Source organism: Microbacterium sp. 2RAF4 (assembly GCF_052115285.1).
GTDB classification, from domain to species: domain Bacteria; phylum Actinomycetota; class Actinomycetes; order Actinomycetales; family Microbacteriaceae; genus Microbacterium; species Microbacterium oxydans.
This window is the reverse complement of the sequence record NZ_JBFRGI010000002.1, coordinates 1,061,259-1,288,326: the sequence shown is the minus strand read 5'-3', so window position 1 is coordinate 1,288,326 and position 227,068 is coordinate 1,061,259. Positions and strand designations below refer to the sequence as shown.

The 227,068-nt window shown below is 69.4% G+C and carries 212 protein-coding genes, 1 pseudogene and 1 riboswitch (2 of these 214 only partly in view); of the genes and pseudogenes, 120 read left to right on the top strand and 93 right to left on the bottom strand.

The genetic code is table 11. The features are described from left to right. Positions 1–903: the 3' portion of a GlxA family transcriptional regulator gene (locus AB4070_RS10670; protein WP_441980071.1), read on the top strand. It extends 72 nt beyond the left edge of the window; only the last 903 of its 975 coding nucleotides appear in the window; its start codon lies off the left edge, out of view; it ends in the stop codon at positions 901–903. A 62-nt stretch (positions 904–965) separates the two neighbouring features. On the opposite strand, the gene AB4070_RS10665 is transcribed toward AB4070_RS10670, so the two are convergent. Then, complete coding sequence (locus tag AB4070_RS10665; RefSeq protein ID WP_441980070.1) at positions 966–1,670, bottom strand: NRDE family protein; 705 nt, start codon at positions 1,668–1,670, stop codon at positions 966–968. A 68-nt stretch (positions 1,671–1,738) separates the two neighbouring features. On the opposite strand from AB4070_RS10665, the gene coaBC reads away from it, so the two are divergent. Both coaBC and AB4070_RS10655 read left to right on the top strand, forming a co-directional pair. After that, positions 1,739–2,938 carry a bifunctional phosphopantothenoylcysteine decarboxylase/phosphopantothenate--cysteine ligase CoaBC gene (gene coaBC, locus AB4070_RS10660; protein WP_441980069.1) on the top strand — a complete coding sequence of 400 codons (1,200 nt, stop codon included), beginning with the start codon at positions 1,739–1,741 and terminating at the stop codon, positions 2,936–2,938. 127 nt (positions 2,939–3,065) lie between these two features. After that, positions 3,066–5,288 (top strand): ATP-dependent Clp protease ATP-binding subunit, encoded by a 2,223-nt coding sequence (locus AB4070_RS10655; protein WP_441980068.1) that lies wholly within the window; start codon positions 3,066–3,068, stop codon positions 5,286–5,288. Positions 5,289–5,373: 85 nt separating this feature from the next. Here the strand turns inward: AB4070_RS10655 and AB4070_RS10650 are convergent, their stop codons facing one another. The 4 genes and pseudogenes from AB4070_RS10650 to AB4070_RS10635 all read right to left on the bottom strand — a co-directional run bounded on the left by AB4070_RS10650 (position 5,374) and on the right by AB4070_RS10635 (position 10,355). Then, positions 5,374–7,650 (bottom strand): excinuclease ABC subunit UvrA, encoded by a 2,277-nt coding sequence (locus tag AB4070_RS10650; RefSeq protein ID WP_441980067.1) that lies wholly within the window; start codon positions 7,648–7,650, stop codon positions 5,374–5,376. 64 nt (positions 7,651–7,714) lie between these two features. Beyond that, positions 7,715–8,302: a nitroreductase family protein gene (locus AB4070_RS10645; protein WP_282845819.1), complete on the bottom strand. Its 588-nt coding sequence runs from the start codon at positions 8,300–8,302 to the stop codon at positions 7,715–7,717. Between the two features lie 138 nt (positions 8,303–8,440). Beyond that, positions 8,441–9,361: pseudogene (locus tag AB4070_RS10640) on the bottom strand (transporter); the annotation flags it as partial. A gap of 85 nt (positions 9,362–9,446) precedes the next feature. Further along, positions 9,447–10,355, bottom strand: coding sequence for a LysR substrate-binding domain-containing protein (locus tag AB4070_RS10635; RefSeq protein ID WP_441980066.1), 909 nt, complete (start codon positions 10,353–10,355; stop codon positions 9,447–9,449). A 147-nt stretch (positions 10,356–10,502) separates the two neighbouring features. Here AB4070_RS10635 and AB4070_RS10630 point away from each other — a divergent pair, with 147 nt between their 5' ends. Then, entirely contained in the window at positions 10,503–13,988 is a 3,486-nt protein-coding gene (locus AB4070_RS10630) for a proline dehydrogenase family protein (protein ID WP_441980065.1), read from the top strand. Positions 13,989–14,099: 111 nt separating this feature from the next. Here the strand turns inward: AB4070_RS10630 and AB4070_RS10625 are convergent, their stop codons facing one another. The 5 genes from AB4070_RS10625 to AB4070_RS10605 all read right to left on the bottom strand — a co-directional run bounded on the left by AB4070_RS10625 (position 14,100) and on the right by AB4070_RS10605 (position 19,370). Continuing rightward, positions 14,100–15,188 carry an ABC transporter permease gene (locus tag AB4070_RS10625; RefSeq protein WP_441980064.1) on the bottom strand — a complete coding sequence of 363 codons (1,089 nt, stop codon included), beginning with the start codon at positions 15,186–15,188 and terminating at the stop codon, positions 14,100–14,102. Continuing rightward, positions 15,185–16,069: an ABC transporter ATP-binding protein gene (locus AB4070_RS10620; RefSeq protein WP_441980565.1), complete on the bottom strand. Its 885-nt coding sequence runs from the start codon at positions 16,067–16,069 to the stop codon at positions 15,185–15,187. Before AB4070_RS10620 ends, AB4070_RS10625 begins: the two co-directional genes overlap by 4 nt. A gap of 114 nt (positions 16,070–16,183) precedes the next feature. Next, positions 16,184–17,356, bottom strand: a complete 1,173-nt coding sequence (locus tag AB4070_RS10615) for a benzoate/H(+) symporter BenE family transporter (RefSeq protein ID WP_441980063.1) — start codon at positions 17,354–17,356, stop codon at positions 16,184–16,186. A 38-nt stretch (positions 17,357–17,394) separates the two neighbouring features. After that, the gene (locus tag AB4070_RS10610; RefSeq protein WP_441980062.1) at positions 17,395–18,084 is read right to left on the bottom strand and encodes a response regulator; all 690 of its coding nucleotides are present in this window, start codon (positions 18,082–18,084) and stop codon (positions 17,395–17,397) included. Further along, positions 18,081–19,370, bottom strand: coding sequence for a sensor histidine kinase (locus AB4070_RS10605; protein WP_441980061.1), 1,290 nt, complete (start codon positions 19,368–19,370; stop codon positions 18,081–18,083). The genes AB4070_RS10610 and AB4070_RS10605 overlap by 4 nt, the downstream gene beginning before the upstream one ends. Positions 19,371–19,518: 148 nt before the next feature. On the opposite strand from AB4070_RS10605, the gene AB4070_RS10600 reads away from it, so the two are divergent. The 7 genes from AB4070_RS10600 (at position 19,519) to AB4070_RS10570 (ending at position 31,586) form a co-directional block, all read left to right on the top strand. Beyond that, positions 19,519–19,956 (top strand): VOC family protein, encoded by a 438-nt coding sequence (locus AB4070_RS10600; protein WP_441980060.1) that lies wholly within the window; start codon positions 19,519–19,521, stop codon positions 19,954–19,956. A gap of 1 nt (position 19,957) precedes the next feature. Beyond that, on the top strand, positions 19,958–20,650 hold the full coding sequence (locus AB4070_RS10595; RefSeq protein WP_441980059.1) for a winged helix-turn-helix transcriptional regulator: 693 nt from the start codon (positions 19,958–19,960) through the stop codon (positions 20,648–20,650). Continuing rightward, positions 20,647–21,300, top strand: a complete 654-nt coding sequence (locus AB4070_RS10590; protein ID WP_441980058.1) for a dihydrofolate reductase family protein — start codon at positions 20,647–20,649, stop codon at positions 21,298–21,300. The genes AB4070_RS10595 and AB4070_RS10590 overlap by 4 nt, the downstream gene beginning before the upstream one ends. Positions 21,301–21,317: 17 nt before the next feature. Continuing rightward, positions 21,318–21,893: an RNA polymerase sigma factor gene (locus tag AB4070_RS10585; protein ID WP_441980057.1), complete on the top strand. Its 576-nt coding sequence runs from the start codon at positions 21,318–21,320 to the stop codon at positions 21,891–21,893. Positions 21,894–22,172: 279 nt separating this feature from the next. After that, positions 22,173–24,803, top strand: coding sequence for a LamG-like jellyroll fold domain-containing protein (locus AB4070_RS10580; protein WP_441980056.1), 2,631 nt, complete (start codon positions 22,173–22,175; stop codon positions 24,801–24,803). A 16-nt stretch (positions 24,804–24,819) separates the two neighbouring features. Further along, a complete protein-coding gene (locus AB4070_RS10575) occupies positions 24,820–31,140 on the top strand; it encodes an RHS repeat domain-containing protein (RefSeq protein ID WP_441980055.1) in 6,321 nt (2,106 codons plus the stop codon). Then, on the top strand, positions 31,137–31,586 hold the full coding sequence (locus AB4070_RS10570; RefSeq protein WP_441980054.1) for a hypothetical protein: 450 nt from the start codon (positions 31,137–31,139) through the stop codon (positions 31,584–31,586). The genes AB4070_RS10575 and AB4070_RS10570 overlap by 4 nt, the downstream gene beginning before the upstream one ends. Before the next feature lie 70 nt (positions 31,587–31,656). Here AB4070_RS10570 and AB4070_RS10565 read toward each other — a convergent pair whose 3' ends face one another. The 3 genes from AB4070_RS10565 to AB4070_RS10555 all read right to left on the bottom strand — a co-directional run bounded on the left by AB4070_RS10565 (position 31,657) and on the right by AB4070_RS10555 (position 36,302). Beyond that, positions 31,657–34,542: a LamG-like jellyroll fold domain-containing protein gene (locus tag AB4070_RS10565; protein ID WP_441980053.1), complete on the bottom strand. Its 2,886-nt coding sequence runs from the start codon at positions 34,540–34,542 to the stop codon at positions 31,657–31,659. A 93-nt stretch (positions 34,543–34,635) separates the two neighbouring features. Next, positions 34,636–35,445, bottom strand: coding sequence for a Cof-type HAD-IIB family hydrolase (locus AB4070_RS10560; protein ID WP_441980052.1), 810 nt, complete (start codon positions 35,443–35,445; stop codon positions 34,636–34,638). 11 nt (positions 35,446–35,456) lie between these two features. Then, a complete protein-coding gene (locus tag AB4070_RS10555) occupies positions 35,457–36,302 on the bottom strand; it encodes an exodeoxyribonuclease III (protein ID WP_441980051.1) in 846 nt (281 codons plus the stop codon). A 182-nt stretch (positions 36,303–36,484) separates the two neighbouring features. Here AB4070_RS10555 and pyrE point away from each other — a divergent pair, with 182 nt between their 5' ends. Both pyrE and AB4070_RS10545 read left to right on the top strand, forming a co-directional pair. Further along, positions 36,485–37,045, top strand: a complete 561-nt coding sequence (pyrE, locus tag AB4070_RS10550; RefSeq protein WP_441980050.1) for an orotate phosphoribosyltransferase — start codon at positions 36,485–36,487, stop codon at positions 37,043–37,045. Further along, complete coding sequence (locus AB4070_RS10545) at positions 37,042–37,944, top strand: ROK family protein (protein ID WP_441980049.1); 903 nt, start codon at positions 37,042–37,044, stop codon at positions 37,942–37,944. Before pyrE ends, AB4070_RS10545 begins: the two co-directional genes overlap by 4 nt. 44 nt (positions 37,945–37,988) lie before the next feature. Here AB4070_RS10545 and AB4070_RS10540 read toward each other — a convergent pair whose 3' ends face one another. The 3 genes from AB4070_RS10540 to AB4070_RS10530 form a co-directional block, all read right to left on the bottom strand. Then, positions 37,989–38,246, bottom strand: coding sequence for a hypothetical protein (locus AB4070_RS10540; RefSeq protein WP_441980048.1), 258 nt, complete (start codon positions 38,244–38,246; stop codon positions 37,989–37,991). Between the two features lie 119 nt (positions 38,247–38,365). Continuing rightward, complete coding sequence (locus tag AB4070_RS10535) at positions 38,366–39,514, bottom strand: MFS transporter (RefSeq protein ID WP_441980047.1); 1,149 nt, start codon at positions 39,512–39,514, stop codon at positions 38,366–38,368. Continuing rightward, complete coding sequence (locus AB4070_RS10530; protein ID WP_441980046.1) at positions 39,511–40,413, bottom strand: MurR/RpiR family transcriptional regulator; 903 nt, start codon at positions 40,411–40,413, stop codon at positions 39,511–39,513. The genes AB4070_RS10535 and AB4070_RS10530 overlap by 4 nt, the downstream gene beginning before the upstream one ends. Before the next feature lie 164 nt (positions 40,414–40,577). Between AB4070_RS10530 and AB4070_RS10525 the strand changes: the two genes are divergently transcribed. The 9 genes from AB4070_RS10525 to AB4070_RS10485 all read left to right on the top strand — a co-directional run bounded on the left by AB4070_RS10525 (position 40,578) and on the right by AB4070_RS10485 (position 50,590). Further along, positions 40,578–42,125, top strand: a complete 1,548-nt coding sequence (locus AB4070_RS10525) for an ABC transporter substrate-binding protein (protein ID WP_441980045.1) — start codon at positions 40,578–40,580, stop codon at positions 42,123–42,125. A 66-nt stretch (positions 42,126–42,191) separates the two neighbouring features. Beyond that, positions 42,192–43,163: an ABC transporter permease gene (locus AB4070_RS10520; protein WP_045263970.1), complete on the top strand. Its 972-nt coding sequence runs from the start codon at positions 42,192–42,194 to the stop codon at positions 43,161–43,163. Further along, positions 43,160–44,047 (top strand): ABC transporter permease, encoded by an 888-nt coding sequence (locus tag AB4070_RS10515; protein ID WP_187662593.1) that lies wholly within the window; start codon positions 43,160–43,162, stop codon positions 44,045–44,047. Before AB4070_RS10520 ends, AB4070_RS10515 begins: the two co-directional genes overlap by 4 nt. Further along, the gene (murQ, locus tag AB4070_RS10510) at positions 44,044–44,949 is read left to right on the top strand and encodes an N-acetylmuramic acid 6-phosphate etherase (protein WP_441980044.1); all 906 of its coding nucleotides are present in this window, start codon (positions 44,044–44,046) and stop codon (positions 44,947–44,949) included. The genes AB4070_RS10515 and murQ overlap by 4 nt, the downstream gene beginning before the upstream one ends. Next, positions 44,949–46,139: an anhydro-N-acetylmuramic acid kinase gene (locus AB4070_RS10505; protein ID WP_441980043.1), complete on the top strand. Its 1,191-nt coding sequence runs from the start codon at positions 44,949–44,951 to the stop codon at positions 46,137–46,139. The genes murQ and AB4070_RS10505 overlap by 1 nt, the downstream gene beginning before the upstream one ends. After that, the gene (locus AB4070_RS10500) at positions 46,136–46,684 is read left to right on the top strand and encodes a GNAT family N-acetyltransferase (RefSeq protein ID WP_441980042.1); all 549 of its coding nucleotides are present in this window, start codon (positions 46,136–46,138) and stop codon (positions 46,682–46,684) included. The genes AB4070_RS10505 and AB4070_RS10500 overlap by 4 nt, the downstream gene beginning before the upstream one ends. Further along, entirely contained in the window at positions 46,681–47,841 is a 1,161-nt protein-coding gene (locus tag AB4070_RS10495) for a dipeptide epimerase (protein ID WP_441980041.1), read from the top strand. Before AB4070_RS10500 ends, AB4070_RS10495 begins: the two co-directional genes overlap by 4 nt. Then, entirely contained in the window at positions 47,838–48,965 is a 1,128-nt protein-coding gene (locus AB4070_RS10490) for a serine hydrolase domain-containing protein (protein ID WP_441980040.1), read from the top strand. The genes AB4070_RS10495 and AB4070_RS10490 overlap by 4 nt, the downstream gene beginning before the upstream one ends. Continuing rightward, a complete protein-coding gene (locus AB4070_RS10485) occupies positions 48,962–50,590 on the top strand; it encodes an ABC transporter ATP-binding protein (RefSeq protein ID WP_441980039.1) in 1,629 nt (542 codons plus the stop codon). The genes AB4070_RS10490 and AB4070_RS10485 overlap by 4 nt, the downstream gene beginning before the upstream one ends. Positions 50,591–50,618: 28 nt before the next feature. On the opposite strand, the gene AB4070_RS10480 is transcribed toward AB4070_RS10485, so the two are convergent. From AB4070_RS10480 to AB4070_RS10460, 5 genes are read right to left on the bottom strand one after another with little or no spacing between them, the layout of a single operon-like run. Beyond that, positions 50,619–50,783: a hypothetical protein gene (locus AB4070_RS10480; protein WP_441980038.1), complete on the bottom strand. Its 165-nt coding sequence runs from the start codon at positions 50,781–50,783 to the stop codon at positions 50,619–50,621. Beyond that, positions 50,780–51,358: a YdeI/OmpD-associated family protein gene (locus AB4070_RS10475; protein ID WP_441980037.1), complete on the bottom strand. Its 579-nt coding sequence runs from the start codon at positions 51,356–51,358 to the stop codon at positions 50,780–50,782. The genes AB4070_RS10480 and AB4070_RS10475 overlap by 4 nt, the downstream gene beginning before the upstream one ends. A 3-nt stretch (positions 51,359–51,361) precedes the next feature. Further along, the gene (locus tag AB4070_RS10470) at positions 51,362–52,183 is read right to left on the bottom strand and encodes an HAD-IIA family hydrolase (protein WP_282845669.1); all 822 of its coding nucleotides are present in this window, start codon (positions 52,181–52,183) and stop codon (positions 51,362–51,364) included. A gap of 32 nt (positions 52,184–52,215) precedes the next feature. Beyond that, positions 52,216–52,845, bottom strand: a complete 630-nt coding sequence (locus AB4070_RS10465) for a metal-dependent transcriptional regulator (RefSeq protein WP_441980036.1) — start codon at positions 52,843–52,845, stop codon at positions 52,216–52,218. A 9-nt stretch (positions 52,846–52,854) separates the two neighbouring features. Then, the gene (locus AB4070_RS10460; protein WP_441980035.1) at positions 52,855–53,511 is read right to left on the bottom strand and encodes a TetR/AcrR family transcriptional regulator; all 657 of its coding nucleotides are present in this window, start codon (positions 53,509–53,511) and stop codon (positions 52,855–52,857) included. An 81-nt stretch (positions 53,512–53,592) separates the two neighbouring features. On the opposite strand from AB4070_RS10460, the gene AB4070_RS10455 reads away from it, so the two are divergent. Both AB4070_RS10455 and AB4070_RS10450 read left to right on the top strand, forming a co-directional pair. Then, the gene (locus AB4070_RS10455) at positions 53,593–55,206 is read left to right on the top strand and encodes an amidohydrolase (protein WP_441980034.1); all 1,614 of its coding nucleotides are present in this window, start codon (positions 53,593–53,595) and stop codon (positions 55,204–55,206) included. 63 nt (positions 55,207–55,269) lie between these two features. Beyond that, positions 55,270–56,715, top strand: a complete 1,446-nt coding sequence (locus tag AB4070_RS10450) for a Na+/H+ antiporter NhaC family protein (protein ID WP_441980033.1) — start codon at positions 55,270–55,272, stop codon at positions 56,713–56,715. Between the two features lie 15 nt (positions 56,716–56,730). Here the strand turns inward: AB4070_RS10450 and AB4070_RS10445 are convergent, their stop codons facing one another. Next, positions 56,731–57,030 (bottom strand): hypothetical protein, encoded by a 300-nt coding sequence (locus AB4070_RS10445; RefSeq protein ID WP_441980032.1) that lies wholly within the window; start codon positions 57,028–57,030, stop codon positions 56,731–56,733. Between the two features lie 19 nt (positions 57,031–57,049). After that, a complete protein-coding gene (locus AB4070_RS10440) occupies positions 57,050–58,318 on the bottom strand; it encodes an Nramp family divalent metal transporter (protein ID WP_441980031.1) in 1,269 nt (422 codons plus the stop codon). A 94-nt stretch (positions 58,319–58,412) separates the two neighbouring features. Here AB4070_RS10440 and AB4070_RS10435 point away from each other — a divergent pair, with 94 nt between their 5' ends. Beyond that, positions 58,413–59,051 carry a TrmH family RNA methyltransferase gene (locus AB4070_RS10435; protein ID WP_441980030.1) on the top strand — a complete coding sequence of 213 codons (639 nt, stop codon included), beginning with the start codon at positions 58,413–58,415 and terminating at the stop codon, positions 59,049–59,051. Between the two features lie 70 nt (positions 59,052–59,121). Continuing rightward, a complete protein-coding gene (locus AB4070_RS10430; protein WP_441980029.1) occupies positions 59,122–59,589 on the top strand; it encodes a VOC family protein in 468 nt (155 codons plus the stop codon). Positions 59,590–59,649: 60 nt separating this feature from the next. Here AB4070_RS10430 and AB4070_RS10425 read toward each other — a convergent pair whose 3' ends face one another. Both AB4070_RS10425 and AB4070_RS10420 read right to left on the bottom strand, forming a co-directional pair. Continuing rightward, positions 59,650–59,994 carry a hypothetical protein gene (locus AB4070_RS10425; protein WP_441980028.1) on the bottom strand — a complete coding sequence of 115 codons (345 nt, stop codon included), beginning with the start codon at positions 59,992–59,994 and terminating at the stop codon, positions 59,650–59,652. Between the two features lie 118 nt (positions 59,995–60,112). Beyond that, positions 60,113–61,435: an MATE family efflux transporter gene (locus AB4070_RS10420; protein ID WP_441980027.1), complete on the bottom strand. Its 1,323-nt coding sequence runs from the start codon at positions 61,433–61,435 to the stop codon at positions 60,113–60,115. Positions 61,436–61,520: 85 nt separating this feature from the next. On the opposite strand from AB4070_RS10420, the gene AB4070_RS10415 reads away from it, so the two are divergent. Further along, entirely contained in the window at positions 61,521–62,090 is a 570-nt protein-coding gene (locus AB4070_RS10415; protein WP_441980026.1) for a J-domain-containing protein, read from the top strand. A 67-nt stretch (positions 62,091–62,157) separates the two neighbouring features. On the opposite strand, the gene AB4070_RS10410 is transcribed toward AB4070_RS10415, so the two are convergent. Next, positions 62,158–62,646, bottom strand: coding sequence for a DoxX family membrane protein (locus AB4070_RS10410; protein WP_441980025.1), 489 nt, complete (start codon positions 62,644–62,646; stop codon positions 62,158–62,160). Next, positions 62,643–63,098 (bottom strand): DM13 domain-containing protein, encoded by a 456-nt coding sequence (locus AB4070_RS10405; protein ID WP_441980024.1) that lies wholly within the window; start codon positions 63,096–63,098, stop codon positions 62,643–62,645. Before AB4070_RS10405 ends, AB4070_RS10410 begins: the two co-directional genes overlap by 4 nt. 167 nt (positions 63,099–63,265) lie before the next feature. Between AB4070_RS10405 and AB4070_RS10400 the strand changes: the two genes are divergently transcribed. The 5 genes from AB4070_RS10400 to AB4070_RS10380 all read left to right on the top strand — a co-directional run bounded on the left by AB4070_RS10400 (position 63,266) and on the right by AB4070_RS10380 (position 68,706). Next, positions 63,266–64,018: a response regulator transcription factor gene (locus tag AB4070_RS10400; RefSeq protein ID WP_441980023.1), complete on the top strand. Its 753-nt coding sequence runs from the start codon at positions 63,266–63,268 to the stop codon at positions 64,016–64,018. After that, the gene (locus AB4070_RS10395; protein WP_441980022.1) at positions 64,015–65,169 is read left to right on the top strand and encodes an ATP-binding protein; all 1,155 of its coding nucleotides are present in this window, start codon (positions 64,015–64,017) and stop codon (positions 65,167–65,169) included. The genes AB4070_RS10400 and AB4070_RS10395 overlap by 4 nt, the downstream gene beginning before the upstream one ends. Before the next feature lie 10 nt (positions 65,170–65,179). Beyond that, entirely contained in the window at positions 65,180–67,144 is a 1,965-nt protein-coding gene (locus tag AB4070_RS10390) for a M13 family metallopeptidase (RefSeq protein WP_441980021.1), read from the top strand. A 110-nt stretch (positions 67,145–67,254) separates the two neighbouring features. Continuing rightward, entirely contained in the window at positions 67,255–68,220 is a 966-nt protein-coding gene (locus tag AB4070_RS10385; RefSeq protein ID WP_282845654.1) for a serine hydrolase, read from the top strand. Positions 68,221–68,286: 66 nt separating this feature from the next. Continuing rightward, a complete protein-coding gene (locus AB4070_RS10380) occupies positions 68,287–68,706 on the top strand; it encodes a hypothetical protein (RefSeq protein WP_441980020.1) in 420 nt (139 codons plus the stop codon). A 12-nt stretch (positions 68,707–68,718) separates the two neighbouring features. On the opposite strand, the gene AB4070_RS10375 is transcribed toward AB4070_RS10380, so the two are convergent. Beyond that, the gene (locus AB4070_RS10375; protein ID WP_441980019.1) at positions 68,719–70,161 is read right to left on the bottom strand and encodes an MFS transporter; all 1,443 of its coding nucleotides are present in this window, start codon (positions 70,159–70,161) and stop codon (positions 68,719–68,721) included. Positions 70,162–70,230: 69 nt separating this feature from the next. On the opposite strand from AB4070_RS10375, the gene AB4070_RS10370 reads away from it, so the two are divergent. Continuing rightward, complete coding sequence (locus AB4070_RS10370; protein ID WP_441980018.1) at positions 70,231–70,920, top strand: GNAT family N-acetyltransferase; 690 nt, start codon at positions 70,231–70,233, stop codon at positions 70,918–70,920. Between the two features lie 18 nt (positions 70,921–70,938). On the opposite strand, the gene AB4070_RS10365 is transcribed toward AB4070_RS10370, so the two are convergent. Beyond that, positions 70,939–72,408 carry a peptide MFS transporter gene (locus AB4070_RS10365; RefSeq protein WP_441980017.1) on the bottom strand — a complete coding sequence of 490 codons (1,470 nt, stop codon included), beginning with the start codon at positions 72,406–72,408 and terminating at the stop codon, positions 70,939–70,941. A gap of 116 nt (positions 72,409–72,524) precedes the next feature. Between AB4070_RS10365 and AB4070_RS10360 the strand changes: the two genes are divergently transcribed. From AB4070_RS10360 to AB4070_RS10350, 3 genes are all read left to right on the top strand, one after another. Continuing rightward, complete coding sequence (locus AB4070_RS10360; protein WP_441980016.1) at positions 72,525–73,910, top strand: glycine--tRNA ligase; 1,386 nt, start codon at positions 72,525–72,527, stop codon at positions 73,908–73,910. 181 nt (positions 73,911–74,091) lie between these two features. Then, complete coding sequence (locus tag AB4070_RS10355) at positions 74,092–76,845, top strand: DUF7927 domain-containing protein (RefSeq protein ID WP_441980015.1); 2,754 nt, start codon at positions 74,092–74,094, stop codon at positions 76,843–76,845. Positions 76,846–77,035: 190 nt separating this feature from the next. Then, positions 77,036–77,518 (top strand): hypothetical protein, encoded by a 483-nt coding sequence (locus AB4070_RS10350; RefSeq protein WP_441980014.1) that lies wholly within the window; start codon positions 77,036–77,038, stop codon positions 77,516–77,518. A 30-nt stretch (positions 77,519–77,548) separates the two neighbouring features. Here the strand turns inward: AB4070_RS10350 and AB4070_RS10345 are convergent, their stop codons facing one another. The 3 genes from AB4070_RS10345 to AB4070_RS10335 are packed head-to-tail and all read right to left on the bottom strand — an operon-like array spanning position 77,549 to position 79,872. Further along, a complete protein-coding gene (locus tag AB4070_RS10345; protein WP_441980013.1) occupies positions 77,549–77,974 on the bottom strand; it encodes a DUF1801 domain-containing protein in 426 nt (141 codons plus the stop codon). Further along, complete coding sequence (locus AB4070_RS10340; RefSeq protein ID WP_441980012.1) at positions 77,971–78,543, bottom strand: HhH-GPD-type base excision DNA repair protein; 573 nt, start codon at positions 78,541–78,543, stop codon at positions 77,971–77,973. Before AB4070_RS10340 ends, AB4070_RS10345 begins: the two co-directional genes overlap by 4 nt. A gap of 33 nt (positions 78,544–78,576) precedes the next feature. After that, the gene (locus tag AB4070_RS10335; protein ID WP_441980011.1) at positions 78,577–79,872 is read right to left on the bottom strand and encodes a glutamyl-tRNA reductase; all 1,296 of its coding nucleotides are present in this window, start codon (positions 79,870–79,872) and stop codon (positions 78,577–78,579) included. A gap of 87 nt (positions 79,873–79,959) precedes the next feature. Between AB4070_RS10335 and hemE the strand changes: the two genes are divergently transcribed. The 10 genes from hemE to hemL all read left to right on the top strand — a co-directional run bounded on the left by hemE (position 79,960) and on the right by hemL (position 88,892). Continuing rightward, a complete protein-coding gene (hemE, locus tag AB4070_RS10330; RefSeq protein WP_441980010.1) occupies positions 79,960–80,982 on the top strand; it encodes a uroporphyrinogen decarboxylase in 1,023 nt (340 codons plus the stop codon). Between the two features lie 95 nt (positions 80,983–81,077). Next, positions 81,078–82,691, top strand: a complete 1,614-nt coding sequence (locus tag AB4070_RS10325) for a protoporphyrinogen/coproporphyrinogen oxidase (RefSeq protein WP_441980009.1) — start codon at positions 81,078–81,080, stop codon at positions 82,689–82,691. A 162-nt stretch (positions 82,692–82,853) separates the two neighbouring features. Continuing rightward, positions 82,854–83,300 (top strand): hypothetical protein, encoded by a 447-nt coding sequence (locus AB4070_RS10320; RefSeq protein WP_441980008.1) that lies wholly within the window; start codon positions 82,854–82,856, stop codon positions 83,298–83,300. Position 83,301: 1 nt separating this feature from the next. Continuing rightward, on the top strand, positions 83,302–83,709 hold the full coding sequence (locus AB4070_RS10315; RefSeq protein ID WP_282845641.1) for a phage holin family protein: 408 nt from the start codon (positions 83,302–83,304) through the stop codon (positions 83,707–83,709). Then, positions 83,696–83,968, top strand: a complete 273-nt coding sequence (locus tag AB4070_RS10310) for a hypothetical protein (RefSeq protein WP_441980007.1) — start codon at positions 83,696–83,698, stop codon at positions 83,966–83,968. Before AB4070_RS10315 ends, AB4070_RS10310 begins: the two co-directional genes overlap by 14 nt. Before the next feature lie 130 nt (positions 83,969–84,098). Next, the gene (gene hemQ / locus AB4070_RS10305; protein WP_441980006.1) at positions 84,099–84,779 is read left to right on the top strand and encodes a hydrogen peroxide-dependent heme synthase; all 681 of its coding nucleotides are present in this window, start codon (positions 84,099–84,101) and stop codon (positions 84,777–84,779) included. A gap of 4 nt (positions 84,780–84,783) precedes the next feature. Next, a complete protein-coding gene (gene hemC / locus AB4070_RS10300) occupies positions 84,784–85,779 on the top strand; it encodes a hydroxymethylbilane synthase (RefSeq protein ID WP_441980005.1) in 996 nt (331 codons plus the stop codon). Then, positions 85,776–86,573, top strand: coding sequence for a uroporphyrinogen-III synthase (locus AB4070_RS10295; RefSeq protein ID WP_046747493.1), 798 nt, complete (start codon positions 85,776–85,778; stop codon positions 86,571–86,573). The genes hemC and AB4070_RS10295 overlap by 4 nt, the downstream gene beginning before the upstream one ends. Beyond that, the gene (gene hemB, locus AB4070_RS10290; RefSeq protein WP_378877068.1) at positions 86,570–87,547 is read left to right on the top strand and encodes a porphobilinogen synthase; all 978 of its coding nucleotides are present in this window, start codon (positions 86,570–86,572) and stop codon (positions 87,545–87,547) included. The genes AB4070_RS10295 and hemB overlap by 4 nt, the downstream gene beginning before the upstream one ends. Before the next feature lie 22 nt (positions 87,548–87,569). Beyond that, the gene (gene hemL / locus AB4070_RS10285; protein WP_441980004.1) at positions 87,570–88,892 is read left to right on the top strand and encodes a glutamate-1-semialdehyde 2,1-aminomutase; all 1,323 of its coding nucleotides are present in this window, start codon (positions 87,570–87,572) and stop codon (positions 88,890–88,892) included. Positions 88,893–89,024: 132 nt separating this feature from the next. Here hemL and AB4070_RS10280 read toward each other — a convergent pair whose 3' ends face one another. Beyond that, positions 89,025–90,524 (bottom strand): DUF222 domain-containing protein, encoded by a 1,500-nt coding sequence (locus tag AB4070_RS10280; RefSeq protein ID WP_441980003.1) that lies wholly within the window; start codon positions 90,522–90,524, stop codon positions 89,025–89,027. A gap of 133 nt (positions 90,525–90,657) precedes the next feature. Between AB4070_RS10280 and AB4070_RS10275 the strand changes: the two genes are divergently transcribed. Next, positions 90,658–91,107, top strand: a complete 450-nt coding sequence (locus tag AB4070_RS10275; protein ID WP_282845634.1) for a hypothetical protein — start codon at positions 90,658–90,660, stop codon at positions 91,105–91,107. Positions 91,108–91,210: 103 nt separating this feature from the next. Here AB4070_RS10275 and AB4070_RS10270 read toward each other — a convergent pair whose 3' ends face one another. Then, entirely contained in the window at positions 91,211–93,316 is a 2,106-nt protein-coding gene (locus AB4070_RS10270; RefSeq protein ID WP_441980002.1) for an ATP-binding cassette domain-containing protein, read from the bottom strand. A 113-nt stretch (positions 93,317–93,429) separates the two neighbouring features. On the opposite strand from AB4070_RS10270, the gene AB4070_RS10265 reads away from it, so the two are divergent. From AB4070_RS10265 to AB4070_RS10255, 3 genes are all read left to right on the top strand, one after another. Next, positions 93,430–94,491, top strand: a complete 1,062-nt coding sequence (locus AB4070_RS10265; RefSeq protein WP_441980001.1) for an enoyl-CoA hydratase/isomerase family protein — start codon at positions 93,430–93,432, stop codon at positions 94,489–94,491. Positions 94,492–94,724: 233 nt separating this feature from the next. Next, positions 94,725–96,452 carry an ABC transporter ATP-binding protein gene (locus AB4070_RS10260; protein ID WP_441980000.1) on the top strand — a complete coding sequence of 576 codons (1,728 nt, stop codon included), beginning with the start codon at positions 94,725–94,727 and terminating at the stop codon, positions 96,450–96,452. Further along, positions 96,449–98,692, top strand: a complete 2,244-nt coding sequence (locus AB4070_RS10255) for an ABC transporter ATP-binding protein (RefSeq protein WP_441979999.1) — start codon at positions 96,449–96,451, stop codon at positions 98,690–98,692. The genes AB4070_RS10260 and AB4070_RS10255 overlap by 4 nt, the downstream gene beginning before the upstream one ends. 78 nt (positions 98,693–98,770) lie before the next feature. Here AB4070_RS10255 and AB4070_RS10250 read toward each other — a convergent pair whose 3' ends face one another. Continuing rightward, positions 98,771–100,489: a D-alanyl-D-alanine carboxypeptidase family protein gene (locus AB4070_RS10250; RefSeq protein ID WP_441979998.1), complete on the bottom strand. Its 1,719-nt coding sequence runs from the start codon at positions 100,487–100,489 to the stop codon at positions 98,771–98,773. An 81-nt stretch (positions 100,490–100,570) separates the two neighbouring features. Then, positions 100,571–100,680: riboswitch (TPP riboswitch) on the top strand. Here AB4070_RS10250 and AB4070_RS10245 point away from each other — a divergent pair. From AB4070_RS10245 to AB4070_RS10235, 3 genes are all read left to right on the top strand, one after another. Next, entirely contained in the window at positions 100,673–101,329 is a 657-nt protein-coding gene (locus AB4070_RS10245) for an ECF transporter S component (protein WP_046747499.1), read from the top strand. Its footprint overlaps the riboswitch before it by 8 nt. A gap of 2 nt (positions 101,330–101,331) precedes the next feature. Then, positions 101,332–102,783, top strand: a complete 1,452-nt coding sequence (locus tag AB4070_RS10240; RefSeq protein WP_441979997.1) for an ABC transporter ATP-binding protein — start codon at positions 101,332–101,334, stop codon at positions 102,781–102,783. After that, positions 102,780–103,559: an energy-coupling factor transporter transmembrane component T family protein gene (locus tag AB4070_RS10235; RefSeq protein WP_441979996.1), complete on the top strand. Its 780-nt coding sequence runs from the start codon at positions 102,780–102,782 to the stop codon at positions 103,557–103,559. The genes AB4070_RS10240 and AB4070_RS10235 overlap by 4 nt, the downstream gene beginning before the upstream one ends. Here AB4070_RS10235 and AB4070_RS10230 read toward each other — a convergent pair. From AB4070_RS10230 to AB4070_RS10205, 6 genes are all read right to left on the bottom strand, one after another. Next, on the bottom strand, positions 103,556–103,900 hold the full coding sequence (locus AB4070_RS10230) for a CHY zinc finger protein (RefSeq protein ID WP_441979995.1): 345 nt from the start codon (positions 103,898–103,900) through the stop codon (positions 103,556–103,558). The two genes, AB4070_RS10235 and AB4070_RS10230, sit on opposite strands and share 4 nt — an antisense overlap. Next, positions 103,897–104,622 carry a phosphotransferase gene (locus AB4070_RS10225; protein ID WP_441979994.1) on the bottom strand — a complete coding sequence of 242 codons (726 nt, stop codon included), beginning with the start codon at positions 104,620–104,622 and terminating at the stop codon, positions 103,897–103,899. Before AB4070_RS10225 ends, AB4070_RS10230 begins: the two co-directional genes overlap by 4 nt. Positions 104,623–104,655: 33 nt before the next feature. Further along, positions 104,656–105,606, bottom strand: coding sequence for a cytochrome c oxidase assembly protein (locus AB4070_RS10220; protein ID WP_441979993.1), 951 nt, complete (start codon positions 105,604–105,606; stop codon positions 104,656–104,658). Next, positions 105,603–106,139: a signal peptidase II gene (locus tag AB4070_RS10215; protein ID WP_441979992.1), complete on the bottom strand. Its 537-nt coding sequence runs from the start codon at positions 106,137–106,139 to the stop codon at positions 105,603–105,605. Before AB4070_RS10215 ends, AB4070_RS10220 begins: the two co-directional genes overlap by 4 nt. Beyond that, the gene (locus tag AB4070_RS10210) at positions 106,129–106,533 is read right to left on the bottom strand and encodes a hypothetical protein (protein ID WP_441979991.1); all 405 of its coding nucleotides are present in this window, start codon (positions 106,531–106,533) and stop codon (positions 106,129–106,131) included. The genes AB4070_RS10215 and AB4070_RS10210 overlap by 11 nt, the downstream gene beginning before the upstream one ends. Before the next feature lie 232 nt (positions 106,534–106,765). After that, positions 106,766–107,245, bottom strand: coding sequence for a hypothetical protein (locus tag AB4070_RS10205; RefSeq protein WP_441979990.1), 480 nt, complete (start codon positions 107,243–107,245; stop codon positions 106,766–106,768). A gap of 169 nt (positions 107,246–107,414) precedes the next feature. Here AB4070_RS10205 and AB4070_RS10200 point away from each other — a divergent pair, with 169 nt between their 5' ends. After that, positions 107,415–108,173 (top strand): SDR family NAD(P)-dependent oxidoreductase, encoded by a 759-nt coding sequence (locus AB4070_RS10200; protein ID WP_441979989.1) that lies wholly within the window; start codon positions 107,415–107,417, stop codon positions 108,171–108,173. Positions 108,174–108,220: 47 nt separating this feature from the next. Next, positions 108,221–109,051 (top strand): SDR family oxidoreductase, encoded by an 831-nt coding sequence (locus tag AB4070_RS10195; RefSeq protein WP_441979988.1) that lies wholly within the window; start codon positions 108,221–108,223, stop codon positions 109,049–109,051. Positions 109,052–109,295: 244 nt separating this feature from the next. On the opposite strand, the gene AB4070_RS10190 is transcribed toward AB4070_RS10195, so the two are convergent. The 4 genes from AB4070_RS10190 to AB4070_RS10175 form a co-directional block, all read right to left on the bottom strand. After that, entirely contained in the window at positions 109,296–110,045 is a 750-nt protein-coding gene (locus tag AB4070_RS10190) for a sulfite exporter TauE/SafE family protein (protein ID WP_441979987.1), read from the bottom strand. Then, complete coding sequence (locus AB4070_RS10185; RefSeq protein WP_441979986.1) at positions 110,042–110,752, bottom strand: ankyrin repeat domain-containing protein; 711 nt, start codon at positions 110,750–110,752, stop codon at positions 110,042–110,044. Before AB4070_RS10185 ends, AB4070_RS10190 begins: the two co-directional genes overlap by 4 nt. A 51-nt stretch (positions 110,753–110,803) precedes the next feature. Then, complete coding sequence (locus AB4070_RS10180; protein ID WP_441979985.1) at positions 110,804–111,442, bottom strand: bifunctional 4-hydroxy-2-oxoglutarate aldolase/2-dehydro-3-deoxy-phosphogluconate aldolase; 639 nt, start codon at positions 111,440–111,442, stop codon at positions 110,804–110,806. Positions 111,443–111,504: 62 nt separating this feature from the next. Then, positions 111,505–112,047: a ribosomal protein L7/L12 gene (locus AB4070_RS10175; RefSeq protein WP_441979984.1), complete on the bottom strand. Its 543-nt coding sequence runs from the start codon at positions 112,045–112,047 to the stop codon at positions 111,505–111,507. A 70-nt stretch (positions 112,048–112,117) separates the two neighbouring features. Between AB4070_RS10175 and rlmN the strand changes: the two genes are divergently transcribed. Continuing rightward, positions 112,118–113,404, top strand: a complete 1,287-nt coding sequence (gene rlmN, locus AB4070_RS10170) for a 23S rRNA (adenine(2503)-C(2))-methyltransferase RlmN (RefSeq protein ID WP_441979983.1) — start codon at positions 112,118–112,120, stop codon at positions 113,402–113,404. On the opposite strand, the gene AB4070_RS10165 is transcribed toward rlmN, so the two are convergent. Continuing rightward, positions 113,353–114,018 (bottom strand): NAD(P)H-dependent oxidoreductase, encoded by a 666-nt coding sequence (locus AB4070_RS10165; protein ID WP_441979982.1) that lies wholly within the window; start codon positions 114,016–114,018, stop codon positions 113,353–113,355. The two genes, rlmN and AB4070_RS10165, sit on opposite strands and share 52 nt — an antisense overlap. Before the next feature lie 65 nt (positions 114,019–114,083). On the opposite strand from AB4070_RS10165, the gene AB4070_RS10160 reads away from it, so the two are divergent. Both AB4070_RS10160 and AB4070_RS10155 read left to right on the top strand, forming a co-directional pair. Further along, the gene (locus tag AB4070_RS10160) at positions 114,084–114,647 is read left to right on the top strand and encodes a TetR/AcrR family transcriptional regulator (protein WP_441979981.1); all 564 of its coding nucleotides are present in this window, start codon (positions 114,084–114,086) and stop codon (positions 114,645–114,647) included. A gap of 132 nt (positions 114,648–114,779) precedes the next feature. After that, complete coding sequence (locus AB4070_RS10155) at positions 114,780–116,420, top strand: DUF4407 domain-containing protein (RefSeq protein ID WP_441979980.1); 1,641 nt, start codon at positions 114,780–114,782, stop codon at positions 116,418–116,420. A gap of 36 nt (positions 116,421–116,456) precedes the next feature. Here the strand turns inward: AB4070_RS10155 and AB4070_RS10150 are convergent, their stop codons facing one another. After that, positions 116,457–116,765, bottom strand: a complete 309-nt coding sequence (locus tag AB4070_RS10150) for a hypothetical protein (protein WP_441979979.1) — start codon at positions 116,763–116,765, stop codon at positions 116,457–116,459. A 52-nt stretch (positions 116,766–116,817) separates the two neighbouring features. Here AB4070_RS10150 and yczR point away from each other — a divergent pair, with 52 nt between their 5' ends. From yczR to AB4070_RS10135, 3 genes are read left to right on the top strand one after another with little or no spacing between them, the layout of a single operon-like run. After that, positions 116,818–118,290: a MocR-like transcription factor YczR gene (gene yczR / locus AB4070_RS10145; RefSeq protein ID WP_441979978.1), complete on the top strand. Its 1,473-nt coding sequence runs from the start codon at positions 116,818–116,820 to the stop codon at positions 118,288–118,290. A gap of 9 nt (positions 118,291–118,299) precedes the next feature. Beyond that, entirely contained in the window at positions 118,300–118,794 is a 495-nt protein-coding gene (locus AB4070_RS10140) for a hypothetical protein (RefSeq protein WP_441979977.1), read from the top strand. A gap of 55 nt (positions 118,795–118,849) precedes the next feature. Continuing rightward, positions 118,850–119,809, top strand: a complete 960-nt coding sequence (locus tag AB4070_RS10135) for an aldo/keto reductase family protein (protein WP_441979976.1) — start codon at positions 118,850–118,852, stop codon at positions 119,807–119,809. Here AB4070_RS10135 and AB4070_RS10130 read toward each other — a convergent pair. The 4 genes from AB4070_RS10130 to AB4070_RS10115 are packed head-to-tail and all read right to left on the bottom strand — an operon-like array spanning position 119,784 to position 124,273. Further along, positions 119,784–120,704, bottom strand: coding sequence for a carbohydrate ABC transporter permease (locus AB4070_RS10130; protein WP_225855712.1), 921 nt, complete (start codon positions 120,702–120,704; stop codon positions 119,784–119,786). The genes AB4070_RS10135 and AB4070_RS10130 overlap by 26 nt on opposite strands. Next, positions 120,701–121,663 (bottom strand): carbohydrate ABC transporter permease, encoded by a 963-nt coding sequence (locus AB4070_RS10125; RefSeq protein WP_151458564.1) that lies wholly within the window; start codon positions 121,661–121,663, stop codon positions 120,701–120,703. Before AB4070_RS10125 ends, AB4070_RS10130 begins: the two co-directional genes overlap by 4 nt. A 3-nt stretch (positions 121,664–121,666) precedes the next feature. Next, on the bottom strand, positions 121,667–122,977 hold the full coding sequence (locus AB4070_RS10120; RefSeq protein ID WP_441979975.1) for an ABC transporter substrate-binding protein: 1,311 nt from the start codon (positions 122,975–122,977) through the stop codon (positions 121,667–121,669). Positions 122,978–123,037: 60 nt separating this feature from the next. Then, a complete protein-coding gene (locus AB4070_RS10115; protein ID WP_441979974.1) occupies positions 123,038–124,273 on the bottom strand; it encodes an aminotransferase class V-fold PLP-dependent enzyme in 1,236 nt (411 codons plus the stop codon). Positions 124,274–124,438: 165 nt separating this feature from the next. On the opposite strand from AB4070_RS10115, the gene AB4070_RS10110 reads away from it, so the two are divergent. Further along, entirely contained in the window at positions 124,439–125,116 is a 678-nt protein-coding gene (locus AB4070_RS10110) for a FadR/GntR family transcriptional regulator (RefSeq protein WP_441979973.1), read from the top strand. A 139-nt stretch (positions 125,117–125,255) separates the two neighbouring features. Here AB4070_RS10110 and AB4070_RS10105 read toward each other — a convergent pair whose 3' ends face one another. The 5 genes from AB4070_RS10105 to AB4070_RS10085 are packed head-to-tail and all read right to left on the bottom strand — an operon-like array spanning position 125,256 to position 129,091. Continuing rightward, positions 125,256–125,771, bottom strand: coding sequence for a glycine cleavage system protein R (locus AB4070_RS10105; protein ID WP_441979972.1), 516 nt, complete (start codon positions 125,769–125,771; stop codon positions 125,256–125,258). A gap of 23 nt (positions 125,772–125,794) precedes the next feature. Next, a complete protein-coding gene (locus tag AB4070_RS10100; RefSeq protein WP_441979971.1) occupies positions 125,795–126,853 on the bottom strand; it encodes a PLP-dependent cysteine synthase family protein in 1,059 nt (352 codons plus the stop codon). Between the two features lie 21 nt (positions 126,854–126,874). Then, a complete protein-coding gene (locus tag AB4070_RS10095) occupies positions 126,875–127,687 on the bottom strand; it encodes a GntR family transcriptional regulator (RefSeq protein ID WP_441979970.1) in 813 nt (270 codons plus the stop codon). After that, the gene (gene rbsD, locus AB4070_RS10090) at positions 127,687–128,091 is read right to left on the bottom strand and encodes a D-ribose pyranase (RefSeq protein WP_441979969.1); all 405 of its coding nucleotides are present in this window, start codon (positions 128,089–128,091) and stop codon (positions 127,687–127,689) included. Before rbsD ends, AB4070_RS10095 begins: the two co-directional genes overlap by 1 nt. Before the next feature lie 37 nt (positions 128,092–128,128). Then, positions 128,129–129,091, bottom strand: coding sequence for a ribokinase (locus AB4070_RS10085; protein ID WP_441979968.1), 963 nt, complete (start codon positions 129,089–129,091; stop codon positions 128,129–128,131). A gap of 117 nt (positions 129,092–129,208) precedes the next feature. Between AB4070_RS10085 and AB4070_RS10080 the strand changes: the two genes are divergently transcribed. After that, entirely contained in the window at positions 129,209–129,871 is a 663-nt protein-coding gene (locus AB4070_RS10080; protein WP_441979967.1) for a transaldolase family protein, read from the top strand. Between the two features lie 18 nt (positions 129,872–129,889). Here AB4070_RS10080 and AB4070_RS10075 read toward each other — a convergent pair whose 3' ends face one another. Continuing rightward, positions 129,890–130,567, bottom strand: coding sequence for a FadR/GntR family transcriptional regulator (locus tag AB4070_RS10075; protein WP_046747524.1), 678 nt, complete (start codon positions 130,565–130,567; stop codon positions 129,890–129,892). 47 nt (positions 130,568–130,614) lie between these two features. On the opposite strand from AB4070_RS10075, the gene AB4070_RS10070 reads away from it, so the two are divergent. Then, the gene (locus AB4070_RS10070; protein ID WP_441979966.1) at positions 130,615–131,526 is read left to right on the top strand and encodes an amidohydrolase family protein; all 912 of its coding nucleotides are present in this window, start codon (positions 130,615–130,617) and stop codon (positions 131,524–131,526) included. Positions 131,527–131,598: 72 nt separating this feature from the next. Here the strand turns inward: AB4070_RS10070 and AB4070_RS10065 are convergent, their stop codons facing one another. After that, complete coding sequence (locus tag AB4070_RS10065; RefSeq protein WP_441979965.1) at positions 131,599–132,381, bottom strand: SDR family NAD(P)-dependent oxidoreductase; 783 nt, start codon at positions 132,379–132,381, stop codon at positions 131,599–131,601. Beyond that, entirely contained in the window at positions 132,363–133,223 is an 861-nt protein-coding gene (locus AB4070_RS10060) for a fumarylacetoacetate hydrolase family protein (RefSeq protein ID WP_441979964.1), read from the bottom strand. Before AB4070_RS10060 ends, AB4070_RS10065 begins: the two co-directional genes overlap by 19 nt. A gap of 123 nt (positions 133,224–133,346) precedes the next feature. Here AB4070_RS10060 and AB4070_RS10055 point away from each other — a divergent pair, with 123 nt between their 5' ends. From AB4070_RS10055 to AB4070_RS10045, 3 genes are read left to right on the top strand one after another with little or no spacing between them, the layout of a single operon-like run. Further along, a complete protein-coding gene (locus tag AB4070_RS10055) occupies positions 133,347–134,642 on the top strand; it encodes an L-fuconate dehydratase (protein WP_441979963.1) in 1,296 nt (431 codons plus the stop codon). Further along, entirely contained in the window at positions 134,629–135,627 is a 999-nt protein-coding gene (locus tag AB4070_RS10050; RefSeq protein ID WP_441979962.1) for an aldo/keto reductase, read from the top strand. Before AB4070_RS10055 ends, AB4070_RS10050 begins: the two co-directional genes overlap by 14 nt. Before the next feature lie 31 nt (positions 135,628–135,658). After that, the gene (locus tag AB4070_RS10045) at positions 135,659–136,078 is read left to right on the top strand and encodes an RbsD/FucU family protein (protein ID WP_441979961.1); all 420 of its coding nucleotides are present in this window, start codon (positions 135,659–135,661) and stop codon (positions 136,076–136,078) included. Between the two features lie 139 nt (positions 136,079–136,217). On the opposite strand, the gene AB4070_RS10040 is transcribed toward AB4070_RS10045, so the two are convergent. Next, entirely contained in the window at positions 136,218–137,219 is a 1,002-nt protein-coding gene (locus AB4070_RS10040) for a LacI family DNA-binding transcriptional regulator (protein ID WP_441979960.1), read from the bottom strand. A 203-nt stretch (positions 137,220–137,422) separates the two neighbouring features. Between AB4070_RS10040 and AB4070_RS10035 the strand changes: the two genes are divergently transcribed. The 5 genes from AB4070_RS10035 to AB4070_RS10015 all read left to right on the top strand — a co-directional run bounded on the left by AB4070_RS10035 (position 137,423) and on the right by AB4070_RS10015 (position 142,907). Next, positions 137,423–138,292, top strand: a complete 870-nt coding sequence (locus tag AB4070_RS10035) for a sugar phosphate isomerase/epimerase family protein (RefSeq protein ID WP_441979959.1) — start codon at positions 137,423–137,425, stop codon at positions 138,290–138,292. 180 nt (positions 138,293–138,472) lie between these two features. Next, complete coding sequence (locus AB4070_RS10030; protein WP_441979958.1) at positions 138,473–139,975, top strand: sugar ABC transporter ATP-binding protein; 1,503 nt, start codon at positions 138,473–138,475, stop codon at positions 139,973–139,975. Then, positions 139,975–141,009, top strand: coding sequence for an ABC transporter permease (locus AB4070_RS10025; RefSeq protein WP_441979957.1), 1,035 nt, complete (start codon positions 139,975–139,977; stop codon positions 141,007–141,009). The genes AB4070_RS10030 and AB4070_RS10025 overlap by 1 nt, the downstream gene beginning before the upstream one ends. Positions 141,010–141,167: 158 nt before the next feature. Further along, positions 141,168–142,169 (top strand): ABC transporter substrate-binding protein, encoded by a 1,002-nt coding sequence (locus AB4070_RS10020; RefSeq protein ID WP_441979956.1) that lies wholly within the window; start codon positions 141,168–141,170, stop codon positions 142,167–142,169. 156 nt (positions 142,170–142,325) lie between these two features. Beyond that, positions 142,326–142,907 carry a VOC family protein gene (locus AB4070_RS10015; protein WP_441979955.1) on the top strand — a complete coding sequence of 194 codons (582 nt, stop codon included), beginning with the start codon at positions 142,326–142,328 and terminating at the stop codon, positions 142,905–142,907. Positions 142,908–142,920: 13 nt separating this feature from the next. On the opposite strand, the gene AB4070_RS10010 is transcribed toward AB4070_RS10015, so the two are convergent. The 7 genes from AB4070_RS10010 to AB4070_RS09980 all read right to left on the bottom strand — a co-directional run bounded on the left by AB4070_RS10010 (position 142,921) and on the right by AB4070_RS09980 (position 148,916). Further along, positions 142,921–143,217, bottom strand: a complete 297-nt coding sequence (locus AB4070_RS10010) for a putative quinol monooxygenase (RefSeq protein ID WP_441979954.1) — start codon at positions 143,215–143,217, stop codon at positions 142,921–142,923. Positions 143,218–143,291: 74 nt separating this feature from the next. Then, positions 143,292–144,263, bottom strand: coding sequence for a phosphotriesterase family protein (locus AB4070_RS10005; RefSeq protein ID WP_441979953.1), 972 nt, complete (start codon positions 144,261–144,263; stop codon positions 143,292–143,294). Further along, a complete protein-coding gene (locus AB4070_RS10000) occupies positions 144,263–145,222 on the bottom strand; it encodes a shikimate dehydrogenase (protein WP_441979952.1) in 960 nt (319 codons plus the stop codon). The genes AB4070_RS10005 and AB4070_RS10000 overlap by 1 nt, the downstream gene beginning before the upstream one ends. Further along, positions 145,219–146,190, bottom strand: a complete 972-nt coding sequence (locus AB4070_RS09995) for a phosphoglycerate dehydrogenase (RefSeq protein ID WP_441979951.1) — start codon at positions 146,188–146,190, stop codon at positions 145,219–145,221. The genes AB4070_RS10000 and AB4070_RS09995 overlap by 4 nt, the downstream gene beginning before the upstream one ends. After that, entirely contained in the window at positions 146,190–147,680 is a 1,491-nt protein-coding gene (gene xylB / locus AB4070_RS09990) for a xylulokinase (protein ID WP_441979950.1), read from the bottom strand. Before xylB ends, AB4070_RS09995 begins: the two co-directional genes overlap by 1 nt. A gap of 8 nt (positions 147,681–147,688) precedes the next feature. After that, positions 147,689–148,264 (bottom strand): glucose-6-phosphate isomerase family protein, encoded by a 576-nt coding sequence (locus AB4070_RS09985; protein ID WP_441979949.1) that lies wholly within the window; start codon positions 148,262–148,264, stop codon positions 147,689–147,691. A gap of 115 nt (positions 148,265–148,379) precedes the next feature. Next, positions 148,380–148,916: a CGNR zinc finger domain-containing protein gene (locus tag AB4070_RS09980; protein ID WP_441979948.1), complete on the bottom strand. Its 537-nt coding sequence runs from the start codon at positions 148,914–148,916 to the stop codon at positions 148,380–148,382. 39 nt (positions 148,917–148,955) lie between these two features. On the opposite strand from AB4070_RS09980, the gene AB4070_RS09975 reads away from it, so the two are divergent. The 6 genes from AB4070_RS09975 (at position 148,956) to AB4070_RS09950 (ending at position 155,941) form a co-directional block, all read left to right on the top strand. Beyond that, positions 148,956–149,912, top strand: a complete 957-nt coding sequence (locus tag AB4070_RS09975) for an EamA family transporter (RefSeq protein ID WP_441979947.1) — start codon at positions 148,956–148,958, stop codon at positions 149,910–149,912. A gap of 120 nt (positions 149,913–150,032) precedes the next feature. After that, positions 150,033–150,716 (top strand): GntR family transcriptional regulator, encoded by a 684-nt coding sequence (locus tag AB4070_RS09970; protein WP_441979946.1) that lies wholly within the window; start codon positions 150,033–150,035, stop codon positions 150,714–150,716. A gap of 3 nt (positions 150,717–150,719) precedes the next feature. Next, positions 150,720–152,246 carry an MmgE/PrpD family protein gene (locus AB4070_RS09965; protein ID WP_441979945.1) on the top strand — a complete coding sequence of 509 codons (1,527 nt, stop codon included), beginning with the start codon at positions 150,720–150,722 and terminating at the stop codon, positions 152,244–152,246. Continuing rightward, positions 152,246–153,148, top strand: a complete 903-nt coding sequence (gene prpB, locus AB4070_RS09960) for a methylisocitrate lyase (RefSeq protein WP_441979944.1) — start codon at positions 152,246–152,248, stop codon at positions 153,146–153,148. Before AB4070_RS09965 ends, prpB begins: the two co-directional genes overlap by 1 nt. A gap of 2 nt (positions 153,149–153,150) precedes the next feature. Further along, positions 153,151–154,284 carry a bifunctional 2-methylcitrate synthase/citrate synthase gene (locus AB4070_RS09955; RefSeq protein ID WP_441979943.1) on the top strand — a complete coding sequence of 378 codons (1,134 nt, stop codon included), beginning with the start codon at positions 153,151–153,153 and terminating at the stop codon, positions 154,282–154,284. Between the two features lie 169 nt (positions 154,285–154,453). Further along, positions 154,454–155,941 carry an MFS transporter gene (locus AB4070_RS09950; RefSeq protein WP_441979942.1) on the top strand — a complete coding sequence of 496 codons (1,488 nt, stop codon included), beginning with the start codon at positions 154,454–154,456 and terminating at the stop codon, positions 155,939–155,941. Between the two features lie 65 nt (positions 155,942–156,006). On the opposite strand, the gene AB4070_RS09945 is transcribed toward AB4070_RS09950, so the two are convergent. Continuing rightward, a complete protein-coding gene (locus AB4070_RS09945; protein ID WP_441979941.1) occupies positions 156,007–156,672 on the bottom strand; it encodes a type 1 glutamine amidotransferase domain-containing protein in 666 nt (221 codons plus the stop codon). Positions 156,673–156,765: 93 nt separating this feature from the next. Between AB4070_RS09945 and AB4070_RS09940 the strand changes: the two genes are divergently transcribed. Continuing rightward, positions 156,766–157,695, top strand: coding sequence for a LysR family transcriptional regulator (locus AB4070_RS09940; protein ID WP_441979940.1), 930 nt, complete (start codon positions 156,766–156,768; stop codon positions 157,693–157,695). On the opposite strand, the gene AB4070_RS09935 is transcribed toward AB4070_RS09940, so the two are convergent. After that, positions 157,685–158,269, bottom strand: coding sequence for an antibiotic biosynthesis monooxygenase (locus AB4070_RS09935; RefSeq protein WP_441979939.1), 585 nt, complete (start codon positions 158,267–158,269; stop codon positions 157,685–157,687). The genes AB4070_RS09940 and AB4070_RS09935 overlap by 11 nt on opposite strands. A 416-nt stretch (positions 158,270–158,685) precedes the next feature. Between AB4070_RS09935 and AB4070_RS09930 the strand changes: the two genes are divergently transcribed. The 4 genes from AB4070_RS09930 (at position 158,686) to AB4070_RS09915 (ending at position 163,218) form a co-directional block, all read left to right on the top strand. After that, positions 158,686–160,188 carry a CoA-acylating methylmalonate-semialdehyde dehydrogenase gene (locus tag AB4070_RS09930; RefSeq protein ID WP_441979938.1) on the top strand — a complete coding sequence of 501 codons (1,503 nt, stop codon included), beginning with the start codon at positions 158,686–158,688 and terminating at the stop codon, positions 160,186–160,188. Between the two features lie 40 nt (positions 160,189–160,228). Then, positions 160,229–161,431 carry an acyl-CoA dehydrogenase family protein gene (locus tag AB4070_RS09925; RefSeq protein ID WP_441979937.1) on the top strand — a complete coding sequence of 401 codons (1,203 nt, stop codon included), beginning with the start codon at positions 160,229–160,231 and terminating at the stop codon, positions 161,429–161,431. Continuing rightward, the gene (gene mmsB / locus AB4070_RS09920; protein ID WP_441979936.1) at positions 161,428–162,333 is read left to right on the top strand and encodes a 3-hydroxyisobutyrate dehydrogenase; all 906 of its coding nucleotides are present in this window, start codon (positions 161,428–161,430) and stop codon (positions 162,331–162,333) included. The genes AB4070_RS09925 and mmsB overlap by 4 nt, the downstream gene beginning before the upstream one ends. Positions 162,334–162,441: 108 nt before the next feature. Beyond that, complete coding sequence (locus AB4070_RS09915) at positions 162,442–163,218, top strand: enoyl-CoA hydratase-related protein (RefSeq protein ID WP_441979935.1); 777 nt, start codon at positions 162,442–162,444, stop codon at positions 163,216–163,218. A 96-nt stretch (positions 163,219–163,314) separates the two neighbouring features. On the opposite strand, the gene AB4070_RS09910 is transcribed toward AB4070_RS09915, so the two are convergent. From AB4070_RS09910 to AB4070_RS09900, 3 genes are read right to left on the bottom strand one after another with little or no spacing between them, the layout of a single operon-like run. Next, entirely contained in the window at positions 163,315–163,758 is a 444-nt protein-coding gene (locus AB4070_RS09910) for a YdeI/OmpD-associated family protein (protein ID WP_441979934.1), read from the bottom strand. Further along, complete coding sequence (locus tag AB4070_RS09905; protein WP_441979933.1) at positions 163,755–164,225, bottom strand: SRPBCC family protein; 471 nt, start codon at positions 164,223–164,225, stop codon at positions 163,755–163,757. Before AB4070_RS09905 ends, AB4070_RS09910 begins: the two co-directional genes overlap by 4 nt. Before the next feature lies 1 nt (position 164,226). Continuing rightward, the gene (locus AB4070_RS09900) at positions 164,227–164,763 is read right to left on the bottom strand and encodes a MarR family winged helix-turn-helix transcriptional regulator (RefSeq protein WP_045264412.1); all 537 of its coding nucleotides are present in this window, start codon (positions 164,761–164,763) and stop codon (positions 164,227–164,229) included. A gap of 157 nt (positions 164,764–164,920) precedes the next feature. Between AB4070_RS09900 and AB4070_RS09895 the strand changes: the two genes are divergently transcribed. Genes AB4070_RS09895 through AB4070_RS09875 form a run of 5 tightly spaced genes read left to right on the top strand, consistent with a single transcriptional unit; the run spans position 164,921 to position 170,123 of the window. Further along, on the top strand, positions 164,921–165,697 hold the full coding sequence (locus tag AB4070_RS09895) for an electron transfer flavoprotein subunit beta/FixA family protein (RefSeq protein WP_441979932.1): 777 nt from the start codon (positions 164,921–164,923) through the stop codon (positions 165,695–165,697). Between the two features lies 1 nt (position 165,698). Beyond that, positions 165,699–166,670 carry an electron transfer flavoprotein subunit alpha/FixB family protein gene (locus AB4070_RS09890; RefSeq protein WP_441979931.1) on the top strand — a complete coding sequence of 324 codons (972 nt, stop codon included), beginning with the start codon at positions 165,699–165,701 and terminating at the stop codon, positions 166,668–166,670. A 2-nt stretch (positions 166,671–166,672) separates the two neighbouring features. Next, entirely contained in the window at positions 166,673–168,475 is a 1,803-nt protein-coding gene (locus AB4070_RS09885) for a cytochrome b/b6 domain-containing protein (protein ID WP_441979930.1), read from the top strand. 4 nt (positions 168,476–168,479) lie between these two features. After that, positions 168,480–168,938: an ASCH domain-containing protein gene (locus AB4070_RS09880; protein ID WP_441979929.1), complete on the top strand. Its 459-nt coding sequence runs from the start codon at positions 168,480–168,482 to the stop codon at positions 168,936–168,938. 33 nt (positions 168,939–168,971) lie between these two features. Next, entirely contained in the window at positions 168,972–170,123 is a 1,152-nt protein-coding gene (locus AB4070_RS09875) for an acetyl-CoA C-acetyltransferase (RefSeq protein WP_441979928.1), read from the top strand. A gap of 75 nt (positions 170,124–170,198) precedes the next feature. On the opposite strand, the gene AB4070_RS09870 is transcribed toward AB4070_RS09875, so the two are convergent. Next, complete coding sequence (locus AB4070_RS09870; RefSeq protein ID WP_045264712.1) at positions 170,199–170,708, bottom strand: GNAT family N-acetyltransferase; 510 nt, start codon at positions 170,706–170,708, stop codon at positions 170,199–170,201. Between the two features lie 131 nt (positions 170,709–170,839). On the opposite strand from AB4070_RS09870, the gene AB4070_RS09865 reads away from it, so the two are divergent. Beyond that, positions 170,840–171,400, top strand: coding sequence for an acyl-CoA thioesterase (locus tag AB4070_RS09865; RefSeq protein WP_441980564.1), 561 nt, complete (start codon positions 170,840–170,842; stop codon positions 171,398–171,400). Between the two features lie 86 nt (positions 171,401–171,486). Further along, complete coding sequence (locus AB4070_RS09860; protein ID WP_441979927.1) at positions 171,487–172,887, top strand: hypothetical protein; 1,401 nt, start codon at positions 171,487–171,489, stop codon at positions 172,885–172,887. On the opposite strand, the gene AB4070_RS09855 is transcribed toward AB4070_RS09860, so the two are convergent. From AB4070_RS09855 to AB4070_RS09845, 3 genes are read right to left on the bottom strand one after another with little or no spacing between them, the layout of a single operon-like run. Continuing rightward, entirely contained in the window at positions 172,842–173,441 is a 600-nt protein-coding gene (locus AB4070_RS09855) for a hypothetical protein (RefSeq protein WP_441979926.1), read from the bottom strand. The genes AB4070_RS09860 and AB4070_RS09855 overlap by 46 nt on opposite strands. Further along, complete coding sequence (locus tag AB4070_RS09850) at positions 173,438–173,998, bottom strand: hypothetical protein (protein WP_441979925.1); 561 nt, start codon at positions 173,996–173,998, stop codon at positions 173,438–173,440. Before AB4070_RS09850 ends, AB4070_RS09855 begins: the two co-directional genes overlap by 4 nt. Beyond that, positions 173,995–174,687, bottom strand: coding sequence for a hypothetical protein (locus AB4070_RS09845; protein WP_441979924.1), 693 nt, complete (start codon positions 174,685–174,687; stop codon positions 173,995–173,997). Before AB4070_RS09845 ends, AB4070_RS09850 begins: the two co-directional genes overlap by 4 nt. A 180-nt stretch (positions 174,688–174,867) precedes the next feature. Between AB4070_RS09845 and AB4070_RS09840 the strand changes: the two genes are divergently transcribed. From AB4070_RS09840 to rocD, 6 genes are all read left to right on the top strand, one after another. Beyond that, positions 174,868–178,518, top strand: a complete 3,651-nt coding sequence (locus tag AB4070_RS09840; protein ID WP_441979923.1) for a proline dehydrogenase family protein — start codon at positions 174,868–174,870, stop codon at positions 178,516–178,518. Positions 178,519–178,599: 81 nt separating this feature from the next. Further along, a complete protein-coding gene (locus AB4070_RS09835; RefSeq protein ID WP_441979922.1) occupies positions 178,600–179,034 on the top strand; it encodes a hypothetical protein in 435 nt (144 codons plus the stop codon). Further along, on the top strand, positions 179,034–179,264 hold the full coding sequence (locus AB4070_RS09830) for a helix-turn-helix transcriptional regulator (protein ID WP_441979921.1): 231 nt from the start codon (positions 179,034–179,036) through the stop codon (positions 179,262–179,264). The genes AB4070_RS09835 and AB4070_RS09830 overlap by 1 nt, the downstream gene beginning before the upstream one ends. Continuing rightward, positions 179,261–180,265, top strand: coding sequence for an NAD(P)-dependent alcohol dehydrogenase (locus AB4070_RS09825; RefSeq protein WP_441979920.1), 1,005 nt, complete (start codon positions 179,261–179,263; stop codon positions 180,263–180,265). The genes AB4070_RS09830 and AB4070_RS09825 overlap by 4 nt, the downstream gene beginning before the upstream one ends. Positions 180,266–180,454: 189 nt before the next feature. Beyond that, positions 180,455–181,333 carry a dimethylargininase gene (gene ddaH, locus AB4070_RS09820; protein WP_441979919.1) on the top strand — a complete coding sequence of 293 codons (879 nt, stop codon included), beginning with the start codon at positions 180,455–180,457 and terminating at the stop codon, positions 181,331–181,333. Next, positions 181,330–182,553 carry an ornithine--oxo-acid transaminase gene (gene rocD / locus AB4070_RS09815; protein ID WP_441979918.1) on the top strand — a complete coding sequence of 408 codons (1,224 nt, stop codon included), beginning with the start codon at positions 181,330–181,332 and terminating at the stop codon, positions 182,551–182,553. Before ddaH ends, rocD begins: the two co-directional genes overlap by 4 nt. An 87-nt stretch (positions 182,554–182,640) precedes the next feature. Here the strand turns inward: rocD and AB4070_RS09810 are convergent, their stop codons facing one another. The 3 genes from AB4070_RS09810 to AB4070_RS09800 form a co-directional block, all read right to left on the bottom strand. Further along, positions 182,641–182,928, bottom strand: a complete 288-nt coding sequence (locus tag AB4070_RS09810; RefSeq protein WP_441979917.1) for a hypothetical protein — start codon at positions 182,926–182,928, stop codon at positions 182,641–182,643. Positions 182,929–182,990: 62 nt separating this feature from the next. Then, positions 182,991–184,325 (bottom strand): MFS transporter, encoded by a 1,335-nt coding sequence (locus AB4070_RS09805; protein WP_441980563.1) that lies wholly within the window; start codon positions 184,323–184,325, stop codon positions 182,991–182,993. 5 nt (positions 184,326–184,330) lie between these two features. Next, positions 184,331–184,771 carry a MarR family winged helix-turn-helix transcriptional regulator gene (locus AB4070_RS09800; RefSeq protein ID WP_441979916.1) on the bottom strand — a complete coding sequence of 147 codons (441 nt, stop codon included), beginning with the start codon at positions 184,769–184,771 and terminating at the stop codon, positions 184,331–184,333. 59 nt (positions 184,772–184,830) lie between these two features. Here AB4070_RS09800 and AB4070_RS09795 point away from each other — a divergent pair, with 59 nt between their 5' ends. The 5 genes from AB4070_RS09795 (at position 184,831) to AB4070_RS09775 (ending at position 189,619) form a co-directional block, all read left to right on the top strand. Next, positions 184,831–185,568 carry a copper homeostasis protein CutC gene (locus AB4070_RS09795; protein ID WP_441979915.1) on the top strand — a complete coding sequence of 246 codons (738 nt, stop codon included), beginning with the start codon at positions 184,831–184,833 and terminating at the stop codon, positions 185,566–185,568. Between the two features lie 35 nt (positions 185,569–185,603). Next, positions 185,604–186,455, top strand: coding sequence for an alpha/beta fold hydrolase (locus AB4070_RS09790; RefSeq protein WP_441980562.1), 852 nt, complete (start codon positions 185,604–185,606; stop codon positions 186,453–186,455). 265 nt (positions 186,456–186,720) lie between these two features. After that, the gene (locus AB4070_RS09785) at positions 186,721–187,458 is read left to right on the top strand and encodes a DUF1684 domain-containing protein (protein ID WP_441979914.1); all 738 of its coding nucleotides are present in this window, start codon (positions 186,721–186,723) and stop codon (positions 187,456–187,458) included. A gap of 38 nt (positions 187,459–187,496) precedes the next feature. Continuing rightward, positions 187,497–188,546, top strand: coding sequence for a lipoate--protein ligase family protein (locus AB4070_RS09780; protein ID WP_441979913.1), 1,050 nt, complete (start codon positions 187,497–187,499; stop codon positions 188,544–188,546). 95 nt (positions 188,547–188,641) lie between these two features. Beyond that, positions 188,642–189,619, top strand: coding sequence for a DNA-methyltransferase (locus AB4070_RS09775; protein ID WP_441979912.1), 978 nt, complete (start codon positions 188,642–188,644; stop codon positions 189,617–189,619). A 34-nt stretch (positions 189,620–189,653) separates the two neighbouring features. Here AB4070_RS09775 and AB4070_RS09770 read toward each other — a convergent pair whose 3' ends face one another. After that, positions 189,654–190,223, bottom strand: coding sequence for a TetR/AcrR family transcriptional regulator (locus AB4070_RS09770; protein WP_441979911.1), 570 nt, complete (start codon positions 190,221–190,223; stop codon positions 189,654–189,656). A 166-nt stretch (positions 190,224–190,389) separates the two neighbouring features. On the opposite strand from AB4070_RS09770, the gene AB4070_RS09765 reads away from it, so the two are divergent. Both AB4070_RS09765 and AB4070_RS09760 read left to right on the top strand, forming a co-directional pair. After that, the gene (locus AB4070_RS09765) at positions 190,390–191,697 is read left to right on the top strand and encodes an MFS transporter (protein ID WP_441979910.1); all 1,308 of its coding nucleotides are present in this window, start codon (positions 190,390–190,392) and stop codon (positions 191,695–191,697) included. Positions 191,698–191,726: 29 nt separating this feature from the next. Beyond that, a complete protein-coding gene (locus tag AB4070_RS09760) occupies positions 191,727–193,235 on the top strand; it encodes a carboxylesterase/lipase family protein (protein WP_441979909.1) in 1,509 nt (502 codons plus the stop codon). 78 nt (positions 193,236–193,313) lie between these two features. On the opposite strand, the gene AB4070_RS09755 is transcribed toward AB4070_RS09760, so the two are convergent. From AB4070_RS09755 to AB4070_RS09740, 4 genes are all read right to left on the bottom strand, one after another. Further along, positions 193,314–193,790: a DUF3237 domain-containing protein gene (locus tag AB4070_RS09755; RefSeq protein ID WP_441979908.1), complete on the bottom strand. Its 477-nt coding sequence runs from the start codon at positions 193,788–193,790 to the stop codon at positions 193,314–193,316. Beyond that, positions 193,787–194,263, bottom strand: a complete 477-nt coding sequence (locus tag AB4070_RS09750; RefSeq protein ID WP_441979907.1) for a MarR family winged helix-turn-helix transcriptional regulator — start codon at positions 194,261–194,263, stop codon at positions 193,787–193,789. Before AB4070_RS09750 ends, AB4070_RS09755 begins: the two co-directional genes overlap by 4 nt. Next, positions 194,260–195,552 (bottom strand): flavin-dependent oxidoreductase, encoded by a 1,293-nt coding sequence (locus AB4070_RS09745; protein WP_441979906.1) that lies wholly within the window; start codon positions 195,550–195,552, stop codon positions 194,260–194,262. The genes AB4070_RS09750 and AB4070_RS09745 overlap by 4 nt, the downstream gene beginning before the upstream one ends. An 80-nt stretch (positions 195,553–195,632) precedes the next feature. Continuing rightward, positions 195,633–196,295 carry a TetR/AcrR family transcriptional regulator gene (locus AB4070_RS09740; RefSeq protein WP_441979905.1) on the bottom strand — a complete coding sequence of 221 codons (663 nt, stop codon included), beginning with the start codon at positions 196,293–196,295 and terminating at the stop codon, positions 195,633–195,635. A gap of 162 nt (positions 196,296–196,457) precedes the next feature. Between AB4070_RS09740 and AB4070_RS09735 the strand changes: the two genes are divergently transcribed. From AB4070_RS09735 to AB4070_RS09710, 6 genes are read left to right on the top strand one after another with little or no spacing between them, the layout of a single operon-like run. Further along, entirely contained in the window at positions 196,458–198,164 is a 1,707-nt protein-coding gene (locus AB4070_RS09735) for an amidohydrolase (RefSeq protein ID WP_441979904.1), read from the top strand. After that, a complete protein-coding gene (locus tag AB4070_RS09730; protein WP_441979903.1) occupies positions 198,164–199,822 on the top strand; it encodes an ABC transporter substrate-binding protein in 1,659 nt (552 codons plus the stop codon). The genes AB4070_RS09735 and AB4070_RS09730 overlap by 1 nt, the downstream gene beginning before the upstream one ends. Positions 199,823–199,824: 2 nt before the next feature. Beyond that, the gene (locus AB4070_RS09725) at positions 199,825–200,781 is read left to right on the top strand and encodes an ABC transporter permease (RefSeq protein ID WP_441979902.1); all 957 of its coding nucleotides are present in this window, start codon (positions 199,825–199,827) and stop codon (positions 200,779–200,781) included. Further along, positions 200,778–201,644, top strand: coding sequence for an ABC transporter permease (locus tag AB4070_RS09720; RefSeq protein WP_441979901.1), 867 nt, complete (start codon positions 200,778–200,780; stop codon positions 201,642–201,644). Before AB4070_RS09725 ends, AB4070_RS09720 begins: the two co-directional genes overlap by 4 nt. Further along, positions 201,641–203,278 (top strand): ABC transporter ATP-binding protein, encoded by a 1,638-nt coding sequence (locus AB4070_RS09715; RefSeq protein WP_441979900.1) that lies wholly within the window; start codon positions 201,641–201,643, stop codon positions 203,276–203,278. The genes AB4070_RS09720 and AB4070_RS09715 overlap by 4 nt, the downstream gene beginning before the upstream one ends. Beyond that, positions 203,275–203,874 (top strand): histidine phosphatase family protein, encoded by a 600-nt coding sequence (locus AB4070_RS09710; protein WP_441979899.1) that lies wholly within the window; start codon positions 203,275–203,277, stop codon positions 203,872–203,874. Before AB4070_RS09715 ends, AB4070_RS09710 begins: the two co-directional genes overlap by 4 nt. Here AB4070_RS09710 and AB4070_RS09705 read toward each other — a convergent pair. The 3 genes from AB4070_RS09705 to AB4070_RS09695 are packed head-to-tail and all read right to left on the bottom strand — an operon-like array spanning position 203,862 to position 206,105. Further along, on the bottom strand, positions 203,862–204,209 hold the full coding sequence (locus tag AB4070_RS09705) for a cupin domain-containing protein (protein ID WP_441979898.1): 348 nt from the start codon (positions 204,207–204,209) through the stop codon (positions 203,862–203,864). The two genes, AB4070_RS09710 and AB4070_RS09705, sit on opposite strands and share 13 nt — an antisense overlap. Then, positions 204,206–205,609, bottom strand: a complete 1,404-nt coding sequence (locus AB4070_RS09700; RefSeq protein WP_441979897.1) for an NAD(P)/FAD-dependent oxidoreductase — start codon at positions 205,607–205,609, stop codon at positions 204,206–204,208. Before AB4070_RS09700 ends, AB4070_RS09705 begins: the two co-directional genes overlap by 4 nt. A 28-nt stretch (positions 205,610–205,637) precedes the next feature. Beyond that, positions 205,638–206,105, bottom strand: a complete 468-nt coding sequence (locus tag AB4070_RS09695; protein WP_282847608.1) for an Lrp/AsnC family transcriptional regulator — start codon at positions 206,103–206,105, stop codon at positions 205,638–205,640. A 99-nt stretch (positions 206,106–206,204) separates the two neighbouring features. On the opposite strand from AB4070_RS09695, the gene AB4070_RS09690 reads away from it, so the two are divergent. Continuing rightward, positions 206,205–207,656: a gamma-aminobutyraldehyde dehydrogenase gene (locus AB4070_RS09690; protein ID WP_441979896.1), complete on the top strand. Its 1,452-nt coding sequence runs from the start codon at positions 206,205–206,207 to the stop codon at positions 207,654–207,656. Between the two features lie 27 nt (positions 207,657–207,683). Here AB4070_RS09690 and AB4070_RS09685 read toward each other — a convergent pair whose 3' ends face one another. Both AB4070_RS09685 and AB4070_RS09680 read right to left on the bottom strand, forming a co-directional pair. Then, positions 207,684–208,208, bottom strand: coding sequence for a GNAT family N-acetyltransferase (locus AB4070_RS09685; RefSeq protein WP_441979895.1), 525 nt, complete (start codon positions 208,206–208,208; stop codon positions 207,684–207,686). A 53-nt stretch (positions 208,209–208,261) separates the two neighbouring features. Then, a complete protein-coding gene (locus AB4070_RS09680) occupies positions 208,262–209,362 on the bottom strand; it encodes a M23 family metallopeptidase (RefSeq protein ID WP_441979894.1) in 1,101 nt (366 codons plus the stop codon). 569 nt (positions 209,363–209,931) lie between these two features. Here AB4070_RS09680 and AB4070_RS09675 point away from each other — a divergent pair. The 4 genes from AB4070_RS09675 to AB4070_RS09660 all read left to right on the top strand — a co-directional run bounded on the left by AB4070_RS09675 (position 209,932) and on the right by AB4070_RS09660 (position 215,232). Next, positions 209,932–211,458: a DUF222 domain-containing protein gene (locus AB4070_RS09675; protein WP_441979893.1), complete on the top strand. Its 1,527-nt coding sequence runs from the start codon at positions 209,932–209,934 to the stop codon at positions 211,456–211,458. A 255-nt stretch (positions 211,459–211,713) separates the two neighbouring features. Next, complete coding sequence (locus AB4070_RS09670) at positions 211,714–212,862, top strand: ROK family transcriptional regulator (protein ID WP_441979892.1); 1,149 nt, start codon at positions 211,714–211,716, stop codon at positions 212,860–212,862. A gap of 91 nt (positions 212,863–212,953) precedes the next feature. Beyond that, on the top strand, positions 212,954–213,883 hold the full coding sequence (locus AB4070_RS09665; protein WP_441979891.1) for a polysaccharide deacetylase family protein: 930 nt from the start codon (positions 212,954–212,956) through the stop codon (positions 213,881–213,883). Beyond that, complete coding sequence (locus AB4070_RS09660; protein ID WP_441979890.1) at positions 213,880–215,232, top strand: MFS transporter; 1,353 nt, start codon at positions 213,880–213,882, stop codon at positions 215,230–215,232. The genes AB4070_RS09665 and AB4070_RS09660 overlap by 4 nt, the downstream gene beginning before the upstream one ends. A 3-nt stretch (positions 215,233–215,235) precedes the next feature. On the opposite strand, the gene galE is transcribed toward AB4070_RS09660, so the two are convergent. From galE to galT, 3 genes are read right to left on the bottom strand one after another with little or no spacing between them, the layout of a single operon-like run. Next, positions 215,236–216,216 carry a UDP-glucose 4-epimerase GalE gene (galE, locus tag AB4070_RS09655; RefSeq protein WP_441979889.1) on the bottom strand — a complete coding sequence of 327 codons (981 nt, stop codon included), beginning with the start codon at positions 216,214–216,216 and terminating at the stop codon, positions 215,236–215,238. 48 nt (positions 216,217–216,264) lie between these two features. Continuing rightward, a complete protein-coding gene (gene galK, locus AB4070_RS09650) occupies positions 216,265–217,497 on the bottom strand; it encodes a galactokinase (RefSeq protein WP_441979888.1) in 1,233 nt (410 codons plus the stop codon). Further along, positions 217,494–218,696 (bottom strand): galactose-1-phosphate uridylyltransferase, encoded by a 1,203-nt coding sequence (gene galT, locus AB4070_RS09645; RefSeq protein WP_441979887.1) that lies wholly within the window; start codon positions 218,694–218,696, stop codon positions 217,494–217,496. The genes galK and galT overlap by 4 nt, the downstream gene beginning before the upstream one ends. A 162-nt stretch (positions 218,697–218,858) precedes the next feature. Here galT and AB4070_RS09640 point away from each other — a divergent pair, with 162 nt between their 5' ends. The 6 genes from AB4070_RS09640 to AB4070_RS09615 all read left to right on the top strand — a co-directional run bounded on the left by AB4070_RS09640 (position 218,859) and on the right by AB4070_RS09615 (position 225,437). Further along, positions 218,859–219,815 carry a LacI family DNA-binding transcriptional regulator gene (locus tag AB4070_RS09640; RefSeq protein WP_441979886.1) on the top strand — a complete coding sequence of 319 codons (957 nt, stop codon included), beginning with the start codon at positions 218,859–218,861 and terminating at the stop codon, positions 219,813–219,815. Positions 219,816–219,938: 123 nt separating this feature from the next. Further along, positions 219,939–221,102: a Gfo/Idh/MocA family protein gene (locus tag AB4070_RS09635; RefSeq protein ID WP_046747686.1), complete on the top strand. Its 1,164-nt coding sequence runs from the start codon at positions 219,939–219,941 to the stop codon at positions 221,100–221,102. A gap of 7 nt (positions 221,103–221,109) precedes the next feature. Beyond that, positions 221,110–222,273 carry a dihydrodipicolinate synthase family protein gene (locus AB4070_RS09630; RefSeq protein WP_441979885.1) on the top strand — a complete coding sequence of 388 codons (1,164 nt, stop codon included), beginning with the start codon at positions 221,110–221,112 and terminating at the stop codon, positions 222,271–222,273. Further along, the gene (locus AB4070_RS09625) at positions 222,270–223,148 is read left to right on the top strand and encodes a sugar phosphate isomerase/epimerase family protein (RefSeq protein ID WP_441979884.1); all 879 of its coding nucleotides are present in this window, start codon (positions 222,270–222,272) and stop codon (positions 223,146–223,148) included. The genes AB4070_RS09630 and AB4070_RS09625 overlap by 4 nt, the downstream gene beginning before the upstream one ends. A gap of 76 nt (positions 223,149–223,224) precedes the next feature. Further along, complete coding sequence (locus AB4070_RS09620; protein WP_441979883.1) at positions 223,225–224,289, top strand: LacI family DNA-binding transcriptional regulator; 1,065 nt, start codon at positions 223,225–223,227, stop codon at positions 224,287–224,289. Next, positions 224,286–225,437, top strand: coding sequence for a glycerate kinase (locus tag AB4070_RS09615; protein ID WP_441979882.1), 1,152 nt, complete (start codon positions 224,286–224,288; stop codon positions 225,435–225,437). Before AB4070_RS09620 ends, AB4070_RS09615 begins: the two co-directional genes overlap by 4 nt. 31 nt (positions 225,438–225,468) lie before the next feature. On the opposite strand, the gene pgm is transcribed toward AB4070_RS09615, so the two are convergent. Then, positions 225,469–227,068, bottom strand: partial view of a phosphoglucomutase (alpha-D-glucose-1,6-bisphosphate-dependent) gene (gene pgm, locus AB4070_RS09610; protein ID WP_441979881.1) — the 3' portion only. Its footprint extends 44 nt past the window's final position; the window shows 1,600 of its 1,644 coding nt (coding positions 45–1,644); its start codon lies beyond the right edge, outside the window; it ends in the stop codon at positions 225,469–225,471.

Below are 227,068 nucleotides of genomic sequence, written 5' to 3'. Positions count from 1 at the left end.
GGCCTCGACCGCGCCGATGACGGTGTGCCGAACTTCGACTTCCGCATCGTCGCCCCCCGTGCCGGCGTCGTGACGTCGAAGATCGGCTTCTCGGTGAACGTCGAGCACGACCTGACCTTCGCCTACGAAGCCGACCTGGTGGTTTTCTGCCCGCTCCCTCGGGAGAGATGGGATGACATCGACCCGCTTCTGCTCGACGTGGCCCGCCATGCGGTCGACCGCGGCGCGTGGGTGATGAGCGTGTGCAGCGGATCGTTCATCCTCGCCGCCGCCGGGGTGCTCGACGGTCGACGCGCCACCACGCACTGGATGTACGCGCACGTCATGGCCGACATGTATCCGCAGATCGACATCGACCCCGACGTGCTGTTCGTGCAGGACGGCAAGATCATCACGAGTGCCGGCACTGCGGCGGGCATCGACGCCTGCCTGCATCTGCTCCGACAGGAGGTGGGCGCCGAGCTCACCAACCGCATCGCCCGCCGGATGGTCGTGCCCCCGCAGCGCGACGGAGGCCAGGCGCAGTTCATCGATCGCCCCATCCCCGTCGTCCCCACCGATTCGCTGGCCGCGGTCGCCGACTGGGCTGTCGAGCACCTGCGCGAAGACCTCGGTGTCGACCAGCTGGCAGCCAGGGCCCTCATGTCGCCGCGCACGTTCGCCCGCCGGTTCAAAGCCGAATACGGCGCGACGCCCGCGGCCTGGCTCGCGCGTCAGCGCATCATCCACGCGCAGCGGATGCTGGAGCGCACCGACCTGCCGCTCGAGCACATCGCCGACGAGTGCGGATTCGGTTCAGCGGCCGTGCTGCGGCAGAACTTCGCGAGAGTGCTCGGACTGACCCCCACCGCCTACCGTGCGCGGTTCTCCTGCGCCGAGGAATCCGCGGTGCCCGCGGCCTGAGCGGGACGGGTTCGCGTCTCGGCCCGATTCGCTATCCGGTGCGATTCACTGCTCGGCCCGGTTCACCGTTCAGACCAGTGCGCCGGTGCGGGCAGTGCGACGTCACGCACCTCGACCCCGTCCGGGGTGACCGCGGCGATGCAGTAGAGCAATGACTGGGTGGGGTAGCCGTGCGGCCTGTTGTCGCGGATGATCGCCCTGTCGTCCTCCGGAGGCAGGGCGGTCGAAGACGCGAGCAGGGCCGTCCACTCGGCCGTCCAGTCGTCGCTGTCGGCAGTCGGACCCAGGGCGCGGAACTCGGGCAGCCATGCCTGGATCCGCGGAGTCGTCGCGTCGTCGAGATCGTCGTGCGCGATCATGTGCGTTCCGGGTTCGATGGACGTCTCGCGCAGCTCGACGCCGTCCCACGAGAGCACTCTCGCGCCGGCGGGGCCCACCTCGAGCAGGTTGAAGCCGTGCATCGGCAGGGGTGCGACCGGCGAGCGGCCCATCACCGACTCCAGGGCGAGGGCGCCGCGGGACACCGCCTGAGCTGCGGGGAGGTCGCGCACGTCTGCGCGGTTCAGCAGCACGGCGAGTCGCCCCTCTGCGGGGTTCGCGGCGAGCCACGCCCCGCCCGCTCGACGGTCGCGTATGCCCACCACGCCCGGAAAGTCGTCCGGCCACCAGGCTCCGAGGGAGTCCCAGGCCCGCAGCGGGTCTTCGTCGCGGACCGCGAGAAGTCGTGCGGATCCGGCATTCTCGACATCGATCACGACCGTGCACACGGCATCAAGTCTAGGTCGGCGGGACGATCGTCGGCCCGCGGCGGTGGATGCTGGGGCAGAATCGAGACGTGAACATCGTGGTCGGAGTCACAGGCGGCATCGCCGCGTACAAGACGGTGCATCTCGTGCGCCTGCTCACGAAGGGCGGCCACGACGTGACCGTGGTGCCCACCGCGGATGCGCTGCGCTTCGTCGGGCTGCCCACCTGGGAGGCGATCAGCCGTCACCCCGTGACCACGAGCGTGCACGAGGATGTGGCACGGGTGCGGCATGTGGCTCTCGGTCAGGCGGCCGACCTCGTGATCGTGGCGCCGGCGACCGCGAACTCGATCGCGAAGATCACCGCCGGACTCGCCGACGATCTCCTGGGAACCACCCTGCTCGCGACCGAGGCCCCGGTGCTGATCGCTCCGGCGATGCACGCCGAGATGTGGCGCAACAGGGCGACACAGGTGAACATCGCCACGCTGCGGGAACGCGGCGTCCACCTCGTCGGTCCGGCTGACGGAGAGCTCGCCGGTGGTGACAGCGGTCCCGGACGGATGTCGGAGCCCGAGGAGATCTTCGCCGCCGCGCAGGCGCTGCTGGCTCCAGGTGACCTCGCCGGCGTGCGGGTGGTGGTCTCGGCCGGTGGCACTCGCGAGCCGATCGACCCCGTGCGTTTCCTCGGTAACCGCTCCAGCGGCCGGCAGGGTGCGGCGCTCGCCGCGGAGGCGGCCGCTCGCGGAGCGGAGGTCACTCTGGTGTCGGCGAACATCTCGGGTGACGTGCTCGCCGACGTGCGGCATCCGTCGATCCGCGTCGTCGGCGTGGGCTCCGCGACCGAGCTCGCAGACGCGATGAAGCGTGAGGCCGCAGAGTCCGATGTGATCGTGATGGCCGCAGCGGTCGCCGACTACCGACCGGTCGCGGTCTCGGAGCGCAAGCTCACCAAGGAGGGCGGCGGGGTGCGCGCCATCGAGTTGGTCGAGAACGAGGACATCGTCGCGGCCCTGGCCTCTGCGCGTCGCCCGGGCCAGCTCGTCGTCGGCTTCGCGGCCGAGACCCTGGAGGACGAGGCCGAACTGCTCGCGCGCGCTCGCGGCAAACAGCAGCGCAAGGGTGTCGACCTGCTCGTGGTGAACGAGGTCGGCTGGGAGCGCGGGTTCGAGAGCGCGGAGAACGCCGTGCAGATCCTGGGCCCCGGGGGCGCGGTGGCGGCGACGATCTCCGGCTCCAAACGCGCTGTCGCGTCCGCGATCTGGGACGCGATCGGACGGGAGCGCTGACGAGGTGAACGGACTGGAGGAGAATCTCGGCGAGTGCTAAACTTGAGTCAACAAGACTCAACTTTGATCCCGTCCTCCGACTTGGCGGACGGGAGGCGACCAGAAGGAGCAACTCCAGGAGGAGCGCATGACCACCCCGCAGACCGGCAACCAGAACCAAGAGCAGCAGTCCGCCCTCGAGCAGTTCGGCATCAACCTCACCGACCGTGCCCGCGAGGGCAAGCTCGACCCCGTGATCGGACGCGACAGCGAGATCCGTCGGGTCAGTCAGGTGCTCACCCGGCGCACGAAGAACAACCCCGTGCTGATCGGCGAGCCCGGCGTCGGGAAGACCGCGGTCGTCGAAGGCCTCGCCCAGCGCATCGTCGCTGGCGACGTCGCCGAGTCTCTCAAGGACAAGGAGCTGGTCACGCTCGACATCTCCGCCCTCGTGGCCGGCGCCATGTACCGGGGGCAGTTCGAGGAGCGGCTGAAGCAGGTCCTCAAGGAGATCACCGAGTCCGACGGACAGGTCATCACGTTCATCGACGAGCTGCACGTGCTGATGGGCGCCGGTGGCGGTGAAGGCTCCGTCGCGGCCTCCAACATGCTGAAGCCCATGCTGGCCCGCGGCGAGCTGCGGCTGATCGGCGCGACCACGCTCAACGAGTACCGCGAGTTCATCGAGAAGGACGCGGCGCTCGAGCGCCGCTTCCAGCAGGTCTACGTCGGAGAGCCCACGGTCGAGGACACGATCGCGATCCTCCGCGGTCTCAAGGGTCGCTATGAGGCGCACCACGGGGTGACCATCTCCGACAGTGCCCTTGTCGCGGCCGCGGCGCTGTCGAACCGGTACCTGCCCGCGCGCCAGCTGCCCGACAAGGCGATCGACCTGATCGACGAGTCGATGTCGCGGCTCAAGATGGAGATCGACTCGTCTCCGGTCGAGATCGACCAGCTCAAGCGCCAGGTCGACCGGATGAAGCTCGAGGAGCTCGCCCTCAAGCGCGAGAAGGACGCTGCGTCCAAGGAGCGACTGAGCGCCTTGCGCGAGCAGCTCGTCGGCATGGAGCGCCAGCTCGCCGAGCTCGAAGCCCGCTGGGCGCGCGAGCGTCAGGGACTGAACCGGGTGGGTGAGCTCAAGAAGCAGCTCGACGACGCGATCACGCAGCGCGACCTCGCCATGCGCAACGCCGACTACACGAAGGCCTCGAAGCTCGAGTACGAGACGATCAAGCGCCTGGAGCGCGACATCGCCGAGGCCGAGCAGGCGGAGGCCACCGCGTCGAGCGAGCCCCGCATGGTCAACGAGCAGGTGACCGAGGAGGACATCGCGGCCGTGATCGCCGCGTGGACCGGCATCCCCGTCGGCCGGTTGCTGCAGGGTGAGAGCGAGAAGCTGCTGCACCTGGAGAACGAGCTCGGCAAGCGTCTGATCGGGCAGAAGGATGCCGTGAAGGCCGTGTCCGACGCCGTCCGCCGTTCGCGCGCGGGGATCAGCGACCCCGGTCGTCCGACCGGATCGTTCCTGTTCCTCGGCCCGACCGGTGTCGGCAAGACCGAGCTGGCCAAGGCACTGGCGGAGTTCCTCTTCGACGACGAGCACGCCATGGTGCGCATCGACATGTCGGAGTACGGCGAGAAGCACTCGGTGTCGCGGCTCGTCGGCGCCCCTCCCGGATACATCGGCTACGAGCAGGGCGGTCAGCTGACCGAGGCCGTGCGTCGTCGGCCGTACAGCGTGATCCTGCTCGACGAGGTCGAGAAGGCGCACCCCGAGGTGTTCGACGTGCTGCTGCAGGTGCTCGACGACGGTCGACTCACCGATGGGCAGGGGCGCACGGTCGACTTCTCGAACGTGATCCTGATCCTCACCTCGAACCTGGGCTCGCCCATCCTCATCGACCCGGTGCTCGCACCCGATGAGAAGCGCGACCAGGTGATGGCGCTCGTGCGGCAGGCGTTCCGTCCGGAGTTCCTGAACCGTCTCGACGACATCGTGATGTTCTCGGCACTGAGCGAAGACGACCTCGCGCAGATCGTGGAGCTCTCGGTCGACCAGCTGCACGACCGGCTGAAGGACCGGCGACTCACCCTCGCGGTCACTCCGGACGCGCGGGCCTGGCTCGCCGAGCGCGGGTACGACCCCATGTTCGGTGCTCGCCCGCTGCGCCGCCTCATCCAGAGCGAGGTGCAGAACAAGCTCGCGACAGCACTGCTCTCGGGCAACGTGCACGACGGCGACACGGTTCGCGTCGACGTGGCAGCCGACGGGATGGGCCTCGTGCTCACCTCGACGACGCCGGAGCCCGAGGCCGATTCCGAGTCCGACGAGGATGACGTGATCGAGGCGGAGCTCCTCGAGGACTGACACGCCAGGCCAGAGCTGAACCGCTCGGACACAGAAGAGGGACCCGTGGGGTGATCCGCGGGTCCCTCTTCCTTCTCGTGCAGGCTCAGCCGCGCAGGCCGGAGGCGGCGGCGAGTGCGCGGCCGGTGAGGGAGTCGTCGTCGCGCACGATCTCGGCCGGCGTCCCGCTGAAGATCAGGCTCCCGCCCTCGGATCCCGCTCCCGGACCGATGTCGATGATGTGATCGGCGCGGGCGACCACCCGCAGGTTGTGCTCCACGACCACCAGCGTCGCTCCCTCGTCGAGCAGGTCGTCGAAGAGGACGTTGATGGTGTCGACGTCGGAGGGGTGCAGGCCGGAGGTCGGCTCGTCGAGGATGATGCGGTCCGCCCGGTCGCGGTGCGGATCGCTGAGGTGGCGGGCCAGGAGCAGACGCTGCTTCTCCCCGCCGGACAGCGTGTCGAGCGACCGGCCGACCGGGATGTAGCCCAGTCCGGTGCGCTGCACCCAGGCCAGGGCCTCGACCACGTCGGCATGGGCGGAGAAGAGGGCACTGACCTCGGCGGGAGGCGCCGCCAGCACGTCGGCGATCGTGGCGCCGTCGACCTGCACGGCCAGAGCGGTCGGGTTGAAGCGCAGCCCGCCGCACGCATCGCACGGGAGGGAGACGTCGTCGAGGAACGCGAGCTCGGTCGTGATGTGACCGCGGCCGCGACAGGTGGGGCACGCGCCGCGGGAATTGAAGCTGAACCAGGATGGGTCGAGGCCCGAGGCGGCGGCGAACTCCGCTCTGACGGTGTCGGCGATGCGCAGGATGCTCAGGGTCGTCGACCGGACGCCGCCGCGCAGCGGTTCCTGTCCGACGACCGTGAAGTCCGGGTGCTGGCGGGGCAGCTCTGCGGTCGCGAACGAGCTCTTGCCGGATCCCGCGACTCCCGTGACAGCTGTGAGCACGCCCAACGGGATGTCGACGTCGAACCCTCGCAGGTTGTGCGAGCGCGCATCCCGCACCGTGATCCGGCCCGACGGCTCCCGTGTCGCCCGACGGATCGGCAACGGCTCGGCGAGCACGCGCCCCGTCAGGGTGTCGCCGGCGCGGAGCTCGGCCGGCGTCCCCTCGAACTGCACGAGCCCACCGGCGGACCCCGCACCCGGTCCGAGGTCGACGACGTGGTCGGCGACCGCGATCACCTGCGGGTGATGCTCGACGACGAGGATCGTGTTCCCGGCATCGCGCAGTCGTTGGAGCAGGGCGACGAGGCGCTGGATGTCGGCGGGGTGGAGTCCGGTGCTCGGCTCGTCGAACACGTAGGTGACGTCGGTGAGCGCGCTGCCGAGGTGTCGCACGATCTTGACACGCTGCGCCTCGCCGCCGGACAGGGTCGCCGATTCGCGGTCGAGTGCGAGGTAGCCGAGGCCGACCGAGAGCAGGGCGTCGAGCGCGTGACGGATGCCTTCGACCGCCGGCGCCACCCGTGGGTCGTCGAACTCCTCGAGCAGCGCGTGCAGTTCGGAGACCGGCATGCGCATCCAGTCCACGATCGAGCGCCCGTCGATGAGGCTGGCCCTCGCGGCTTCGTTCACGCGCGCGCCGCGGCAGTCTGGGCAGGTGTGATGCGTCACGAGTCGGTCGAGCTCTTCGCGCACGGAGGCCGACATCTTCACCGGACGCTGCTTGAGGAACACGTCGCGCATCCGGGTGATGACCCCGTCGAAGCGCGCGCTCTGCGGGAAACGCGGGTCGGGGTCCTCGAGCTTGAGCTTGTCGGCATAGAGGAACTGGTCCATCTCCTCGGCCGTATAGTCCTTGAGGGGCTTCTCGCGGTCGAACAGTCCGCAGTAGGCGAAGCGCTTCCAGCGGTACACGCCCGGACGGAACAGGCTGAACCGCACCGGGCCTTCGTCGATGTTCTTCTCGGGGTCGATCAGTTCATCGATGTCGATGTCGTACACCGTGCCGAGCCCTTCGCAGGTCGGGCACATGCCGGAGGGGTCGTTGAACGAGTACGCGGGGGAGTAGCCGGCCGACGGCTCGCCGACGCGCGAGAAGACGAGGCGCACGAGCGAGGCCAGATCGGTCGCGGTCGCCACGGTCGAGCGCGCGTTGCCGGTGAACCGGCGCTGATCGATCAGCACCGTGAACGTCAGGCCGTCCATCGCCTGCACATCGGGAGCGGGCAGCTGCGGCAGTCGCGACCGGATGAACGTCGAATAGGAGTCGTTCACGAGCCGCTGCGCCTCGGCGGCGATCGTGTCGAGCACCAACGACGACTTGCCCGAACCCGAGACCCCGGTGAAGACGGTCAGCAGCTTCTTGGGGACGTCGACGGAGACGTCGCGGAGGTTGTTCGTCCGCGCGCCGGTGATGCGGAGCATATCCATCCGCACACGCTAACGGGGCCCCCGGACAAACCGGAGACCCCGTTGACACCGTCGGCGGGAGCGGTCAGGCGCTGAGGACGACCGTCTCGTCGATGGGGCGACGCACGCGCGGGGCGACCTCGCGCTGCTGCAGCACCTCGGGCAGGGCCTCGATGTCGCCGAACTCGCCGACGGCGAAGACGGTGACCGGCACGAACCGGGCCTCGAGGTCGGCGAACTCGCGGACCACCTCGGGGTCGAAGCCGCTCATCTGGTGCACGAGCAGGCCGTCGTGGTGGGCCTGCACCGAGAAGTGCGCGACCGCCTGGCCGAGGTCGTAGAGCGCGTGCGTGATGGGGGTGCCGTCGGCGGTGGCTGTCTCGGCGATCGCGACGACGAGCACGGCGGCGTTGCCCGCCCACGCCTGGTTGAAGCCCATCAGGGAGTCGACGACCTGGGCGTGCAATGCGGTGCCGCGGCGGGCGACGATGAAGCGCCAGGGCTGGACGTTGTTCGCGGACGGGCTCCAGCGGGCGGCCTCGAGAGCGGTCGCGAGCTTGGCCTCGTCGATCGAGTTCTGCGCGTCGAAGGCGCGGGGGCTCCAGCGCCCGGCGAGGACGTCGAGGACGGGGTGCTCGGTCGGGGCGGTGCGGTCGATCACGGGGGTGCTCACAGAAGTGCCTTTCGGAAGGAGTGGATCGGACTCCTTCGTCCGGGTACACGGGAGCCAACAGATGCATGTGCATGCATATTCCCGGATCGTCCGGAGGCCCTCGGTGGCCGGATCCCGCAGCGACCGGATACCGATCGCGGTGACGAACAGCGTGACGGCGATCGCGAGCGCCACGGCCACGGGGCCGGCGGAGGACACCTCGGCGACGTCGAGCCAGGCGATCGTGTAGGTCGCGACGGCCGCGACCGGGAACGTGAACGACCAGAAGCCGAGGGTGAAGGGGATCCGCCGGTAACGCGGGATGGTGGCGACCTGCGCGGCGACGAGGAGCGCCCCGAGACCGGCGAACGCGAACGAGAGCGGTGACGCGAAGCCGTCCGTCAGGGCGAAGAGCGCGAGTCCCCCGACGGCCGGCGGGGCCATCAGCACCGCCAGGGTCGGGGTGAGCGCATCCGGCAGTGTAGGCCCGGCGACCAGGCGCAGGAGCACGAGCGTCGTCATCACGACCCAGAAGAGGCATCCGACGCCGAACGCCGCCCATCCGAGCCCCCGCAGCCCGAGTGCGTCCGCGGCGGTCGCGGTGATGAACCCGCCGGCGACCGGCGGCAGGATGTAGCCGCCGTGTATCGCCCCGAGCTCGATCCGACCGGCCATCCAGGTGCTCACCAGCCAGCCCGTCCAGATCGCGGTGGCGGTCATCGACGCGATCACGATCGTCGAGCCCGCGGCGGGGAGCCAGGGGAGCATCCGGATTCCGATGAGCATCCCGACCAGCGGGAGGATCACGGCGAGCGGTGCCTGGACGGGGTCGCGGAGCTGCGCGCCCAGCGGTGTCCCGCTGCGCGCGCCTCGCACGATGTGCGCGGCGAGCAGCCCGATGGTCGTCAGCGCCGACAGGACCCAGAAGGCGGCGGCCACGGGGGCGGGTACCGGAGCGACGGCGGTGGCCGCCGACCAGGTCGACGCGACGCCGGTGAGACCCAGTGCGATCGCCAGGGTGTTCAGCGGGATCCGAGCGGGAGGGGTCCGGCCTGAGCGGGTGCGCGTGGAAGAGGACATGTCGAGGTAACCTCTGACATTTTACTCCGCGGTTCACGGAGGCGGCGCGGATCCCGAGATCAGGTGGCGAGATCAGGCTGCGAGGTCAGGCGGCGAGGTCGTGCGAGGCCGCATCGGCGAGTGCGCTGCGCACGGCGCGGATCGAGGGAGCGTCCGCAGACACACGCCTCGCGGAGGAGAAGATCTCGCGCCGAGGTTCCTGCGGCAGCGGTGCCAGGTCGACGGTCGGGGTGTCGCCCGCCCACACGAGCTCCGGCAGCAGCCCCACCGCGAGTCCGGCATGGATCAGCCGCACGTGGGCGGTGAGGTCGGCGATCTCGAAGCGCACATCGGGCTCGAACCCGGCGGTGCGGCACAGCTGCTCCGCCCAGGCGCGCGACGCGGTGCCTGCCGGTTCCAGCACCCAGGGTTCGTCGCGGGTCGACCACAGCGCGGCGACGGCGTCGGCGTGCGCGGGGGTTCCCGGCCGCCGCGCGAGGGCGATCGCGTCGTGTGCGAGCACCACCCGGTCGAGGTCGGCGTGGATCGGGCGTGTGCGGCCCGGATACTGCTCGGCGAGGATCAGGTCGAAGTCGCGGCTGGACACTCCGACGAGTCCGGTCTCCGGGTCGGACTCCGTGACCTCCACTCGCAGGGCCGGATGACGCTCCTTGAGGGCTTCGAGTCCGCGGGGCAGGAGCGAGTGCGCCGTGGACTGGAAGACCGCGATGCGCACGGTGCCCGTGACCTCGGTGAGGGATTCGGCGACGGCGACCTGGGCGTGCTCGAGCTGGTCGAGGATGCCGATGGCCTCGGCGACGAGGACGTTCCCCTGTGGAGTGAACTGCACGCCGCGCCCCACCCGACGCAGCAGCGGCACACCCACGTCGCGCTCCAGCGCGCTGAGCTGCTGCGACACCGAAGCCTTGCTGTAGGACAGGGCGTCGGCGACGGCCGACAGCGTCCCCCGACGCGACAGCTCCACCAGCATCCGCAGTCTGTTCACGTCGAGCACGGCGGGTCCTTCGTTCAGCGCCTATCGTTCAGTGCAACTGAACAGAATCCACGCAAATCGGTTGATAGACGGAGCCTACCGAGCGGCAGGACAATGATCCAGCCGCACACGAAATCCCGGTGTGCGCTCTCTTGGAAGGTCCCACCGATGCCTGTCGCCGCCGACACCACCACCCCCCGCACCGAAGACGTCGCCGCCCTGGTGCAGCGCTGGCTCGCCGAGAGCGAGACCCACCCCGTCGAGCCGGCCGCCCAGCGCCTCTCCGAGGTGCTCAAGGACCCGAACGGACTGGCGTTCACGGTCGGCTTCGTCGACGGCGTCATGCGCCCGGAAGACCTGCGCGTCGCCGGTCGCAAACTCGCCGAGCTGAGCGACATCACCCCGTCGCTGCTGCCCGGATACCTGCGCGCCGCGATCAAGACCGGCGGCTTCTGGGCGCCGAAGCTCCCCGGCGTGGTCGTGCCGATCTCCCGCCGCGTGCTGCGCGCCATGGTCGGGCACCTCGTGCTGGACGCCACTCCGTCCAAGCTCGGCCCCGCCATCGCGAAGCTGCGCAAGAGCGGCAACCGCCTGAACCTCAACCTGCTCGGCGAGGCCGTGCTCGGCGAGCGCGAAGCCGGCCACCGTCTGCAGGGCACCCGTGACTTCCTCGCCCGCGACGACGTCGACTACGTGTCGATCAAGGTCTCCAGCGTCGTGAGCCAGCTGTCGATGTGGTCGTTCGACGAGGCCGTGGCGGACGTCGTGGAGAAGCTCACCCCGCTCTACGAGCTCGCCGCGCGTGCCGAGGCCAAGGGCAAGGCCAAGTTCATCAACCTCGACATGGAGGAGTACCGCGACCTCGACCTGACGATCGCGGCCTTCACGAGCATCCTCGACCAGCCGGGCTTGGAGGACCTCGAAGCCGGAATCGTGCTGCAGGCGTACCTCCCCGACGCGCTCGGCGCGATGCAGCACCTGCAGGAGTGGGCAGCCGCCCGCCGCGCCAAGGGGGGAGCGCCGATCAAGGTGCGCGTCGTCAAGGGCGCGAACCTCGCGATGGAGGAGGTCGACGCCGCGATCCATGGCTGGCCGCTCGCGACCTACGGCACCAAGCAGGACTCCGACACCAACTACAAGCGGGTGCTCGACTGGGCCATGACGCCGGAGCGCCTGGACGCCGTGCGCATCGGCATCGCCGGCCACAACCTGTTCGACATCGCCTACACCTGGCTGCTCGCACAGGCGCGCGGGGTGGCAGACCCCACCGGCGCCGATCCCCTCGTCGAGTACGAGATGCTGCTGGGCATGGCGACGGGCCAGGCCGAGGCGGTCCGCAAGGACGTCGGACGCCTGCTGCTGTACACGCCGGTCGTGAACCCCGCCGAGTTCGACGTGGCGATCGCGTACCTGGTGCGCCGCCTCGAGGAGAACGCCAGCCCGGAGAACTTCATGTCGGCGGTGTTCGAACTGGCCTCGAACCCGACGCTGCTCACCCGGGAGCGTGAGCGGTTCGAGCGTTCGCTGGCCGCCCTCGCGGCCGACGAGTCGCAGTACGTCCCGGCCGCCCATCGGGTGCAGGACCGGACGGTTCTGGATTCCGACGTCGAGGCTCCCTCGGGCACGACCACCGGCTTCGCGAACCAGGCAGACACCGATCCGGCCATCGCAGCGAACCGGGCGTGGGGCCGGGAGATCCTCGGCCGCTCGGTCGGGTCGACCCTCGGACTCGACACCATCGCGCTCGCGAAGGTCGAGACCGACGCCGAGCTCGACGGCATCTTCACCACGGCGACCGCGGCCGCCGAGAAGTGGGCGGCACTGCCGGCCGCCGACCGCGCTGCCGTGCTGCACCGCGCCGGGGACGAACTCGCCGCGCGCCGTGGTCAGCTGATCGAGATCATGGCGCACGAGGCGGGCAAGACCATCGCCGAGGCCGACCCCGAGATCAGCGAGGCCATCGACTTCGCGCACTACTACGCCGAGCGGGCGAAGGACCTCGAGACCGTCTCCGGTGCCGAGTTCGTGCCGTCGAAGGTCACCGTGGTCACCCCTCCCTGGAACTTCCCGGTCGCGATCCCCGCCGGCGGTGTGCTCGCGGGCCTGGCCTCGGGCTCCGCGGTGATCATCAAGCCCGCCAAGCTCACCCAGCGCTGCGGCGCCGTGATGGTCGAGGCGCTGTGGGCCGCCGGAGTGCCGCGGGACCTGCTCGCGCTCGTCGACCTCGCCTCTCGTGACCTGGGCACGCGCCTCGTCGCCGGCCCCGCGGTGGATCGTGTGATCCTCACGGGGGCGTACGAGACGGCGCAGCTGTTCCGCTCGTTCCGCTCCGACCTGCCGCTGCTCGCCGAGACCAGCGGGAAGAACGCGATCATCGTCACCCCTTCCGCCGACCTCGATCTCGCGGCCGCCGACGTGGCTCGCAGCGCGTTCGGGCACGCCGGGCAGAAGTGCTCCGCGGCCTCGCTGGCCATCCTCGTCGGATCCGTCGCCGATTCGAAGCGGTTCGAGCGTCAGCTGGTCGATGCCGTCACCTCGATGCGCGTCGGCCTGCCCGATGACCCTGCCACGCAGATGGGCCCGATCATCGAGCCGGCGAACGGCAAGCTGCTCACCGCGCTCACGAAGCTCGAGAAGGGCGAGCGCTGGCTGGTTGAGCCCCGCAAGCTCGACGACGAGGGGAAGCAGTGGACGCCCGGTGTGAAGACCGGAGTGCGCGAGGGATCGTACTTCCACCTGACCGAGTTCTTCGGCCCGGTGCTCGGCATCATGCACGCCAAGGACCTGGACGAGGCGCTGCGCCTGCAGAACGCGGTCGACTACGGTCTCACGGCCGGCATCCACTCGCTCGACTCCGACGAGGTCGCCACCTGGCTCGACCGCGTCGAGGCCGGCAACCTCTACGTGAACCGCGGCATCACCGGGGCGATCGTGCAGCGTCAGCCGTTCGGCGGCTGGAAGCGCTCGGCCGTCGGGGCCGGAGCCAAGGCCGGTGGCCCGAACTACCTCTTCGGTCTCGGCGAGTGGACGCCCGCCGAGCTCCCAGCTGCGGCTCCGGGGGCGGCTGTCGTCCCCGTCGTTCGGGCACTGCTGGAGGCGGCGTCCTCCGACGTCGACGCGGCCGAGGCCGAGTGGCTGCAGCGTGCTGCCGCGTCCGACGAGCATGCCTGGATCGACGAGCTCGGTGCCGTGAGCGACAAGTCCGGCCTCGGAGTCGAGCGCAACCTGTTCCGCTACCGTCCGGTCGCCGTCGACGTGCGCATCGCCGACGACGCTCCTCTGGTGGATGGCCTCCGTGTGCTCGCGGCCGCCCTGCGCAGCGGCAGCCCGTTCACGGTGTCGGCTCCGGCTCTGCCCTCTCGCGTCGAGAAGGCGCTGCGCGCGCACGGCGTGACCGCGAAGCACGAGTCGGACGCGGCGTGGACCAAGCGCTACGCCAAGGCGGCGAACTCGTGGCACCGCGTGCGTCTGGTCGGCGGCGACGCCGCTGCGCTGCACGAGGCGCTCGACGGGAGCCCGGATGTGGCGGTCTGGTCGCACGCGGTGACCGGGGCGGGACGCGTCGAGATGCTGCCGTTCCTGCACGAGCAGGCCGTGTCGATCACGAACCACCGCTTCGGCAACCCCACCACTCTGGCCGACGGCGTGATCTGAGCCCACCCCTGACGCCGAGACCCATCGGCCACAACGAAACCCACCGTCGCAGTCGTCTGCGACGGTGGGTTTCGGCGTGCGGGATGGGTCTCGGCGCCGGGAGGGAGGGGGCTAACCTCGCAGCGCCTCGCTCAGCTTGACGCGGGAGCCCATGCGCAGGAGCGAGTTCTCGTAGATCTTCGCGCCGATGACGATCGCAGCCACACAGCTCGCCAGCAGGATCACCAGGCTCAGCAGCGGCTCCCACCACTGCGCCTCTCCCACGAACAGGCGCATCGGCATGCCGACCGGGGCGGAGAACGGCACGTACGACATGATCGTGAGCACCAGCGGGTTGTCGTTGAAGACGATGACCAGGATGTACGGCGCCATGATGAGCATCGTGATCGGTGTCGTGGTGGACCCGATGTCCTCCTGGCGCGAGACCATCGACGCCGCCGCCGCGAACATCGCCGCGAGCAGGATGAACCCGAACAGGAAGAAGATCGCGAACCAGATGATGGGCGCTCCCAGCGTCGTCAGCACCTCGCGTTGACCCGTGACGATCAGGCCGATCGTGGCGACCGCCGCCAGGGCGAGGATCTGGCCCATCGCGAGCACGGTGTTGCCGATCACCTTGCCGGCGAGCAGGGTGCGTGCCGGGATCGCCGAGAGGAGGACCTCGACCACGCGGGTCTGCTTCTCCTCCACGACGCTCTGTGCGATGGTGCCTCCGAACGTCGCCGCAGCCATCATGAAGACGAGCCCGAACGCGATCGCGATGAAGTACCGCAACAGCGGGTTGGTGGTCGCGGGCTCGAGGCTGACGATCTCGGGAGAGATCGAGAGGGCCGAGACGAGCGAGCCAGGGGGATCCTGCATCGCGATGATCGTGTATCCCGACGGTCCGTCGCCTTCGACCACCGCGGCATCGACCTTGTCATCGCGCACGAGCTGCTCGGCAGCGGCCTGGTCGGCGACCGTGGTGACCTCGACGTCCGGGATGGCGGAGACGGCGGAGGCAGTCTCGGCGGTCGCGGCGATCGGCATGGTCTCGGTGTTCTTGCTCGCGAACCCGCCGAACAGGATGCCGGCGAGGGCGAGGACCAGCAGGATGCCGGTGGAGATCAGGAAGGCCTTGCTGCGCAGCTTCGAACCGATCTCGCGCTCGGCGACGAGCCAGATGCCGTTCGAGCTGCGAACGGGGGAGGGGGTGCTCACTGGATGACCTCCTTGAAGATCTGGGCGAGGGACGGATGCTTGGGGGCGAAGCTGGCGACATCGCCTCGGGCCACGGCGGACTGCAGCACGCGCTGCGCGGTCTCCGGACCGTCGGCGTCGAACAGGGCGTAGCCGCCCTCGAAGTCGACCACCGTGACTCCGGGCTCGGTACGCAGCCACCCGGCGTCACCTGCGGAGACCAGCTCGTAGCGGTCGCGCGCGTGCTCGGCGCGGAGTGCATCGCGCGAGCCCGCCGCGCGGATCGTTCCCCCGGCGAGGATGACCAGGTCGTCGCACAGCCGTTCCACCACGTCGAGCTGGTGGGAGGAGAACAGGATCGACGCCCCCTTCGCCGCGCTGGACTGCAGGACGCCCGCGACCACGTCGACGGCGAGGGGATCAAGGCCGGAGAACGGCTCGTCGAGGATGAGCACCTCGGGGTCGTGTACGAGCGAGGCGGCGATCTGCGCGCGCTGCTGGTTGCCGAGCGAGAGCGATTCGATGGTGTCGTTCAGCCGCTCGCCGAGCCCGAGTTCCGTGAGCAGCGAGGTCGCCCGCTCCGTGGCCTCCTGCTTGCCGAAGCCGTGCAGGCGGGCGAGGTAGACGATCTGCTCGAGCACCTTCATCTTCGGGTACAGGCCGCGCTCCTCCGGCATGTAGCCGAAGCGGCGGCGGTCGGCAGTCGTCAACGGGGCGCCATCCAGATCGACCCGACCGCCGTCCGACGACAGCAGCCCCAGCACGATCCGCATGGTGGTGGTCTTGCCGGCGCCGTTGCCGCCGACGAAGCCCGTGAGCCGCCCGGGGGCGACCGTGAAGGACACATCATCGAGCACACGCCGAGAGCCGTAGCTCTTGGTGATGCCGGAGAGTTCGAGCATTCCTGTGGTCATACCCTCACGCTACGGAGCGCACCTGCTCGCGACATCCCCCGCATGGCGGACTCCGCAGGATCACCCGTGCGGGGGAGGGGAGTGAGGAGAGGGGGGAGAGGCTCAGCGGCGCGCGGCGTGCAGCACCGTGCGCACGACGAGGCCGGCGACGAGGGCCCAGAACGCGGCGCTGACCCCGAGCACGGCGATCCCGGACGCGGCCACGAGGAACGTCACCACAGCGGGGATGCGCTCACCAGGGTCGTCGATGGCCTGCTGCACGGACGATCCGAACGCGGCGAACAGCGCGAGGCCTGCGACCGCGGGGATCACGGAGGCGGGTGCCAGCACCACGAGCGCGGCGAAGGCCGCCGAGAACACGGCGAGCACGAGGTAGGACACTCCGGTCGAGACCCCGGCGACCCACCGCCGCTTCGGGTCGGGGTCGGCGTCCGGCGAAGCGGCAAGAGCAGCGCTGATCGCGGCGAGGTTGATGGCGTGCCCGCCCGCCGTCGCAGCGAGCGCCGTGCCGACCCCGGTGACGAGCATGGCCGGGCGCCACGGCACCTCGTATCCGAAGCTGCGCATGATCGCGACGCCCGGCACGTTCTGGGAGGCCATCGTCACGATGAACAACGGCAGCGCGAGGCCCACGAGGGCGCCCACCGTGAACGTGGGAGCGGTGAACTCCAGGCGCGGCAGCAGCAGGCGCGGATCGAACGAAGCGCCATCGCCGATCAGGGATACCGCCACCACCACGGCCGCGGCGACGAACGCGAGCGGTACCGCCCAGCGTGGGGCGAGCCGCGCGAACACCAGCCAGGTGAGGACGACGGGCACCACACCCCAGGGGTTCACCACCAGGCCGGTGATCGGGGCGAGGCACAGGGGCAGCAGCACTCCGGCCAGCATCGCCTGCGCGATGGACGGAGGAATGCGAGCGATCAGGGCGCCGAGTGCGGGCCACAGCGCCGTGAGCAGGATGAGCGCTGCGGTGACCAGGAACGCACCCACCGCGGCAGGCCAGCCGCCGTCGACCGTGCCCGTGGCCACGAGGAGGGCGGCCCCCGGCGTGGACCACGCGACGGTGATCGGCATCCGATACCGCCATGCGAGCACGACGCATGCGAGAGCCATCATGAGGCTGACCGCGAGCAGTCCGCTGGCCGCCTGCGCCGCGTCAGCCCCGACGGCGTCGAGCCCGGTCAGCACGACCGCGAACGAACTCGTGAACCCGACGAGTGCCGTCACCACCCCCGCCAGGATCGGGCGGGACAGGGGTGCGGCGTCGGGCATGGCTCCGAGGCTATCGCGGAGTCGGGACGGACGCCGTGCTAGGCGAGGCCCATGCGATGCGCGAGCACGACCGCCTGCACGCGGTCGCGTGCCCCGAGCTTCTGCAGGATGCGCGAGACGTGCGTCTTCACGGTGGCTTCCCCGATGAACAGCGCCTGCCCGATCTCGGCGTTGCTCCTGGCATCGGCGAGCAGCGTCAGCACCTCCGCCTCGCGCTCGGTGAGGGGCTCGGCCAGAGCGGTCTTCGAGACGGGACCACGCGCGGGCTGCTCGGACGACGGCGACGTCCGAGCAGGTGTCGCGGTGAAGCGGGCGAGCACGCGGCGGGTCACCTCGGGGGCGAGCATGCCGTCACCCGCGGCGAGCGCCCTGACGGCGGCGATGAGGTCCTCCGCGCCGGCGTTCTTGAGCAGAAAGCCGCCGGCTCCGGCATCGAGCGCCTGGTACAGGTAGTCGTCGCGGTCGAAGGTCGTGACGATCGCGATCGCCGCATCGATCGCGGGGTCGGCCACGATCCGTCTGGTCGCCTCGATGCCGTCCATGTCTGGCATCTGCACGTCCATCATGATCACGTCGGGGTGGAGGGCGGAAGCCTGCGCCACGGCCTCTGCGCCGCTGGATGCCTCGCCGACGACGTCGATGTCCGGTTGTGTGTCGAGGATCGTGCGGAAGCCCGCGCGCAGGAGCGCATGGTCGTCGACGAGCAGCACACGGATCGCCCCGGTCATCGGCGCACGCTCGCTTCACGCGCGAGGGGCCCGTGTGCGACCGAGGTGACGGGAAGGGGCACCCGGGCGCGCACGCGCAGTCCTCCGAAGGGGCGGGGCGTCACCTCGAGCGTGCCACCGGAGGCCGCGGCACGCTCCCGCATCCCCAGCTGTCCGAGCCCAGGGCGCAACTGCGAGACAGGACGCCCCGTGTTCACGATCTCGACCTCGACACCGTCGTCGTCGTAGCGCACGCGGACGTCGGCGGTCGCATCAGGTCCGGCATGACGGCGGGCATTCGTGAGCGACTCCTGGGCGATGCGGTACAGGTTGACGGCGACGAGAGACGGGACGGGTGCCGGGTCTCCGATGACCGTGTACGCGGTCGGCAGCCCCGCTTCGGTCGAGGCCTCGACCAGTTCGGCGACGTCGTCGAGTGTCAGGGTCGAGGCGGCGTCCGAGGTCTCTCCGCCGGGGGCGCGCAAGGTCTCCAGCAGTTGGCGCAGCTCGTGGATGGCGTCGCGCGCCGAGCCCTCGATGCCCGTGAGGATGCGCGAGGCCTCCGCCGGATCCCGCTCCAGCACCAGGCGTGCGGCCCCGGCCTGCACGCCCATGACGGACACGTGATGGGCGACGACGTCGTGCAGCTCCCTGGCGATGCGCACCCGGTCGAGCGCGACGGCCTGGGCCGCGGTGACCTCGCGTTCGCGCTCGAGCTCGGCCGTCCGCTGCTCGAGCACCGCCAGTTGCGCCGCCGCTGCCCACGAGCGCTCGCCGAAGTAATAGGCCCCGCCGAAGTAGAGCACGTTCAGTAGCAGCTGGATGAGCATGAAGGCCACGTAGGGGGACATGGCTCCGGCGATGACATCCGCCTTGTCGGCCTCGCGGATCGCGTCGCGGTACATGGTGATCAGCAGCCACACGAACATGCTGACGATGATCCCGACGCGCACGATGAGCGCACGCCGGCGGTTGTTCATCCAGGCGCCGACCGTGTAGATCGCGATGAACATGGCGATGTTGCCGACGTAGATCTCGGGGATGCGGATCGTCACCGCGGTGAAGTAGGCAGCCACCACGACGACGGCGACGGTGCCGGGCCAGCGCCGGCGGACGGCCAGGGGAGCGGTGACGACCACCGCGTACACGAGGGCGGTCCACAACGGCGCCTGTTCGTCGCCGTACATCTCCGCGATCGAGGAGAGCGCTGCGCTCAGCACGGCGCCGACGAACAGCACGGTGGCGAGCACGAGATCGCTGCGCCGTTCGCGCTCGGTCGGCGTGCGGATGAACGGGGCGGCGGACATCCCTCCACCGTAGGACGGGGCGTGGCGGTGCCGCATCCCCCGTGTGGGGGATCGGTTCGAACTTGCTATTGACAAGCGTGGTTGTTTTTAACAAGCTTTTCCCAACGAGCTCACCGACCGATGAGCCCACACCTCCGGAGGAGCCATCATGACCAAGGTTTTCGTCAACCTGCCCACCACCGACCTCGAGCGCGCGAAGGCCTTCTACACCGCGCTCGGCTGCGAGATCAGCCCCCAGTTCACCGACGAGAACGCGGCGTGCGTCGTGTGGAGCGAGGACATCTACTTCATGATCCTCAAGCGTGAGTTCTTCTCGACCTTCACCGACAAGCCCATCGCCGACCCGAACGAAGTCGTCCAGGTCTCGGTGGCCTTCAGCCAGGAGTCCCGCGAGGAGGTCGATGCGATCCTCGCGAAGGGTCTGGCGGCCGGTGGCGCCGAGCCGAAGCCCGTGCAGGACTACGGCTTCATGTACTCGCGTGACCTCGACGACCCCGACGGCAACTCGCTCGGCTTCCTCTACATGACGCCCGAAGCCATCGAGAACGGCCCGGATCACGTGGCCGACACCGCCACGTCGGCCTGACATGGCGGCGCGCAGCTACGGCCAGTACTGCGGTGTGACGACCGCCGTCGAGCTGATCGGGGAACGGTGGGCGCTGCTCATCGTGCGCGATCTGCTCGTCGGGCCGCGTCGGTACACCGACCTCAAGCTGGGCCTGCCGCGCATCCCCACCAACATCCTGTCCACGCGACTGAAAGAGCTGCAGGAGGGTGGGGTCGTGCGACGTGTGCCGCTGTTGAACTGCGGACTCGTGTACGAGCTCACCCCCTACGGGCGCTCCTTCGAGCCGATCATGCTCGCCCTCGGACGCTGGGGCTTCCAGGCGATGGGCGATCCCGAGGAGGGCGACGTCGTCACGGCCGATTCGCTCACGATGGCGCTGCGCACGGCGTTCGTCGCCGAGAGCGCGCTGGACGCGGAGTACGAACTGCACGTCGGCGATGTCGCTCTGCGTGCATCTGTGCGCGACGGCGAGCTCCGCGTCGCGCAGCTCGCCCCTCCGGCGCCGCCGGTCGGCGGGCGCATCCCCGAGGGAGAACCGGATGCGGTGATCGTCGCCGGCCCCGGCATCCGTCGGTTGATCGGCGGCGAGGTCACCCCGGCGGAAGCGCTGGCACAGGACCTCGTCGCTGTCGTCCGTGGCGATGAAGCGCTGCTGGAGTCTTTCGCGGACACCTTCCACATCGAACGATCGACAGTAGGGAGCACGACATGAACGACCAATATGCTGATGAACAACAGACACCCGGCCGCATCCTGATCGACCTCTTCACCTCTCTCGACGGGGTCGCCCAGGGTCCCGGCGGCACCGATGAGGACACGTCGGGCGGATTCCGGTTCAGCGGGTGGCAGGCAGGATACCCCTCCTCCGGCGTCGGACCCGAGATCGAGAAGGGCATGCGCGGTCTCGATGCGCTGCTGCTCGGGCGGCGCACGTACGACATCTTCGCCGCGTACTGGCCGCATCATACGGAAGGCGAGTCCGGCGACATCGGCACGCTCTTCAACCGGGTGCCGAAGTACGTCGCGACCCGAGATGCGGATCTCGCGCTCGACTGGGAGGGCAGCACGCGTGTCGGTGCCGACCTCGCCGCGGAGATCGCGGCGATGCGGGCAGCTCACCGCGAGGTGCACGTGATCGGCAGCATCGACTTCGTGCACACGCTGCTCGCCGAGGGCCTCTTCGACGAGCTGAACCTCTGGGTGTACCCGCTGCTGCTCGGCGCGGGCAAGAAGGTGTTCGACGATGGCGCGCTGCCGAGCGTGCTGCGTCTGCTCGAGCCGCCGATCACCGACGAGGCCGGAGTGACACTGCTGCGCTACGCACGGACCGACCGGGTGCCGGAGGTCGGCACGTTCGTGTGACATGAGGCGCGCCCCTGGTGCAATACGATCCGAATGTGGGGGTTGGAAAGCAGTCGCGGCAGGCGGAGCGCGTCGCAGCTTTCCAACGGGTCTTCGAACAGAATTGGGCTCGTGTTCGACACCACATCGAGTGCGTGATCGACGACCCGGATGAGGTGTCGGATCTCGTGTCCGACGTGTTCACGCTCGCGTGGTCGAAGCTGGATGAGCGCAAGCCACTCGGCTTGATCTGGCTGCTGCGCGCCGCGGACAACAAGCTCAAAGATCGTGAGCGCAGGAGACGATCCGAGGTCAGGGCGATGGATGCCCTGCGTCACGGGGCCGGGGGCCGACGCCAGTCCGACGTCCTCGATGCCATCGCAGTGCGTCATGCGATCGAGATCGCCTTGACCCCTCGGGAGAGGAGGATGGTCGTCCTCTTCTACTGGGACCGATTGGCCGCGGGGGAGATCGCCGAGCTGCTGCGTTGCTCGCAGTCCGTGGTCTTCACGACACTGAGCAGGGCGCGGGTGAAGCTGGAACGGGAGCTCGGACTCGACCGCCTCCCCCACGCCTCCATTGCCCGAGCGGCGAATACCTTACAAAGGGATTAATCGAGGAGATCGATATTGCGCACGCTCCCAGCGGAACCATAGCTTTCGTCTGTGAATCTCCTTCCTTCGGGTTCGCGCAGGCTCGCGCGTTCCGGCCTCGGGTCTGTCTGCGTCCTCGCCATCGTCCTGAGCGGGGGAGCGTTGTCGGCGTCGGCCGCACCGACGGCAGGTGCAGCAAGAGAGTTATCGGTGCAGTCGTTCCGCGACATCCGGGAGCTTGCGGTCTCGTCTGCGGCATCTGCGGCTCGCGCGACCGGAGAACCGGTACCGGTCGTGGGGATGATCACCCCCACCGAGCAGACGCTGGCGATGCCGGATGGGACGATGAGGTACGAGGCATCGAGCGTGCCGGTGCGGGTCGAGCGGGACGGCGACTGGGTGCCCGTCGACACGACGCTCTCATCGACCGGCGAGTGGTTCGAACCGATCGCCTCCGCAGCTCCCGTGCGTTTCTCGTCAGGCGGCACCGACAGGCTCGCTCAGGTCCAGGCTGAATCGGGCGAGTGGATCACCGAGATCTGGCCCTACGGCGTCCTACCGGCCCCGGCGGTCGAAGGGGACACCGCGACCTATTCTGAGGTGCTGCCCGGTGTCGACCTGAAGATGGTCGCGACGAAGACCGGGCAGGCGTCGATCTACGTCGTCAAGACCGAGGAGGCAGCGCAGTCCGCGAAGCTCGACGGTCTTCACGTCGTCGTCGAGAACGCAGAGCTGAGCGCGGACTCGACGGGCACCGTCACCGCGGAGACAACGGATGAGTCGAGCATCGTCGCCGGTCAGCCGCTGTGGTGGGACTCCTCCGAGGGAGGCACTTATCGCGAGCCGGGCGGCGAAGCTCCGCCGTTGCCCGTGACGCACGACGTGGGGGCAGACCGAGTGCTGCTCGACGTGGGCGATTCGGTGACGAAGCACGAGAAGCGCGACGGGGATGTCGTGTATCCGATCTTCGTCGACCCTGACTGGTCGTCGGGGATCACAGCCTCCTGGTACACGGACGCGGCCTATCCGAACCAGTCGTACCTGTCGGCGGGGGCCTCCGACGTGCTGCGCGTCGGCATCTACCAGCAGTATCGCTCGGACATGTTCTTCCAGTTCCCCATCGGCGCTCTGGCGGGCAAGGTCGTGACGAGCGCCCGGCTGAACACCACTCAGCTCGCGGTCGCGTCCAGCGGGGCGGGTGCGATCCAGGTCCACACCTACGGGATCAAGCCGACCGGGTTCACCTGGGCGCAGGAACAGGCGTGGAACGCGGCAGGAACGGGTGGGTGGAGCGCCCCGCTGCAGGCTCCGTGGTACGGACCCGGCCTGGGCTCGGCGCCGATGGCGGTGGGCTGGAACGTGACATCGGGCGTGCAGGCCAAACTGGGGGCGTCTGCCATTCAGTTCGCCTTCACCTACACGAATGCGAACCTGCCGTCGCGCCGTCACTACAGCCGCGCGGCAACGCTCATCGTCTCTTACAACACTCTGCCGAACACGCCCACCGCCCCGTCGTTCACCTCCCCTTCCCGTGCGTGTGGCACCGCTGCGGCTCCGGCCGCGGTCGGTCAGACGGACGTCGCGGTCGCGGTGAATCAGACGGATCCCGACGGAGGAAGCGTCGGTACCAACTTCTACCTGGCCAAGGCCGGCAACCTCGGTGTCCTCGTGCAGACGCTGGGGTCCGGCCTCGCTGCCGGAGGGACGAAGACAGTGACGTTCACCGGCCTGGTCGATGGTGAGACCTATGCGTGGCGCGGGAGAGGTCAGGACACGACGCATCATGGCACCGGCTACAGCGAGTGGTGCTACTTCACGGTGGATACGACGAAGCCCGCCGTGCCGGTGGTAGAGGCCCCGACGGGTGCTTCCTATGTCGTCGGGACAGGAGTCCCGTTGTCCGTGACCGGGGCAGCAGATGTGGCGGGATACGTCTACTGGGTGACACCGACGCAGCTCGTCGCCCCGGCGCCTCCGGTGCCGGCTGACGGCACAGTGTCCGTGGCCGCGGCCCTTCCGAACTGCGCGACCACAGTGACCAACAGTGTCCGGTGGGCGTGCAAGACCGGCAGCGGTGCGACGACCGTCACCGTCGCGCCTGTCGACTCGCTGTCGACGGTGTGGGTCTCCGCCTACGACAAGGCGGGCAATCAGTCCGCTCCCACGGGGCATCCGCTCTACCCCGGCGGGAACGCCGGGACCCCGGCCACCGCCGCGAACCTCGACGCGGGACACGCCTGGCAGCTCACGACGATGTCATCGCCGCTTCCTGAGGCGATTCCGGACTCCAACCCATGGATCGGTGCGAACGCCATCGACCTCATGATCCCCGCGACTGCGTCGACGACCACGACGGACCTCCCCGACTTCCCGGTCGCCTCGCCCGTGCTCTCCACGAACGTGGCGACCGCAGGATACGAGATCACCGCCCTGGCGGCTCCCGTCGACGCGTCCAAGAGCTTCTCCTTCAGCCTCTGGGTCAAGCCGGCACACGTGGCGCCGACGTCCCAGATCATCGCCATCCAGCGGGGCCCGGGCATCGGGACGATGCAGTTGCAGGTCACCAGCACCGGCAAGTACGCCTTCTGCCTCGGCGAGCAGTACGTGAACATGAGCAACACCGCCCGCGACAACAACTGCGTCACCGGGGGAACGGTGGTACCCAGCACTTGGCAGATGGTCACCGGGATCTGGGATGCCGCGAACCAGCAGCTCCGCCTCCACCTCGGCAACTCCATCACGCCGGTCGCCGTCAACGGCCACGTCAACGGCAGCGGCGATCGCTCGGCGAACGGGAGTCTGATGTTCGCCCCGGGCCCCGACAGCCTCCGGTTCATCGGGCTCATCACGAACCCCGTCATGGTCCCCGGTGTGGTCGACCATGCGCAGCTGGCGCGAATGGCCGCCTTCGAACTCCCCTTCACCGACTGAGTACCGGAGACTGACCATGGCGCGTCGGAGCACCCGCACGATTCTTGCTGTTCTCACCACCTCGGTGCTTGCGTGTGGAGTGCTGGTCGCGGCTCCGGGAGCAGCCTTCGCCGAGTCGCCGACACCGACTGTCGAGACCCCGGTCTTCGGCGATCCGGTACCGGGTTCGACCGTGGGCGAGGCGGACATGGGAGCCGACCCGCTTTCGTCGGTGAACTCGGCCACTCCGGATGCCATGGAGATCCCGTCGCTGGAGAGCACCGACATCGTTCTCGAGCAGTCGGATCTGGAGGGCGTCACGACCGACGCGGCGGAAGGCGCGGAGGGGGCTGCGCCGGCGACTGTGGTCGGGGAGTGGAAGCCACTCGGCGATACGGGGCTTGCCATCGCACCCGCGTTCGGCATCGGGGCGGTGGAGAAGGAGAACGCAGCCGAGAACGATGCCGACAACGATGCCGAGAACGATGCCGAGAACGCGGAGGGGGAGGAAGACGACGCGGCGTCGCAGAGCCCGTCCGTGGTCGTCGAGATCCTCGACGAGAAGGCGGCGGCCAAGAAGGGGCTCGACGGCATCGTCGTCTCTCTGGCGCAGCAGGACGCGGAGGAAGAAGGGGCGCCGGTCGCGGTGCGGATGCCTCAGCAGCTGCTCGCCGGTGCCTATGGCGGCGACTTCGCGAGTCGCCTGGAGTGGGTGCAGGTGCCCGCGTCGACGAAGCCGGAGGACGTGTCGGAGAAGGCCGTCCCCGTGGCGACCGCGGCGACGGACGAGGGGCTGGTGCTCACGCCGAGGGTCTCGAAAGAGCCGATGATGCTCGCAGCGGTGTCGGGCGCGAGCAGCGCGAACGGCACTGGCTCGTATGCGGCCACACCGTTGAAGTCGTCGTCGACGTGGGACGTCGCAGAGCAGACCGGCGCGTTCACGTGGAACTACGACATGGCCGTCCCAGCTCCCGGTGCGGGGCCGACGCCGTCGGTGGGCCTGTCATACAACTCGCAGTCGGTGGACGGGCTCACGGCATCCACGAACAACCAGCCGTCGGTGGTGGGTGAGGGGTGGGACCTCACCGCCGCCGGGTTCATCGAGCGCAGCTACATCCCGTGCGCGAAGGATGACGGTGCCAGTGGTGCGGTCACGACATCCGGCGACCTGTGCTGGAGGACCGACAATGCCACGGTGTCGATGGCCGGGCGGTCGGGCGCACTCATCAAGGACACGGCCAGCGGTGTCTGGAAGCTGCAGAACGACGACGGCACCCGTTTCGAGCGCCTTGTCGGTGCCGCGCAGGGCTGTGCGGCGAACGGAACGGTGAACAACGAGTGCTGGCGGATGACCACGACCGACGGCACCCAGTACTACTTCGGTCTCAACCAGCTCCCCGGCTGGTCCGCGGGCAAGGCGACGACGAACTCGACTTGGACGGTGCCGGTGTACGGCAACGATGCGGGGGAGCCGTGCCACGCCTCGACGTTCGCGGCGTCTTCCTGCTCACAGGCGTGGCGGTGGAACCTGGACTACGTCGTCGACGTGCACGGCAACGCGCAGACGCTGTACTACACGGCGGAGACGAACAAGTACGCCAAGGGCGGTTCGGGAGCGACCGCGTACCAGCGTGGCGGTGCCCTCACGCGCATCGAGTACGGGCTGCGCGCCACGGACCTGTTCGCGTCGAAGGCCGCGGGCTACCGGGTTCTCTTCAGCTACGACGGGAAGGGCCGATGCAACGACGCCACCGGGGCATCGTGCACGGCTGCGGCTCTCGACAGTGCGGTGATGCCGGCGAATCCGGCCAAGTATCCGGACGTGCCGTTCGACCAGCTGTGCACCGGAACCTCGTGCAGTGCTTCGCAGATCGCACCCTCGTTCTTCACGAACGCGAGCCTCGTGAAGGTGGAGTCGCAGGCGAAGGTCTCGGGCGAGTACTCGACCGTCGACTCCTGGGCGCTCGGGCACTCGTACCCTGATCCCGGCGACGGGACATCGGCCGCGCTCTGGCTCACGCAGGTGCAGCGCACGGGCACAGCGGCAGGGCAACCGGCGATCGTGGAGCCGGCGACGGTGTTCTCCGGCGTCACGATGCAGAACCGGGTGTGGGTCGTCGATGGTCTCGCCCCACTCGACAAGTGGCGGTTGAGCTCGATCAAGACGAGTCTCGGCGCCGTGATCAGCGTCAACTACCAGGGGCAGCAGTGCACGCCGGCTCAGGCGGCAGGAATCCTCGGCGACCTGCCGAACAACACGAACTGGTGCTTCCCGGAGTGGTGGGTGCCGCAGACGACCATTCCGCTGGGCGGGCGGCAGGACCTGTTCCACAAGTACCCGGTCTCCTCGATCCTCGTCAACGGCGTGACGGGCGGCCCGCTGAGCCAGGTGCAGCAGACGCAGTACTTCTACGGCACGCCGAAGTGGCGGTACAACGATTCGCCCCTGACAGTGGCGAACTCGCGCACGTGGAACGTGTTCGCGGGGGTGAACACCGTGGAGGTGCGTGAGGGCGACCCGGCCGTGCCCGCCGCCCAGAAGGTGTCGAAGTACACGTACTACCAGGGCATGAACGGAGACAGGGCGGCTGCCGGCGGAGGCACGAAGACGGTGAATGTCACGGGCACCAGCATCCCGGACGACCGCTGGTTCGCCGGACAGCCGTATCAGCAGCAGACGTTCAACGGTGTCGGCGGAGCTCTGGTGTCGACGCAGGTCAGCACGCCGTGGGCCTCGAACGTCACCTCCAACGACGGCGCGCGGCAGGCGCGTTTGAGCGGTGTGCAGAAGACGATCGTCACCGAGCCGCTGTCGACCGGTGGCAACCGCACGCTCGAGACCCGTACGACGTTCGACGGAACCTACGGCTATCCGTTGACGGTGTCGACGATCCCGTCGGATGCCACAGGCAAGTGCGTCACGACGACGTACGCCGCCGCGAACACCTCCGCCTGGATCATCGGTCTCCCCAGTCAGGTGCGGACGGTGAACGCCACGTGCGACGGCGTGGCCGGCGCGCAGTTCCCGCGCGACCTGGTCAGCGACGTGAAGACCACCTACGACGGGTTGGCCTGGGGAGCAGCAGCCAACAAGGGGCTTCCGACATCGGCGCAGGTGGTGGACAAGTACGACAACGGTCAGCCGCATTGGGTCACGAAGGAGTCGTTCACCTACGACGCGCTCGGACGCCCGTTGACGAAGACGAATGCGTTGGGGCGCACGAACTCGACGGCGTACACCCCCGCGACGGCCCTGCCGTTGCTGTCCACGACCGAGACGAACGCGGCGCCGTTCTCCTGGCAGACGGTGACGACGCTCGAGCCGACGACTGGCGCGAAGACGAAGATCGTCGACCCGAACGGCTCGATCACGACGATCACGATCGACGGTCTCGGGCGGTCCACGAAGGTCTGGCTGCCGCTGCAGCCGCAGGCCGCGAATCCCGCGGCGCCGTCGATGTCGTTCTCGTACACGCTGTCGCAGTCCGCGCCGAACGCGATCAAGACAGACACCCTGACCGGTGGCGGCATCGTCTCGCGCTACCAGCTCTTCGACGGTCTCGGGCGAGAGACGCAGACCCAGAGCCTCGCCGTCGGAGGCGGCACGGTCGTGAAGACCACGAACTACGACAACCAGGGGCGACAGTACTTCGTGGACAACGACTACTGGACGGCATCCATCGCTCCGGGAACGGCGTTCTTCACTCCGGTGACGGAGAACAACATCCCCTCGCAGGTCATCACCGCGTACGATGCCGTCGGACGCGCGCTGACGTCGACCCTCAACACCACGGGGTCCGTGCACTCGCAGACGGTGAACGCCTACCCCGGTGCAGATCGGGTCGACACGGTTCCGCCGGTCGGGGGCACCTCGACGAGCACGTTCACGAACTCCCTCGGGCAGAAGACCAAGCTCATCCAGTACCTCGCGGCCGGCATCACCGGCACCGGACAAACGACGACGTTCGCTTACGACGGTGGCGATCGGATGACGAAGATGACCGATCCGGCCGGCAACGACTGGACCTGGACGTTCGACCTGCTCGGCAACCGTATCGGCCAGGACGATGCCGACTCGGGAGTCGCGACGGCCACCTACGACCTCGCCGGGAACATGACCTCGACGACGGATGCTCGCGGGAAGACCGTGACCACGACCTACGATGAGCTCAACCGCAAGACGGCCTCGTATGCCGGCACATCTTCGGGCGCGATGCTCTCGTCGTGGACCTACGACACGGTCAAGAAGGGGCTCGTCACGACCTCGACCGCCTATACGGGATCGACTCCGGGCGCCCCGGGCCTTGCCTACAAGACCACAGTCGGCTCGTACGACGCGGCGGGCAATCCACTCGACACCACGCTCTCGATCCCGGCAGGTGCACCCGCGTTTGCGGGCACGAGCTACAAGACGACGCTCTACTACAACGCGGACTCGTCGTTGCTGGCGAAGCAGATGCCCGCGATGGGTGGCCTGCCGGCCGAGACGATCCGCTACAGCTACGACTCCTGGGGCAAGCTGAGCGGCGTGCGCGGCACCTCGATCATCCTCGCGAACACCGTGTACTCGCCGATCGGGCAACTGTCGCAGTTCAACCGGGTCAACGGCTCCACGAGCACCGCGTACTCGACCTACGGCTATGACGCCGCGACGGGGGCGGTGCTGTCGATCAAGGACAACGCAGTGTTCGGCGATCTGGGGCACTATGTGGCCGACCGGGCGTATACCCGCGACGCGGTCGGCAATGTCACGTCGGCGACGATGAGCTCTGTGCTGCCGACGGCGGGGACACAGAAGGCCTGCTACGCGTATGACTCGCTGCGCCAGCTGAAGTCTGCGTGGACTCCGAACGCATCGACGGGGTGCGGGGCCACACCGTCGGCGAGCGGGATGGGTGGCCTCGAACCGTACTGGCATGAGTACACGTACGACAACGCCACCGGGAACCGCACGGGGCTCGTGAAGCGTTCCTCAATGGGGACGGCCACGACCGCGACCTACACCTACGCGGCAGCGGGCGGCGACCGTCCGCATGCGGTCAACGCTGTGACAGGCCCGGCCGGAGTGGGACCGGGATCGTACTCCTACGATGCGGCAGGCAACATGACCGGACGCCCCGGCCAGACGATCACGTTCAACGACGCGGGCAAGGTCTCGAAGGTCGTGGCCGGGTCCACGACGCAGGACACGGTCTACAACGTCGACGGCAGCATCCTGCTGCGCACCAACACGACGGAAGGTTCAACGCTGTTCGTCGGTGACACCGTGCTGAAGCAGGCGACGGGATCGACGGTAGTGGCGGGCGTACGAACGTACAGTGGTGCCGAGGGCAAGCCGATCGCGGAGAAGTCCGCGAAGACCGGAACCGCCGGCACAACGCTGACGTGGCTGTTCTCCAACCTGGAGGGGACGGTGGACGTGCAGACGGTGGCGAACGCGACGGGTACGACCACGCGTATGCTCCGCGATCCGTACGGTGCGCCGATCGGATCGTCGGGAGTGTGGGGCAGTGGGACCGGATACATGAACAAGCCCGTGACCGCGTCGACGGGCCTGACCACGGTCGGTGCGCGCACCTATGACCCCGTGCTCGGGAAGTTCCTGTCCGTGGACCCTGTGATCGACACGAACCTGCCGCAGCAGAACACCGGTTACACGTACTCGGGCAACAACCCCACCACGTACATGGACCCGAGCGGGATGAGGTTCGTCATCGATGGATTCAAGCCCAAGCCCAAACCTGGTACAGCTTCGAACCCGGTCAGCACAGCAAGTGCAGGCGGACAAAAGTGCAAGGTGGGTGACTGGTCCTGTCGAGTCGACCAAGCTAAGAGCGAGCAGAAGTGCGGCGGAGCGGGGCGGTTCGCTTCTTGTCGGAAGACAGCTGGGTTCCCATATGACTACACGGTGAAGAATCCTGTGGTGACCACCAAGTCGGGGTGGACGGCCGAAGGTGTGATGTCAGTCTTCCAGAGCAGGCCGAAGGATATTTTCCCATTCACGGTTAAAGGCTGCTCGACTTTCAAGTCTGGTGCTGAATGTAACCTCGAGACGGGACTCGATATCTTGTTGAAACCGAATGGAACCGTGGGGGTCACAACGACGAAGACCTCCGTAACCTTCACGGTGATCGAGAATGGCTATTTCGACGCCCCGGGGTCGACGATCAAGTTCTCGACCTATGAGAAGGGTGGCATGGTCTACCTTCGCCAGGATGCTGTCTCCGTGGGCTCGGACGGGTATGTAGCCGTCGCGCTTGACGGCATCTTCGACCTTCCACCTGCGTCTGCCAATACGTGGGCGCAACAAGCAAGCAACCTGGCTACGCAGCTGGAACTGGACGGACGGCCTCGATGACGATCACTTCAAACGCCCCCTATGTTGTCAGGTGGCCCGCCTGTGCAGTCGCGATCGGGGTGTCGAATCTGATCGTTGGGGCAGTCTTGGGAACGATGTACGGCCTCTACTCGTTCGGGTTCAACTGGGTCGCTATTCAGGCGGATGGCAATGCAGGGCAAGTGCTGAACTCGATCGTGGTGAGTGCCGTGTTCGGGTTCGTTTTCCCGACTGCGCTGAGTCTGCTGATGCTGATTCCGCGATTTGGTCGTACTCGACGGTGGCCGGTGTCCATCGCCGTGGGGCCGACGGTCTTCTCCTTGCTCAGCTTTGTTTTCGTCTGGTCGTTCCCCATCGTGCTTGCGTTCGTCGGAGTAGCTGCGATAGCTGGCAGCGTGCTCGGCATCGTGGCAGTCAGACTCGTGAACGGTGTTGCGCCCGTGGCCATCACTGCTGACAACGAGTGAGCTGACACGCCCACCGGCGGGCTCGGCGCAGACTCATCCTCCGGACGTGTTCCCTTCGACGCCCTCGCGCTCAGTCGGTGAACGGCAGCTCGAAGGCGTTGAGCCGGGCGAGCTGGACGTGATTGATGACGCCGGGGACCATGACGGGGTTGGCGATGAGACCTTCGAATCGTCCTGTCATGGGCGCGGGGCCGAAGACGAGGGGTCCGCTGGCTGAGCGGTCGCCGGCTCCGTTGATGTGTGAGTTGACGGCGACCGGCGTGATCGAGTTGCCGACGAGGAGTCGGAGCTGCTTGTTCGTCGCATCCCAGATGCCGGTGAGCATCTGCCATGCTCCGGGGGTCGCGGCTCCGCCGGTGGCGCAGTTGCTCGTCGGCGTCGTGCTGGCGGAGTTGACGGGGTAGTCGCCGAGGCAGAACGCGTAGGTGCCCGCACTGGTGACCTGAAGCTGGACGGAGCCGCTCGACCCTCCTCCCTGCATCGCGATTTTCTGGGAACCTGTGGCAGGCAGATACCGGGTCTTCACCCACACGCTGAACGTGAAGCTGTTCATCGCGTTCACGGCGGGATACATCGTGGTCACCTCCATGGCGCTTCCCCCGGCGGTCGACAGCACCGGGGTCTCGATGGGCGGGTCGGGTAGATCCGTCGAGGTGGTGGAGCTGGTCTCGGGTATCAGCAGGTCGATGCCATCAGCGCCGATCCACGGGTTGGAGTCCGGGATCGTGTTCGGCAGCGGGGTGGACATCTGCGTGACCTGCCACGCGTGCCCCGCGTCGAGGTTGGCAGCAGCAGCGGGGGTTCCGGTGTTGCCGCCGGGGTAGAGCGGCCGGCCGACCGCGGCGGACTGATTACCTGCCTTGTCGTAGGCGGAGACCCAGACGGTGGACAGCGCGTCCGTCGGGGCGACGGTCAAAGTGGTCGCTCCGGACTGGGCTTTGCACACCCAGCGCACGTTCCGGGTGATCGCGGTGGCGCAGTCGGGGAGCGCGGCCGCGATGGAGACCGTCCCGTCGGCGGGTACGGGCGGGGCGGGCGCGACGAGCTGGGTGGGAGTCACCCAATAGACGTATCCGGCGACGTCGGCCGCGCCGGTCACGGCCAGGTTGAGGCCCGTGCCGACGGTGTAGGAGGCGTTGGTCGGCGCGGTCACGGTGGGAGTGGCCGGCTTCGTCTTGTCGACGGTGAAGTAGCACCAGGCTGTCGGGGCGACGCCGTTGCTGCGGTGATCGCTGCCCCAGGCGCGCCACGCGTATGTCTCGCCATCGGTCAGCGCGGTGAACGTGACCGACTTGTACCCCTGCGCACCGAGCCCTCCGGGCTTGTCCTGAACGGCAGCGTTCAGGTTGGAAGCCTTCATGAGGTGGAAGTTGGTGTCGACATTGCCGGGGTCGGGGTCGGTCTGGTGCACGCGAACAGTGACGTCGCTCTGCCCGATCGGGGTGGGGGCCGCGGCGGTTCCGCACTGTCGGCTCGGCGACGTGAAGACCGGGTCGGTCGGGGCGTTGGGGCGTGTGTTGTACGACACGGTCAAGGTCGCGGCGCGGCTGAAGTGGCGTCGCGAGACGACCGTCTCGTTCTGGGGCGCGAGCCCGAGCTGGAACCAGGTCTGTCCGACGTAGGCCTGAACGCCTGCGGTGACGTTCCAGCCGACGGCCTCTGGTCCGCTGCTGCACGATCCCGGGTTCTGAGTGTCCAGAACCGGTCCCCACAGCGAGTGGTTCTGCTGGTTCCACGTGAACCCTCCGGCCTGTGGGCCGAAAGCACGCACCTGGACGGGGCTGTTCGGGCAGGAGGCCCATCTGATCTGCGTCGCGCCGAGCTGGGCCCCGAGGATGTCCTTGCCGGCGAGCGGGCTGATGATGAACTGGTAGAAGATGTTGCCTCGGAAGTTCTGGTACCGGCCCATGCGGAGCACATCCGATGTGCTCGCGTTGAGGTACGACTGGTCGGGATAGGCGGCGTCCGTGTACCAGGATGCCTGAGCGCCGGCCGACCAGTCGGGGTCGATGAAGATCGGGTAGGTCACGTCCTGGCCCGAGTCCTTCTCATGCGTCGCGACGGAAGCTCCGACGTCGAGCATCACGCGATCCTCGCCGACGTCGTGTGTGACCGGCAGCACCGGCTCGGTCGCTCCGGGCTCGCGGAAGTCGCCTCCCGAGGAGGAATCCCACCAGAGGGGCTGCCCCGCGACGATCTGCGAACCGTCGGCCGCTTCTGCTTCGACGGAGCCGTTCTTCTTGGTGATCAACGCGGCGTCCTGGATCACGACATGAAGATCGTCGAGCGCCGCCGACCGCGCGGCTTTCTCCGTCTTGACCACGTAGACCGAGGCCTGCCCGGTCTTGGTGGCCACCATCTTCAGGTCGACGTCGGGCAGCACGTTCGCGTAGGTGGCCGTGTCGCCGTCGACAGTCGGGGCGGGGAGGGTGCCGTACGGCCAGGTCTCGGTGACCCACTCTCCGGAGGCGGTCTGCACCTGGGCGAGTTCGTTGTTCCCGCCGGCGGAGAATCGGACGGGTGCGGCCGACGCGATCGGTTCCCACCACCCATCCATGCGAGCGAGTGTCGTGTCCACCGGGACCCACGTGGAATCCTGCTCGACTCTGACGGGCACTGTCGACGTCTCGTAGCGCATCGTCCCATCGGGCATCGCCACGTGCTGCTGGGTGGGCGTGATCATCCCGTCCACGGGGACGGGCTCGCCGGTCGCCTGCGCGGTGGAGATCGCCGCCGTGACCGCAGCCTGTTGGGCAGCTCGGAACGACGTGGCGGACAGGGTCTTCCCCGCTCCCGGCCCCACTGCCGGGGGTGCCGCACTCGCGGAGAGCGACCCGCCGCCGAAGACGATCGCGGCAGCGCACACGCCGCCGAGGAGAGCCAGGCCTCTGCTGCGGCGGTCTCTGGAGGGAATGGATGCAGGATGACGGGTGCGCGCGGCGCGGGGGAGCTTCACAACCGCAAACTATGGGCGTCGTCTGCCGCCCCGCAATATCGATTCACTCGACGAATCCGTTTGTCAGGTATTCGCTCGACGTGCAATAGCGGCTCAGCCGAGCAGGCGCTCGATCACCCGCGCCACACCGTCCTCGTCGTTCGAGGCGGTCGTCTCGTCGGCCGCATCCTGCACCAGGGGCTCGGCGCCTGCCATCGCGACGCCGTGCCCCGCCCAGCGGAGCATCTCGACATCGTTGAGCGCATCGCCGAAGGCCAGCACGTCGGCGCGGTTGATGTCGAGATGCTCGCAGAGCCGCGCGAGGCCGGTGGCCTTGGTGACGCCCTCCGCCATGACCTCGACGAACGGGGCGCCCGACAGCGTCGCCTCGAAGCCGGTGAGTCCGAGCGAGCGAAGGGTGTCGAACAGGGCGGCCGGGGCGAGCTCGGGGTGGCGGATCACGAACTTCAGGCTCGGCGCGGACAGCACCTGCTCGAGCGGGACGCCGCCCATCGTCGCAGGGTCGCGCTTGTGATCGGAGAGGGCGGCGATCGCGGCGTAGCCGTGCTGGGCCACGAACGTCTCTCCGGCATCGCGCACACTCGCGAACAGCAGGCCGGGGATGCTCGCGCGCAGAGCTTCGGCGAGTGTGCGGATGGTCTGAGGCGGCAGCTCCTCGGCGAACAGCATCCGCCCGTCGTCGAGGCGCACGGCGTAGGCGCCGTTGCTGCACAGCGCCCACCCGTCGAACCCCGCATCCGCAGCGATGGCACGCAGGCCGATCGGCTGGCGCGCGGTGACCGGGACCACGTGGATCCCGTGGGCTCGGGCGGCGTCGAGCGCGGCGCGGGTGCGCGGACTGACGGCCGACGACGAATCGAGCAGGGTGCCGTCGAGATCGGTGGCGATCAGCCGCACGCGCACGTGATCGGCCCTCAGGAGAAGATCATCGGCATGTCGTCGTCGTCATCGGCGCCACCGAAATCGAGATCGACGACCACCGGGACGTGGTCGCTGGGCTGCTCGCCCTTGCGCTCGTCGCGGTGGATGGATGCACCCTTCACGGCCTCGGCCAGCGTGCGCGAACCGAGCACGAAGTCGATGCGCACGCCCTCGTTGCGTGGGAACTTCAGGCGCTGGTAGTCCCAGTAGGTGAAGCCCTCCGGGATCAGCGGGCGCACGACATCGGTGACCCCCGCGTCCTGGAACGCGAAGAACGCGTCGCGCTCCTGCGGGGACACATGGGTCGAACGGCCGACCACGATGTCGGGGTCGCCGTTGTCGACGTCGAACGGGATGATGTTGAAGTCGCCCACCAGGGCGAGGGGCAGATCGGGGTTCGCCGTCAGCTCGGCCGCCGTCGACTTCTTCAACTGCTCGAGCCAGTGCAGCTTGTAGAGGTAGTGCGGGTCTTCCAGCGAGCGGCCGTTCGGCACGTACAGGCTCCACACCCGCACGCCGTCGACCATCACGCCGAGCGCGCGTGCTTCGAGCGGCGCATCCGGCCCCTCGTGCCCCTTCGCGAAGCCCGGCATTCCGTCGAACGAGGTGCGCACGTCGGTGATCGGAAGGCGGCTCGCGATCGCCACGCCGTTCCACTGGTTCAGCCCGTGCACCTCGACGTGGTACCCGGCCTCCTCGAACGGTCCGTAGGGGAACTGCTCGGGCTTGCACTTGATCTCCTGCATCGCCAGCACGTCGATGTCCTCGCGGATGGCGAACTCGACGGTGCGGGTGACACGGGTGCGGATGGAGTTGACGTTCCAGGTGGCCAAGCGCATGCGTCAAGCCTAGTTGCGTCCTCCGACACGCGAGCCCGCGCCGGGTCCGTCGCCCGCGAGCCGGATGGCTGGCACCTGCATGACCGCCGGACGGATGCATGAGCCGCAGGGCCGGACGTTCATGCATCCGGTCAAACCTCATGCATCCGCGCAGCGCGCCCCAGGCTCCTACACTGGATGCCGTGACCGCACTCGACACAGACCGCCAGACGCTCCTCGACCTCATCAAGGACGAGGCGGTGTTCCACGGCGACTTCACCCTCTCCAGCGGCAAGCAGGCGACGTACTACGTCGACATGCGCAAGCTCACGCTCGACCACCGCGCCGCCCCCGCGATCGGCCGCATCATGCTCGACCTGATCGGCGACCTCGATGTCGTCGCGGTCGGCGGGCTGACGCTCGGCGCCGACCCGATCGCGAACTCGGTGCTGCACGCGTCGGTCGCCGCCGGCACACCCCTCGACGCGTTCGTCGTGCGCAAGGAACCCAAGGACCACGGGCGTGGCCGCCAGATCGAAGGCGCCGACGTCAAGGGCAAGCGCGTCGTCGTGCTCGAAGACACCTCGACCACCGGGCAGTCGGCGCTCAAGGCCGTCGAGGCGCTGCGCAAGGAAGGCGCGGAGATCGTGGCCGTCGCCGTGATCGTCGACCGCAAGACCGGGGCGCAGGCCGCGATCGAAGCCGAGGGCCTCGAGTGGCGCGCCGCCTTCGACCTCGACGACCTCGGACTCGACCCGCAGTGACGCGCTACGCCCTGGCCGTCGACGTCGGCGGCACGAAGATGGAGGCTGCGCTCGTCGGCGAAGACGGCCGGCTCGTCGAGGGGAGCCGGAGTCGACAGGCGACGGGTCGCGAAGCCACCCTCGAGTCGCTCGATGCCTCGGTGGTCGCGATCGTCGAGCACGCGCTGGCGGCTCTGCCCGCTGACGCCGAACTCGTCGGGGCCGGCGTCGGTAGCGCCGGACCGATCGACCGCACGGTCGGGGCGATCATGCCCGTGAACATGCCGCTGGCACGCGGGTTCCGTCTCGAGGACTCGGTGCGCGCGGCGGCGTCCACGGTGCTGGGGCGCGACGTGCCCACCGTGCTCGGTCACGACGGCGGTGCTCTCGCCCTCGCCGAATCCTGGCTCGGGGCCACCCAGGGCGCCGGAGCCTCACTGTCGATCGTCGTCTCGACCGGCGTCGGCGGCGGGTTCGTCGCGAACGGCGCGTACATCCCCGGAGCCACGGGCAACGCAGGACACCTCGGCCAGGTGCGCCGCGAAGGCGGTCTGACCCTGGAGGAGATCGCCTCCGGCCCGGCGAGCGCCGCCTGGGCGCAGACGCAGGGCTGGGCCGGCACGACCGGGGAGGATCTGGCGCGTGATGCGGCCGCCGGAGACACCGTGGCTCGAGCGGCGATCGAGCGCTCGGCGCGCGCGGTAGGCGGGGCGTTGGCGGATGCCGCGACCCTCGTCGACCTCGACGTCGTCGCCATCGGCGGCGGGTTCTCGCGCGTGTCAGCGGACTACATCGACCTCGTTCAGGCGGCGCTCACCGCGAGCGCCGCGCACGAGTACTCACGCCGTACCAGGGTCGTGCGTTCGGGCCTCGGCGACGAGGGGCCGCTCATCGGCGCCGCCGCCCTCGTGCTGCGGTAGACCCGTCCGACAGCTCAGCTCCGCTCAGCTCAGCTCAGCTCAGCTCAGCGGTGGGCGCTGAGCAGGTGCCGTGGTGGCCCTTCGAGGCGGGCCACGGAGATCTTGAGATCGGTGACGTCGGCGGCGACCCCCTCGATCCGGGTGCTGAGTCTCTCTTCGACGACGTCGATCCGGGTGCTGAGTCTCTCGTCGACGGCGTCGATGCGGCGGACCATCCAGGCGGCGCCGACGAACATGCTCGTGCCGAGCGTCACCACGACGCCGACGGCGCTGATGATGGTCGCGAGGGTCTCCGTGGACACGCGTGCTCTCCTTGCTCGGTCGGGTACATCGACGACGTTACGCCGCCCTTCCCGGTGTGCGCGCCGGTATTCCAGCATCTGTGAAGAGGTCGCGGAGGTTGCGAGATGTGGAGAAGGGGTCAGCTCGCCGCAGGGGCAGGCCGCGGTGACCGTCCGGCGACCAGCATCAGCACCGGGACCAGCGCGCACAGCACCGCCGACACGAAGAACGTCGCACTCGATGCGGGGTCGCGTCCGACCAGGAGGATCACCGTCGGCACGAACGTGCCGCCGACGGCGCCGCAAGCGACGAGAGCGCCGGTCACGGCGGCGCTGCGAGCGGGATCGAGGCGGTCGAGCGCGAGGCCGAGGATGAGCCCGTAGCTGGGGGCCAGCAGCACGACCACCAAGGCCAGCGCGACGAGCGCGCCCCCGGGAGTCGACCCCACCAGCAACCCCGTGACAGCCATCAGCACGGCAGCGGTGCCCGTCGCGGAAACCAGGATCACCACCGGCGACACAGCGAGTCGGCGCAGGGCCGCGGCACCGAAACGCCCGATCGCCATGAGCGCCCAGAACGCCGAGGTCCCCAGGGCCGCCACGCCGGGGTCGAGCGCGAGCGTCCGTGCCGGGATCACGGCCGACCACCCCGACAGCACGGTCTCCACACCGACGTAGAGCGGCAGCGCCACCACGAACGGGAGCAGCGCGAGCAGTCCACGCGCATCGCGATGGGTCGGCCTCTCGGAGCGCATGAAGGCGGTCGACGGCCCTGCGAGCATCACGACGGTCAGGAGGGGCACGAGTGCCAGCACGCAGAGCACCGGCCGGGTGTCGGATCCGGTGGCGACCAGCAGTGGCGTGACCGCCGCGCTCACGGCGACCGTGCCGAGCAGGGCGCTGAGCAGACCCGTCGCGCTGCCGACCGCCACGGACTTCGCCGCCACGGATCCCGAGGCCTCCACCAGCCCGAAGCCGAACCCGGCGACCGCGGCTGCGGTGATGAACATCGCCGGCGTGCCGGCCAGAGCCGCCACGACGATGGCAGCGGCCTGGAGCACGCTGCCGAGCATCAGCGCGGCGCGCGGTGGTCGGCGCATCAGCAACGGCCCGGACACCAGCACTCCGACGAGCAGCCCGGCGAACAGTGCGGGTACGGCGACGCTGAGGTCGGCCGCCATCGCTCGTTCGGCTGAGGGCAGGAACGCCGGCAGGAAGGCGGCCGTGACGCCGAGTCCCGCGAAGGCGGTGAACAGTCCCGCCCGTGCGCGTCGGGCGTCGTCGATCACGCCCCGGTCGTCCGCACGCGGTGCACGGCGGCGAACGTGTCGCGCAGCGCCTCCATCGAGCGGTCGTAGTTCGACTGGGCGACACCGATGAAGATGCAGTCGACCACCATCAGTTGCGCGATCCGGCTTCCCAGTGCGCCGGAGCGGAAGCCGGTCTCGCGGGCGGCGGTCGTCAGCACGATGTCGGCCTGATCGGCCAGCGGAGCGCCGGCGTGATTGGTGATAGCGATGGTGGTGGCGCCGGCCTGACGGGCGAGCAGCAGGAACTCGATGGTGTCGGTCGTGGCGCCGGTGTGGGAGACCGCGATCGCGACGTTGCCGCGCCCGAGCGTCGCCGCCGAGGTCCAGGCGGCGTGCGGGTCCGACCACTCCAGAGCGGTGCGCCCGATGCGGGTGAGCTTGCGCTGCAGATCGAGCCCCACGATGGAGCTGGCGCCGACACCGAAGATGTCGACCCTGGTCGACGAGGTGATGGCGTCGACGGAGGCGCGCAGCGACTCCGTATCGAGCACCTTGGCGGTGTCGGCGAGGGAGAGGGTCTCGGCGAGCGAGACCTTCGCGACGATGTCGGTCAGGGTGTCGTTGCGATCGATGTCTCCGGAGACGGCGGGAAGAGCCGCCGTGTCGAAGGTCTCGCGCTCGACGTCGCGCAGCACGTGATTGCGGAGTTCCCGCACGTGCTCGTAGCCGAGGCGCTTGCAGAACCGGACGACCGAGGTGGTGGAAGTGTCGCAGCGCTGCGCGAGCTCGGCGACCGAGAGGCCCGCGGTTCCCGCGGGGTCGGAGAGGAAGAGGTCGGCGATGCGCTGCTCGCTCGGACGCAGCTCGGGGCGGATCGCCCGCATGCGGACGAGCACGGGGTGTGCGCCGGCTTCGTCGCGGGCGGCTTCATGAGGCATGGGGTCTCCGATCACTGTTCATAACAGTAGAGGAACTTCTGTTACATCAGTAGTGACGTTCGTGTACTTTTGGTACCAACCACGACCGACGACGTTCACGGGGCGGCAGGCAACAGCGCCTGACCCGACGCCACGGGGGCCGTCACACTCAGGAGGATCCAGCAATGAGCACAGCACGCTGGGCGTCACTCGGCGCTCTCACGGCGACGGGCCTCGCCTTCGCCCTCGTCATCACCGGGTGCTCCGCACCCGCATCCGACCCGAAGCCCTCAGAAGGCGCTGCCGGAGGCGACCTCGTCATCGGCGTCACCAGCGACCCCGACACCCTGTTCCCCTGGAAGGCCACCCAGTTCCAGGCCGTCAACGTGCTGCAGAACCTCTACGGCACGCTGACCGAGTTCGACGAGGACCTGAACGTGGTTCCCGGCCTCGCCGAGTCGTGGGACGTCTCCGAAGACGGCCTCACCCTGACCTTCCACCTGCGCGAGGGCGTCACGTTCGCCGACGGCAGCACGTTCGGTTCGGAAGACGTGAAGTACTCGCTCGACGCGATCGCGGCCGAGGCCACGGCTGCCGTCGCGCGCAGCTCTCTCGCCTCCGTCACCGCCGTCGAGGCCACGGACGAGAACACCGTCACCCTCACCCTGAGCGCTCCGGACGCCGCCCTGCCCGCCAACCTCGCCGTGATCAACATGGCGATGCTGTCCTCGGACGACACCGAAGAAGGCCTGAACACCACGCCGAACGGCACCGGACCCTTCATCCTCGACGACCGCAAGGCCAGCCAGTCGCTCACGCTCGCCAAGAACGACGACTACTGGGGCGACGCCGCACTGCTCGACACGGTCGAGTTCCGCGTGATCCCCGACGAGTCGTCGATCGTCTCGGCGATGCAGTCCGGAAACGTGCAGCTGGCCGTGTTTGACAACCCGCTCGTCGCGCAGACCGCGGAGGGAGCCAACGTCGAGGTCGCCACGACGCCGCAGCTGAGCTACCACGCCTTGCAGCTGAACGCCACGCGCGGAGACCTCACCGACGTGAACGTCCGCCTCGCCATCCAGTGCGCGATCGACCGCCAGGAGGTGCTGGACACCGCAGCCCTCGGCGAGGGCGAGGTCACCGGCCCCATCACCTCTCCCGCGTACAAGTCCGACCCCGATGCGCGCCCCTGCCCTGAGCGCGACCTCGACAAGGCGGCCGAGTACCTGAAGAAGGCGGGCAAGGACGACGGCGTCACCATCAAGACGATCGTCTCCCAGGGCGAATACGCCACCTCGGTGAACGAGGCGCAGAACCTGAAGGCGCAGCTGGCCGATGCCGACATCACGCTCGACCTCGAGGTGCTCGAGTCCGGCGCATTCGTCGACCGCTGGATCGCCGCCGACTTCGACGCCGCGGTCGCCCTCAACGGCGGTCGGCCCGACCCCGACGGCATGTACGGCCGCTACTTCACCAGCACCGGAAACCTGAACAAGGTCGCCGGCTACTCCTCGCCCGAGCTCGACGCGCTGTTCGCCGAGGGACGCCAGACGGCCGACCCCGACAAGCGCAAGGACATCTACGCGCAGGTCTCCGAGAACCTCGAGGACAACGCGGCGTGGATCTGGCTGTTCACGAGCTACACCTACACGGCGACCGCGTCGACCGTCGACGGCTTCGTCCCGATGGTGAACGGCTCGCTGCAGTACCTGCGGACCACCTCCATCAAGTAGCGGATCGAGGGGGCGCGGCCACCCCGCGCCCCCTCCTTCCCCGACGACAGGCACCCACACACGCGCATGTTCAGACAGCTCCTCCGCAACAGCGTGCTGCGACGCATCCTCGCAGCCCTCGGCACGCTCCTCGGCGTCGCCATCTTCGTCTTCCTGATGCTGCGCGCCATCCCCGGCGACCAGATCAGCTCCGGCCTCGGCACCGAGGCGGCAGCGCTCACGCCCTCGCAGCGCGCCGCCCTCGAGTCGTACTACGGCCTCGACCAGCCGCTCATCGTGCAGTTCTTCTCCTGGCTCGGCAACATCTTCACGGGCAACCTCGGCTTCTCCTCCCGGGCGCAGACCAGCGTCCTCGATCTCACGGCCGCCGCCCTGCCCGTGACGTTCGAGCTCGCGATCATCTCCATCGTGATCGCGCTGGCCATCGGCATCCCGCTCGGCATGCTCTCCGCCTCGAAGCCCGACTCGTTCCGTGACGGCGTCGGCCAGGTCGTCGGGCTCGCCGGGCTCTCGATCCCCGCGTTCCTGCTCGGCACCGCGCTGCTCGCCATCCTCGCCCAGTCGTTCGGGTTCAATCCCAACGGGCAGGCGTACGCGACGCTCTTCGAGAACCCGCTGCTGAATCTCCAGCAGATGCTGCTGCCCTCGATCGTGTTGGGCTTCGGCATCGCCGCACCGATCATGCGCACGACCCGCACGGCGGTGCTCGAGATCCGCTCGAACGACTTCATCCGCACCGCCAGGGCGAAGGGCGTGCCCCCGCGTCGACTGCAGGTGCGCCACGTGCTCGGCAACGCCCTGGTACCGATCGTCACGATGACCGGCCTGCAGTTCGGCTACCTCCTCGGAGGCGCCGTCGTGGTGGAGCAGATCTTCTCGCTTCCCGGCATCGGGCGCCAGGTGCTGCTCGGCATCCAGCAGAAGGAGTACGCGCTCGTGCAGAGCACCGTCCTGGTGATCGCGCTCGCCTTCGTCATCGTCAACCTGCTCACCGACCTGCTCTACCGGGTCATCGATCCCCGGGTGCGTGCCGCATGACCGACATCTCTCAGACCCCGGCCCTCGCTCCCGGCGGCGGGCGCACGATGGAGCGCGTGCGTCTCCTGCTGCGCAGCCGCAGCGGTCTCGCCGGCCTCATCATCGTCGTGCTGCTCGCGGTGCTGAGCCTCGTCTCGGCGTTCGGCCTGCTGCCGTTCGATCCGCTCGCGCAGGATCCGCCCTCCCGACTGCAGCCGCCGTCCGCCGTGCACTGGTTCGGCACCGACCAGTTCGGCCGCGACGTGTTCTCGCGCGTCGCCGCCGGCGTCGCCAACTCGGCGCTCATCTCCGTGGTCGCCGTGGCGTTCGCGACCGTGGTCGGCACCGTCTGCGGACTCATCGCCGGCTTCTACCGCGGCTTCTCCGACGGGGCGATCACCGCGGTCACCAACGTGCTGTTCGCCTTCCCGCCGCTGCTGCTCGCCCTGTCGCTGGCCTCCGTGTTCGACCGCAACTGGTTCACGATCGCCGTGGCCATCGCCATCGTCTACGTGCCGATCTTCATCCGCGTCACTCGCGGCCCCGTGCTGTCGCTGCGCGAGGTGGAGTACGTCAAGGCGGCCAAGAGCACCGGTCAGGCGCGGATGGCGACCATGTTCCGCCACGTGCTGCCGAACATCACCTCGATCATCATCGTGCAGGTCACGCTGTCGCTCTCGTGGGCGGTGCTGACCGAGGCATCGCTGAGCTTCCTCGGACTCGGCACCCCGCCGCCCGCGCCGTCGCTGGGGTCCATGATCTTCGAGGCGCGCACCCTCGTGACCATCGCCCCGTGGACCATGATCGCCCCTGGCGTGATCGTCGTGCTCCTCGTCGTCGGTCTGAACCTGCTCGGCGACGGCCTGCGCGACAGCCTCGACCCGCGGAACAGAGGAAAGCGATGACCATGGAGGATCTCGGCGCACTGGCCACCGAGGCCAGCGACCCCCGTTACGCGGAGCTCGACCGGATGAGCGTCGCCGAGCTCGCGCGGACCATGAACGAGGCGGACGCCTCGGTGCCTGCCGCCGTGCAGCGGGCTCTGCCCCAGATCGTGCCGGCGATCGAGGCGACAGCCACGCGCATGGCGCAGGGCGGACGCCTGGTCTACGTCGGCGCAGGAACTCCCGGACGCATCGGCGTGCTCGACGCCTCCGAGTGTCCACCCACGTTCAGCACCCCGCCTGAGCTCGTGTTCGCGATCATGGCCGGTGGTCCGGGCGCGATCGTGAACCCGGTCGAGGGTGCGGAAGACGACGCGGACGCGGGGGTCGAAGCCATCGACGCGGCGGGGATCGGACCGCTCGACACCGTGATCGGCATCGCCTCCAGTGGGCGCACGCCCTACGTGATCGCGGCAGTGCGCCGGGCGCGTGAGCGCGGAGCACTCAGCATCGGCCTGTCGTGCAACGTCGACACCGCGTTGAGTGCCGCCGCTGAACACGGCATCGAGGTCGAGGTCGGTCCTGAGGTGCTCTCCGGCTCCACCCGTCTCAAGTCGGGCACGGCGCAGAAGCTCGTGCTCAACATGTTCTCGACCATCTCCATGGTCCGCAACGGCAAGGCCTACGGCAACCTGATGGTGGATGTGAAGGCCACCAACCACAAGCTGCGGGAGAGGGCGATCCGGATGGTGCAGACCATCGCGGACGTCGACCGCCCCGCCGCCGTCGCCGCCCTCGAGGCCGCGGCCTACGACGTGAAGCTGGCGTCGATCATGATCCGCCGCGGTGAGGACCTCGCCGCGGCCACCGCACGACTGGACGCGGCCGATGGTCGGCTGCGCACCGCACTGGAGGAGAACTGATGCGCGTCCTCGGACTGATCTCCGGCACCTCGCACGACGGGATCGATGCCGCCGTCGTCGACTTCACGACCAGCGGAGGGTTCACCGACCACGGCGTGGATCTGCGCGGGAGAGTGCTCGCCGCGACGAGCGTGCCCTACGCGCCCGAGCTGCGGGCACGGCTGATCGCGGCCCTGCCTCCGGCGCAGACCACCCTCGCCGAGGTCGCCGAGCTCGACACGCTCATCGGGCAGGCGTTCGCCGACGTCGCCGCCGACATCGCCGCAGAGGTCGGCGGCGTCGATGCCATCTGCTCGCACGGCCAGACCGTGTACCACTGGGTCGACGGCGCCCACGCGCTCGGCACCCTGCAGATCGGGCAGCCCGCCTGGATCGCCGAGAAGGTCGGCGTGCCCGTGGTGTCCGACATCCGCATCCGCGACATCACCGCGGGCGGCCACGGAGCTCCGTTGGTGTCGTTCCTGGACGAGCTGCTGCTGCGCGGCCGTGCCGGCATCTCGGCGGCGCTGAACCTGGGCGGCATCTCGAACATGACCGTGGTGCGGCCGGACGGCCTGGTCGCCTACGACATCGGCCCTGCCAATGCTCTGGTGGATGCGGTCATCGTGGAGCACGGTCTCAACCCGCTCGGCTACGACGACGACGCCGCGATCGCCCGCACCGGACAGATCGACGAGGCGCTCCTGGCCGCGCTGCTCGACGACCCGTACTACGCGCTCACGCCGCCGAAGAGCACGGGCAAGGAGCACTTCCACCTCGGCTACGTGCATGAGCACCTGGCAGCGCAGGGCCGCGAGATCGCGGTCGCCGATGTCGTGCGCACGCTCACCGAGCTGACCGTCCGCACCGTCGCGCGTGACGTGGAAGCCGCCGGCATCGGCTTCCTCGCGGTGTCCGGCGGTGGGTGCCGCAACCCGCTGATCCTCGACGGGCTGCGGGCCGCGCTCCCCGCGACCGAGGTCGTGCTGGCCGACGAGCTGGGGGCCGCGGCCGACAGCAAGGAGGCCATCCTCCTGGCGCTGATCGGCTGGTCCACGATGCACGGCGTGCCCGCGATCGTCCCCGGCGGCACGGGAGCGCGCGAGCCCCGGATCCTCGGCACCATCACGCCGGGCATCGGCCCGCTGCAGATGCCGGAGCCCGTCGCCGCCATCGACTCCCTCGTGCTCACGGAGGCCCCGGCATCGTGAGTCTGCAGGTGCGCCCCGCCACCCCGGACGACCTGTCCGGGGTGCTCGGCGTGTTCCTCGCCTGCTGGCGGGAGAGCTATCGCGGTGTGCTCCCGGATGCGGCGATCGACGCGATGACCGACGAGCGGGCCGAAGCGCTGTGGCGTCGTGTGCTCGCCGACCCGCGGGGCGTCGTGCTGCTGGCGGAACGCGAGGGCGAGATCGTCGGAATCACCCGCTACGCCGCCACCACCGGCGACGTCACCACCGGCGACGTCACCACCGGCGACGTCACCACCGGTGACGACGGTCGTGTGGACGGGGCCGTGCACTCGCTGTACGTCTCGCCCCGAGCCCACGGCGGCGGGATCGGCGGCGCACTGCTGGCACGCGCGTCCGATGAGCTGAGGGCGGCGGGGGCCGAGGCGGCGACGCTCTGGGTGTTCGCGGCCAATGCCCCCTCGATCGGGTTCTACGAGTCGAAGGGCTGGAACGCAGACGGGGCCACCCGCACGCAGCCGGAGTTCGGCGAGCCGGAGCAGCGCATGCGCAAGGAGTGGGCATGAGCGCGGGGTCGAACGCCGTGGTGGGCCTCCGCGTGCTCCGGGTGTCGGCGCCCCTGGTGCGGCCCTTCGTCACGGCCGTGCGTCGCACCGACCACCTCGACGTCGTGCTCGTCGAGGTCACGGATGCCGACGGTCGCCACGGATACGGTGAGGCCGCCACGAGCTGGCGCGTCACGGGGGAGAGCCCGCAGAGCGTTGCCGCTGCCGTCGCGGGGCCGCTCTCCGAGGTCGTCCTCGCCCGTCGCGCCGATGACCCCGGGATCGCAGCCGACATCGCACGGTCCGTCTGGGGCAATGCCGCCGCCCGCAGCGCGGTCGAGTGCGCCGTCGCCGACCTCGCCGCCCAGCAGCGGGGAGTCTCGCTCGTCGCCGACCTCTCTCGCACTCCCGCCGTGCACAACTCCTCAAGACCGCCTCGCATCCGCACCGACATGACCCTGTCCGCGGGGGAGCCGTCGGCGTTGGCGGCGCTTTCCGAGGAGCACGTCACCGCGGGCTTCGGCTGCCTCAAGATCAAGGCCTCTGCGGCGCACGACACCGTCGCCGGACTCCGTGCCGTCCGCGCCGCGGTCGGGCCCGAGATCACGCTGCGCGTCGACGCGAACCAGGCCTGGGACGCCGAGACGGCGATCCGCATCATCCGTGCCGCGGAGGACGCGGGCCTCGGGGTCGAGCTGGTCGAGCAGCCGGTCACCGCGCACGACCTGGACGCGCTCGCCGCCGTGACCGACGCGGTGGACACCCCGATCATGGCCGACGAGTCGGTGCGCACGGCGCGGGATGTGCGTCGGATCTCCGACCGCGGTGCCGCCGACCTCGTGAACATCAAGCTCGCCAAGACCGGCGGTCTCGCCGAGGCGCTCGCTGCCGCTGAGGCTGCGCGCACGGCGGGGCTCGGCCTCGTGATCGGCTGCATGATGGAGTCGCACGTCGGAGTGAGCGCCGCCGCCCATCTCGCGGCCGCCGTCGCCCCGGATGTCGTGCACGATCTGGACGCGGCGTTCTGGCTGCAGAGCTCGCCGGTGACCGGCGGAGTCACGCTGACCGGGGATGCACTCGACCTCGGCATCGAACTCGGCATCGGCATCACGGGTCTCGTCGCCGAAGAGCCGGAGCTCCTCCTCGACCTCTCCATGAGAGCGGGGGTGAGCGCATGAGCGCCGATGCAGCGGTCTCGGTGGTCCTGGCAGGAGCATCCGCCCCGCGCGGCGTCGTCGCGGGTGTCATCACGGACGCCGGGCGTGATGTCGCCGCCGGCGGTCTGGCCGACCTCGCGGGAACCGCGGTGACTGCCGGCACCGCCTTCGACATCGCCTCGGTGTCGAAGGTCGCCGCGACCACCACCGCGGTCCTCCGGCTGGTCAGCAGCGGCGAGCTGGGATTCGACGACCCGGTCGACCGTTTCGTCCCCGGCACCGCCTGCGCGCCGGGAACGACGGTGCGCCACCTGCTGCAGCACCGTGCCGGCCTCTGGGAGTGGCAGCCGCTCTACCTCGACCGCGCGCATGCCGGGGATCCGGCGATGGCGATCGACGCGATCCCACTCCGCTACGCCCTCGACGAGGGGCGGCACTACTCCGATCTGGGCTTCATGCTGCTCGGTCGCGTCATCGCCGCGATCGCCGGACAGCCCCTGGACGCCGCCGTGCGGGAGCTCGTCACCGCACCGCTCGGTCTCGTCCGCACCGGCTACGGCCCGGTCGGTCAGCCCGTCGCCTCTTCCGCTGTCGGCGATGCCGCCGAGCGCCGGATGGTCGCGACCGGAGTGCCGTACCCCGTGCTCACCGCGGACACCGATTTCGCCTGGCGCGACGACGAGATCAGCGGTGTCGTGAACGACGGGAACTGCTTCCACGCCCTCGGCGGCGTGTCCGGGCATGCAGGGCTCTTCAGCACCGCCGACGACCTGCTGACGCTCGGTGCCGCGCTCGCCGCGCCTGAACGGCACCCCGAGCTCTGGAATCCGGATGCCGTGGCCGAGCTGTTCCGAGACGGGCCCGACACCGGCCAGGCGCTGGGGTGGCGCAGCGACACGGTCGCCGTCGCCGGTCGGCCCACCCGGATGCTCTGGCATCCCGGATTCACCGGCTGCGCGCTCGGGATCGTGCCGGGGGCCGGTGCGTCCGCGGTGCTGCTGACCAACCGACTCTTCGCCTCCGAACCCGCGCCGACCGAGACGCTGTGGCGCGCAGCGCTCCCTGCACTCCTGTCCGACGACTCCGATCTCGACGACAACGCTTCTGACAACGCTTTCGACCCTGAAGGAACGAGAACACCATGAGCACCACCGAGCCCGTGCTGAGCATCAGCGGCCTCGCCGTCGCCTTCCGGACCGGTTCCGAGCTGGTCACCGCTGTCAGCGACGTCACCATCGACATCGCCGCCGGTGAGACCGTCGCGGTCGTGGGGGAGTCGGGGTCGGGCAAGTCGACCACTGCGGCCGCGGTCAACCGTCTGCTGCCGGAGAACGGCGTGATCACGGCAGGCAGCATCCGCTTCGACGGTCGTGAGCTGACCGATCTGCCCGAGAACGCGATGATCTCGCTGCGGGGCGCCGGGATCGGGCTCGTACCGCAGGATCCGATGTCGAACCTCAACCCGCTCATGCGCGTGGGCGAGCAGATCGGCGAAGCGCTCGAGGTGCATGGACACACGCGGGGCGACGCCACCAAGGCACGGGTCGTCGAGCTGCTGGAGATGGTGGGGATCGCCGATGCCGCGCAGCGCGCGCACCAGTATCCGCACGAGTTCTCCGGCGGCATGCGGCAGCGTGTCCTGATCGCGATGGGCCTGGCCTGCAAGCCGCGCCTGCTGATCGCCGATGAGCCCACCTCCGCTCTCGACGTGACCGTGCAGCGCCGCATCCTCGACCAGCTCGACTCGCTCACCGAGGAACTCGGCACCGCGGTCTTCCTGATCACGCACGACCTGGCCCTCGCCGCCGAGCGCGCCGACCGCATCGTCGTGATGTTCCGCGGTCGGGTGGTCGAGGAGGGCACCTCCGCCCAGGTGCTCGGCGCACCGCAGCACGAGTACACCAAGCAGCTGCTCGCCGCGGCTCCGAGCCTCGCCTCCCACCGTGACGCCCTGCCGCAGCGCGAGACCGCCACGGGGACGCCGTTCGTCGAGATCCGCGACCTCCGCAAGGAGTTCGCCCTGCGCGCGCCCAAGCCGGGGGAGCCCGAGACGTTCACTGCCGTCGACGGGGTCAGCTTCGAGATCCGCCGCGGCACGACGGTCTCGATCGTGGGCGAGTCGGGCTCCGGCAAGTCGACCACGGCGAACATGGTGCTCGGCCTCGAGGATGCCACGTCGGGGTCGATCCTGTTCGACGGGCTCGACCTGACCACCCTCCGGCGCAAGGAGCTGTTCGCCCTGCGCCGTCGCGTGCAGCCCGTGTTCCAGAACCCCTACGCCTCGCTCGACCCGCGTTACACGGTCGAGCAGTCGATCGCCGAGCCTCTGCGTGTGCACCGCATCGGCACGACGGCGTCTCGTCACGCCCGTGTGCTCGAGCTGCTGGAGCAGGTGGCGCTGCCTGCGGCCATGGCCGAACGGCTGCCGCACGAGCTCTCCGGCGGACAGCGTCAGCGCGTGGCGATCGCCCGGGCGCTCGCGCTCGAACCGGAGCTGGTGGTGCTCGACGAGGCGGTGTCGGCCCTCGACGTGCTGGTGCAGGCACAGATCCTCGACCTGCTCGCAGACCTGCAGAAGCGGCTGGGGCTCAGCTACCTCTTCATCAGCCACGACCTCGCGGTGGTGCGCATGATCTCCGATGAGGTGCACGTCATGCAGCGCGGCGTGGTGGTGGAGAGCGGTACCCCCGAGCGGATCTTCGACGCCGCGCAGCACCCGTACACGCGAGAGCTCCTCGCCGCGATCCCCGGGGCGTCTCTGGCGTCCTGAGCGCGCTCCGACGTCGACGACCGCAGGTTCAGCGCTTGCGGTCGTCGTCGTCCCAGGGGCCCTCCCACCAGCCGGCGCGGTCGTCCTCGCCGGGGCCGCGCCGACGGGAGCGGACGAACTGCACGATGAAGACCGTCAGCGTCGACAGCAGGATCACGAACATCACGAGGAACAGCAGGTCGCTCTGGTTCATGGGCGTCTCCCTTCCGCAGCGTCCGCCACGATCTTGGCGATGCGCGCCGCCCGGGTCTCCGGTCTCTTGGCCATCGCGATGTGGGTGAGTCCGAACTTCTTCACCGACTTCGGGAACGCGTCCCAGTTCGCGCGCGCGACGGGCAGAGCATCGAGCGCGGTGGTGAGTTCGTCCGGCTCGATCCCCGCCTCCGGTCCGTCGAGCACGGTCCACGAGCCGTTCGCCTTCGCCGTCTCCAGCGCACGGATGCCGGCGGGTGCGAGCATTCCTGCCGCTTCGAGTTCGGCGATGCGCGCCTTGTTGGTGGCCGCCCACCCGCTGCCGGGGCGCCGCGGCGAGAACCACTGCCCGTTGGTGCGGTCGTCCGTCCCGTCGCCGAACACGCGCACGGGGCCGTCGATCCATCCGAAGCAGAGCGCCTGACGGACGGCATCCTCGTAGCCGACGCCGTCGGACGCCCCGCGCACGCTCAGCAGCCAGACTCCCGCTGTGCGCTCGTGGTTCTCCTCGAGCCAGGCGCGCCACGCCGCCGCATCAGCGGCCCGGAACCGTTCCCCCTCGTCCAGCGCGCCCACGGGCTACTTCTTCAGCTTGCCCGGTTTCACCGTCGTGATCGTCTCGGTGATCCGCGGAAGCAGATCGGCCACGGACTGCACGATCTCGTCGGGGCGGAACGGGTACTTCTCGATCTCGGCCTGGTCGCTGATCCCGGTGAGCACGAGCACGGTGTGCAGGCCCGCCTCGATGCCGGCGACGACGTCGGTGTCCATGCGGTCGCCGATCATGCCGGTGCGCTTCGAGTGCGCGCCGATCTTGTTCAGCGCCGAGCGGAACATCATGGGGTTCGGCTTGCCGACGACGTAGGGCTCCTTGCCGGTGGCCTTCGTGATGAGGGCGGCGATGGCTCCGGTGGCCGGCAGCGGACCGTCGGTGCTCGGCCCCGTGGCGTCGGGGTTCGTCACGATGAAGCGCGCGCCGCCGATGATGAGCCGGATCGCCTTCGTGATCGCCTCGAACGAGTAGTTGCGCGTCTCGCCGACCACCACGAAGTCCGGGTTCGTCTCGGTCATGATGAAGCCGGCGTCGTGCAGGGCGGTGAGGATGCCGGCCTCGCCGATCACGAAGGCCGAGCCGCCGGGGAGCTGCTGCTTCAGGAAGTCGGCGGTCGCGAGAGCCGAGGTCCAGATGCGCTCCTCCGGCACATGCAGACCGCTGATGCGCAGGCGTGCGGACAGGTCGCGCGCCGTGAAGATCGAGTTGTTGGTGAGCACCAGGTACGGGATGCCGGCGCTCTCCCATCCGGCGAGCAGTTCGGATGCTCCGGGGATGGCGTCGTTCTCATGGACGAGCACACCGTCCATGTCGGTGAGCCAGCATTCGATGTCGTCACGTTTTGCCATGTGCACAGCCTAGGGGCCGTACCTTTCCGGCGTCAGGCCGTGAGCCAGATCGCATCGGCGGCATGTGCCACCTCGGCGTGCGCCCCGCCGACGGAGAAGCCACCGTTGGTCACCTCGACCTCGACGCCAACGGCGATCCCGGCAGCTTCGACGGCGCGGAGCACCTCGGGATCCTGGTCGCTCACTCGCAGCACACGGCCGATGTGTCCGACCGGCGCATCGGCCAGCAGCACGAACGGAGCGCGGTCGATGCGGCCCTCGGCGTCCGGGATCGCGTCGCCGTGCGGGTCGAAGCGGGGGCGTCCCAGGCGTGCATCGATGCCTTCCAGCAGCCGGTCGCTGATGGTGTGCTCGAGCACCTCGGCCTCGTCGTGTACCTCGTCCCAGCCGTAGTCGAACTCCTGCACCAGCCAGGTCTCGACCAGGCGGTGCCGGCGCACCATGGCCAGCGCGCGCTTCGTCCCTGCTTCGGTCAGCCGCACCGCTCCGTAGGGCACGTGCGAGACGAGTCCGGCGGCAGCGAGCTTCTTCACCATCTCGGTGACGGACGACGGCGCGATGCCGAGCTTCGCGGCCAGCACCGAGGGGGTGATCGGTGCGTCCTGCCACTCGGTATGCGCGTAGACGGTCTTCAGATAGTCGTCAGCTGCAGGGGATGCCACCCGCCCAGCCTACGTGGTGCTCGCGCGCGCCCATGCGGTGAGTCCGTGGATGAGCGCCCGCACCCCGATCTCGAACGTGCGGCGGGCGGGGTCCGTGCTGAGTGCGGCGCGTGCGGCCTCGGCCCTGGCGAACGTCGGATACTGCGGGGCGAGTTCTCCCGGTGCCATGTTGTCGGCGGGGGCGAGGGCATCCAGCGCGGAGCCGATGATGAACGATTCCAGTGCCACGATGGCGTCCACGATGGTGTCGGTGGGCCACCCGTCGTGTGCGAGCAGGCGTGCGATCTGGTCGTAGTCGGCGAACGAGCCCTCATCGGCGTCGATCGGCGATGTCGCGAGCATCACCATGGCCTCGGGTGCGGCGATCGCGGCGTCGCGGTAGCTGTGCGCCCAGGTGAGCAGTGCGTCCTCGACGGGCAGCTCGTGCAGGACGGGGGAGACGAGCGCACGGCTGACCTGCCCGCGCATGGCCCGGATCACGGCGTCGCGGTTCGCGAAGTGGTGATAGAGCGCGGAGGTGCGCACGCCGAGGGATTCCGCGAGCGCGGTCATGGTGAACTGTCGCGGCGTGCGCTGGGCGCTCAGCCGGAACGCGGCCTTGAGGATGCGCTCCTCGGTGAGCACCTGGGTCGACGGTCGCCCGACGCTGCGGGGTGATTTCGTCATCGTGCTCGATTCTGCTCAGGTGTCTGGTAATTTATTGAAACTCTTTCAATACTGAACTCTTCAACGGACGAAGGCACAGTCATGACCGGTTTCGACGCCGACACCATTGTCACCGGCGCACACGTGGTGACGATGGACCCGCGCCGCCCGCTCGCCACAGCCTTCGCCGTGCGCGACGGGCGCTTCCTCGCGGTCGGGGACGATGCGCTGGTCCGAGAGCTGCGCGGACCTCGCACGCGCGTTCGCGATCTCGGCGGCGCGGCCGTCACGCCTGGTCTCATCGACGCGCACCTGCATCCGATCCAGGGGATCGAGCTGACCGCGGGCATCGACCTCGGCGGTCTGACCACCGGGGCGGCGCTGCTCGCCGCCCTTCGCGTCGAGGCCGACCGCGCGCTCGCCGAAGATGCGGACCCGTGGGTGCGCGGCTGGAATCTCGACTACGACGTGTTCCACGACCTGCCGATGACCTCCGCCGCGATCGAGGACGCGGCGCGCGGACTCCCGGCGCTGCTCATCGTGTTCGACGGGCACACCGCCCTCGCCAGCCGCGCGGGCCTGGAGCGTGCGGGCATCACCGGTGCGCGTGCGTTCGAGGATTCCTCCTGCGTGGTCGTCGACGCCGATGGCCGCCCCACCGGAGAGCTGCGCGAGCTCGGCGCCTACGAGCCCGTACGTCTGAGCGCCCCCGCCCGGACCCGTGAGCAGACCCTTGCCATCGGGCACGACCTGCTGCGGGGGCTGCGCGACTCCGGACTCACCGGCGGCACGATCATGGACGGCGGCTTCGCCACGCTCGATCTGCTCGATGCTCTGGAGCAGGGCCCGGGCCTACCCGTCCGCATCGTCTCGGCGATCGACCACGAGCCCGGCTTCGACGAGGAACGGACGGCTGAGAACCTGCGGATGCGGGACCGCCGCGGCGACCGGTGGCGCGGAGGGTCGGTCAAGCTCTACGCCGACGGCGTGGTCGAGACGGGGACCGCATGGCTGCACGCGCCCGACTCCGCCGGCGAGGGGCTGGAGCCGTTCTGGAAGGACGTCGCCGCCTATGCGCGTACCGTGCGCCGTTATGCCGATGCCGGTTTCCAGGTCGCGACGCACGCGATCGGCGACCGGGCGGTGGGCGAGGTCGTCGACGCGTACCTCGCGGCGGGCGTGCGCAGCGCTTCCGGCGCCCCGCATCGCATCGAGCACCTCGAGACGACGACCGACCGCGATGTCGCTCGCATCGCCGCCGCCGGGATCACCGCCTCGATGCAGCCCCTGCACATGCAGTGGCGTAAAGCGGACGGCTCGGACGACTGGTCGCACCGGCTCGGACCCGAGCGGGCCGCGCGCGCGTGGCGGGTGCGCGACTACTGGGACGCGGGCGCCCCTGTCGCCCTCGGGTCGGACTGGCCCATCGCGCAGAACGATGCGCGCATCGGCCTCGCCTGGTCGATGCTGCGCCGACGGCCCGGCGACCCTGATGCGCCCGTGTTCGAGCCCGACCAGGTGCTCACCCCGTACCAGGCGCTGCACGGCTACACCGTGGGCGCCGCCCTGGCTCAGGGAGATGCCGACCTCGGTCGCATCGCCCCCGGGTTCACGGCCGACTACGCCGTGTGGGCGGAGAACCCGCTGCACGTCTCCCCGGACGACCTCCCCGACCTTCCCGTACAGGGGACGGTCGTCGGCGGCGTCGAGCCCTGACCCCCGGCTCGCCGCTCGCTCGTGCCCGCATCCTCCACGCTCCTTCACACTGAGGTGACCCCCATGCCCGAATTCGGCGCTCTCGCGCTCCTGCCCATCGTGGTGATCCTGATCGTCGCGGTCGCCACCAGACGCACCCTGTTCGCTCTCTTCTGCGGCACCGTCGCCGGGGCGCTGATCCTCGGCGGCTGGGGCGGCTTCGACGTCTGGGTCCAGTACACCGGCACAGCCTTGTCCAACGAGACGGCGCAGTGGCTGCTGCTGATCGTCGCGCTGTTCGGCATGCTGATGATGCTGTTCGAGAAGTCGGGCATCGTCACCGATTTCGCCGATTGGGCCGAGCGGTTCGTCACGTCCCGTCGCAAGTCGCTCGTGCTGACCTTCCTGCTCTCGGTCGTGCTGTTCGTCGACGACTACCTCAACGTGCTGACCACCGGCACATCGATGAAGCGGGTCACCGACCGCTACCGGGTTCCGCGCACCCAGCTCGGCGCGATCATGAAGATGACGGCCGCACCGATCGCCGTCCTCATCCCCGTCTCGACTTGGGCGCTGTTCTTCTCCGGGCTGTTCGAGGCGCAGGGGGTGACCGTCGGCGGCACCGGGTTCGGGGCGTACCTGCAGGCGATCCCGTTCATCTTCTTCGGGTGGGCAGCCCTGGCCGTCGCCCTCCTGATGAGCATCGGGTGGCTGCCGAGGTTCGGCGCGATCAAGCGCGATGCGATCCGTGCCGAGCGCGACGGCGACGTCTTCCCGGTCGGAACGACCGACGAGGAGCGCAGGGCCGAGGGGGCGGTTCTCCTCGCGGAGCTGAAGGCCGATGACCCGGACGGCTCGACGGCGCAGCGGGTGGCGACAGCCCTCGCGACGTCGACCGATACCGGGAGAAAGCCGCAGCCGTGGGGATTCCTGATCGCCATGGCCGTGCTCGTCGGAGTGACGATCGCGACGAACGCCAACGTCGTCGCCGGCACCGCCGCGTCTCTCGCGGTGACGATCGTGATCGTGCTCGTGCAGCGTCGACTCGGCATCCGCGGGGTGCTGGACGCCGCGCTCGAGGGCATCGAGAGCATGCTGTTCGTGATGGTGCTCACCGTGCTCGCGTTCATGGTGCAGGAGATGAACATCACCCTGCAACTGGCGGAGTTCGTGATCCAGGTCACCGAGCCCGTGCTCACTCCGGCCCTGCTCCCGGCGATCGTGTTCGCGGTGTGCGGCGTCTACGCCTACGCCACCGGGTCGTTCTGGGACCTGGCCGCGGTCATCACCCCGGTCGTCCTCCCTCTCGCGCTCGCACTCGGCGCGGATCCGATCCTCGCGGGTGCCGCCGTGTTCTCCGGTGCAGCGCTCGGCAGCACGACGTGCCTGTACGGCGACGGCATCATCCTCGCGTCGCGGTCGATCGGCATCAAGCCGATCAATCTGATGCTCGCGATCCTGCCCTACGCGGGGATCGCGGCCGGGCTGTCGTTCGTGCTCTACCTGGTGACGGGGCTCGTCACGGCGTAGCGCCGTCAGCGCGGGTCAGTTCGCGACGGCGACCAGGATGCCGAACGCGGCCTGACCCGCGAAGAACACGACGAGGAATCCGAGGAGCGCGGCGGCCAGAGACAGGCGGCCGTCGAAGTCCTCGATCTCGGCCATGCCGATCTTGCGCGCCCGGAACGCCAGCACGAGCGTGGCGATTCCGAGGGCGAGCTGCACCCACGGGCTCGCGAGATCGATGACCTTCGGGAAGGCGATCAGCACGGCGCCGATCACGCCCGTCGCGAAGCCGGTCCAGGTGAGGATGCGGACGTTGCGGCGGGCGTTCTCGGCAGACATGAGTCGAGCCTATCCGGGCTCAGGCGCCCGTCAGCACCAGCCAGAGCAGGGCACCGTTGAGCATGATCAGGAGCACGGAGGCGATCACGCCGGCCGCCGTCGTCCAGCGGCTGTTCACCCACGCGCCGAGCGTGCGTCGCTGCGCGGTCAGGGCGACCAGGGGGATCAGTGCGAACGGGATCCCGAACGACAGCACCACCTGGCTGAGGACCAGCGCCAGCGTCGGGTCGAAGCCGATTCCGAGGATCACGAGCGCCGGGATCAACGTGACCAGTCGACGGGCGAGCAGGGGGATGCGCACATGCAGCAGGCCGTGCATGATCTCCGCCCCGGCGTAGGCACCAACGGAGGTCGATGCGAGTCCCGAGGCGAGCAGACCCACCGCGAAGAAGGTCGCAACGACCGGTCCGAGTCCGGCAGCGAGCGCGGCGTGCGCGCCCTCCAGGGAGTCGGTGCCCTCGACCCCGGCGAGGTTCGCGGCGGCGAGCAGCAGGATGCACAGGTTCACGGAGCCGGCGACGACCATGGCGATCGAGACATCCCAGCGGGTGGCCGTGAGCAGGCGGCGGATGCGCGACGCCTCCGTGCGCACGGCCTCGTCGCCGACGTGGGCGGTCGCGGCGCCGAAGCGGTCGCGGGCCAGGGAGGAGTGCGCGTAGATCGCGTGCGGCATGATCGTCGCGCCGAGGATGGATGCGGCGAGCAGGACCGAGCCGGTGTCTTCGAACCGGGGCACCAGGCCGCCGATGACGCCTGCCGGGTCCGGTGGTGCGACGAACACGCCCGCGACGAAGCCGATCGTGATGATCGCCATGAGCGCGATGATGACGAACTCGAACGGACGTGCACCGCGACGGCTCTGCACCGTGAGGAGGATCATCGAGACCGCGCCGGTGATCAGACCGCCGAGCAGCAGCGGCACATCGAACAGCAGGTTGAGGGCGACCGCACCGCCGATGACCTCGGCCAGGTCGGTCGCCATCGCGACCAGCTCCGCCTGCAGCCAGTACGCACGGCGGGCCCAGGGGCGCGTGAGCCGTGAGCCCAGCAGCTCCGGGAGGCTCTGGCCGGTGACGACCCCGAGCTTGGCCGACAGGTACTGGATCAGCCAGGCCATCACGTTGCCCGCGACGACGACCCACACCAGCAGGTAGCCGTACTGCGCCCCCGCGGTCATGTTGCTGGCGACGTTGCCGGGGTCCAGGTACGCGACGCCCGCGACGAGGGCCGGCCCGAGCAGCCACAGACTGCGCGGAGCCCTGGCCGGGGGAGCGGTCGGAGTCGTCATCGAAGCGGAAGAATTTTTAGGCACACCGAAACCGTAGCGTATTTTTCGGTCCACCTAAATATCTTCGAGATCGTCACGGCGATAACCTGGCCGGATGGATGATTCGAGCACGGGATCGATCGCCCAACCCGGGTACGGCGTCGGCCCGTGGCCCGGAGGCGAGGCGGCCTGGCCGGAAGGCGAGCAGTACGACCCCGAGCTCCTGGCGGCGGGTGACACCCGCAACGTGATCGATCGCTACCGCTACTGGCGGATGGAGGCGATCGTCGCCGACCTCGACACCCAGCGGCATCCGTTCCACGTCGCGATCGAGAACTGGCAGCACGACATGAACATCGGGTCGATCGTGCGCAGCGCCAACGCGTTCCTCGCCGACACCGTGCACATCATCGGCCGCCGCCGTTGGAACAAGCGCGGCGCGATGGTCACCGACCGCTACCAGCACGTCCTTCACCACGAAGACGTCGAGGCGTTCGCCGCCTGGGCCGCGGGCGAAGGAGTCCCCATCATCGCGGTCGACAACGTCGAGGGAGCGGTACCCGTCGACAAGGCCGATCTGCCGCAGCGCTGCGTGCTGCTGTTCGGGCAGGAGGGCCCGGGGCTGTCACCGGCGGCGCTCGCCGCTGCGTCCGCCCATATCGAGATCACCCAGTACGGGTCCACGCGCTCGATCAACGCCAGCGCTGCGGCCGCCGTGATCATGTACGAGTGGTGCCGGAGATACGCGGCCTGACTCGCGCACCCGACGCTCTCGACAGGCGGCATCGGCGGGCGTAGCGTGAGTGCCGATCGAGGAGGCCGACATGGCAGACATGGCACCCATCCGTCCGTATCTCTGGTTCGTCGACAGAGCGCAGGAGGCGATGGAGTACTACGTCTCGGTGTTCCCGAACTCGTCGATCGACCGGGTCGCCCACTATCCGGATGAGGATCTCAGTGAGCGCTTCACGGGAATGGCGGGAAAGGTCATCCACGGCGAATTCACGCTGAACGGCTCACGGTTCGGCTGCATCGACGGTGGACCGGCGTTCGCCTTCAACGAAGCGGTCTCCTTCCTGATCGAGTGCGCCGACCAGGCGGAGATCGATCACTACTGGCAGGCGCTCTCGGCGGTGCCGGAGTCGGAGGCCTGCGGTTGGTGCAAGGACCGCTTCGGTGTCAGCTGGCAGGTGGTCCCTGCCGGCCTCGACCTTCTGCAGCAGCGGCCGGAGCAGATACAGGCCTTGATGCGCATGAAGAAGATCGTGATCGCCGAGCTGGAGAGCGCCTGACCCGCCGGCTGAGTCCCTGGAGTCGGCGATGACCCGGTGCCGACCACCGGTCGGCACCGGTCAGCTGCGGTCGATGCCGAAGATGTGGCGATAGATCGCGCTCACGTCGCGATCGAGATGATCCATGCGCTCATGCACCGCCCGGATCTCCGTGCGTACGACGGCGAACTCGTTCCGGAACTCGGTGCGCACGCTCGCGAACTCGTTCCTCATCTCGGTGCGCACGCTCGCGAACTCGTTCCTCATCTCGGTGCGCACGCTCGCGAACTCGTTCCTCATCTCGGTGCGCACGCCCTCGAATCCGTTCTGCATCGTGCGCAGGAACATCGTCGAGATCAGTGTGATCGTGCCGAACATCCCCGCGGCGAAAACGCCGATCAGAGTCCATACCTGTGGCTCCGTCATCCCCAACATCCCTTCAGTGTCCCTCGATCCTCGTCGAGGGCGCCAGGGGTCGGCGACGTAGTATTCCGCGGATTCCGGGCGTTGTGGAGAAGTCGTGATCGCCTGGTCCGGTGCAGTGTCAGGCCGTGGCGGAGAGCCAGCGTCCCGAGCGCACCCGCCAGCCCAGTGTCCCGAGCCGCGCGAGCAGGTAGACGCCGAAGAAGGCGACCGCGAGCCACACGAGTCCCGCGGTGCCGTCGACCCCTGTCGCCGTGACGATCCACAGCGCGGGGAGGAACGGCACGAGGTTCAGGCCGCCGGCGATCGCGAGGTAGCGGGCGTCGTTCGCGCCCATGAGCACCCCGTCGAGCACGAAGACCACACCGGCGATCGGCTGGGCGATGGCGAGCACGAGCAGGGCCGGTTGCACGAGGGAGGCGATCTCCGCAGATCCGGTGAAGACGATGCCGAGCACCCCCGACAGCGCGGCGATCAGCGCGCCGACGATCACGCCGAACCATGCCCCCCAGGCGACGGTGCGGGCCAGCACGCGGTGCACCTGCTGCTCGTCTCCGGCTCCGAGCTCCTTGCCGATGAGCGCTTGAGCTGCGATCGCGAGGGCGTCGAGCGCGAACGCGGCGGCCGAGAAGATCGTGAAGACGATCTGCCATCCGGCCAGCTCGTCCGTGCCGATGCCGGTGGCGACGCCCACGGTCGCGAGCAGTGCGACGCGCAGGCTCACGGTGCGCAGGAACAGCCAGCCGCCCGATGTCGCGGTGCTGCGAAGACCCGCGCCCTGTGCCCGCAGCGAGGCGCTGTGCCGGGTGGCGAGACGACGGACGACCAGCACGTAGGCGGCGACCATCCCCCATTGCGCGGTCACGGTGCCGGCGGCGGAGCCCGCGATGCCCCAGCCGAGTCCGTAGATGAAGACCCAGTTGAGCAGGGCGTTCGCGCCGAACCCGAGGCCCGCGATCCACAGCGGCGTCATGGTGTCCTGCATACCGCGCAGGAGTCCGGTCGCGGCGAACACGATGAGCATCGCCGGCAGACCCCACATCGAGATCACGAGGTACTCGTTCGCCTGGGCGGCCACGGCCTCGCTGGCGCCGAACAGCGAGACCAGCCACGGCGAGGAGACGGCTCCGATGACCGCGAGCACGGCGCCGAGCCCGAGGGCCAGCCACATGCCGTTGACCCCCACCGAGACGGCCTCTCCCGGGTGCCCTGCTCCGAAGCGCCGGGCGACGGCCGGCGTCGTGGAGTACGCCAGGAAGACCATCAGCCCCACGATCGTCTGGAGCACGGCTCCCGCGATGCCGAGCCCGGCGAGCGGTGTGGTCCCGAGATGGCCGACGAGCGCGGCGTCCACGATCAGGAACGCGGGCTCGGCTATCAGAGCGCCGAGAGCGGGGATCGCCAGCCTCAGGATCTCTCGGTTGAGGGAGGCGCGCGCTGTCATCCTCCGAGCCTATGACCTGGGGCCGACCTCGCCCGCTGCCCATGGACGTAGGGTGAAGGAGACCCGGATGTCACGGAGGTGCATCATGACGGACCCCAGAGACGCGGCAGCGCGGTACCTCGCACGCAGGAGCGCGCGTGCGGACGCCCACGGGAGCGCGGACGGCGACGCGAGCGAGGAGTCGGGGGCCGCACCGGGATTCGCCGCTGCCGTCGATCCTGCGGCATTCATCGAGACGTCGATCCAGGTGGCTATCCGTCGCGGAGAGTTCGACGATCTCCCCGGCGCTGGCAAGCCTCTCGAAGGGCTCGGGACCCACCACGATCCCGACTGGTGGATCCGCCGCAAGATCCAGACCGAGAACCTGACCGGCCTCGGGCCGCCCGCGATCCTGTTGCGCACCGAGGACAGGGAGTTGGACGACCAGCTCGACCTGCTCGGGCGCGAGTCCGATGTGCGCGACGTGCTGGAGGACTTCAACCGGCGAGTGCGCGAGGCGCGCCGCCAGCTTCAGGGCGGTCCGCCGGTCGTGACACCTCTCCGCGACGTGGATCACGAGGTGGCCGCCTGGGCCGAGCGCCGTGCCGCGCGCCCGGCCCCCGCCCCCGCCGAGCAGCCGCGTCGCCGGCGCTTCCGCACGCGACGACGCGACTGACCCGGACGCCCCGCCCTTCCGCGACGCGGTCCGGTCCCCTCTCGGCAGGTTCAGCCCTCCCCTCGCTTCAGCCCTCCCACAGGCCTGAAGCAGCCTCGCTCCCTCGTGCTCGACGCGCACGAAGCCATCCGTCCATCCCGAACCGTGCAGCGGCCGGGACGACGAGCACGACGGCGGAGAGCATGACCATCGCCGGATACTGGGCGATCAGCTGATCGGCGCTCCAGTAGAGCATCAGTGTTCCGATCGACAGGAAGGCGGTGATCCTGGTCAGCAGGCCCGCGACCAGCAGCACGCCGAGCGCGACCTCGAGGGCGGGCATCACCACGCCGAACAGCTCGGGCGCCGTCCCCATGAACGACCCGAGCGGGGCGAAGAACCACGGCACCCGAGGGTTCCCCTCCGTGCTCTGGGCGACCAGCTCGATGTCGGCCGCCCCGAACCCCGCCCGGTACTTGAGGATGCCCTCGATCAGCCAGAGCACCCCGACTGCCACCCTGGCCCCGCCGCCGAGCAGCGACAGGGTCAGGGCGCGTGCGGGTCGCGTTCCGGTCATGAGAGCTCGGCTGCCCCGAACACGGCCTTCGCCTTGTCGCAGTAGATCACGACATCGGTGTACTTCGAGGTGTCCACGTCCTCGAGCATGAAGGTCTGGGTCGCGGTGTCGAACGAGACGGCGTCGACGAGCATGCCCGCGGAGATGGCGGCCTCATCGGTGCCGTTCGTGAGATAGACGTGCAGGTCGGGGCCTTCATCCGAAGAGAACCCGGACAGGGCGATCTCGTCGTGCGTGACCGTGACGGTGCCCGACACGTTCTTCTCGTTCAGGCCCATGAAAGTGCCGGTCTTCTCTGACATCTTCATCTCGGTCGTCGAGGTGCCGGAATCCGCACTCTGCGACGCCGACGACGAGGGCTTGGAGTCCTCGGTAGCGGCGGGCGAGCTGCACGCCGCGAGGGCGAGAGCGAGGGTGACGGCCGCGGTGGCGGCGAAAGCGATCTTGCGCATGAGGTTCTCCTGTTCACGGTGTGTGCGACTGTGTGTCCGGAGCGACGGATGCCACGGCGGATCGCACTTCGAAGAACGCTACGAACGCGCGGAGGGCGATGGGGGAGACCTTTCAGAACCGTAAGGAACAGCTCGACGGCGCGGAGGCCGCGACTAGTGTCGACCCCATGCAGCAGGAGATCCCCGTGCAGCGAGAGACCCCGATAGGGCAGGAGACACCCGTGCAGCAGGCGACCGAGGTGGTGGTCGTCGAGGACGACCCCACCGTCAGAGCGGCCGTCGGCACGTATCTGCGGGCCAACGGCTATGCGGTGTCGAGCTTCGGAGACGGTGTCTCGGCGCGTACCGCTCTGCGCGAGAGGACGCCGGACGTGGTGATCGTCGACCGCATGCTGCCGGGGATCAGCGGGGACGAGCTCTGCCGCGACCTGCGCTCGTTCTCCGATGTGCCGATCATGATGCTGACCGCTCTCGGGCAGGTGGACGACCGCATCGAAGGGTTCGAGTTCGGCGTCGACGACTACCTCGCCAAGCCCTTCTCGCTGCGGGAGCTGTCGATGCGCGTCGGCGCCCTGGTCCGCCGCGCGCAAGCCGTCCAGGCCGCGGCGGGCGAGGTGCGCGCCGGAGCGTTCGCGATCGATCCGCTGCGCCGTCGTGTCTGGGTGCGTGGCGAGGAGATCGCCCTCACCGGTCGCGAGTACGATCTGCTGCTCTTCCTCGTGCGCAATGAGGGGCGAGCGCTCGGGCGGGAGGAGATCCTGCGTGAGGCGTGGGGGTGGAGCTTCGGCGAGGCATCGACCGTCACGGTGCATGTGCGCCGACTGCGGGAGAAGATCGAACAGGATCCGCGCGACCCCGTCCATCTGCGCACGGAGTGGGGCGTCGGCTACCGGTTCTCGACCGACGGGGGCCGATCGTGATCGTGCTCGCCGCACCCGACGTGCTGCTGATCGTGTTGACGTGTCTGCTCGCCGCCGTGGTCGTCGCGGCGCTCACCCTCGCCCTGTTGCGGATGCTCCGGCGCCGGTCGGTCCGTGCGCAGCTCATGCTGGTCGCCAGCGCAGGAGTCGTCACGATGGCGGCTTCGGTCGTCGCGATCGCGGTCGAGATGTACATCTCGACGCACGACCTGACGGTGCTGCTCGCCGTGATCGGGGTGTCCCTCGTCCTGGGGCTGGCGACCGCCTGGGTCGCGGCGAGAGCCATGAGGGCGTCGTTCGACCGTTTCTCGGCATCGCTCGAGGAGATGGGCCGCGGCGGCGTGATCGTCGCAGGATCCGGCGGATCCCGCGAACTGGACGGCCTGTCGATGCAGCTGGCCGAGGTGTCGGCCAAGGTGGATGCCGCGAACGCCGAGCTGGAGCGTCTCGATTCGGCGCGGCGGCGCTTCTTCGCCTGGATCTCGCACGACCTCCGCACTCCCCTGACGGCGGTGCGTGCTCTCGCCGAGTCGATCGAGGACGGGGCCGCCGACGCACCGGAGCGCTTCGCCGGGCAGGTGCGGGCGCAGGTGGAGACGATGAGCCGCATGGTCGACGAGCTGTTCGAGCTGTCGAAGCTGACGTCCGGCGCGGTGCAGCTGCAGACGCAGCAGGTCGAGCTGCTCGATGTGGTCTCCGACGCTGTCGCCGACGTCGCGGTCGCGGCTGCGGCCCACGACGTGCGCATCGTCGAGCGCGGTGTGGGTGGGCACGTGCTCTGGGCTGACCCGCATCAGCTCGGGCGCATCATCGTCAATCTGCTGACGAACGCGATCCGGCACGCGCCTCGCGGTACGGAGATCGTCATCTCCGCCACCGAGGCGGACCGGAACAGACTCGTGCTCGGCATCCTCGATCACGGAGCCGGAGTGGCGGTGGAAGACCTCGACCGCATGTTCGACGTGGGCTGGCGCGAGGATGCCGCCCGCACCTCATCCGGCGATCAGGGCGGTGTCGCCTCCGGGGCGGGGCTCGGACTGTCGATCGCCCGCGGCCTCGCCCGTGCCCACGGCGGCGAGGTGTTCGCCGAGCGCACCGACGAGGGTTTCCGGATGAACGTGCTCCTGCCGTTCGGGGGAGGCGGGTCATAGGCTGGAGCGCATGACTGACGTTCTTCCCGTGGGCCTCGCCCTTGATGAGTTCAGCTCCGACATCCGCCCGCAGGACGATCTGTATCGCCACGTGAACGGCGCCTGGCTCGACCGTACCGAGATCCCGGGCGACAAGGCGCGCTGGGGCTCGTTCCACCTTCTCGCCGAGCAGGCGGAGAAAGATGTGCGTGCGATCATCGAGGAGTCGCAGGACGCAGCGGAAGGCACGCTCGCCCGCAAGATCGGCGACCTGTTCGCGAGCTTTATGGACACCGAGCGCATCGACGCCGCCGGTGTCGCCCCGCTGGCCGAGACCCTCACCGAGATCGATGCGATCGCCGACGTGCCGACATTCCTGCGTACGGTGGGCGCTTACGACCGTGACGGTCGCGCCTCGATCATCGGTCTCTACGTCGACGGCGACCCCGGCGACCCCGAGCGCTACCTCCCTGTGCTCGTGCAGGCAGGCCTCTCCCTGCCGGACGAGAGCTACTTCCGTCTCGACACCTTCGCCGACACGCGGGCGGCGTACCGGGCGCACCTCGAGCGCCTGCTCACGCTGGCCGGTGTCGCCGATGCCGCGGCGAACGCCGACCGGGCGATCGCTCTCGAGACCGAGCTGGCGGGACACCACTGGGACAACGTGCGCAGCCGTGACGCCGTCGCGACGTACAACCTCAAGACCTGGGACGAGCTGCAGGCGCTCGCGGGCGTCGACCTGGCTCCGTGGCGCGAGGCGGTCTCGCCGTCGAACCCCACCGCTTTCGATGAGGTCGTCGTCGCGCAGCCCAGCTTCTTCGAGGGGCTCGGCTCGCTGCTGACCCCGGAGCGGTTGGACGACTGGAAGGCCTGGCTGCGGGCGAAGGCCGTGCACGCCGCCGCCCCGTACCTGACCGACGACCTCGTGCAGGAGAACTTCTCGTTCTACGGCACCGAGCTCACCGGAGTGCCGACGATCCGGGAGCGCTGGAAGCGCGGCGTCTCGCTCACCGAGGGGGCGCTCGGCGAGGCCATCGGCAAGGTCTACGTCGAGCGGCACTACCCGCCGACGGCGAAGGCCGCCATGGACGAGCTCGTCGCGAACCTCATCGAGGCGTATCGGCGGAGCATCACCGACCTCGAGTGGATGACGGCCGAGACCAGGGAGCGCGCGCTCGCCAAGCTCGACTCGTTCACCCCGAAGATCGGGCACCCCGAGGTGTGGCGCGACTACTCCAGCCTCGAGATCGACAGGGGAGACCTGTTCGGCAATGTGCGCCGTGCGTCGATCTTCGAGCACGACCGCAACGTCGACAAGGTCGGCAAGCCCATCGATCGCGACGAATGGCACATGCCGCCGCAGATGGTCAACGCGTACTACAACCCGTCGATGAACGAGATCGTCTTCCCTGCTGCCATCCTGCAGTACCCGTTCTTCGACGCAGGGCGCGACGCCGCGGCGAACTACGGGGGCATCGGCGCGGTCATCGGTCACGAGATCGGGCACGGCTTCGACGACCAGGGCAGCCGCTACGACGGCGATGGGCGCCTGCAGGACTGGTGGACCGATGCCGACCGCTCGGCGTTCGAGGAGCGCACCAAGGCGCTCATCGCGCAGTACGACGCGCTCGTCCCCGAGGGACTCGACGCCGAGCACCACGTGAACGGCGCTCTCACCATCGGCGAGAACATCGGCGACCTCGGCGGTCTCGGCATCGCGTTGAAAGCGTACGAACTGTCGCTGGACGGCCAGGAGGCGCCCGTCATCGACGGGTACACGGGGGTGCAGCGCCTGCTGCTGTCGTGGGCGCAGGTATGGCAGCAGAAGAGCCGCGACGCCGAGACGCTGCGCCTGCTCACGATCGACCCGCACTCGCCCAACGAGTTCCGCTGCAACCAGATCGTGCGCAACATCGACGCCTTCTACGAGGCGTTCGGCGTGAGCGAGTCCGACGCGCTCTGGCTGCCTGCGCAGTCGCGTGTGACCATCTGGTGACAGATCGTCACACTCTGTGAAGCATCCCCCGGCGGTGGGGTTACGATAGCCCTGCCGCCGGGGATCGCCTTCCCGCGGTATCCCGCACATCCACCCCCCTAAGGATCAGCGTGGGCGCTCTCGAGCCTGGTGAAGGCTTCCGCAACTCCTCGGCCCCCGAGTCGCTCGACGGTGCCCAGGAGGCCTCGGGCGCCGGGCGCCGTTCGCAGCGCACCAGCCGCAGGCTTCCGCGCCGCGCGGCAGCGGGACGACGCTCGTTCACGGCTACGCTCCGTGCCCTGGAGGGACTGGTCGATTCCGGAGCGCAGGTCTCTGTGCACGTGGTCGACCTCGACAATCACGTGCATGTCCTCGCCGGCGACGACCACGTCACGATGCCGATCGCCGGCCTCGGGGTGGTGCCGCTGCTGATCGAGGTCGCCGCGGGCTTCCAGAGCGGTGCTCTCGATCCGTTCGAGATCGTCGAGCGCGATACCGTCGAGGCCGTGGAGACCTCCGGTCTGTGGCGGCATCTGCACGCGCCGGCGCTCCCGCTGGAAGACCTCGCGGTGATGGCGGCGACCGCAGGCGATCCCATCGCGGTGAACGCTCTGCTGCAGAGGGTGGGGCATGATCGCGTGCGCGAGCGCATCGAGTCGCTCGGACTGCGCCGCACGGCCCTGCTCGATCGGTTCCGCGACCGCCGCGGCCCCGACGACGCCCCGCAGGTGGCCGTGGGGTCCGCGCGCGAGCTCGCCGGGTTGTTCTCCGCCCTCGTGAACTCGCAGGTGGTCGATGCCGCCGTCAGCGCACAGGTGTCCGAGTGGTTGAGCCTCAACCAGGACCTGAGTCTGGTCGCGGCCTCCACCGGCCTCGACCCTTTCGCCCACGATCACGATGCGCACGGCCTGCTGTTCGTGAACAAGACCGGCAGGGATCGCGGAGTGCGGGCCGAGGCGGGTGTGCTGGCCGGGCCTCGCGCCGGGGTCGCCTATTCGCTCATCGTGTGCTTCGACGACCTCTCGATCACCCACCGTCTGCGCGCGCACGACGCCTTCCGCGTGCTCGGCGTCGAGCTGATGGAGTACACGCACTGACGGGATCCCGTTGCGCACAGATCGGCCTGATCTCGCGCGTTCTCCTGTTCTCGCTAGCATCGGGGGATGCCCCGATCTGACTGGACCCCGCATCGCCGCGACGACGGTGAGCTGCTCGGGTGGATCCATCCCGAGGGTGAGGACTGGGTGGCGGTCGACGTGCTCGGACGCCCCGCGTCCGTTCCCACCGGGTGGCTCGAAGCCGAAGCGGCACTGGAAGAGCACGGCATCGCCTGGCTCGCCGACCCCTGGATGCTGGACGGCGAGGCGATGCTGGACGGCGAGGCCGAGCGCCCGCTCCGGGTGCGCATCCTCGAGGTGACGCCCGACGAAGACGGCGTGCCGGGGCGGATCGTGGTGAAGGTCGACGACTTCGGCGATATGACGCGGCCGGCGACGGCCCGGTTCGTGCTGGCGTGGCCCCTCCCGGAGCGGCTCCGCCCGCCGCGCGCAGACGACCCCGACCCCCGCACGATCGCCGGCTGACGCCGACGCGCCTCAGCCCGGCAGCGAGGGGCGCTGCTCGGAGCTCCGCTGCTTCGGGATGAACAGCGACAGCACCACCGCGATGATGCCGGCGGCGATGGCGAGCCAGAAGCACACCTCGAAGGCAGCGCGCGTGGGGACGGCGACTCCGCCGACGTCGATGCTCATCGCGGCGAGGACGCCGCCCATCACGGCGGAGGCGCTGGACGTGCCGACCGAGCGGAACAGGGCGTTCAGTCCGTTGGAGGCTCCGGTCTCGTTCGCCGGGACCGAGCGCATGATGATCATCGGCATGGCCGCGAACGTGAACCCGATGCCCACGCCGATGAAGATGTTGGCCACGAAGATGTGCCACACCTCGGAAGACCACAGCAGCACGAAGACGTAGGCGAGCACGATCGCGGCCGCGCCGACTGTGAACAGCGGACGCGGGCCGACGGTGCGCTCGAGCCACCCGGACAGGGGCGAGATGACCATCATCACGAGACCGGCCGGCATGATCACGAGGGAGGCGGCGAGCATGTCGAGACCGAACCCCGCACCGCCGATCGTCGGCATCTCGAGCAGCTGCGGGAACGTGACGTTCGAGGCGAAGAGCGCGAACCCCATGCCGATCGCGGCGATGTTCGTGAACAGCACGGCGGGCCGGGCGGCGACGCGCAGGTCGAGCAGCGGATCCTTCGTACGCAGCTGATACCAGCCCCACACCAGCAGCACCACGAGCCCGCCGATGATGCAGGTGAGCGTCAGGGGAGACGTCCATCCCCACTGCGCGCCCCGCGAGACGAAGAGCAGGATGCCCGTGAGGCCGACCGCGAGTCCGATGGCTCCGACCACGTCGAGCCGGCCGGGGGAACGCAGCACATCTTCGGGGATCACCGCCAGCACCAGGGCGAGGCCGACGACACCGAGTGCCGCGGCGAGCCAGAAGAGCATGTGCCAGTCGGCGTTCTGGGCGAGGAGAGCGGCCACCGGCATCCCGATCGCGCCGCCGACGCCCATCGTGGCGCTCATGAGTGCGACCGCGGTGCCCAGTCGTTCGGGAGGGAGCACGTCGCGCATGATGGCGATGCCGAGCGGGACGACGCCGGTCACCGCCCCCTGCAGCGCGCGGCCGATGATCACGCCGACGATCGAGCCGGAGACCGCGGCGATCACGGACCCGAGGATCAGGATCGCGAGCAGGGCGATCACGACACGACGTTTGCCGTACATGTCGCCGAGGCGGCCCGAGATCGGGGTCGCGACGGCGGCGACGAGCAGCGTGATCGTGACGACCCAGGTGGTGTCTTCGCGGGAGGCGTTCAGCAGCTGCGGCAGCTCGGCCTGCAACGGCACGACCAGCGTGAACATGAACGACGAGCACAGACCCGCGAAGGCCAGTACGGCGACGACCGCCCAACGGGGAGGAGTGCGGGAGAGACGCTTCCTCGCTCTGTCATCGCTCGCACCCATCGGCTCAGGCTATCGCCGAATCCCCGTGCCGGATTCCTCGAACGGGCCGAGGAGGGGCAGACTGGGTGCGTGCGAACCATCCGTGACCTCGACTCCGTTGAACTCATCCTCGACGCGCAGGGCCTGCTCGACTCCATCCGGGGTCCGCAGCGCGTGGTGGATGCCGGCACCCTGCGCGCCCTGCAGCAGTCGGGCAACTACGTCGTCGGATTCTTCGACGGCGAGGGCGACGAGGAGCGCATGGTCGGCGCGTCCATCGCCTTCTTCGGCGAGCCGGCTCGACGTGCGATGCACTCCCACATCACCGCCCTGCTGCCCGAGTACCGCGGGCGCGGGTGGGGTCGCGAGCTCAAGGAGCATCAGCGTCAGTGGGCGTTCTCACGCGACGTCGGTCGCATCACGTGGGTGTTCGATCCGCTCGTGGCGCGCAACGCGCACTTCTTCTTCACCGTGCTGGGCGCCCGCGCCACCGGCTACTCGGTCAACCGCTACGGCATCTTCGGCGGCGGCGACGCGGGGGACGAGAGCGACCGGCTCGACGTCGAGTGGGCACTCGCCGACATCGCGAAGCCCCCGGCCGATGACACGGTCGTTGAGACCCTCGAGATCCCGGCCGACATCGAGGCGCTGCGCGTCTCCGACCCTGCGGCCGCTCACGAGTGGCGCCTGCGCCTGCGTGCGCAGATGGAGGGTCTGCTCGGCAGCGGCCTCCGGATCGCCGGGTACGACACCGAGCGCGGCTACCTCTTCACCGCCTGATCTGCGAGCGCGGAGTGCTCACCGCACCCCGCGCATCAGCTTCAGCACGGGCTTGACGCTCAGCAGCAGTCCGATGCCGACGACGATCGCGATGCCGCCGAGGATCGAGAAGAACGGCACCTCGTCGTCGGGGTTGTAGAACCGTACGAGCTCGCCCGAGATCGCCGTGCCGAGCGCGATCGAGAGGAAGAACAGCGCGACCATCTGGGTGCGGAACACGGTCGGTGCGAGCTTGGTGGCCGCCGACAGACCGACCGGGGAGATGAGCAGCTCCGCCACGGTGAACACGAAGAGGATCCCGACGATCGCGAGCAGCGGCGTGGAGTTCGCCCCTCCACCCGCGAACGGCAGGAAGAGCAGAAACGCCGACCCCATGATGATCGCCGCCAGCGCGAACTTCACCGGCGTCGAGGGCTGACGCTTCCCCAGACGCGTCCAGATCGCCGCGAAGACACCGGACAGGATGATGATGAAGACCGGGTTGATCGACTGCACCCACGACACCGGCATCTCCCAGCCGAACAGGTTCCGGTCCAGACGCTGGTCGGAGTAGATCGTCAGCACCGTGAACTGCTGCTGGTACAGCGACCAGAACGCGACGCTGGTGATGAAGAGGGGCAGGAAGGCCCACACGCGCGAGCGTTCGGTGGCGTCTATTCGACGGCTGCCGAGGATCACCGAGAAGTAGGCGACGGCGGCGATGATCGTGACGCCGATCACGAGGGCGGCCAGGTTGTCCGGGCGGATCACGCCGGTGAGCACCAGGACGGCGATGAGCACCACCGCGGCGCCGGCGATGAGTCCGACCAGGAGGTACCGCGACTTCGGGAGCGGATTCGGCACCTCGCGCGCCGAGGCGGGGAGGGACTTCCGGCCGAACGAGTACTGGATGAGTCCCAGCGTCATCCCGATGGCAGCGAGCCCGAACCCGTAGTGGAAGCCCAGCGACGACTGCAGGATGCCGGTGAGGATCGGGCCCAGGAACGCGCCGAGGTTGATCCCGAGGTAGAAGAGCGAGAAGCCCGCATCGCGTCGAGGATCGTCTTCGCTGTAGAGAGTGCCGACGACAGACGACGCGTTCGCCTTGAGTCCACCGGATCCGACTGCCACGAGCACGAGACCGACGCCCACGCCGACCGCGCCGGGGAGCAGCGCGAGGGCGAGGTGTCCCGCCACGATGACCATCGCGCTGACGAACAGCACCCGCTCGGCGCCGAAGAGGCGGTCCGCGAGCCAGGCGCCCAGGATCGTCGACAGGTAGACCGACCCTCCATAGGCGCCCACGATGCCGCCGGCGACCGCCTTGGGGATGCCGAGGCCGCCCTCGGTCACTTCGAAGTACAGGTAGATGAGCAGGATGCCCTGCATGCCGTAGAAGCTGAAGCGCTCCCACATCTCGACGCCGAAGATGTGCACCAGGGCCCACGGCTGCCCGAAGAAGCGGGTGTCGTCGTCGCGGGTCCGCGGTGTTCGCGCTGCAGTGCTCATCCCCAGGACGCTACTCCGGCGCAGTCGCGGAGGCCAGGGAGCGCGCGGGAACCACGGATAGAATGGGATGCCCGTGTTCGCGGGTTCTCCTCCCGCATCCGACCATTGGAGCCACCATGGCCGAACAGTCCCGCCTCGACAAGGTCATCGCCCTCGCCCGCCACCGCGGGTTCGTGTTCCAAGCGGGTGAGATCTACGGCGGTTCGCGGTCGGCCTGGGACTACGGCCCCCTCGGCACCGAGCTCAAGGAGAACATCCGCCGCCAGTGGTGGCAGACCTTCGTGCGCGGTCGCGGCGACATGGTGGGCCTGGACTCCAGCATCATCCTCCCCAAGCGCGTGTGGGAGGCGTCGGGCCACGTCGCGACCTTCACCGACCCGCTGGTCGAATGCCTGCAGTGCCACAAGCGCTTCCGTGCCGACAACCTCATCGAGGACTTCGAGGCGCGCAAGGGGCGCAAGGCCGAGAACGGCCTCGCCGACATCCCCTGCCCGAATTGCGGCACCAAGGGGCAGTACACCGAGCCCAAGGCCTTCTCCGGTCTGGTGAAGACCTACCTCGGTGTCGTCGATGACGAGTCGAGCCTGTACTACCTGCGCCCCGAGACGGCTCAGGGCATCTTCGTGAACTTCTCGAATGTGCTCACCGCGAGCCGCAAGAAGCCTCCGTTCGGCATCGGCCAGGTCGGCAAGGCCTTCCGCAACGAGATCACCCCCGGCAACTTCATCTTCCGCACCCGCGAGTTCGAGCAGATGGAGATCGAGTTCTTCACACCTCCGGCTGAGGCGCAGGAGTGGTTCGAGCACTGGGTCGAGGCCTGCTGGAACTGGTTCATCGACCTCGGCATCGACCCCGAGAACATGCGCCAGTTCGACGTGCCGGAAGACGACCGCGCGCACTACTCGGCCGGCACGATCGACGTCGAGTACAAGTTCGGTTTCGCCGGCAAGGAGTGGGGCGAGCTCATGGGCGTCGCCAACCGCACCGACTACGACCTCTCCAGCCACAGCGAGGCATCGGGCCAGAGCCTGACGTACTTCGACCAGGCGACGGGCGAGCGCTACACCCCGTACGTGATCGAGCCGTCGTTCGGCCTTACGCGCGCGATGATGGCGTTCCTCGTCGACGCCTATGTCGAGGAGCAGGTGCCCAACGCCAAGGGCGGCACAGACGTGCGCACGGTGCTCAAGCTCGACCCTCGCCTCGCTCCGGTCAAGGCCGCGGTGCTGCCGCTGTCGCGCAATGAGAAGCTGTCGCCGCTCGCGCGCGAGGTCGCCGACACGCTCCGCAGCTCGTGGGCCGTCGACTTCGACGACGCCGGCGCCATCGGCCGCCGCTACCGTCGCCAGGACGAGATCGGCACCCCGTTCTGCGTCACGGTCGACTTCGACTCTCTCGACGACCGTGCGGTCACCGTGCGCGACCGCGACACCATGGCGCAGGAGCGCGTCTCGATCGACGAGCTGCACGCCTACCTCGCGGAGCGTCTGCGCGGCGCCTGAGGTGCGGTGACGATTCGGAGAACTTCTGAAGCGGACGCCTGGTGCGCCGACGAGCAGTGGGTATGCTTTCGGGCACCTACTGAGGCGACCAGATCGGAAGACGATGACGTTCACGTGGATGAGACCCGAGCCCAATTCGCGCAGGCGACGTGCACGGAAAGGGCTCGCGCTGGGCGCGGCGGTGGCTCTCGTCGGCGGCCTCCTCGGAGTGGGCGCAACCGTCGTGACCGCGGAACCGGCGCAGGCGGCGGTTCCGGCGTTCGAGTGCACGAGCTCCGCGTACGTGGTCACCGCGACCGGAGCGATCTCCCGCGTAGATCCGACCACTGGCGCAGCGACCGCCAACGGCCAGTTCACGGTTCCGGCCGGCAATACGGTCAACGCGCTCGCACTGGACGAGGGCGGAGGGCGGTACGTCTGGGGGTACGACCGCACTGCCGGTCAGGTGGTGCGTTTCGACTCGACCACCGAGGCCACCGACACCTATCCGGGGCCGCCGAGCACAGCCGGCGTCGTGGCGGGCGCGATCAACCCGGATACGGGGATCTACTACTTCGCAACCTCCGGAGCGCTCTGGAACCTGTACGCGTTCGACACCACCACCAACACGCTCATCGGTCAGGTAGCGACGATTTCCGGCCTTTCCGCGAACGGCGACATGGCGTTCGACTCCCTCGGAAACCTGTACGCCGTGTCCAACGCGGACGCGACGGCGGCCGGTGTCTTCGCTCGCGTGCCCGGTCCCATCCCCGCGACCGCCGGCATGGCGGCCCTGACCGCTGAAGTCATCACCACGACTCCTCCCAACCTTGGCCAGTATCACTCGGTCGCCGTCGTGTCCGACGGCTCGATCGCCATCGGCTCCGGATCGACGATCACCCGGGTTCGTCCCGAGAATGGCGCCACCCTCTCGCAGACGGACACCGGCATCGGCTTCGTCGACCTTGCGAGCTGTGCGTACCCCAACCTGGTCTACGCGCAGAAGGTGCTTCCGAACGGGCGGTACCTGCCGACGGATCAGTTCCGGCTCGACGTCACCTCGCCGATCCTGCCGAGGGAGTACACGGGGATCACGGAGGGGACGGATCCCGGTCGGCAGGACCTCCCGGGCGAGACCGCCGGACCCGTCCTCGGCCTCGACAGCGCGACGTTCACTCTGACGGAGGGCGCGGCCGGAACCACGGATTTCGCGAACTACGAGACCTCCTGGACCTGCACGAACAACACCGACGGCACCGTACTGTCGTCCGGGACCGGGCGCGTCGCCGACGTCACGCTTCCCACCGGGTCGACCGCCGCGGACGTGCGCTGCGACTTCACGAACGTCGCGCTCCTTCCCGCGCTCACACTCGTCAAGCGCGTGGTCGATGTGCTCGATGTGAATGGGAACGGCTACAACGACCTGGGCGACCAGATCCTCTGGGCGTTCGACCTGCACAACACGGGCAACACCGACCTCACCGATCTCACCGTCACGGACGACGTCCTCGGCGCGGCCGGAATCGGTGTGACCTGCGACCCTGATTCCCTCGCACCCGATGGGCGCGTCACCTGCGAAGCGGATGCCCGCTACACGATCACGCAGTCTGACGTGGACAACGGGCAGGTGCTCAACACGGCCACGGCGACGGGCACCCCGCCCACGCAGCCGCCAGTGACCACGCCTCCGTCCACGACGACGACCCCTGTCGGCGGCTACACCGTCACGAAGACGTCCGACCCGGCGTCGGGTTCGGCCGTCGCGATCGGCGACGAGGTCACCTACACGATCACGGTCGAGCACGTGGGCACCGACGATGTCCCCGGCGCGAACCTTCTCGACGATCTGTCCGATGTGCTGGACGACGCCACGTTCAACGACGACGCGACGGCTTCGGGAGGGACAGTGGACTTCGACGAGGCCAGCGGAGAGCTGAGCTGGGTCGGTGATCTCGTCACAGGAGACACGATCACGATCACCTACTCGGTCACCGTGACGAACGATGGGAACTCCACCCTGGCGAACGTCGTGACGAGCCCGGGGTGCACCGAGTCCTGCACCACCGAGAATCCCGTCGGCGACTACTCGGTCTCGAAGTCGTCCGATCCGGCGTCGGGAGCGAGCGTCGCGGTCGGCGACCGTATCGCCTACACGATCACGGTCACGCAGATCGGAAGCGCGGGAGTGGGGGGCGCCGCCCTCTCCGATGACCTCTCCCGTGTTCTCGACGATGCGACGTTCAATGACGATGCTGCGGCATCGTCAGGGGCGCTCGCCTTCGATCCCGCGACCGAGGAGTTGAGCTGGTCGGGCGATCTGGCCGTCGGCGACGTGGTCACGATCACGTACTCGGTCACGGTGACCGCAGACGGCGACGGGGCCCTCGACAACGTCGTCACCAGCGACAAGTGCGGGGAATCCTGCGTCACGACGCACACGATCGGCGGCTTCGTGTTCTCCAAGTCCGCGAATCCCTCGTCGGGCGCGACCGTCCGCACGGGACAGACCGTGACCTACACGCTCACTGTCACGCAGACCGGCGTCGGGCCGGTCTCCGGGGCGAACGTCACGGATGACCTGTCCGGCGTGCTCGACGATGCGACGTGGAACGACACGGCCGTCGCGAGTTCCGGTTCGGTCGCGCGCTCGGGGGATGCTCTCGTCTGGAGCGGCGACCTCGCCAGGGGCCAGGTGGTCACCGTCACCTACTCGGTGACCGTCAGGAACGGCGGCGACGGTGCGCTCCGGAACGTCGTGACCACCACGAACCCTCTCGGCACGTGCGATCCGTCCGCAGCGTGCGTGACGCAGCACTTCGTGCCGCCCACGCCGGGACTTGCGACGACCGGCGGGACCATAGCGTGGACGGCCACCGGGTTCGGCGCGCTGGCGCTGGTGGTCGGCGCGGGCATGATGCTCGCGGGACAGCGCCGCCGGTTCATCAGCATGGATTGAGCCGTCGAACGAGTGATGCGTGCGTGGCGGGATCATGTTCGTCATGATCCCGCCACGGCGCGTGCGTAGCGCTCGGGGAGGAGCTGCAGGCGGGGAGCAGCTCGGACGGACTCTCGATCGTGGAATCCATCATCAGCCAGACCGGCGCGCAGCATGGGTCTCGAATCCCGAACCCCGTTATCATGTCGGCATGTTCGAGCCGTGGAGCGAGTTCAACGTCGCGATGGCGGGGGCGACCGCGGCCCTGGCCGGACTCGTGATCGTCGCGGCGAGCGTGAACATCGCCGAGATCGTCAAATCGCGCACACTGACCGCGCGACTCCTCGCCGGGATCGCCGCTCTGCTCCTGGCCCTCGCGGTGTCGGCGCTGGGTCTCGTCCCCGACATCGGTGCCGGCTGGTTCGGCGCAGCGACCGTCATCGTGACGCTGCTGGCCACCGTGTTCCAGGTGCAGGCGACGCGGCTCATCGCGAAGGACCCGAGTCCCGAGGACCGTATCCGCCCGGTCAAGTACCTGGTCGGCTTCTTGCCGATCCTCGCCTACCTGGCCGCGGGCGTGCTGGCGTGGTCGGGGCATCCGTCCGGGCTCTACCTCGCCGCTGCGGGCTGCCTGCTGGCGATCGTGTCGGCCGTCATCGTTTCGTGGGTAGCGCTCGTCGAAGTCTTGCGCTGACCGCGTAGGCGCCGGAGCGGCACTCGTGACTCAGCCCGTGACGGTGAGCTGAACCTCTGGAGTTCCGCCGGCTTCGACCCAGGCCAGTGAGCGTTCCAGGATGCCGCGCAGCACGTCCAGGTCGACCTGCTCCAGATCCTTGATGTACAGGCAGCCGACCCCGGTCGTATGGGGGCCGAGTTCCGCCAGGGCCTCGGCATGCGCGTCGACGCCGTCGAACAGGTAGATCGTCGACGCGGCCTTGCGCGGGGCGAAGCCGAGCAGCCCGCTGTCGCCCTCCGTGCCGGTGGGGTAGCGGTAGTGGCAGGAGCCGAATCCGATGATGGTGCCCCAGGTCTGCGGCTCGCGGCCGGTGATCTCCTGCATGAGCGCGGTCAGCGTCTCGGCGTCCCGGCGGCGCACTGCGGGGGAGGAGCGGGCGATGAGCCCGGCGACGTCGTCCCCCGTCGGCTTCACTTCGCGGCCTTCGCCGCCGCCTTCATGGCCTTCTTGTGCTCGCGCACCTTGGCGAGGGAGTCGGGCGAGACGATGTCGGCCACGCTGCGGTACGACCCGTCCTCGCCGTAGGGGGCTGACGCCTCGCGCCACCCCTCGCCGGTGAAGCCGTACTGCTTGCCGAGGAGGGCGAGGAAGATCTTGGCCTTCTGCTCCCCGAACCCAGGGAGTGCCTTGAGCCGCTTGAGCACCTCGGGTCCCGATGGGTCTCCCTCCGTCCACAGTGCGGCCGCGTCGCCGTCCCAGTCGTCGACCAGGGTCTGGCAGAGCGTCTGAACGCGCGTCGCCATCGACCCGGGGAACCGGTGCACGGCGGGAGTCTGCTTGAAGGCCTCGAGGAAATCGTCGGGCGCCATGCTGGCGATGGCTGCGGCATCAGCCGCTCCGGTGCGCTGCTCGATCTTGAGCGGACCGGCGAACGCGGTCTCCATCGGCACCTGCTGGTCGAGCAGCATCCCCACCAGCAGAGCCAGCGGGTTGTCTGTGAGCAGCTCGTCGGCGGCGGTGTCTCCGGTGATGTGAAGGGCCATGCCTCCAGTCTGCCACCGCGGGGGCTGAGCGCGTCAGGCGCTGGCGGCGTCGTCCGCGGAATCGGCCTCTGGCGCGATGCCGTACAGGGCGGCCAGCGCGGCGGTGAACTCGTCGGCGCGGCCCGCGGCGGCGAGCTCGTGCGCACGCACGGTCGGGGTGTGCAGCAGCACGCCGGAGAGGTGACGCAGGGCCTGCTCGACCTTGCCGTCCTCGTCGCCTCGTGCGCGGGCCCTGGCGATCTCACGCTCGAGCAGCTCGAAGATGTGCGAGCGGAACGCCACGACCGACGGGGTCACGCTCTGGCGCGCGCCCACCACGTGGAAGGTCTCGGCGGCCTCGCGGACGACGCTGCGAGCGGCATCCGTCGCCTGCAGCTCTTCCAGGGGCGCGTGCAGTCTGATGGTCTCGAGGTCGAGCAGTGCGACGCCCTCGAGCGAAGCGACGGCGGGGTCGACGTTGCGGGGCATACCGAGGTCGACCACGAGCTGACTGTGCGTGCCGACGGGGCAGCCCGCCTCGGCGAGGCCGGTCGGCAGCTGCAGGTGCTCCGGGCCGAGGACCGGTTCCGTCGCGGTGGTGCAGGTGATGAGAAGGCTCGACCGGGCCGCGGTGCGGGCGTACTCGTCGGCGGTGATCGGTCGGATGCCGTGCTTCGCGGCGAAGACCTCGGCACGGCCGGAGGGGGAGTACACCGAGATGTTCACGGCGCCGCGTTCGCGGAGCGTCGCGAGGGTCACGGCCGCGTAGGCGCCGGTTCCGACCAGCAGCACGCGCTCCGCAGACCAGTCGGCGATGCGGCTGTCGGCGAGTTCGAGTGCGAGGCGCACCAGTGAACGACCCGCGCGGCCGAGGGCGGTGACGTTCTTGACCTTGCGCTGAGCCTGGCTGGCGCGCTGGAAGAGGCGCTCGAGCTCGGGCGAGGTGGTGCCGTCCTTGCGAGCCGACTTCAGGGCGCGGCGCACCTGACCGGCGATCTCGCCCTCTCCGGAGACGACGGACTCGAGCCCGGATGCCACGGAGAACAGGTGCTCGGCGACGCGGCGTCCGGCGTGCACGGTGTAGGCGCCGTCGAGGTCGGCGGCAGGGATGCCGGTGGCGGACTCGACCGCTTCGATCACGGCTTCGACGCCGATGGCGCCGGCCGCGGTGACCGGTTCGTCCATTTCCACGTACGCCTCGAAGCGGTTGCACGTCGCCAGCACGACCGCACCCTGCACGCACGGCGTCATGCCCACGATGGTGGGAGCGACGTCGTCGGGGGTGCGGCTCAGGCGTTCGAGCAATTCGAAGGAGGCGGTCTTGTGACTCGCCGTGACACACAGCAGCACAGATCGATTGTACCGGAGCGTCTGCGGGCGAAGGGTCGGCAGCTCGAACTCGGCGGCTCCATAAGGGGTGGATGGGAGGATGGGAGGATGGTCCTCTCCGATGCCCCGCTCCTGCGCGCCCTCGCCGGCGACCGTCCCGCACACGCCCCCGTGTGGTTCATGCGGCAGGCGGGCCGGTCCCTCCCGGAGTACCGCGAGCTGCGTGTGGGCACCCGGATGCTCGACGCCTGCCTGACCCCCGACCTCGCCGCGGAGATCACCCTGCAGCCGGTGCGCCGTCACGGCGTCGATGCGGCCGTCTTCTTCAGCGACATCGTCATCCCGCTGCGTCTCGCCGGGGTCGAGGTGGAGATCGAGCCGGGTCGTGGTCCGGTGTTCGCGAACCCGGTGCGCACCGCGTCAGACGTCGAGCGCGTCACGGCGATCGATCCCGACGACCTGGACGGCACGGCCATCGCGGAGGCCGTCCGGCTCGTCACCGCCGAGCTCGGAGACACTCCGCTGATCGGATTCGCCGGCGCCCCGTTCACTCTCGCCGCCTACCTCGTCGAGGGCGGGCCGTCCAAGGAGCACCTGCGGGCCAGGGCCATGATGCACTCCGACCCGGAGTCGTGGAACCGCCTCGCGGGCTGGCTGGCGCGTGTCTCCCGCCGCTTCCTCGAGACCCAGCGCGACGCCGGGGCATCCGTCGTCCAGCTCTTCGACAGTTGGGCCGGTTCTCTCAGCACGGCGGACTACCGCGCCTTCGTGGCCCCGCACTCGCACGCGGCGCTGTCCGGCATCGGCCTGCCGACGATCCACTTCGGGGTCGGGACAGGTCCCTTCCTCGCCGACATGCGCCTCGACGGTGTGGCCGACGGCGTGGGTGTCGACTGGCGCCTGCCCCTCGACGAGGCCGCTGCGATCCTGGGGCCGGATGTCACGGTGCAGGGCAACATCGACCCCGCGCTGCTCTCCGCCCCGTGGCCGGTCCTGGAGGCCCATGTGCGCGACGTCGTGGAGCGGGGCCGCGCAGCACGCGGGCACATCCTGAACCTCGGCCACGGCGTCCCGCCGGAGACCGACCCGGATCAGCTCACCCGCATCGTCGAGCTGGCGCACACGATCTGACCGTCACGCGATCCGTCGGAGCGCGCGCGTGATGCGCAGATCCGCGACCGTGAAGCGTCCGGGCGGGAGAACTGGGCGGTGCGAGAATTGACGGCATGAGCCCTGAGTCCTCGTCCGCCGAGCCCTTCGACCTGGCCGCCCGCGCGGCCGAGAAGCACGTGGTCGTCGTCGGCGGGGGTATCGGAGGGCTCGTCGCCGCGCGCGAATGCGCGAAGGTCGGGATGCGCGTCACCGTTCTCGAGGCCGAAGAGGTGCTCGGGGGCGCGATCCGCCGGGTCGACCTCGACGGTGTCACGGTCGATGCCGGGGCGGAGAGCTACGCCACCAGGGGTGGCCTCGTCCGCGCCCTCGTCGAGGAGCTCGATCTCGCCGACCGCATCGTGGTGCCGCGGGCCGGCGGTGCCTGGCTGGCGGGCATCCCCGGTATCGGAGCTGCCCCGCTTCCGGCGGGTGGCATCCTCGGCATCCCCGCGAATCCGTTCCAGCCCGACGTGCGTCGCATCATCGGATGGTCGGGCGTCTGGCGCGCCTACCTCGATCGGGTGCGTCCGCCGCTCACGATCGGGCACCAGCTCAGCCTCGGGAAGCTCGTCGCCTCGCGCATGGGGGCGAAGGTGCGGGATCGACTCGTCGCCCCCGTGACGACGGGCGTCTACTCCGCATCTCCGGACGACATCGACATCGACGTCGCGGCTCCGGGGCTCAATGCCGCCCTGACCAGGGTCGGCTCGCTCTCCGGTGCGGTGCAGACCCTCCGCGACGAAGCGGCGGCGAAAGCGGCGGCCAGAGCATCGATGACAGTCTCAGAGGCCGAAGCGGCCGCCCCCGCGGCCCCGGTCGTGGCGAAGGCTCCTGGAGCTGCCGTCGAGGGCCTCTCCGGAGGGATGAGCACCCTCATCGATGCGCTCGCCGCCGACCTGAAGCGCCTCGACGCCGACGTGCGCACGGGCGTGCGGGTGCGCAGTCTCCGCAAGACGGGTGCGACGTGGTCTGTCGAGGCCGAGTCCGCGGCGGACGTGGATCGTGACGATGAAGCGGCGCTCAAGGATGTCGCGGCGGACGAGGGCGTCGCGGCGGAGCCCGTGCCGCCGGTGATCCAGGAGCTCGACGCGGACGCCGTCATCATCGCGACACCCGAGCCCACGGCGCGAGGACTCCTCGCCTCGGTGATACCGGACCTCCAGAAGACGGAGGCCGCGGCCTCGCCGGAGATCGAGATCGTCACGCTGCTCCTCGACGCTCCGGAGATCGCCTCCGCCCCGCGGGGAACAGGTGTGCTCACCGTTCCGGGGAGCCACACGGCCAAGGCCCTGACGCACTCGACCGCGAAGTGGGGCTGGGTGGGGGCTGCGGCGGGTTCCCGGGAGATCGTCCGCGTGTCGTTCGGAGCCCAGGGAGAGCCGGCCGCCACCGCACGGCTGAGCGACGAAGCAGCGGCAGCGCTGGCGCGGAGCGAGGCAGCCGCCCTGCTCGGAGTCGCCATCGCTCCCGAAGCCGTGATCGCCTCTCATCGCGGTCGGTTCGTGCAGTCGCAGCCCGCATCGATCATCGGTTCCGGCGCACGGCGCGCGGCCGCGCGCGCGGCGATCGAGGCGGTGCCCGGCGTGGCCGTGGTCGGCGCCTGGCTCGCGGGAACCGGGCTCGCCCAGGTGATCCCCGACGCCAGGGATGAGGCCGACCGCCTCCGGCACGCGCTTCTCTGGGACTGAGACCATGACGGAGAGAGTGCTCCGTGTCAACCCTCCGACCCATAGATGCCGAATTCGGCATACGGGGTTACGCTGGGTACCTGGCCGCGGGGTGCGAGAGCCTGCGACCGATCCCAACCGGGCGAATCTGGCCGGACTACCGGAACAAGGTGAGGAGACCCCATGAAGGGGAAGATCGGACTCGTCGTCGGACTCGGCGTGGGCTACGTCCTCGGCACCCGTGCCGGACGTGAGCGCTACGAGCAGATCAAGACGCAGTGGCTCAAGGTATGGCACCTCGATCCCGTGCAGGAGCAGGTCACCAAGGTCAAGGGCTTCGTCGGAGACAAGGCCGCAGCCGTCCCCGGTGCGCTCTGGACCGGCGTCGTGAAGGTCGCGAAGTCCGTCAGCGGCAACGGCACACCTGGCCAGCGCCTCGACTCCGCGATCGCCACCGGCCGTGAGGCCGCAGAAGACCTGGCAGAGGCGACGGAGGAAGCGGTCGAGGCGGCGAAGGCCACGGCTTCGTCCAGCAAGACCTCGATGTCGGCCGCATCCAAGACCGCCGCGAAGAAGCCGGCCGCCAAGAAGCCCGCCGCGAAGTCGGCGGCCAAGAAGTCCGGCGCCTGACATGCCCCGCGGATACCGTGATCGCGCCGACGACAGTCTGCTGACTCTCCTCGGGGATCTGCCGGAACTCGTCACGAATCTGGTCAAGGCCGAGATCGACGCTGCGAAGGCGTGGATCTCGCGCACCTCGAAGGACGCCGGCATCGGTTCCGTGTGGTTCCTGGTCGCCCTGTTCTTCCTGTTCTGGGCCGTGCCCGTGATCCTGGTCTTCGCGATAGCGGGTCTGTCGTCATGGTGGCCCGTATGGCTGTCCGCCATCGCGGTGTTCGGCATCCTGATCCTCGCCGTGCTGCTGTTCGCGCTGCTGGGGATCCTCAAGTTCCGCAAGGTGCTCGCGCGCCAGAATCCGGCTCAGGCCGTAGCCGAAGACATCCGAATCGTGAAGGAGGCCGGCGATGACGAATTCTGAGTCGCTGCCGCGCACCGCCGTCCCCGGCGGGATCGTCGACCCGGTCGCCTCGGCTCGTGCGGAGCTGAAGGCCGCCCTCGCCGCCATCGAGGTCAAGGGGAACATCCCCCGTCGGGTCGAGAAGGCGTCGACGCGTGCGGTGGCCAGGGCGCGGGTGTTCGCCGACCGCAATCCGATCGGGGCGGTCGCCGCCACCGTCGGCATCGCGGCGGCGGTCGGTGGCGCGGTCTGGGCGATCGCGCGCTTCATCTCGCGCTGACACGCATCTCGCACTGACACGCATCTCGCACTGACACGCATCTCGCGCTGGTGCGCAGCATTCCAGGATGTCGTGATGCGCCCTTCCGGGTGATTAGCGGCTCCTGCGTAAACGAGGCAGACTGGGGAGCATGATGTCCGAAGAGCGCGATGAGAACCCGTCCGGCTTCACCCTCTGGGCCGTCTGGCGACGAAACCCCGACGTCCCCGTGACCGAGAACGACTCGACCGAACTCGAGACGATCGTGTCCTACATCGAGGATTCGGGCGTGACCGTCCGCGGCTTCTACGACGTCTCCGGGCTCAAGGCCGACGCGGACCTCATGGTGTGGCTGCACGGCGACACGGCGGAGGAACTGCAGAAGGCGCTGCGCCGCCTGCGTCGCACCGAGCTGCTGCGCTCCCTCCTCCCGGTGTGGAACGTGATGGGCGTGCACCGCGACGCCGAGTTCAACCGTTCGCATGTGCCGGGCTTCCTCCGTGGCATCGGCCCCAAGGACTGGCTCTGCCTCTACCCGTTCGTGCGCACTCCGGAGTGGTACCTGGCTCCGGAGGAGGAGCGTCGCACGATGCTCGCCGACCACGGACGCAAGGGCGCGGCGTTCAAAGGCGTGCTCGCCAACACCGTCGCCTCGTTCGCGCTCGGCGACTACGAGTGGCTGCTTCCGCTCGAGGCCGATGAACTCACCGACCTCGTCGACATGATGCGCGATCTGCGGTACACCGAAGCCCGCCGGTATGTGAAGGAGGAGGTGCCCTTCTACACGGGGCGCAGGCTCCGGTTCGACGAGATCGCGGACGTCCTCCAGTAAGCGCATGAGCACTTCCATCCGTCTCGGTACCCGTCGCAGCGCGCTCGCGCAGGCGCAGTCGGGTCATGTCGCCGCGGCTCTCGAGAAGCTGTCGGGGCGCCGGGTCGAACTCGTCCCGATCACCAGCGAAGGCGACACCAACCGTGCGTCGCTCTCCGAGATCGGCGGGCAGGGCATCTTCGCGACGCGTCTTCGCGAGGCGCTGTTCGCGGGGGAGTGCGACTTCCTCGTGCATTCGCTGAAGGATCTCCCCACCGCCATCCCCGAGGGGCTCGTGATCGCGGCGACCCCGAAGCGCGAAGACCCGCGTGACGTGGTCCTCACCCGTGACGGCACCGCGCTGCACGAACTCCGCTCGGGAAGCACCGTCGGCACCGGCTCACCGAGACGCATCGCCCAGGTCCACCGGCGAGCACCGGGCGCCGAGGTCGTCGACATCCGCGGGAACGTGGATTCCCGTCTCGCCAGGGTCGTCTCCGGCGAGCTGGACGCAGTGATCCTCGCGGCAGCCGGCCTCTCGAGGCTCGACGCGAAGTCGCCGCTCCGACGCGAAGAGCTCGGACTCGCGGAATGGCCCACCGCGCCGGGACAGGGTTCGCTCGCGGTCGAGACCCGCGCGGACGCCCCACAGGAGCTGCTCACGGCCCTCGCCGGTCTCGACGACACCGACACGCGTCTGGCCATCACCGTCGAGCGCGCGATCCTCCAGGGACTGGATGCCGGGTGCCAGGCACCGATGGCCGCTCACGCCGTCGTCGACGGCTCCTCGATCCGCGTCAGGACCGTCGTGTACGCCGCTGACGGGGGGCGCCGGATCGGCCTCGACGTCACGGAAGACCTGAACGGGGAGTATATTCGTCGGAACGGCAGTGGCAATGGAGCGGATGCTGCCGATGGTGCAGACCCGGTGCACGCAGCGCGCGAGCTCGGGTTCACTGTTGCCCGTCGGCTGCTCGATCAAGGGGCGGCCGGCCTCGTATCCCGAGAGCAATCCTCATGACCACTTCCGAAATCAAGCAGGACCGACCGCTGGACGGCTGGCGCATCCTCGTGCCCCGTGGCGGGCCGTGGGGCGACAGCGTCGCTGCGAGCCTGCGCGCGCTGGGCGCGGTCCCCGTCGTCGCCCCGCTCATCAACTTCGCGCCGACGACAGACCAGGCGACGCTCGACTCGGCGTTGGCGCAGCTGGCCGCCGGGGAGTTCGACTGGCTGACGGTCACGAGCGCCACCACCGTCGACGTGCTCTTCGCCCACAGGGCGGTCGTGCCGCGTTCGACCAAGATCGCCGCTGTCGGCGAGACGACCGCCGCGGCTCTGCAGGCGGTCGGCTACGAGGTCACGCTGGTCCCGGAGCAGGACAACTCCGCAGAGGGGATGGCACAGCAGCTCATCGCCCTCGAGAAGGAGCCGCGCCGCATCCTCGCGCTGCGCAGCGAGATCGCGAAGCCCGTGCTCAGCCGGCTGCTCTCCGAAGCGGGCCATGACGTGCACGGTGTCGTGGCGTACCGTACGGTCGGCGTCCCGGTCACGGAGCGGATCCGCCGAGATGTCGAGAACGGTCGGATCAACGCGATCCTCATCACGAGCGGTTCGGTCGCCGAGCAGGTGCGTGAGCAGTTCCCGGAGATCCCCGACGACACCCTGCTCGCGGCGATCGGACCCCGCACCGCGAAAGACGCGCAGCGCGCCGGGCTCCCCGTTTCGGTGGTGGCCGACCGTCAGACGATCGACGCCCTGATCGAGGCCGTCTCGCATTTCACCCTTCCGCACGCGGCCGACGAGTTCGCGCCGTGAGCTTCCCCGACGTGCGACTGAGACGGCTGCGGCAGTCTCGCGCAGTACGCGATCTGGTGCGCGAGACCTCGCTGCAGCCGGGGCAGCTCGTCCTGCCTCTGTTCGTGCGTGAGGGCATCACGGAGCCCGTGCAGATCGGGTCGATGCCCGGTGTCGCTCAGCACTCCCTCGATTCGCTGCGTGCAGCCGCGGTCGAGGCGGCGGAGGCGGGGGTCGGCGGGGTGATGCTGTTCGGCGTCCCCGAGGTGCGCGACGCCCTCGGCTCGGGCGCCGATGATCCGCACGGGATCCTCAACGTCGCGACCGAAGCGCTGGCCGCAGAGGTCGGCGACGCTCTCGTCGTGCAGACCGATCTGTGTCTTGATGAGTTCACCGACCACGGACACTGCGGCGTGCTCGCGGCCGACGGCTCCGTCGACAACGATGCGACGCTCGAACGGTACACCGCGATGGCTCTCGCCCAGGCGCGCGCGGGGTCGCAGCTGCTCGGGCTGTCCGGAATGATGGACGGCCAGGTCGCCGTGATCCGCAGAGCGCTCGACGGCGAGGGTTTCACGGACACGCTCCTGCTGGCCTATGCGGCGAAGTACGCGAGTGCGTTCTACGGGCCCTTCCGGGAGGCAGTGGACTCTCAGCTGAAGGGCGACCGTCGCACGTACCAGCTCGATCCCGGAAACCGTCGCGAGGGTGTGCGCGAGGCGGTGGTGGACGAGGCCGAGGGGGCGGACATCGTCATGGTGAAGCCGGCGATGGCCTTCCTCGACGTGCTCCGCGAGGTGCGCGACACTGTGAGCATTCCCGTGTGGGCATATCAGGTCTCCGGCGAGTACGCGATGATCGAGGCCGCCGGGGCGAACGGTTGGATCGACCGTCGTGCAGCCGTTCTCGAGTCCCTTCTCTCCATCCGCCGAGCCGGTGCGGATGCGGTGCTCACCTACTGGGCCACCGAAGCGGCCGGCTGGCTGCGCGACTGATTCACCGAGGAGTACTCCTTTCATGACCGACCGTAACGACGACCTGTTCTCCGCTGCCCGCGCGGTCATCCCCGGCGGGGTCAACTCGCCGGTGCGTGCTTACGGCTCGGTGGGCGGGACTCCGCGGTTCCTCGCCTCGGCGAAGGGGGCGAAGGTCACGGATGCCGCCGGCCGCGAGTATGTCGACCTCGTCGCGTCGTGGGGCCCTGCCCTGCTGGGACACGCGCACCCGGAGATCGTCGCCGCGGTGCAGGAGGCCGCGTCCCGTGGCCTGTCGTTCGGCGCTCCGACGGAGGGCGAGGTCGAGCTCGCCGCGTTGATCGCCGACCGTGTGCGGTTCGGCGAGATCCGCCCCGTCGAGCGCGTCCGTCTGGTCTCCACGGGTACTGAGGCGACCATGACGGCGATCCGCCTTGCGCGGGGTGCCACGGGCCGCGATCTGTTGGTGAAGTTCGCCGGGCACTATCACGGGCACTCCGATGGGCTCCTCGCCGAAGCAGGCTCCGGCGTCGCGACGCTCGCGCTTCCGGGGTCGGCAGGTGTGCCGGCACCGATCGCGGCTCAGACGCTCGTGATCGGGTACAACGATCCCGAGGCGCTGGCTGCAGTGTTCGCCGAGCACGGCCAGCGCATCGCTGCGGTCATCGTCGAAGCCTCGGCTGCGAATATGGGTGTCGTGGCACCGCTTCCCGGTTTCAACCGCCTGATCGCGGAGACCGCCCATGCCCACGGCGCGTTGATGATCCTCGATGAGGTGCTCACCGGATTCCGGGTGCACCCTGCAGGGTTCTGGGGTCTGCAGGCCGCTGCGGGCGAGGACTACCTGCCGGACATCTTCACGTTCGGCAAGGTCGTCGGTGGAGGCATGCCCCTGGCCGCGCTCGGTGGTCGAGCCGATGTCATGGATCTGCTCGCTCCCCTCGGGCCGGTCTACCAGGCGGGCACTCTCTCGGGGAATCCGCTCTCGGTCGCAGCGGGTCTTGCGACGCTGCGTCTCGCGACACCGGAGGTCTATGCGACGGTGGACGCCGCATCTCTGCGAGTCTCCACCGCGCTCGATGCCGCCCTCACCGACGCCGGCGTGACGCACGCGGTGGCCACCGCGGGCAACCTGTTCAACGCCTCGTTCCGGGCGTCGGAGCCGAGGGACTACGCCGAAGCCCAGGCTCAGGAGTCGTTCCGCTATGCGCCGTTCTTCCACTCGCTGCGTGAGCAGGGAGTGGCGCTTCCTCCGAGCGTCTTCGAGGCGTGGTTCCTGACCGCGGCCCACGGTGAGGACGAGCTGCAGCAGATCGAAGCCGCTCTTCCGGCCGCAGCCGCTGCGGCCGCAGCTGCGCGTCCGTGACTGAGTGTCGGTGACTGAGTGTCGGTGACTGAGTGTCGGTGACTGAGTGTCAGTGACTGCGCGTCCGTGACCGTGCGTCCGTGACCGTGCGTCAGTGACCGTGCGCCAGTGACCGTGCGCCAGGGAGGGTGGTCAGACGAACATGACGCGGCGCGGTGAGGCGTCGGTGTAGCGCCGGCCGAGCGGACTGGTCCACTCGATGTCGCCGCCGGGGGTCTGTCTCGCTCGCCATCGGTGCTTCTCGGCGATGTCGGGATGCTTCAGTGCGTGGTGGCCGACGCAGAAGTGGCTCAGGTTGTCGATCGACGTCGCTCCGCCTTTCGCGTGGTCGTGATTGTGGTCGATCTGACACCGATGGACGGGTGTGCGGCACCCGGGAAACCGACAGTGCTGGTCTCTGGCCTGGAGATGCCGCCGCATTGCCGCTGTCGGGGCGTAGGCGGCTGTGGCCGTCACGATACCGGCGCGGTCGAGGAAGAGGCGGGACCAGCCGCCGTTGCGTCCGGCGAGGTCACGAGCGACGTTGGGGTGCAGTGCACCGATGCCGTCGAGCTCTGCAGGCCGTTCGTCGAATCCGGCCAGGGTCTCGGCAGCGATCGTGACCTGGATGCGGGCGTGGATGCTCTCCAGAGCTGTGCCCGCCGCGGCAGAGGGATCCGTGGTCAGGAGCAGGTCGCTGAGCAGGTCGGTGCGGACCGCATCGATGCCCCGCTCATCGGTCGGGACGGAGGGGGTGCCGAGTGACGGATCCGTTGTGAAGGTGTCTCCGTCGCCGAAGATGACATGGGCGTCGAAGCGTGCGTCGCCGGTGTCCAGCGCGCAGGGTGCCTCGCTGTCGTACGGGTGGCTGTTGAGCACCGGGTCTTCGCGACGGGAGTCGTCGGCTCGCAGGTCCTGCAGAAAGACCCGATCAGGGCCCGAGTCGAGTTCGTCCGGAGACAGCGCCGGTGTGTCATCGCCCTGACAGGAGTGATCGCTTCGTGCGGCGATGACGTGCTGTGCGAGCCGGGTCAGTCGGTCGAGGATCGCGTGGGCGAGGTGCTCCGGCAGCACGACCTGCAGCAGCGCGAGGCCGTCGTCGAGCGACCGCAGCGTGACCGATCGTTCGCCGTATGCCCGCCGGTGGCGCTCGACCACGGTCTCACAGGCGAGGGAGGAGGCGACGCGGCGCACCATCGCACGTGTGCGCGCAGGAGAGTCCTGCTCCGCGACGACGAGTGCGGCAGTGTCGTACAGGGTGAGCGCCTCGGTGGCGGCTCGACCATCGCGAACGGCCTGCCGCACGATGGCGCCCTCGCGCACGATCTCCCGAACGTGTGCCGCACTGATCGCGCCGCGTCGGAACGCGTCTCGGACGACGGGGTGCTCGGCCTTGAGGAAGAGGGCGTCTGTGAAGGCGTACTCGATGCTGCCCTTCGACACGCGACCGGCCGCCGAGTACTCGGCGATCATCGAGCGGTGGATCGCCTCGCGGTGCTGCGGCTGCTCGTGGACATCTTCTTCCTGCAGCCGTAGGCGATCGGCGAGCAGCGCAGACGCTTCCGCCTCGAGGATCGCGATGCGTCGGCGCTTCTCCACCCAGGCGTCGAGCAGCGCCTCGCGCTGATCGATGTCGTTCGTGTGGGAAGCCATGGATCGAGTATAGTACATATGTTCGAATGAAGGAAGGGGATGTGGATGACTGGTGCTGATCGACAAGGGATCGTTGCGTTCCTGTGAGCAACTTCCAGACAACTGGCAGGGCCGCGCTGGCAGACTGGGGGACATGGTGACGTTGTTGCTGGACCAGACGCAACTGGAGGTCGTGCTCTCGCCGATCGAACGTGCCGCCACCTTCCACCGTGACAACCTCCGGATCGCGCGCGACACCATCACCAAGGTGCAGCTGACCGAAGATGCCTGGACCTGGCTCCGCGGTGTGCCGAACCCCGGCACACACATCCCCGGCGTCCTCGCTGCCGGCAGCTGGAAGGCCGCGGGCAGCCTCGACTTCGTGCTGATCCGTCGCCGTCGTCCGAGCGTCGTGATCGATCTCGAGGGCGACGAGCAGTACCGCCGCCTGATCCTCACCACGAGCCACGGGCTCGCGCTCACGCAGGCTCTGCGACTCGACGTGTCGGACGAGCCCGCCAACGTCGAGGAGATCGTGGCGACCGCGCCTGTTCCGGTCTCGAAGGGACGCCGCCGTCCGGTGATCCGTCCTCGGCCTGCCTGACGCAAGGCGACCGGGGCCTACGAATCCACGGTCGGCCCTCCTCTGAATGCGGAACGCCCTCCGGGCCGAGAGGCCGGAGGGCGTTCTTCGTCAGCCGAGTCGCTCAGCCGTGACGGTGCTCGTCGTCGTGACGGTGCTCGTCGTGACGGTGCTCGTCGTCGTGACGGTGCTCGCTGTGTTCATCGGCATCGGAGTCGGCGGTTCCGGACTGCTCGGTGCCGTGTTCGTCAGCGCCGAACGCGTCGGTGGGCGACTCCTCAGCGGGGGCCTCTTCAGCGGGGACCTCCTCGGTGGGGGACTCCTCAGCGCCCGGCTCCTCGGCATCGGATGCGGCGGTGTCGCCCGCCTCGCCGGAATCCGTCGACGCTGCCAGCGGCACCGTGTCGATGACGCCGGTGGATGCGACGGTCCAGTGCGCGCCCTCGTCGGAGACGCCGCCCTCGCCCTGCTGCTCCTCGGTCGTCACGTTCTCGGCGCTCAGCGGGTAGTCCCTGGGTTCGTCCTCGTAGTAGGCGCGCGCAGCCGCCGCGAGCATAGAGCTCACCGCCGCGGAGCGCGGATCCTCGTCGTCGGCGGTGACAGCAGCGACATCGTCGGAGTCGGAGTCGGAGTCGGAGTCGTCGGTGGAGTCGGAGGCCGAGTCGGAGTCGCCGGCGTCGGAGGTGGACGCGAGAGCGTCGTCGTCCGGCGAACCGGTGCCGAGCTGGTCGTCGGTCTCTTCGGTCTCGTCGGTGTCCGTCGACTCGGGGGCGTCGTGAAGACCGGCGAACACCTCGACACCGCTGTGGTGCTCGTCTCCGCTCGCCGGATCTGTGGCGTGATCTCCTGCTGCTCCGGCCGGTGCGGCGGAACCGAACAGGATCTCATCGAACGATCGTTCCGGAGACTCCTCGGAGGGCGCCGGGTCGGCTTGCGCATGCTCGGCATCGAGTTCGGCGGCGGGATCGTCGTCCGTCGACGCCGAGGCGTCGGACGAAGGCGCGTCAGATTCGTCAGACGTGCGTTCGGAGCGGTCGCCGGTGTCCACCGACGCGGCGAGGTCGTCGACAGGGGCCTCTCCCGCAGGAGCGGCTGCGGCCTCAGCCGCCCAGGCGGCAGCGGCTGCCACCGGGATCGCGACCACGGAATCGGCGGGCGCCGGAGCAGGCTCGGCCACGGAGGTCTCCACAGCGCTCTCCACGGTGCTCTCCGCGGTGGTGTCCTCTGCGGTGGTGCTCTCCGCGGTGGTGTCCGCCGGAGGGGTGACCGCCGCTGCGATGTCCTCGGGGGCCGCCGCAGCGAGCTGCGGTGGCGTCGCCGGAGTGCTCGGGGCGAACCGGCCACCGCGCATCAGGTCGATGAAGACGTCTTCGAGCGTCGGCCCTCGCTGCACGAGGGTGCTCAGGGCGATGCCCGCATCGGCGGCGACCGCTCCCACCGTGCCGGCGTCGCCGCCGCGCACCGTGAGGCCCGAACGCAGCACCTCGATGTCGAAGCCGGCCTCCTGCAGCGCGGTCGTCAGCGCGCTGCGGTCCGCGGCGTCCACGATGACGGATCCGCCCTTGGGGTCGGCGAGCGTCTCGATCCCGCTGGAGAGCACGAGCGTACCCTTCGAGAGCACGAGCACGTTGTCGGCGACCTGCTCGACCTCGCTGAGGACGTGCGACGACACGAGGACCGTGCGCCCTTCGTCGGCGAGGCGACGCATCAGGAGTCGCATCCAGCGGATTCCCTCGGGGTCGAGTCCGTTGGCCGGTTCGTCGAAGACGAGCGCGCCGGGATCGCCCAGCAGGGCGTTGGCGACGCTGAGCCGCTGACGCATGCCGAGCGAGAAGCCGCCGATCCGGGAGCCGCCTTCGCCCTCGAGGCCGACCAGGGAGAGCACTTCGCCGACGCGGGCCAGGGGGATGCCGTTCGCCTTGGCGGCGATGGTCAGCTGGCGCTCGGCGGTGCGTCGAGGGCGGTAGACCGTCTCCTCGAGCACGGATCCGATGGTGCGCAACGGCTGGCGCAGCTCGGCGTACGCCGTACCGCCGATGGTCGCCGTGCCTGAGGTGGCGCGCACCTGGCCGAGGAGGATCCGCAGCGTGGTGGTCTTGCCGGCACCGTTCGGGCCGAGGAAGGCGGTCACGGCACCGGGCTCCACGCGCGCGGAGAAGTCCGAGACGGCGGTCACCTCATTGAAGCGCTTCGTCACGTGCGTGAACTCGAGCACCTGTCCTTCAGGCATCCGTGACCTCTCGTCGCATTTGAACAGTTCCTCCCTATCCTGCCGGAAAAGCCTGTCGGATCCCGCATTTCGTGCGGAATACCGCCCTTCCCGGAAGGGGTAGCCTGGCGAGCGTGACCGAATCCCACGCTGCAGACCGCATCCTCGTCCGCACCGAAGGCGCGCTCGGACGACTCACGCTCAACCGTCCGGAGGCGATCAACGCGCTCGACGTCGACATGATCGACAGCCTCACCGCGGTCCTGAACGCCTGGCGCGACGACACTGATGTGCAGATCGTGCTGCTCGACGGGGAAGGCGAGCGCGGCATGTGCGCGGGAGGCGACGTGCGCGCTCTGCACGGGCAGATCGTCGCGGGTCAGGCTGACCGGACGGCGGAGTTCTTCCGTGCGGAGTACGCCCTGAACGCCATGATCGCCGAGTATCCCAAGCCCGTGGTGGCACTGGCTGACGGCATCACGATGGGTGGTGGCATCGGGCTGGCCGGCCACGCCGCGATCCGCATCGTCACGGAACGCTCCAAGCTCGCCATGCCGGAGACCCGTATCGGATTCACTCCCGACGTCGGGGGCACCTGGTTGCTCGGCCGCGCTCCTGGGCGCCTGGGCGAGTACTTCGGTCTCACCGGGTCCACCATGAGCGGCGCTGATGCCGTCTACCTCGGCTTCGCGGATCACTTCGTGCCATCCGACCGTCTCGACGCGTTGCGCGAGGCCCTCGCCTTCCGTGCCGACCCGACCGGTCCCAGCGAGATCGTGCTGCTGTTCGACGAGACCCCGGAGCCCTCGCAGCTCCCGGACGCGCGCGCGTGGATCGATGAGGCCTTCTCCGCCCCCACCGTGAGCGAGATCGTCGAACGATTGAAGGCCCAGGGGACGACGGAGGCGGCAGCGACCGCTGACCTGCTCGAAGACCTCGCGCCCACCGGGCTCACCGTGACGCTCGACGCCGTCCGCGAGGCGCGCGACCTGCCGGGGCTCCGCGCGGCGCTGGAGGGCGAGTACCGTCGCGTGATGTGGTTCGTGAACGAGCATCCCGACCTCGTCGAGGGCATCAGAGCGCAGATCGTCGACAAGGACCGCGATCCGAAGTGGAACCCGCCCACGCTTGCCGAGCTCGCTCCCGACGCCGGTGCCCCCGCGCGCGATTACGTCCCGCAGCCCGCGCTGTTCTGATCTTGCGGGGCCGACGGCGGGCTCCAATACGGATCAGGTGACGGGCACGCGCCTTGTTCGCCCCCGTGCAGAAACCGCAGATCGGGGCGGGAAGCGGTTCGCTGTGAGCGAAGGTCCACCATGAGGGGGATACGAATGTCCGCGGATCGTGGCACTCTGTCTTGTGGCCGATTGTCGGTCGGCATCCGTCTGCCGAGAAATCCGCCGTTTCATCCTTCCTAGAAAGTCCGCCTGTGCTGGGAAAAATCCTCCTCCGTTATCTCTCCCGATACCGATGGCTGCTGCTCGCCGTGCTGGTCTTCCAGCTCGCCAGCGTGGCAGCCACCCTCTACCTCCCGCGCCTGAACGCCGACATCATCGACAAGGGCGTCGCCCGGGGCGACACCGGCTACATCTGGAGCACCGGTCTGTTCATGCTCGCGGTCTCGCTGGGGCAGATCATCGCCTCGGTCACCGCGACGTACTTCGCCGCGCGTGCAGCGATGGGTGCCGGCCGCGACATCCGCGCCGACGTCTTCGGCAAGGTGAGCGGCTTCTCCGAGCGAGAGGTGTCGCAGTTCGGTGCCGGGTCGCTCATCACCCGCAACACGAACGACGTGCAGCAGGTGCAGATGCTGGCCATGATGGGCGCGACCATGCTCGTCACGGCACCGCTGCTCGCGATCGGCGGCATCTTCTTCGCGGTCCAGACCAACGTCGGACTCAGCTGGCTGATCGCCGTCTCGGTGCCGCTGCTGCTCATCCTGGCTGCCCTCGTCATCGGCCGCATGGTGCCGCTGTTCCGCAGCTACCAGGGCAAGCTCGACAACGTCAACCGCATCATGCGCGAGCAGCTCACGGGCGTGCGCGTGGTGCGTGCCTTCGTGCGCGAGCGCATCGAGGAGGAGCGTTTCCGCGGGGCGAACACCGACATCATGGTCGTGGGCCGCAAGGTCGGATCGCTCTTCGTGCTGCTGTTCCCGCTGTTCATGCTCATCCTCAACGTCACGGTCGTCTCGGTCATCTGGTTCGGCGGCATCGAGGTGAACAACGGCACGGTGCAGGTGGGCACGCTGTTCGCCTTCATGCAGTACATCGGTCAGATCATGGGCGGCGTCATCATGGCGAGCTTCATGGCGATGATGATCCCGCGCGCGGCCGTCTCGGCCGAGCGCATCGGCGAGGTGCTCGACTCCGAGTCCTCCCTCGTGCGTCCGGAGAACGGCGTCACGGAGTTCCCGGTTCCCGGATCCGTGGCGCTCGACGACGTCGAGTTCACCTACCCCGGAGCCGATTCGCCGGTGCTCACGGGCATCAGCTTCGCCGCGCAGCCGGGTGAGACCGTCGCGATCGTCGGCTCCACCGGTTCGGGCAAGACGACGCTCATCTCCCTCATCCCGCGCCTCTTCGACGTCTCGGGCGGATCCGTGCACGTCGGAGGCACCGACGTGCGCGAGGCCGACGTCGAGTCGCTCTGGGACAGCATCGGCCTGGTGCCGCAGCGCCCGTTCCTCTTCACCGGCACCGTCGCGTCCAACCTGCGCTATGGCCGTGAAGAGGCCACCGACGAAGAGCTGTGGCACGCGCTCGACATCGCACAGGGTCGTGACTTCGTGGAGGAGATGCCGGACGGTCTCGACTCCCGCATCGCCCAGGGCGGCACGAACGTCTCCGGGGGTCAGCGTCAGCGGCTCGCGATCGCCCGCGCGATCGTGCACCAGCCGAAGATCCTCGTCTTCGACGACTCGTTCTCCGCTCTCGACCTGACGACCGATGCGCGGCTCCGCCAAGCGCTGTGGCGGGAACTCCCGCACGTCACGAAGATCGTGGTCGCCCAGCGCATCTCCACGATCACGGATGCCGACCGCATCGTCGTGCTCGACGGCGGCACCATGGTGGGCGTCGGCACGCACGAGGAGCTGCTCGAGACGAGCGACACCTACCGAGAGATCGTCGAATCGCAGCTGGGGGTGGACGCATGAGCGCGCAGAACGACAACCAGCGCAAGGCCAAGCGCGGCCGCGGCAAGGTGGCCTCGCCCGTCGCCGAGGTCGAGCTGACCGCCGAGGAGAAGTACGAGGCCGAACTCGCCGAACAGGCGCGTCAGAACTCCGGTGACTGGGACAGCGTCGCACCGGGCAAGGCCGACAACTTCGGCCCCAGCTTCGCGCGCATGATCGGGCTGCTGAAGCCCTCGGCCATCTGGTTCGTCTTCGTGTCGATCCTCGGCGCGATCGGCGTGGTCCTGACGGTCGCAGCGCCCAAGGTGCTCGCCGAGGCGACCAACCTCGTCTACAAGGGCTTCATCTCCATCCAGCTCGGTCAGCCCACCGACGGCTTCCCCGGCTTCCCCGCCGGCACGTCGCAGGACGTGGTGGTCGACGCGCTGCGGGCAGGCGGACAGGACGACTTCGCGAACCAGGTCGGCGCGCTGGGAGACTTCACGGTCGGCCAGGGCATCGACTTCGACGCGCTGCGGCTCGTCATCGCCGCCGTGCTCGGCATCTACGTGGCCGCCGCCTTCCTCACCTGGATCCAGGGTTACGTCATCAACGTGATCATGGTGCGCACCATGTGGCGACTGCGTGAATCGGTCGAGGCGAAGATCAACCGCCTGCCCTTGGCGTACTTCGATAAGGTGCAGCGCGGCGAGCTGATCTCGCGCGTCACGAACGACATCGACAACATCACGCAGACGATGCAGCAGTCGCTCTCGGGTGCACTCACCTCGGTGCTCACCGTGATCGGCGTGCTCGTGATGATGTTCTCGATCTCATGGCAGCTCGCCCTCGTGGCCCTCATCACGCTGCCTCTCATGGGCGTGATCTTCGGCATCATCGGACCGCGCTCGCAGAAGGCCTTCGGCACGCAGTGGCGCAAGGTCGGGCGGCTCAACGTCCGTGTCGAGGAGGCGTTCTCCGGCCACGCGCTGGTGAAGGTCTTCGGTCGCGAGAAGGACGCACTGGACAAGTTCCAGGACGAGAACGAAGAGCTGTTCCAGGCGAGCTTCAAGGCGCAGTTCCTGTCCGGCATCATCATGCCGGCGATGATGTTCGTCGGGAACCTCAGCTACGTGGGCATCGCGGTGCTCGGTGGTCTGATGGTCGCCAACGGTCAGCTCCGCCTCGGTGACGTGCAGGCGTTCATCCAGTACTCGCAGCAGTTCACGCAGCCGCTGTCCGAGCTGGGCGGAATGGCCGCTGTCGTGCAGTCCGGCACGGCTTCCGCCGAGCGTGTGTTCGAACTGCTCGACGCCGAGGAGCAGGAGGCCGACGACGCCGATGCTCCCGAGCTCGTGGAGGGCAAGGGCGTCATCGAGTTCGAGAACGTCGCCTTCTCGTACACGCCGGATCGTCCGCTCATCCGTGATCTGTCGTTCCGGGTGGAGCCGGGTCAGACCGTCGCGATCGTCGGTCCGACCGGTGCGGGCAAGACGACGCTGGTCAACCTGATCATGCGCTTCTACGAGCTCAGCGGTGGCCGGATCATGCTCGACGGGCAGGACATCGCCGAGGTCACCCGCGACGAGCTGCGTTCGCGCACCGGCATGGTGCTCCAGGACCCGTGGCTGTTCGCCGGCAGCATCCGCGAGAACATCCGCTACGGTCGCTCGACCGCGACCGATGAAGAGGTTCTCGCCGCAGCCAGGGCCACCTACGTCGACCGCTTCGTGCACGCCCTCCCCGAGGGCTACGACACGGTGCTCGACGAGGACGCAGCGAACGTGTCGGCCGGTGAGCGTCAGCTCATCACCATCGCGCGGGCGTTCGTCGCACAGCCGTCGATCCTCATCCTCGACGAGGCCACGTCGGCCGTCGATACACGCACCGAACTGCTGCTGCAGCACGCGATGGCCGCGCTCCGAGAGGGGCGCACGTCGTTCGTGATCGCGCACCGGCTGTCGACCATCCGCGATGCCGACCTCATCCTGGTGATGGAGCACGGCGACATCGTGGAGAAGGGTACGCACGACGAACTCATCGCGGCGCAGGGCGCCTACTGGCGTCTGTACCAGTCGCAGTTCGAGCAGGCCGCGACCGACATCGATGCCGAAGACGCTCTCACGGGGACGACTCCGGTCGTCGTCACCGATGCTGCGGGCGCAGAGGCTGCAGCCGCTGTGGCCGGCGCATCCGTCGGCGCACAGGTGCCGGCAGCCGAGACGGCCGCGGCGCAGGCCCTGCTGGAAGACGGCGCTGACGGCTCCGATCACCGCCCCTGACGTACGGCATCAACGCACGACGCCCCACCGCCGCTCACGCGGGGTGGGGCGTCGTCGTGGGCGATCGCGGGGAGTGCGTCAGGGCTGGTCGGCTCTGATCCCGAGCAGCTCGAGCGGGTGGGTCAGACGCCACCAGGGACTCGGACCCTCGACATCCGCGGCCAGCACCAGCGGAGTCGTCGTGGTGTTGATCGGTCCTGCCGTGGTCAGCGTGCCCACCGTGTCACCCTGTTCGCGGTCTTCGCCGAGGTCGAAGGCGGTCGCGGCGGTCGCGGTCGCGGTGTTCCAGAGCACCACGTCGGCGTCGGATTCGGTGATGACGTCGACCTGCTCTCCCCACGGAGTCGTGACGCTGCCGACCACGGTGTCCTTCGCGACGGCCGGCGGCTGCGCCTCCAGCGCGGATTCCGCCTCGGCGAACAGGGAACGCGTGAGAGCGAGTCGCTCGTCGTTTCCTGCTTGATTCAGCGCCGCGGCGAACAGATGCACCGTGGTGTCACCGATCACGAGGTCCTTCGCGGTGAGAAGGTTCCAGCCGACCAGGGTGCCGGTCTTGATGCCGACGACACCGGGATCGTCGAGCATGCCGTTCGTGTTCACGACGGTGCCCGCACCCGGGAGGTCGACGGACTTGGTGCCGACGATCTCGGCGAAGACCGGGTTCTGCATCGCACGCTCACCGAGCGCCACCAGGGCCTCGGGCGTGGCCACATTGCGCTCGTCGAAGCCGGAGGGCGTCACCACGGTGATGCCGGTCAGGCCGCGTTCGCGCAACCACACCTCTGCAGCCCTCGCGAACTCGCGCTCGGATCCCCAGATCTCGGTCGCGAGCCGATCGATGTAGTTGTTCGCGGAACCCATGAGCGTCCCCTGCAGCAGCTGGTACTCCGTGAGGACTCCGCCGATGGGCACGTCGAGGGCGGACTGGTCGCTGCGCCGGTAGTCCCAGTACCTCACGCTGTCGGCGCGGGTGAACGAGAACTCGGGGCCCTGCTCCCCGACAGCGAGCGGCATGCGGTCGAGCACCATCAGACTGCTGACGACCTTGGTGATGCTCGCGATGCTCACGGCGTCGGGCACTGAGGCCGCCGTCGTCATGCCCGCGATGCCGACGGCACCCGCACCCTCGTTCGGCCAGGTCACGGCGGCGGCAGCGGCGGGAGTCGTCGCGAACTCGACCGACTGCACCGTCGGCGGCACCTCATGAAGGGGCCAAAGCAGCGTGGTGCCGGCGTAGACGGCGACGAGACCGGCGAGCGTGGCAAGCGGGACCAGGACGCCCGGGCGGGCGATGGCGGGGCGAAGACGCGCACCGCGCAGCAGACCGCTCGATCGCTCGGCCTCCGAGGTGTCGTCGAGAGTGGCCGTGGCGGTGTGCTCGGCGACGGTCGCGGCGTCCACCCAGGTGAGAGCGGTGGCCGTGGTGGTGTCGTCGGCCCATCGGGGCGCGGCTGTCTCCGCGCCGGTGAGATCGGACGCGGTGAGATCGGACGCGGTGAGATCCAGCGCGGCGAGATCCGACGCGGTGAGTTCGTCGGAAGGACCCGGGACCGTGCGGTCGCGAGGGATGAACGGCGGCTTCGTCAGCGCGGGGGTGCCCGGTTCCGGGGCACCCACGGCCTCCGGCGGTACGACGGGCTCCGGGTCCACGACCGTCTCCGGAGCATCCGCTCGAGGCGATGTCTGCTCGGCCGTCAGTACCGATCCGCCCGTCGCGGTGTCGGCGGGGGCGGCGGGGGCAGGGCCGTCGTCGCCGACGACGCCCGTCGCCTCGTCGGCGGGATCTGATGCGGTCACTCGTTTACGGTACCCAATCCCGCGCGTGTTCCGCGGCGCCGAGCCCTGTCGCCGCGGGGGTGTCGCCGACGGTAGGATCGTCAGCACAACCACGGGAGTCCGGCGAGCCGGGCTGAGAGGGAGCGAATCGCGCTTCGACCGTCGAACCTGATCTGGGTCATGCCAGCGCAGGGAGGAGTTCAGATGAGTACGCCCACGTCCGCATCCACGCAGCAGGCATCCGCCGCCGCACAGGATCCGCACCGCACATCGATCTGGCGCTGGCGCGTCGTCGACATCGTCGTGGCCGCCGTCCTCGGCGTCGCGATCGGCCTCGTGTTCTGGGGATGGAACACGATCGGCTACGCCTGGTTCGGTGCGGCCGACGCTCTGACGCCGGGGCTGGGCGGCATCGCCGTCGGCATCTGGCTGCTGGGCGGCGTCGTCGGCGGCCTCGTCATCCGCAAGCCCGGTGCGGCGCTGGTCGTCGAGCTCGTCGCAGCGATCGTGTCGATGCTGATCGGCAACGTGTGGGGCGTCTCGACCGTGCTGTCCGGCATCGTGCAGGGACTCGGCGCGGAGATCATCTTCGCCCTGTTCTTCTACCGGCGCTTCGGGATTGCGGTCGCCGCGCTCGCCGGTGTCGGTGCAGCGGTCGCCGCCTGGGTGTTCGAGCTGTTCTACGGCAGCTCGCCCAACATCCTGAAGTCCGTCGAGTTCAACACGATCTACCTGGTCAGCGTCGTCGTCTCCGGGGCGATCCTGGCGGGTGTCGTCGGTTGGCTGCTGGTGCGCGCGTTGGCGGTCACCGGTGCACTGAACCGCTTCGCCGTCGGGCGAGAGCACGTGCGCGAGGTCTGACCGTGACCATCGCCGCCCCGGCCCGCGTGCAGGCTGCGGGCTGGGGCTGGCGGTACGCCGGTCGGAAGCTCCCCGCTGTCGAGGACGTCTCGTTCACGATCGAACCGGGTGAGCGGGTGCTGCTGCTCGGCGCCTCCGGTGCCGGGAAGTCGACGCTGCTCGCGGGGCTGGCCGGGGTCCTCGGCGGCGACGACGAAGGGGTGCGAACCGGGACGCTCCACATCGACGGCGCCGCCCCGGAATCTCGGCACGGCCAGGTGGGACTCGTCCTGCAGGACCCCGATGCGGGGGTCGTGCTGTCGAAGGTCGGCGACGACGTGGCGTTCGGGTGCGAGAACCTCGGTGTGCCCGCATCCGAGATCCCCGGTCGCGTCGCGGAGGCGCTGGATGCCGTCGGGCTCGACGTGCCGCTGCAGCGCCCCACGAAGGCGCTGTCGGGTGGGCAGAAGCAGCGACTGGTGCTGGCCGGCGTGCTCGCGATGCGCCCCGGGCTGCTGCTGCTCGATGAGCCGACGGCGAACCTCGACCCCGAGGGTGTGCGCGAGGTGCGGGCGAGCGTCGAACGTGCTGTCGCCTCCACCGGTGCGACGCTGATCGTCGTCGAGCACCGCACACCGATCTGGGTCGATCTGATGACGAGGGTCATCGTGCTCGCGGCCGACGGTGGACTGCTCGCCGACGGGGAACCGGCCCAGGTTTTCGCAGCCTACGGCGACGTGCTCGCGGACGCCGGGGTGTGGGTGCCCGACAGAGGGATCGACCTGCCCGTGCTGGAGCAGGTGTCGGCGCCGGACGCGCTCACCGCATCCGGCCTGACGATCGGACGGGAGCATGGAGCGCCGGTGCAGCACGGGCTCGACCTGCGCGTGCCGCGGGCGAACGCGACCGTCATCACCGGGCCGAACGGCGCGGGCAAGTCGACGCTCGCTCTGACCCTCGCCGGTCTCATCCCCGAGCTGGGCGGAGAGGTGCGGTCGGCCCCGGAGCTGGCGGGACGCAAGGGCACGCGCCCCATCCGCTGGACCTCGCGCGAACTGCTCACCCGTATCGGGATGGTGTTCCAGGAGCCGGAGCATCAGTTCCTAGCCCAGACCCTTCGCGACGAGCTCGCGGTCGGTCCGCGGGCACTCGGCTGGGATCAGGCGAAGACGGATGCCGTCGTGGACGGTCTTCTGGAACGCCTGGGCCTCGCCCCGCTCGCCCTCGCCAACCCATTCACGCTCTCCGGCGGGCAGAAGCGGCGACTGTCGGTCGCCACCGTGCTGGCCGGGGCGCCGGAGGTCATCGTGCTCGACGAGCCGACCTTCGGACAGGACCGCCGCGGGTGGATCTCGCTCGTCGCCCTGCTGCAGGAGGAGATCGCACGCGGCCGGTCGATCATCGCGGTCACCCACGACGACGCGGTGATCCGACACCTGGGTGGTCATCGCATCGAAATGGGGTCGCCGTCGTGACGGCGACCGAGACCGCGCGGCCGGTGTGGCTCGACGGTGTGAACCCGGTGACGAAGCTGCTGCTCGCCCTGCTGCTGTCCGTGCCGCTGTTCGCCTCCATCGACATCACGAGCGCGCTGGCCGCGATCTTCCTGCAGCTGCTCTGCCTGCCGTTGACAGGTCTTCGCCTGTCGACGGTGCTGAAGCGGCTGCTGCCGATCGCGATCTTCGCCCCGATAGCCGGGGTGAGCATGCTGCTGTATGCGGAGCCGGCGGGGCGCATCTATTGGACGTTCGGCTTCGCGACGATCAGCGATGACTCCATCACGCTCGCGATCGCGGTGAGTCTGCGAGTGATCGCGCTCGGGCTCCCCACGATCCTGCTGTTCGGCGGCACCGACCCGACCGAGCTCGCCGATGCGCTGGCGCAGGTGGCCAGACTCCCGAGCCGCTTCGTGCTCGGCATCCTCGCCGGCACGCGCATGCTGGGCCTCTTCCTCGACGACTGGCGCACCATGAGCCTGGCCCGTCGCGCGCGCGGTGTGGGCGACCGGGGCGTGCTGCGACGGTTCTTCTCGATGGCGTTCGTGCTGCTCGTGTTCGCGGTGCGGCGCGGCTCGAAGCTGGCGCTCGCGATGGAGGCCAGGGGCTTCGGCTCCGGCATTCCGCGCACCTGGTCGCGTCCCTCCCGGCTGCACCCCCGTGATGCGGTGGCGGTGATCGGCGGAATCGCGATCATGGCGCTCGCGCTCGCCGCCGCCGTGCTCGTCGGGACGTTCCGTTTCGTCTGGAGCTAGCTCGGGTCGAGCTGGAAGTAGTGCTCACGGTGCAGCGCGCACCGCTCGTTGAACAGGCTGGCGCACTGCGGGCACGCCGTCACCGTGAAGTACTCGGCGATCGTGAGCTCGTGCCCGCACGCGCCGCAGAGGATCGCGTTCCTGCCGTGCTGATCTGGCGCCCACTGCTGTGCGGGATGCTCCGCGGTCTCCTCATGGCAGCGGTGGCACGGGTAGTACTCGCCGCAGCAGGCGAAGCGGATCGCGATGATGTCGGTCGGGCCCCCGTAATGCGTGCACCGGGTCATGTCGTCGATCACCGGGCCGAGCACGCGAGGCCGACCAGCGGATGCGACGCTCACATCTCGTTCCAGAGTCGACGGTAGTACTCGAGGCGCTCGCGATCGGGTTCGACGCCGTAGGCCTCGATGAGCGTTTCCTCCCAGCCTTCGCCGAAGTTCCACCGTGTGCTCATCGACGCCACGGCGATGTCGGCCCAGCGGTCGGCGACTCCGAGGGCGGCGAGGTCGACGAAAGCGGCCGGCCGGCCTTCGGCGTCGAGAAGCGTGTTCGGCATGCAGGCGTCGCCGTGGCACACCACCAACCGGTCGATCGGAGGTGCCTGGTGCAGGTCTGCGGGCACGATGGTGCCGCGGTCGGCGGCGTTCGCGATCCGCCACTCGTTGCTCCATTCCCAGGGGCACTCGGCCACGGGCAGGGCGTCATGCAGCATCCTCAGGCCCGCGCCGACCGCTCGCACCGCGGTCTCGGGCTGCGCGGCCCAGCGCGGGTCGACGGCGCTGCTCGCATCGAGTGCGACCGTCACGAGCCACTCGTGGGTGTCGTCCTGCCCCTGCTCGAGCACCTCGGGCACGGGCAGCCAGGTCCGTGCCCACCTCATGCGCTCGGCTTCGTCGCGCATGTTCGCCTCGTCGTCGAGCGGGCCCCACTTGATGTACCGCCCGTCGTCGGTGCGGAAGGTCAGCCCGCCGATCCCGTTGAGCCAGACCGGTACGAGCGCGGCACCGCGCGCGAGCTCACGAACCTTCGTCGGCACGTCGAGGGAAGCGGAGGGAATGCTCATCCGTCCATCCTGCCCGACGGGGACCACACCGGCTCAGCGGTCGTCGCGGAGTCCCTCCAGATAGGCGTTGTAGGCGTCGAGCTCGCTCGTGCCGTGCGCATCCGCGTAGCGGTCGGCGGCGGCGGCACGGGCCGTGTCGTCACGGAACCATCGATGCATGACGTAGACGAGCATCAGCAGGGTCGGGGCTTCGCCGTACGACCATGCCAGGCCGCCTGCTAGCTGCTGGTCTTCGAGGGGATCGACCCCGAGTGCCAGAGTCGGCGCGACGAAGTAGTCGACGAGCATGGTGGTCGCCATCATCAGGAAGACGCCGAAGAACGCGTGCAGGGCCGCCTCGGCGAAGACGTCCAGGGCGCGACCGCCGTGCCCGAGCCGCACCGGGAGGGGATCGGCGCTCAGTACCGGGATGGCGAAGAGGATCCCGACGACGAGGAACCCGGCCTCCAGGGCGAGGTGGCCTCCGGGCTCTGCGAGCACACGGTCGGCGAGACCGGCCAGGTACAGCCCGTAGAACGCGATCAGGTACATCGGCAACGCGATCCACGGGCTCAGGATCCACCGGGCGGTCCGGCTGCGCAGACCGGCATGTGCGACACGCAGGATGACAGCACCGGCCCCGCGGTGCGGTGTCGCCCGCAGAAGGAGCGTCCCCGGCGAACCGAGGACCAGCAGCGGCGGGATCGCGATCATGAGGGTGAGCTGCTGGAACATGAACACCGACATCAGGGCATAGCCGTACACCTCGACCCCGAGGCCCGTGGTGGCTGCGAGCGCGAGGCACCCCAGGAGGAAGACGACGGTTCGCCAGACGGGCCACCGACGGTGCTGCCGCCACAACCGGAGCGCCCCGGCCAGATAGGCGACCGCCAGCACTGCCGCGACCAGGGGCAGGAGGGGGAAGGGTCCCGCGGCCGGAGTGAAGATGATCGGTGTGAGGAAGTCTGACAGGGCCGGCGGCGCAACGGGCATCCAGTCGTTCATCCGGTCGCGTCCTCCCGCGAGCCGTCCGGCCGGTCGATGGTCTGGGTCGTCCGCGCTGCCGCACGCTGGTCGGACAAGAGCCCGACGACGAGGACGACACCCCCGATCGCGAGCGCGACATCGGCGAGGTTCCCGATGAACCAGTTCCCGTAGGCGAGGAAGTCGGTGACGTGACCGCGACCGAATCCGGGAGGTGCGAGCAGACGGTCGAGCACGTTCCCGATGGCACCTCCGAGGATGAAGCCCAACCCCCAGGCCCGCCCCTTCGTGCGCGCGCGAGTCGCGGCGACGAACAGTGCAACCACCGCACCCACCCCCACCATGGTCAGCACCCACGTCGCCCCTGAACCGAACGACAGGATCGCACCGGGGTTGAAGGCGAGCTGCAGGCCGAGCGCATCACCCAGCAGGGGTATCCGCTCCGTCCGGCTGAGCCCGGCGATCGCGGCGACCTTGCTCGCCTGGTCGATGAGCACGACGATGCCGGCGACGACGAAGGCGATCCCGTACCGGGGACTGTTCTCACGCGACATCGGAATCCTCTTTCCCGGCAGGGGGCTCCGCACGGTCGCGCCGACGCCGCGCGCGCCCCGAGACGAGAATGCCGAGCGCTCCGGCAGTGAGAAGGAAACCTATCCCGAAGAGGAAGGCGACGCCGAGGAAGCCGAGATCAGTGCGCTGCACCCGCTGTTCCCCGTTCTGCTGTTCATGCGAGGCGCCGGTGGCGGGAGGGGGAGTAGGGGTCGGAGTGGGAGTGGGGGATGGGGTCGGGGCGGTGGTGGTTGTGCGGCTTTGGGTGTCGACGACACTGCGCTGCTCCCCGGCCGCTGCCGACTCCGCACCGATGAACACGAGCAGGGCGCTGAGAGCGGCTGCAGCGATCGCCGTGCGGACCGGCCGAGAGGCGGTGCCGACCGGCCGGCTCACCGTCCTCGCCTGTCCGGAGCGAGCGGTTCGCCGTCGTTCGATGTGCGTTTCATGGGGTCTCCTTCGAAGGGGTGAGCGTGGGCGTGGCGTCGGATGCCGTCACGAGGGGTCGCGGGATTCCGGGTGGGAGCGGGCGCGATCCGGATGCCGGGGCGTGGCCCCTCGAGGCAGGAAGCCGTGGAGCCGCGCGACACCGGCGGAAGGCGCCGTCCTGATGACGGCGCGTCGACGATCAGGTTCGGGAGAGGCCCAGCTCGATCAGGGAGACCGCGGTCCCGCAGGGGTGCAGGGGAGAAGCCGGATCTGAGCGCAGCGCGCGCGGTGTCTCCCGGAGGGTCGAGAACTGTCCGGGGCGCCGGAGCACGCGAGAAAGCAGGAGCATCGCGGCGAGGCCGCACAGCACCCCGAGAACGCAGAGTACGGCACCGACGAGGGGGCTCGTGCCGGCGATCGGAAGGGCGGCCTGCGTCTGGACCTCGCCCACTTCGGCGCCATCGAATGCGGCGTCGTCGAACGCGGCGGTGTCGTCGAATGCGGCGATGGCCGCGGCGGCGAGTGAGGGGGCTGCGGCGTTCTCCCCGGCATCGCCGTGTGCGGTCACCGCGAATGCGAAGAGGAGCAGGAGCGCCAGGCTCCCGGTGGTAATGAGGCGCATTATCACCGGCCGGTCGACGGTCGCCGTGGATCGGTGGATCCCGGGCGGGCGGCGCATTCTCCGGATCCTACTCCCACGACCTGTCGCGTTCCTTCGAGCGGGGGACGGGAACTAGGCTCGGTCGCGACGCAGTTGCTCAGAGTCGTGGTGAAACCAAGAACCACGTAGGCTGATACTGCGTTCCATCACGGCATGTCGCACGACGGCGTTCGAAGGAGAACATCAGATGCAGATCAGCGGACAGGGTGCACTCATCACCGGCGGAGCCTCCGGGCTCGGACTCGCCACGGCGCGACGACTGGTCGCCGCGGGTGCACACGTGACGATCATCGACCTCGCCTCGTCGAAGGGGGCCGAGGTCGCGGATGAACTCGGCGGCCTGTTCGTCGCCGCCGACGTCACGAGCGCCGACGAGGTGCAGGCGGCCGTCGCCGCCGCACAGTCGGCCGCCTCTCTGCGCGTCGTCGTGAACTGCGCCGGGATCGCCCCTCCTGCCAAGGTGCTCGACCGTGAGGGCAACCCGGCCGTGCTCGCCGACTTCGAACGCGTGATCCGGATCAACCTCGTCGGCACGTTCAACGTCATCTCCCAGGCCTCCGCCGTCATCGCGAAGAACGAGCTGCACGACGAGGAACGCGGTGTCATCGTGAACACGGCGAGCGTGGCCGCGTTCGACGGGCAGATCGGCCAGCCCGCCTACTCCGCGTCCAAGGCTGGCGTGCACGCGATGACCCTCCCGGTGGCGCGCGAGCTCGCCCGCTACGGTATCCGGGTCTGCACGATCGCCCCCGGCATCATGGAGACGCCGATGCTGATGGGCCTGCCGCAGGCGGCCCAGGACTCCCTGGGTCAGCAGGTGCCCTTCCCGTCCCGTCTCGGGCGCCCCGACGAGTACGCCGCACTCGTGCAGCAGATCGTCGAGAACGGCTACCTCAACGGCGAGACCATCCGCCTCGACGGCGCCATCCGCATGGCGCCGCGCTGACCCCGCGGCTGTCCCTCCCCTTCGCGATCGAGAACCCAGGAGAACACATGTCCCTTGCAGGCAAGACCATCCTGATGTCGGGCGGCAGCCGCGGCATCGGCCTCGCGATCGCGCTGCGGGCCGCCGCCGACGGTGCGAACATCGCCATGCTCGCGAAGACCGACACCCCGCATCCGAAGCTCGAGGGCACGATCCACACCGCCGCCGAGCAGATCCGTGCGGCGGGCGGCCAGGCTCTCCCGATCGTGGGGGATGTCCGCGTCGACGACGACATCACCGAAGCGGTCCTGAAGACGCAGGGCGAGTTCGGCGGCATCGACATCGTGATCAACAACGCCAGCGTCATCGACCTCTCCCGCTCGCTCGACCTGAGCGCCAAGAAGTACGACCTGATGCAGGACGTCAACGTGCGGGGGACGTTCATGCTCTCGCGCGCGGCGGTGCCGATCCTGAAGGATGCCGAGAACCCGCACATCCTCTCGCTGTCGCCGCCCCTCAATCCGTCCCCGAAGTGGCTGGGCGCGCACACCGGCTACACCCTCGCGAAGTTCGGCATGACCATGGCGACGCTCGGCCTCGCCGCCGAGTTCGCCCGCGACGGGATCGCCGCCAACACGCTCTGGCCGCGCACCACGATCGCCACCGCCGCGGTGCAGAACCTGCTCGGCGGCGACAAGGTCATGGCGGCGAGCCGCACGCCCGACATCTACGCGGATGCCGCCTACGCCGTGCTGGTCAAGCCCGCCGCTTCGTACACGGGGCAGACCCTCATCGTGGAGGACGTGCTCGAAGCCGATGGTGTCACCGACTTCGCCCGCTACGCCGCGATCCCGGGCACCCCCGACACCGCTCTGTTCCCGGACATCTTCCTCGACTGAGCTTCCCTGCTGAGCTTCCCTGCTGAGCTTCCCTGCCGTCCCACCGCCCCAGAGTCGGACGCCGAAACGGAGACCATCCGCGCTCAGCACCGCGTGTCGGGCGGCGCCGCGCCGCACTGAACCCAGTTCGTCTCCGTTTTGGTTCGCATCCGTTTTGGCGGGAGGCGGGGGTGAGGGCAGGAAGTGGGGGTACGTGGGGTGGGCGCGTGGTGGGTGTGGGTGTGTGTGTGGGTGTGGGTGTGGGTCAGAGCAGCAGGTAGACCGCGCCGAGGATCGTGAGGGCGATCACGATGCGGTCGAACACGCGCTGATTCATGCGGCGGGCGACTCGCAGTCCGAGGAGTGCACCCACGACGACGAGTGGGGCGAGCACAGCGTCCATCAGCAGCACGGGCGTCTCGAACAGCCCGAGCCCCGCGAGGAAGGGGACCTTGATCACGTTGATGATGGCGAAGAACCAGGCGGACGTGCCGAGGAACACCTGCACGGGGGTGCGGGTGGCCAGGAAGTACATCGACATGACCGGGCCTCCGGCGTTGGCGACCATGGTCGTGAAGCCGCCGAGGGTTCCGTAGGCGCCCGCGAGGATGATGCCGCTGGATGGAGGAGCAGCGGTGTCCGCTCTGCTCTGCCGCCATCGTCGCCACAGTGTCACGGCGATCATCAGCAGCAGGATCACGCCGATCGCCCGCCGGACCACCCCGTCGCCGGCGAAGGCGAGGAACGCGAACCCGACCAGCAGGCCCGCGATGACGGCGGGTGCGAGCCGCAGCAGCGTGGGCCAGTGAGCGTGCCGGCGGTAGGCGGTGAGGGCGAACAGGTCGCCGACCATCAGCAGCAGGAGGGTCGCCGCCGTCGAGGTGCGGGCCGGCAGTACGGCGGCGAACAGGGCGATCGCCAGGATGCTTCCGCCCGGCAGCGCCGTCTTCGAGATGCCGATCGTCACGGCGGCCACCGCGAGCGCGGCCCAGGCCCACGGATCGAGCGCGATCACCGTTCGAGCTCGTCGGCGATGGCCTCGTACCCCCGCGCCTCGGCGAGATCGATCGGGAGCACACCGTCCCCGTCGGGGATGCTCGTGTCCGCTCCGCCGTCGATGAGCGCGCGCACGACGTCGACGTAGGTGGATGAACCGTCGCCGAGCACGATCGCCTCGTGCAGCGCCGTCCAGTTCAGGTCGTTGATGTGGTTCGGGTCGACACCGGCCTCCAACAGGATGTCGATGGTCGAGAGGAGTCCGCGTTCGGCGGCGGGGATCAGGGCTGTGCCGCCGAAGCGATTCGTGCTCGTGAGGTCGGCACCGTTGTCGAGCGTCAGCAGGAGGATCTCGTCGTGTCCCCGCGCACCGGCGTAGAGGTAGGCGGAGTCCTGGATGTCGTCTTTGGCGTTCACGTCAGCGCCGGCGTCGATGAGAACGCGCGCCGCGTCGACGTGATCCGCCTTCGTCGCGGCGATCAGTGCGGTCATGCCCCCGGACCCCCGCGCCTCGAGGTCTGCCCCGTCGTCGATCGCCTTTCGGACGGCGGAGGCGTCTCCCGACGCTGCGGCGGCGAGCAGATCCCGAGTGGCATCGGTCATGGCGGACTCCTGGGTCGATGAGCGCGGATCAGGCGCCGACGGAGGCGTGGCCGACGTGCAGCCGGTCGCGGTCAGCAACGCGATCGCGACGGCGCCGATCGACAGCATCCGTCGCGCACCCATGCATCCGGTATACCAAACGATGGGGAGTGCGCGCTGCTCGATCGTGTGGTCTCACTCGCGCGTGGCGCTGAGGGCCGCGGCGAATCGTGCGGCACGCTGCTCGATGTCCGTCCAGTCGGCGTTCTTGATCGATGCGCCGTTCGCCAGGTCTCCACCCGCACCGACCGCGACTGCTCCGGCGGCGAACCAGGCGGCGAGGTTGTCGGGGTTCACTCCGCCGGTGGGCATCAGGGGAGCGTCGGGGAACGGTCCGCGCAGGGCGCCGAGGTACGACGGGCCACCCAGCGATGCGGGGAAGATCTTCACGACGTCGACGCCGAGCTCGAGTGCGCCCATGACCTCGGTCGGGGTCATGGCTCCGGTCATCACGACCCGGCCCGTGTCGAGCATGCTGCGCGTGAGGTGCGGCAGGGTGCCGGGGCTCACGAGGAACTCGGCTCCCGCGGCGGCGGCCTCCTCGGCCTGCGCGGCCGTGGTGACGGTGCCGGCCCCGATGTAGGCGGCGTCGCCGTGGCGGGTGATGAGCTCGCGGATGACGGCGGGGGCGTCGGGAGTGGAGAAGGTCACCTCGATGCCCGTGACGCCGCCCCGGATGATCGCCTCCGAGGCCTCGAGTGCCAGTTCAGGGGAGGGGGCGCGGAGGACGGCGAGGATGCCGGTCGTGCGGGCGCGGTCGAGACGGTCGGGCATGGGGCTCCTTCATCGGGCGGGCCAGTCCATTCTCCTGGGCGCCGCCTGTAATGACAACTCGATCAGGAGGCGTGGGTGTGCGGCCAGGCGTCGATCACGTTCTTGGATTCCTTGAGTCCGAGCCCCGTGTGCTCACGGAGGGTCTTGATCGCCGCGATGGCCGAGCCGCCAGCGACCTGCGCGTCGATCGTCGAGGCCACCGACGGCGGCAGCGAGGCGCGGACCGACGAAGGAGTCGCGGTGATCGACGAATGCGGCGCGGTCGTGTGCGAGACGGCTGCGGGGTGCGGAGCCGTCGTGCTGACCGACCAGTGCTCGATGCGGTCCTTCGCCTCTTTGAGCGAGACGCCGGAGTGATCGCGGTAGATCTTGATGGCGTGGATCTTCTGACCTGCCACCACGAGGCGGTCGACCTCGGCGACGACCTCCGGGGTCAGGGTGGCGCCGGCCGCCGTGGCGGAGGAAGAAGGGGTGGTGTGCGCAGCGGTGGAGAACGACGGAGGATCGGGGAGTTTCGGGCGCATCCCTCGGACGGCCACGGCGAGGAAGGCGACGACCACGATCAGGCCGACGACGATGGCGATGACCCACAGCACGGCATCCATGGGCTCAGTCTAGGGAGGCGGCCACTCGTGCCCGGGGTCTTCCCATCCGCCACCGCGTACCCTGGAAGGTATGACCGAGACTCCCTACACGCGCGAGACGCGCCCCGCAGCACCCGCGTCGTCGCGCTCGGGGGCCGTCCGCGAGACCAAGAAGCCGCAGGTGCGCCCTGCGACCGAGGGCTGGACGCAGCAGAAGGATGCCGAAGGGCGCCCGCTCCTGCAGTTCGCGAGCCCCAAGCGCGGCAAGCCGCCAGTCCACCTCGCCGACCTCACCCCCGCCGAGCGTATCGACAAGGTGAAGGAGCTCGGCCTGCCCGGCTTCCGCGCGAAGCAACTCGCGACGCACTACTTCCGGCACTACACGTCGGACCCCGAGCAGATGACCGACCTCCCCGCAGACACCAGGGAGCAGCTCGTCGCCGGGATGCTGCCGCCGCTGCTCACCGAGGTGCGACGCCTCGAGACCGACCGCGGGGACACGATCAAGTTCCTGTGGCGCCTGCACGACGGGGCCCTGGTCGAATCGGTGCTCATGCGCTACCCCGGCCGCATCACGCTGTGCGTGTCGAGCCAGGCCGGCTGCGGCATGAACTGCCCGTTCTGCGCGACCGGACAGGCGGGACTGACCCGCAACATGTCGACCGCCGAGATCATCGAGCAGATCGTGCGCGCCAACCGGCTGATCGCCGAGGGGGGCCTGGGCGGCAAGAAGGCCGACGACCACAGCATGGAGCGTGTCTCGAACATCGTCTTCATGGGCATGGGTGAGCCGCTCGCCAACTACAAGCGCGTGATGGACGCCGTGCGCACGATGGTCGCCCCGCAGCCCGACGGCCTCGGCATGAGCGCTCGCGGCATCACGGTCTCGACGGTCGGCCTGGTGCCGGCGATCAAGAAGCTCGCCGATGAGGGCATCCCGGTCACCTTCGCCCTCTCGCTGCACGCCCCGGACGACCATCTGCGCGACGAGCTCATCCCGGTGAACTCGCGGTGGAAGGTCGACGAGGCCCTCGACGCGGCCTACGACTACTACGCCAAGACGGGTCGTCGCGTCTCGATCGAGTACGCGCTGATCAAGGACATGAACGACCACGCCTGGCGCGCCGACCTGCTGGCGGACAAGCTCAACCAGCGCGGACGCGGGTGGGTGCACGTCAACCCGATCCCGCTCAACCCGACCCCCGGCTCCATCTGGACGTCGTCGGACAAGGACGTGACGGACGAGTTCGTGCGCAGGCTCAACGACGCCGGCATCCCGACGACCCTCCGTGACACCCGTGGCAAGGAGATCGACGGGGCGTGCGGTCAGCTCGTCGCGACGACCGAGGACGAGGCGGCTTCCGCCGCACTGGCCTGAGGCGCCGAGGCGTTGGCCTGAGGCGCCGAGGCGTTGGCCTGAGGGATGCCGTCGCGGCGTCCGTCAGCGGCGCCGAGTCGTTCGGCGCGGTCTAGCCACCGGGTGATGGTCGCGGGCGGCGCATCCTTGACGCCGAGCATGCGATGGGTGCGCACCGAGCGGATCCCGCAGAAGCGCATCGTTCCGCGGGCGACATGGGTCTGCGCCGGCAGTCCGGTGAACGGCACGAAGTACCAGGGCGTGTCCGCGAGCAGGAGCAGTCTGCCGTGGCGCGCCGGCACCAGCCCGTCGACCAGGCCGAGCTTGTTGTAGCGGTACTCCTGCTGCGGCAGCAGGGCCCTGTCGAAGAAGCCCTTGAGCAGCGCCGGAACGGAGCCCCACCACAGCGGCGTCGCGATGACCACGGTGTCGGCCTGCTGCAGCGCGCGCTTCGCGTCGATGAGGTCGGGTTCGAGGGTCATGCGCTCGCGGTAACCGAAGCGCAGGCTCGGGTCGAAGTCGAGGTCGCGCAGGGCGAGCACGCGTGCGTCACCGTGCCCCGCCGCATAGCGCTGCGCGAGCGACGCGGTCAGGGAGCGGGCATCGGGGTGGCCGTCGATCACGAGAGCGGTCATGGCTGGTTCCTATCTGGACAGTGTCAAGCTGGTGGACACTGTCAAGATAGGAGAGGATGTTGCTCATGTCAAGTTCCAAGGACGGCTACCACCACGGCGATCTCGCCCGTGCGCTCGAGGATGCCGCGATGCAGCTGCTGGAGCGCATGCCCGCAGCCGAGATCAGTCTGCGCGAGGTCGCGCGCGCCGCGAACGTGAGCCACAACGCCCCGTACCACCACTTCTCCGACCGGCTCGGGCTGCTCAAGGCGATCGCCGAACGCAGCATGGCCGACCTCCTCGAACAGGTGCGTACGGCGACCGAGTCCGCGTCGACACCCGAGACCGCACTCACCGCCGGCGGCGGCGCATACATCCGCTTCGCCGTCGAGCACCCGCATGCGTTCGACGCGGTGTACGACCCCACGGTCTGCATCCCCGGCTCGCCCACCGCCACGATGGCGCCGCTGATCGACGGACTCGAAGTCGTGCTCGCCCAGGCAGCCGTCGCCGCGGGCCTCGATCGTCCGACCGACGCCGTGGCGCTGTGGGGGCTGATCCACGGGCTGGGCACCCTCGCCGCCGCCGGCCACTTCACCCTCGACGCGGCGCTCGCGACCTACGCCGCCGCGCTCGACAGGCTGCTCTGACTCCGCTCCGGTCGCGATATGACACCCGAATGGCCGCAGATAGCTGGAATATCGCGACGGGAGCGGCCAACCTGAGAGGCTGCAAAGGACTCTTCCACGTTTTCCACAGGCGATCTTTCGTAGATTGTTCGAATGCCCTATTCCGCCCATCGACCGGGTCGCTACGACTCGCAGGGTCGGATCATCCTCGACAGCGAACCCGACGCCGTCACGGATGACCTCGACTTCCTGCGCGAGTTCGAGCCCACCGGACCCGAAGACGCCGCCCGAGACGCGTCTTCGTCCGAGGCGACCCCGATCGCCGATGCCGTCATCGCAGAAGAGGCCGCAGAGCCCGACCCGGACGCATCCGCCCCTGTGAAGCCCCCGCGTGCACCTCGAGTCCGCCGCCCCCGCAAGAAGCGCGAACCCCGCACTCCCGGCTCGCGCGCTCGCACCCTCGCGATCCTCGGCGGTGCGGAGGGCGAGATCCTCGACCGCGTGCCGGGTGAGACGCCCCGCTTCGTGCAGATGTTCTTCGTGCTCGCCGGCACCGCTCTGGTGTCCGCGATCTCGATGCTGTTCGCCCTGACCACCGGCGTGCAGGCGGCCGTCTGGCTGGCCGTGCCGCTGGCGCTCGTGTGGGCCCTCATCATCTTCAACCTCGACCGCTTCCTCACCTCTACCATGAGCTCGACGAGGAACGTCTGGCGCCTCATCGGGCTCGCCATCCCGCGAGTGATCATGGCTGCGATCATCGGGTTCGTCGTGGCCGAGCCGCTCGTGCTGCAGATCTTCCACAACGACATCGCCCGCGAGGTCGCCTCCACCAACATCACCCAGTCGCAGTCCGACCAGGAGGCGCTGGAGTCCGGTCCGGAGAAGATCGCGCTCGACGCGGCATCCGCCAAGGTCGCCGAGCTCGAGAACCAGGCGGCCACGGGCATCGTCGCGGGAACCGACTCCTCGTCGGCCACCGAGTCGGCGGCTCAGGCCACAGTCGATGACGTCACCGCGAAGATGACGGCTCAGCAGGCCGTGATCGATCAGGCTCGGGTGCTGTACCAGTGCGAGCTGACCGGCGAAGGCGCCGGCACTGTTCCCGGCTGCACCGGCGTCAACGGCGAGGGGGCGAGCTCCGATGCCGCCAAGGCCCAGCTCGCCGAAGCACAGCAGACCTACGACGCGCTCGCCGCGCAGCTGCGCACCGCGAACGAGGAGCTCGCCGCCGCCGGCACCGCGGCCAAGGAGAACACCACCTCGTCCGAGGCGCAGAACCGTGAGCAGGCGAAGTCGCAGCTGCCGACGGCCCGTGACTCCTACGACCAGGCGCTCGCCGCGTACAACGCACGGGCCGATGCCGTGGCGCAGGGCAACGCGGGAGCGGTCGGCCTGCTCAGCCAGATCAGCGGACTGAACCGACTCAGCGAGAAGGAGCCCACCATCCTGTGGGCGCACATCCTGATCGCGGCCCTGTTCTTCATGATCGAGCTGCTGCCGGTGCTGGTGAAGGTGCTCACGAGCTATGGCGACCCGAGTCTCTACGAGAAGGCCGCTGCGATCCGCAAGCAGGTCGCCCTCGATCGGGTGACGGCCGAGGGGTTCCGCGACCGTGCGCAGATCGTGACGGATCAATCCCAGGAGATACAGGCCGAGTCCGGTTCCGGCGAGCCGCAGACGCGCGCGGAACGTCGGGAGGCGGCCGAGGCGCAGGAGCGGGAGCGGGCCGAGAAGCGCGCGCAGGCGCAGACGCTCGAGGAGCAGGAGCAGCTGGTTCGTCCGACGATCGGCTGAGCTGAGCCACGTGGCAGGGCGCTGGTCGGCTGCTGTTCAGAGGAGCTGAGGAATCCGCTCAGGCATCCTCGGCGTGTGCTGTGGCTCGAGTTCGCGGATGCGGATGGTTCGGAGCGCCGGGTCGTCGCGGACGGCGACCGCGATCGAGCGGATCAGCGCCACGGTGGACGGTGTGCGTGCCCAGTGCGCTCCGGTGATCCGCGCCTCGATGCGGGCGAGCGGATGCTGCAGCGTCACATCGTGCTGATGGGCGTCGTCGCTCAGCCACTCCAGGAGCTGCGCAATGGTCCAATCCGAGACGATTGGTCCAGAATCTGACGTTCTGGTGGCGCCGGTCGTGTCCATTGGTCCAGAATCTGGTCTCGTGAGCATGAATCACAGGGCCAATCGTGGGCCAGTGGACCAGGTATCGGCCATTGCTGCGGCACCGAGCGCCTCGCTCGTGCACGCCGGTCAGGTGTCGTCGGCCGCACTCTCGGCGCGACTCGGGCGCTGGACGCAGGGAGACGGCACGCTCGCCGCGCGACTGTCACGACGCATCGAGGCGCTGATCGCGAGCGGAGAGCTGCGTCCGGGCGACCGGCTTCCGGCCGAACGGGCGCTGGCGGTTGCAGGTTCGGTGTCGCGCGGCACCGTGGTCTCCGCCTATGCGGACCTCGCGGAGCGCGGCCTCGTGGACCGTCGGCAGGGGAGCGGCACGCGCGTCACCGGCATGCCCCTGGCCACCACATCGGTGCAGCGTCCTGGCCGAGGTGAGGCCCTGTTCTCGGCGCTCCCCGATGCGATCGACCTACTGCGCACCGTGCCGCAGATCTCGGAGCTGGGCGTGCAGCTCATCACCGACCACCAGCCGCGGCTCGACCTCGCTCTGCTGCCTGAGGCCGATCCGGCTGGCCTCCCCGCGCTGCGGACCCTCATCGCCGACATGTACACCGCGGAGGGGACACCGACCACGCCCGAGCAGATCCTCGTCACGCACGGCGCCCAGCAGGCCATCAGTCTCGTCGTGAACGCCCTCGTGGGGCCGGGCGACGTCGTGCTCGCCGAGGAGATCACCTGGCCGGGAGTCACCGATTCGGTCGGCCTGCGCGGCGGCACGGTGCACGGCGTCCCGATGGGAGCGGATGGCCTCGACGTGGACGCGCTCGAACAGGCGCTCGCCCGGATGCGGCCCGTGCTCGTCGCGCTCAACCCGCACCACCAGAACCCCACCGGGTCACGCCTGTCCGCCGCCGCGCGGCATCGTGTCGCCGTGCTCGCCGCTCAGTACGGGGTGCCCGTCATCGAAGACCGTGTGCTCGCGGGGATCTCCTTCGACGGGGTCGTGCCTCCCACGCTCGCTGCCGAGCGCGCGGATGCGCCGGTCATCGTGGTCGAATCGGTGTCGAAATGGGTGTGGGCGGGGCTGCGTATCGGCTGGCTGCGCGCCGACCCCGTGCTCGTGCGCCGTCTGCGAGGGGCGCGGCAGCTGGCCGATCAGTCCACGAGTGTTCCGGGGCAGCTGCTCGCCCTCGACCTGATCGCGCGCGCCGACGACCTGCGTCGTGCGAACAGCCGCATCCATCAGGAGCGCCTCCGGCTGCTGCAGACCCTCATGGCCGAGCACCTGCCCGAGTGGGCGGTCGAGCCGCCGCGCGGCGGGTTGTCGCTGTGGGTGCGGATCCCGTCCGGTTCCGCTGATGCGCTCGCCCGCGTCGCCGCGACGCACGGCGTCTCGATAGCGGGGAGCGCCGCGTTCGCCGTGTCGGTCTCGCCGGACGACCATATCCGCATCCCGTTCACGGCACCGGACGACGTGTTGGCGGAGGGTGTGCGCCGCCTCGGAGCCGCCTGGCGCGAGTATCGGGAGACTCTCGGGATGGCTTCCTAGGATTCCCGCATGACTCGGACGCAGCGTCGCACTCTCGGGATCTCGATCGTCGGCGTGCTCGCCGTCACGGCCTACGCCGCGCTCGCCGCGGTGCAGATCCTGGTACTCAATCCGCTCGCCGCTGCGCCTGGCCTCACCCTCGAGGAGATCCGCTTCGAGATGTCGGGTGCCGGGGAGAGCCTCATGCTCGGGCAGGTGTTCCTCATCCTCGGCGTCGGTGTCGTCCTGGCGGTGGTGCTGTCGATCGTCGTCGTCGCCACCGGTGTGCACCCGCTGGTGGCGGCGATGTGCTTCCTGGCGCTGCTGATGCTGGGCGTGATCGGCTACTTCGCCGCCTCGTTCGGCGCTGGCATGGGGCTCGCCGATACCTTCGGCATCAGCGGAGCCGACTACTCGCCTTGGGCGCGGCCGCTCTATGCCGTCAGTGCGCTCTCGGCTACGGCGCTCGTCGCCGTCGGCATCGTCACTGCGATGCGCCACCACCCCGCTGCGACCACCGGCTGACGCTTTCCCGACGCATCCGGCCCCGGCATGGTGGGCAGCCAGTAGCGTTGGGTCCATGGTCAACTATCGCTATCTCGGCAACAGCGGTCTCAAGGTCTCGGAGATCACCTACGGCAACTGGGTCACGCACGCCTCGCAGGTCGAGGACGACGCCGCGGTCAAGACCGTGCACGCCGCCCTGGACGCCGGCATCACCACGTTCGACACCGCGGACACCTACGCCAACACGGCGGCCGAGGTCGTGCTCGGCAAAGCGCTGGAGGGTCAGCGCCGCGAAGGGCTGGAGATCTTCACCAAGGTCTACTTCCCGACCGGCCCCAAGGGCCCGAACGACACCGGTCTGAGCCGCAAGCACATCTTCGAGTCGATCAACGGTTCGCTCACGCGTCTCGGCACCGACTACGTCGACCTCTACCAGGCGCACCGCTTCGACTACGAGACCCCGCTCGAGGAGACGTTCCAGGCCTTCGCCGACGTCGTCCGTCAGGGCAAAGCGCTCTACATCGGCGTCTCGGAGTGGACCGCGGAGCAGCTGCGCGAAGGGCACGCGCTGGCGAAGCAGCTCGGCATCCAGCTCATCTCCAACCAGCCGCAGTACTCGATGCTGTGGCGGGTCATCGAGGGCAAGGTCGTCCCGGCGTCTGAGGAGCTCGGCATCTCGCAGATCGTCTGGTCGCCGATGGCGCAGGGTGTGCTGAGCGGAAAGTACCTGCCGGGCCAGCCGGTGCCCGCGGGGTCGCGGGCGACCGATCCGCACAGCGGTGCCGACTTCATCAAGAGCTTCCTGCAGGACGACATCCTCACCGCGGTGCAGCGCCTCAAGCCGATCGCGGAGCAGGCTGGCCTGTCGATGCCGCAGCTCGCGATCGCGTGGGTGCTGCAGAACCCGAACGTGGCGGCGGCCCTCGTCGGCGCCTCCCGTCCGGAGCAGCTCGCCGAGACCGTCAAGGCGTCCGCGACCGGAGCCTCCAGCGGTGGAGTGGTGGGGGTTATTCCTTCACTGCGCCGGCGGTGAGGCCCTGGACGATCCAGCGGCTGGCGAGGGCGAACATGACCATCGTCGGGAGGATCGTCAGCACGGCCGCGGCGCTCATGGAGCCCCAGTCGATGTTGAACGTGGAGATGAAGCCGTTCAGCGCCGATGGCACTGTGCGGTTCGCGTCGGTGTTCATCAGCACGACCGACAGGAACAGCTCGTTCCAGCAGTTCACGAAGTTGAAGATGAACGCCGCGATGATGCCAGGTGTCATGACCGGCACGAGCACCCGGAACAGGGCGCCCAGGCGTGAGCAGCCGTCGATCATCGCCGCCTCCTCCAGCGCATCGGGGACGTTCTCGAAGAAGCCCCGCAGCATCACCGTGGAGAACGGGATGCAGATCGCGATGTAGACGAGGATGAGGCCCGGCTTGGTGTCGACCAGGCCGAGGTCGGTCATCATCGAGTACAGCGGTCCCAGGGCGATGAAAGCCGGGATCATCTGCGTCAACAGGAACGCGATGAGCACCGCCCCCTTGCCGCGGAACTCGAACCGGGCCAGCACGTAGGCGCTGAGCAGCGCGATGAGCGTCGCCACCGCGCCGGCCGACACCGCCACGATGGCCGAGTTCGCCAGGAACGTTCCGAACGAGCTCTTCTCGAACAGGCTCGTGAAGTTGTCCAGCGAGGGCTCGCTCGGCCAGTACTCGATCGGGAAGCGGTTGATCGTGCCAGGCGACTTGAACGCGGTGAGCGTGATCCAGTACAGCGGGAACAGGGTGATGAGCAGCCACAGCCCCAGGCCGACGACACGCACCACACCCCCCACCGTGACGCGGGGCTTGGGACGCGGGGCGGACTTCGGGTCGGGCACCGTGATGCGACGGGTCTCCGTGACCGAGGAGCCGGTCCGGACAGATGAGGTGATGGTCATCGCTGTACCCTTCGCATCGCCATCAGGTAGAACGCGCAGAACACCATGAGGAAGGCCACGACGATGAGCCCGATGGCGCTTGCGATGCCGTAGTTGCCCTGCTGCGTGTAGTTGATCATCCACGTCGTGATGATGTGGGTCTGGTTGGCCGGGCCGCCGTTCGTCATCGCGTAGATGATGTCGGGGAAGTTGAAGATCCAGATCACGCGCAGCAGGATCGTCAGCAGCAGCGTCATCGAGATGTACGGGATGATGATCGAGAACAGCTGCCGCACCTTGCCGGCGCCGTCCAGGCTCGCCGCCTCCAGCATCTCGTCCGGCACCGACTGCAGGGCCGCGAGGATCATGATCGCGAAGAAGGTCACGCCGTACCAGATGTTCGCGACGATCACGGCGAACATCGCGAGCTTCGGGTCGGCCAGCCACGGCAGCGGTGCGTCGATCAGACCCGCCTTCATGAGCAGGTCGTTGACGACGCCGAACTCGGCGTTGAACATCCAGCGGAACAGCATGCCGATGAGGAAGCCGGACACGGCCCACGGGAAGAACACCAGCGCCTGGTAGAGCCCGCGGAAGCGGAACCTCTTACGCAGGGCGAGGGCGATGAGGAAGCCGATCACGAGCTGCGGCACGAGGGAGCCGACGACCCAGAGGACGGAGTTCCACGCCACGGTCGGGAAGGCGGGATCCCGGAAGACGGCGAGGAAGTTGTCGAAGCCGACGAACGGCGTCGACGTGAGGTCCCACAGGTTCCAGTCGTGGAACGCCATGCGGGCGCCCTGCAGCATCGGCCAGTACGTGAACCAGCAGACGAAGACGATCGCCGGCGCGAGGAACGCCAGCAGCGTGAGCGCAGTGCGACCCCGGAAGGGGCGACGACGCGATGCCGGGGAGGCCCCGCCGACTGCGTGATCAGACGCGGTGCCGACGGAGCCCCCTTCACGGATGGTGCGGGCCACGGATCAACCCTTCTCCGCGGCGTACTTCTCGGTCCAGAACGCATCCCAGGAGGCGAGGAGGTCCTTCGTGGACATGTTGCCGAGCAGCACGTTCTGCACGTCCTGGTCGGACTTCTGGATCCACTCGGTCCACCAGCTGACCCCGCGCGGCTGGCGCACGTTCACGTAGGTCTCCGGGTCCTCGGTCATGGTGACGTAGCTGGTCCACGGGCCCGAAGAGTAGAAGTCGTCGTCCGCGGCGGCCGCGATGATCGGGACGAGGCTGTTCGCCTGCGCGAACTCGGTGGCGGGCTCGGCCGACGACAGGAACTCGACGAGCTTGACCGCTGCCTCCTTGTGCTCGCTGTTCTCCGCGACGCCCCAGCCGGCGACGGCGAGGGGCTGTGCGGCCTTGCCGGACGGCCCGACGAGCAGCGGGGCGGTGTCCCACTGGTCCTCCGTCAGGGACGAGTCCTGCACCGTCGCGATGACCTCCGGGTCCTGCAGAAGGAAGGCCGTGGTGCCGTTGGTGAAACCGGCGACCATCTCGGGGTAGCCCCACGAGACGGCGGACGGCGGCGAGGCCTCCTTGAAGAGGTCGAAGTAGTCGTCGACGGCCTCCTGGGCTTCGGGAGCGGCGAAGATCGTCGAGCCGTCCTCCATGAGGAACGCGTCCTCCGTGTCGAGGCCATCGATCGTGTAGGCCTCGATCGCCGCGACGACGTTGCTGTTCGCGTTCTGACCGCCGCGGAACGCATAGCCGTAGATGTTGTTCGACGGGTCCTGGATGGCGGACGCCTGCTCCAGCAGGTCCTTCCAGCTGTGCGGCGGGCCGTCGAAGCCGGCCTGCTCGACGAGGTCCGTGCGGTAGAAGAGCGACAGGCCGTAGAAGCCGTAGGGGACGAAGTAGCTCTTGCCGTCCTCCGCGACCGATGCCGACTGCGCGTTCTCGGTCAGGGCATCCCAGCCGTCCCACTTCTTCAGATCGTCGCCCAGGTCGTACAGCCAGCCGTTGTTCGCGAACGGCCCGACGGTGATGTCGCGCACCTCGAGCACGTCGACACCCTTGCCGGACTGCAGCATCTGCTGGATCTTCTGGTCGGCCTGCTCGGTGGGCGGGGAGACGAGGGTGACGGTGATCTTCGGGTTGGCCTTCTCGAAGTCGTCGAGGAGCCCGCGCAGCAGCTCGGTGCGGGCGGGGTTGGTCAGGCTCTCGACCATCTGCAGCTGGACGGAGCCGTCGTCGGAGGGACCGGAGCCTGCGGAGCAGCCGGTGAGGGCGAGGACGGCGACGGTGCCGAATCCCGCTGCGGTCGTCAAGATCTTGTTCTTCACGATGTGCCTCTCGGTGGGGGTGGGGGTGGGTGTTGCGGTCGGGTGGATGGGCGGGCGCGGTCAGGGAAGGACGAGGGAGTCGGCTTGGCGGATGCCGGCGCGACGGAGGATCTGCGGGATGCAGCGTTCGACGAAGGCCTCGTAGTCGGAGGCCTCGTTGTAGAGGTGTGCGGACAGCCGGAAGTAGCCGACACCGCGGAAGCTCGTGAACGCCGTCTCGACACCGACCTCGTCGAGCAGATCCATCCGGAGCGCGTCGGCCTCCTCTCTCGTCGCGCCCAGCCCGAGCGGGAGGCGTACCAGTCGCATCGATGGCACAGGGGAGGGGAGCGGAGTCAGGGGATCCTCGTCGCTGTACGGGCGCAGGGCCTCGGCGATCAGTTCGGCGCCGGCGTCGGCGATCTCCGTCAGCGCCGTGCGAGCCGCTGCCCACCCGAACTCGCTCTCGATGAAGTCGATGGCGGTCGGGGTGGCCAGGTACGTGGTGGCGTCGATCGTGCCCTGGGTGTCGAAGCGGGAGGGGTACGGCTCGCGCGCGGCCCAGGAGTCGATCAGCGGCCAGAGCTCGTCGCGGTCGGGCGCCGCCGTGACCAGCAGGGCAGAGCCGCGCGGTGCACAGGGCCACTTGTGCATGTTGCCGAACCACCAGTCCCCGCCGGCGACAGCGGCCGCGTCGGGGACCAGACCGGGGGCGTGAGCGCCGTCGACGAGGGTGCGCACGCCGTGCTCGGCTGCGGCATCGGCGATACGTCGGGTGGGCAGGAGGCGAGCGGTCGGCGAGGTGATCTGGTCGACGACGATCAGTCGGGTGCGCGGGGTGAGCTCGTCGGCGAAGAGCTGCACGATCTCGTCGTCGGAGGCGAGCAGCGGCACCGCGACGGCGCGGACCCTCGCACCGAAGCGCCGGGCGAGGCGCTCGGCTCCCATCGTGATGGCGCCGTACCCCTGATCGGTCACGAGGATCTCGTCGCCGGCGTCGAGGTGCAGGGCGTTGAAGACCACGGTCGCGGCGGCGGAGGCGTTGGGCACGAAGGCGCTGTCCTCGGCGCGGGCACCGACGAACGGCGCAGTGCGCGCGCGGGCCTCCTGCACGCGCTCCGCGATGCGCGGGAACCACTCGACGGGGCTGAGGTCGGCGCGGCGGCGCAGAGCGTCCTGCTGAGCGACGACGACGGACGGGACCGCGCCGAAGGACCCGTGGTTCAGGTGGATCACGGACGGGTCCAGGGGCCAGGCGTCGCGCGCTCGCATGCCGGAGGTCAGCGTGAGCGGTGCGGGGAACAGCGGTGCGGGCATCGGTCCTCATCGGTGAGTTCGGGCGAGTTGTTGCACAACTTTGCCACAGTGCTGCCGATTCCGCTACGAATCCTGAGTTATGAAAAATACTTGTCATACGAGTTTGCGGAAGCGGGACCTTCCGACAGACTTCACGAAGAGCCGCGGAGTGTCTGGAGGACGACGATGAGCGCACTCGACACGGCGCTGCACGGACTGCGCGCCTTGATCGCGGACGGCGCGCTGCGGCCGGGAGACCGGCTTCCCAGCGAGGGCGAGCTGTGCGAGACCCTCGGTGTCTCCCGTGGATCGCTGCGCGAGGCGATTCGCACACTCGCCGCCCTCGGGGTGCTCGAGACGCGACACGGATCGGGCAGCTACGTCAGCGAGCTGCGCGCCGCCGACCTCATCGGCAGTCTCTCGCTCACCGTCGGGCTGTTGCCGATGGCGGGCGTGCTCGAACTGACCGAGCTGCGCCGAGTGCTCGAACCCCACGCCGCCGCGCTCGCCGCCGCACGCATCGACGACGAGACGGTGGAGTCGCTCGACCGCGTGCTCGACGAGATCGAGGCGACCACCGACTTCGAGGCGCAGTCACGGCTCGATCACGAGTTCCACATGGCGATCTCCGCGGTCGCGGGCAATGAGGCGCTGACCAGCCTCATCGACGTGCTCCGCTCGCGCTCCCGGGCGTACCGGATCTCCGAGCCCGAGGATGCCGCGGAGCTCAAGATCCACTCCGACGCCGGGCACCGCGCGATCCTGCGCGGCCTGGCCGCGGCGGATCCGGTCGCGGCCTCTGCGGCGGCCTCCGCGCACGTCGCCTACACGGAGTACTGGGTGCGGAAGTACTCCGGCCTCTGACGTCCTCTCCTCGACACCCAGCGTCGAAACCCATCGTCGTCGCCCAGACCCACGCCCAGCGGCGGCTTTCACCGTGGGTCTCGGCGCGGAGCGTGGGTTTCGGGGTGGAGGGGGAGGAGGAGGGGGAGGGGGAGGGACCTCAGGCGAGGGTGATGTCGACCTGGATCTCGGCGGCGATGCGCTCGAGGTCGGTGCGCAGGGCGTCGAGGTCGACGTCGGCCGGGACCTTCGCGGTGACAGACGCCTCGAACAGGCGGCCTCCGGCCATCGCGGCGTCGCGCGTCTCGGTGGCGAGCTCCTCGATGCTCAGGGCGTGGGCGTTCAGCACGCCGGAGACCTCGCGCACGATGCCGGGCCGGTCGTTGCCGAGCACCTGGATCTCGAGCAGCCGATCGTCGTCGGCGGATGCGTCCTGGCTGCCGGTGAGCACGGCGAGCGTGAGGAGCCCCTGACCCTGGAGGCCGCGGAGCGCCGAGGTCAGCTCGGCCTCCCTGTCGTCGGCGACCGAGACCTCGATCACGCCCGCGAACGTGCCGGCGAGCTCGGCCAGTGAGCTGTTCTCCCAGTTGCCGCCGTGCGCGTCCACGACATCGGCGACGGCGGCCACGAGGCCAGGACGGTCTGCACCCGCGACGGTGAGGATCAGAGTAGTCATGCGGCCAGCGTAGCCCGCAGCCCTCACTCGTCCCAGATGCCGGACTCGAGGAACCGCTCCAGCAGGGCGCGGTGCGGGGCGAGGTCCCAGCCTTGAGCCGCGACCCACTCGTCGGAGTAGTAGGTGTTGGCGTAGCGGACTCCGCTGTCGCAGATCAGGGTCACGACACTGCCGGTCTCGCCCGCGGCCCGCATCCGCGCGATGAGCTGGAACGCGCCGTAGAGGTTCGTGCCCGTCGACCCGCCGGCCCAGTGCAGGGTGCGTTCACGCAGCAGGCGGATCGCGGCGATCGACCCCGCATCGGGGACCTGGATCATCTCGTCGATCACGGTGGGCACGAACGACGCCTCGACGCGCGGGCGGCCGATGCCCTCGATGCGACTCGGACGACCGGTCGGCGGGTCAACGGTGCCGGCCCATCCGTCGTAGAACGCCGAGCCCTCCGGGTCGACGACCGCGACCTTGGTGTCGTGCATCCGGTACTTCACGTAGCGACCGAACGTGGCGCTGGTGCCTCCCGTTCCCGCACCTGTGACGATCCAGGTGGGGATGGGGTGGCGCTCCTGGGCGAGCTGGCTGAACACGCTCTCGGCGATGTTGTTGTTGCCGCGCCAGTCGGTCGCACGCTCCGCGAACGTGAACTGGTCGAGGTAGTGGCCGGTGCAGTCCGCTGCGAGGCGCTGCGCCTCGGGGGACATGTCCTCCGCGCGGTCGACGAAGTGGCAGGTGCCGCCGTAGAACTCGATGAGGTCGATCTTCTCCTGCACCGTCGAACGCGGAACGACGGTGATGAACTTCAACCCGAGCATCCGGGCGAAGTACGCCTCCGAGACGGCGGTCGAGCCGCTCGACGATTCCACGAGCGTGGTGTCCTGCCGGATGCGGCCGTTGACCAGGCCGTAGAGGAGGAGCGAACGCGCGAGGCGGTGCTTGAGGGAACCTGTCGGGTGCACGGATTCGTCTTTGAGGTACAGGTCGATGCCCCATTCCGGCGGCAGCGGGAAGAGGTGCAGGTGCGTGTCGGCGCTGCGGTTGGCATCGGCTTCCAGCAGGGCGATCGCGGTGCTGGTCCAGTCGCTCATGCCCTCGAGACTACCGGGCGCTCAGCCGACCGTTCCGGCGCGCGAGGCCCCGCCCTCGCCGTCGACATGCAGCAGCGAGGCCTGCGACTGCTCCTGCTGCAGCTGGAACTCGAAGCGCGACCGGTCGCCGCGGTGGTACGCGATGAAGTACTCGATGGGCGTGCCGTCGGCGCTGCGGCTGATGCTGCGCAGACGCAGCAGGGCCGAGCCCGCGCTGACGCCGAGATGCTGCGCCTGCTCGTGCGTGGCCACTGTCGCCTCCGCCGAGCGCACGCCGTGCGTCGCCACGATGTCGTTATCGGCGAGCAGCCGGTACAGCGACGCCTCGGTCAGGTCGGCGCCGAGCGTCACCGAGCCCACGGCGTCGGGCATCCAGGTCGTCGAGAGCGACCACGGCTCGCCGTCGACGTGGCGCAGACGCTCGAGCACGACGACGGGGGAGCCGACGGACACCTCCAGCGCGAGCGCGATCTCCTCGTCCGCCGTCGTCTGCTCGTGGCGCAGCACGTCGCTGTGCACGTGTCCGCCACGCCGCTCGACGTCGTCGTACAGGCCCACGAGGGTGTGCACCAGGCTCTCGCTCGTGCGGGGCCGGGAGACGAAGGTGCCCTTGCCCTTCACGCGCTCGACGAGCCCCTCGTGCTCGAGCTGGGCGAGCGCTTGACGCACCACGGTGCGGGAGATGCCGTAGCGCTCGCACAGTCGGTGCTCTCCGGGGAGCGGATCGCCGGGCTGCAGGCCGTCACGGGCGATGCCGTCGATGATCAGCTGGCGCAGTTGGTCGTACATGGGGGCGGCGGAGTGCCGATCGATCGCGTCGTCGACGATGGCCATCAGTACGCCACCCCCGCGTGCAGGATCACGTTCGCGTAGGGGGTGAACTCCCCGGAGCGCACGAAGGCGCGGGCGCCCTGGCTGAGCTTCTTGAACTCGACGTGCGGGATGAGCGCGATCTCGAAGCCCTCGCCGGCGAACCGCTCCCGCAACGCCTCGAGCACTTCGGGGCTCCGCTCCGCCACCTCGGCCGAGACGGTGGCGCCCTCGACCACCAGCTCGGCGAGCACGGTGTCGAGCACGTCGAGGAAGGCCGGCGCCCCGGGGCGATACGCCAGATCGATGCGCTCGGAGCCCGGAGGGATGGGCAGACCCGCGTCGGTGACGACGATCAGGTCGGTGTGCCCCGTCTCGCTGATCACGCGGGAGAGCGCGGGGTTGATCGTGGTGGCGGTCTTTCGCATGGGTCTCCTCGGTTCTCCGGATGCGGCGATCGCGGGGTCAGCTCGCGACGGATGTGGCGGTGCGCTCGGCCAGGAACGCCTCGACCTCCGCGCGGTGGGGAAGGCTCGGCGATGCGCCCTGCTTGGTGACCGTGAGCGCGCCCGCCGCTGTGGCCAACCGCACGGCGTCCTCCAGGCTGCTCCCGTTGGCGAGGGCTGCACCGAGATAGCCCGCGTAGGCGTCTCCCGCTGCTGTCGTGTCCACGGCGTCGACGGGGAACGGCGGGATCACGGCGGCGCCCTCCGCCGTCACGACGCACGACCCCTGGCCCGCGAGCGTGATGACCGCGGCGCCCACCCCCTGGGCGAGGAACCAGCGGCCGGCGCGCTCGGCCGAATCCGCGTCCGTGACCTCGATACCGCTGATCAGTGTCGCCTCGGTCTCGTTGGGGGTGACGATGTCGATGCTCCGCCAGATCTCGGCGTCGAGCTCGGCGGCAGGGGCGGGATCGAGGATGACCGTCATGCCGTGTTCGCGTCCTCGTGCGGTGATGTGCGCGGTGAGTGCGGAGGGGGTCTCGAGCTGCGTGAGCAGCACCGACGTGGTGGGAGCGAGAGCCGCGAGTGCCTCGTCGATCTGTGCGGCGCTCAGGGCGGCGTTGGCCAGCGGCACCATCACGATGTCGTTCTGCGCCGAGGAGTCGACGCGGATGTGCGCCACACCGGTCGGGCCGGGAACCGTGCGCAGGTGTGCCAGGTCGACCCCGGCGGCCGTGAGCCCGTCGACGACGAGATCGTGGAAGAGGTCGTCGCCCACGCAGCCGACGAAGCTCGTCCGTGCACCCGAGCGCCCGGCGGCGACGGCCTGGTTGGCACCTTTGCCTCCCAGCATGAGGGTGAACTCGTCGCCCAGGATGGTCTCGCCCCTGGCGGGGAGGCGTCCGGAGAAGGTGGTGACATCGGCCGTGACGCTTCCGACGATCACGACGCCGGTGCGCTCCTGGGGGTGTGCGGGGGTCATCTCGCTCCTGATCTTCTTCGACGGCAGGCATAGCCGACGCTTTGACAGACCGCGGTGGCTGTCATTACATTAGCCGAATCCGCACCTGTAACGACAGGTTGTCCGCGAGGAGCCCCGATGAACCCGATCGCGCCACGCCTGTACGTCGACAGTGCCGACGTCGACCGCGTCTCGCGCCTGCTCGCCGCCGGCGTGGTGCACGGCGTCACCACGAATCCGACGATCCTCGAACGCGCAGGACGCACCGCCGCCGAGATCCCGGAGCTCTACGCCCGCTGGGAGTCGGAAGGGGCGAGGGAGATCTTCTTCCAGACGTGGGGTGGCGACACCGCATCGCTCCTCCGCAACGCCGACGGCATCCGCGCGCTGGGCGACCGTGTGGCCGTGAAGGTGCCTGCGACGGCCGCGGGTTTCGCCGCGGCATCCGCTCTCGTGCGCGACGGCGCCACCGTGCTCGTGACGGCCGTGTACTCGGTCGCTCAGGCGCTCGCGTGCGCGTCGATCGGGGCGCAGTACATCGCGCCCTACCTCGGGCGGATGCGGGATGCCGGGTTCGACGGCGATGCGACCATCGCGCGGATGCAGGCGGTGTGCGCGGGAAGCGGCTCGAACGTGCTCGCGGCGTCGCTGCGGTCGCCGGATGACATCACCGGCCTGCGGTTGGCCGGCGTTCCCTACTTCACCGCGGCGCCCGACGTGCTCGACCAGGTGCTCCTGCACGAGGTGAGCGACAGCTCGGCAGTCGAGTTCGACGCCGCGATGGTGCGCCTCGGCGCCTGAGCGACGCTCCGGAGCGGATCAGTTCGCCGCGGCCTGACGCAGCCAGCGCTCGACACCCGCGATGTGCGCCGTGGCGAGCGAGGTCGCGAGGGCGGAGTCGTGCTGGGCGATCGCGTCGGCGATGGCCCGGTGCTCCGACAGGGTGCGCTCGACCGCGCCGGCCTCCGTGAGACCGCGCCAGACCCGCGCACGCACGGTCTGGCTGCTCAGGTGCTCGATCAGGCTCGCGAGATACGCGTTGCCCGACATCGCGACGATCTCACGATGGAAGCGGATGTCGTGGTCGACGAGCGCCTCGATCGTGACGGCCGCATCGACCGCATCGACCTCGTCACGCAGCTCGGAGATCTGCTCCTCGGTGCCGAGCGTGGCCGCCAACCCGGTCGCCTGCGACTCCAGCATCCGACGGACCGCGAAGATCTCGAGCATCGAATCGTCGTCGTGCATGTCGACGACGAACGAGATCGCCTCCAGCAGCAGGTGGGGTTCGAGGCTCGTGACATAGGTGCCGTCGCCTCGTCGCACGTCCAGCACCCGGATGACCTCGAGCGCCTTGACCGCCTCGCGCATGGAGTTGCGGGAGAGGCCGAGCCGTTCGGACAGCTCCTTCTCCGGGGGAAGCCGATCACCCGGGGCGAGCTCGCCCGCCACGATCATCGCCTTGATCTTCTCGATCGCCTCGTCGGTGACTGCCATGGCGTCATCCTAGCGATTGATCGGATGTCTCCGGCAGGATGGGAGCCATGCGTGTTCTCGATTCACATCTGCACCTCTGGGATCCGGAGGCCTTGACCTACACGTGGCTCGACGGGCCGCTCTCAGGACGCTTCGCCGGGGCGGAGCTCGAGCGTGCCCGTGTGGCGCGTGCGGAGACCGAGCGGTCGATCTTCGTGCAGGCGGAGACCGTCGAAGACGACTTCCTCGACGAGGTGCGCTGGGTCGAGGAGCTCGCCCCCGCGGCGGGCGTCGTCGGGATCGTGGCGGGCATCCGTCTGGATCGGGATACCGACACGGTGGTGCACCTGGAGGGCCTCGCGGCCGAGCCTCTCGTGGTCGGCGTGCGTCATCTCCTGCAGGACGGTCCTGACGGGTTGGCCCTCTCCGCGGCATTCGTGACCGGCGCGCGGGAGGTGGCACGGCGCGACCTGGCCTTCGACGCCTGCGTCCGTGCCGAGCAGCTGCCCGAGGTGGCGCGTCTCGCGGCAGCGATCCCCGAGCTGCGGATCGTGCTCGACCACCTCGGCAAGCCGGCGGTCGGCACGGCTGCCGCGCCGCTCGCACCCTCAGCCGAATGGGTGCGCGACCTGACGGAGGTGGCAGCCCATGCGAATGCGTTCTGCAAGCTCTCCGGTCTGCAGGCGGAGGCAGGGGGAGACTGGGCGGCGGAGCAGCTGGTGCCGTTCCTCGACGTGGCCGCCGATGCCTTCGGCGTCGAGCGCCTGATGTGGGGGAGCGATTGGCCCGTCTCGGCGATCGGTCCGGCAGAGCCCGGTGACCCGGACGCGCCAGAGGGCGGGAAGGCGGAATATCAGCCCACGGCACGATCGCGCGGGGCCGATGTCATCATCGCGTGGGCGGAGGCGCGCGGCCACGATGTCGACGCCCTGTTCTGGCGCAACGCCGAGCGGTTCTACCGGATCGACGCCTCGGGCTGAGGGTTTCGAATCGCGCAACCGGTCCGATCCGTGGTGCGGACGGAACCGGCTGCGCGATTCGAAAGCGGGGGACTACTCCGCGCGCAGGCGCAGTTGGGCCATGCCGCCGTCGACCTCGATGAAGGTCCCGGTGGTCGAGCCGGCTGACGGGCCCACGAGATACGCCACCGCGGCGGCGACCTCGTCGGGGCTGACCAGGCGTCCGTGGGGCTGGCGCGCTTCGAGGGCCGCGCGCTCGGCGGCGGGATCGGTGGCCGAGTCGAGAAGTCGACCCACCCAGGGGGTGTCGGCCGTTCCGGGGTTGACGGCGTTCACGCGGATGCCTTCGCGCAGGTGGTCGGCGGCCATCGCGCGGGTGAGGGCGGAGACCGCCCCCTTCGACGCACTGTAGAGCGCGCGCTGCGGCAGGCCGGTGGTCGAGGCGATGGAGGCCGTGTTGCAGATCGCTGCCGCCGGCGACTCCCGCAGCCAGGGGAGGGCGGCAGAGGTGACGCGCGCGATGCCGGTCACGTTGACCGAGAGCACCCGGGCCCACTCGTCGTCGTCGTTCGCGGCGATGTCGCCCTGGGCGCCGATACCCGCGTTGTTCACGACGATGTCGATGCGTCCGAACTTCTCACCGACGGCGGCGACAGCGGCGTCGACGCTCGCGCGGTCGGAGACGTCGGCCGTGAAGGCGGCGAAGGCCGGGTCGGCCGTGGCGGTGTCGCGATCGAGCACCGCGATCGTCGCCCCGTCGGCGTGCAGTCGCTGCGCGATCGCCGCGCCGATGCCGGATGCGCCGCCGGTGACGATCGCCACCAGCCCGTTCAACCCATCCCGTCCGTTCAATGCGCTCACTTGCGGGCCTCCCATGCCACGAACTCCTGTCGCTGACGACCGAGGCCGTCGATCTCGATCTCGACCACGTCGCCCGCGGCCAGGTAGGGGTACTTGCCGGACAGCGCGACGCCCTGCGGGGTGCCGGTGAGGATCAGGTCACCCGGCTCGAGCGTCACGTACTGCGACAGGTGGTGCACGATCTGCTCGACCGTGAAGATCATGTCGCTCGTGTTCGAGTCCTGCCGGGGCTCGCCGTTCACGAAGCTGCGCAGGCCGAGGGCCTGGTGGTCGACCTCATCGGGGGTGACGAGCCACGGACCGGTCGGATTGAAGCCGGCGGCGATCTTGCCCTTCGACCACTGCCCTCCGGAGACCGCCATCTGGAAGTCGCGCTCGGAGACGTCGTTCGCGGCGACGAAGCCGGCCACGTGCGCCATCGACTCCTCTGGGCTGTCGAGGTACGCGGTGCGGCTGCCGATCACGATGCCGAGCTCGACCTCCCAGTCGGTCTTCTCGCTGCCGCGGGGGATCGTCACCGTGTCGTCCGGGCCGACGACCGTGTTCGGTGTCTTGAGGAAGAGGATCGGGATGGTGGGTGGCTCCGATCCCGACTCGGCTGCGTGGGCTGCGTAGTTCATGCCGATGCAGATCACGGCGCTCGGGCGGGCGATCGGGGCGCCGACGCGCAGGGAGGAGGCGTCCGCGAGCTCGGGGAGGTCTCCGGCATCCCGGGCCGCGGTCACGCGGGCGACGAAGTCGCTCTCGAGGAAGGCTCCGTCCACATCGGATGTTACGGGGCGGAGGTCGAGGTATCGTTCGCCCTCCACGAGGACGGGGATCTCATTCCCGGGGGTGCCGAGCCGCGCGAACTTCATGTTTCTCCTGATCGGTCGGGATGCCGCGACGAGGCGGCCGGTCTCGTTGACAGTATAGACATCGGATGTTTACACTCCAAGAGATCCGCACGGAGAAATCACCCGTGCATGGAGAGGAATCCCGTGAGCCGTATCGTCGCCCTCGACACCACCGACATCCGCTTCCCCACGTCTCTGAGCCTGGACGGGTCGGACGCGATGAACCCCGACCCCGACTACTCGGCGGCATACGTCATCGTGCGTACCGACGCGGGCGACGACATCGAGGGGCACGCCTTCGTCTTCACGATCGGCCGCGGCAACGATGTGCAGGTCGCGGCGATCGACGCGCTCGCCGGACACCTGGTCGGACGCGAGATCGAGCCGCTGCTCGACGACATGGGCGGCACGTTCCGTGACATCATCGGCGACTCGCAGCTGCGCTGGCTGGGTCCGGAGAAGGGCGTCATGCACATGGCCATCGGCGCGGTCATCAACGCGCTGTGGGACATCAAGGCCAAGCGTGCGGGCCTGCCGCTCTGGCAGCTCCTCGCCCGGATGACGCCGGAGGAGCTGGTCGACCTCGTCGACTTCCGCTACCTCACCAACGCCCTCACCCGCGAGGACGCCCTCGAGATCCTGCGCGCCGCGGAGCCCGGTCGGGCCGAGCGGGAGCAGCAGCTGCTCGCCACCGGCTACCCGGGTTACACGACCAGCCCCGGGTGGCTCGGCTACTCCGACGAGAAGCTCGAACGCCTCGCCCGCGAGGCCATGGCCGACGGCTTCACGCAGATCAAGCTCAAGGTGGGCGCGGACCTGCAGGACGACATCCGCCGCTTCCGCAAGGCCCGCGAGGTGTGCGGCCCCGACTTCCCGATCGCGATCGACGCGAACCAGCGCTGGGAGGTGTCCGAGGCGATCGAATGGGTGAACGCGCTGGCCGAGTTCCACCCCGCGTGGATCGAGGAGCCCACGAGCCCCGACGACGTCCTCGGTCACGCCGAGATCGCCCGCGGTATCGCCCCCATTCGCGTCGCCACCGGTGAGCACGCGCAGAACCGTGTCATCTTCAAGCAGCTGCTGCAGGCCGAGGCCATCTCGGTCATGCAGATCGACGCCGTGCGCGTGGCCGGAGTGAACGAGAACATCGCCAACCTGCTGCTCGCCGCCAAGTTCGGGGTGCCGGTCTGCCCGCATGCCGGCGGCGTCGGCCTGTGCGAGGCCGTGCAGCACCTGTCGATGTTCGACTTCGTCGCCGTCACCGGCACGCGGGAAGGCCGGATGATCGAGTTCGTCGACCACCTGCACGAGCACTTCGTGGTGCCGACCGACATCCAGGGCGGCTCTTACATGGCTCCCACCGCACCGGGCACGGGCATGGAGATGAAGTCCGACAGCATCGCCGAGTACACCTGGACGGGTGCGCATGTCGGTGCCTGATCTGAGCGGCGTGTCCGATCGTCTGCAGGTCCCCACGCTCGGCTACGGTGCCGCGAACGTCGGCAACCTCTTCCGCGAGCTGTCAGACGACGACGCCTGGGCCGTGTTGGACGCGGCCTGGGAGAGCGGCATCCGCTTCTACGACACGGCTCCGCACTACGGCCTCGGCCTCTCCGAGCGTCGGCTCGGGGCCTTCCTGCAGACCAAGCCCCGCAACGAGTATGTGCTCTCGACCAAGGTCGGCCGCCTGCTGCGCCCGAACCCCGATCACGCCGGCGGCCTCGACACCGCCAACGACTTCCACGTGCCTGACGACCTCCAGCGCGTCTGGGACTTCTCGGCGGACGGCATCCGCACGAGCCTGGAGGAGTCCCGCGAGCGGCTGGGCATCGAGCACATCGACCTGCTCTATCTGCACGATCCGGAGCGGCACGACCTCGACCTCGCGCTCGCCGAGGCCCTTCCCGCCCTGGAGCAGCTGCGCGCGGACGGCGAGGTGACCGCGATCGGCATCGGCTCGATGGTGTCGGAAGCCCTCGCGGCGTCGGTGCGTTCCGCCGACCTCGACCTCGTGATGGTGGCCGGTCGCTACACGCTGCTGGAGCAGCCGGCCGCGGTCGACGTGCTGCCTGCGTGCCGGGAGACCGGGACCGGAATCGTCGCGGCGTCGGTGTTCAACTCCGGGCTCCTCGCCTCGAACGAGCCGCGGAGGGATGGCCGCTACGAGTACGGACAGCTCCCCGACGAGCTGTGGGAACGCCTGGTGCGCATCGCCGCGGTGTGCGCCGACCACGATGTACCCCTGCCGGCCGCGGCGATCCGGTTCCCGCTGCAGTCCGACGTGGTGCGCTCGGTGGTGGTCGGTGGCAGTCGCCCGGCGCAGCTGCAGCAGAATGCGGAGTACGCCGCGCTCGACATCCCGGCCTCGCTGTGGGAGGACCTCGCCGCGGAGGGGCTCATCCCGGCTGGATCAGGCGTCTCCTGAATCACCCGACAGCTCGACGAGAGGAGCACTCGTGCTCGAAGGAATCCACCCCCTGCTGACGGGGGAGCTGCTGCTGCACCTCGATCGCATGGGGCACTCCGATGCCGTGGTCGTCGCCGATGCGCACTTCCCCGCGTGGGGTCTCGGCGCGCGTGTGATCGACCTGCCCGGCACGACGACGCCTGAGGTGGTGGCCGCCATCCGCACCGTGCTGCCGCTGGACGACGCCCCCGGCCTCGATCTGATGGCGTCGGCCGACGGCGAGGTGCTCGACGTGCAGCGCGAGCTCATGGCGGCGGCGGGTACAGCCGTGGACACGACGGCCTTCGTCGAGCGGTTCGCCTACTACGAGGTCGCGAAGACCGCGTATCTGATGGTGCGCACGGGTGAGACGCGCAAATACGGCAACGCGCTGCTGCGCAAGGGCGTGGTCGGCCACCCCTCGGCCTGACGAAGGAGGGCGCCGATCGGCCGGATCGCGTGAACAACTCCTCACGAACGATGTAGTCGAGCCCGGATCACCCCGGAATGGGCGTTCGGTGGCACGTTCTCGAGGAGTTGATCACCGCGGCTGCCAGAGGCCGACAGTCTCAGCGACCGACGGTCGACTCCCGCACGATGAGCTCGGCGGGGAACGGCGTCGTCGCGGGCGGGGGTGCCGAGGGGTCCGCGAGCTGTGCCAGAAGGGCGGTGCCGGCGGCGCGGCCGATCTCGTAGCCGGGCTGGCGCACGCTGGTGAGCGGGACGACACCCTGGTGGGCCTGGGCGACATCGTCGAACCCGATGAGTGCGATCTCCTCCGGCACACGGACGCCGTGGCGCAGCAACTGTGTGAGCACGCCGAGCGCCACCATGTCGTTCGCGGCGAACACGGCGTCGGGCCGCTCGCCGGCGGGCAGGGCGATGATCCGCATGCCGGCCTCCAGGCCGTCCTCGGTCGCCAGGTGCGGCACCTCGACCGTCGACACCGTCGCGTCCGTGTCGGCGACGGCCTCGCGGAGCCCGGCCAGACGATCGTTCGACTGGCTCACCGCCGGGTTGCCGAGGAACAGGATGCGTCGTCGCCCGAGCTCGACGAGGTGCTTCCCCGCGAGGCGGCCGCCGGCGCGGTCGTCGAACAGCACGGATGCGACCTTCGACGAGTCGGGGATCGGTCCCACCACGACGGAGCGGATGCCGCGATCGGAGAGCGCTTCGAGGCGCGGTACGACGTCGCCGAGCGGATAGATGACGATGCCCTGCACACGGTGCGCCTCGAACATGTCGAGGTTGCGTCGCTCCTGCGTCTCGTCGCGGTCGCTGTTGCTGAAGAAGAGCGACCAGCCGCCCTCGCGCGCCACGTCCTCGACTCCGCGCGAGAGGTCGTGGAAGTAGGGCAGCCAGGCGTCGAGGAGGATGAGCGCCAGCGCTTTGCTGGAGCCTGCCCGCAGCTGCCGAGCCGACTCGTTGGGCACGAAGTCGAGCTCTTCGATCGCGGCCCGCACCCGCTCGCGGCTGGCCGCTCCGAGCACGTGCGGGTGGTTGAGGTAGTTCGACACGGTGGAGGAGGAGACTCCCGCGAGGGCGGCGACGTCCTTGACGCTCGCGGGCATGGGGCTCCTTCGTCTTCATCGTCGCCGCGTCGGCCTGGGCTCCTGACCGTATCGGCGGCCTCAGGATATCGGAGGAGTTGCAACGTGCCAAGAAAGTTCTTGACACCGCTGCCGCCACCGACGTAGCGTGACTCGCACACCGAACTTGGCACGTGCCAAGTCCGAGGCGGCGACGGTGCCGGACACCCGCTGTGAGAGGTCTCATGAACATCGGCTGTCATGGTTTGGTCTGGACGGGGAACTTCGATGCCGAGGGCATCCGTCTGGCGGTGCAGAAGACCAAGGAGGCGGGATTCGACCTCATCGAGTTCCCGCTGATGGATCCGTTCTCCTTCGACGTCGCGGTCGCGAAGGATGCTCTCGAGGAGTACGGCCTCGACGTCAGCGCCTCGCTCGGCCTGTCTGAGGCGACCGATGTCACGAGCTCCGACCCCGCGATCGTCGCGGCGGGTGAAGCCCTGCTCATCAAGGCCGTCGACGTGCTCGCGGATCTCGGAGGGAAGCACTTCTGCGGCGTGATCTACAGCGCGATGAAGAAGTACATGGAGCCCGTGACCACCGAGGGGCTCGCGAGCAGCCGGGCCGTGATCGCGCGGGTGGCCGACCATGCCGCCGGGCGCGGGGTATCGGTCTCGCTCGAGGTCGTGAACCGCTACGAGACGAACGTGCTCAACACCGCTCGTCAGGCCTTGGCCTATGTCGCCGAGGTCGACCGGCCGAACCTCGGGATCCACATCGACACGTACCACATGAACATCGAGGAGTCGGATATGTTCGCGCCGGTCCTCGATGCCGCTCCCGCCCTGCGCTACGTGCACATCGGCGAGAGTCACCGCGGATATCTGGGAACCGGCACCGTCGACTTCGACACGTTCTTCAAGGCGCTCGGGCGTATCGGGTACGACGGCCCGATCGTGTTCGAGTCGTTCTCGTCGGCGGTCGTCGCCCCGGACCTCAGCCGCATGCTCGGCATCTGGCGGAACCTCTGGAACGACAACGCCGAGCTCGGTGCCCACGCCAACGCCTACATCCGCGACAAGCTCGTCGCGATCGAGTCGATCCGCCTGCACTGAGTCGGTGAAGGGCGGGGAAAGATCAAGATGTCATTACAGGTCTTCCCAACCTCGCCGACGTTAGATACATTTAGATACAACTTGCGCTGCCCGTAGCGTAGGACGCAGAATTGATCCGATGTTTGCGACGGAATGGTCCGTCGGCATCGAAGCAGAACCTTCAAGGAAGCAGGTGAGCGCATGAGTGGACCCATCCTCCGGGTCGAGGGGATCAGCAAAGGATTCCCCGGCGTGCAGGCGCTGAAGGACGTGCACCTCGAGGTGCACGCCGGCGAGGTGCTCGTGCTCGTGGGTGAGAACGGCGCGGGAAAGTCGACCCTGATGAAGATCCTCTCCGGGATCTACACCAAGGACGAGGGGACGATCACGTTCGAGGGTCAGGAGGTCGAGCTCACGAGCCCTCTTCAGGCGCAGGAGCTGGGCATCACGATCATCCATCAGGAGCTCAACCTGATGCCCGATCTGACCGTGGCGCAGAACATCTACGTGGGGCGGGAGCCGACGACGGGCCCGTTCCTGTCGGAGCGCAAGCTCAACGCCCAGACCGCAGAACTGCTGCAGCGCCTCGACATCCATCTGAACCCGCGGCAGCTCGTCGGCGAGCTCACGGTGGCCGAGCAGCAGATGGTCGAGATCGCCAAGGCCCTGTCGTTCAACGCCAAGGTGCTCATCATGGATGAGCCCACCTCGGCCCTCACCGACACCGAGGTCGAGACGCTGTTCGTGCTGATCGAGCAGCTCAAGGCGCGCGGCACCGGGATCGTCTACATCTCGCACCGCATGGACGAGTTGCGTCGCCTGGCCGATCGCGTGACCGTTCTGCGTGACGGTACATACATCGGATCACTCGACAGGGCCGAGATCACCATCCCGACGATCATCGAGATGATGGTCGGACGTGTGATCGACGAGGGAACCCGTCCTCAGGCCCGCGAGCACGCCAACGACCCGATCGTCCTCGACGTCCAGGGGCTGTCGACCAGGAGCCTCCTGAAAGACGTGTCCTTCCAGCTGCACAAGGGCGAGATCCTCGGCTTCGCCGGGCTGATGGGCGCAGGGCGTACCGAGACCGCGAGGGCCGTGATCGGTGCGGACCATCGAGACGGCGGCACCATCGCGATAGACGGCCGCACCGTGAAGATCGCCCAGCCCGCCGACGCGGTGCAGCACGGCGTCGGATACCTCTCGGAGGACCGCAAGCTCCTCGGGCTCATGCTCGAGCAGGACGTGACGTTCAACACCGTGCTGGCCTCGCTCGGCTCCTACGCCAACGCGATCGGCTGGATGAGCGACAGCAAGGCGAAGAACCGCACCAAGGAGTACGTGCAGCAGCTGCGGGTGAAGACCCCCTCGGTCAACCAGGTGGTCAAGCTCCTCTCCGGAGGCAACCAGCAGAAGGTCGTCATCGCGCGGTGGCTGATGCGCGACTGCGACATCCTCATCTTCGACGAACCGACGCGAGGCATCGACGTCGGCGCGAAGGAGGAGATCTACCGCCTCATGCAGCAGCTCGCTGATGCAGGCAAATCCATCATCGTCATCTCATCCGAGCTCCCGGAGATCCTCCGCGTGGCGAACCGCATCGCGGTGTTCGCCAACGGCCGCATCACCGGGACGCTCCGCAACGAGGAAGCAAGCCAGGAGAAGATCATGCAACTCGCAGCCCACGGGGAGGAAGACTGATGAGCGCTCCGCAGCAGCCCGGATCGTCGACGACGACGATCATCCAGACAGCCGTGAACGAGCACACGGACAAGAGGGACGTCGGCGCGTTCTTGAAGCGTCAGTTCCAGCAGTCGCTGGCGTTCGGCACGCTCATCGTGCTGATCATCTTCTTCTCGATCGCCAGCCCGAACTTCTTCACCTTCAGCAACATCGCCACGGTGCTGCTGTCGACGGCGGTCATCGGCATCCTCGCCCTCGGCACCACCTTCGTCATCATCACCGGCGGCATCGACCTGTCGATCGGCACCGGCATGGCGCTGTGCGCCGTGATGACGGGTGTGTTCGTGACCAACATGGGGCTCCCGGTGTGGGTCGGCGTCATCGGCGGCATCCTGACCGGTGTGCTGATGGGGCTCGTGAACGGTGTGAACATCACGTTCCTCCGCCTCCCGCCGTTCATCGCCACCCTCGCGATGATGATGATCGCCGGCGGCCTCGCCCTCGTGATCTCGGGTGTCGCACCGATCTACTTCTCGACGTCGGCCCCCGACTTCAAGAAGATCGCCCTCGGCGTGATCATCCCCGGAATTCCGAACGCCGTGCTCGTGACCGCCGTGCTCGCGATCATCGCGTACCTGGTGCTGTCGAAGACGCTCCTCGGCCGGTACACGTTCGCGATCGGCTCGAACGAGGAGGCCACGCGCCTCTCGGGCGTCAACACCCGTCGCTGGACGATCCTCATTTACATGTTCGCCGGCGCCTTCACGGGAGTCGCGGGCATCGTCATCGCCTCGAGACTCGACTCGGCCCAGCCGCAGATCGGCACCGGATACGAACTGCAGGCGATCGCCGCGGTCATCATCGGCGGCACCTCGCTGCTGGGAGGACGCGGATCCATCCTCGGCACCGTGATCGGCGCCCTCATCATGAGCGTGCTCGTGAACGGTCTGCGCATCATGTCGATCCAGCCCGAGTGGCAGAACATCGTCGTCGGCGTGGTCGTGCTGCTCGCGGTGTTCCTCGACTCGCTGCGCAACCGACAGCGCACCTGAGACCTGGACGGCGGCGAAAACCCGTGCCCGTCGTCGTCCTCCGGCCCCGGCCGACACCCCGCGGAGACATCCGCACAGGCACCTGGAATGTCCACAGCGCCGGCTCGTCCGGCATCCACACAGAACAAACCGAGTCGTACCCAAACAATGGAGTTTTCATGAAATTCGGGAAGAAGACCGCACTCGTGGCCCTGGTGGCCGCATCCGCACTGGTGTTCGCCGGCTGTGCCGGCGGTGGCGGCGACGTGATCGAGGAGGGCTCGAGCAGCGGCGGCAGCAGCGATGGCGAGATGTACATCGCCATGGTCTCGAAGGGCTTCCAGCACCAGTTCTGGCAGGCCGTCAAGAAGGGTGCGGAGGAGAAGGCGAAGGAGCTCGGCGTGAAGATCACGTTCGAGGGCCCCGCAGCCGAGACCGAGATCGCCGGGCAGCTCGAGATGCTGACCGCCGCGATCGACAAGAACCCGGATGCCATCGCCTACGCCGCCCTCGACCCCGAGGCGTGCGTCGCCCCGCTCGAGCAGGCCAAGGCGAAGGATATCCCCGTGGTCTACTTCGATGCTCCCTGCAACGGCGACGTCGGGCTCAGCCTGTCGGCCACCGACAGCAAGGTCGCCGGTGCGCTCGCTGCCGAGCACATGGCCGACCTGATCGGCGGCGAGGGCCAGGTCGCCATCGTCGGCCACTCGCAGATCAACTCGACCGGTGTCGAGCGCCGCGACGGCTTCGTCGACAAGATCGAGGCGGACTACCCCGACATCGAGATCGTCGACATCCAGTACGGTGACGGCGACCACCTGAAGTCGGCCGACATCGCCAAGACCCTGATCGCTGCCCACCCCGACCTCAAGGGCATCTACGGCACCAACGAAGGCTCCGCCATCGGCGTCGTGAACGCCGTGAACGAGCTGGGCCTCGACAAGGGCAAGATCACGATCGTCGGGTTCGACTCCGGCGCGGCGCAGATCAACGCCATCAAGGACGGCACCATGGCCGGCGCCATCACGCAGGACCCGATCGGCATCGGCGCGCAGGTCGTGCAAGCCGCCTACGACGCCGCCAACGGTGAGGACGTCGAGAAGTTCTACGACACCGGTTCGTACTGGTACGACGAGAGCAACATCGACGACCCGAAGATCGCGGCCGTGCTCTACGAGTGACACCGCGACGCTGAAGAAGCCCCTCACCTTCGGGTGGGGGGCTTCTTCGCGTCCGGGCTCGGGTGGGGGATGGAACTCCACGATCGAGGCCGGGAATCGAGGTCAGGATCTGTCCGCGGTGACTGCCAGAGTGATCGCGACGAAAGGACGCACACCATGAGCAGCACACCCGCCCTCCCGGCTGGATCGAACACCATCAACCCCTTCCTCATGACCGATGACGCCGCCCGCATCATCGACTTCGTGATCGAGGTCTTCGGGGCGACCGACGTTCCCGAGGCCCGCACCGTCGACACCGACGGACTTGTCCTGCATTCCGAGCTGCGCATCGGCGACTCCGTCATCACGGTCGCCGACCGTAAGCCGGACTGGCCCTTCACCCCCGGATTCATCCAGGTGTACGTCGACGACGTCGAGGGAACGCTCGCACGAGCCGTCGGACTCGGCGCCCGTATCGTGACCCGGCCGACGGACTTCTTCGGAGACACGTTCTCGCGCTTCGCCGATCCCTCGGGAAATCTCTGGTGGGTATACGCCCACGTTCCGCAGGAGCAGACGTGGGACGCGGGCGGAACGGACGCCTCCACGTGGAACGGATCGGCGGAAGACGCAGGCGCGGACGACAGCGATGCCGCCGAGGCGGACTGGTCGAGCTTCACTTCACCCGAGCTCGAGTACATCCACGAAAGCCTCGTCGAGGCGATGGCGTCCTTGCGGGACCCTCGGCTCGATCGCTGACGGCCACGGCTCGTCAGAGCCGACGGAGGAAGGTGAGCTGCGACGAGGGCTCGACGATGAGCTCCTGCAGCGCGGCGTTGAAGGGGGCACCGGCCGGGGCGGAGAGGTGGGCGTGGAAGGCCGCCTCATCGCGGTAGACCTCGTACACGAAGAAACGGTCGGGGTCGTCGATGAGCCGGGACGCGTCGAAGACGAGGTTGCCCTCCTCGGCGCGCACGACCTCGGCGAACGCACGCAGCAGGGTGGCCACCATGTCCCCCGTGCCGGGCCGTGCGGTGAAGGTGGCGTGCAGGACGGTCGGCTCTGACACGGTGTCTCCTCGGGCCTGTCGGATGCGGATGTGGATGCCCATGTGCATGCTCTTGTTCCGGCCCATGCCCCGGGTCAGAGCGAGAGCGTCAGCAATCGGGCCGGCGTGGTCACGAGCATCCGGTGCACCACGTCGTCGCCGACGGCGTCACGCAGACGGGGGAGATAGCGCTCGCCGAGGTAACCGAGTCCCGGCATGCCGCCGTAGGCGATGTACCGCGTGCGACGAGCCACGTCGCCACCGAGCACGATCCGGTCCCTGGCACCGCGCTCGACGACAGCGATCGTCAGGGCGAGCAGCTCGGCGTCGGAGCGGGTGCGGGGTCGTGCGAAGCCGTCGTAGCCGAGGTGGGCTCCGCGTTCGGCGAGGGAGACGTGCAGGCCGGGGTCGGGGTCGCGGTCGGCGTGCGCAAGCACGACGCGATCGGCGGACACCCCCTCGGCCGCGAGCAGGTCGAGCACCTCGTGGGCCGCCGTGCCGAATTCCAGGTGCACCATGACCGGAGCGCCCGTCGCGCGATGCGCCTCGGCCACGGCGACCAGGGTGGTCCGCTCGAACGGGCTGATGCGCCAATAGTCGGCGCCGCCCTTGAGCAGCCCGGCGCGGACGGCGGCACCGTCGGGCGCCGCAGCGAGGGATACCTCTGGCGCCTCGAAGAGTTCCGCGTCGTCCGCGGGCATGCCGCGCGTGATGTCGGCGATGAAGAGGGCCGCCAGGCGGTCGGTCGTCCAGACCCGCATCGGATGGTCGTCGCCGTAGTGGGCTTCACGGTGTCGGCCGGTCGTCGCGACGATGCGCAGTCCGGTCGATGCACTGATCCGCGCCAGGGCGGCGGGGTCGCGGCCGAGTCCGAACGGCGTGGCATCCACCATCGCCTCGAACCCGCTCGCCTGCAGCAGGGCCGCCTCTTCACCCGAGGCCTTCTCGTCGTCGAGCTCGTCGCCCGGCAGCAGCGGCGACACCTGGAACAGGTGCTCGTGATAGTCCACGCGCCCGAGCAGTGCCGGGGCGATGTCGCTGAGCACGGTGCGGACGACGGCGGGCATCAGCGCACCGACTCCGCGGCCTCGGCGAGTCGCTCGACGGTCTCGGGTGTGAGATCGAGCTCGAACACGTCGGCGACGACCTGCGACCAGCCGTGGATGAAGTAGCGCCAGCCGTCGACCACGTGCAGGTCGCGCACCGCGGCTTGCGCTTCGGCCTGGTGGAGGAACTCGAGCGAGCCGCGGTAGTTGAACTCCCACGCGTAGGCACCATCGGGGAACACCACCGCGTCGGTCAGAGGAGAACCGGGGCGGTCCTTGCCGAGTCCCGTCGCGTTGGCGATCACGGAACCGGCGGGGGCGGCGGCGACGAGGGCGTCGGCTTCTTCCGGCGTGGTGGTGACGACGTAGTCGATCAGCCCCTCACGGGTGCCGTGCTGACGGTGCACCTCGCGCAGGTGGTCGAGCTTGTCCTGCGTGCGGGCGGTCACCGTGATCTTCGACGGGGAGTCGGCGCGTTCGGCGAGGGCCCAGCTGAGAGCGGTGCCCGAGCCTCCAGCCCCCAGGATCACGACCGCGGCCCCCGTACGGGTGAAGTGGTCGGTCGGCAGGAAGTCGTTCAGCGCGAGGTCGACCGTGATCGGGTCCTTGGCCCTTCCTGACAGCACCCGGCCTCGCTTGGAGATGCTGGAGATCTCGGAGCACGACACCGCGAACGGGTCGAGTTCATCGAACAGGTCGGAGGCGGCGGCGAACACGTTCATCTTGTGCGTGGTCACCAGGGCCCCGCGGTGGTGCGGGTCGTCGCGGATCTGCTCGACCATCGCGCGATACCGTGCGGGATCGGCATCCATCGGCAGGTCGTGACCGACCAGGGTGCGGGTCGGCAGGTCGAGGATGTCGGCCCAGAGCGGGAAGACCTTCATGATCGACGAGGAGGTGGTGGTCACCCCGACGAAGCCCATGTAGTCGGCGGCGACCGTCTCGGATCCGGAGGTCACGGTGTCGGCGGCGGTGGTCATCGGGTCTCCTCGGGGGCGGGGATCGGGACGGGGTGGGCGGGCTCGCTGCCCGAGAGGACGGCGATCACGTCGGCGAGCGAGAGGGAGCCCATGTTGTCGACCGCCTGGGTGGTCTGCGCGCCGAGGTGCGGGGTGACGATGACCCGGTCGGCGAGCTCCGGCGCCAGCAGGGGACTCGCGTGCGCTGCGGTGTCCCCGTCGAGGGTGTCCGCCGCGTAACCGGCGAGCACGCCGTCGTGCAGTGCTCTGGCCACCGCGGCCTCGTCGATCAGATCTCCGCGGGCGGTGTTGACCAGAACGGTTCCAGGCCGCATGCCTGCGAGGCGCTCCGCATCGACGAGTCGTTGGCCGCCCGGAGCGTGCAGCGTGATGACGTCGGCCGCACGGAACAGATCGTCGACCGTGGTGGGTTCCGCCCCGCGGGCGCGCACCGCGTCGTCGGGCACGAAGGGGTCGGCGGCGAGCACGCGAGGGCCGAAGCCGCTCAGACGCGCGGCGACGCCCTGGCCGATCCGGCCGAAGCCGACGATGCCGACCGTGGCGGCGCCGAGTTCCCGTCCGCGACGCACGCCCCAGTCGCCGGCGCGCACCCGGCGGTCGCCGTCCGGCACGAATCGCAGCGCTGCCAGCATGAGACCGACCGCGTGATCGGCCACGGCGTCGGCGTTCGCGCCGGGGGTGTTCGTCACGGGGATTCCGCGATCGCGCGCGGCAGCGAGGTCGACCGACTCGGTGCCCACTCCGTAGCGGGCGAGGATCTTGAGCTTCGGGGCTGCGGCGAGGTGCGCGTCGGTGATGGCGCCGGTTCCCGCGATCCAGGCATCGGCGCCGTGCAGCAGCGACCGCAGCTCGTCGACGTCGTGGTGCGCGGGTCCGCGCAGGATGCGGTGTCCGGACTGCGCTGCCCGCTCCACCAGATCGAGGTCGCCGTCCGAGAAGGATCGGCTGGTGACGAGGATCACAGCCATCAGCGCGGCCGTCCGGCGAACCACGGCGCGAGGGCCGCGTAGGCATCCGTGAACCGCGTGTGCCGTTCGGCGTACACGGCATGGCGGCCGGCATCCGGGGTGAACTCGGCGGTGACCTCGCTCAGGGCGCGGGCTGCCGAGAAGTCGGTGATCCCGAGCCCGACCGCGGCTGTCACGGCTGCTCCGAGGCTGTTCGCCTCCTCGACGATCGTCCTTCGGCGCACGGGAACTCCCCAGACGTCGGCGAGCACCGACAGGTACACGTCGCTCTGCGCTCCGCCGCCCACCGCATCGATGCGGTCGATCACGGCGCCCGACGCACGGAACGCCTGGATGCAGCTGAGCAGGTTGAACGCGGTGCCCTCCAGCACGGCGCGGACGAGGTGGGCTCGGCCGTGATGCCGCGAGAGACCGACGAACGCGCCACGGGCGTCCGGATCCCACAGCGGGGAGCGCTCACCGAGCAGGTACGGGAGGAAGTAGAGGTCGTCGGTATCGACATCGGCGGAGGCCTCGGCTGTCAGCCGTCCGGTCTCCGGGTGCGCGGGGTCGGGGGAGAGGGCCTCGGCGATCCACTGCACGGAGGCACCGCCGGCCTGCATGGTCGCCGTGGGTACGAACGATCCGGGGACGACGTTGTCGAACGTGAAGGTGCGCATCCCAGGATCGTGCAGTGGAGCGTCCGCTGCGAACGAGATCCACGACGAGGTGCCGAGGCACACGTAGGCGCCGTCCTCCGGAGCGACCACGCCCGATCCGACCGCGGCCAGCGGACCGTCGCCGCCGCCCATCACCACACGCACACCCGTGTGCAGCCCGAGCGCGGTGGCCGCGACATCCGTCAGCGCTCCGGCGATCTGCGTCGACTCCAGGATCTCGGGGAACAGCGCACGGTCGAGGCGTGCGGCCCGCAGCACCTCGTCCGACCAGGTGCCGGCCGTCTGGTCGTAGGCGTTGGTGCCTGAGGCGTCGGATCGGTCGGTCGCCAGACGCCCGGTGAGGCGCAGCACGATGAAGTCCTTCGCGACGCAGACCCGGCGCACGCGCGCCCAGACGTCGGGCTCGTTGTCGCGCACCCACATGATCTTCTCGACCGAGTAGGTGGGGTTCAGGCGGTGCCCCAGGATCCCGTACGCGCGTTCGGCGCCGATCGCCTTCTCGAGCTCGCGCTGCTGGGCTCCGGCTCTCGTGTCGGCCCAGATGATCGCCGGACGCGCGGGCTCGCCCTGGGCGTCGAGGAGGACGGCGCCCATCATCTGCCCGCTCACCACGAGTCCGGCGATGTCCGTCGTGGCCGTGCCGGTGCGGGCGATCAGGTCACGTGTGGCGGCGACGACCGCGTTCCACCAGTCGTCCGGGTTCTGCTCGGCGACGCCGCCCGCAGCGAAGTGCGCGGGGTAGGCGACGGTGACCGAGGCGACGATCCGGCCGTCGTCGTGGTGCAGGGAGGCCTTGTTCCCGGTCGTGCCCAGGTCGTGCGCGATGATCATTGCGGCGCCTATCCCGCGTACGGACGGAGCTCGACGCCCTCGGGTGACCGGTATGCCCGCGAGCCCATTCCATGCTCCAGCACCCAGCCGTAATCGTGCCCCGCTCCGCCCGGGTACACCGCGAGGAAGGAGTACGGTTCGTCGCCGGTGTTCACCGAGCGGTGCGCCCACCCCGGGGGGATGTAACCGATCGTGCCAGGGAGCATGTCGAGCCATTCGGTGCGCTCGCCGTCGAACATGAGCAGTCCGCCGCGACCTTTCAGCGCCAGGTAGATCTCGCCCTGATGGTTCGGGTGCTGGTGGCCCTTGGTCATCCAGAGCTCTCCGCTCGTGTCCCCGGGCATGATCGTGGTGATCGACTGGGGCAGCTCCCGGTCGACCTCGGGCACGGGGGAGCTGACCACGGTGTAGACCACGGGGTTCTCGCCGGCCGATGCCGTTGCCCAGGCCTCTGCGTCGAGGAACAGCCCCTCGAGGTCGGACATCCGCCGGGTGAGGGTCGGCCCTTCGGGCGAGAGCGTGAGCTTCTCGGCGTCGAAGGCGATCGCCATGGGGGAGATCGGCGGGGCGTGGAACTCGGGCATCGGTGCTCCTCGTAACGGGTGCTGCGACGCTGCGCAACCTGTAATGACAGGTTCACTGTACCTGTTATGACAGGTGGCGTCCAGAGTTCTCGCGAACGCGAGGGAGCCTCCGGGGTCAGGCCTCGGCGCGGCGCGCGCGGTAGGCGGCGACGGCGTTGCGGTTCGCGCACGTGGTGGAGCAGTAGCGCTTCGAGCGGTTGCGGGAGAGATCGAGCGCGATGGACTGACAGGTGTCGTCCTCGCAGACGGTGAGGCGTGAGCCCTCGTCGGCACGGATGACGTCGATCAGGGCCATCGCGGTCTCGATCAAAATGCGTTCGGCAAGGGGCTGCTCGTCCGCCACCGCGTGCAGGTGCCAGTCCACGCCGTCATGGCGGCGCAGCGCGGGGGTGAGTCGGGACTCCGCGAGCGCGTCGTTGACATGAGCGGCCATCTCGTCGCGCGGTGCCAGGAGCATCGCGCGGAGCCGGGGGCGCAGGCTGCGGAGCGAGGTGACCTCGGCCTCATCGCGGTCCAGGCGGCCGGTGTAGGGGAACTCCCGGAGGAAGGCGCCCTCGTCGTCGATGTGGGTGAGCGTGTCCGGCTGCTCCGCCGAGTTCGCGAGCCAGACCGCGGAGCGCAACGCCTCTTCCGTGTCATCGGTGAAGATCATATTGACATGTTACTACGCACGAGAGTAGCGTCATCGATCATGAGCACGGTGAGCAATGACGCGGTTGTCGACTCCGCCAGGGGTGTGCGCCTCGGGCTGCCGCTCGCCCTCGCCGCGGCCTTCGCCTTCGGCATGTCGGGCGGATGGGCGCGGGGGCTCATCGACGCAGGGTGGAGTCCGGGCGCTGCCGTCACGGCGCGCATCTGGGTCGCCGCCCTCGTGCTGCTCGTCCCGACGATCCTGTCGCTGCGCGGACGGTGGGCGCTGCTGCGGCGCAACGCGGGCATGATCCTCGCCTACGGGCTGCTGGCAGTCGCCGCGACCCAGCTCTTCTACTTCCAGGCGGTCGCGGTCATGGATGTCGGGCTGGCGCTCCTCATCGAGTACACCGCCCCGGTCGCGGTGCTGCTGTGGCTCTGGCTGCGGAGAGGGGAGCGGCCGAGCCGCAAGAGCCTCCTCGGCGCCGCGATCGCGTTCGTCGGACTCGTGCTCATGCTCGACGTGCTCACCGGTGCCGACGTCAACGTGCCCGGCATCCTGTGGGCGCTCGGCGCCATGGTGGGCGCTGCTGCCTACTTCGTGCTTTCCGCCAAGGCCGACACCGGATTGCCGCCCCTCGCCCTGGCCGGCAGCGGGCTGCTGCTCGGGGCGCTCGGGCTCACTGCGGCCGGCGCGGTCGGCGTGCTGCCGATCGCATGGACGACCGATGACATCTCCTACCGGTTCGGCAGCGTTCCCTGGTTCGTGCCGGTGCTCGCGATGGGGGTGGTTGCGACCGCTCTCGCCTATCTGCTCGGCATCGCGTCGACACGCATGCTGGGCTCGCGGCTCGCTTCCTTCGTCGCACTCGCGGAGGTCGTGGCCGCACTGCTGTTCGGCTGGCTGCTGCTCGGCCAGCTCCCCGACCTCCTGCAGGCCCTCGGCGGTGTGCTGGTCCTGATCGGCGTGGTCGTGGTCAAGCTCGGCGAGCCCGTCGCCCCTCCCGTCGCGATATGACAGCCGAATCCGCCGATTCGGCTGTCATATCGCGACCGGAGCGGTGGCGGTTTGTATACGAACGAGGGGTGGGGGGAGTGAGAGGGCCGGGGACGGTGGGCTTATGTATACACTGAGGGGATGAGCCTCGTCGCTGAACGCACCTCCGCGGGTGACCGCGCGTATGCGGCGCTGCTCGACGGCATCCAGTCCGGTGCCCTGCCGGCCGGTTTCGTGCTCGGCGAGGTCGAGCAGGCCGAGCGCCTGGGAGTGAGCCGCACACCGATGCGCGAGGCGCTCCGTCGCCTGATCGCCGATGGACTCGTGGTGCAGCAGTCGCCGCGGGTCACCGTCGTGGCGGACCTGGACGCCGACGACATCCGCTCCCTCTTCGAGATCCGCCGCGCGCTCGAGGAATCCTCGGCACGCCTCGCCGCCGCCCGCGGCGACGCACAGCTCTTCGCAGCCCTCGCCGACGAGTTCGCGCACGTCGACCTCGACGCCGTCGAGGGCCGAGACGCCTACTACGCGCTCATCGCCCGCTTCGACGCGGCCCTCGATGCGGCCGTCGCCAACGACTACATCGCCTCCGCGCTGCGCACCGTGCGCACCCACCTCGTGAGAGTGCGGCGGATGGCCAGGGACAAGCCCGCCCGACTCGCCGCCTCCGCCGCCGAGCACCGCACCATCGCGCAAGCGCTCGCCGCCCGCGACGGCGACCTCGCCGCCCATGCCACGCACGTGCACCTGCACAACGCGCTCGCCGGCATCCTCGACTCCCTCGATTCCCGCAACAGCGTCGACTCCAGCAACAGTGAAGGATAAGAAATGACCGTCAGCCACCACGTCCGTGTGCACCGCAGCGACGAGAACCTCGCCAGGGAAGACCAGCTCGCCTGGAAGATCGCCGAGGTCGCCGCCGACCAGGTCGAGGTCGAGCAGCCGGTCGTGGACATGATCATCAACCGCATCATCGACAACGCATCGGTGGCCGCCGCTTCCCTCACCCGCGCGCCGATCAACGCGGCTCGTGCGCAGGCCTTCAGCCACCCCGTCTCGGTCGGCGGCGTCGGCGCGAACCTCTTCGGCGCCGAGCTCGACCACCGCACCAGCCCCGAGTGGGCGGCCTGGGCGAACGGCGTGGCCGTGCGCGAGCTCGACTACCACGACACCTTCCTCGCAGCGGAGTACTCGCACCCCGGCGACAACATCCCGCCGATCCTCGCGGTCGCTCAGCACACCGGCAAGGACGGGCGCGCGCTCGTGCGCGGCATCGCCACCGGCTACGAGATCCAGATGGACCTGGTGCGCGCGATCTGCCTGCACAAGCACAAGATCGACCACGTCGCCCACCTCGGCCCGTCCGCCGCCGCCGGCATCGGCACGCTCCTCGGTCTCGACGTCGAGACGATCTACCAGGCAGTCGGTCAGGCGCTGCACACCACGACCGCCACCCGCCAGAGCCGCAAGGGCGAGATCTCCACCTGGAAGGCGCACGCCCCCGCCTTCGCCGGGAAGATGGCCGTCGAGGCGGTCGACCGGGCGATGCGCGGTCAGACCAGCCCCGCGCCGATCTACGAAGGCGAAGACGGCGTGATCGCGTGGATGCTCGACGGCAAGGACGCCTCGTACGACGTGCCGCTGCCCGCCGCCGGCGAGCCCAAGCGCGCCATCCTGGACTCGTACACGAAGGAGCACTCCGCCGAGTACCAGGCCCAGGCGCTGATCGACCTCGCCCGCAAGCTCGGCATCCAGAACCCCGCGCTGCGCGACCCTGCGAACATCCAGTCCATCGTCATCCACACCAGCCACCACACGCACAACGTGATCGGCTCGGGCGCCAATGACCCGCAGAAGTACGACCCCACCGCGTCGCGCGAGACCCTCGACCACTCGGTGCCGTACATCTTCGCTGTCGCCCTGCAGGACGGCGGCTGGCACCACGTCGACTCCTACGCCCCCGAGCGTGCCGGTCGCGCCGACACCGTCGCGCTGTGGCACAAGGTCACCACGGCCGAGGACGCCGAGTGGACGCGCCGCTACCACTCGGAGGACCCGGCCGAGAAGGCATTCGGCGGTCGCGTCGAGATCCGCCTCACCGACGGGTCGACCGTGGTCGACGAGATCGCGGTGGCCGATGCGCACCCCCTCGGAGCGCGTCCGTTCGCCCGCGAGAACTACATCGCGAAGTTCCGCCTGCTGGCGGAACCCGTGCTCGAGCCCGCCGAGATCGAGCGGTTCCTCGCCCTCGTGCAGCGCCTGCCCGAGCTGACCGCAGCCGAGGTCGGCGAGCTGTCGATCGTCGCGAAGCCCGGCCTGCTCGAAGCCGCCGACGCCCCCAAGGGTCTGTTCTGATGCTGTACTCCACCGTCACACCTGCCGAGAAGAGGCGTCTCTTCCGGGAACGGCTGGCCTCCGGGGAGCTGCTGCGCTTCCCCGGCGCGTTCAATCCGCTGAGCGCCCGACTGATCGAGCAGAAGGGCTTCGAGGGCGTCTACATCTCGGGCGCCGTGCTGTCCGCCGACCTCGGCCTGCCCGACATCGGCCTCACCACGCTGACCGAGGTCGCCGGCCGCGCCAAGCAGATCGCCCGCATGACCGATCTCCCCGCGATCGTCGATGCCGACACCGGCTTCGGGGAACCGATGAACGTCGCCCGCACGATCCAGGAGCTCGAAGACGCGGGTCTCGCCGGCACCCACATCGAGGACCAGATCAACCCGAAGCGCTGCGGTCACCTCGACGGCAAGGCCGTGGTCGACGAGAACACCGCGATCAAGCGGATCCGTGCCGCCGCCGACGCCCGTCGCGACGAGAACTTCCTCATCATGGCGCGCACCGACATCCGGGCCGTCGAGGGGTTGGACGCCGCGATCGACCGTGCGAAGGCACTGGTCGATGCCGGCGCCGACGCCGTGTTCCCCGAGGCGATGCGCACCCTCGCCGAGTTCGAGGCGATGGCCGAGGCGCTCGACGTGCCGATCCTGGCGAACATGACCGAGTTCGGCAAGAGCGAGCTGTTCTCGGTCGACAACCTCCGCGACGCCGGAGTGAACCTGGTCATCTGGCCGGTGTCGCTGCTGCGCATCTCGATGGGGGCCGCTGGCCGCGCACTGGATACGCTGAACGACGAGGGGCACCTGACCTCGAAGCTCGGCGAGATGCAGCACCGCGCCGATCTCTACGACCTGATCGACTACGAGTCGTACAACCACTTCGACTCGGGCGTCTTCAACTTCACCATCACGAAGGAGTGACCATGACCGAGCCGGACATCAAGAAGGGCCTCGCGGGCGTCGTCGTCGACACGACCGCGATCTCGAAGGTCAACCCCGAGACGAACAGCCTGCTGTACCGCGGCTACCCGGTGCAGGAGCTGGCGGACACCCAGCCCTTCGAAGCGGTCGCGTATCTGCTGTGGAACGGCGAGCTGCCGACTCCGGAAGAGCTCGCCGCATTCCGGCTGGAGGAGCGGAAGCACCGCGCGCTCGCCGACAACGTGAAGGCGGCGATCGACCTGGTGCCGCTGGATGCGCATCCGATGGACGAGGTGCGCACCGCGGTCAGCCTGATCGGCGCCTCCGACCCCGACGCCGGGGGCTCGGTGCTCGATGCGGGCGGCAGCCCCGAGCAGAACCTCGAGCGCAGCATCCGGCTGTTCGCCGCGCTCCCTGCCATCGTCGCCTATGGCCAGCGTCGCCGTCGCGGCCAGGAGCTCATCGCCCCGCGCGACGACCTCGACTACTCCGCGAACTTCCTCTGGATGACCTTCGGCGAGGAGGCGGACGATGTCGTGGTGGACGCCTTCAACCGGTCGATGATCCTCTACGCCGAGCACTCGTTCAACGCCTCGACCTTCACCGCGCGGGTGATCACCTCGACGCTGAGCGACATCTACTCGGCCGTGGTCGGCGCGATCGGTGCGCTCAAGGGTCCGCTGCACGGTGGGGCCAACGAGGCCGTGCTGCACATCTTCGACGAGATCGGGTCGGCGGACGCGGTGGAGTCGTGGCTCGACAAGGCCCTCGCGGAGAAGCGCAAGATCATGGGCTTCGGGCACCGCGTCTACAAGAAAGGCGACTCCCGTGTGCCCACCATGAAGGCCGCGCTCGACACCCTGGTGGAGCACTACGATCGCCCCGAGGTCGCGGCTCTGTATGACGCGCTCGAGTCGGAGTTCGTCGCCCGCAAGGGCATCTACCCGAACCTCGACTACCCCTCGGGTCCTGCGTACAACCTGATCGGGTTCGACACCCTCACCTTCACGCCGCTGTTCGTGGCGGCTCGCGTGACCGGATGGACCGCGCACGTGATCGAGCAGGCCGGATCGAACGCGCTGATCCGTCCTCTGTCGCACTACGACGGCCCAAACGAGCGCCACGTCGAGAGCTGACACCTGCCCGTGCGAAAAGGCCCCCGTCCCACCGGACGGGGGCCTTCTCACGTGCCCGGGGCGCACCTGTAGCGTGTGCGCGGGCTCGGGGTCAAGCGGATGCGGCGATTCCTGCGGCGGGAGTAGAACCGGATGCGGGATGAACGCATCCCGCGAGAAGGAGGGTTCCATGTCCGCATCCGACGCCGCCGTCAAGGAGGTCAGGTCACTCGTCCCCGCACGTATGGACCGGCTGCCGTGGTCGCGATTCCACTGGTTGATCGTCGTCGGGCTCGGGTTCTCGTGGATCCTCGACGGCCTCGAGGTGCAGATCGTCGCCGCGAACGGATACGCCGCGACCCTCGGCATGGGGCCGGCCGAGGTGGGACTCGCCGGCACGTGCTACCTGCTCGGTCAGGTCTTCGGAGCCCTTTTCTTCGGACGCCTCACCGACCGTCTCGGACGCAAGAAGCTCTTCCTCGTCTCCCTCGCCGTCTATCTCGTGGGTTCAGCGGTCGCCGGGCTCGCCTTCGCGCCGTGGTTCTTCTACATCTGGCGCTTCGTGGCGGGCGCCGGTATCGGTGGTGAGTACGCGGCCATCAACTCGGCGATCGACGAGATCATCCCGGCGCGCTATCGCGGACGTGTCGACATCGCGATCAACGGCACCTACTGGGGCGGTGCGGCGCTCGGCGCCGTGGCGAACGTGTTCTTCCTGAACACCGACATCCTCCCCGAGGACATCGGGTGGCGGCTCAGCTTCTTCCTCGGGCCCCTCCTCGGACTGCTGCTCATCTACATGCGCCGGCACATCCCGGAGAGCCCGCGCTGGCAGATGACCCACGGGCGCGAAGAGGCGGCGGAGCGCAATGTCGACGAGATCGAGGAGCGCATCCGCAAGGAGGGCAAGACGATCCCACCCGTCGATGAGAGCAAGGCCATCACGGTCAAGGAGTACGGCCGCGTGCCGTTCCTCGTGATCGCGAAGGTGCTGTTCAAGAAGTATCCGCGGCGCACGCTGGTGGGCATCACGATGATGGTGACGCAGTCCTTCCTCTACAACGCGATCTTCTTCACGTACGCGCTGGTGCTGGAGAACTTCTACGACACCCCGCCCGCTTCGGCGTCGCAGTACTTCATCGTGTTCGCCGTCGGCAACCTCGCCGGGGCGCTCATCCTCGGGCACTTCTTCGACACCTGGGGCCGCCGTCGCATGCTGTTCGGCACCTACATGCTCGCCGGCCTGATCCTGCTGGTCAGCGCCTTCCTGTTCAACGCCGGGGTGCTGAACGCGGCGACGCACACGGCGTTCTGGTGCGCTTCGTTCTTCTTCGCGTCGGCCGGAGCATCGGCGGCCTACCTGACGGTCAGCGAGATCTTCCCGCTGGAGCTGCGCAGCCAGGTCATCTCGTACATCTTCTCGATCGGGCAGCTCGTCGGCGCGATCGCCCCCGTGCTCTACGGTGCCCTGATCGGGCAGAGCGCCGAGAGTGGTGACCGCGGTCCGCTCTTCTGGGGCTATGTGCTCGGCGCCGCGATCATGATGTTCGGCGGCATCGTGTGCGGTGTGTTCGGCGTGAGCGCCGCCGGGAAGTCGCTGGAGGACATCGCCGACCCGCTCTCGCTCGTCGAGCCTGCCGAGAAAGGCGTCACACCCGACGGCAGACTCGCGTCCTGATCCCGACCGCCTCCGCTTCCCGGCGGGCGATGAGACGCCCGCTCGGGAACAGGAAGGGCGACGGCTCAGGCGAGGGCGGCGAGGAGCGCGGCGGCGGCGGACCCGGACGACTGCGGGTTCTGCCCGGTGATGAGCAGGCCGTCGACGACCACGTAATCGCTCCACGGGGCCGCGATGTCGACCTCGGCGCCCCGGGCGCGCAGCTCGCTCTCCAGCAGGAACGGGGCGCGGTCGGCGAGGCCGCCCAGGCGCTCCTCCTCGTCGGTGAACCCCGTGAGGCGGCGCCCGGCGATGAGGGGCTCCCCCGTCGCGGTGCGGGCGGGAAGAAGCGCTGCGAGTCCGTGGCAGACGGCGGCGAGCGGTCGGCCTCCCGCGATCGTGGCCGCGATCAGTGCAGCGGAGTCCTCATCGGCGGCGAGATCCTGCATCGGGCCGTGGCCGCCGGGGTAGTAGACCGCGTCGTACGCCGCGGCGTCCACGTCCGCCAGCACGAGCGGGGCGTCGAGCCCGTCGACCGCGGCGATCGCGGCGGCGTCGCCGTCCCCGAGGCTGCCGGCGTCGGCAACCGGGGTCACGCCGCCAGGGGTCGCGAAGCTCACGGTGTGTCCGGCGTCGCGGAGAGCGCGGTAAGGCACGAGCAGCTCCTCCGCCCAGTAGCCGGTCGGGTGAGCGGTGCCGTCGGTGAGGGTCCAGGTGCGGGCGCCGGTGACGACGAAGAGAACAGAGGACATGCGTGCTCCAGAAGGTCGGACGGCAACGGCCGTGCGGATGCGATACCGGGGACAACGACGCCTCATCGCATCCGATTCCGATAGATTTCCGATATGAGCGATCGGAATAGCGATGGGCTGCGCGATCTGGCGCTGTGGCGCACGTTCCTCGCCGCGCACCGTTCCGGGTCCGTGTCGGCGGCCGCTCGCCTGCTCGGCATCGCGCAGTCCTCGGTGACGACACAGCTGCAGGCGCTGGAGCGGAGCGAGGGAGAGCCGCTGTTCATCCGGCATGCCCGCGGGATCCGGCCCACTCCTCGGGCCGACGACCTGGCCGCCCGCGTGTCCGGTCCGCTCGATGCGCTGGCGCTGGCCGTCGGTGCGCCGTCCACCGTCGAAGCCGCACCCGTGCGCCTCGGCGGAGCGGCCGAGTTCCTCGAGCGCGTGGCCGTGCCTGCCCTGGCGCCGATGGTCGCGGCCGGCCGCCGGATCGCGGTCACGGCCGGCGTCGCGGACGACCTGCTGGAGCAGCTCCGCAGCGGAAGCCTCGATCTCGTGATCTCGGCCATCCGCCCGAGAGGTCGCGCTCTGCCGTCGGCAGCCCTCGTCGACGAGGAGTTCGCGCTCGTCGCCGCCCCGTCGCTCGGGGTCGTCCCGTCGCCGGACCTGAGCCCGGGGATGATCGAGGAGCACCCGCTGCTCGCCTACGCGCACGACGTGCCGATCCTGCGCCGCTACTGGCGGCACGTGTTCGGCCTCCGCCTGGAGCGTGAGCCCGCACTCACCGCGCCGGACCTCCGGGCGCTCGCCGCCGCGGCCCTCGCAGGAGCGGGGATCACCGTGCTGCCGACCTACCTGATCGCCGACGAACTGGCCGACGGCCGGCTGAGCGTGCTGCGTCCGACCGATGATCCGCCGATCAACACCCTCTCCCTGGTGCGGCGCCCTGGCCCGCTCACGGCCGCCATCGCGGAGATCGACCGCGCTCTCCGGGACGCCGTCGACGGGATCGGAACCCGAAGAGGGGCCGCCGTCAGCGGGTGAGCCAGGTCCGCAGCGAGCGTGTCACGAACGGGAGCACCCAGTACGCCATGATCGGCGTGAGCACGAGCGTGGTGACGAGCACGCGCAGCCAGATCGGCAGCTCGTTCCAGCCCGGGACAGGGCTCATCGCGTAGGTGAAGGCGAGGTTGACGGGGAAGAAGCCCAGCCAGATCGAGGTCGCCTGTTTCCAGCGCGGCGGAGCGGGTGCGACCGTGACCGTCTCGGTGGTGCCGTCAGTGGACGGGAGCGTGATCTTCCCGGTGGTCGGCTCGTCGAACCAGCCCTCGATCCCGGTGCGGCGCTTGGAGCGCTCGCTGCGCACGAAACCTTCGCCCATCGACAGCCACCATGCCCGCTCGGCCGACTGCTCCCAGGCGGTGAGGGAGTCTTCGCTCGCGAAGCGGTAGAGCATGTGCCAGACCTGCGACTCCTCGCCGGCGCGCACCCATCCCGAACCGAGGAAGCCCGGATACTTCGTCGCGAGGTTCACCCCCGTCTGCACCCAGGCGGTCGCCTCGACGATGCGCTCGGGGTCGACTTCGCGGCGGATGGAGACGGTGAGGGGTTCGGACATGGTGCGGTCCTCGGGGAACGGGCGCCAGGGGTCGGGGCGCCGAAGCGGATGCGCCAGGGTGACGGCGCACGGTCGATTCTAATTCGGTTGCGGGAGGTTCCCGGCCGGATCCGCCCGTACACGGAGAGGACCCCCGCCGACCCGATTCGGCGGGGGTCTCGCGGCGTGGGAGCCGCGACGGGAGCGAGAGCGCTCACCGTGCGCGCGGTGGACGCGACACCCGATCCGGTCTGAGTCTCTGTCCGCGCATATGCAGTTGTACTCGGCAGAGATGGCCGGCCGGTGAACGCGGGGCGAACACCCTCGGCCGATGGGGCGGGGTCGGTGCCAGGAGATACAAGGATGTCCTAGTAAATGTCTGGTGCTCCGAGTAAACTCCCCAATGTGCCAACGACGGCACGGAGGGATGTCACACAATGACTCGTACTATCCCGCACTTCGTGGGCGGATCGCTTCTCACTCCGGACTCCGGTCGCTTCGCTGACGTGTTCGATCCGAGCTCCGGTGCTGTGCAGGCCCGCGTTCCGCTCGCATCGGCCGACGAGGTGCGCCGCGTGATCGCGAATGCCGAGGAGGCGCAGGTGGGGTGGGCTGCGACCAACCCGCAGAAGCGCGCCCGCGTGCTGCTGCGCTTCCTCGACCTGGTGCAGCGCGAGATGACGTCTCTGGCTGAACTCCTCGCGAGCGAGCACGGCAAGACCGTCGACGACGCGAAGGGCGACATCCAGCGGGGGCTGGAAGTCATCGAGTTCTCCGCCGGCGCTCCGCACCTGCTCAAGGGCGAGTACTCCACCGGTGCCGGAACCGGCATCGACGTGTACTCGATGCGGCAGCCGCTCGGGGTCGTCGCCGCGATCACGCCCTTCAACTTCCCCGCCATGATCCCGCTGTGGAAGGCCGGCCCCGCACTCGCCGCCGGCAATGCGGTCGTGCTCAAGCCCAGTGAGCGCGACCCTTCCGTGCCGGTGCGCATCGCCGAACTCTTCCTCGAGGCGGGTCTGCCCGCCGGCGTCCTCAACGTCGTGCACGGCGACAAGGAAGCGGTCGACACGCTGCTCACCGACGACCGGATCCGCGCGGTCGGCTTCGTCGGGTCCACGCCCATCGCGGAGTACATCTACGCGACGGCCGCAGCCCACGGCAAGCGCGCACAGTGCTTCGGCGGTGCCAAGAACCACATGATCGTGATGCCCGACGCCGACCTCGACCAGGCCGTCGACGCGCTGATCGGCTCCGGCTACGGCTCGGCGGGCGAACGCTGCATGGCCATCTCGGTCGCCGTACCGGTGGGGCAGGAGACCGCGGACGCCCTCGCCGCCAAGCTCACCGAACGTGTCGCCCAGCTGCGGGTCGGGCCGTCTCTCGCCGCGGACGTCGACTACGGACCGCTGGTCACGCGGGCGGCCGTCGAACGGGTCGAGGGCTACATCCAGCAGGGGATCGACGAAGGTGCGACGCTGCTCGCCGACGGTCGCGGCTTCACGGTCGAAGGGCACGAAGAGGGGTTCTATCTCGGGCCGACGCTGTTCGACCACGTCACGACGGACATGGCGATCTACCGCGAGGAGATCTTCGGCCCCGTGCTCGTCATCGCCCGCGCCGCCGACTACGAGGAGGCGCTGCGCATGGCGTCCGAGCACGAATACGGCAACGGGGTCGCCATCTTCACGCGCGACGGCGACGCGGCCCGCGACTTCGCCGCTCGTGTGGAGGTCGGGATGGTCGGGGTGAACGTGCCGATCCCGGTGCCGATCGCCTATTACACGTTCGGTGGGTGGAAGCGCAGCGGCTTCGGCGACCTCAACCAGCACGGCACCGATGCCTTCCGCTTCTACACGAAGACCAAGACGGTGACGAGTCGCTGGCCCGCGGCGGGCATCCGCGACGGCGCCAGCTTCGTCATCCCCACGATGCACTAGCCCTCGACAGGCTCAGGGACCCAACTTCTAAGGAAACACGATGACCATGACCACCGTCACAACCACCGCCGAGGAGCGCGAGGCGATCATCGGCGCCGTCCGCGAATTCGCCGAGACCGAGCTCGCCCCCTACGCCGCGGAACGCGACGAGAAGCACCTGTTCCCCCGGGAGTCGCTGAACCGTGCCGGAGAGCTCGGGCTCGGCGGCATCTACGTCGACGAGGAGTTCGGGGGCAGTGGCCTCAGCCGGCTCGACACCGTCGCGATCTTCGAAGAGCTCGCGAAGGGCGACCCGGCGGTCGCGGCCTACATCTCCATCCACAACATGGTCGTCTGGATGATCGACACCTACGGTGATGACAGCCAGCGCGCGACGTGGTTGCCGCAGCTCACCGCGATGTCGGAGTTCGGCGGCTACTGCCTCACCGAACCGGGGGTGGGGTCGGATGCTGCGAACGTCGCGACAAGTGCGGTCCGCGACGGCGACGACTACGTGCTCACGGGAGTGAAGCAGTTCATCTCCGGGGCGGGCGAGGCCGCCGTGTACGTCGTGATGGCGCGCACGGGAGAACCGGGCGCACGCGGTATCAGCGCGTTCCTGGTGCCAGGAGACTCCGATTCCCTCAGCTTCGGCGCACCGGAGAAGAAGATGGGGTGGCACGCGCAGCCCACCCGGCAGGTGATCCTCGACGGCGTCCGGGTCCCGGCATCCGCCATGCTCGGCGACGAGGGACGCGGATTCGCGATCGCGATGTCGGCGCTCAACGGCGGCCGCCTCAACATCGCCGCGTGCTCGCTGGGCGGGGCGCAGTGGGCGCTCGACAAGGCGGTGCAGTACGTGCACGAGCGGATGGCCTTCGGAGAGCCGCTCGCCGAGAAGCAGTCGATCCTGTTCGCGATCGCCGACATGCGCACCGACCTGCACGCCGCACGCCTCATGGTGCGCGACGGTGCGCAGGCGGTCGACGAGCACGCACCGGATGCCACGATGCGCTGCGCCATGGCCAAACGGTTCGCGACCGACGCCGGCTTCGACGTCGCCAACCGCGCCCTGCAGCTGCACGGCGGCTACGGGTACCTGCAGGACTACGGGATCGAGAAGGTGGTCCGCGACCTGCGTGTGCACCAGATCCTGGAAGGCACGAACGAGATCATGCGCCTGATCGTCGGACGCGAGATGCTGCGCCCGGCGGGGTCGGCATCCCTCCAGCGCGGCGCAGATCAGACTCGGAGCGCATCATGAGCGTGTCGTCGTCGAAAGCGACCGTGGCGTTCCTCGGACTCGGGCACATGGGGTTGCCGATGGCGAAGAACCTCGTCGCGGCCGGTCATGAGGTGCACGGTTTCGACCTGGTTCCGGCGGCGATCGAGGCAGCGCAGGCGGCAGGCATCACGGTGGCGGCGAGCGGGGCGGATGCCGTTGCGGACGCGGATGTCGTCATCACGATGTTCCCTGCAGGCACGCACGTGATCGAGGCGTATCGCACCGAGCTGCTCGCGGCGGCCCGCCCCGGCACGCTCTTCATCGAGTCGTCCACCATCGCCGTCGACGAGGCCCGTGCCGCGCATGCTCTGGCCCTCGCCGCCGGACACCGCAACGTCGACGCCCCGGTGTCCGGGGGAGTGGTCGGCGCGGAGAACGGCACTCTCGCGTTCATGGTGGGCGGGTCGGACGAGGACTTCGCTGCGGCGCTCCCGCTCCTCGAGGTGATGGGAAAGCGCATCGTGCACTGCGGCGGATCAGGGCTCGGACAGGCGGCGAAGGTCTGCAACAACATGGTGCTCGCGGTCTCGCAGATCGCTGTCGCGGAGGCATTCGTGCTGGGGGAGCGGCTCGGGCTCGAGCACCAGGCGCTCTTCGACGTCGTGTCTCAGGCGTCAGGGCAGTGCTGGTCGATCACGACGAACTGCCCCGTGCCCGGTCCGGTGCCCACGAGCCCGGCCAACCGCGATTACCAGCCCGGATTCGCCGGTGCGTTGATGGCGAAGGACCTCGGACTCGCCGTGCAGGCCATCGAGCAGACCTCGACGGATGCGCGGATGGGCCGACTCGCCCAGGAGATCTACGCGGCGTTCGCTGCCGGCGACGGGGCGGGCCGCGACTTCTCCGGCATCATCACCGACATCCGCGACGACCGCGTGTGATGACGGCTGTTCGAATCGCAATGGTTCCATCGGGCACCTGAATGCCACCATTTGCGCGATTCGAACGCAGGGGTGAAGGTGGAACGCAACCACGACGGAGAGGGCGACATGACCGAGTACGAGACGATCCTGGTCGAGCAGCGCGGACGGGTGGGGTGGATCACCCTGAACCGGCCGGAAGCGCTGAACGCGTTGAACAGCCGACTCGCCGAGGAGGTGACCGCCGCGGCGCTGGCGTTCGATGCGGACGAGGGGGTTGGCGCGATCGTGGTCACCGGATCGGAGAAGGCGTTCGCCGCGGGTGCGGACATCAAGGAGATGGAGGGCATGTCGGCGGCGCAGATGCTCGAGACCGATCACTTCGGTGTGTGGCATGAGTTCGCCGCGGTGCGCACCCCCGTGATCGCGGCCGTCTCCGGATTCGCCCTGGGCGGCGGATGCGAGCTGGCGATGATGTGCGACATCATCCTCGCGGCCGACAACGCCAAGTTCGGGCAGCCCGAGATCAACCTCGGCGTGATCCCCGGTATGGGTGGCACGCAGCGTCTGATCCGCGCGGTCGGCTACTACAAGGCCGCCGAGCTCGTGCTCACCGGACGGTTCATGGGGGCGGAGGAAGCCGAGCGCTCCGGCCTCGTGTCCCGCGTCGTGCCGACGGCCGAGCTCCTCGCCGAGACGACGAAGCTGGCCGACACCATCGCCTCGAAGTCGCTCCCCTCCGTGTTCGCGGCCAAGGCCGCGCTGGACGCGGCGATGGAGACGACCCTGGCCGAAGGGCTCGCGCACGAGAAGCAGGCCTTCGCCGCCCTGTTCGACACCGCGGATCAGAAGGAGGGCATGTCGGCCTTCCGCGAGAAGCGGTCACCGGACTTCCAGAACCGCTAGCCGCTCGTGAACAACTCCGCAGAAACCTGGGCGCCACGCCGGAGGCGGCGCTCTGCGCGGTGCCGGATGAGCATTTCTGCGGAGTTCGTCACGCCCTCAGCTGCGGAGCGCGTCGACGATCTTCGCGATCCGGCGTTCGCGCGTGGCCTCCTGCTTCGCCTCGGCCACGCTTCGCGCGTGCTCCTTGCGCACCGAGTACGACAGGGCGTCGAAGGCGGAGCGCAGCGCCGGGTCGGCGTCGAGCGCGGCGGCGAGCTCGGGCGGGACCTCGACCGTGCGCTCGGCGGAATCGACGCGGATCACGGCGTCGACCTCCTGGCCGATGTCCAGCCCCAGGTCGGCGCGGACGGCCTTGCTGAAGCCGATCATGTTCTCGCTGCCCATGCGTGCCACGCGCAGCCGCGCAGTGCGTCCGCCGATCGTCACGGCCACGGGGAACGCCTTGCCCGCGCCCAAGGACGCGACCTGGTCGTCCGTGAGCAGGATCGCCGCCGCGGGACCGCGGCCGGTGAGGACGGTGTGCAGGCGCAGTTCGCTCATGCCGAAAGAGTACGCCCGGGCTCCTCGAATTCGGCGGCGAGAATCGCGTTGCGCTCCGAGATCAGCCGGCGCATGTACCTGCCGAGGACCAACGCGTCGACCAGCCGACCGAGCGGACCGCACGGTGAGCGGAACGTCACGGTGTCGCGCATGAGCGTGCCGGCGGGATGCTCCTCGAACCGATGCTCGTGCAGGAAGGCGGCGAACGGCCCGGCGATCTGCCGATCCGAGAAGCCGTGCGGCGGATCGACGTCGAACACCATCGAGCGCAGTCGGAACGGGATGCCGAAGTGGCGTGCCCGCCAGGTCGCGGTCGTCCCCTCGGTGAACACGCCGCCCGCCGGCGCCTCGACCATCGTCTCGCCGAAGCGGGCCATGCTCTTCACATGCAGTTCGGGATCGAGTGAGGCGGCGAACACCTCGGCTGGCGTCGCGCCGATGACCGTCTCGAGCGCGAACCGGGCCATGTCAGAGGGCTTCGGGCTGCGGGCGGGGGTCGGCGAAGTCTCCCGCGTCCTTGCGCAGTCGCGCCACGATCGCGACGAGCTCCGCCGCGTCGTCACGGCTCAGACCGGGCTCGGCGAACACGTCGGCATTGAGAGCACGGGTGGCGCGCTCCACGAGCTCCCGCCCCGACTCGGTCAGCACGAGGAGTGCCGCACGTCCGTCGTGCGGATGCGGCTCGCGCGCGATCAGGCCATCGCGGACCAGGCGCTCGGCCGTGCTCGTGACCGTGGTCGGATGCACCTGGAGGCGGGCGACCACGCTCGACAGCGGAAGGCTGCCCGCGCGGCTGAAGGCCAGCAGGCGCAGCACCTCGTAGCGGGCGAAGCTCAGGGCGAACGGCTTGAGCGCCGCGTCGACGCGTGCGAGCAGCAGCTGCTGGGCCCGCATGACCGAGGTGACCAGGGCCATGCCGTCGGCGGCCTCCGTCCAGCCGTGCGCGAGCCACTGCCGCTTCGCCTCGGCGAGCGGGTCGATGGGGAGCGGACGGGGTCGGGCCATCTCTCTACGGTAGTGGCGGGAGTGCGGGGCGCGGCGACGGCGCGCGATGCACCCGACGTCGGCACGTCTCAGCGCCGGTCAGCACTGAGTCTCAGTCGCAAGTGGGTTGGTACTCAGTATCGCGGTCTAGAATTGCAGGAGTCGTGAGGAGCAATCGATGAAGATCTTCGTCCTGGTCAAAGAGGTGCCGGACACCTATGGCGATCGCAAGCTGAATCTCGAGACCGGACTCGCCGATCGTGCGGCGGGCGACGTCGTGCTCGACGAGATCACAGAGCGGGCCCTCGAGGTCGCACTCAGCTACGCCGACAAGAACGATGGCACCGAGGTGGTCGCGGTCTCGATGGCTCCGGAGAGCTCGACCGCGTCCGTGCGCAGGGCTCTCGCGATCGGTGCCGGGTCCGCCGTGCACATCGCCGACGAGCAGCTCGCGGGTGCCGACCTCGGGCTCACGGCCGAGGTGCTGGCCGCAGCCATCCGCCGCGGCGCTCCCGACCTCGTCATCACCGGCAACCTGTCGACGGACGGCTCCGGTGGAGTGATCCCCGCGATGCTCGCCGAGCACCTCGGATTCGCCCAGGCCACCGCGCTCACCTCGGTCGAGATCACCCCCGACGGCGTCTCCGGAGTCCGAGGTGCCGACGCCGGGAGCCAGCCGGTCTCGGCGCCGCTGCCTGCCGTGATCTCCATCACCGAGGCGCTCCCCGACGCACGTTTCCCGAACTTCAAGGGCATCATGGCGGCGAAGAAGAAGCCCCTCGAGGTGCTCTCCCTCGCCGACCTCGATGTCTCGGCCGATCCGTCCGTCGCCCCGCGCACCATCATGACGGCGGTGTCGGAGAAGCCCCCGCGCGCGGCCGGTGTGAAGATCATCGACGAGGGCGACGCCGCCGACAAGCTCGTCGACTACCTCGTGCAGAACAGGCTGGTGTGAGATGACCTCTTCCGAGAACCCGATCCTCGTCCTCGTCGACATCGACCCCTCCGGCTACGTCGCGACCAGCACGGCAGCCCTCATCGGCGCCGCCTCCACGATCGGCTCGCCCGTGGCCCTGATCGTCGGCGGCAGTCCCGCGGCCGTGGACCAGGCCGCGGCGGCGGGGGCATCCGTCGTGCTGACCGCCGACGGGGATCCCTCGGCGCTCACGGTGCCGATCGTCGACGCGCTGCAGGCCGCCGCTGCGCAGGTGCGACCCGATGCCGTCCTCATCTCGAACTCGATCTCCGGTCGCGACGTCGCCGGGCGTTTCGCGGTACGCACGAAGAGTGCGCTGTCGGTCGACGCCGTCGGGGTCTCGCGCGATGACGAAGGCGTCGTGGCGCACCACTCGGTCTACGGCGGGGCGTACCTGGTCGATTCGGCCCCCACGTTCGGCACCCCGGTGATCACGGTTCGTCAGGGCGCTGTCGACGCCCGTGCCGAGGCCGTGGCGTCGCACTCGGTCGAGGTGCTCGACGTCACTCCGTCCGGGGTCGTCGCGGCCACGGCGGGACCGGTCGAAGCGGTCGAGGTCGCCTCCTCCCGGCCTGAGCTGCGGGGAGCCACGAAGGTGGTCTCCGGAGGCCGAGGTCTCGCGTCGAAGGAGAAGTTCGTGCTCGTCGAAGAGCTCGCCGATGCGCTCGGCGCGGCCGTCGGTGCCTCGCGTGCCGCCGTCGACGCGGGCTACATCCCGCAGTCCCATCAGGTCGGACAGACCGGCGTCTCGGTGTCGCCGCAGCTGTATGTCGCACTCGGCATATCCGGAGCGATCCAGCACCGCGCCGGCATGCAGACATCGAAGAACATCGTCGCCATCAACAAGGACGGGGATGCGCCGATCTTCGATGTCGCGGACTTCGGCATCGTCGGCGATGTGTTCACCGTGGTCCCCCAGGTGATCGCGGCGCTCGAGGCGCGGAAGAAGTAGCCATGGCGACGCGGATGCTGCGACGCGGTCTGCCGCGCGTTCCTGGTGGAGATCCCTGGCCCCCCGCTGATGCGGTGGTTGAGGATTCCGCGCTGGATGATCGGGCGACGGACGCCGTGGCGAGCGCACCGCCGGTCGAGCCCGTGGCAGCACCGGCGGCCGCGGCGCACTCGGAGGTCGCGGTGCCCGTCGAGCCCACCGGCGCCGCCGGCCCGGCATCGCCAGGGACCGCGACGGCTGCTGCTGCAGCGGTCGCGGCCGCTCCCGCAACGCCCGCTGCCGGGCCGCGGATCCGTCGCGGTCTGCCGCGTGTGCCGGGCGGCGAGCCATGGCCGCCGTCGCCGACCGCTGCCGATGTCCGCGGCCCGGTGGTCGAGCCCGCCGCTGTGGTGCCCGCTCCCTCCCGGGAGGCGGTCCCTGTCGCGGTTGCGCCGGCATCCGCGACGGCGCCCGCGGCGTCGACCGCCACGGCGGACATCTCCGCAGCGGAGACCGCCGCCCCCGTCGCGGTGTCCGCCGGTGCCGCTGCCGGTGCCGGTGCCAGTGTCCGACGCGGCTTGCCTCGCGTCGTCGGCGGAGACCCGTGGCCGCCCGCCGGAACCGTTCCCCGCTCTCCTGCTGCTGCAGTCGAGTCCGCGACGTCCGAGTCGGCGGCATCGAATCCCGCAGTGCCCGAGCCCGCAGTGCCCGAGCCCGCAGTGCCCGAGCCCGCAGTGCCCGAGCCCGGCGCGCGCGAGTCCGTCGTGCCTGGCTCCGTCGTTCCCGTCGCGGCTGCCGCGACTCCTGCCGTTGCGACCGGATCGTCGTCCGTGCTCGCCGACGTCTCGACTCCGCTCCCGTGGACGGAGACCGTGTGGAACGGACGAGCACCTCGGCACCTCGACCGGACGCCGGCGCCGACGACGGGCCGCCCGCGTCCGACCTGGACCCAGGCGATCGGCGTGCTGTTCGGAGCCGCTGCGCTCGGGGTGCTCGCCGGAGCCGCCATCGCGTTCGTGCGCACGCTCCTGAGCTTCCCGTTCATGCAGGACTTCCTGGCGGCCTTCCCCGGCGAGTACGAGCCGGGGATCGCCGTCGAGCCGGGATTCGCGCCGTGGATCGGATGGCAGCACTTCTTCAACATGTTCCTGATGGTGCTGATCATCCGCTCGGGGTTGCAGGTGCGCACCGAGAAGCGCCCGACCGTCTTCTGGACCCCTCGCAACAACGCGAAGGGCAAGATCAGCCTCACCCTGTGGTTCCACCAGTCGCTCGACATCCTGTGGCTCGTCAACGGCGTGATCTTCGTGGTGCTGCTGTTCGTCACGGGACACTGGGTGCGCATCGTGCCGACCAGCTGGGAGGTCTTCCCGAACGCCCTGTCTGCGGCTCTGCAGTACATCTCGTTCGACTGGCCACACGAGAACGGCTGGAACAACTACAACAGCCTGCAGCAGCTCGCCTACTTCGCCACCGTGTTCATCGCGGCGCCGCTCGCCGCGATCACCGGGTTCCGGATGTCGGGGCTGTGGCCGAAGCGGGCCGAGAAGCTGTCGAAGGCGTACCCGGTCGAGTGGGCGCGGGCGCTGCACTTCCCGATCATGCTGTACTTCGTGGCGTTCATCATCGCGCACGTGGCGCTCGTCATGCTGACCGGGTTCCTGCGCAACCTGAACCACATGTTCGCGTCGCAGGACGCGGTCACGTGGACCGGATTCTGGGTGTTCATCCTGTCGCTCGTGGTGATCGCGATCGGATGGGCGGCTGCGCGTCCGCTCGTGCTCGCTCCCATCGCCAAGGTGTTCGGCAAGGTCTCTGGCCGGTGAGCAGATGAGCGACGAGGTCATCGCAGAGTACTGGCGCACCGTGCGGACCACCCTGCCTCATCTTCCGGAGTCGCGGCCGGAAGCCTGGGGGTTCGGGGCGACGCCCGAGCACGCCGACGAGCTGCTGGCACTCGTGCTCGAGGGCATCAAGGTCGGCACCGCGTCGTCCCTCTGGGATTACGACGCGACCGGCGACCCTCTCCCCGCTGTGGGTGAGCTCAGCATCATCCTGGACGGGACCGGCGCCCCGCGCGCTGTGATCGAGACCACGGCGATCGACATCACGCCGTTCGATGAGGTCGACGACGCCCATGCCTTCGCCGAGGGGGAGGGCGACCGCACGCTGGCGCACTGGCGCGAGGTGCACGAACGCTACTGGCGCGAGCACTCCGAGAACCCGCGCGGCTACGAACCGGACATGCCGGTGGTGTGCGAGCGGTTCCGGGTGGTGTTCCCGGCCTAGAGAGTCCCCTGGGACCGGAGGAGAGGCACGATCATGGCTGAGGCATACATCGTCGATGCGGTCCGTTCGCCGGTCGGCAGGCGCGGCGGATCGCTCGCCGAGATCCATCCGGTGGACCTCGGCGCCCACAGCCTTCGGGCGCTCGTCGATCGGACGGGAATCGACCCCGGTGCGGTGGACGACGTGATCCTGGGCGTCATCGACGCCATCGGCGGGCAGTCCGGCAACGTCGCCAGGACCGCCCTGCTCGCCGCCGGATTCCCCGAGCATGTCCCCGGGGTGACCATCGACCGTCAATGCGGGTCGAGTCAGCAGGCCGTGCACTTCGCGGCGCAGGCCGTGATGAGCGGTACGAGCGACCTCGTGATCGCGGGCGGACTGCAGAACATGTCGCAGGTGCCGCTGACCGCCGCGGCCACCGTAGGGCAGGCGTATGGCTTCACCACGCCGTACGCGCAGTCGCCCGCCTGGACCGACCGCTACGGCGATCAGGAGATCTCGCAGTTCGCCGGTGCCGAGCTGATCGCCGAGAGGTGGGACATCTCCCGCGAGGAGATGGAGCGGTTCGCCCTGGAGAGCCATCGTCGTGCCGCCCTGGCGCAGGACGAGGGTCGCTTCATCCGCGAGATCGCTCCGCTGAACGGTCTCGACCACGACGAGGGTGTGCGCCGCGACACGACGCTGGAGCGGATGGCGGGGCTCGCGCCGCTGCGGGAGGGCGGACGGATCACCGCCGCCGTGTCGTCGCAGATCAGCGATGCGTCCAGCGTCGTGCTCGTCGCGAGCGAGCGGGCCGTACGCGACCACGGGCTCACGCCGCGCGCGCGTGTCCATCAGATGACGGTGCGCGGCGACAACCCGATCCTCATGCTCACCGCCCCGATCCCCGCCACGAAGCTCGCTCTGGAACGCGCGGGGATGCGGGTCTCCGACATCGACCTGTTCGAGGTGAACGAGGCCTTCGCTCCCGTGGTGCTCGCCTGGATGCGAGAGCTCGATGCTCCGCACGAGAAGGTGAACGTCAACGGCGGAGCCATCGCGCTCGGTCACCCCATCGGCGCGACCGGGACCAGGCTGATGACAACGATGCTCAACGAGCTCGAACGCACGGGCGGACGCTACGGTCTGCAGGCCATGTGCGAGGGCGGCGGGGTCGCGAACGTGACCATCGTCGAACGGCTCTGACGCCCTGGTTCCACGGTGACGACAGAGCGGGCCGCCTCCCGGAGGAGACGGCCCGCTCTCTACGTGCTCGAAGGATCAGGGGCGGACGAAGCGCACTTCGGTCAGCGTCTCGCCCAGGAACGGCTCGGTGTGCGATGCGCCGTCGAGGTGGAAACCGTTGCGGGTGTAGAACCGGTGCGCGCGAGGGTTGTCCTCGGCGACCCAGAGGTACAGGGGCTCGTCCTTCTCCACGGCGGCGTCGAACAGCTTCTGGCCGATGCCGGTGGAGTGATAGGCGTCGAGCAGGTAGATGAAGTAGAGCTCTCGGAACGCCGGAGCATCCTTGTCGCGAGCGGGGCCGGAGCCGACGAAGCCCACGATCTCGCCGTCGACCAGCGCGGCGTTCATCTTGAACTCGGGGCCCTGCGAGGCCCAGTGCGTCCACAGCTCGGCCATGCGGCGGGGCGAGACCTTCTCCAGCGCCGCCTTGCTGATCAGGTGGTCGTAGGTCTCGTGCCAGCACTGCGCATGCACGCGACCGAGGGCTTCCGCATCCACATCACGGACCGGACGGACGATGACTTCAGGCTGGGCTTCGGCGCTCATGGTCGTGACTCTACGCGCGGCGTCCGCGAAGGGGAAATCGAGGGGATGTTCGATGACACCCTTCACGCGGTCATGGAGGTTTCGCACAACGATGTTCGCCGATCGTGCGCTCCTGGCTACGATCGATGCTCGTGAACGTGATCTGGCGGACCCTCCTGGTGATCCTCGGCGCTCGCCGCCGCGTGCGACGGGGGAAGGCCCTCGACCCCACCGCCGTCGGCAGCATCACCCTGACCACTCTGCCCACCGACATCGACATCCTGCGCCACATGAACAACGGCCGCTACCTGTCGTTGTTCGATCTCGGGCGCTGGGACCTGCTCATCCGCACCGGACTGTTCGATGCGATGAAGGACCGGGGCTGGTATGCGGTCGTCTCCAGCGAGACGATCACCTTCCGCAAGTCGCTCCAGTTGTGGCAGCGGTTCGAGGTGCAGTCGCGTTTCATCGGCCACGACGACAGGGCGCTCTTCATGGAGCACCGCGCAGTCGTGGACGGCGAGGTCTACGCACGGGCGATCGTGCGGGCCCGGATGCTCCGCCGCACCGGAGGGACTGTCAGCAACGAGGAGCTGTTCGCCGCGGTGGGCAAGCCGGAGGGCGTGCCGGAGATCGACGCCTGGGTGCACGACTGGGCAGCGGCCTCCGTCCTCCCACCCGTGCGGGCGAAGGCGCCGAGCATCTGGGGCTGAGCGTCTGGGGTTGAGGGGCTGTGGTCGAGGGGCTGAGCAGCAGAGCGGCGTTCTCTCCGCCTTCACCGGCGCGGTAGCTTAGGCGTGTGCTGGCGATCCTGACGACGACCGGGCGAGTGCTGTGGCGGCACTGGCCTGCGCTGATGGCGTGGTACCTCGCGGGCGTCCTGGTGCACTACGTGGTCACAGAGGTCGCCGGTTTCATCGGAGCCTCTTCGGCGACGTTGGGCTTCCTGGTGCTGCCGATCGCGATCCTCGCCCGGCTGGTGAGCCTGGTGGCGATGTTCCTCGTGCTGCGCGACGGTCTGCGCAACCTGCAGGAGGTCGCCCCGCTGCCGGAGTCGCCCGTGGAGCGTCGGCGTACTTTCCTCTCGGCTCTGCTCGCCGGCATCCTGCCGTTCTTCGCGGTGTACTGGGCGCAGGGACTGCTCGGCGAGGACGTGCGGGCCTACTCGCTCCGCGCTCTCGAGGTGCGCAACGGCATCGTGTGGACGGCGAGCGTGAACGGCGAACCGCCCGTGAGCTCGGACGACACCGTGCTCAACCTGCCGATCAACGTGTGGACCATCGCGATCATCGTGCTCGCGTTCGCCGGTCGATGGGCGTGGTCGAAGTGGTCGCCGAAGCTCGCGGCCTGGTTGTCGCCGGTGGCGGTGTACTTCGAGGTCGTCTGGGTCTTCTTCTCGGTGATGGTGCTCGGCGACATCTTCGACGCGATCAAGGCCTGGGTCGACAGTCGCGCGGCGATGGCGTACCTCGAGACGGCGCGGGAGGGCATCCTCGACGCCGTGGCTCCCCTGCGCTGGCTGTGGGAGGGGATCGGCTGGGTCCTCTCCGAGGCGGGACCCGTGCTGCTGGCACCGCTGGCCTGGCTCACGATCGCCGGAGTCGTCTTCGGGCAGGCGATCGTCGCCGAGAAGCTGCGCGTCGAGAGTGAACTCGTCTCGCGGTTCCGTCAGCACACGGAGGCGATCCCCAACCCCCTGGTGCGACGTCTGCGCGACCTCGGCGACGAGCTGGGAGCACGCTTCCGGCCGATCGGTCGCGCCCTGCTGCTGATGTGGCGAGCGGGTCCCCTGCTGGTCGCCTCCTACGCGCTGCTCTACGTGGCCGTGAAGGCGCTCGAATCGGTCCTCGGCTTCGGTATCACCCGGCTGATCGGACCGCAGGACTACGTGTTCTGGGCGGTCGCGGCCCCGCTCGTCTCCCTCGTGCCGCTCCTGCTCATCGAACCCCTCCGCATCGCCGTGATCAGCGGTGCCTACGATGCCACGCTCGGACGGCTGCGACGTCGCCAGCAGGCGCGGCCGGACGCCTCGACCTCCACGGCTGCGGAAGCGGAGATGCGTGCCGTCGCGGATGCGGCCGGACTGCTGCCCTCGTCCGTCGATGCGGTGGCGGCCGCTGTGGTCTCGGCGCCGCCTCGTGACGCCGTCGGCGGTCAGGGTTCGAACTCGAACCTCACGAACGAGCCGCCGGCGCGATAGGGCCGGATGTCGACCCAGAACGGGCCCTCCACGTCGGCAGGAACCACGAACGGCACGATCAGCTCGTAGGGGCTCGCCTGCTCGCTGAGGCACGTCTCGGGCTCGTCGGCGCTCCATTCGAGCCCGATCTCGGCGCGCACCGGACTCCACTCCCGCCCCGTCGACTGCTCCACGAGCACGGGAGCTTCGCACCCGACGCCCTCGGCCTCCGGGTCCACGGGCACCGCGACCGCGATCAGCCTCGTCTTCTCCGGTACGTCGAGGCCGGAGACGTCGTCGATCTCCCCGCCGCGGATCGGCCCCCAGGCTGCGCCGGCGAGGTCCGTCGTCTCGTCTTCCGTCACGACCACCGGGGAGACCGCGCGGGCACCGAACCCGAAGTACTGGTACCACTCCTGCCAACCCACGGCGGCGGCCGTCGCGGGTAGGAGGAGCGCGAGTGCGATCAGAGCGACGGTGTTGCGCCGCCACCAGGAAGCGCGCTTCGTCGGAACAGCTGCGGCTGCGGGCTCTTCCTGCGGGGCTGGAGGAAAGAGCGGAGGAGGGATCGTCATCGCGCCCACCCGTTCTCGGCCAGGAGCACCTCGGCCTCGACGGGAAGAGCCGCCAGGTCGATCGGCAGGTCGATCACGCCGTCGCGCAGCACCTCGAAGCCGCCCGATCCCGGCACGCCGAGGCGCAGGGTGGCCCTGTCGCCCACGACGTCATCGGGGAGCTCGAACGCCAGACTGCCGCTGCGGGGAACCGCGGTGACCAGACGCTGAGCGAGGAAGGTGGTTCCGCGATCCGTGGCGCTGAACGTGCGCTCGCCGATCGTGAGCTCGGCGAGCCTGAGGGTGCTCAACTGCTGCGTGACCCCGCTCGCGGCGTCGAGGTCGATCACGAGCCAGGTGCCCTCGGCGGACCATCCCTCGGCATCGGTGACCCGGTTCGTGAGATGGACATCGGTCACGGTCGCGACGAGGTTGCGTGTGACGGCCTCCTCGCCGATCTGCGCGACCGCGGGGAAGGGGGCATCCGGAGCGTCGTCGGGGAGCGTGACCTTGACGAGGACCCACGCGCACGCGAGCAGCGTCGCGGTGAGCAGCCAGACGAGCACGTGCTTCTTCATCCGGCGCTCACCTCCTCGATCGTGGTCGTCAGCGTCGCGCCGACGCGGGGATCGTTCCAGTAGTCGCCGCGGATCAGGCTCTGCCCCACGTAATGGTCGGAGTCGGGGAGGGTGAGCGAGACCTCGTCGCCGTCGCGGAAGTCGTCCGGCCCCACGGCCCAGGTGATCAGCACGCGGGCAGGAACGTCGGGCTGGAGCGTGGGCGCGAGCTTTCCGTCGTCGGCGCGCGACACCACCCCCTTGGCATCGAGCCCTTCGATGCGGATGCCGTCCAGGAGAGGAGACACCTCCGCGCCGGATCCGGACGCACGCGGTCGGGAGAAGGTGTTCACCACGTCCACGGTCACGACGAGCAGACGTTCCCCCTTCTCCTCGTCGGGATAGATCGCCGCCATCCCGCGCTCGTCGCGCAGCTCGACGCCCACCACGGTCATCTCGAAGTCGGAGCCGGAGAACGTCTCGCCGATCGTGAGGTCGGGGATCGGGTCGACCGCGGCGGCCTCGAGGCCGCCGAACAGGGCGGTGGTCGCCAACAGCACCGCCCCCGCGCCGGTGATCAACCACGAGGTCGGGATGAGGTCGATGCTGCGCCGAGCCCACCCCAGCACCTTTGCGCGGGCTCCCGCGTTCGCGGTGACCTCCGCCTCACCGCGCGACGCGGAGGTGCTGTCGGGCGGGGTCGTGGTCACGGCAACAGCTTAGGACCGCGCCGTTCGGCGGTGCGGCATGATTCGCACCCCGCCCGGCCGCGCTCCTCCGCTCCGGGGCCGCACCGGGCGGCGAGAACGGCCGGATGCGAAGCGGACGCGGATGGCGGAAAGCGGCGACGCGGCGCGGAATCCGGGGTGTCCAGACCTAGGCTGAAATCCATGGCAGACCTCCCGCCGGATGCCGCGGCATCCGCACCCCTCGCAGACCGTGCCGTCGAGCTGGCTCGGCGGTGGACGATCGAGGCCGCGGCGACCGAACCCGACCCCGCGGCCGCCCGGCTCGCCGGTGTGCTGCAGGACGCGAACGGACTCCCGTTCACCCTGGGGTTCGTCGACGGCGTCATGCGTCCGGAGAGCCTGACAGCCGCGGCCTCGCAGCTGCACCGCATCGCCCCGATCGTGCCGGAGTTCCTGCCCTGGTACCTGCGCTCGGTGGTGCGCCTCGGTGGCGGGGTCGCGCAGATCCTCCCGACGCCCGTGGTGCCGATCGCCCGTCGGGTGCTCCGGGACATGGTGGGGCACCTGGTCGTCGACGCGCGCCCTGCCAAGCTCGGCGCCGCGATCGAGAGGATTCGCGCCGACGGCTCCCGGCTCAACCTCAACCTGCTCGGGGAGGCCGTGCTCGGTGAGGCGGAGGCCCGACGACGGCTCGACGGCATCCACGCGCTCGTCCGCCGTCCCGACGTGGACTATGTCTCGGTGAAGGTCTCGGCGATCATCAGCCACCTGTCGATGTGGGCTTTCGACGAGGTCGTCGACGAGGTGGTCGAGCGGCTCCTTCCGCTGTATCTCGCGGCGGCGGACGACGGCACCTTCATCAACCTCGACATGGAGGAGTACCGCGACCTCGACCTCACGATCGCCGTCTTCACGCGCATCCTCGAGGACCCCCGACTGGCCGGGCTCGAAGCCGGGATCGTGCTGCAGGCGTACCTGCCGGACGCGCTGCCCGCCCTGCAGGAGCTCACCGCGTGGGCGCAGGACCGCGTCGCCCATGGTGGCGCCCGCATCAAGGTGCGTCTCGTCAAGGGGGCGAACCTCGCGATGGAGCACGTCGAGGCGCGGATGCACGGGTGGACGCCCGCGACCTACGACACCAAGCTCGACACTGATGCGAACTACCTGCGCTGCCTCGACTGGGCACTGCAGCCCGAGCACACGGCTGCCGTGAAGATCGGCGTCGCGGGGCACAACCTCTTCGGCATCGCCTACGCCTGGCTGCTGGCGGGGGAGCGGGGCGTGCGGGAGGCCGTGGAGTTCGAGATGCTGCTCGGCATGGCGCAGGGGCAGGTGCGGGCCGTCTCGCGGGAGGTCGGACCGGTGCTGCTGTACGTGCCGGTCGTGGAGCCTGCGGAGTTCGACGTGGCCATCAGCTATCTGGTGCGCCGGCTCGAGGAGAACGCCTCGCCGGACAACTTCCTCTCCGCCGCGTTCCGGCTCGGCGAGGACGAGTCGCTGTTCGTCCGTGAGCAGGATCGCTTCCTCGACGCGCTCGACAGGGCGGGCGACCCGACGCTGCGCATCGGACCCCGTCGCACGCAGGACCGTCTCGCGCCCGTGCACGAGTCGCTGCGCCCGGCACCCGTCGCCCCCGTGCCGGAGACCGACCTGACCAAGGCGGTGCTCGGCATAACCCGCGGCTCGGACGAGGGCGGCCGGGAGGCGTTCCTCGAGACCGCGGTCTACTCCGCCCGCGAGCTGGAGCAGGATACCGGCGGAGCCCCCGGCTTCTCGAACACGGTCGACAGCGACCCCGCGCTTCCCGCCAACCGCGAATGGGCGCGCGAGGTACGCGAGCGCATCGCGACCTCCGAGCTGGGCTCCGCCACGATCGCGGCGGCGCAGGTGTCCGATGAGGACGAGCTCGAACGGGTCGTGCAGGGTGTGCGTCGTGCGGCTCCGGCCTGGGGCGGTCGGCCTGCCGTCGAGCGTGCCGAGGTGCTGCTGCGTGCCGCGGCTGCACTCGAGGCCCGTCGCGGCGACCTCATCGAGGTCGCAGCCTCCGAGACCGGCAAGGTCTTCGCAGAAGCCGACATCGAGGTGAGCGAGGCCGTCGACTTCGCGCGCTACTACGCAGCCAAGGCCAGGGAGCTCGACGCGATCGCCGGCGCCGTGTTCGTCCCGGCATCCGTGACGGTCGTCACGCCGCCCTGGAACTTCCCCGTCGCCATTCCCGCCGGAGGAGTGCTCGCCGCGCTCGCCGCAGGTTCCGGTGTGGTCTTCAAGCCCGCACCGCAGGCCCGTCGCTGTGCGGCGGTGATCGCCGAGACGCTGTGGGAGGCCGGGATCCCCCGCGACCTGTTGGCGCTCGTCGACGTCGAAGAGGGGGCGCTCGGCCGCGAGCTGATCACGCACGAGGCCGTCGACCGGGTGATCCTCACCGGCGCGTGGGACACGGCCGCACTGTTCCGCTCCTGGCGCCCGGATCTGCCCCTGCTCGCTGAGACCAGCGGCAAGAACGCGATCATCATCACCCCGTCCGCCGATCTCGACCTCGCGGTCGCCGACCTCGTCAAGAGCGCCTTCGGACATGCCGGGCAGAAGTGCTCGGCAGCGTCGCTGGCCATTCTCGTCGGACCGGTGGGACGCTCGGCACGGTTCGCCCGCCAGCTCGCCGACGCCGTGCGCTCGCTGCACGTCGGACAGCCCACCGACCCGCTGGCCGAGGTGGGGCCGGTGATCGAGCAGCCGCAGGGCAAGCTCGCCTGGGCGCTGAGTGAGCTCGAGGGCGACGAGCAGTGGCTGATCGAGCCGTCCCTCGCCGCGGCGGACGACGGCAGCGGGCGGCTGTGGCGTCCCGGCGTGCGCGTCGGGGTGCAGCCGGGATCGCGTTTCCACACCGAGGAGTTCTTCGGTCCGGTGCTCGGGGTGATGCACGCCCCGACCCTCGCGCGCGCCGTGGAGATGCAGAACGCCGTCGCCTACGGACTCACCGCAGGGCTGCACACCCAGGACCCGGAGGAGCTGTCGTACTGGCTCGACCGGGTGCAGGCGGGCAACCTCTACGTGAATCGCGGCATCACCGGCGCGATCGTGCAGCGTCAGCCGTTCGGGGGGTGGAAGCGCTCCTCGGTCGGCCCCGGCGCGAAGGCGGGTGGGCCCAACTACCTCATCGGCCTGGGGTCGTGGCGCTCGCAGTCGGGAGGCCCGGCCTCCAGCACCCTGCACCTGCGCGGGCTCGATTCGCGCATCACCGCGGTGATCGAGGCGGCGCAGTCCTCGCTCGCGTACGAGTCGTTCGAGTGGCTGCGGCGCTCGGCTCTCTCGGATGCGCTGGCCTGGGATCGGGAGTTCGGCCAGGTGCGCGACGTGTCGCGTCTGGGCGTCGAGCGCAACCTGTTCCGTTATCGCCCCGTGCCCGTCGACGTGCGCGCGACCGACGACGCCGCGCTGCACGACCTGCTGCGCGTGGTGATCGCCGGGGTGCGCTCCGGCGCCAGATTCGTCATCTCGACCCCTTCCGGATTGCCCGCCGACGTGCGCCGAGCGCTCGGTGACCTCGACGCCCCGGTGTTCCTCGAGAGCGATGACGAGTGGTTGCAGCGGCTGCTCCGTCAGGACGACGGCCTCGAGGGCATCACACTGCCCACGAGCGATCGAGTGCGACTGGTCGGCGGTCGCGAGGGGGTCGCTGCTCTCCGCGCGAAGCTGGCCTCGGCTTCCGCGGGGGATCCCGACCTCGCGGTGTACGACGGCGAGGTGACGGCGGCCGCCCGCATCGAGCTGCTGCCGTTCGTGCACGAGCAGTCGATCTCGATCACCGCGCACCGCTACGGCAACCTCGACGCGTGGAGCAGCGACGTGATCTGAGCTCTATGTAAAGAATTCTTGACACATCCCTTGAGTGGTCGTACGCTGATCGTGTCAAGAATCTTTTACATCGGAGGCGTCATGGTCTACGAAGAGCGCAATGCGTGGGCGGGACTCATCGTGAGCCCCATCGTGATGGTCGTCTACGTCGTGCTGGTGCTCCAGCAGGCCGGAGGCGGGCCGCTCGCCGACGTGGACTGGTTCCCGCTCATGCTGTGGGTGATCGGCGGGGGCATCGTCGCGACGATCCTGCTCAGCGTGGTCTGGGGCATCATCGCCGGGATGGGGGATCCAGACGGCGTCGGCCGTTCCGACATCCGCGACCGCGACATCAGCCGCATGGGTAGCCGGGTGGAGCAGGCCTTCGTCGTGATCGCGGGCCTCGGAGTGATCGCGCTGTGCGCTGTCGGGGCCGATGTCTTCTGGATCGCGAACACCATGTTCGCGGGCTTCGCGGTGGCCGCGCTCGTCGGCGGTGTCGCCAGGGTGATCGCCTACCGACGAGGCCTCGTCTGATGGTCAAGCCCACTCTCGTCTCCAACACCATCCGCGCTCATCGAGAGCGGGCGGGACTCACCCAGGCCGAGCTCGCGCGCACGGTGGGTGTGACGCGCCAGACGCTCATCGCCATCGAGCAGCAGAAGTACTCGCCGACGCTCGAACTCGCCTTCCAGATCGCCCGCGCCTTCGGGGTGAGCCTCGACGACGTCTTCGAGTACCCCGACACGTCAGGAGCAGGATCATGAGCCGGTCGATGAAGGCGTGGAGCAGGGAGACGTACGGGCCCGCCGACGGGGTCACCCTCGAGCACACGCCGATGCCGGTTCCTCGACGCGGCGAGGTGCTGCTGCGCGTGCGCGCAACGGCCCTGAACGCGGGCGACGTGCGTCTCCTGCTCGGCGATCCGCTGCTCGTGCGGCCGGTGTTCGGGCTGACACGTCCGAAGCATCCGGTGCGCGGCATGGAGGTCGCGGGCACCGTGGTGGCGCTCGGGGCCGATGTCGTCGGTGCTGAGGTCGGTGAAGAGGTGGTCGGTGAGCTCGTCGGCGGGGGAGGGCTCGGCGAGTATGTCCGGGTTCCCGCCGCTCGGCTGGTGCCGATCCCGACGGGCGTCACGCCGGAGGCCGCTTCGTGCCTCCCGGTCGCCGGCGGAACCGCGTGGCAGGCTCTCGACCTGGCGGGGATCGGCCTGTCGGAGGGCGGTGCCACGCCGCGAGTGCTGATCATCGGCGCCTCCGGAGGAGTCGGCACGTTCGCGGTGCAGCTCGCGACCCTCCGCGGCGCTGAGGTCTGGGCGACCTGCCGTGATCGGAACGCGCGTCTGGTCGAGCAGCTGGGCGCCGTGCGCACCTTCGACCATCGGGAGTCCCCCTTGAGCGCGCTGCCGGACGGCCGGTTCGATGCGATCGTCGACATCGCCGGAGGGATACCGCTGCGCGAGCTGAAGCGTCTCGTCGTGCCAGGAGGTTCGGTCGTGCTGGTCACCGGCGACGGCGGTCACCTGCTCGGACCTCTCCCGCGGATGCTGCGCGCCGTGTTCCTGTCGATCGGCTCGCGGAGCATCCGACCGCTCGCCGCGACGCCGCGCCCCGAGGTGCTGGCGAAGCTGCTCGATCTCGTGGCCGAGGGGCGGGTCGTCCCCGTCATCGAGCGCGAGTATCCCTTCGCCGAGGCATCGGCGGCTCTCTCCCGACTGGAAGCCGGCCACACGGTGGGCAAGCTCGTCGTCGCCGGCACCGCGCTCTGAGCGCTCCTCGACGTTGTTCCGGCGGTGCACCGACCGTGCTCTGGCGGCGCACAGGGGGCGGGTGACAGAATGGACCCCGGCGTGCCCGAGTCGCATCTTCCCCGACGCCCGCTCGATCGAGCGAAGGGTCGAAGGACCGCCGGGCCCCTGGACAGCGTCCGCCGCGCCCGTCCTCCGAGGAGAGCACCCATGTCGACGCCTGAAGCCGCCGTCTCCACCGCCCCCACCCGCACCGCGCACCACCGCCACTACCTGATGTGCAAGCCGGAGCACTTCACCGTCAACTACTCCATCAATCCCTGGATGGAGCCGTCGAAGCCCACCGACACCGCGAAGGCGGTCGCACAGTGGCAGAAGCTCCACGACCTGTACGTCGAGCTGGGCCACGAGGTCGAGCTCATCGAGCCGCTCGCCGGCTACCCCGACATGGTCTACACGGCCAACGGCGGGTTCCTCATCGACGGCCGCGCCTACGTGCCCGAGTTCCGCTTCGTCGAACGCCAGGGCGAGGCCCCGGCCTTCGCCGACTGGTTCCGCGGTGCGGGCTACGACACCGTGATGCCGAAGGAGGTCAATGAGGGAGAGGGCGACTTCCTGCTGGTCGGCGACGTGATCCTCGCCGGCACCGGCTTCCGCTCGACCGGTGACAGCCACCGCGAGGTCGGCGAGGTCTTCGGCCGCGAGGTCGTGTCGCTCAACCTGGTCGACCCGCGCTTCTACCACCTCGACACCGCGATCGCCGTGCTCGACCCGGTGCAGGGCGTCGAGAACGGCGGACCGGAGCGCGCGAACATCGCCTACCTCCCCGGCGCCTTCGACGACGCGAGCCGTGCGGAACTCGAGAAGCGCTTCCCCGACGCGATCCTGGTGTCGGACGAGGACGGTTCGGTGTTCGGCCTCAACTCGGCGAGCGACGGCTACAACGTGATCATCTCCCCGCGCGCGAAGGGCTTCGAGAAGCAGCTGCGCGAGCGCGGTTACAACCCGATCATGATCGACCTCTCCGAGCTGCTGCTCGGCGGCGGCGGCATCAAGTGCTGCACGCTCGAGCTTCGGGGCGCGAAGTGACCGCGGTCGACGCGTCCACGAGCTCGGCGACCCAGGGGGAGGGCGGCACCGAGCCGCACGTCGCCCACAACTACCACCCGCTTCCCGTGAACATCGCCCGCGGCGAGGGTGCCTGGGTGACGGACGTCGAGGGCAAGCGCTACCTCGACCTGCTCGCCGCGTACTCGGCCGTGAACTTCGGCCACCGGCACCCGGCGCTCGTGGCCGCGCTCACCGAGCAGCTCGGACGGGTCACCCTCGTCAGTCGTGCTTTCCAGAGCGACCGCCTCGAACCGTTCGCCGCGGCGCTGGCCGACCTCGCAGGCAAAGACCTCGTGCTGCCGATGAACACCGGGGCGGAGGCCGTCGAGACCGGGATCAAGGTGGCCCGCGCGTGGGGCTACCGCGTGAAGGGCATCGCCGAGGGCAGGGCACGCATCATCGTCGCGGCCGGGAACTTCCACGGGCGCACGACCACGATCGTCAGCTTCAGCGACGACGAACAGGCGCGCGACGACTTCGGGCCCTACACGCCGGGCTTCGACGTGGTGCCGTACGGTGACGCGGACGCCATCGCCGCAGCCATCACCGACGACACGGCTGCCGTGCTCGTGGAGCCGATCCAGGGCGAGGCCGGAGTCGTGATCCCGCCGGAGGGATACCTGCGCCGCATCCGCGAGATCTGCGACGAGAATAACGTGCTGTTCATCGCCGACGAGATCCAGGCCGGTCTCGGTCGCGTGGGCGAGACGTTCGCATGCGACCGCGAGGGCGTCGTGCCCGACCTGTACCTGCTCGGCAAGGCTCTCGGCGGCGGCATCCTCCCGGTCTCAGCCGTGGTCGGCGACTCCGACGTTCTCGGTGTCATCCGTCCTGGCGAGCACGGCTCGACGTTCGGCGGCAACCCGCTCGCCGCAGCCGTGGGCCTGCGTGTCGTCGAGATGCTGCAGACGGGAGAGTTCCAGGAGCGCGCCCGTGCTCTGGGAGCGCATCTGGAGCAGGCGCTGCAGCCGCTGATCGGCCACGGCGTCACGGCCGTGCGCATCGCGGGACTCTGGGCCGGCGTCGACATCGACCCCGCGAAGGGCACAGGGCGGGAGATCGCCGAGAAGCTGCTCGAGCGCGGCGTCCTCGTGAAGGACACGCATGGACAGACGGTGCGCATCGCGCCGCCGCTGGTGATCCGTGCGACCGAGCTCGACTGGGCGGTGGAGCAGCTCAAGCTCGTGCTGGGCGCTTAGTCGATCGGCGGACACGGACAGCGCCACCGCGGTCGCGGCCGTCGACTGGGGATGCGACGGCCGGCGGTGGCGCCGTCCTCGTACCGCTCAGGCCGGTGGGGAATCCGGGTCGAGCGTCTTGAGCGTGTCCTCTTCGGCCGCGTTGTCCGCGTCGAGCTGTTCCTCGGTGTTCTCGTCGCCGCCGAGGGCCGCGCGATGGCCCTGACCGGCGTCGCCCTGGATGGCTCCTCCGGTGGACTCGCCGCGTGAGGCATCACCCTGGATGGCTCCGCCGGTGCCGTCGCCCTGGCCGGAGTCCTCGTCCGGTGCTCCGACTCCGGGCGCGCCCTCTGCCGGGTCCTGCGGGTGGGGGGTGCGTTCCGTGTTCTCGTCCATGCGACGACGCTACGTCGAGGGTGGTCCTCCGCAGAGGGCATTGACAAACAGGCCGAGGCCGCTCACTCGTCGGGGTCGCGCCTCTTGGCGGTGCGGATCGGCGTGGTCACGGCGGCCTCGTCGCTGAACTCGATCGGGTCGACCTCGATCACGCGGAGCGGGCGGGTCTCGTCGAGTGTGAGCAGGAAGCGGCGGTTCTCGTCGCGTCGCAGGCGTCCGGACGTCGCCACCCAGATCACGCCGATCGCACAGGCGACGAATCCGGCCGTGCCGCCGAGCATGATCGCAGCGCGCGGCCCGAACGTGTCGGCCACCCACCCCGCGATCGGAGCGCCCACCGGGGTCGAGCCCATGATCACCGCCATGTACAGGGCGAGCACACGGCCGCGCAGAGCGGGGTCGGTCGTGATCTGCACGTAGCCGTTGGCGGTGGTGAGCAGCGTCACGATCATGAAGCCGGTGAACGTCAGGGTCACGGCGTAGGAGGCGTAGCTGGGCATCACGGACGACACGAAGGCGGCGATGCCGAACCCGCCGGCCGCCAGGATCACCACGCGCACGCGGGCCCGGTCGCGACGGGCGGCCAGCAGGGCCCCGATCAGCGATCCGATCGCGAGGACCGAGCTGAGCACACCGTATCCGTCGGCTCCCGCACCGAACTCGAGTGCCATGGTCGAGGCGAAGATCGGGAAGTTCATGCCGAAGGCGCCGATCAGGAAGACCGTGACGAAGACGACCTTCAGGTCGCTGCGTCCCCACACATACCGGAACCCGGCCGCCAGGCCACCGCGGCTGCGGTTCTTGAGTCGAGGCGCGAGCAGGCTGCGCCGCATCAGCATGAGCGCGAGGAGCATCGCCAGGAAGGTCGCGGCGTTCACGATGAACACCCAGCCCGAGCCGATCGCGACGATCAGCAGGCCACCGACGGCCGGCCCCACCATGCGGGCGAGGTTGAACGACGCCGAGTTGAGGGCCACCGCGTTCGAGGTGTCGCCGGTCGAGACCATGTCCGAGACGAACGCCTGCCTGGCCGGGGCGTCGAAGGCGTTCACGATGCCGAATCCGAGGGCGAACCCGAACATCATCGGCAGCGTCATGAGGTCGTTGAGCAGCAGCACGCCGACCGCGATGGCCAGGGCGAGCAGTGCCGACTGGGTCGCGAAGAGGATGTGCCGGCGGTCGAAGCGATCGGCCACCCACCCCGTCATGCTCACGAGCACGAGGGGAGGCCCGAACTGCAGGGCCATGGTGACGCCCATCGCCGTGGCGTCGTTGTCGGTGAGCTCGGTGAGCACCACCCAGTCCTGCGCGGTGGCCTGCATCCACCCGCCGACGTTGGAGATCAGGGCGCCCGCGAACCAGATGCGGTAGTTGATGTTCGCGAACGAGCGGAACATGGCGCTCATCGTTCCACCGCCCGCCGCATCAGGGCGCTCGCTTCGCGCAGTGTGGTGAGCTCGGCTTCGGTGTAGTCGACCTCGCGCAGCATGTCGGCCAGCAGCTCGTCGCGACGGCGGATGGTCTCGACCACGATCTCGGCACCGGCCGGGGTGATGTCGACCTGCACGCGTCGCCGGTCGTCCTCGTCGGGGGTGCGCATGACGAAGCCCTGCTCCTCGAGGCCGTTGATCGTGCTCGTCATCGATGGTGCGGTCACACGTTCGCGCTCGGCGAGCGTCGAGACCGTGCGTCGGCCGTTCATGCGCAGATCGGCGAGCACCGCCAGCTGCGCGTCGCTCATCGAGTCGGCGGCGCGGGCGCAGCGGAGGCGGCGGGCCAGCCGGAACGTGGCCATGCGAAGGTCTGTGGCGGTGAGGTGGAGGGATTCATCAGACGCAGACATTACTTAGAAAGCCTATCTAATTTTCCGGATGCCGTCTCGGCAGCGGGCACAATGGAGGAGTGACCCGAACGCTCGCCCTGGAAATCGCCGTGCAGGACCCCGCCGGAGTGCGCATCGCCAAGGAGGTCGGTGCCGCTCGCGTCGAGCTCGCGACGGCCCTCGCCCTCGGCGGACTCACCCCGTCGCCCGCGACGCTCGAGCTCGCCGTCGAGGCGGCAGGGATCGATGGCCCCGAGGTGCACGTGCTGATCCGCCCGCGTGCGGGCGGCTTCCACTACGACGACGACGAACTCGCCGTGGCCGAGCTCGATGTGCGCCGAGCGATCGCCGCCGGCGCCGCGGGCGTCGTCATCGGCGCCCTCGACGCCGAGGGGCGCCTCGACCTGTTCGCCATGGCGCGCCTCCGAGATGCCGCAGGCGGCGCCCCCGCGACGCTGCACCGCGCGATCGACGTGACGGCCGATCCGGTCGCGACGCTGCAGAGCGCCCGGGAGCTGGGCCTGCGTCGGGTGCTGACCTCGGGAGGAGCGTCGGCCGCGATCGACGGCATCGACACCCTGCGCGCGCTCGTCGCCGCCGCAGAGGGCGAGATCGAGATCATGGCGGGCAGCGGTGTCGACGCGACCAGCGCTCCCGTGCTCGCAGCCGCGGGAGTGGACGCGATCCACTTCTCCGCGAAGCGCGCCGTGACCGAAGACGGCGGAGTGCGGATGGGCTCAGCGTCCGACGGTGTCGGCGGCTACGAGGTCACCGATCGCGACACCGCCTTCGCGATCCGCGACGCCCTCGCGCGGTAGCCGCCTCTTCCGGTGATGGGTAGGCTCGCAGCGTGATGGATACCCGCGAGTTCACCGATGCCTATGGTGTCGACATCGTCTACGACGTCCATCCCGCCGAGGGGACCCCGCGCGGAGTGGTGCAGCTGCTGCACGGCGTCGGAGAGCACGCAGGGCGGTACGGTGCGCTGATCGCCGCGCTCACGGACGCCGGATTCCACGTCTACGCCGACGACCACCGCGGCCATGGCCGCACCGGCATCCGCCAGCACGGCGGTCCGGAGAAGCTCGGCCGTCTGGGCAAGGGCGGACTGCGTGCCGCCGAAGAGGCCGTGTGGCAGCTGACGGGCATCATCCGCGAGGAGAACCCCGACCTGCCGCTCGTGCTGCTCGGGCACTCGTGGGGATCGTTCCTCGCACAGATGCTCGTCAACGATCACCCCGATGCGTGGGACGCCGTGATCCTGTCCGGCTCTGCCCTGCGCATGCCGGGCTCGCTGAACGCCGCTCCGCTGAATGCGCGCTGGGCAGGTGAGGGCGCGACCGGGCTGGAATGGCTCAGCCGCGACCCGGCCGTATGGACCGCGTTCGACGAGGATCCGCTGACCACCGACGTGCCGCTGCTCAAGCTGTTCGGCCCGATCGAGGCGGCGAAGCTGTACGGCCGCCCCGCCAGGGACCTGGGGCACGACATCCCGATGCTCCTGCTGGTCGGGCGGGACGACCCGGTGGGCGGGCCCCGCAGCGTGCACAAGCTCGCCGACGAGTACCGCAACCGTTCAGGTCTCACCGACGTCACCACGCTCGTCTACCCCGACGCGCGCCACGAGATCTTCGCGGAGCTGCAGCAGGACGAGGTGCGCGCCGACGTGCTCGCCTGGCTCGACACGCACATCCCCGCGCGCTGAGCTCCCGGCTCCACCGCCGAGACCCATGCTCCTCGTCCACACCCACCGTGGCGACCGCTCGCCACGGTGGGTCTCGGCGGGGAGCGTGGGTGTGGGGGCGAGATGTTCCCGCGGGGTGCGGATGTAACGCGACGTTACGCGCGGTGAAGGCGTGTGACACGGGCGTCTCGCGCGCTGCGGGGTCACCGTAGATTCGGGGCAATATTCCGCGCATGAGCGAGGAGTGCCCCGCTCGGCGGCACCCCGCACGGGAGGGAGCGCTCCGATGAGCTTCGTGAAGGACTGGCAGGACTGGCACGCGTCCAGGGAGCGCTATGCGGGCTCGGAGTACGGTCCGTCGGCACTCGAGTCGACGAACTGGCTCATCACGGAGGCGGCGGCCGTCGACGGCATCCCCGGGCTCTGGGCGCTCACCGGTGATGGCGGTATCCGCGGCAGCGAGCTGGGTCAGGCGGGATCCACCGTCACGCTGCGGGGCGCACAGAGCATCCGGCTCGGGCGCCGCGAGCTACGCGTGTTCGAGCGCCACGGAACGATCGCCCTGCGCGTGCTGAATCCGGCTCGTCCGCAGCGCGAGTGGTTCACCGCGATCGATGCCTATGCCCCCGACGAGCGTTGGCGTCTGCCGGCGGTCTTCGAGGAGACACCCGACGAGCAGATCGTGATCACGTCGGTCGACGGCGATGCACGGGAGACGCCTGTCGCCGGTCGACTGCGCTTCGAGCTGGCGGGTGCGCCGCAGACGCTCACCGTGACCCGAGGCGCTCAGGGCGGGCTGAGCGCGGTGTTCGCCGACGGGACGAACGGGCTCGAGACCTATCGCTTCCGGTTCCTTCCGGTCGACGAACCGGCTGCGGACGGCACGGCCGTGATCGACTTCAACCGCGCCTATCTGCCGCCGTGCGCGTTCTCCGACCAGTTCGTGTGCCCGCTCCCGCCCGCCGGGAACCGGTACTCGACCCCGATCCGCGCGGGCGAGCGCGTGGTCGTGCTCGGAGGCTGACCCGCCGGAACGAGGGCCGCGCGCCTTAAGCTGGAACCGTGCACGGTGAATACAAGGTCCCAGGTGGAAAGCTCGTCGTCGTCGACCTCGAGATCGAGGACGACCGGATCTCCCGCTTCCGGCTCGCCGGCGACTTCTTCCTCGAGCCCGACTCGGCGTTGGACGACATCAACGCCGCCGTCGACGGACTGCCCGTGGAGTCTGATGCGACGGCGATCGCCGCAGCCGTCCGCGCTGCGCTGCCCGAGGGCGCCCAACTGCTCGGGTTCACACCGGAGGCCGTCGGAACCGCGGTGCGTCGCGCACTCGTGACCGCCCCCGGGTGGCGCGACTTCGACTGGGAGATCGTGCACGAGAAGGCTGCGTCGCCGCGCATGAACCTCGCGCTCGACGAGGTGCTCACCTCCCGCGTCGGCGAGGGGCGGCGCCGTCCCACCCTGCGCATCTGGGAGTGGGACCAGTCTGCCGTGGTGATCGGATCGTTCCAGTCGTATCGCAACGAGGTCGACCCCGAAGGCGCCGCGAAGCACGGATTCGACGTCGTCCGTCGTATCTCCGGCGGCGGGGCGATGCTCATGGCCGCGGGGCAGATCATCACCTATTCGCTGTATGTGCCGGCTTCGCTCGTGGCGGGGATGACCTTCGCCGACTCCTACGCCTTCCTCGACGACTGGGTGCTGCAGGCGCTCCGTTCGCTCGGCATCGAAGCGGTCTACCAGCCGCTCAACGACATCGCGAGCCCGACCGGCAAGATCGGCGGCGCCGCCCAGAAGCGGCTCGCCAACGGGGGAGTGCTGCATCATGCGACCCTGTCCTACGACATCGACGGTCAGGTGATGACCGAGGTGCTGCGCATCGGGCGCGAGAAGCTCAGCGACAAGGGGACCGCCTCTGCCGCCAAGCGCGTCGACCCGCTGCGCAGTCAGACCGGCCTCGAGCGCGCCGAGATCATCGAACGATTCAAGGACACCTTCCGCTCGCTGACCGACGCCGAGACCGGGTCGATCTCGGCTGACGAGTACGCCGCCGCCGAGGCGCTCGTGGAGTCGAAGTTCGCCACCGAGGCCTGGCTGCATCGGGTGCCGTGACGGCGCCGGACCCTCACCTCCCCCCTGCGGCGGACACTCCGGACGTCGCGCCTGCCACCGTGTCCGTGCCAGAGCCGGTCGTGCCAGAGCCGGTCATGCCAGAGCCGGTCGTGCCCGGTGCGGTGACCATCGTCGAGGGTGACAACCTCGCCGTCGCCGCGACCCTGCCTTCCGGTTCGTTCACGCTCGTGTACCTGGACCCGCCGTTCAACACCGGCCGCACGCAGGAGCGGCAGGTGGTGACCGCACGGCGCACGTTCGCAACTCCTCGAGAACCGGCGCCGGCCACGGACACGATCCCGGAGCTCCGCGACCTCGTGCGGGTGACCGGTACGGATCCGAGGAGTTCTTCACCGGAGCCGGAAGAGACAGCGCCGGCCGCGGACGCCGAGGTGCGGCACGGCTTCCACGGCCACGCCTACGAGCGGGTGCGCGGGATGCTGCGCGCCTATGACGACCGCTTCGACGACTACGGCTCCTTCCTGATGCCACGGCTCGAAGAGGCATGGCGGCTGCTCGCCGACGACGGCACGCTGTACCTTCACCTCGATTACCGGGAGGCGCACTACGCGAAGGTCATGCTCGATGCGGTGTTCGGGCGGGACTGCTTCCTCAACGAGCTCATCTGGGCGTACGACTACGGCGCCAAGTCGCGCAGCCGCTGGCCCACCAAGCACGACACGATCCTGGTGTACGTGAAGAACCCTCGAGGGTACGTCTTCAACTCCGACGAGGTCGACCGCGAGCCGTACATGGCCCCCGGCCTCGTCACCGCCGAGAAGGCGGCGCGCGGCAAGCTGCCCACCGATGTGTGGTGGCACACGATCGTGCCCACCACCGGTCGGGAGAAGACCGGCTATCCCACGCAGAAGCCCGAGGGGATCCTGCGACGCATCGTCACGGCGTCGAGTCGTCCTGGCGACCGTGTGCTGGACCTCTTCGCGGGCAGTGGGACGACAGGGGCGGTGGCATCGGCGCTCGGACGCGACGCCGTGCTGATCGACGACAACCCCGAGGCCGTCAGGATCATGAAGACGCGGATGCCGCACGCCGAGGTGACATCGCTTCGCTGAACCGCACTCCGCCGGAGTCGCCGGAACCGCTCCGTCAGGAGGGGCGGAGCAGCACGAGGAACTGCTCGATCTCGGCGGCCATGTCGAGCGAGGGATCGAGCATCCACGCAGCCTGCAGCCCATCGGCCAAGGCATGCAGGGTGCGGACGACCCATGCCGGGTCGAGGTCGGCGCGGATCCGTCCCTGTTCCTGGTCGACGACGAGCTGGGCGCGGGTGAAGGCCTCGATGCGTTCGGTGCGCTCGCGGAAGTAGGTGTGGGCGGGGTGGGCAGGATCTCCGGCTTCGGCGGCCAGCTGCGCGTAGAGCTGCACGAGACCGGGGACGGATGCGTTGTGACGGATGACGGCGAGGAACGCGGCCGAGGCGTCTTCGCCGGCGTACTGCTGTTCGTCACGGTCGTCTCTGGCGCGGAGGATCGCGACGAACAGCTCCTCTTTGCTGCCGAAGTAGTGCAGCAGGCCCGCGGGGCTGAGTCCGGCGGCGTCCGCGATCTCTCGGACCGACGCTTTGCGGTAACCGTGCTCGGCCACCACGGCGAGTGCCGCTTCGAGGATCTCCTCGCGCTTGGCGACGCCCTTCGCGTATGCCCCCCGTGTAGCCATCGCTCCAGGGTAACCGTCACGGTCGGATCACAAAAACCAAACAACGTTCGTGAATCGCTTGCGCGGAGAGTCGACGATCTGTCAGCATGTCCGACGAATACCAAACACCGTTTGGTATTGACCCGATCACGCTCAACGACCCGATCACGCTCAACGAGGAGCCGACATGTCCGTGTCCCCGCTCGACCCCGCCGCTGATATCGCCCCGACCGGCACCATCCGCTCCGTTCCGCCCGCCGCGGGAGAACCGGCGGCGAGTCCGCCCGCGAATCGGCGGCTGCTGCCCAGCCTGCTGATCGCCTCGCTGACCCTGTTCGCCACCTACGGCGGGCTCATCGCGATCCTCCTGCCCAGCCAGGTGCTGATGATCGACGAGGCGAACAAGGTCGGCAACCTCGCCGTCGTCACCACCATCTCGTTCGTCTTCACCCTGTTCGCGCAGCCGATCGTCGGGGCGTTGAGCGATCGCACGCGCTCGCGGTTCGGACGCCGGGTGCCGTGGATGGTGCTCGGCGCCGTCATCGGCGGCATCTTCCTGTTCGGCATGGGCTCGCTGACGGACATCCTCTGGATCACGGTGTTCTGGGTGATCATCCAGGTGGCGCTGAACTTCTTCCAGGCCCCGCTGACGGCCATCACCGCCGACCGTTTCCCGCGGTCGAAGCGTGGCGGCGCGAGCGCGATGATCGGTCTCGGTACGCAGGTCGGCATGACGGTGGGCATCATGCTCGCCGGGGCGTTCGCCGCGCAGATCGGCATCGGCTACGCGGCGTTCGGTGGAGCGGTGATCGTGGCGGCGCTGCTGTTCGCCGTGGTGAACCGCGACTGGTCGTCGAAGCACGCGGCGGTGGACCCGTTCCGATGGGGCGCCTTCTTCCGGGGCTTCTGGATCGACCCGCGCCGCCACCCCGACTTCGCATGGGCGTTCGGGGCGCGGTTCCTGCTGATCCTCGGCTACTTCGTCGTCAGCTCGTACCAGCTGTACATGCTCACCGACTACATCGGGCTGCCCCTGACGGAGGCCCAGGGCGCGGTCGTCACGCTCACCCTCGTGGCCTTCATCCCGACCCTGGTCGCCATCGGGCTCTCCGGGTGGTGGAGCGACAGGGTCGGTCGCCGCAAGGTGTTCATCTACGCCGCGTCCGTCGTGATGGTGGCAGGGCTCGCGATGCCGCTGCTGCAGCCGAACATGACGGGCATGATCCTGATGAGCATCATCAACGGCATCGGTTTCGGGCTGTACATGTCGGTGGACGCCGCGCTCATGACCGAGGTCCTCCCGAACGAGGGGGTCTCCGCGGGCAAGGACCTCGGCATCCTGAACGTGGCGACCAACGTGCCGCAGGCCCTGAGCCCCGCGATCGGCGGCGTCATCATCACGGCGCTCGGAGGCTACGCGATGCTGTTCGTCTTCGCGATCGTGTTCGTGATCCTCGCCGCCGTGGCGACCGCGCCGATCAAGGGAGTGCGCTGATGACCGGGAACGACCGGGAGAATACTGTCATGACCGATACCGATTCCGAGACGACCGCCGACTTCGTCGAGGTGGCCACGGCCGCCGGACGAGTGCGTGGCCGCTGGCGTCCGACCACGGGAGGGCGGGGCAATCCGCGATCGGCGGCTTTCCTCGGCATCCCGTTCGCCGAAGCGCCGATCGGTGCACTGCGCTTCCAGGCGCCCGTGCCGAAGGCGCCGTGGGAGGGCGTGCGCGATGCCCTCGAGTTCGCGGCGACCGCGCAGCGCGGAGACCCCGGCGTCACGCTCATCCCCGAGCCGAGCATCGAGGGCGACGCCACGCTCAACGTGAACGTGTTCACCCCGGACCCGAGCCGAGCGGAGCAGGGGGCCGGGCTCCCTGTGCTCGTGTGGATCCACGGCGGCGGCTATTTCGCGGGCTCGCCTGCCAGCCCCTGGTACGACGGGCGCAATTTCAACCGCGACGGCGTCGTCACGGTCTCGCTCTCCTACCGGCTGGGCTTCGACGGCTTCGGCTGGATCGAGGATGCGCCCTCGAACCGTGGTGTGCGCGACTGGCTGCTCGCCCTCGAATGGGTGCAGCAGAACATCGCGGAGTTCGGCGGGGATCCGTCGCGCGTCACGATCGCCGGGCAGTCCGCGGGCGGAGGTGCGGTGCTCACCCTGCTCGGCATGGAGCAGGCGCAGCACCTGTTCCACGGTGTCTACGCGATCTCGGGCGCGCTCGCCGATGTGGGTGCCACGCGGTCGGAGGCCTTCGGGCGTGCGCTCGCCGCTGCGGCGGGGGTCGAGCCGACCGTGGCAGGGTTCTCGTCGCTGCGCGAGGAACGCATCCTCGAGCTGCAGAAGAAGGCCACGGAGCTCGGTCCCTCTTCCCTGGGCAGCGTGATCGACGAGGGGCTCCCGCTCGGGCCGACGGTCGACGGCGATCTGCTGCCGCGCTCCACGCGCGAGGCTCTGCGGGCCGGCGTGGGCGCGGACAAGCCGCTCGTCCTCGGCGCGACGGACGACGAGTTCACGATGGTGCTCTCCGGGGCCGAGAAGAAGCTGCGCTGGGTGCCGAGGTCGCTCCTGCTCAACAAGCTGGGACTGCCGAAAGCCGTGCGGAAGGAGTACCTCGCCGCGAATGCCGACATCGCAGGTCTCGGCAAAGCGCGCCTGGGCGGGCGCCTGCTGACCGACCGGATGTTCCGGACGTCGCTGCTGAACGCGCTCGCCGACCGCGGCTCGGCACCCACCTGGCTGTACCGGTTCTCCTGGCCGTCCGGACACTTCGGCTTCGCCGAGCACTGCCTCGACGTGCCGTTCTTCTTCGACTGCCTCGACGGCCCTGCCATGGAGCCGCTCGCCGGATCGAACCCTCCGCAGGAGCTGGCCGACGAGGTGCACGGGGCGGCCGTCGCGTTCATCGCCGGGGGTGACCCAGGGTGGCCACGCCATCAGGGTGCCGCGGGCATCGCCCGGGTCTACGACGTGCCGACGCGCGACGTCGCCGACGCCTACGCGTCCGTGCGTCCGCTGCTGCGCGCGACCTGACCCGGGTGCGAATCGCGTGGATGGCTCCATTCCCGGGGGAGACGGGACCATTCACGCGATTCGAAAGCGCCAGCAGGATCAGCTGACGCGGTAGGCGCGGTAGTGCACGGCGTCGGTGCGGCGCTGGGCGGCCGCGACGAAGAGCTGCCGCTGGAGGTCGACGAGGGAGGACACCGCCGTCTCGATCGCGACCGTCGTGCGGAAGTAGTACGCGGTGGGATCCACGTCCTCTCCTCGCCCGAGTCGCTCCAGCACCTCCGGTGCTCCGGTGCGCACCCCTCTCGCATGTAGCAGCAGCAGGTCGCCGGATACGGTGCGCGCCGAGTAGCGCCCGTCGATCTCGATCGTGCCGTCGGGGCGTAGGAGTTGCCAATCCGCACCGCCGGGGAGGATCTCGGCGTCGACGATGCCCGTGATGCGTCCGCCGAGGATCGGGACGACCCGGCGATGGCCGGCACTGGTCGCACCGTGGTCCTCCAGCGGGCCGAGACGAACCGTGACATCGAAGGCGGTCTCGAGCGTCGGAGTGGGCAGCAGATCGTGCAGAGTCTTCACGGAACGTCCTCGTGTGTCGTGGAGGGGGCGGTCTCCGGGTAGGTGAGTGCGGCGCAGAGTCGCTCGAGCGCGGGCAGGGCGGCGTCGAGGGCCGCGCGATCGGCGTCGTCGAGCCCGCGGCCGACACGCGTCACGAGGGCCGTGTTCACCGCATCGAAGCGGTCGAACAGCGAGAGTGCCTCGGCTGATGCGCGCACCACCACTCGACGTCCGTCGGACGGGTCGGGGCCGCGCTCGATGAGCCCGTCGGCCTCCATCGCGCCGAGGAGGTTGCTGACGGTCGACCGCTGCAGCCGCAGCTGTGCGGCGATCTGCGCCGGGCCTCTGCTCGTGCCCCGCGGGAGGGTGCGCAGCACGTCGATCTGCGCGTCCGACAGCTCGGGCAGACCCGCTTCCGCGCGGGTCGCCGCGAGCAGCGCCCGCCGCAGCGGGGAGATGACGGCCGCGAGCCGGGCGGCGTCGAGCGCGGTCATCCGCGGGCCCCGGTCGCCGGCACCGCGGAGTCGTCGCGTGGCGGGGTGAGCGACGGCCGTTCGTTGAGCAACTCGGGCAGGAAGCCGGCCGCGACCTTGTAGTCGGTCGCGATCCGTCGGCGTTCGGCGAGGGGGATCACCTCGTCGATGTCGCTGAAGCCCTCGGGTGCGCGTTCGTGCGCGAGCTGCATCACCCGCTCCGGTCCTGTAGCGCGCGTTCCGGCGAGGAGCGCGGCCATCGCCGGACGGCGGGCCTCCTCATAGCGGGCGAGCGCGTCGTCGATGCCCGAGAGAGTGTCGTCGGCACCCGCGAGATGGAAGGCGAGCGTGCGGGCGTCGAGGATCGCCTGCGACCCGCCGTTCGAACCGTTCGGGTACATCGCGTGCGCCGCGTCGCCGACCAGCGTGGTGCGACCGAACGTCCAGCGCGGCAGCGGGTCGCGGTCGACCATCGGATATTCGAGGATCTCGTCGGCTGCGGCGATGGCCGCCGGCACGTCGAGCCAGTCGAAGCTCCATCCGCGGAACAGCTCGGCGATGGGTGCAGGGTCGACGGCGCGGTTCCAGTCCGCGTCGCCGCTGCCGCCGACCCGACGTTCGGCGATGAAGTTCACGAGCATCCGGCCGTCGGCGTCCGTCTCCGACAGGGGGTAGGCGACGAACTTCTGCTCGCCGTCGCCCGCCATGATCATGGTGCGTCCGTCGAGGAACGCGGGGATGCGGGTGATGCCGCGCCACAGGGTCAGCCCACTCCACGGCGGAGCACCCTCTTCGGGGAAGCGCTGGGCACGCAGGGCGGAGTGGATGCCGTCGGCGCCGATGATCACGTCGGCGGTCGCCTCGACGTCACCGCCGTCGGTGGCGAACCGCGCGGTCTCAGTGCCGTCGGGGTTCGACGTGGTGCCGATCAGTCGGTGTCCGAGGCGGATCGGCTCGGCGAGGCGGGCCTCCGCGAGGTCGCGGAGCGCCAGCTGCAGTCGACCGCGGTGCACCGACAGCTGGGGCCAGTGGTATCCGGCTTCGAGGCCGCGCGGCTCGCTCCAGATCGCCTGTCCGCGGCGCGTGAAGTAGCTGAGGGTTGCGGGGGCGACGCCCGTTGCGGCGATCGTCTCGGCGACGCCGAGCTCGGTGAGTTCCCGCATGGCGTGCGGCAGCAGATTGATGCCGACGCCGAGTCCGCGGATGGCGCTGCTGCGCTCGAACAGGGTGACGTCGCGCAGTCCGGCCTCGTGCAGGCTGATCGCCGTGGCGAGTCCGCCGATGCCCGCACCGATGACGATGATCTTCATCGATCTCTTCCTCCCGCCGCTCACCGTGAGCGGCGGGAGTAGTTTTGCAACAAAATCATCTCGAGCGCAAGGCCCGAGTGTCAGGACTCCTGCGCCGTGCGGGCGGCCGACTCGATGATCACGTCCACGCCGAGCAGGAACAGCTCGCGATCCTGCAGCTCGGACAGCAAGACGCTGTTGTCGGCGATCAGCGGGAACTGGCGGGGATCGGCGAGCAGCGGGGAGTCGATCCACGGACTGTCGCCCTCGTCGGCGTCGCGCCCCGCATGCGCACGCGCGATCCCGGCCGCGCCGGACAGCACGTGCGACGCGAGGAGGGCGTAGTGCCGCACCAGGTCCTGCCCGCGCAGGCCTGCACGGTGGAAGGCGTCGAGCATGAGCTCGATCGCGGCGAGCTCGCCCGGGCCGTGAGTGGTGAGCGTGGTGGCCTCCGAGCCGATGGCGGGATAGCGCGTGAACAGCGCCAGGGTCGCTTCGCTGAGCATGCGCAGCCGCCCGCGCCAGTCCTCGACCGGAAGATCGACGGAGGCGGCCGCCTCGCCGTTGAGCTCGTCGAGGAGCGCGCTCATCAGGGCGTCCTTGCTGGCGAAGTGGCGATAGATCGCCGTGGGGTCGGCGCCGAGCCTGCTTCCGAGGTCGCGCACCGAGATCGATGCCGCCCCGGTCTCGGCGAGTTCCTTCCCGGCATCGATGATCATCGCGCTGTCGAGCCGCACGCGGGTGGGGGCCTTGCTGTTCGCCATCGTGTCTCCGGTCTTCCTCGCTCCATCGTGCCACGAGAAGGCGCGATCGCTCTCCGCAGGATAGAACTCCTGCCACAATGCTGACAACGGTGTTGACATCAGTGAGGGCGGGGGATAGCTTTATCGCGTTCCAGCAACTTCGACGACGAAGAAAGGCGCACGATGTCGCGCGAGCTCATCTTCCACGGGGGTCCCGTGTTCACCGGAAGCGGTGCACCGCTCGATCAGCACGCGGTGGTCGTCCGCGACGGACGCATCGCCGCCGTCATCCCCGAGAGCGGGGTCGACGCCATCGCCGCCCCCGATGCGGCGCGGATCGATCTCGACGGCGCGCTGCTCAGCCCCGGCTTCCAGGATGCGCACATCCATCCGGTCGGCGGCGGCATCGAACTCCTGCAGTGCAACCTGTCGGAGGCCGAGGACGCGGCCGACACCGCAGCCCGCGTACGCGCCTACGCAGACGCCCACCCCGACGAGGAGTGGATCCTCGGTGGCGGCTGGAGCATGGACCACTTCCCCGGCGGGAACCCGCCCCGCGCCCTGCTCGACGAGGCGACCGGTGGCCGGCCCGTGCTGCTGCAGAGCCGCGACCACCACAGCACCTGGGCGAGCACCGAGGCGATCCGGCGTGCTGCCGTGACGGCGGAGACGCCAGACCCCGAAGACGGCCGCATCGTGCGCGAGGCCGACGGATACCCCGCGGGCACGTTCCACGAGGGCGCCGGCGACCTGTTCGCGCACGTGCGCCCGGTGACCTCGACCGATCTCGCCTACCAGGGGCTCCTCCGCGCGCAGGAGGAGCTCATCGCCCTCGGGATCACCGGCTGGCAGGACGCGATGGTCGGCGCCGACGTCGCCGGCATCGCCGACCCGATCTCCGCCTACGAGCGCGCACTGGAGGAAGGGACTCTCGCGGTGCACGTCGTCGGCGCGCAATGGTGGGTGCGGGACGGCGGCATCGACCAGGTCGAGCGCATGGTCGCCCGACGGGAGACTGCGGCCGCAGCGCACCCGGACCGCCGGCTCGACCTCGGCACCACGAAGATCATGGTCGACGGCGTCGCCGAGAACCAGACAGCTGCGATGCTCACGCCCTACCGCGACGAGACGGGTCACGACACCTGCAACCACGGCCTCAGCTTCATCGACCCGGAGCGGCTGCGCGAGTACGTGATCGCCCTGGACGCCGCGGGTCAGCAGGTGCACATGCACGCCCTCGGCGACCGTGCCGTGCGGGAGGCCCTCGACGCGCTGCAGTCCGCGCGCGAGGTCAACGGCGAGCCGGTGGGGCGCCACCATCTCGCACACCTCCAGATCGTCGCTGAAGCCGACGTGGCCCGCTTCGCCGACCTCGACGCCGTCGCCAACCTGCAGGCGCTGTGGGCGACGCACGAAGACCAGCTGGACGAGCTGACGCTGCCGTTCCTGCAGGACGGCCAGGAGGCGCGGCAGTATCCGTTCGGCGACTTCGCCAGGGCCGGCGTGCGCCTGGCCGCCGGCAGCGACTGGCCGGTCTCGAGCGCCGACCCGATCGCCGCGATCCACATCGCCGTCAACCGGGCCTACCCGGACTCGACCCAGCCCCCGCTCGGCGGGGCACATCAGCGCCTCGACCTCGAGACGGCGCTCGCCGCCTACACCTCGGGCAGTGCCTACGTGAACCGGCGTGATGACGATACCGGCAGTATCCGCGAGGGCTACCTCGCGAACCTCGTCGTGCTCGATCCGAACCCGTTCGCTGTCGCCGCGGATGATCTGTACCGCACCAGGGTCACCTCGACCTGGATCGAGGGGGAACTCGTGCACACCGCATCCCCCGAACCCGAACCCCGCACCTCTCACAACACCTCTCGCCCCCAGGAGTCCTGATGCACCGCTCGCTCCGCACCCACCCTGTCCTCCGCACCGGTGCCGCCCTCACCGGCATCCTCGCCGTCGTCGCGCTCGCCGCGTGCAGCCCTGCCGCATCGAACGGCGGCGACGGCGACAAGGGGACCATCGACTGGAAGATCACCGATACGACGGCCGCGCCCAGCGGCGACATCGACTCGTTCACGTTCGCCAGCTACGCAGAGCCCTATTCGCTCGACTACGCCTACGCGTTCGACTACGCCGACAACCAGGTGCTCGCCAACGTGTGCGAGTCGCTGCTGCGCCTCAACCCCGACTTCTCGCTCACGCCCTCGCTGGCGGAGTCGTTCGAGCATCCGACGCCGGAAACGTGGGTGTACAACATCCGGCAGGGGGTCACCTTCCACGACGGCACGCCCCTCACTGCGGCGGATGTCGTCGCCTCGATGTCGCGCCACCTGGACCCCGCCGTGGGGTCGTCGTGGTTCTCCGTCTACCAGAACGTCGTCGACATCTCGCAGACCGGCAACCACCAGGTGACCGTGACGATGTCCGGCCCGGACTCGCAGTTCAACCTGTCGATGGGAGGCTCGGCCGGGGTCATCGAATCGGCGGCGACGCTCGCCGCGAAGGGTGCCGACTACGGCAACTCGACCGGTGGGGTCAACTGCACAGGGCCCTTCTCGTTCACCGGGTGGGAGTCGGGGGAGTCGATCACCCTCACCCGCTACGACGACTACTGGGACGACGCCTTGAAGGCGCACTCCGGCGAGGTGCGCTTCGTGTTCATGGGCGACTCCACCGCGCGGGTGAACGCGCTGAAGTCCGGCAGCGTCGACGGGAGCTGGATGATCCCTATCGAGGCGGTGCCGCAGCTCGAGGCATCGGGCAAGGGCGATGCGCTCTTCGGGGCCTCGACCGCCGTCGGCAACCTCGTCATCAGCAACCTCGAGGGTCCGCTTGGCGATCTGCGGGTGCGCAAGGCGCTGCTCCTCGCGATGGACCGGGACGGCATCGTGCAGGCCGCGGCACGCGGGGTCGGCGAGGTGACGGACGTCTTCACCACGGAGGCGGTGTGGCGGGACGCCTCCGAGACCGCGCAGACGGCGGCGTTCGACGACGTGACGCACTACGAGCAGAACCTGGAGGAGGCCAAGAAGCTCATCGCCGAGGCCGGCGCCGAGGGCGCGGAGCTCACCTACGTCACCGCGCCGATCGGCAACGACTTCGCCGTGATCTCGCAGGCCACGGCCGCGGCAGCGCAGTCCATCGGGCTGAAGGTGAACATCGAGTCGGTGAGTCCTGCCGCGTACACGGCGCTGTTCTCCGATCCGAGCGCCCGTGAGGGTGTCGACCTCTTCTACACGAGCTGGTACCTCTCCAGTCCCGACGCCCTCGAGATGTACTCGGTGCTGCGCACGGGGGAGTTCAGCAACTACGGAGGCTGGAGCGACCCCGAGTTCGACGAGGTGGTGAGTCAGGCCATCGCGACGGACGACCCGGCGGCGCGCAGCGAGCTCACGGCCAAGGCCCAGCAGATCGCGAACGCCGAGCTCCCATGGCTGCCGCTCTCCACCGGACCGCTGCCGCTGTTCCAGGGCGAGCGCATCTCCGGGGTGTCCCCCTCGATGGCGTTCCTCTACTACCCGTGGGCCGCAGAGATCGGCGCCCGCTGACGATGGATGCTGCACGACGCGTCGCGGGGAAGCTCGGCGGCCTGCTGCTGACGCTCTTCCTCGCGTCACTGCTCGTCTTCTTCTCTCGCTTCCTGGTGCCCGGAGATCCGGTGAGCTTCCTCCTGCGCGGGCGGAAGCCGAGTCCGGAGGCGATCGCCCAGGTCACCGCGCAGTACGGCCTGGACAAGTCGCCGATCGAGCAGTACCTGCGCTGGATCGGCGGGGTGGTGCGGGGCGACTTCGGCCGCTCGCTGCAGTTCCGGCAGGACGTGAGCGTGGTCATCGGCGAGCGCCTGCCCGTGACGCTCACGCTCGTCGTGATGGCGGGGACGATCATCGCCGTCGTCGGTCTGGTGCTCGGCGCGGTGGCTGCGCTGAACCGCGGCAGGGTCGTCGACCGCGTGGTCCTGATCGGCCTCACGGTGCTCGGCGCCATCCCGTCGTTCGTCGGATCCATCGTGCTGATCGCGGTGTTCTCCGTGCAGCTCGGCTGGTTCCCGTCGTTCGGATCCGGCGAGGGGTTCCCCGACATGGTCTACCACCTCGTGCTGCCGTCGATCGCCCTGGCGATCGTGTTCATCGTGCTGGTCGGCAAGGTCACGCGTTCGGCGATGGTCGAGCAGCTCGGTCGCGAGCACGTCGAGGTCTCGGTGAGTCGCGGCGTGAGGCAGACGGTGGTCGTCCGCCGGCACGTGCTGCGCAACGCCCTCGGCCCCATCCTCACGGTCAGCGGCGTGCTGGTGGCCGGCCTCATCGTGGCGAGCTCGATCGTGGAAGCCGCCTTCGGCCTCGCGGGGATCGGCTCGCTGCTCGTCCAGTCCGTCGACCGGCTGGACTTCCCCGTCGTCCAGGCGATCGTGCTGCTCGTGGTGACGGCGTTCGTCGTCATCAACGCGATCGTCGACATCCTCGAACCCTGGATCGATCCGCGATCCGCTGCTGGAGCTGGTGCCCGATGACGACCCCGACCCCCACGCTGGCGGTGCGCGTGCTCCGCTCGCCGCGGATCCCCCGTCCGCCGTTCCTGTTCACGCTCAGTGCGATCGTGCTGGCCGTCGTGACGCTGTCGGCGATCTTCGCGCCATGGATCGCCCCCTACGACCCGGACGCCGTCGACTTCACGGCCTTCTACGCTCCGCCGTCGGCCGCGCATTGGCTGGGCACCGACTCGCTCGGCCGCGACACCCTCAGCCGCATCATCTGGGGCGGCCGCACCGCGCTGATCGGCCCACTGGCGGTCGTGGTGTTCTCCACGGTCCTCGGCATCCTCCTCGGGCTCCTGGCGGGCTGGCGCGGAGGGTGGATCGACGCCGTGCTCGGCCGGGTGTTCGATGTGCTGTTCGCATTCCCGTCGCTGCTGATCGCGATCATGGCCGTCGCCCTGTTCGGCAAGGGCCTCATCGCGCCGGTGATCGCCATGAGCATCGCGTATGCGCCGTTCGTGGCGCGGCTGACCCGGTCGCTCGTGGCGGCGGAGCGCAGCAGACCCTATGTCGCCGCATATCGGGTGCAGGGCTTCGGCGGCGCATGGATCGCGCTGCGCCGCGTGCTGCCCAACGTCACGCCCATCATCGGCGCGCAGTCGACCCTGAACTTCGGATACGTGCTCGCCGAGCTCGCCGGCCTCTCGTTCCTCGGCCTCGGCGTGCAACCACCCACGGCGGACTGGGGCGGCATGATCAACGAGGCGCAGTCCGGCATCGCGTCCGGCCAGTTCCTCCCGGCGATCGCGCCGGCCGTCATCGTCGTGATCGTCGTCGTCGCCGTGAACATCATCGGCGAGGAGCTGTCCGACCGCATCGGAGGGGAGATCCCCGCATGAACACCCGAGACATCGATCCCGTCGACGCCCCGCTGCTCGACATCCGGAACCTGACCCTCGACCTCCCGAACGGCACCCGCCTGCTGCACGGCATCACCCTGCAGGTCGCGCCGGGCGAGACCGTCGGGCTCGTCGGCGAGTCCGGCTCAGGGAAGTCGCTCACCGCGCGGGCGGTCCTCGGCCTGCTGCCGGACCGCGCGGCTGTCGGCGGTGCCGTCGAGGTGGAGGGGCGGTCGCCGCTCACCGCCGGCGTCGACCGCCAGGAGATCCGTCGACACAGGGCCGCGATGGTCTTCCAGGATCCGCGCGCGGGCATCAACCCGATGCGCACCGTGGGCGATCACGTCACCGAGGCGCTGCGGCTGTGCGAGGGGTGGCCGAAGGACGATGCCCGCGCGCGGGCCGTCGAGCTCCTCACCGCCGTGCGGCTGCCGGCGCCGGACGACCACCTCGGGCAGCATCCGCACGAGTTGTCCGGCGGGATGCTGCAGAGGGTCATGATCGCCGGCGCACTCAGCACCGCTCCGCAGCTGCTGGTCTGCGACGAGCCGACCACCGCCCTCGACGTGACGACTCAGGCCGAGATCGTGCAGGTGCTGAGGGACCTGTGCGCGCAGAACGGCATGGGGATGCTCTTCATCACCCACGACCTCAACCTCGCAGGGTCGCTGTGCGATCGGCTCGTGGTCATGAAGGACGGCGCCGTCGTCGAGGAGGGGCCGGCCCGCGATGTGCTCGTGGCCCCCCAGGCCGAGTACACGCGGCGCCTGGTCGCCGCGACCCCGCGCATCTCCGGCGGCGTCGCCGCGGCATCCGTGTCGCTGGGGACGTCGGCAGCGGAGGAGACACAGGGGGAGGATGCGCAGCTGTTCGTGTCGGGCGTCGGGAAGACGTACCGGCGCCGGGGCAGGTCGCCCGTGGCCGCCGTGGCGCGCGCCGACCTCGTGATCCCGCGCGGCGGCTCTCTCGCCGTGGTGGGCGAATCGGGGTCGGGCAAGTCGACGCTCGCGCGCATGATCGTCGGACTCGAGGAGCCCGATGCCGGCGAGATCCGCATCGGAGGTCGCGCGATGGCCGGCATCCCTGCCTCGAAACGCGAACGGCTGGAGCGGGCGAAGAGCGTGCAGATGGTGTTCCAGGATCCGTACCTCTCGCTCGATCCGCGGATCCCGGCCGGACGCGCGATCGAAGACGTCCTGAAACTGCATACCGGGCGCACCGGAGCCGCTGCCATCGCATGCGCCCTCGAACTGCTCACCGCTGTGGGGCTGGCGGAGGAGCATCTGACCGCCCGTCCGCGCACGCTCTCCGGCGGTCAGCGGCAGCGGGTCGCGATCGCCAGGGCGCTCGCCGTGGAGCCGGAGCTGCTCGTGATGGACGAGGCGACGAGCGCTCTCGACGTCTCGGTGCAGGCACAGGTGCTCGACCTGGTCGCCGACATCAGACGGGACCGGGGACTCACGCTGCTCTTCATCAGCCACGACCTCGCCGTGGTGCGGAAGGTGTGTGCAGAGACCATCGTGATGCGCCGAGGGGAGATCGTCGAAGCCGGCCCGACAGAGCGACTGCTCGAGAACCCGCAGCACGAGTACACGCGCCTGCTGATCGACTCGGTTCCCGTTCCGGTCTCGTGACGCGCGTGTGGCTGGTCCGGCACGGCGAGAGCCTCCTCAACGCGGCGGGACGCATGCAGGGGTGGGCGGACGCGCCGCTCACCCCCGACGGCCGCGCGCAGGCCGCAGCTCGCCGGCAGGACTTCGCCGCGGACGGTCTGGTCTTCGACGCCGTGGTGTCGGCGGACGGCATCCGGCACCGGGAGACGGCCGGCCAGCTGTGCCCCGCGAGCACGCCGCGGGAGGACGCCGGATGGCGCGAGGTCTGCTTCGGGGCGCTGGAGGGTGCGCGGAGCGCGGCGCTCGTCCGGCAACTCGCGGACCATCGGGACGCCCCCGATCCGCTGCGCGCCGTGCTGACGGAGCTCTCGGCGAGCGCCGGAGGAGAGCATCCGGATGCCGTCGTCGCGCGCGCTCTCGCCGCGCTGGGCCGCGCGGCCGACGACGGAGACGAGGTCCTCGTCGTCACCAGCGGTGTGACGATCCTGTTGCTGCTCGACGCCCTCGGCGCCGACCTCGACCACGTCGTGGCGGGACCTGCGAACCTCTCGGTGTCGACAGTGGACGGCCGGCCCGGTCGCTGGCGCGTCACGCGCGCGGTCGATCAGGCGATGTAGACCTTGCGGAGCGTCTCGGTGACGGTCCAGGTCGTGCGCATGCCCTCGGCGAGACGCACGACGGAGCCGGGTCCGACCTCCAGGTCGGGCAGCCCGGACGAGGCGAAGGCGATCGTGGCGCGGCCGGACAGCACCACGAACACCTCATCGGCCTCGGTGTCGGTCGCGGTGCCTGGCGTCATCTCCCAGACGCCGATCTCGATCCCGCCCAGCGTCGCCAGCTCGCGGATCGCGGTCGTCGGCGTGCCGGCGAGCACATCGTCGGAGGGCAGCGGCTCATGCGCGAGAGGCAGCGCCCTGACATCCACCGCACTCCCCGCGGCGAGACCGTTCACGAGTCGAAGCCCATGCCGACGGCGTCGAGGGCCTTGAGGAACAGGTTGCGCCTGCCCTCGTTGTGGTCGGCCTGGTTCATGGCAGCGCGCACGAGATTGACGCCGATCGACGCCGCAGGCTCCGGCGGGAACGGGATGGGCTTCTCGCGCACCATCCGCAGCTCGGTGCGCTCGGTCTCCTCGCCCGCGAGCTTGTCGAGCATGACGTCGGCCGCGAACCGCGCAGCACCGACGCCGAGGCCCGTGAAGCCGGTCGCGTACGCCACGCGTCCCTTCCGGGCAGTGCCGAAGAACGCGCAGAAGCGGCTCGACGAGTCGATGGCTCCCGCCCAGCGGTGCGTGAATCGCAGACCCTCCAGCTGCGGGAAGGTCGTGAAGAAGTGCGAGGCGAGCTTGCGGTGACTCTCCATGCGGTCCTCGTACTCCGGGCGCACCTTGCCGCCGAAGTGGTAGACCGCGTCATAGCCGCCGAACAGAATGCGGTTGTCGGCGGTGAGCCGGTAGTAGTGGAACTGGTTCGCGCTGTCGGCGAGGCCCTGACGGTTCGACCATCCGATGGATGCCAGCTGCTCGGTCGACAGCGGCTCGGTCATCAGCACGTAGTCGTACACCGGAACGGTCATCAGCCGGTTGCGCTTGAGGAGCGAGGGGAAGACGTTGGTGCCGAGGGCAACGGCGTCAGCGACCACGCGGCCGTCCGGGGTGACCAGGGTGATCGGACCGGATCCGTCGCCCTCGATCGCGCGGACGATGCTGTGCTCGTGGATCTCGACGCCGAGGTCGGCGGCCACGCGTGCCAGCTCGACGCCGAGCTTGGCGGGGTGCACCATGGCGCAGCCGTCGCGATCCCAGTCTCCGGCGAGGAAGGTCTTCGAGTGCACCTCGGCCTGAACGGCTTCGCGGTCGAGGAAGCCGGGCTCTTCGCGATACCAGTCCACCTGGTGCGGCTCGACGGCGACCGCCAGCTGACCCGTGCGCTCGAACTCCGCATCCATGCCGTACCGCTCGACCGTCTCACCGATCCCATCGAGGTTCGCGTGGCCGAGCTCTTCGAGCCGGTCGATCTCCTCCGGCCATCGGTTGACGCCGTTCTCGTGGCCGTGGGTGAGGCTCGACTCGCAGAATCCGCCGTTGCGCCCGGAGGCGGCCCAGGCGATGCGCGAGGCTTCGAGCAGCACGACACGACGTTCGGGGTCGCGCTCCTTGGCGCGCACCGCGGTCCACAGCCCGGCGTACCCCCCGCCGACGATGGCGAGGTCGGCACGGACAGTGCCGTTCAACGGCGGGTGCGTCGGCCGCTCGACGTCGTCGAGCCAGAACACCCGCAGGGCGGTGTCCCGGAGCGAGGCGTCGATGACGCTCGCTGAAGGCCGTTGGCGTTCGAAGACGGTGGTGCCCATCGTTCTCTCCGTTCCTCGGAGGCGCGCCTCAGCGCGTGCCCCAGTTGTAGAGGTCCTTGTACAGACCGGCGTAGAGCAGGCTCTCCGTGTGCGTGATACCGGGGATGGTACGGATGCGGGTGGCGATGAGTTCGATGAGGTGCTCGTCGTCCTCGCACACCGCCTCGACCAGGATGTCGAAGGTGCCGAGCGTCACGACCACGTAGGCCAGCTCCGGGATCGTGGTGAGCTCCTGCGCGATCTCGCGCGGGTTGCCGGAGACCCGGATGCCGATCATCGACATGCGGTGGAAGCCGAGCTGCATCGGATCGGTGACCGCCACGATCTGGATGATGCCCGCCTCGGTCATCCGCTGCACGCGCTGACGAGCGGCGGCTTCGCTCAGTCCGACCTCGCGGGCGATCTCGGCGTAGGGGCGGCGGCCGTCCTCCTGCAGCAGTTCGACGATGCGCTTCGAGATGTCATCAAGGGCAGGCTGGGACGGCTTCGTGCTCATGTGTCGATATTGTCAGTCGGTATGCAATTCTGCAACTGATTCAGTCGAATTTGTCGGAAGTATCTTCAGATTCCGCAGGGATGGCGATACGATGACCCCATGTCGACTCATCTTCTGAAGGATTCAGCGCCGTTACAGAACTTCATCGGCGGACGGTATGTGCCCGCGCACGGCGCCGGTCGGGTGCCGCTTCTCGATCCTGTCACCGAAGATGCGTACGGCGAGCTCCCGGTGTCGGACGTCAGCGACGTGGACGCCGCTTATGCGGCCGCAGCCGCTGCCTTCCCGATCTGGCGGGACGCGACGCCCGGCGAACGACAGCTGGCGCTGTTCCGCATCGCCGACGAGATGGAGTCGCGCGCAGACGAGTTCGCCGACCTCGAGTCGCAGGACACCGGCAAGCCGCGCGCGAGCCTGGTCTCGGACGAGATCATGCAGTCGATCGACCAACTGCGCTTCTTCGCGGGTGCCGCCCGCAGCCTCGAGGGCAGGGCGGCAGGGGAGTACCTCGCCGGACACACCTCGTTCGTGCGTCGCGAGCCGGTCGGTGTGATCGGCCAGGTGACCCCGTGGAACTACCCCCTGAACATGGCGGTGTGGAAGATCGCGCCCGCGCTCGCCGCCGGCAACACCGTCGTGCTGAAGCCCGCCGAGTCGACACCGCTCACGACGCTGCTGCTCGCCGAGATCGTCTCGCTGCACACGCCGGCCGGCACGCTCAACGTGGTGCTCGGCGACCGCGACACCGGTGTCGCCCTGGTGGAGCACCCCACGCCGCAGATGGTCGCGATCACCGGTTCGGTGCGGGCGGGCATGGCCGTCGCACGCTCGGCGGCGAACGACGTCAAGCGGGTGCATCTCGAACTCGGCGGCAAGGCTCCGGCGATCGTGTTCGCCGACGCCTCGATCGAGAAGGCCGTTGATGGCATCACCACCGGTGCCTTCTTCAACGGCGGGCAGGACTGCACCGCCGCCACCAGGGTGCTGGTGCACGCCTCACTCCACGATGAACTGGTCGCCGCGCTGGTCGCGAGGGCGCAGACGCACGCCCGCACCGGAGGGCCGCGCGAGGAGGGTGTGCTGTACGGGCCGCTGAGCAGTGCGGCCCAGCTCGCACAGGTGCAGGGCTTCATCGACCGCCTGCCCGCGCATGCGACGATCGAGACCGGTGGACGCCGCCAGGGGGATCGCGGCTACTTCTGGGAGCCCACCATCATCTCCGGTGTGCATCAGGACGACGAGGTCGTGCAGGGTGAGATCTTCGGACCCGTTCTCACGGTGCAGGCGTTCACCGAGGACGCGGAGGCCCTGGGGATGGCCAACGACGTGCCATACGCGCTCGCCGCTTCGGTGTGGACGACCGATCATGCGCGAGCGATGCGCTTCTCGCGGGACCTCGATTTCGGGTGCGTGTGGATCAACACGCACATCCCGTTCGTGTCGGACATGCCCCACGGTGGATTCAAGCACTCCGGCTACGGCAAGGACCTCTCGCAGTACGGCTTCGACGACTACACGCGCATCAAGCACGTGATGAGTGCGCTCGACTGAGAGGGGTCGGCGAGGGGCCTCGGGTGTTCAGGGGGCGAGCTGCTTCACGCGACGGTGCTCACGCAGGGTGAGCTGGGGACGTTCTTCGATCTTGATCGCCCCGTCCTCGTCCCAGCCGTGGCGTGAGTAGAACGCATCCGCGCGGTCGTTCCCGTCGAGCACCCACAGGTAGGCGCGCGCGTACCCGGCCTCGGCGATCCGCTGCTCCGCCGCCTCGAGCAGGGCGTGGCCCGCACCCGTCGACCAGGCGGCGGGGTCGGCGTAGATGCCGTAGACCTCTCCGTCGGTGAGCCCGTCGGGGTCGCGGCCGGAGCCCAGCGATGCCCAGCCGACCAGGCGGTCGCCCCGCATGGCGACGAGGGTGCCGAGGCCCGTGGGCAGCGGCTCCGCGATGATGCGCCGCCACCCCTCGGCTCGCTCTTCGATGGACAGTCCGTCGAGGACGGACTGATCGATGAGTCCGCGGTAGGCCGCCTGCCAGGAGCGGACGTGAACGCCGGCGATGCCGTCGGCATCGTCGGCGCGGGCGTCGCGGATCACCAGCGGAGTCATCCATCCAGCCTACGGGGATCGCCGCGGCGGGAGCGGGGGACGGACCCTGCGCGTCAGCTCACGTTCTTCTTGAGCCAGGGCAGGGGATCCACGGCGACCGTGTTGATGTGGACCTCGAAGTGCAGGCACGACCCGAACACGTAGCCGGTCGATCCGACGTCTCCGATGTACTGGCCTTCGTCGACACAATCGCCGACCTCGACAGCCCGGCTGCCGTAGGTCATATGCGAGTAGACGGTGCTCACCGCCTGTCCGTCGACGATGCTCTCGATCTGGATCGTCACGCCGTAGCCCTGGTAGCTCTCCGTCGATCGGGAGACGCAGCCCTTCATGGCGGCGTTGATCGGAGTGCCGACCGGCGCGGCGAAGTCCTGTCCGAGGTGCGATCGGCCCGGTCGTGAGGCGCCGAATCCGTCGGTGAAGGAGTATGTTCCGTCGGCCATCGGCATCACGATGCGTCCGGCGAGGGGGATGTCCAGCGCGCTTCCCAGCGGCATGCCTGCGGCGATCGCGGCGGCCGCCGCACGGGAGCGCGTCTCCTTGATCTCCTCGGGCGTCGTCGCCGAGAAGTTCCCGCGGGGCGCGATCTCGGCGCGGATCTCGTTCTTCGACGTGTAGGACTGGGACATTCCGTCGGCAAGAGTCGAGACGGGGGCGCTGGCAGCGGCTGCGGGGCCGCTGGTGGGGTTCAATGCGGGAAGCGCGGCTCCGGTGATCAGGACCCCGATCGCCAGGGTGGCGCCGAGTGCCTTGGACTTCGCCCACGTGCGCTTCTCGCGGCGGACCCGGGTCTGAGGAGTCGACACCGCGCGAGGAGCCATGTGCCGGGGGCGCAGGCGGGGATCCCACGAACGGGGGGCCTGCGTTGCGCGCGGCTCGGTCGCTGGGGTCGGCTTCGTCTGGGACTGTGCCTGAGTCTGCGTCACCTGCGAGTGGAGGGCTGTCTCGTCCTGGGGCGAGTCCGCGGCTGCGGTCGCGGTGTGAGCTGCCGCGGGCCTGCGGCGTGCGCGCGAGGACCTGAGTGACGGGGCGTCGGGTGCGAGATCTGCGTCGAGCGCGAGGTCTGCGTCGGGGTCGAGGCTGGCTTCGGATGCGAGGTCTGCATCGGGTGCCGGCGTCGCGGCGCGGGCAGCCTCTACGGAGTGAGTGCTCACGGGCACGAGGGTTTCGGCGGACGAAGGGGTCGCGTCGGCGAGGGGGAGCTTGTCGGCGGCGTTCGACGGAAGGGAGGAAGGTGCGTCGGCGGTCGCCGGGCGTCGACGATGACGACGGAGAAGCGGTCGAGTCGGATCAGGGACTTCTGTCGGAGCTTCCGAGGCTTCGTGAGCGCGCTCGGGGGGCAGGGAATTCGTGACGGGATCCTTCCGGGAGGCAGATGTACGCGGCGGTCGATCCCCCCGGATGCCACCGTTACCGATCTGTAATTTAATTCGTGAACTCGCGAGCGTCAAATCGACATCGGACGCGTCGGTATCGCTGTGGGCGTCGCCGTGCTCTGTCATCCATCGATATCCGCGGAGAGCGTGGCGCCAGGGGTGTGTCGATTCTGCATCCGGTGCGGAGTGTTCGCGGTGCCGTGTCTTCTTGGTGCGCGGCAACTGTGGAGAACCCGCGGTCCGCCGGCCTTGTGGAGTGTTCGAGGCCTCTATGTGTGTTCCGGAATACCGCGCTGAACAGGGTTTATTCGACGATGAATGTCGGTGGTCCCGGGTTGACTTCGGGTATGAACTCTCCTGTGGATGCGCTCACTCAGGTCGTCGCCGACCTGGATGAGGTGCTGCGTTCCGAGGCGGTGGCGGGTTTGAGCGACGCATCGAAGATGGAGCTGCTGCGTATGGCGGGGGCGGCGCAGCGGCGCGTGGAGGCCGTGGTGGTGGAGGTCGTCGCGTCGGCGGAGTCACGTCCGGCGGGTTCGGGCGACCTCGCGTTCTGCGGACTGTTCGGGTGCCGAACCGTCGGAGAGCTTCTGCAGCGGGTGCTGCGGGTGGATGCGACGGGTGCCACCCGGGTCGTGAAGGCCGCGAGGGCGGTGCGGCGGGAGGTCGAGCTGACGTCGGGCGGGTGGTTGCCGGCGAGGTGGCCGGCATTGCGCGCGTCCCTGCTCGACGGAACGGTGGGGGTCGACGGGGTGTTGGCGGCGATCGGTCCGATCGAACGGGCCGGTGCCAGGGTGGGAACGGCGGACAGGTTGCGGGCGGATGCGGAATTGGCCGCGTATGCGCGCGGGCTTCCGGTCGCCGACCAGCGCGCGGATGACCAAGGTGGTGCGGAGTCGGGGGCCGATGACGCCAGCGCTCCTCCGGCGACTCCGGAAGACCTGCGGGTGCTGGCGCAGGTGATCGTGCAGTATCTCGATCCGGATGGTGCTGAGCCGGCGGACGAGATCGCCATGCGGGCGCGGGGGATCGTCCTCGGTAGGGCCAAGGACGGGGTGATCCCGATCCGGGGCGGGCTGCTTCCCGAGGTCGCGGGACAGCTGCGACGCCTCTTCGACGCGTACCTGAACCCGAAGGTCGACGGACCGCCGCAACCGGGTGTCGCCTTCCGGCCCTCCGACGCGGCGCCCACCTCTTCGCCGGAGGTCGAGGGGGCGGGCGGCGGCTTCCTGCCGTCCGAGGATCCGGTGCAGACGGTCGACCCCCGGACGCGCGCGCAGAAGCAGCACGACACGCTCGCCGCCGTGCTCTCCATCGCCGCGCGTCACGATGACACGCCCCGTCTGGGAGGTGCCGCACCGACGCTGGTCGTCACGGTCACCGCCGAGGACTACGCCACCGGTTCCGGATGGGCTCGCATCGACGGGATCGAGACCCCCGTGTCCACCGGAGTCGCCGCGCACACCGCGTGCGGGGGCGGCGTGCAGCGGGTCCTGTTCGACCCGGGTGGGCGCATCATCGGAATCCACACCTCCGACCGCGTCTTCAATGCCCATCAACGTCGGGCGATCACTCTCCGCGACCGCGAATGCGTCATCCCCGGCTGCCATGTGCCCGCGGCCTGGTGCGAGATCCATCACGTGGACGAGCACGCCCGCGGTGGAGCAACCCATACCGACAACGGCGTCGCGCTGTGCTGGCACCACCACCGAACCCTCCCCACCAGCGGATGGGAGATCCGGATGCGACATGGCACCCCCTCCGTTCGCGGCCCTGCCTGGTGGGACCCGAGTCGGCGATGGCGAACACCTCGACCGCCCAGCGTTGCCTGTTCCGGGCAGGCGGGTCGACGCAAGGAGCTGCTGCGGACATGAAACCTGGCGGTGGCGGTGGCGGCGGCGGCGGCGGCGTTGATGGAAGTGCCGGTGGCGGCGGCGGCGTTGATGGAAATGCCGGTGGCCGGAGCGGTACAGGTGGCAGTGCCCGTGCCGGTGCCTGCAGGCATGCCGTCCGACGGAATCGGGCCGGGGTGTCGACTGGTGCGACACGATGTGGCATGCTTGCGGGCACTGCGCCCGGCACAGCCAGCGGTGCACGACCCGACGAAGAGAGGCGACTTCGCAACCCCTATGTCCAGACCACTCGCGGGACCGCAGGGCCTGCTCCGCACGCTCAACGGCCGCGCGATCCTCGAAGCTCTCGCGCGCAGCGGTCCGCAGACCCGTTCGGACCTGATGTCGACCACCGGACTCTCGCGGACGGCAGTGACCCAGGTGCTGCGGATGCTCGAGAACGCCGGTGCGGTCGCCCCCGCGGGCATCGACCGCGACACGCGGGGCCCTGCCGCAGGACGGGTCGCGCTGCACCCCCGGCTCGGTTTCGCCGCAGCTGTGCACGTCGATCATCACGCCGCCCACGTCGTGCTGGTCGACGCGACCGGTACCGTGCAGGCGGAGGAACACGGGCCCTTCTCGGAGGCGGATGACCGCGTGGCTCACATCGTCGGACTCGTGGAACGGTGCCGGCGCTCGGTGAACGCGGCGAAGGCGGCCGTGCACCTGGCGGTCGTCGGAGTCCCCGGCATCGTCACGACGGACGGAGGCATCCGAGACGACTTCGGCCCCGACGGCGGCCTCTTCCGCTCGGCCCTCTCCACGGCCCTCGACTGCCCCGTCCGCGTCGAGAACGACGTCAACCTCGCAGCCCTCGCCGAGCTCACGGGCGGCGAAGGCGGCAGACTCGCGAGCTTCGCGCTGCTGCTGCTCGACGACGGGCTCGGGGCGGGCATCGTCATCGACGGGGAACTCCACCGCGGGTTCTCCGGCGTCGCAGGCGAAGTCATGTACCTGCCGCAGACGCCCATCCCGATCGGTGCGCCCCTCGCCGGCGACGCGGTGGTCGGAGACCTGGCTCTCGGCGTCGGACGAGACCCCGATGCGTCGCTCGACGACCATCTGGACGCAGCCGAGCGCGGAGACGACGCGGCTCTCCAGATCGTGTCAGAGCTCGCCCGCCGCATCGTCCTCGTCGCGGGGACAGTGGGGCTGGTGCTCGACCCCGAGGCGTTCATCCTCAGCGGTAAGGCCGCACACCCGGCCCTCGTCGCCGCGATCGAGCGCATCGCCGCCGAGTACGAGGCGCAGCTTCCGCTCCGGTTCCTGGTCTCGTCGTTCGGCACCGAGGCTCCGCTCATCGGTGCGGTCGATCAAGCCGCGGCGGCGCTCCGCAGCGACCTCTTCAGCCGCATCCTCACGCCCGCACCCAAGGGCAGCCGCTGAACGGCCACCCCGCCTCGACCGCCGAAGCCCACTCACCGGCACCACGCCCCGCCTCAGAGCAACGCCGCTCGACCACCGACAGGATCACCCGATGACCGCACCCTCCGCACTCGCCGACCGCCTCGGACTCGCACCAGGCACGCGGGCCATCATCCTCAATGCGGATGACTTCGGCATGTGCCATGCCGCGAACACCGCCATCGTCGACCTGCTCACGTCCGCGCGCATCGACTCGAGCACCGTGATGGTCCCGTGCTCCTGGTCGCCCGAAGCGCTCGCCTTCGCCGCCTCCCATCCTGACCTCGATATCGGTGTGCATCTCGTGCTCACGAGCGAATGGGCGCGCTACCGGTGGCGTCCGCTCACCGGCTCGGGCACGAGCCTCGTCGACGCTGCGGGCTTCTTCCCGACCGACGTGCTGTCCGTCGAGCAGAACGCCTCAGACGAGGATGTCGCCGCCGAACTCTCCGCTCAATTGCAGACCGCGCTCGATGCCGGCGTCGATGTGACGCACCTCGACAACCACATGGGCTCGGTCTACGGGCTCGTGACGGGGCGGGACTTCCTGCAGCCGGTCTTCGAGCTCGCCGCACGGCACGGCCTGCCCTTCCGGCTGCCCCGCAGCATGGATGGCGTCGGCGAGAATCCCGCCCTGCAGGCTCAGCTCGATCGCGCCGCAGCGGCCGCCGACGCGTCCGGAGTCGAGATCATCGATCGCCTCTGGTCGCATCCGTTCGAAATCCTGCGCGAGGGCGCACCCGACGAGGAGACGTACGAGGAGGTGCGAGCCGGTTTCATCGCGCTGCTGCGGGCGGTGCCGGCCGGAGTCACCGAGATCTACCTGCATCCGATGGTCGATGACGACGAGCTCCGCGCGGCCGTCGACTTCAGCGCGACGAAGCGCGGCTATGAGCTGCGACTGCTGAGCGACCCGGTCGTGCTGCAGGCCATCGAGGATGAGGCGCTCGTGCGCATCGGCTGGCGCGACCTGCGAGACCTGCAGAGGGGCAGCGCCCGGTGACCTCTCTGCGCGAGCGCGTACGGGACCGACGACTGGATGCGGCGCCGACCAGAGCGCAGACGATCGCCTTCGGCGCATCCGGCTTCCCGACGCAACTGATGGCGCAGACCTTCTCGGCCTTCGTCGTCTACTTCTACGTCTCGCACCTCGCGGTCCCGGCGACGGGCGTGGCGATCGCCATGATCGCCCACGGGGTGCTGAACGCCGTGCTGAACCCCGTCGTCGGCACGATCTCCGACCGGCTGCGCACGCCCTGGGGTCGGCGCATCCCGTGGATCGGCCTGGGCATCGTGCCACTCGTCGTCGCGTTCGCGCTGGTCTGGATGCCGCCGGATCTCCCGGTCACCGGCCTCATCGTCTGGTTCCTCGTCGTCGTGGCCGTCTACGACGTGGCCTTCGTGGTCGTGGTGTTGAACATCTCGGCGCTGTTCCCGGAGATCTTCCGCACCACCGAGGAGCGGGCCCGCGGCAACGTGCCGCGGCAGATCTTCGCGATCCTCGGCATGGTGCTCGGCACGGCCGGCGCTCCCGCCCTGTATGGCGCCATCGGCTGGCCCGGAATGGCAATGGTGCTCGGGGCCGTCTGCCTCGTGCTGCTCGTGTGGTCGTTTCTCGGAGGCATGATCGAGCGCCGGACTCCGGAGACGTCAGCGGACTCGTCATCGCCCGACAAGCCGGCGGAGGCCATGCGCTGGGGTGATCAGCTGACCTATACCTTCCGCAACCGCGCCTTCGTCCCGTACGTCCTCGGCTCGCTGTTCGTGCAGACGTCGATCGCCGTGATCCTCGCCGCCGTCCCCTTCTACGTGCGCTATTCGCTGCACGCGCCGGAGGGAGAGGGCAGTCTGCTGCTCGGGGCGATCTTCGTGACCGCGATCCCCTCGATCGTGTTGTGGAGCGCGGTCGTCCGCCGCACCTCGCCGCGCACGGCCATGCTGTGGAGCGTCGCGGTGTTCGGGGCGGCAGTGCTCGGCTACCTCGCCCCCTCGAGCGTGCTCGGCGCTGCGCTGGTCGGCGTGGCCGTCGGTGTGGGCGTCGGGGGTCTGCTGCAGCTGCTCGAGGTCATGCTCGCGCAGATCATCGACGATGACGCGACCCGCACCGGGCACCGTCGAGAAGGGGCCTACTTCGGCGTGAACGGATTCGTCGTCCGTGGCTCGGTCGTGCTGCAGGCGATCGTCGCCGCAGTGGTGCTGAACGCCGCCGGGTTCGATGCCACCCTCGGCGACGCACAGCCGAACAGCGTCGACGGAGGCATCCGCCTCATGCTCGCGGTGATCCCGCTCGGGTTCACGGCTGCCGCCTGGCTGTGCTTCTGGGCGTACCCGATCCGCACCCGAGACGTCTGACCGTCAGGGGCGAGCTGCCTGTCGTGCCTCCCAGCCCGTGCGCACCATCTCGTCCACCGAGTACCGCATGGTCCAGTCGAGGTCGCGTGCGGCGAGCTCGCCCGTCGCCACGATGCGGTCGGGGTCTCCAGGGCGCCGGGGGCCGACCTCTGGTGTGAAGTCGATTCCGGTCACGCGGGCGACGGCATCCATGATCTGCTTCACGCTGAGGCCGTCGCCGGAGCCGAGGTTGTATGCCGCTTCGATGGGCTGGCCGGATGTGAGGCGCTGGGCCGCCGCGACGTGGGCGGCCGCGATGTCGCCGACGTGCACGTAGTCGCGCACGTTCGTCCCGTCTTCCGTGTCGTAGTCGTCGCCGTTGATGCGTGGGGTCTTCCCCGCGAGCAGCGCCTCGAACACGATGGGGAACAGGTTGTGCGGGCTCACGTCGTAGACCGTCGGATCGGCGGATCCCACCACGTTGAAGTACCGCAGCGAGGTGTGCCGCAGCGGGCGTTCCGAGTCCGCTGTCGCGATCGCCTGGTCCCGCAGCAGCCACTCGCCGATGAGCTTCGACTCCCCGTAGGGGCTGGCGGGCTTCTTGGCGGTGTCCTCGACGACGAGGGCGACGTCCGGCGTGCCGTACACCGCGGCGGACGAGGAGAAGACGATGTTCGCGACACCGGCGGACTCCATGGCCTCGAGGATCACGCGTGTGCCGTCGACGTTCTGCGCGTAGGTGTGCAGGGGGCGGTGCACCGAGACGCCGGCGTACTTGAAGCCGGCGACGTGGATCACCCCTTCGGCGCGATGGTCGCGCAGCGTGCTCTCGACGAGCTCGCGGTCGAGGATGCTGCCCTGCACGAACTCCACGCCTTCGGGCACGAAAGACGCGCCACCGCTGGAGAGGTCGTCGAGCACGACAGGAGTGAGCCCCGCGTCCGCAAGCGCACGCACGACGTGGGAGCCGATGTAGCCGGCCCCGCCGGTCACGATCCAGGACATTGCTTCCTCTCCTGCCGCGGATTCGTCGCGGCCCGATGGATCATTCTGTCATGCGTCGCGCCGAGGACCGGCTGAGGGGAGGACCGCGAACAGCAGGGGTTCCACGAACCCGCGGGCCGCGAAGGCACCGCTCACGGCCTCCGACACCGAGGCCACTGCGGCCGCTTCGACCAGAGCGATCGCCGCACCGCCGAAACCGCCGCCCGTCATCCGCGCCCCCAGGGCGCCGGCGGCCAGGGCGGTGTCGACAGCCGTGTCGAGCTCGGGGGTCGAGATCTCGAAGTCGTCCCGCATCGATGTGTGGGAGGCGACCAGGAAGTCGCCGATCGCCCGCACGCCCTGTTCACGCAGCACTCGCACGGTGTCGAGCACCCGCTGGTTCTCGGTCACGATGTGGCGCACGCGGCGGAACGTCACGTCGTCCATCAGACCCTGCGCCCGCGGCAGGTCGTCCACCGTGACGTCGCGCAGTGCGGGCACACCCAGGAGCGAGGCGCCGAGTTCGCACGAAGCGCGCCTCTCGCGGTAGCCGCCGGTGGAATGGGCGTGCTTCACGCGCGTGTCGATCACGAGGATCGCGAGGCCCGCCTCGGCGACGGCGAGCGGGACGAGTTCGGTGTCCAACGAACGGCAGTCGAGGAAGATCGCGGTGTCGGGGCGACCGAGCATCGACGCCATCTGGTCCATGATGCCGGTGGGGGCGCCCACCGCCTCGTTCTCGGCACGGCGCCCGATGCGAGCCAGGTGCGTGCCGTCGAAGCCGGTGCTCCACAGGTCGTTCAGCGCGGAAGCCGTCGCGCCCTCGATCGCGGCGGACGAGGAGAGCCCCGCCCCGACGGGTACGTCGGACGCGATGGTGAGGTCGAATCCTGCGAAGGGTCCGCTCTCCGTCGCGGCCTGTCGCATCGCCCAGGCGACTCCGAGCGGGTACGCGGCCCATTCGGGGACGGTAGGGTGGGCCCCCGCGGGGGTGGGGAAGAGTCGATCCAGATCGTCCAGGCCGACCTCGACCGGCTCCTCGGCGAAGGTGGAGGCGACTCGGACCCGGTCGTCGTCGCGCAGGCCGACGGCGGCCACCGTGCGCTGCGGGATGGCGAACGGCAGCACGAACCCGTCGTTGTAGTCGGTGTGCTCGCCGATGAGGTTCACGCGTCCGGGTGCCGACCAGAATCCGTCCGGCTCGCGACCGGTGAGCCGGACGAACAGGGAGCCGGCGTCCTCGTGCGCAGCGTCCTCGTGCGCAGTGTGATCGTGTGCAGCGTCATCGTGTGCGGCGGTCATGCGGAGGCTCCCGGATCGATCTGGTCGTCTGCTGCGCGCGCGATGGCCTCGCGGAGTCGCGCGGCTCCGACCTCCGGCGGCACCTCGGCCGCCCAGGCCCACATCGCGGCCTCCGAACCGGCGAGGAACTTCAGCTTGTCGGCGGCACGGCGCGGGCTCGTCAGCTGCAGGTGCAGGCGCACGGTGTCGCGGCCCACGTGCACCGGCGCCTGATGCCAGGCGGCGATGTACGGTGTCGGGGAGTCGTACAGGGCGTCGACGCCGCGCAGCAGGCGCAGGTACAGCGGTGCGAGTTCGTCTCGCTCGGCCGCCGAGGTCTCGGCGAAATCGGCCACGTGGCGGTGCGGCATCAGGTGCACCTCGAGCGGCCAGCGCGCGGCGAAAGGCACGAACGCCGTCCAGTGCTCGCCCCGGAACACGACGCGCTCGGACGCCTGCTCGGAGTCCAGGATGCGCTGGAAGAGGTCGGGCGCCGTGCGGTCGATGGACTCCAGCACGCGGGCGGTGCGCGGGGTCACGTACGGGTAGGCGTAGATCTGGCCGTGCGGGTGAGGCAGCGTCACGCCGATCGCCTCGCCGCGGTTCTCGAACGGGAAGATCTGCTCGATGCCCGGCAGCCGGGAGAGAGCGGCTGTGCGGTCGGCCCATGCCTCGATGACGGTGCGCGCGCGGGTGACCGTCTGCGTACCGAAGGAGCCCGCGTGCTCGGGGCTGAAGCAGACGACCTCGCAGCGTCCGATCGAGGTGCGTGTGCGACCGAGGCCCAGGGCGACGAGGTCGTCGAGACCGCGGGGGGCGTTCGCAGCCTGGGGTGCGGTGCCCACCGCCTCGGCGAGAGCCGGACCGAATGCGGGGGAGCGGTTCTCGAACACCGCGACGTCGTAGCGGGACGGCACCTCCGACGGATTGCTCGGCGTCTGCGGGGCCAGGGGGTCGGCATCCGAACCCGGCATCATCACGCGGTTCTGCCGGTTCGCGGCCACCGTGATCCAGTCGCCCGTGAGCACGTCGAGCCGCATGGTCGCGGTCTCGGGTCGCGGGTCGAGCACGCGGGCATCCACGGAGCGCTCCGGTCCGAGTGTCGTCCCCGGATCGTCGTAGTAGATCAGATCGCGGCCGTCGGCGAGGGTGGTGGCGCGTTTGACGACGCCGGCGCCGAGGGTCTCGGTGCGCGTCTCGGGGAGCTCAGGCGTGTTCACGTAAACATGGTAGGCGCAGCCCCGTGGTAACGTCAACACGAGCGAGTCGCGCATCCACGGTGCGCGGGACGGAGGCAGCGGGTGCGAGTACGCGGGAGTGGCGGAGAACGCGTCGACGAGCACGGTTCCGACCGTGGGCGTTCGTCTTCCCGCCGGGTGTCGATGGCCATGGTCGCCGAGCGCGCCGGCGTCTCGGGTCAGACGGTCTCCCGCGTCGTCAACGGCAGCCCCCGCGTGGACCCCGATACCAGGGCGCGCGTCGAGACCGCGATGGCCGAGCTCGGATACCGCCCGCACCGCGCGGCCCGCGCCCTGCGCACCGGGCGTTCGCAGACCATCGGACTCGTCGTCACCACGCTCTCGACGGTCGGCAACTCCCGCATGCTCCAGGCCACGGCGGAGGCGGCGGCGGAGCGCGGATACGCGCTCACGCTGGTGACCGCCGCCCGGGGCGTCGGCGAGGCATTCGACCGGCTCGCCGAGCAGGAGGTCGACGGCGCGATCGTGCTGAACGAGGCGTCGGCCCTGGTCTCCGACACCGAGCGCCCGACTGGGCTCAGGCTCGTGGTCGTCGACGCCCCGACCGAGGCCGGCTTCATCTCGGTGCACAGCGATCATGCGGGCGGTGCCGCGGCGGCCACCGAACGACTCCTGGAGCTCGGGCACTCCACGGTCCATCACCTCGCCGGTCCCGCCGACTCGTTCGCCGCCGTCGAGAGGGAACGGGGGTGGCGCGAGACCCTCGCCGCTGTCGGCATCGATGCTCCGTCCGTCGTCCGGGGCGACTGGAGCGCCGATTCGGGCCACCGTGCGGCAGCTGCACTGACGGCGGCCACCGCGATCTTCTCCGCCAACGACCAGATGGCGCTGGGCCTGCTGCGGGCGCTCTCCGATGCGGGTCGCCGGGTGCCGGAGGACGTCAGCGTGATCGGCTTCGACGACGTGCCGGATGCCGCGAACTACCGTCCGCCGCTGACCACCATCCGGCAGGACTTCCCGGCCCTCGCCCAGCGAGCGGTCTCGTCGTTGATCGACGCCATCGAAGGGGTGTCGAAGGCTCGCGCCGCCTCGGTCGTCGGGACCGAACTCGTCGAGCGCGCGAGCACGACGTCGCGCTGACCGGCGCACCCGCCTGATGCGGCTGTTGCAGTCCGCCTCGATCTCGTGCCATGATGCCGGAAAGCGTTTTCCCGCCTTCGTGGGGAGCGCACCGACGGCCTCCTGCGACAGAAACGGAACACCATGGCACAGGCGAACACCCGCGAGATCGGGATCATCATGAACGGCGTCTCCGGGCGCATGGGCTACCGGCAGCATCTGGTGCGCTCGATCCTCGCGATCCGCGAGGAGGGCGGCATCGAACTCGCCGACGGCTCCCGCATCACGGTGAAGCCGATCCTGGTCGGACGCAACGAGGCCAAACTGGCCGAGCTGGCGGCGAAGCACGGCATCGACGACTACACGACAGATCTCGACGCGGCGCTCGCCGACCCGCAGTGGGAGATCTACGCCGACTTCCTCGTGACCAAGGCCCGCGCCTCCGCGATCCGCAAGGCCATCGCCGCCGGCAAGGCGATCTACACCGAGAAGCCCACTGCCGAGTCGCTCGAGGAGGCCCTCGAGCTCGCGCGCCTGGCGGATGAGGCGGGCGTCAAGACCGGCGTCGTGCACGACAAGCTGTATCTCCCCGGTCTGCAGAAGCTCAAGCGCCTGATCGACTCCGGGTTCTTCGGCCGCATCCTCTCCGTCCGCGGCGAGTTCGGCTACTGGGTGTTCGAGGGCGACTGGCAGCCCGCGCAGCGCCCGAGCTGGAACTACCGCACCGAGGACGGCGGCGGCATCATCACCGACATGTTCCCGCACTGGAACTACGTGCTGGAGAACCTCTTCGGCGAGGTCAAGAGCGTCTACGCGCAGGCCGCCGTGCACATCGCCGACCGCTGGGACGAGAAGGGCGAGCACTACACCGCCACCGCGGAGGACGCCGCGTACGGGATCTTCGAGATCGAGGGCGGCGTGATCGCCGAGATCAACTCCTCGTGGACCGTGCGCGTGAACCGCGACGAGCTCGTCGAGTTCCAGGTCGACGGCACCCACGGCTCCGCTGTGGTCGGACTGTTCGGCGCGAAGATCCAGCCGCGCAACGCCACCCCGAAGCCCGTGTGGAATCCCGATCTCGAAGACACGCGCGACTACGACGCCGACTGGCAGGACGTGCCGACCAACGACGTGTTCCTCAACGGCTTCCGCCAGCAGTGGCAGGAGTACCTGGTCTCCTACGTCGAGGGCACCGAGTACCCGTTCGACCTGCTCGCCGGCGCACGGGGTGTGCAGTTCGCCGAGGCGGGACTGACCTCCAGCGCCGAGGGTCGCAAGATCGCCCTGTCGCCGCTGACCCTGGGCTGAGGCGCGCATGAGCACTCTGCGCCTCCTCCACCCGAGCGGTGAGACGTTCGCCGCGACCCTCAACGACTCGGGCGCGTTCGCCCGCCCGACGGCGCCGTTGCAGAGCCGTGTCGCCTACGCCGCCGCACACGTCGTGCCGAAGGTGCACGCCGACAACACCCCGGGACAGCCTGCTGACATCGACTGGGATGCCACCCTCGCCTTCCGCCGCAACGTGTACTCCTGGGGTCTCGGAGTCGCCGATGCGATGGACACGGCGCAGCGGAACATGGGCCTCGACGCCGTGGCCACCCGCGAGCTGATCGCCCGCAGCGCCCAGGTCGCGCGCGAGGAGGGCGGTTCGGTCGTGGTCGGAGTCAACACCGACCACATCGCCGAGACGCACATCCCTCTCGAACAGGTGATCACGGCCTACACCGAGCAGCTGCACTTCACCGAGGAGCAGGGTGCAGGTCCCGTGCTGATGGCCTCGCGCCACCTCGCCCGTGTCGCTGCGGACGCCGCCGACTACCGCCGTGTGTACCGTGAGGTGCTGTCGCGAGCCACGACCCCCGTGGTGCTGCACTGGCTGGGCACGGCATTCGACCCCGAGCTCGCCGGCTACTTCGGTGCGGAGGATTGGCAGACCGCGTCCGAGGTGCTGCTCCAGATCATCGCCGAGAGCCAGGACAAGGTCGCTGGCGTCAAGATGAGCCTGCTGAACGCCGACTCCGAGATCGCGGTGCGCTCGCGCCTCCCCGAGGGCGTCAGGATGTTCACCGGCGACGACTTCAACTATGTGGACCTGATCGACGGCGACACGGACCGCGCCCACTCCGACGCGCTGCTGGGAGCCTTCGCCGCGATCACCCCCGTCGCGTCCGCGGCGATCCAGGCGCTGGATGCGGGAGACACTGCCGAGTACCGGCGGATCCTCGGCCCGACCGAGGCGCTGAGCAGGCAGGTGTTCGCTGCGCCCACCTTCTACTACAAGACGGGCGTGGCGTTCCTCTCCTGGTTGAACGGGCACCAGCCTGCGTTCCAGATGGTCGGCGGGCTGCATTCCGCGCGCAGCCTGCCGCATCTGAGCCGCATCGTCGAACGCGCGAACGACTCGCTCGCGCTCGAGCAGCCCGACCTCGCCCGCGAGCGGTGGCACCGCATGTTGCGAGTGAACGGAGTGGACGCATGAGCCGCGATGCGCAGACTCCGGATCCGCGACTGTCGATCAATCAGGCGACCATCAAGCACGCCGACCTCGCGACGGCGCTGCGGGCCACGGCCGGCGCCGGTGTGCGGTCGATCGGACTCTGGCGCGAGCCCGTGAACGACGTCGGTCTCGACGTCGCAGCGCGGATGCTCGGAGACTCGGGGCTGCGGTTCTCGACGCACTGCCGAGGCGGCTTCTTCACGCTCCCGGACGGGGCGGAGAGGCACGCAGCACTCGACGACAACCGCCGTGCGATCGAGGAGACGGCGACGCTCGCGGCCGCGGGAGCCGAAGGATCCACCGCTGTGCTGGTGCTCGTCGCCGGCGGTCTGCCCGCAGGATCGCGCGACCTGATCGGAGCGCGCGAGCGCGTGCGCGATGCCATCGGCGTGCTGGCCCCCGAGGCGAAGGCGGCGGGTGTGACGCTCGCGATCGAGCCGCTGCACCCGATGTACGCCTCCGATCGCGCCGTCGTCTCGACGCTCGGTCAGGCGCTCGACATCGCGGGCGACTTCGAGCCCGATGTGGTGGGTGCGGCCGTCGACACGTTCCACATCTGGTGGGATCCGCAGGTGCTCGAGCAGATCGCGCGCGCCGGCCGGGAGGGTCGCATCGCCACGTACCAGGTGTGCGACTGGAAGACGCCCCTCGCGGACGATGTGCTGCTCTCACGGCACTACACCGGCGACGGGGTGATCGACTTCGCCTCGCTCACCCGCGCCGTGATCGCGACCGGGTACGACCGTGACATCGAGGTCGAGATCTTCAACGCCGACATCTGGGCGGACGCCCCGGATCACGTCGTGCGGCGGACTGCCGAGACGTTCGCCGAAGCCGTCTCGCCGTACCTGAGATGAGGATCTCCGGTCGTCGGCGCGGTGTGACCCCTCGCGGTGATGCTGCGGTGGGACCGTGGCAAGTAGGATCTGGGTCATGACCAAGCCCGCAACGTCCGCGGAGCGGCCAGCGCGGTCTCCGCGTCATGTGCGAGGGCCCGCCCCCACCCTGCACGACGTCGCACGCGAGGCGGGGGTCTCGCTGGCGACCGCATCGCGCGTGCTGAACGGCTCCGAGCGGAAGGTCGCCGAGTCGTTCCGCGAGCGGGTGGAGTCCGCGGCCGGGAAGCTGGGGTACACCGCCAACGTCTCGGCCCAGTCGATCGCGAAGGGCACGTCGCCGGTCATCGCCCTGCTCGTCGCCGACATCGCCGACCCCTACTTCGGACAGATCGCATCGGGCGTCGCCAGGGGAGCGGACGAGGAGGGGCTGGTCGTGACGATCGCGATCACCGAGAGGGACCAGGCGCGGGAGGCGCGGATCGTGCGGGCCCTGCGCGGGCAGCGACCCCGAGGCCTGATCCTCGCGGCCTCTCGCACGCAGGAGGCCACAGAGGCCGAGACCGCGCACGAGCTCGCGGAGTTCGTGCGGCAGGGCGGCCGCGTCGTGGCGTTCGGGCCCGACGGCGAGGGAGAGCGTCACATCGAGATCGACAACCGCTCCGGTGCGGAGGAGCTGGGTCGTCTGATGGCAGAGCGCGGATACCGCCGTGCCATCGTTCTCGGCGCGGCGGACGGGGTGCGCACATCGGATGATCGTCTCGTCGGCTTCCGCGCCGGATTCGAGCAGGCGGGTGGCGCGATCGAGGGCGTGCATCGTGGCGACTTCCGTCGTGAGTCCGGGGCTGCCGGGATGCGGGCGGCCCTCGACCGCGGAGTGGAGGCCGGCACCCTCGTGTTCGCGATCAGCGACGTGGTGGCACTCGGGGCGATGTCCGCGATCCGTGACGCAGGGCGCGAGATCGGCACCGACATCGCGATCTGCGGTTTCGACGATGTCCCCGCGAGCAGCGATGTCTCCCCCGCACTGACGACGGTGCGCGTGCCGTTGAGCGACGTCGGGTACCAGGCGTTCCGTGCGACGGTCGACGTCGAGTGGGTGCAGGCCCCGTTGCCGCTCGAGGTCATCGTGCGTGCCAGCACCCCGATGGTCAGCTCGTGACCAGGGTCGTGCTGGCCCCGGACAGCTTCAAGGGCACGATCACCGCGGTGGATGCGGCCGTCGCGCTCGCGGAGGGCTGGGCATCGGTCGAACCGGACGCCGAGTTCGTGCATCGACCGATGGCGGACGGCGGTGAGGGCACCGTGGCGGCCTTCGAAGCGGCGGTGCCCGGCGCTGTGCGGATGCCCCTCACGGTCGACGGCCCTGCCGGGGAGCGGGTCGACACGTTCTGGCTGCTGCTGCCGCCGACGGGAGACGCCCCCGACGGCACGGGTGTGATCGACCTCGCCTCGACCTCGGGCATCGAGCTGCTGCAGGAGCTGCGTCCCTGGGATGCGGACACGACCGGCCTCGGTCAGGCCCTGGCCGCGGCCATCGATCACGGTGTGTCACGCCTCGTCGTCGGCATCGGCTCCAGCGCGTCCACCGATGGGGGCACCGGGATGCTCTCGGCCCTCGGTGCGCGGTTCGTCGATGCCACCGGCGCTCCGGTCGCTCGCGGCGCACGTGGCCTCGCTGACATCGCGTCCGTCGATCTCACCGGGCTGCGCGCGGCACCCGAGGTGCGGGTGCTCACCGACGTCACGAATCCGCTCATCGGCCCGCGCGGTGCCGCCGTGGTGTTCGGCCCCCAGAAGGGGCTGCGATCGGTGGACGACATCGCCATCGTCGACGACGGCCTCGGCAGGCTCGCCGAACTGCTCGCCATCGACCCCGCAGGGCCGGGCTATGGCGCTGCCGGCGGAACCGGGGCCGCCCTCGTCGCGTGGGGTGGCGAGCTCGCTCCCGGTGCTGCGGAGGTCGCCGAGCTCATCGGTCTGCCCGAGGCGCTCTCCGACGCCGACGTGATCATCACGGGGGAGGGGTCCTACGACGGCCAGTCCGGAGAAGGCAAGGTGCCGTCATTCCTCGCGACGCTCGTGGCCGACGCCGGAGCCGTGGCGATGCTCGCGGCGGGGCGGGTCACTCCAGACGCCGACACCTCGTCGTTCGCCGACGTCGCGTCCCTCACCGCGCTGGCCGGTTCGTCGGAGGCGGCGCTGGCCGAACCCGTCCGCTGGCTGCGTGCCGCCGGCGCCTTCCTGGCGCGTCCCGCAGTGGCTCGTGCCGCCGCACCTCGTGCCGCAGCGGGAGGCGAACCGTCCTGACCGTCGGCTCGACACCGACGGTCAGTGCCCGTCAGACGCCGAGCGCGGCGGAGACCACGGCGCGTGCTTCGGCCTGCACCTCGGCGAGGTGCTCAGGACCGCGCAGGCTCTCCGCATAGAGCTTGTAGACGTCTTCGGTGCCCGAGGGGCGCGCAGCGAACCAGGCGTGCTCGGTCTGCACCTTGAGACCGCCGATCGCCGCGCCGTTGCCCGGGGCGTGGGACAGTTTCGCTGTGATGTCCTCGCCGGCGAGCGCGGTCGCCGTCACCGCCTCGGGAGCGAGCTTGCCGAGGGTCGCCTTCTGCTCCGGGGTCGCCGGCGCGTCGACACGCTGATACGCCGATGCGCCGAAGGCGGACTCCAGTTCGCGGTACCGCTCCGAGGGGGTCTTCCCGGTGACCGCGATGATCTCGGCGGCCAGCAGGCACAGCAGGATGCCGTCCTTGTCCGTCGACCAGACCGAGCCGTCCTTGCGGAGGAACGAGGCACCGGCCGACTCCTCGCCGCCGAAAGCGACCGAGCCGTCGAGCAGCCCGGGGACGAACCACTTGAATCCGACCGGAACCTCCAGCAGGCGCCGTCCGAGCGACTCGGCGACGCGGTCGATGATCATGGACGAGACCAGCGTCTTGCCGATCGCGGCGTCGCGTGGCCACCCCTCGCGGTGCGAGAACAGGTAGTCGATGGCGACCGCGAGGTAGTGGTTCGGGTTCATCAGTCCGGCATCCGGGGTCACGATCCCGTGCCTATCGGCGTCGGCATCGTTCCCGGTGAGGACGTCGTAGGAGCCCTTCTTCGCGACCAGGGATGCCATCGCCGAGGGGGACGACGGATCCATCCGGATCTTCTCGTCCCAGTCGAGCGTCATGAAGCGCCAGGTCGGGTCGACCTCGGGGTTCACGACGGTGAGGTCGAGGTCGTGCATCTCGGCGATCAGCGACCAGTACTCGACGGAGGCCCCGCCCAGCGGGTCGGCGCCGATGCTGACACCGGCGCTGCGGATCGCGTCGATGTCGATGATCGACGGCAGATCGCGCACGTAGGCGTCGCGGAAGTCGTAGCCGGTGAGGGAATCCCAGTCGATGTCGGCGAAGCGCTCCAGCTTCACGCCCTCGAGCCCCGCGGCGATCAGGGTGTTCGCCCGGTCGGCGATCCAGCTGGTGGCGTCGGTGTCGGCGGGCCCGCCGTGCGGAGGGTTGTACTTGAATCCGCCGTCGCGCGGAGGGTTGTGCGAGGGGGTGACGACGATGCCGTCGGCACGGCCGGGGTCGTCTGCCGCCTTGCCGCGGTTGTAGGTGAGGATCGCGTGGCTGAGGGCCGGAGTCGGCACCCACGAGTCGCGGGAGTCGACGCGCACGTCGATGCCGTTGGCGAGCAGCACCTCGATCGCGCTGCGCTCCGCGGGGAGCGACAGCGCGTGCGTGTCGCGTCCGAGGAACAGCGGACCGGTGATCCCCTGCGAGTCGCGGTAGTCGACGATCGCCTGCGTCGTGGCGAGGATGTGGTTCTCGTTGAAGCTGTTCGACAGCGACGATCCGCGATGGCCACTGGTGCCGAACACGACGCGCTCTGCGGCCACCTCCGGGTTCGGCGTGCGGTCGTAGTAGGCGGCGATCAGTTCGTCGACGTCG

Coding starts and splice junctions, on each gene's coding strand:
- AB4070_RS10655 (WP_441980068.1), top strand. CDS start 3,066: ATGACCACCCCGCAGACCGGCAACCAGAACCAAGAGCAGCAGTCCGCC.
- AB4070_RS10650 (WP_441980067.1), bottom strand. CDS start 7,650: ATGGATATGCTCCGCATCACCGGCGCGCGGACGAACAACCTCCGCGAC.
- AB4070_RS10630 (WP_441980065.1), top strand. CDS start 10,503: ATGCCTGTCGCCGCCGACACCACCACCCCCCGCACCGAAGACGTCGCC.
- AB4070_RS10620 (WP_441980565.1), bottom strand. CDS start 16,069: ATGCTCGAACTCTCCGGCATCACCAAGAGCTACGGCTCTCGGCGTGTG.
- AB4070_RS10615 (WP_441980063.1), bottom strand. CDS start 17,356: ATGCCCGACGCCGCACCCCTGTCCCGCCCGATCCTGGCGGGGGTGGTG.
- AB4070_RS10610 (WP_441980062.1), bottom strand. CDS start 18,084: ATGACCGGGGCGATCCGTGTGCTGCTCGTCGACGACCATGCGCTCCTG.
- AB4070_RS10605 (WP_441980061.1), bottom strand. CDS start 19,370: ATGTCCGCCGCCCCGTTCATCCGCACGCCGACCGAGCGCGAACGGCGC.
- AB4070_RS10600 (WP_441980060.1), top strand. CDS start 19,519: ATGACCAAGGTTTTCGTCAACCTGCCCACCACCGACCTCGAGCGCGCG.
- AB4070_RS10595 (WP_441980059.1), top strand. CDS start 19,958: ATGGCGGCGCGCAGCTACGGCCAGTACTGCGGTGTGACGACCGCCGTC.
- AB4070_RS10590 (WP_441980058.1), top strand. CDS start 20,647: ATGAACGACCAATATGCTGATGAACAACAGACACCCGGCCGCATCCTG.
- AB4070_RS10580 (WP_441980056.1), top strand. CDS start 22,173: ATGATCACCCCCACCGAGCAGACGCTGGCGATGCCGGATGGGACGATG.
- AB4070_RS10575 (WP_441980055.1), top strand. CDS start 24,820: ATGGCGCGTCGGAGCACCCGCACGATTCTTGCTGTTCTCACCACCTCG.
- AB4070_RS10570 (WP_441980054.1), top strand. CDS start 31,137: ATGACGATCACTTCAAACGCCCCCTATGTTGTCAGGTGGCCCGCCTGT.
- AB4070_RS10555 (WP_441980051.1), bottom strand. CDS start 36,302: ATGCGCTTGGCCACCTGGAACGTCAACTCCATCCGCACCCGTGTCACC.
- AB4070_RS10530 (WP_441980046.1), bottom strand. CDS start 40,413: ATGCCTCATGAAGCCGCCCGCGACGAAGCCGGCGCACACCCCGTGCTC.
- AB4070_RS10525 (WP_441980045.1), top strand. CDS start 40,578: ATGAGCACAGCACGCTGGGCGTCACTCGGCGCTCTCACGGCGACGGGC.
- AB4070_RS10520 (WP_045263970.1), top strand. CDS start 42,192: ATGTTCAGACAGCTCCTCCGCAACAGCGTGCTGCGACGCATCCTCGCA.
- AB4070_RS10515 (WP_187662593.1), top strand. CDS start 43,160: ATGACCGACATCTCTCAGACCCCGGCCCTCGCTCCCGGCGGCGGGCGC.
- murQ (WP_441980044.1), top strand. CDS start 44,044: ATGACCATGGAGGATCTCGGCGCACTGGCCACCGAGGCCAGCGACCCC.
- AB4070_RS10505 (WP_441980043.1), top strand. CDS start 44,949: ATGCGCGTCCTCGGACTGATCTCCGGCACCTCGCACGACGGGATCGAT.
- AB4070_RS10495 (WP_441980041.1), top strand. CDS start 46,681: ATGAGCGCGGGGTCGAACGCCGTGGTGGGCCTCCGCGTGCTCCGGGTG.
- AB4070_RS10490 (WP_441980040.1), top strand. CDS start 47,838: ATGAGCGCCGATGCAGCGGTCTCGGTGGTCCTGGCAGGAGCATCCGCC.
- AB4070_RS10485 (WP_441980039.1), top strand. CDS start 48,962: ATGAGCACCACCGAGCCCGTGCTGAGCATCAGCGGCCTCGCCGTCGCC.
- AB4070_RS10480 (WP_441980038.1), bottom strand. CDS start 50,783: ATGAACCAGAGCGACCTGCTGTTCCTCGTGATGTTCGTGATCCTGCTG.
- AB4070_RS10470 (WP_282845669.1), bottom strand. CDS start 52,183: ATGGCAAAACGTGACGACATCGAATGCTGGCTCACCGACATGGACGGT.
- AB4070_RS10460 (WP_441980035.1), bottom strand. CDS start 53,511: ATGACGAAATCACCCCGCAGCGTCGGGCGACCGTCGACCCAGGTGCTC.
- AB4070_RS10455 (WP_441980034.1), top strand. CDS start 53,593: ATGACCGGTTTCGACGCCGACACCATTGTCACCGGCGCACACGTGGTG.
- AB4070_RS10450 (WP_441980033.1), top strand. CDS start 55,270: ATGCCCGAATTCGGCGCTCTCGCGCTCCTGCCCATCGTGGTGATCCTG.
- AB4070_RS10445 (WP_441980032.1), bottom strand. CDS start 57,030: ATGTCTGCCGAGAACGCCCGCCGCAACGTCCGCATCCTCACCTGGACC.
- AB4070_RS10440 (WP_441980031.1), bottom strand. CDS start 58,318: ATGACGACTCCGACCGCTCCCCCGGCCAGGGCTCCGCGCAGTCTGTGG.
- AB4070_RS10435 (WP_441980030.1), top strand. CDS start 58,413: ATGGATGATTCGAGCACGGGATCGATCGCCCAACCCGGGTACGGCGTC.
- AB4070_RS10430 (WP_441980029.1), top strand. CDS start 59,122: ATGGCAGACATGGCACCCATCCGTCCGTATCTCTGGTTCGTCGACAGA.
- AB4070_RS10425 (WP_441980028.1), bottom strand. CDS start 59,994: ATGACGGAGCCACAGGTATGGACTCTGATCGGCGTTTTCGCCGCGGGG.
- AB4070_RS10420 (WP_441980027.1), bottom strand. CDS start 61,435: ATGACAGCGCGCGCCTCCCTCAACCGAGAGATCCTGAGGCTGGCGATC.
- AB4070_RS10415 (WP_441980026.1), top strand. CDS start 61,521: ATGACGGACCCCAGAGACGCGGCAGCGCGGTACCTCGCACGCAGGAGC.
- AB4070_RS10410 (WP_441980025.1), bottom strand. CDS start 62,646: ATGACCGGAACGCGACCCGCACGCGCCCTGACCCTGTCGCTGCTCGGC.
- AB4070_RS10405 (WP_441980024.1), bottom strand. CDS start 63,098: ATGCGCAAGATCGCTTTCGCCGCCACCGCGGCCGTCACCCTCGCTCTC.
- AB4070_RS10400 (WP_441980023.1), top strand. CDS start 63,266: ATGCAGCAGGAGATCCCCGTGCAGCGAGAGACCCCGATAGGGCAGGAG.
- AB4070_RS10390 (WP_441980021.1), top strand. CDS start 65,180: ATGACTGACGTTCTTCCCGTGGGCCTCGCCCTTGATGAGTTCAGCTCC.
- AB4070_RS10380 (WP_441980020.1), top strand. CDS start 68,287: ATGCCCCGATCTGACTGGACCCCGCATCGCCGCGACGACGGTGAGCTG.
- AB4070_RS10375 (WP_441980019.1), bottom strand. CDS start 70,161: ATGGGTGCGAGCGATGACAGAGCGAGGAAGCGTCTCTCCCGCACTCCT.
- AB4070_RS10365 (WP_441980017.1), bottom strand. CDS start 72,408: ATGAGCACTGCAGCGCGAACACCGCGGACCCGCGACGACGACACCCGC.
- AB4070_RS10360 (WP_441980016.1), top strand. CDS start 72,525: ATGGCCGAACAGTCCCGCCTCGACAAGGTCATCGCCCTCGCCCGCCAC.
- AB4070_RS10350 (WP_441980014.1), top strand. CDS start 77,036: ATGTTCGAGCCGTGGAGCGAGTTCAACGTCGCGATGGCGGGGGCGACC.
- AB4070_RS10340 (WP_441980012.1), bottom strand. CDS start 78,543: ATGGCCCTTCACATCACCGGAGACACCGCCGCCGACGAGCTGCTCACA.
- hemE (WP_441980010.1), top strand. CDS start 79,960: ATGGTCCTCTCCGATGCCCCGCTCCTGCGCGCCCTCGCCGGCGACCGT.
- AB4070_RS10325 (WP_441980009.1), top strand. CDS start 81,078: ATGAGCCCTGAGTCCTCGTCCGCCGAGCCCTTCGACCTGGCCGCCCGC.
- AB4070_RS10320 (WP_441980008.1), top strand. CDS start 82,854: ATGAAGGGGAAGATCGGACTCGTCGTCGGACTCGGCGTGGGCTACGTC.
- AB4070_RS10315 (WP_282845641.1), top strand. CDS start 83,302: ATGCCCCGCGGATACCGTGATCGCGCCGACGACAGTCTGCTGACTCTC.
- AB4070_RS10310 (WP_441980007.1), top strand. CDS start 83,696: ATGACGAATTCTGAGTCGCTGCCGCGCACCGCCGTCCCCGGCGGGATC.
- hemQ (WP_441980006.1), top strand. CDS start 84,099: ATGATGTCCGAAGAGCGCGATGAGAACCCGTCCGGCTTCACCCTCTGG.
- hemC (WP_441980005.1), top strand. CDS start 84,784: ATGAGCACTTCCATCCGTCTCGGTACCCGTCGCAGCGCGCTCGCGCAG.
- AB4070_RS10295 (WP_046747493.1), top strand. CDS start 85,776: ATGACCACTTCCGAAATCAAGCAGGACCGACCGCTGGACGGCTGGCGC.
- hemL (WP_441980004.1), top strand. CDS start 87,570: ATGACCGACCGTAACGACGACCTGTTCTCCGCTGCCCGCGCGGTCATC.
- AB4070_RS10280 (WP_441980003.1), bottom strand. CDS start 90,524: ATGGCTTCCCACACGAACGACATCGATCAGCGCGAGGCGCTGCTCGAC.
- AB4070_RS10275 (WP_282845634.1), top strand. CDS start 90,658: ATGGTGACGTTGTTGCTGGACCAGACGCAACTGGAGGTCGTGCTCTCG.
- AB4070_RS10270 (WP_441980002.1), bottom strand. CDS start 93,316: ATGCCTGAAGGACAGGTGCTCGAGTTCACGCACGTGACGAAGCGCTTC.
- AB4070_RS10255 (WP_441979999.1), top strand. CDS start 96,449: ATGAGCGCGCAGAACGACAACCAGCGCAAGGCCAAGCGCGGCCGCGGC.
- AB4070_RS10245 (WP_046747499.1), top strand. CDS start 100,673: ATGAGTACGCCCACGTCCGCATCCACGCAGCAGGCATCCGCCGCCGCA.
- AB4070_RS10225 (WP_441979994.1), bottom strand. CDS start 104,622: ATGAGCATTCCCTCCGCTTCCCTCGACGTGCCGACGAAGGTTCGTGAG.
- AB4070_RS10220 (WP_441979993.1), bottom strand. CDS start 105,606: ATGAACGACTGGATGCCCGTTGCGCCGCCGGCCCTGTCAGACTTCCTC.
- AB4070_RS10215 (WP_441979992.1), bottom strand. CDS start 106,139: ATGTCGCGTGAGAACAGTCCCCGGTACGGGATCGCCTTCGTCGTCGCC.
- AB4070_RS10205 (WP_441979990.1), bottom strand. CDS start 107,245: ATGCGCCGCCCGCCCGGGATCCACCGATCCACGGCGACCGTCGACCGG.
- AB4070_RS10200 (WP_441979989.1), top strand. CDS start 107,415: ATGCAGATCAGCGGACAGGGTGCACTCATCACCGGCGGAGCCTCCGGG.
- AB4070_RS10195 (WP_441979988.1), top strand. CDS start 108,221: ATGTCCCTTGCAGGCAAGACCATCCTGATGTCGGGCGGCAGCCGCGGC.
- AB4070_RS10185 (WP_441979986.1), bottom strand. CDS start 110,752: ATGGGTGCGCGACGGATGCTGTCGATCGGCGCCGTCGCGATCGCGTTG.
- AB4070_RS10180 (WP_441979985.1), bottom strand. CDS start 111,442: ATGCCCGACCGTCTCGACCGCGCCCGCACGACCGGCATCCTCGCCGTC.
- AB4070_RS10175 (WP_441979984.1), bottom strand. CDS start 112,047: ATGGATGCCGTGCTGTGGGTCATCGCCATCGTCGTCGGCCTGATCGTG.
- rlmN (WP_441979983.1), top strand. CDS start 112,118: ATGACCGAGACTCCCTACACGCGCGAGACGCGCCCCGCAGCACCCGCG.
- AB4070_RS10165 (WP_441979982.1), bottom strand. CDS start 114,018: ATGACCGCTCTCGTGATCGACGGCCACCCCGATGCCCGCTCCCTGACC.
- AB4070_RS10160 (WP_441979981.1), top strand. CDS start 114,084: ATGTCAAGTTCCAAGGACGGCTACCACCACGGCGATCTCGCCCGTGCG.
- AB4070_RS10155 (WP_441979980.1), top strand. CDS start 114,780: ATGCCCTATTCCGCCCATCGACCGGGTCGCTACGACTCGCAGGGTCGG.
- AB4070_RS10150 (WP_441979979.1), bottom strand. CDS start 116,765: ATGGACACGACCGGCGCCACCAGAACGTCAGATTCTGGACCAATCGTC.
- AB4070_RS10140 (WP_441979977.1), top strand. CDS start 118,300: ATGACTCGGACGCAGCGTCGCACTCTCGGGATCTCGATCGTCGGCGTG.
- AB4070_RS10135 (WP_441979976.1), top strand. CDS start 118,850: ATGGTCAACTATCGCTATCTCGGCAACAGCGGTCTCAAGGTCTCGGAG.
- AB4070_RS10130 (WP_225855712.1), bottom strand. CDS start 120,704: ATGACCATCACCTCATCTGTCCGGACCGGCTCCTCGGTCACGGAGACC.
- AB4070_RS10115 (WP_441979974.1), bottom strand. CDS start 124,273: ATGCCCGCACCGCTGTTCCCCGCACCGCTCACGCTGACCTCCGGCATG.
- AB4070_RS10110 (WP_441979973.1), top strand. CDS start 124,439: ATGAGCGCACTCGACACGGCGCTGCACGGACTGCGCGCCTTGATCGCG.
- AB4070_RS10105 (WP_441979972.1), bottom strand. CDS start 125,771: ATGACTACTCTGATCCTCACCGTCGCGGGTGCAGACCGTCCTGGCCTC.
- AB4070_RS10100 (WP_441979971.1), bottom strand. CDS start 126,853: ATGAGCGACTGGACCAGCACCGCGATCGCCCTGCTGGAAGCCGATGCC.
- AB4070_RS10095 (WP_441979970.1), bottom strand. CDS start 127,687: ATGGCCATCGTCGACGACGCGATCGATCGGCACTCCGCCGCCCCCATG.
- rbsD (WP_441979969.1), bottom strand. CDS start 128,091: ATGCGAAAGACCGCCACCACGATCAACCCCGCGCTCTCCCGCGTGATC.
- AB4070_RS10085 (WP_441979968.1), bottom strand. CDS start 129,091: ATGACCCCCGCACACCCCCAGGAGCGCACCGGCGTCGTGATCGTCGGA.
- AB4070_RS10080 (WP_441979967.1), top strand. CDS start 129,209: ATGAACCCGATCGCGCCACGCCTGTACGTCGACAGTGCCGACGTCGAC.
- AB4070_RS10075 (WP_046747524.1), bottom strand. CDS start 130,567: ATGGCAGTCACCGACGAGGCGATCGAGAAGATCAAGGCGATGATCGTG.
- AB4070_RS10070 (WP_441979966.1), top strand. CDS start 130,615: ATGCGTGTTCTCGATTCACATCTGCACCTCTGGGATCCGGAGGCCTTG.
- AB4070_RS10065 (WP_441979965.1), bottom strand. CDS start 132,381: ATGGGAGGCCCGCAAGTGAGCGCATTGAACGGACGGGATGGGTTGAAC.
- AB4070_RS10060 (WP_441979964.1), bottom strand. CDS start 133,223: ATGAAGTTCGCGCGGCTCGGCACCCCCGGGAATGAGATCCCCGTCCTC.
- AB4070_RS10050 (WP_441979962.1), top strand. CDS start 134,629: ATGTCGGTGCCTGATCTGAGCGGCGTGTCCGATCGTCTGCAGGTCCCC.
- AB4070_RS10040 (WP_441979960.1), bottom strand. CDS start 137,219: ATGCCCGCGAGCGTCAAGGACGTCGCCGCCCTCGCGGGAGTCTCCTCC.
- AB4070_RS10035 (WP_441979959.1), top strand. CDS start 137,423: ATGAACATCGGCTGTCATGGTTTGGTCTGGACGGGGAACTTCGATGCC.
- AB4070_RS10030 (WP_441979958.1), top strand. CDS start 138,473: ATGAGTGGACCCATCCTCCGGGTCGAGGGGATCAGCAAAGGATTCCCC.
- AB4070_RS10025 (WP_441979957.1), top strand. CDS start 139,975: ATGAGCGCTCCGCAGCAGCCCGGATCGTCGACGACGACGATCATCCAG.
- AB4070_RS10020 (WP_441979956.1), top strand. CDS start 141,168: ATGAAATTCGGGAAGAAGACCGCACTCGTGGCCCTGGTGGCCGCATCC.
- AB4070_RS10015 (WP_441979955.1), top strand. CDS start 142,326: ATGAGCAGCACACCCGCCCTCCCGGCTGGATCGAACACCATCAACCCC.
- AB4070_RS10005 (WP_441979953.1), bottom strand. CDS start 144,263: ATGCCCGCCGTCGTCCGCACCGTGCTCAGCGACATCGCCCCGGCACTG.
- AB4070_RS10000 (WP_441979952.1), bottom strand. CDS start 145,222: ATGACCACCGCCGCCGACACCGTGACCTCCGGATCCGAGACGGTCGCC.
- AB4070_RS09995 (WP_441979951.1), bottom strand. CDS start 146,190: ATGGCTGTGATCCTCGTCACCAGCCGATCCTTCTCGGACGGCGACCTC.
- xylB (WP_441979950.1), bottom strand. CDS start 147,680: ATGATCATCGCGCACGACCTGGGCACGACCGGGAACAAGGCCTCCCTG.
- AB4070_RS09985 (WP_441979949.1), bottom strand. CDS start 148,264: ATGCCCGAGTTCCACGCCCCGCCGATCTCCCCCATGGCGATCGCCTTC.
- AB4070_RS09980 (WP_441979948.1), bottom strand. CDS start 148,916: ATGATCTTCACCGATGACACGGAAGAGGCGTTGCGCTCCGCGGTCTGG.
- AB4070_RS09975 (WP_441979947.1), top strand. CDS start 148,956: ATGAGCACGGTGAGCAATGACGCGGTTGTCGACTCCGCCAGGGGTGTG.
- AB4070_RS09970 (WP_441979946.1), top strand. CDS start 150,033: ATGAGCCTCGTCGCTGAACGCACCTCCGCGGGTGACCGCGCGTATGCG.
- AB4070_RS09965 (WP_441979945.1), top strand. CDS start 150,720: ATGACCGTCAGCCACCACGTCCGTGTGCACCGCAGCGACGAGAACCTC.
- prpB (WP_441979944.1), top strand. CDS start 152,246: ATGCTGTACTCCACCGTCACACCTGCCGAGAAGAGGCGTCTCTTCCGG.
- AB4070_RS09955 (WP_441979943.1), top strand. CDS start 153,151: ATGACCGAGCCGGACATCAAGAAGGGCCTCGCGGGCGTCGTCGTCGAC.
- AB4070_RS09950 (WP_441979942.1), top strand. CDS start 154,454: ATGTCCGCATCCGACGCCGCCGTCAAGGAGGTCAGGTCACTCGTCCCC.
- AB4070_RS09945 (WP_441979941.1), bottom strand. CDS start 156,672: ATGTCCTCTGTTCTCTTCGTCGTCACCGGCGCCCGCACCTGGACCCTC.
- AB4070_RS09940 (WP_441979940.1), top strand. CDS start 156,766: ATGAGCGATCGGAATAGCGATGGGCTGCGCGATCTGGCGCTGTGGCGC.
- AB4070_RS09935 (WP_441979939.1), bottom strand. CDS start 158,269: ATGTCCGAACCCCTCACCGTCTCCATCCGCCGCGAAGTCGACCCCGAG.
- AB4070_RS09930 (WP_441979938.1), top strand. CDS start 158,686: ATGACTCGTACTATCCCGCACTTCGTGGGCGGATCGCTTCTCACTCCG.
- AB4070_RS09925 (WP_441979937.1), top strand. CDS start 160,229: ATGACCATGACCACCGTCACAACCACCGCCGAGGAGCGCGAGGCGATC.
- mmsB (WP_441979936.1), top strand. CDS start 161,428: ATGAGCGTGTCGTCGTCGAAAGCGACCGTGGCGTTCCTCGGACTCGGG.
- AB4070_RS09915 (WP_441979935.1), top strand. CDS start 162,442: ATGACCGAGTACGAGACGATCCTGGTCGAGCAGCGCGGACGGGTGGGG.
- AB4070_RS09910 (WP_441979934.1), bottom strand. CDS start 163,758: ATGAGCGAACTGCGCCTGCACACCGTCCTCACCGGCCGCGGTCCCGCG.
- AB4070_RS09905 (WP_441979933.1), bottom strand. CDS start 164,225: ATGGCCCGGTTCGCGCTCGAGACGGTCATCGGCGCGACGCCAGCCGAG.
- AB4070_RS09900 (WP_045264412.1), bottom strand. CDS start 164,763: ATGGCCCGACCCCGTCCGCTCCCCATCGACCCGCTCGCCGAGGCGAAG.
- AB4070_RS09895 (WP_441979932.1), top strand. CDS start 164,921: ATGAAGATCTTCGTCCTGGTCAAAGAGGTGCCGGACACCTATGGCGAT.
- AB4070_RS09890 (WP_441979931.1), top strand. CDS start 165,699: ATGACCTCTTCCGAGAACCCGATCCTCGTCCTCGTCGACATCGACCCC.
- AB4070_RS09885 (WP_441979930.1), top strand. CDS start 166,673: ATGGCGACGCGGATGCTGCGACGCGGTCTGCCGCGCGTTCCTGGTGGA.
- AB4070_RS09880 (WP_441979929.1), top strand. CDS start 168,480: ATGAGCGACGAGGTCATCGCAGAGTACTGGCGCACCGTGCGGACCACC.
- AB4070_RS09875 (WP_441979928.1), top strand. CDS start 168,972: ATGGCTGAGGCATACATCGTCGATGCGGTCCGTTCGCCGGTCGGCAGG.
- AB4070_RS09870 (WP_045264712.1), bottom strand. CDS start 170,708: ATGAGCGCCGAAGCCCAGCCTGAAGTCATCGTCCGTCCGGTCCGTGAT.
- AB4070_RS09855 (WP_441979926.1), bottom strand. CDS start 173,441: ATGACGATCCCTCCTCCGCTCTTTCCTCCAGCCCCGCAGGAAGAGCCC.
- AB4070_RS09850 (WP_441979925.1), bottom strand. CDS start 173,998: ATGAAGAAGCACGTGCTCGTCTGGCTGCTCACCGCGACGCTGCTCGCG.
- AB4070_RS09840 (WP_441979923.1), top strand. CDS start 174,868: ATGGCAGACCTCCCGCCGGATGCCGCGGCATCCGCACCCCTCGCAGAC.
- AB4070_RS09835 (WP_441979922.1), top strand. CDS start 178,600: ATGGTCTACGAAGAGCGCAATGCGTGGGCGGGACTCATCGTGAGCCCC.
- AB4070_RS09830 (WP_441979921.1), top strand. CDS start 179,034: ATGGTCAAGCCCACTCTCGTCTCCAACACCATCCGCGCTCATCGAGAG.
- AB4070_RS09825 (WP_441979920.1), top strand. CDS start 179,261: ATGAGCCGGTCGATGAAGGCGTGGAGCAGGGAGACGTACGGGCCCGCC.
- ddaH (WP_441979919.1), top strand. CDS start 180,455: ATGTCGACGCCTGAAGCCGCCGTCTCCACCGCCCCCACCCGCACCGCG.
- AB4070_RS09810 (WP_441979917.1), bottom strand. CDS start 182,928: ATGGACGAGAACACGGAACGCACCCCCCACCCGCAGGACCCGGCAGAG.
- AB4070_RS09805 (WP_441980563.1), bottom strand. CDS start 184,325: ATGTTCCGCTCGTTCGCGAACATCAACTACCGCATCTGGTTCGCGGGC.
- AB4070_RS09800 (WP_441979916.1), bottom strand. CDS start 184,771: ATGTCTGCGTCTGATGAATCCCTCCACCTCACCGCCACAGACCTTCGC.
- AB4070_RS09790 (WP_441980562.1), top strand. CDS start 185,604: ATGGATACCCGCGAGTTCACCGATGCCTATGGTGTCGACATCGTCTAC.
- AB4070_RS09785 (WP_441979914.1), top strand. CDS start 186,721: ATGAGCTTCGTGAAGGACTGGCAGGACTGGCACGCGTCCAGGGAGCGC.
- AB4070_RS09775 (WP_441979912.1), top strand. CDS start 188,642: ATGCCAGAGCCGGTCGTGCCCGGTGCGGTGACCATCGTCGAGGGTGAC.
- AB4070_RS09770 (WP_441979911.1), bottom strand. CDS start 190,223: ATGGCTACACGGGGGGCATACGCGAAGGGCGTCGCCAAGCGCGAGGAG.
- AB4070_RS09765 (WP_441979910.1), top strand. CDS start 190,390: ATGTCCGTGTCCCCGCTCGACCCCGCCGCTGATATCGCCCCGACCGGC.
- AB4070_RS09760 (WP_441979909.1), top strand. CDS start 191,727: ATGACCGATACCGATTCCGAGACGACCGCCGACTTCGTCGAGGTGGCC.
- AB4070_RS09750 (WP_441979907.1), bottom strand. CDS start 194,263: ATGACCGCGCTCGACGCCGCCCGGCTCGCGGCCGTCATCTCCCCGCTG.
- AB4070_RS09745 (WP_441979906.1), bottom strand. CDS start 195,552: ATGAAGATCATCGTCATCGGTGCGGGCATCGGCGGACTCGCCACGGCG.
- AB4070_RS09740 (WP_441979905.1), bottom strand. CDS start 196,295: ATGGCGAACAGCAAGGCCCCCACCCGCGTGCGGCTCGACAGCGCGATG.
- AB4070_RS09735 (WP_441979904.1), top strand. CDS start 196,458: ATGTCGCGCGAGCTCATCTTCCACGGGGGTCCCGTGTTCACCGGAAGC.
- AB4070_RS09730 (WP_441979903.1), top strand. CDS start 198,164: ATGCACCGCTCGCTCCGCACCCACCCTGTCCTCCGCACCGGTGCCGCC.
- AB4070_RS09725 (WP_441979902.1), top strand. CDS start 199,825: ATGGATGCTGCACGACGCGTCGCGGGGAAGCTCGGCGGCCTGCTGCTG.
- AB4070_RS09720 (WP_441979901.1), top strand. CDS start 200,778: ATGACGACCCCGACCCCCACGCTGGCGGTGCGCGTGCTCCGCTCGCCG.
- AB4070_RS09715 (WP_441979900.1), top strand. CDS start 201,641: ATGAACACCCGAGACATCGATCCCGTCGACGCCCCGCTGCTCGACATC.
- AB4070_RS09700 (WP_441979897.1), bottom strand. CDS start 205,609: ATGGGCACCACCGTCTTCGAACGCCAACGGCCTTCAGCGAGCGTCATC.
- AB4070_RS09695 (WP_282847608.1), bottom strand. CDS start 206,105: ATGAGCACGAAGCCGTCCCAGCCTGCCCTTGATGACATCTCGAAGCGC.
- AB4070_RS09690 (WP_441979896.1), top strand. CDS start 206,205: ATGTCGACTCATCTTCTGAAGGATTCAGCGCCGTTACAGAACTTCATC.
- AB4070_RS09685 (WP_441979895.1), bottom strand. CDS start 208,208: ATGACTCCGCTGGTGATCCGCGACGCCCGCGCCGACGATGCCGACGGC.
- AB4070_RS09675 (WP_441979893.1), top strand. CDS start 209,932: ATGAACTCTCCTGTGGATGCGCTCACTCAGGTCGTCGCCGACCTGGAT.
- AB4070_RS09670 (WP_441979892.1), top strand. CDS start 211,714: ATGTCCAGACCACTCGCGGGACCGCAGGGCCTGCTCCGCACGCTCAAC.
- AB4070_RS09665 (WP_441979891.1), top strand. CDS start 212,954: ATGACCGCACCCTCCGCACTCGCCGACCGCCTCGGACTCGCACCAGGC.
- galE (WP_441979889.1), bottom strand. CDS start 216,216: ATGTCCTGGATCGTGACCGGCGGGGCCGGCTACATCGGCTCCCACGTC.
- galK (WP_441979888.1), bottom strand. CDS start 217,497: ATGACCGCCGCACACGATGACGCTGCACACGATCACACTGCGCACGAG.
- AB4070_RS09640 (WP_441979886.1), top strand. CDS start 218,859: ATGGCCATGGTCGCCGAGCGCGCCGGCGTCTCGGGTCAGACGGTCTCC.
- AB4070_RS09635 (WP_046747686.1), top strand. CDS start 219,939: ATGGCACAGGCGAACACCCGCGAGATCGGGATCATCATGAACGGCGTC.
- AB4070_RS09630 (WP_441979885.1), top strand. CDS start 221,110: ATGAGCACTCTGCGCCTCCTCCACCCGAGCGGTGAGACGTTCGCCGCG.
- AB4070_RS09625 (WP_441979884.1), top strand. CDS start 222,270: ATGAGCCGCGATGCGCAGACTCCGGATCCGCGACTGTCGATCAATCAG.
- AB4070_RS09620 (WP_441979883.1), top strand. CDS start 223,225: ATGACCAAGCCCGCAACGTCCGCGGAGCGGCCAGCGCGGTCTCCGCGT.